Genomic DNA, 230,686 nt, shown 5'->3' with positions numbered 1-230,686 from the left:
TCATAGCGGATAAGGAAGCTGCCAGCGAACAGCGGCTAGGCCTGGTTGAACTTTGGCTCGGGGACCTCGTCGCGGGGGCGCAGTTCCCAGAACGCCACAGCTGACGCGGCGGCCACGTTGAGGGAGTCAACCCCGTTGCGCATGGGGATTTTGACGGCGAGGTCGACGGCGGCAAGCGTCTCTGCGCTCATGCCTGCGCCTTCGGTGCCGAGCACCAGGGCCAGTTTCTCCGGGTTCCGCGCCGCGACCTTGTCCACATCCTGCGCATCATCGGTCAGCTCCAAGGCGGCCACAGTGAAGCCATGCGCCTTGAGTAAGTGCAGGTCCTGCGGCCAGTCGGTGAGCCGGGCCCACGGCACCTGGAAGACGGTGCCCATGCTCACGCGGACACTCCGGCGGTACAGGGGGTCTCCGCAGCGGGGGGAAACCAGGACGGCGTCGATCTCCAGGGCGGCGGCGGACCGGAAGATGGCGCCCACGTTGGTGGTGGTTGCAATGTGTTGAAGGCACTCAAGGGCGGTAAAACGTCGCCGGGGCTGGGCACGAAAAATCGCACAGCGTGCGGAAACCTGGATTTGCACCTATTCTTCGTCCGCCTCTGGCAGCTTTTCCAGAGCCTTGCCTGTCAGTTTGGCTGCTGCATACCCAGCGGGGAGCCCACCGCCAGCATCCAGGCCGAGGGCATCAACTATCGCCTTGAGCTCGGGGCAGTCGGTTCCAAGATGCAGAAGGGTGTTACTGACGTAGAGCATCACGATGAGTCCGACGGTCCACACGATGACGCGCCGATCTGCCAGCGAGAGAGTTCGAACTGCTGGTGACTGCTCGATGGACGCTGCAAGGTCGGGATGGGTTTCGAAGAATTCGTCGGTCAGACCCTGGAGTTGCTGCTCGTCCAGTCGTTCCCTGAAGGTGGAGGCAGTTGCGAGGAGCCCTGAAAATGCCGGGTTATCCAGGGTAAAGGCTGTTTGCTTCGCCATGGTCAGGAGTGTGGTCTGGAACTGGTTCTCCTTTGCCCAGTCACCCAGGGCATTGAAAGAAGGAATCAAATCCTTGAGCATCAGGTTGTGGGATTCAACGAGCATCTTACTAACGCTGTTGATGCCAGAGGAGTCGATCAGCAACTTATGGAATTCGGCCAGACGGTTCACGGGGTAGGCCATCTCCATTGCTGGCACGATGCTGTTTTGAAGTGTCGTCATGAGTGGTTCAATCGCCATCTTGCCGTAGTCAGGGAACATCTTGCTGAGGTCCGGCATCAAAGCGCTCATGTCAACGATGGGCGACTGATACAGACCGGCCAGAATGCTGCCAGCATTGACTTGCTCGAAGAACGCTGTGCTGGCGATCCGCTCCGCCTCACTTGAACTCATGATTCAAGCCTACTTACCAGGGCTGACAATTCCGGGCCGATCATTGCTTGCCCGGCACACTGCAGCCGTCCAGGTCGGTCGCAGACCGCATGAAGCCCACCCTCGGCCCACGAACGACGCGGCTCCCGGAACCTAAAACCGCGCGTGGGCACTCCTCCCAGTGCCGTGCCCCTTGTTCCGGTCTGCACCCTGACAGCGTCGACTCGGACTCAAGGACCTGCTCAGCCGCCGCGATTGCCCATATCCGGAGCTACACCGTTGGGTCGAAGGGGTCGACGATCACACCGTTTCCGAGGGCTCGCTCGGAGTTTCCGCTTCCGTCCATCCAGGCGAGGACATCGAACACGCGCAGGATGGGCACCTCGACCCCGAGCCCGGCGTCCTCGCGCAGGCGGATAAGTCGATTCCAGAGCGCATTGTTTTCGGCGCGGAACTCCTCGTGAAGTGGCTGCCACTGCCGGGATGCTCCGTTGAAGACGGCCGCGAGGATCACCTGGTCGATGATGGGAACCAGACGTGGCCGCTTGCGGGCCAGGAGCTTTGTCGCACGCGTCTGACCGATCTGAGGCAACGAAAGCAGCGCCGTATACAGGTCTCGGACCGGCGCGAACTCGGGCCCTTCCGTCGTATCCAGAGTGATGAAGTCGCGATCCGGGCCGATGTGCTCCAAGAGCACCTCAAACTCGCGGCGTCTGCCCTGGAGAAGGCCGACGGCCGCTCCCCCGCCGATGGGCGCAGACAGCAGGGAGCAGGCAACCAGGTCATCGGCCGTGAAGGTGTTGGTCGAGGCAGAACGCATCCCACTCGGGTCGAACGTATCCCAGCGGCCGCCACTGAATCCGCCGCGTGTCACGCCAAGAGGCGCAAAGTAGTGCCGGAGAACTTCCACGGCGCGGAATTCTGCGCCTGGCTCGAGGCTCGCTGTCAAGGTGATGGCCACAGCGACCATCATTCCACCCGCCGTGGTTCTTCGAGCTCAGGCAGGGCCCGTGAAGCGAAAAGCACCACCGCGAAAGTTTTGTGGAACCTGATTCAGGACTTGTTCGCGTAGTTGTCGAGGTGCTGACGGACAACGGCGATGTCTCTCCCAAGGTCGCGCATGATCCGCTTCGATTTGATGACGAACGCGGACTTCTCGATCACCACGAGACACAACCCGTTCTCGCGGATGAGCAGATTCTTGCGCTCGTCGTAGCGACGGCGCTGCTCGCCGCGGCCGACGCCGGATACGGTCTGGCGTCGGTCGAAGAATGGCGAGGGCTTCGAATGCTTCTCCTCCTGGACCGCTGGCGCATCACGTATGACCGCGATACCAACTCCGATGGCGTCGAACTCCCTCGCCCCCGGGGCTCTTGATGTCATTCGATCGGATGTGTGGATTATTCCGATCATGGTCTCGGCGTGAGGAAGGGCGTGGGATGGGGGCGCACGGTACCGCGGCCCTCGCTTGAGGAGGGGGATCCCGTTGTGCCAGACCAGGCGCGATGTGGCGCCTATATAAGTACAAACAAGGAAAATAAGTACCGGTGATCGTGTTCTGGGGCGCTAGAAGTGCGTTCGCGACCAAATTTACGGTTAAAGGTACGGAGCGGATCAGCTCTGGAGGCGAACGGCCAGGTCGGCATCACAAGTTCGCCAACAACACATCAACCTTTCTTTAAGGGGTGGCTAGGGAGTGTTATGGCTTCAGGGTTCAAAACGCGAAGTTTCAGAACTGCAAAGGCGCTGCAAATTCCTACTCTTGATCCTGGCGGTTGAGGCGGTCTTCATCCTTCCGCTGTGGTTGAGCTGGCTCGCGGAGGACGTTCCTGGTGAGACGTACGCCCACAATCTCCCGTTTGGAATTCTGATGCTCGGCGGCTGGACTGTCCTGCTGATCGCCCCGTCCTTGTCTGTGCGTACGGCGTTGACTGACGAGCATTTTCCGTGCTTTAGATTTGCGTTGCGCTCAGGAAGGCTCCCGCTCGCTAGCCTGTTCGGCGACTGGAGCCAAGAGCTGGAAATGTGGCGTCGTCATTACCGGCTGGTTCTCCGGCTTGCGCCAATTGTCACCACTGCCGGCCTTGCGCTCGATGTCTGTGGATTGCTGGTCGAGCCGCAGGAGCGCACTTTTTATGCTCTCGCCGCCGTAGGTGTGGCGATAGCTGGCCCCGTTGCTTACGCTTCAGCTGCCATGAAACTCTGCAACATCATTATTTTGGGGAGGGAACTTCAGGTTCAACAGCGCATCTTGGCGTGCTATCGCGAATCTGACTAGGCGTCGGTTCCGGGTATTCTCCAACACTGGGTGGTTCCTCATCCTTGTGGCTCGCCGCGGCGCCCCACATGCGGTTCCTGCCGGCCCAGGACGAGCTTGTTGGCACCCTGCGAGGGAGTGCCGCGAGAGCCTTGGCTCTTTTGGCCTGCAGCTCTGTAGGCACTGGGAGTGATTCCGATGTCCCGAAGGAAGCGACGATTGAAGTTTGAAAGGTTGCTGAACCCCACCTCGTAGCAGATGTCGGAAATCGGTTTGTCGCTGTGGTCAAGCAGGCGGCGCGCGTGAGCGAGCCGGAGCTTGCGGACCAGATCGCTGAAGTTCTGGCCGGTACCACGTTTGAAGGACTTCGAAAAAGTACCCTCCGGCATGCCCACCAGCGCTGCCGCCTCAGACATCCGCACATTTCCTGCGTGGTTGTTGAAAACGTATTCGAGGGCGATGTCCACCACGGCCGCCGCCTCGCCATCGAGCTGGGGCCTGAACCATTCCTCCGCCAGATATCGGCGCTCTTCCTGCGGGGCACGGGTGAGAACTACGAATAGGTCAAGCAGGTGGCGGAATCGTTCCAGTCCTGTGGTCGATCCCATCGCTTCGATAGCCATGGCAGCTGCTTCCGCTGAGGGGCCAAGGAACTCGATGCCGCGCGCCGACTGAGCAAGAAGGCGCTTCACCTCGGCAATCTCCGGGACCAGCGCCGCAGTTTGCTCAACCCATTTTCCGTCGAACTGGATCACGGCGTCCCGTTTTTCAAGGACCTCCCCGGGTTCGAGGTCGCTTACCCAGTCGTGCGGCAGACCGGCCCCGACTATTGAGACATGGCCGGCGTCGAACGTACCGATGTAGTCCCCCACGATGAATCGGCCGCTGCCCTTCCGGATGAGATGGATCTCGTACTCCGGGTGGTAATTCCAGCGTGCGACGGGGCTTGGATAGTCATGCTGGTGCCAGCGGACGGAGTGATTGGGGTCGGGTGGAATGACCTCGCGGTTGGCCCGCATCCCCATCAGCCTTTCCGCCAGCCTGGCAGCAGCTTCATCGTCAGGGTCGACAGCACTCACCGGTTGTTCCTCCTCCTCCTACGTCCATGCAGAATGGACACGCGCGTGTCACCCAGCTCCCAAACTCCCGGCCCGCTGCGGTGAGACCATGCAAATAAGTATCAGCATTCTTCAATTACGACGCTAGTTGTGCTCCAGCCCATGCCCCTATCGTTGGTGAACATCAGCGGGGTATGCCGGTTCCGGCGTCCCGTTCCCAGCGGTCCCGGTAGCCGACGCAGCAGTCGGCTGACCGGACCTGCTCCCCTTGAAGAACAAAGGAGTCCTTAATGCGCCCTAAATTCCGCGCTGCCTCGATGGCCGCAGGTGCCCTCTGTATCGCTCTTTCTGCCTCAGCCTGCTCCGGTGCCGGGGGTGGCACATCAGCGGGAGACGAGAACAGCATCAACGTGCTGATGGTGAACAACCCGCAGATGGAAGATTTGCAGAAGCTCACGGCAGATAACTTCACCAAAGACACCGGAATAAAGGTCAACTACACCGTGCTTCCGGAAAATGACGTCCGGGCAAAGATCAGCCAGGAATTCTCGAGCCAGGCGGGCCAGTATGACGTAGCGTCACTGTCCAACTACGAGATTCCGTTCTACTCGGCGAACGGCTGGCTGGCCCCGGTTGATAACGTGGCAAAGGATCCGGAGTTCAATCAGAAGGACATCCTCCCGGCCTATACCGCCTCTCTCACCGGCAAAGACGGCAAGCTGTATGGCGAGCCCTTCTACGGTGAGTCCTCCTTCCTGATGTACCGCAAGGACGTTTTCGATGCCAAGGGCCTCACCATGCCGGAGAAACCGACATGGGACCAGGTCGCCGACCTGGCTGCCAAGGTTGACGGCGCACAGCCGGGCATGAAGGGCATCTGCCTGCGCGGCCAACCGGGTTGGGGCCAGGTGTTCGCGCCGCTGACGACCGTGGTGAACACCTTTGGCGGGACGTGGTTCGACAAGGACTGGAACGCTAAGGTCAACTCCCCCGAGTTCACGGCAGCCACCGACTTTTACGTCAACCTGGTCCGGGCGCATGGTGAAGCAGGAGCCGCGCAGGCCGGCTTCACAGAGTGCCTGAACAACATGGGTCAAAGCAAGGTTGCCATGTGGTACGACGCCACGTCGGCCGCCGGCGCTCTTGAGGCGGACTCTTCCCCCGTGAAGGGCAAGATTGGCTACGCCCAGGCCCCGGTCAAGGAAACAAAGTCTTCCGGATGGCTGTGGACCTGGTCCTGGGGCATCCAGGCCGCATCGAAGAAGCAGGACGCGGCAGGAAAGTTCATCGCCTGGGCCAGTTCGAAGAAGTACGAGGAACTCGTCGCCTCGAAGCTGGGTTGGGCCAAGGTTCCCTCGGGTAAGCGTATTTCCACTTACGAGAACGCCGAGTTCCAGAAGGCCGCGCCTTTCTTCACCGCCGAGCGCTCCGCCATCGAAAACGCGGACCCGAAGAACCCCGGTGTCCAGGAACGCCCCGTCGTGGGCATTCAGTTCGTGGGTATCCCTGAGTTCGCTGACCTTGGCACCACGGTCTCCCAAGGTGTCAGCTCGGCCATCGCCGGACAGGGCACTGTCGCCGATGCACTGGCCAAGGGCCAGGACGCGGCCCAAAAAGTCGGCGATAAGTACAAGAAGTAACCACCAAACGAACGCTGCTGTGACCCGTCGCCGGGCGGGTCACAGCACCGCAGGAGACCACCATGAGTACCGCAACAGCGCGTATCGTCCGTCCGGGACACAGCGCAACCAAACCTTCCAAGAACGTCAAATCCCGTGAACGTGCCCTGGCCTGGGCACGGCGTGCGCCGCTGCTGCCGGCCCTGATCTTCCTGATCGTCGTCACCCAGCTTCCCTTCGCGGTGACCCTGATCATCTCCTTCATGAACTGGAACAGCCTCCGGCCGGACCAGACCGGATTCGCCGGATTCGACAACTACGTTCAGGTCCTGACCAACGCCGACCTCCGCCAGGCCATCGTCACCACCATCGTCCTCACCGTCTCCGTGGTCCTCGCCAGCCTCCTCATCGGCCTGGGCCTGGCACTGCTGCTGGACAAGAAGTTCATCGGACGGGGACTGGCGCGCACACTGCTGATCGCACCCTTCCTCGTCGTTCCCGTGGCGGCCGCGCTTATCTGGAAACACGCTTTGCTGAACCCGACCTATGGCCTGATCAACGGAACCCTGACCTGGATCTGGTCCCTGTTCGGCAGCAACAACCCGCCCCAGCCGGACTTCCTTTCCCAGGCACCGCTCATGGCAGTGATCTTTTCCTTGGTCTGGCAGTGGACACCGTTCATGATGCTGATCCTGCTGGCCGGTCTGCAGTCCCGGCCCATGGACACGATCGAGGCCGCCCAGATGGACGGCGCCACTCCCTGGGTCATCTTCCGGGACCTGACGCTGCCGCACCTGCGCCAGTACCTCGAGCTCGGCGGACTGCTCGGCGCGATCTACATCGTGCAGAACTTCGACGCCGTCTTCACCCTTACATCAGGCGGCCTGGGAACGGCGAACCTGCCGTATGCGATCTACCAGACCTTCTACTTCGCCAACGAATACGGCCTCGCATCAGCTGCAGGCGTCGTCGTGGTCATCGGCACGATCATCGTGGCGACCTTTGCGCTCCGCACCGTTTTCTCGCTCTTCAAGAAGGAGGCAGCACGATGAGCACCCTCAGCCCTGCCGCACCCCAAAGCACAGCACCGGGCCCGACTGCATGGAACAGCGCACCCCGCCGCCGCGGCAAGAGCCGCATGGATCCGACACGGAACAACACCGCCGCCGGCGTCGCCGCGTGGCTGCTCGCCCTGCTTTTCGCAACGCCCGTGCTCTGGATGATACTGACCTCGTTCCATTCCGAGACGGACGCCGCAACCAACCCACCCTCCATGGCAGCGAATCTGACACTGGACGCCTACAAGGAATTTTTTGGTGCGAGCTCGGGCGTCAGCCCCTGGCCGCCCCTGATCAACTCCGCCACTTCCTCGATCATCTCGACCCTGCTGGTCTTGGCACTGTCCATCCCGGCCGCGTACGCACTGTCCATTCGCCCGGTTAATAAGTGGACGGACGTCATGTTCTTCTTCCTGTCGACAAAAATGATGCCCGTCGTCGCCGCGATTCTGCCCCTCTACCTGTTCGCCAAAGCAGCCGGGGCACTGGACAACATCTGGTTTCTGATCCTGATGTACACGTCCATGAACCTGCCCATCGCGGTATGGATGATGCGCTCCTTCCTCGCCGAAGTACCCGAAGAAATGCTCGAAGCAGCCCAGATCGACGGCGCGGGCTTGCTCCTGATCCTGCGTAAGATCATCGCCCCGGTGGCCATGCCCGGCATCGCCGCGACCGCACTGATCTGCTTCATCTTCAGCTGGAACGAACTCCTCCTGGCACGGGTACTCACCGGCGTCGTCGCGGGAACCGCCCCGGTCTTCCTGACCGGTTTCGTCTCCAGCCAGGGCCTGTTCCTCGCCAAGGTCTGCGCGGCCGCCGTCGTCATCTCCCTGCCCGTGCTGTTCGCCGGGTTCGCCGCGCAGGACAAACTCGTCCAGGGCCTCTCGCTCGGCGCCGTCAAGTAACCCCTTTTACCGATTTCCATAAAAAGGACACCTCAAATGACAGCACACGCCACCCAGCCCAGCACCCGGGCAATCCACGAACTGCCAGCCAATATGCGCGCATCAATTCTCAAACGCCAGGGTGAGATGGTTCTGGAAACCCTGCCCCTGCCCCAGCTCGATGCCGACCAGGTCTTGGTCCAGGTCGCTGCCGTCGGCGTCTGCGGCAGCGACGTCCACTACTACGAGCACGGAAGGATCGGCGACTGCGTCGTCGACCACCCGCTCATCCTCGGCCACGAGCTCTCCGGCAGGATCGCCGCCGTCGGCAGCAACGTCGACCCGGCACGCATCGGCAAGCGCGTCGCCGTGGAACCCCAGCGGCCCTGCCGTACGTGCGAGCAGTGCAAGGCCGGCCGCTACAACCTTTGCCCGGATATTGAGTTCTACGCCACCCCGCCGGTCGACGGTGCCTTCACTGAGTACGTCACCATCCAGTCGGACTTCGCCTTCGACATCCCCGACAACGTCAGTGACGAGGCGGCCGCCCTCATCGAACCGCTCTCCGTGGGCCTGTGGGCCTGCGAACGCGCAGGTGTTCGTCCCGGTAGCCGCGTCCTGATCGCCGGGGCAGGGCCCATCGGAATCATCGCCGCGCAAGCGGCCCGTGCCTTCGGTGCCACGGAAATTTATGTCAGCGACATCGCCGAGGACAGGCTCGCTTTTGCCCTGCAGAACGGGGCAACCCACGCCCTCAACGTGCGCACCGACACCGTGGAGGGGCTGGACGTTGATGCCTTCATCGATGCCTCCGGCGCCCCCCAGGCCGTCCGTTCCGGTATCAAAGCCGTCGCCCCTGCCGGCAAGGTGATCCTGGTCGGGCTAGGAGCCGACGACGTCGATCTCCCGGTGTCCTATATCCAGAACCGGGAAATCTGGCTCTCCGGGGTCTTCCGCTACACCAATACCTGGCCCTTGGCGATCCAGCTCCTCGCCGACGGAAAGGTCAACCTCGACGTCCTGGTCACGGGGAAGTTCCCCCTGGCAGAAGCCGAGAACGCGCTCAACGCCGGCAAGCAGCCCGGCCAACTCAAAGCCGTCGTCTACCCCGGCCGCTAACCCTGCCGGCTCACCTCAACAAGCACACTGGACTGCAAGGAAGCAACCATGACCACGCGAACCAATGCGGAGGCCCATCAGCAGTTGACCGACCATAGCCTCATCACCGTCATCGGCGAAGCCCTGGTGGATATCATCCACAAAGAGCACCAGCCGAGAGAGGCCGCTGCTGTTCACCCGGGGGGAAGCCCCCTCAATGTAGCGGTCGGCTGTGCGCGGCTCGGCCTCGGAGCAACCTTCATCACCCACTATTCGGAGGATCGCTACGGCCAACTCATCGACGAACACCTCACAAACAACCACGTCGAGGTCATTGTTGGAGGCTCGTCACCCACCTCAACCGCAGTTGCAACTCTGGACGCAAACGGGCTAGCAGAATACGCCTTCTCCATCAGCTGGGAGCTCAGCGGGGCGTCAATCCCCGCGCTGGCAACAGTCCAGAATTCCCTGCACGTACACACCGGCTCCATCGCAACCGCGCTGCTGCCTGGCAGCAGGACAGTACGGGGACTGATGGAAGCAGCACGAAAGCAGGCAACCACCAGCTATGACCCGAACTGCCGCCCGGCGATCAGCTCCAACCGCGCTGAAGCACGAGAACAAGCCGAAGAATTCGTGAAAGCCAGCGATATCGTCAAAGCAAGCGACGAAGACCTCACCTGGCTTTACCCCGACAGGACGGCCGAGGAGTCCGCGCACGCCTGGTTGAGCCTGGGACCGGCTGTCGTGGCAGTGACACGGGGCGCGGTCGGGCCGGTAATGCTCAGCGGCCGCTATTGTGTGGACATGCCGGGAAAGGCTGTCACCGTCGCAGATACCGTCGGGGCAGGGGACTCTTTTATGGCCGGGCTGATCTCCGGGCTGCACCAGATCGGTGCACTGGGGGCGGACAAACGGGAACGCCTTTACGGACTTAACTGGCATCAGTTGCACCTTCTGGCCGACTACGCGAACCAGGCAGCCGCCATCACCTGCTCCCGGCACGGCGCGAACCCGCCCACCTTCGGGGAACTGGGACCCCTAGCTGTCCCATCCCCCGCACTCAAAGGATAGTGCCAACAACGCAGGCAGAAGCTGCTCCTCCGTCCACTCGACAGGACACCAAAAGTAGAAGAAAGGTTTTAGCATGACCAACGAAACGCTCATTGCCGACTTCGTTGTTGCGACTGTGGAAGAGCGCGACCACGAACTGGACCGGGCCCTGATCACAGCCCAGTCCAAGGCGTCCATGGACCGAAAACAAGGCATTCTCGTCACGCGACACCACTTCCGCCATTTCTCAGTGGCGCTCACGGCAGACGTTCCCTACGGCAGCATTCACGAACGGGACGACGCACCTCACGGGCAAGCATGTTCACATGGGAACAGCTCGCAGCCTGAGTGCCGCCCACAGCCGGACCTCACCGCACGACAGCTGCCGCGGCTCAGCAACTCGTTGACCGGCAGTTGACGGCATCATGTACGCCACTGGTGGCCTTCGCGAAGTGATCTCCTGCGGCTCACACCCGGCAATCGGCAGCAAGGTACCCCCGCTCTTCCTGATTGCCGTGCCTGCCATCCTCAAACGACTGATTACTGCCTGATCGGGCACAGGCCTGCCTGTTCCCAGCTGACGATCGCACCTCCAGAAAGGGTTGAGCCGTGCTGACCGAAACTAGCCCAGTGACCATCAAAGACGTCGCAACGCTGGCGGGAATCTCCATCTGTACTGCTTCACGGGCCCTCAGAGGCCTGCCGGGCGTATCCGAGTCCACGTGTGCCAAAGCGCACGAATCAGCAGAGAAGCTCCGCTACCGCGTCCCATCCCCAGCCCGAGGCAGCAACAACAGGAGAGGAGCCGTGGCAGTCGTCGTTCCAACGGCCACACCCTGGTATTTCGCGCATGCTGCCGAGGCGGCCCAGGAGATCATTGCCGACGCCGGTCTGGATCCAGTTCTTATTAGCCTGCGCGGACAGGAACACATTCAGTCGCGACTCTTTGATGACCCAAGGGAACTAGCCCAAACAGTGGACGGCTTCCTGATGATCGACGTCGACCTCACCCCCCAACAGACAGCGGCACTGTCCTCCATCCACCGAGCAGTCGCAAGTGTAGGCATGCACAACGTCCCTTGGGACAACGTGGGTATCGACAACGTCGCTGCGGCAAAGGCAGCCACCAACCGGCTGCTGTCCCTTGGTCACTGGGATATAGCATTTCTGGCCGGTCACCAGACCGGCAACGGCAAGATTAGGGTCGCCGCGGACCGCAGGCAAGGATTCGAGTTGGCTCTTGCCGAGCATGATGCGGTAGCTCATCCGGACTGGGTGATCGAGGCCGGCTACACCCTTGAAGGCGGACGTCAGGCAATGTCAGAACTGATTCAGCATAGGGACATACCCACCGCAGTCTTCGCTGGCTGCGACGAGGTTGCCTTCGGTGCGCTCATGTCCTTGAAGGACCATGGGCTCGCCTGCCCAGAGGACATCTCCATGATTGGTATTGATGATCATCCAATCAGCAGGGTCCTCGGTCTAACGACGATTGCCCAACCAGTCGCCGACGAAGCTGCCTTCGCAGCGACCCTCCTTCTGGACAGGCTTCAGAGACCCACCGAGATCGGAAGCCCCGGGAACCACTACCTCCCCACCGTCCTGACGGATCGCACGACCACAGAACGCAATCGCCCACTTGGCAGCCGTAGCCTAAGTGATCTGCTGCCGGGTTCAAGTGCAGCTTCCTCATGGAGTGGGTTACGACCTGAACTTAGACGGGTACGACACTGAACACCTTGCCTTCTAAGGCGACCTAGTAAACCGAGATCCCTTCCTCGGCGCCCAACTAGTGGATCAGGAAATGGCAATCGAAACCCTAATGAAAGCAATCGGTGAATGGTTTCGGGACGAGTCACCAGAACCGTTTCCCTTGCTCATGCTTTGCAAGGCCCCGCTCATAGGGGGGCTTGCAATACACAGGCTGCCGTTAACCGGGAGCGGTCCAGACCGCCGTCGAAGTCGGTCGTCTGACAACTTATATTTTCACAGCAAATGCGTCCCTCAGTGGCCCGTCCAGTACAGGAGAAAACCCCTTCCATGAGCGAAACCCTGCAGTTCCCGTCCATATTGTCGCTTTCAGCCAACTGGTGGAGGCAGGCCGCCGTCTACCAGATTTATCCGCGCAGTTTCGCCGATTCCAACGGTGACGGACTTGGTGACCTGCCCGGAGTGACCTCCCGGGTTCCGTATCTGAAGGCCCTGGGCATCGACGCTGTTTGGCTCAGCCCCTTCTACCCCTCGGCCCTGGCGGACGGCGGCTACGATGTGGACGACTACCGCAATGTGGACCCTCGCCTCGGTACCTTGGACGACTTTGACGAGATGGCGGCGGCCCTCCACGCGGCGGGCATCCGCCTCATCGTCGACATCGTGCCCAACCACTCCTCCAACCGCCACCTCTGGTTTCAGCAAGCCCTGGCCGCGCCAAAAGGCTCCCCTGCACGGGACCGCTACATCTTCCGAGACGGGCTTGGGCCCAACGGTGAGCTGCCGCCAACGGACTGGACGGGAGCCTTCGGCGGTCCAGCCTGGACACAAATCAGTGACGGGCAGTGGTACCTGCACTCCTTCACGCCGGAGCAACCCGACTTCAACTGGGACAACCCGGAAGTACGCCAAGACTTCCTGGCCACCCTGCGTTTCTGGGCGGATCGGGGTGTGGACGGCTTCCGCGTCGACGTTGCCAACCTGCTGGTCAAAGACCTTCCCGACGACCTGCCCGGCCAGGCCGAACTCGATGCCATGGACCGCACCTCCGGCACCCACCCGCTCATGGACCGCGACGAGGTCCACGAAATCTACGCCGAGTGGCGGAAAGTCTTTAACGAATACACCCCGCCGCGTTTCGCCGTGGCCGAAGCCTGGGTCGAAACTCCCGAACGGCGCGCCAAGTACGCATCTCCTGAGGGCCTGGGCCAGGCGTTCAGCTTCGACCTGCTCGAAGCTGATTTCGACGCGGCCCAGTTCCACCAGATCATCACCGACAACCTCGAACAGGTGCGGCTTACCGGTTCAACCTCCACTTGGGTGTTCTCCAATCACGACGTCACACGCCATGCCACCCGGTACGGCCTGCCCCCGCTGAACGGGCGGAATGTCAAACAGGGCGTCGAATGGGTCAAGGCCGGGGGCCCTGCGGAAGACATCGACTTCGAACGTGGCATCCGTAGGGCCAAAGCCGCCACCTTGCTCATGCTGGCCCTTCCAGGCGCAGCGTACCTCTATCAAGGCGAGGAACTGGGCCTGCACGAGGTCGCAGACATCCCCGCGGAAAAGCGCCAAGACCCCTGTTTCTTCCGCGGCGCCGATTACAACGGCTTCGGTCGTGATGGTTGCCGGGTTCCCCTTCCCTGGGAGCCGGACGGGACCTCGCTCGGTTTCGGCACCAATGGATCACACCTGCCTCAGCCGGAATGGTTCGCCCAATTCGCTGTGAGCGTTGAGGAGAAGGATCCAGGCTCGACCTTGTCCTTCTACCGACGCGCCCTTGCTCTGCGGCACGAGCTCCAAGGTCCGGAGACTCTTGAATGGGACGAGGTCGACGAGAACGTGCTGCATTTCGTGCGGCCCGACGATTGGCACGTTGTGACAAACTTTGGGACAGTACCCGTGGCTTTGCCCGAAGGTGAGGTGCTCATCGCCAGCGCAGAGGTGGAGAACGGAATGCTCTCCAGCGAGGCAACCGCGTGGATCCGACACTGATTCCCCTACTGAGCATTTGCCCCTGGCGTCCGGATGAGTAGCGAAGAGGTGCTGCCACTCATCTGGATGCCGGTGCTTCCTGCGCTTGGCTGGGCGCTCGGCCTGCTGGCCACCGTGCTGCCGCTATATAGCATAGGGCGGCTGCGGCGAAAGTTGCCCGCCCGCACCGCCAAACACGATCATTTTCCCCCGGAAGTGCCACTGGCTGCCGGTGAGCGCCAACCAACCAGGCGATCCTTCAGCCGGAGGACCGATTATCCCCCCTCCCCCCCGGCTTGGGGCCATGGAGCTGAGGTAGTCGAACCGCAGGTCGCCGTCAAATCCCATCCGGAACTTATAAGGCCCGTTCGCGTGCATTTCCGGGTGGGCCGCGGGTCGCTGACAGGAAATGACAGAGGAGGGAAGGATGACATCAGGGGGAGATGGGGCCGGATCGTCGACCCCGCGCCCAGCGCGGGCGACGATCAAAGACGTCGCGGCTCATGCCGGCGTGTCACTTAAGACGGTTTCCAGGGTCATCAATGACGAAAGTGGCGTGAGAGCCTCGACCCGTGAGGCAGTTCGGTCCTCGATCGCGGAACTTGGCTTCCGCCGCAATGCCAGCGCAGCGGGCCTCCGCCAAGGGCAAGCCGGAAGCATAGGGCTTATCGTTGAGGATATTTCGGAGCCGTTCCAATCGGCGATTGCCCGGGCCGTCGAACGGGTTGCGGCGCAAAACGGGCGTTTGCTCTTTACGGCGTCATCATCTGACGATGCAGACAGGGAACGAGAGCTAACTATGGACTTCTCGTCACGCCCTGTGGACGGGTTGATCATTATTCCTTCGAACTTCGACCACGGATACGTCACCAAAGAAATGGAAGCCGGACTTCCGGTCGTCTTCATCGACCGGCCGGCCCTCAACATCGAGGCAGATACCGTCCTTAGCGACAACAGGACAGGTGCAAGGACGGGAGTGGAGCATCTCCTGAGACATGGACATCGCCGGATCGCGTTTGTCGGCAGCAGCGAAGCGTTCTTTAGTGGCTCAGAGCGCCTTTTGGGTTATCAGGATGCGCTGGCAGCTGCGGAAATACCGTACGACCCCGAGCTGGTGGTGCTCGGCCACCCTGACCAGGATCGGATACGAGAACATCTGGCCAGAGCCCAGAGGTCTTCAGATCCACCAACCGCGCTATTCACAGGAAACAGCCTCAACACCCTCGCGGCCCTCCGCGTGCTCGTAGCGTCTCCCGCGCGACCGGCTCACGTAGCCTTCGACGACTTCGAGCTCTTCGACCTCCTCGAACCAGGGATCACTGTCGTGGCTCAGGACCCTCCCGCCATTGGCACGACTGCTGCTCAGCTGCTTTTTCGAAGGATCGCTGGAGACCGAAGCAGTGCCCAGACTGTGCTCGTGCACACACGCCTTATCGAACGTGGCTCGGGGGAAGTAGCGCACCGCGGGAGTACCCAACCTTGCCTGGACGATTCGGGGGGCAGTCCGACTAGTCATCGGGCCAACATCGGTTGCTGACCCCGGACCTCAACAGATCAACAAATTTTCCCTTCAGCTCGCCCGGAGTGTCAGAGCCCCCTGGAGGGTTCGCTGAGAGGTTCACTTTTGTCTAACAACCACGAAACCGTCCATAGCCACCACAAGTCCCGGACGTCATCGTCGTAGGGGACGCATATTCCGACCGTCGTGATCTCTTGGGGGGCCTTCGAACACCCAGGCGGGTCGCCCACCAATGTTGCCTACGGGCTCCGACGCATCGACGTCAACATTGCCCTACCACCTCGCTAGGTGTATTACCCACGGAGGTTGGTGACGCGGCTGGCGGGTGCTTGACCCTTGAGTGAGGTGTGGCCTCGGGTGTGATTGTAGTGATGCAGCCAGGCCGGGAAGGCGGCAACACGCTCGGCTTCTGAGGTGTAGGGCTGGGCGTAGGCCCATTCGTCGAGCACGGTGCGGTTGAACCGTCACAGACTCTGCCGTTGGTTTGTGGCCGGTAGGGGCGGGTGCGTTTGTGCTTGATCGCCGGGCCCAGAGCGTCCTTGAACGCGTATGAGCGGTAGCAGGAACCGTTGTCCGTCAGGACCCGGCTGACGGTGATCCCGGCGGCCTCGAAAGCAGCGTTGGCCCGTTCCCAGAACGCGGCCGCCGTTTCCTTCTTCTCATCGGTGAGGATCTCGGTGTAGGCGAACCGGGAATGGTCATCGACGGCGTTGTGCAGGTAGGCGTACCCTGGCCGCCGGTTCGCATCGGTGCCGGTCTTGTTACGGTTGCCCGCAGCCCGGCCGGCGACACGATGGCCGCCGCCGTCGGGGATGCGGCCGAGCTTCTTGATGTCCACGTGGACCAGGTCCCCGGGCTTCTCGTGCTCGTAGCGGCGGATCACCCTGCCCGTGGCGCGGTCCAGCCAGGACAGGCGCGCCAGACGGTAACGGGAGAGGACCTTGTGGACCGTGGAGGGGTGGATCCCCAGCAGGTAACCGATCCTGGCTGGCCCCCAACGGCGGTTCAGCCGCAGGGCGATGATCCTTCGCTCCCGCCGTGCCGGCGTCCGCCGAGGAGACCGCACCGGCATCTGGCAGCCTTGTTTCCCGCAGCAATCGCGCGAGAAGGGGTGAGGTCCCGGACTTCCCGAGCTCCCGCATCACGGCGGGCGAAAACATCCGAGATAACGCCGCTAGCTCCTGCTTAGTGGAGGTTCTCATAGTTCCCTCCCTGCAAGTTGGTCCCCGTCGAATCAATCATAGTCAGGAGAAGCCTTGACGCGGACATCGACGGACCGCGGTTTACTTCAGGCAATAGGCTTCTGTGGTTCGAATGAACTCAGCTCCGCTTCAGCGCTAGTAGCCACTGACGCTACCGCGTCGCGTAGAAGGCAACCGCGGATGACGCCGCAACATTCAGCGAATCCACCCCGTTCATCATCGGAATTGTAACCCGCGCGTCGAGCACCTGATCAGTCTCTGGTCTCAGCCCCTCCCCTTCGGTGCCGAAGACCAGCGCCAGGTTCTGATGGTCCTGCGCTACCAGCTCATCAAGCGTGATAGCCCCTTCACCGAGCGACATGCCGGCTACGAAGTAGCCTGCTTCCTTGAGGACTTCGAGGTCTCCAGGCCACGACTCGATCCGGGTCCAAGGCACCTGGAATACCGTGCCCATCGAAACCCGGATGGAGCGCCGGTACAGCGGGTCGGCGCACTGGGGCGAGACCAGCACAGCATCGACGCCGATGGCGGCGGCGCTGCGGAAAATCGCGCCTACGTTCGTATGGTCGGTAAGATTCTCAAGCACCGCGATCCGTGATCGTCCTCGAGCAGGACCGTGATTCAAGCCTTGTACTTTGGAACCACTCACATTGGTGTGGTCAACGATGTCCTCCAAGACGGCTACCCGGCGCGCCCCGGCGAGCAGTTCGGGCAGCGGCACCGGTGCGGGGCGCTGCATGGCCGCCATGGCACCGCGGTGGAGATGGAATCCCGTAATCTCCTCCAGCAGGGCCGCGCTGCCGATGAACGCAGGTACATCCGGGTACGCCCCGAGGATGTCCTGGAGATCGTCCAGCCATTTTTCCGCCAGGAAGAACGACCGGGGCTGGTGTCCCGCGGCCAGCGCACGGCGCAGCACCCGTGAAGATTCTGCGATGTACATGCCCTCGGCGGGTTCCCGGAGCTTGCGCAGGTGCACGTCAGTGAGCTGGGTGTAGTCGGTCACGCGTGGATCAGCGGCGGATTCGAGGTAGTGGATTGTCACCGGCTGATTATTTCAGCAGATTGGCGATCATGAATCCGAGCGCCACCAGCCCGAGGGCAAAGATCACGCCGCGCAGCACCGTTGGGGAAAGCCGGCGGCCCACCTTGGCGCCGAGGAGTCCGCCGATGCTGGAGCTGACGGCAATGAGCAGCACAACGAGCCAGTTGATCCGGTCGAACGCGAACAGCAGGTAGGAGATGGCGGCCACGAGGTTCACGCCGAGCACCAGGATGTTCTTCATGGCGTTCGCGTTCTGGATGGTTCCGGTGAGGAAGATACCGAGGATCCCCACCAGCAGGATGCCCTGGGCAGCCACGAAGTAACCGCCGTACACCCCGGCGAGGTAGACCAGCACCACCAGAAGAACGGCGTGCCGCTTGTCCCGGACGGCGTGCTCCGGGTTTTCCTCGCGGTTGCGGACCCAGGCCTGCATGCGCGGCTGGAACACCACCATCAGGAGGGCCAGGACCAGCAGCACCGGGGCGACGTAGTGGAAGACCTTCTCAGGCAGGTGCAGGAGCAGCCACGCCCCGGATATGCCGCCCAGGAGGGACGCGGGAAGGAGCCGCATCAACTGGCGGCCGCGGCCCTTCAGTTCCCGCCGGTAACCGAACGCTCCGGCAGCCGTTCCGAAAACGAGGCCCATGGCGTTGCTCATCGAGGCAACCACCGGCGTGACGCCCAAGGCGATGAGGACGGGGAACGTCACCAGCGTGCCGGAGCCCACCACGGCGTTGATGGTGCCGGCCCAGAGGCCGGCGATGGACACAAAGATGCTGCTGAGGAGATCCAAGGTGCTGCGTTGCCGCGTTAGCGGCGGGCGACGGCGGTGTACCGGCCGGCGTTCTCTGTCACGTCGAGGTCCAGCCCGAAGGTTTCGCTGAGGTTCTCCGCCGTCAGCACCTCAGTGATGGGCCCTGCGGCCACCACTCCGCCGTCGCGCAGCAGCATGGCGTGGGTGAAGCCCGGCGGGACTTCCTCCAGGTGGTGCGTCACCAGGACCATGGCGGGGGCGGCCTCGTCACGGGCCAGTTCTCCGAGCTTGTGCACGAGTTCCTCACGGCCGCCGAGGTCCAGGCCGGCGGCCGGCTCATCCAGCAGCAGCAGTTCAGGATCGGTCATCAGGGCGCGGGCGATCTGGACGCGCTTGCGCTCTCCCTCGGAGAGGGTGGCGAAGGTCCGGTTCAGGAGGGGGCCCATCCCCCAGTCGTTGAGGAGGCGGAAAGCGCGCCGCTCGTCGTCGCGCTCGTACCCCTCCCGCCAGCGGCCCGTCACGCCGTATGCGGCAGTGACCACCACGTTGAGGACGTTCTCGTGTTCGGGAATCTGGGTGGCTAGGGCGGCTGAGGAAAGACCTATCCGGGGGCGGAGCTCAAAGACGTCAACGCGGCCCAGGATCTCGTCGAGGATCCCTGCGGTGCCGCTGCTGGGGTGCATCCGGGCCGCCGCAATCTGAAGGAGTGTGGTCTTGCCGGCACCGTTCGGCCCGAGGATCACCCAGCGTTCGCCGTCGTTGACCTGCCAGTCGATCTTGTCCAGCAGGGTTTTCTTACCTCGGACAACGCTGACGGAGTCCAGTTCCAGAACATCACTCATAGGAGTAGACACTAGGACAAAAAACATAACGACTGATAACTGGTGTGACCAGCCCGACTACGCAAATTCCTGCCGGCAAAACGGTGTGGGGTTCCGGGGCCCGATCGGGCCGGAGATCCGTCGTGCCCCTGCCTGCCTGAGGTCAGCTCCTCGAATGCTGGCGGGACGCAATGAATTCAAGGGACACCCCTCCGGCTCGCTAAGATTGCAGGCATGACTTCGAACGTGACTGCGGTCAGCTATGGCCTGAATGTGACCCCTGCGGGCCTGGAGCAGCTGCGTTCCGTGCTCGTCTCGCAAGGGGCCGCGGTTCTGTCCGAAACCAGCACCGGCGACGACCGCTACCAGGTCAGTGTGGCCGAACTCGGGCTTCCGGATGCCACCGCGGCTGGCCTGGCCAGTATGCGCCGCGCGGTGGCCGAGGCTTCCATCAGCGGATTCGATACAGCGCTGGTTCCGAGCGCTCTCCGCTCCGCCGGCCGCAAACTCCTGATCATGGACGTTGACTCCACCTTGATCCAGCAGGAGGTCATTGAACTCCTCGCTGCCTACGCCGGCAAGCGCGAGGAGGTGGCTGCAGTCACCGAAGCTGCGATGCGCGGGGAACTGGACTTCACTCAAAGCCTCCACGCACGTGTGCAGGTGCTCGCCGGGCTGCCGGCCGACGTCGTCCATTCCGTCCGCCGGGAAGTGAAACTCAGCGAAGGGGCGGCCGAGCTCGTGGCCGCCTTCAAGGCGGCAGGTCACGTGGTGGCCGTGGTTTCCGGCGGATTCAACCAGATCCTGGAGCCGATTGCCGCTGAGCTCGGCCTTGACCACTGGCAGGCGAACGAGCTGGAGATCGTGGACGGCGTCCTGACGGGGAAGGTGCTCGGCGCGGTGGTGGACCGCGCAGCGAAGGAAAAATACCTGCGCGAGTGGGCAGCTGCCGAAGGCATCGCGTTGGAGCACACTATCGCTGTGGGTGACGGCGCGAACGACCTGGACATGCTCGGCGCTGCCGGGATCGGCATCGCGTTTAATGCCAAGCCTGCCGTGCGTGCCGTCGCTGATGCAGCCATCAACATGCCGTACCTCGACGCCGTCCGCCACGTGGCCGGGGTCTGATCCGGGAACCCAGCTGCCTTAACCGCAAGAACGGGCCCACGCCTCCAGTATCTCCTGGCGGCGTGGGCCCTGCTTTCGTGCGTGGAGCCTAGCTGGCCGGCTGGGCGCCCTTGCCGAAGTAGTCGGCACCGCCGGCGTACTCGGTGTGGCCGGATTCGACGTCGGCCGTGGCCATTCCGGCCACCACTTCGGCGAACTCCTCCACGGAGTACAGCTTGCCGGCCTCGGCCCGGCGCGCCTCGATGGCCCCGGGGGTGGAGCGGTCCAGGAGCGTTGCGGTGACCGTGCCTTCGATCATGTCGCCGGACACCACTACCAGGGTGATGCCTTTGTCGGCCAGGTTCGGGATGAGTTCGCGCAGTGCGTCTTCCCCGGCGCGCTTGCTGCGGGCCACCGGCTCGTAGGCCTCCATAGTGGGCACGGTGTTGATGAAGTGCGCCTGGTGGCTGGTGACGAACACCACCCGGGAGCCTTCCTTCATCAGCGGCACGGCGGCGTTGAGCATGTTGACCTGGGCGTCGCGGTTCAGCTTGAGCGCGTAGTCCTCGCCCATTCCGGTCTCCATGCCGCCGGAGGCGTTCAGTACCAGGATGTCCAAGGACCCGAAGTTCTCCATGGCGGCGGAGGCCAGGGCCTGGACGCCCTCCTGGGTGGTCAGGTCAGCGCCGACGGCCACGGCGCGGCCGCCGGCAGCTTCAATCCCCTGCACCACCTTGTTGGCGCGTGGCGCCTTCTGGCGGTAGTTGACCACCACTGCGGCTCCTTGGCCGGCGAGGATCTTGGCTACGTCAGCGCCGATGCCGCGTGATGATCCGGTGACGATGGCGGTCTTGTTGTCGAGCAGTCCCATACGAGCTCCCTTTGTTCGAAACGTCTAAATCGCTGATGGCTTGCTGTCCATCATGCCAGCGCGTATTGGTGATTCGCTTGTGTGAAGTGCACAAAGAAGCACCGCGCACCTAGTGGGCGCAGAAGGTCAGTGGCCCATGCCCAGTCCGCCGTCAACGGGAATGACGGCGCCGGAGATGTAGGCCGCCTCGTCGCTGGAGATCCAACGGACCACGTTGGCCACCTCCGATGCCTCGGCAAACCGGCCCGCGGGGATGCTGGCCAGGTAGTCCTTTTGGGTGGCTTCGGGCAGCTCGGCCGTCATGTCGGTGTTGATGAAGCCCGGCGCCACAACGTTGGCCGTGATGCCGCGGGAACCCAGCTCGCGGGTCAGGGACCGGGCAACGCCCACCAGGCCCGCCTTTGAGGCTGAGTAGTTGATCTGCCCGGGCGCGCCGTACAGGCCCGAGACCGATGAGATGAGGACAACCCGGCCCTTGCGAAGGCGGATCATGCCCTTGGAGGCGCGCTTGATGACCCGGAATGCTCCGGTGAGGTTGGTGTCGATGACCGAAGTGAAGTCGTCTTCGCTCATGCGCAGCAGCAGGGTGTCCTTGGTGATGCCTGCGTTGGCCACCAGCACCTCCACGGGACCGTGGGCAGCCTCCACCTCTTTGAAGGCCGCGTCCACCGAGGCCTCATCCGTGACATCGGCCCGGACGCCCAGGATCCCCTCCGGCAGCTTCGATTCGCTGCGGTAGGTCACGGCCACCTTGTCGCCGTTGGCGAGGAATGCTTCGGCGATGGCAAGGCCAATGCCGCGGTTGCCGCCGGTGACCAGGACGCTGCGGGGGGCGGTAGCTGCTTCAGTCATGTAAAAGCTCCGGGATTCTGCGGCATGGTGCACCGCGGTAGAAGAGGGTGATTTGGTTGACTTTGATCTTAGCGTCCCGCCCCGGCCAGGGTTTGGGCGCCACTGCCAATGGTGAGAGAATTGAGGCAAGCCTTTGGAGCGTGATTAAGCACCGTGACCCTTGAAAACCATGCGGGACATTCCGTGCCTGGAGAACCCGGCCGGTTCTCCGGCGATGCGGAAGTCCACAGCATCACCGAAGCAGGGGCGGCCCATTCTGAGGACATGCACCAGCGCATGGTCAAGTATGCATTGGCCATGGGGATCCGCATGGTGTGCCTGATCATGATCTTCGTGGTGGACGGCTGGCTAAAGATCGTGATGGTTGCCGGGGCGGTCTTCCTGCCCTGGATAGCGGTGGTCATAGCCAATGGCAACGACAAGGCGGAGGGCCACAGCGACCTGCTCCTGGACGCTGCGCCGCTCGCGGAGATCGAGAGCCCGCCCGCTCCCACGGCCGATGATGAGCATGGCAATGAGGTCCTTAAGGGTGAGCTCATCAACGAGGACGACGACGAACCAAACGGGCAGGAGCGGAGGGCATCGTGAGTATTTTCGACTTCGCTGCGGGAACCGATCCCGCCATGGCCGAATCCGCTGCCGTCTGCTCGCGAAAGGCGTGCCGGGCCCAGGCGTCGTGGCAGCTCCTGTGGAACAACCCCAAGATCCATACTCCGGAACGCCGCAAGATCTGGCTGGCTTGCGGAGACCACCGCGAATGGCTTGAGGACTACCTTCAGACACGTGGCTTGTGGAAGGACACCGTGCCGCTCGAAGACCTCCGGGCATCCGGTGCCTTGGAGCAGGACAGCTGAATGTACCGTTTCCTCTTTTCCAGCAAATGGCTGGGCTATCTCCTGCTGGCCGCAGTCTTCGCCTCCGCTTGTGTGTTCCTGGGCCGCTGGCAGATGGACCGCCGCGCCGAGACGCTGGCGGAAATCAACCGGGTGGTGACGAACTATTCAGCCACACCCGTCCCCTTCGCCGATGTCAGGGAAGAGTTCGATCAGCTCGACCCGGCCAGGGAATGGACGCAGGTGGAGCTGAAGGGCTCGTATCTTGTTGACGGGCAGCGCATTGTCAGGAACCGGCCGCTCAACGGCCAGCCGGGCTACGAAGTGGTTGTCCCGTTCCGCCTGGCCACTGGGGAAACCGTGGTGATTGACCGTGGCTGGCTGCCCATCGGCAACAACAATCCCGGCAGCCCCGATTCAGTGCCGGCACCCCCGGCCGGAGAGGTGACCGCGGTGGTGCGTTTGAAGCACCCGGAGCCTGAACTGCAGCGCGGCGCGCCGGAGGGCCAACTGGCGTCCATCGACCTCACTGCGTATTCAGCGAAGCTCGGCTATCCGTTGCTCACTGGTGCGTACGGGCAGCTTGCTTCGGAGACGCCGTCCGCCGCCGAAATGCCCGTGGCGTTCCCGAAACCGTCCACCGAGGAGGGAACGCACCTTTCCTACTCGCTGCAGTGGTTCGCCTTCGGTGTGCTGATGTTCGTGGGCTTTGGGTACGCCGCACGGCAGCAGGCACGTAACGCGGCGATTGACGCCGAGGACGACGACGAGTCCCCCGAGGGTGCGCTGCACTCGGCCGCCGCGGCAGCCCGCCGTCGTCCGGCCCCGCCGCGGAAGCGGAAAAAGGCAACGGCCGAAGAAGAGGAAGACGCCCTCCTGGACGCGCAGGGTTTCTGACAAATGCGGGAGTACGACGCGGGCCCCGTTACCTTGGTGCGTTCGGCGCTGGTCCGCTCAGGCATCGGCGACACTGTCCGGACGTTTCCGGCCGGTGTCCCGACCGCACTCGCAGCGGCCGAGGCATTGGCATGCGACCTCGCGGCGATAACCAACAGTCTGGTCTTCGACCTCAACGGAGAGCCCCTGCTGATTCTGGCAAGTGGTGCCGCACGGGTGGACACAAAGCTGGTGGCCGGACAGTTGGGCGAAGGCCGGATTCGCCGGGCCTCCCCCGAGTTCGTCCTGCAGCACACCGGTCAGCACGTAGGCGGAGTAGCCCCCGTTGGCCACCCCGAAAAGATCCGGACCCTCCTGGATGAGTCGCTCCAGAAGCACGAGCTCCTCTGGGCCGGAGCAGGCGGCCACAACTCAATGTTCAGCATCACCTACAAAGAGCTGCAGAGAATCACGGACGCAAAGGAATTAGCGGTCCGCTAGCACGTCCGAAAGGTGCCAGACCCGCAAGTGCCAGCGGCCGGGTGATTTGTGTAGCTTGCGTCAGAGGCTGGGCCCACGCCGTCAGGGTTCCCTGACCGAGCTTGCGAGGTTAGGGGGACGGTGGGGCGGAACGAGCCAGCAAGCGGCAAATTACGCGGCTGGTGGTGCGAACGCAACCACCGGCCGCGGGAAAGCTTAAGCCAGGGTTATCAGGTCCAGGTAGTCTTCGTTCCAGTGGTCTTCGACGCCGTCGGGCAGCAGGACGACCCGCTCCGGGTTAAGGGCCTCGACGGCTCCTTCGTCGTGGCTGACCAGGACGACGGCGCCGCTGTAGTTCTTGAGGGCGCCCAGGATTTCGGCGCGGCTGGCGGGGTCGAGGTTGTTGGTGGGCTCGTCCAGGAGCAGGACGTTGGCACTGGAGGCCACGATGGTGGCGAGGGCAAGGCGGGTCTTCTCACCGCCGGAGAGGACGCCGGCCGGCTTGTCCACGTCGTCGCCGGAGAACAGGAACGAGCCCAGGATGCCGCGGACTTCGGCGTCCTTCATGTCGGGAGCGGCGGAACGCATGTTTTCCAGGACCGTGCGGTCCACGTCGAGGGTCTCGTGTTCCTGGGCGTAGTAGCCCACCTTGAGGCCGTGCCCTGCGATGACGTCGCCGGTGTCAGGCTTGTCCACGCCTGCGAGCATCCGCAGGAGCGTGGTTTTGCCGGCGCCGTTGAGGCCGAGGATGACCACCTTGGAGCCGCGGTCGATCGCGAGGTCCACGTCGGTGAAGATCTCGAGCGAACCGTAGGACTTGCTGAGCCCTTCGGCGGTGAGGGGCGTCCTGCCGCAGGGTGACGGATCCGGGAAACGCAGCGCTGCCACACGGTCCTGCTCCCGGACTGCCTCCAGTCCGCTCAACAGGCGCTCGGCACGCTTGGCCATGTTCTGGGCGGCGACTGCTTTGGTGGCTTTGGCGCGCATCTTGTTGGCCTGGTCCATCAGGACCTGGGCCTTCTTTTCGGCGTTGGCGCGCTCCCGCTTGCGGGCACGTTCGTCGGTTTCGCGCTGCGTGAGGTAGCGCTTCCAGTCCATGTTGTAGAAGTCGATCTGCGCGCGGTTGGCGTCGAGCAGGAAGACCTTGTTCACGGTGGCTTCGAGCAGCTCGGTATCGTGGCTGATCACAATCAGTCCGCCCTGGTGGTTTTTCAGGAAGTCACGCAGCCAGGCGATGGAATCAGCGTCGAGGTGGTTGGTGGGTTCGTCCAGGAGCATGGTCTCGGCATCCGAATACAGAATCCGGGCGAGCTCCACACGGCGGCGCTGGCCACCGGACAGGGTCTTGAGGGGCTGGTTCAAAAGCCGGTCCGGCAGCGCGAGGTTGGAGCAGATCGCGGCAGCCTCGGCCTCGGCGGCGTAACCACCGGCCGCGAGGAACTCGGACTCAAGCCGGTCATAGCGGTTCATCGCCTTGCGCTGTACAGCCGCATCCTCACTGGCCATCTCTTCATGGGCCACGCGGAGTTTTCCGACGGCGATGTCCAGGCCACGGACGGAGAGGATCCTGTCGCGGGCCAACTGTTCCATGTCCGGGGTGCGGGGGTCCTGCGGCAGGTAGCCGATCTCACCGCTGCGGGTCACCTTGCCGGCGGCGGGCAAACCCTCCCCGGCGAGGACCCGGGTGAGGGTGGTTTTGCCGGCACCGTTGCGTCCCACGAGGCCGATCTTGTCACCCTTGTCGATGCGGAAGCTCACCTGGTCCATCAGGAGCCGGGCGCCGGCACGCAGTTCAAGATCCTGGACAGTAATCACAGCAGGTAGAGCCTTTCACAGCAGGGATGAGCCGCAGCCCGCAGCGTCTATGGTGGGCGTAGGCGGCAATGGCCGGAGAACGGCCCACCCAAGTCTACCGTCCAACCCGCCGGATACCGGCACTTCGAGACTCTGCTCACGAACTGGGATACTCGGACTATGGCCGTCTCCTTTGAATGCACGACGCGGACCAGCATGCCCAGGTTGGAGCTTTTCAACCTTGCCAGGAGCATCGATGCGCACTTGGAATCAATGGCAAAGTCCCGTGAAGAAGCTGTCGCCGGCGTGACCTCGGGCCTGATCTCGCTGGGTGAGGAGGTGACGTGGAGGGCATGGCATTTCGGTTTTCCGCTGAGGATGACAAGCCGTATCACCGAGATGACGTTGCCCGACTACTTCGTTGATGAGCAGGTCAGCGGGCCGTTCCGGCGGTTCAGGCACGTGCATGAATTCCTGGAGGATTCCTCCGGGATTACAACGATGGTGGACCGCATCGAGTTCGCCGCGCCTCTGGGATTCCTTGGACGCGTGGTCGAGAAACTCCTGCTGGCCCCTTATCTCCAGCGGCTCATCGAGTCGCGGAACCGCCACCTCGTTGAGGCATGCTGGTTGGATGGATCTGGAAGTGCTGCCTGAGCTCACCATTCCGGCGGCGGAACTCAGCTGGCGGTTTTCGCGTTCGTCCGGACCGGGCGGGCAACATGTCAACACCTCGGACAGCCGCGTCGAACTCTCATGGAACGTCCGGGGCTCATCGGCAATTTCAGACAGCCAGCGGTTGCTCCTGCTCACGCGCCTCGGACCACGCCTCAACGCCGGGGTCATTACGGTGACCGGATCCGGGCAGCGCTCCCAACTGCGCAACCGCGAAACAGCCCTCGCCAAGCTCGCGGATCTCCTGGCAGGAGGCCTTGCTCCGGCTGCCCCCAGCCGCCGGCCAACGAAACCTACCCGTGGCTCAAACTGCCGGCGCCTCTTGGCCAAGAAGCAGCGGTCAACAACGAAACAACAACGGAAGCGTCCACCCGCCGAGTAGCGCAGGAATCCGGGATGCGGGTTCCGTACCTTTGAGGGAAGAGAGCCGCGAGTAGGCCGTGGGCGTAATGGCAGCAGCCGGCTTCGGGGCCTTGGGAGAATAGACCCATGAAATTCAACCGGCTGCTGCAAATCCGGCGCATCTATGCGCAGCCTGCCGCACTGGAGCTTCCCCGTGGCAAGGAGATCGTCGAACGCTGGCCCGACGCAGAGGTGGTACTTGTCGAGAACCACTGGAATATCCCGGAAGTGCACGGGGATGAAACGAATGTGCCGCGCTGGTCCCGGATCAAGACTGAGGCGCTGGTCCTCGGAGTCAAGAAGGCGCTGACGGTCAAACCAAACGGGAGGTCGGCGGACTTCATTGCGCCATCAACTGCGAACGGCTGCGCCATGGCGTGCGCCTACTGCTACGTTCCCCGGCACAAGGGCTACAGCAACCCGGTAACGGTATTCGCGAACATCGACCAGATTGCCGGCGCCCTTGAGCGGCACGTCACCCGCCAAGGAATGAAACTGGAACCCAACCAGTGCGACCCGGAGCTCTGGGTTTACGACATCGGCGAAAACAGCGATTGCTCCGTCGATGCCCTCATCAGTGACAACGTGGAGGAAATCGTCACGCTCTTCCGGGACTTGCCCACCGCCAAGCTGTCCTTTGCCACCAAGTATGTCAATCCGGGCATGCTGGACTGGGACCATGGCGGCCACACCAGGATCCGTTTTTCCCTGATGCCCGCGCACCTGGCGAAATCGATCGATGTCCGGACCTCGCCGATAGCCGAACGCCTGGCTGCCATCAACGACTTCGTTGATGCCGGATACGAGGTGCACGTGAACTTCTCCCCCGTTGTCATTACCGACACGTGGCTCCGGGACTGGGAGGACTTGCTGCGCCAGCTTGACGCCACCCTCACCCCGGCTGCGAAATCCCAACTCGCGGCAGAGCTTATCTTCCTGACCCACAACGAACGGCTCCACGAGGTCAACCTGGGGTGGCACCCGCAGGCCGAGCAGGTCCTGTGGCGTCCGGACCTCCAGGAATCGAAGGTCTCCTCCAACGGCTTTTCCAATGTCCGTTACCGTACGGGAGCGAAGGGGCGGTATGTGCGGCAGCTATCGGCACTCATCGAGCAGATCGCCCCCTACTGCCGGATCCGCTACGCCTTCTGACGACATGTCAACGCATCGGGCTAAACTGGAACGATCATGATCGGCGCCCGTCCCCGTCTTCTGGCCTGGCTCATTGTCCTGGCCGGCTTCCTTGCGGGCTGCACACCCACGGCTGGCCTCGACGCCACAGCCACCGCCACAGCCACCGCCACCGCCACCGAGCAGCCAAGCACGACGGCTCCAGCCACGACGGCCGCGGCCGAGGCAGCCCTCGTCACTCAGCAGGCCCAGGCGCCCGTCACTCCGGCGCCGGCTCCCCCACCACCCCCGGTCCCCCAGCCGTTCGCCGTCAACCTGTACCAGGAGGGTGACTTCGTCCCGCAGTACACGTTCGACTGGTGTGTTGCAGCGAGCATCCAGATGGCACACAACCTCATCGACGACACGGGAGGCGGAAGCTGGACCGATTCCGGTCAGCAAGGTGAACTTTGGGAAATGGCCCGGGCAAGGTCATCGAACTCGTTTAACGGAGCCAACCCGTTCGGCTGGGCCCAGGTCCTCACGGAAGTTGGAATGGGGCCCTACACGGTGGTCAGCATTGCCGACTACGAGGATGCGCTGCGGACTGCGGCGCGGGCTCTTGCCGGCACCGGCCGGCCCGTTGGGCTGGTGATGTGGAGTGGCCGCCACGCGTGGGTAATGAGCGGATTCGAGTCAGTGGGCGACCCCTCCCAGTTCCCGGAGTTCACGGTAACGGGCGTCCGTGTCCAGGACCCGCTGTACCCCTATGGCAGCGGGCAGTGGGGACCCTCCCCCGAGCCCAACAGCCTGCTCACCCCGGAGCAGCTGGCGACGCAGTTCGTGGTCCGTGAACCGCGCCGCTGGAGCAGCGACCTGCCCACCGGCTACCTGCTTGTACTGCCGCAAGCCCAAGGCTGACCGTTCCCGTCGATCATCCGGGCCGAGTCCCGTGGCGGGATCGCCTCGGGCAGCCCTTGGGAAACCTGCATGTTCAAGTAGCGGGCGTGGGTTTATCCTTCAAAGCATGAACGAACATGCGGCTCCAAGCGGGACGGGCGGGTATCTGTTTGAGTTCAGGGGTAAGCGGCAGTTGCGGGAGGCAGCCCGATGGATGGCCGGTGTTGGAGTAGCTGGCGTCGGAGTGGCAATGGTGGTCATAGGAACCGCCTCCCAGACCTTTCTGTCCGTGCCCTTGGGAATCGCGACAGCAGTTCTTGGCGCCCTAGTGCTCTTTCTCTATGCCGGCAGCAAGAACAAGGCGAAAGCAGTGTCCGCGCACTCAGGAAAGTATCGCGTCGAGACAACAGGCAAGGTGAGCGGGAATGAGTCGATAGCATCCCAGCTTGCCCTTGTTGTGGACCTCTACGGGAAGGGCGCACTTACCGCGGGAGAGTTCGAGGCGGCCAAGCGCAGGATACTCGATATCTGAAATTGCAAGTTCGCCAGCAAAGTTGTGCCTAGTCCTCAGCCTCCGCCCCGGGCTTTAGTAGGGCTCCTACAAAATAGGGTCAGTAGCACCCCGGTAACGTCGGCAGTACATTAGATTCCGCTTGTACAACCCCGACAGGACCGCCATGAGCAACACCGACACCGCCGTCAAAAATACCTCGAACTCGAAACGCCGCCGCTGGAACGCCACCGACCTGGGCCTGATTGCTGTCTTCGCAGCACTCGTCGCCGGCGCAGCGCTGGTGCCCGGGCTCGCTGTCAATGGGTTCGGCGTCCCCATCACCTTCCAGACCCTCGCCGTGATGCTCACCGGCCTGGTCCTCGGCCCCGGACGGGGTTTCGCCGCCGTCGGCCTCTACACCCTGCTGGGCCTCGCGGGCCTGCCCATCTTCAGCCAGGGCCGCAGCGGCCTGGGCATCCTTGCCGGTCCCTCGGCAGGCTACATCATCGCCTTCCCCATCGCCGCGCTGGTGGTAGGCTGGCTTGCCACCCTCGTCATTCGCCGGACCACGAAGGCCCGCGCCCTGTGGCTGTTCCTGGCCGCCACGGTTACCAGCGTGGTGGTAGTGCACTCGCTCGGCGTCGCAGGCATCGCCCTGAATACCAAGGCCACCCTGGGCCAGGCCTTCCTGAGCGACCTCGTCTTCTACCCCGGAGACATCATCAAGAACATCCTGGCCGCAGTCATCGCCGTCGCCCTGCACCGCGCCTTCCCGGACATCCTGGTCCGCCGCGTGCGGCGCAGCACCGCCAAGGGCAGCACCACCCCGCAGACCAGCAAGGCCTAGGACACGGCATGCCCGCAGTGACCTTTGACCAGGTAACGGTGTCCGTCGAAACAGATCATTCGCCGGAGCCCAAAATCCTCCTGGACGCCGTGAACCTCCAGCTCACGGAAAGGCGCGTCGGTGTCATCGGCGCCAACGGTTCGGGGAAATCGACGCTCCTGCGCCTGGTCAACGGCCTCATCCAGCCAACCTCGGGCAATGTAGCGGTCGACGGCGACGACACAGTCAGTGCCGTCCGCAGGGTCCGCAGGAACGTCGGCTTCGTCTTCACCGATCCCCTGTCCCAGTTGGTGATGCCCACCGGCAGGGAGGACGTTGAGCTCTCCCTCCGCCGCTCGGTGAAGAACAGCACCGAGCGGCGGAGCCAGGCCGAGGCGTCGCTTGAGCGCATGGGGCTCCTGCACCTGGCCGACCAGAGCATCTATGAACTCTCCGGCGGCGAACGGCAGCTGATGGCCCTCGCCGCCGTGCTGGCCGTAAACCCCGCGGTCCTGGTGCTCGATGAGCCCTCCACACTCCTGGACCTCCGCAACCGCGAACTCCTCCGCCGGACCCTGACCGGGCTGGACCAGCAGATCATTATGTCCACCCACGATCTTGAACTCGCACTGGAGATGGACCGCGTGCTGGTCATTGAACAGGGCAAGGTGGCATTCGACGGCGCACCGGCCGAAGCCGTCTTGGCTTACCGGTCCCTCTGCCTGGACAGCGCCCACCCTTCAGAACCGGGTGTCCGATGAGGGGCCACGGCTTCCTCCTAGCAAACTATGTGCCGGGAAACTCCCTGGTTCACAGGTCACCGCTGGCCCTGAAGTTCCTGTTGGTCTTCAGCTGCGGCCTGGCCACGTTCATCATCCAGGACTGGCGCATTTCGACGGCGGTACTCACCGCACTCTGCACCCTCTTCCTGCTGACCGGTGCCGGCGGGAAAAGGCTCTGGGGCGCCATCCGGCCGCTTGCTGCCGTCCTGCTGGTGATCGGACTGTTCCAGTGGTGGCAGCTCGGTGCGCCCACGGCTGCGCGGATCGTGCTGAACATCCTCATCTGCGTGGTGGCAGCATCGCTGCTTACCGCCACCACGCCGGTGCAGAAGCTCCTGGACGGGGTGGTCAAGGCGGCCGCGCCCTTCAAAAGATTCGGCGCCGACCCGGAGCGGTTCGCCCTAACCATCGGCATCATGCTCCGCAGCATCCCCTACATTGCCGGCACCTTCGCAGACGTCCGCGATTCTGCCCGGGCACGCGGCCTGGAACGCAATCCCCGCGCCCTCATACTGCCTGTGTTCATCACATCCGTGGCCTTCGCCCGCCAGACCGGCGAGGCGCTCGCCGCCCGCGGGCTGGGCGAAGCGGAGGACTAAACCCGAGCAGGGGACGGCGACAAGCGCCCGTACTGCAGCAGCGCTGCAGTACCCATGCCGCCGGCGATGCTGATCATGGCCAGGCCAAGGCTTCCCGGTGTTCCATTCCGGCGTGCCTGGGCGAGCAACCGGGTCACCAGGACAGCGCCGGACGCGCCATAGGCGTGCCCCAAAGCCAGGGCACCGCCGTCGAGGTTCACCCGCCCGGCGTCGATCCCCAACTGGTCAAGGCTTGCCAGCGCCTGCGACGCGAACGCCTCATTAAATTCCACGAGGTCCAGCTCATCGGCGCCCACGCCTGCGCGTCCCAGAACATCCCGCGCCGCGGCCGCGGCACCTACGCCCAGGATCTCCGGTTCCACGCCCGCGGTGCCGGCGCCCAGCACCAACAGACCGTCGGGCGCGCCCAGCTCCCGGGCGCGTTTCAGTGAAGTCATCACGACGGCGGAGGCGGCGTCCGCGTCGAAGCAGGAGTTTCCCGCGGTGACGGTTCCGCCGTCCACGAAGGCGGCCGGGAACCGCGCCATCACGGCTGCACCAAGCCCGCGGCGCGGCCCGTCATCAACAGCAACAATTTCTCCGTCGACAGCCACCGGAACCAGTTCGTCGTCGAAGTATCCTGCCTCGGCGGCGGCAAGGGCCCTCTGGTGGCTCTGCAGCGCGAAGGCATCCTGCCGGTCCCTGCCGATGCCGAACTTCCGGGCCACGGTTTCCGCTGCCACACCCATGTCCGGGTCGCCGAAACTCTCCGGGACAAACTGGGCCCGCCGGTAGAACTCCGGCGCGCCGTCGCCTTTCCGGTGCGCCCGCAGGGGTGCTGTGCTGGTGCTCTCGACTCCGCCCGCCAAATACAAGGGGTTGCCGCCCGCCGCCACCAGCCCTGAAGCCAGGACAATGGCATCCAGGCCAGAGCCACACTGGCGGTCCACCGTCAGGCCGGGAACGGTGACCGGCAGGCCGGCCTCCAGCAGCGCAAGCCGTGCCACATTCCCGCCGCCACCCACGGCGTTGCCGATCACCACGTCGGTGACAGCCCGCGGCTCCACGCCGGCCACGAGTTCGCGCAGCACCGGCGCCAGCAGTTCGTGGGCCCGGAGTCTCCTCAAGGCACCATTGGTCCGGCACACGGGAGTGCGCCTGGCTGCGATGATGACCGGCTGGCGGTCCGGCGGGAGGAGCTCAGGCGCCAAGGCTGCGGATCCTCGGATCTCCGGCGCTGATCCAGTCCAGCAGCAGGTTCCGGCTGACCTTGCCGCGGTCCGTGGTGGGCAATTCCGCGACTGAGTAATACTGCAGCGGCCACTTGTCACGGGCCAGGATGCCGTCCAGCCCCGCCTTCAGCTGGGTGGCAGTAACGGCACCAGCGGACGGAACAATCCCGGCCACCACCCGCTGGCCCCGCAGGTCGTCAGGCATCCCGGCAGCGACCGCGGCCGCCACGCCGGGCACGGCAGCCAGCGCCAGCTCCACCTCGTGCGGGTACACGTTCTTGCCGGCCGTGAGGATCATGTCGGCCCGGCGGCCCAGGATATGCAGCTCGCCCCCCTCGAGGTAGCCCTGGTCCCCTACCGTGAACCAGCCGTCGAAGGACCGCAGGGCCTGGCCGTCGTCCCCCCAGAGGTATCCGTTGCTGACCATCGGGCTGCGCACGCAGATGTTTCCGGCAGCCCCGTCCGGAAGGGGCTGGCCCGAGTCGTCGAGAATCCTGACGTCCACCCCGGGGAAAGGCCGCCCGATCCCGGTCCCGCCTACGGCCGCAGCGTCGCCGGCAGGTAGCCCGGCACCTGAGACGAAGCTCAGCTCGGATGCGCCGTAGTACTCGAAAATCGTGGCATTGGGCGCCCAGCGGCGGGCAGCTTCCAGGGTCCGCGCGTCGAGCTTGGACCCCGCGCAGATGATGGTGCCGACTCCGGACGCGTCCACGCATCCGGACATGCCGCGTTCACTGAGCATCCTGAGCATGGTGGGCACCAGCACCAGTCTGGTCACCCGGTCGTGCGTGATGGCCGCATGGACGTCGCCGACGTCGAAGGTTTCCAGCGTCTGGAATTCGGACCCTGCGTAGAGGCACTCGGCCAGGGCATACAGGTTCAGGCTGGCTGCCAGCGGGCCCGGCGCCAGAGTGACGTCGTCCTGGCCCAGGCCGAAAAACTCGATCGACGCCTTGAAGGATTCCTGCCAGGACCGCCTCGACCTCGTGAAGGCCTTCGGAACAGACGTGGTCCCGGAGGTCAGGCCAATGAGGAAGCTGTCCTCCGGCTCGCCGTCGGCCAGTTGATCGTCCGGGGACACAGCCCCGGGCCGGGCGGAGGACTCTATCCGGCGGGCGATATCCTCCTTCAGCGGGGCGGGCCAGGCGGGATCGAGGACGGCGCACTGCCGCCCACCGGCAACGGCCGCCGCGAACCTCACCGCGAAGCCCACCGAGTTCGGCTCGCAGAGGGACGTGACGGCCTTGGTGTCGGGGACCAGGCCGGCAGCGGCGTCGCGGAACTCCGCCCACGTGAGGCGTTGACCGGCGACGACGACGGCGGTGCCGTGCGGCCGCTCTTCGGCCCAGCGCTGGATGTGGTTGAGGAAAGGCATCGGATCAACTTTACCGGCCGTCCCGGGTTGAACCGCGGGCCCGCGGGTATTGTGACTTCATGAGCTTCAATGACAATGTGCAGCTGGATCCTTCACAGGTCCAGGACCGGCGCGGCATGGGCCGCGGAGTAAAAGTAGGCGGCGGAATCGGAGGCGGGCTCATCCTGCTCATCGCCACGCTCCTGGGCGTGAACCCGCAGTTGCTCGAGGGGCTGGCCGGGGCCGGGCAGGCACCGCAAAGCCAGGGAACCGCTCCGGCCTGCCAAACGGGCGCCGACGCCGATGCCCGGGTGGACTGCCGCATAACGGGAACCGTGAACAGCCTGAACGCTTTCTGGCCTGCTTACCTGCAGCAGTACAACGTACGGTACCCGCAGCCCGAGACAGTGATTTTCGAGCAGGGAGTCAGCACGGGCTGTGGTACGGCCTCCAGCGCCGTAGGACCGTTTTATTGCCCCACAGACACCACCGCCTACTTCGACCCCGGCTTCTTCCAGGAACTGGTGGACCGTTTCGGTTCCTCGGGCGGACCGCTCGCACAGGAGTATGTGGTGGCACACGAGTTTGGCCACCACATCCAGAACGTGCTGGGAAACCTGAACCGGGCGCAGCAGGATCCGCAGGGCCCGGAGTCCGGCGCCGTGCGCGTTGAACTGCAGGCCGACTGCTATGCGGGGTTGTGGGCAAGGCACGCCTCAACCCAGCCCGGGCCGGACGGCCAGCCGTTCCTGGAGGAGCTCACGCAGCAGGACCTGAACGATGCGCTGTCCGCCGCTTCAGCTGTAGGTGACGACCGGATCCAGGAGGCAGCCACAGGTCGCGTCTCCCCCGAGGCATGGACCCACGGCTCCAGTGAGCAGCGCCAGCGATGGTTCTACCAGGGCTACAAAACGGGCGACATCAACCAGTGCGACACCTTCTCGGCACCATCGCTCTAACCCCACCGAGTTCCCCTGCGGCCGGGGGGGTGGGCCCACGCTCCCGAGGGGCCCCAATCGAGCTTGCGAGATTGGGGAGGGAGCGGTGAACGACGACGGCGGGCCACCTTTCCGCTGAAAGGTGACCCGCCGTCGTCGTACTTATTTAGATGTTGAAGCCGAGGGCCCGCATCTGGTCCTTGCCGTCGTCGGTGATCCGTTCCGGACCCCATGGCGGCATCCAGACCCAGTTCAGGCGCCACTCATCAACCACGCCGTCCAGGGCCTTGCCCACCTGCTCCTCGAGGACATCGGTGAGCGGGCAGGCGGCGGTGGTCAGGGTCATGTCGATCAGCAGCGCGCCGTCGTCATCGGAGTACTTCAGGCCGTAGAGCAGGCCGAGGTCCACCACATTGACGCCGAGCTCAGGATCGATCACATCCTTCAGCGCTTCTTCAACGTCCTCGAGGCTGGTGCGGGACGCGCTAATTTCGGTCATGGCAAGTCCTTACTAGGCCTGTGCGGCTGCGGGTGCTGCGGCAGCGCCGGCACCCTTGGCGTAACGGTCGTAGCCTTCTTCTTCCAGACGGTCGGCGAGCTCGGGGCCGCCTTCTTCAACAACCTGTCCGTCCACGAACACGTGCACGAAGTCAGGCTTGATGTAGCGCAGGATGCGCGTGTAGTGCGTGATGAGCAGCGTGCCCATGTTGCCGTCGGCGTGGGCGCGGTTGACGCCCTCGGAGACAACCTTCAGCGCGTCAACGTCCAGGCCGGAGTCGGTCTCGTCCAATACCGCGAACTTGGGCTTGAAGAGTTCCAGCTGGAGGATTTCCACGCGCTTCTTCTCGCCGCCGGAGAAGCCTTCGTTGACGTTGCGCTGGGCGAAGTCGGCGTCGATGCGAAGCTGCTCCATGGCGGCCTTGACGTCCTTGGTCCAAGTGCGCAGCTTGGGGGCTTCGCCGTCGATGGCGGTCTTGGCGGTGCGCAAGAAGTTGGTCATGCTGACGCCGGGGACCTCCACGGGGTACTGCATGGCCAGGAAGACGCCGGCGCGGGCGCGCTCGTCGACGCTCATCTCCAGGACGTCTTCGCCGTCGAGGGTGATGGAGCCGCTGGTGACGTTGTAGCGGGGGTGTCCTGCGATGGTGGAGGCGAGCGTGGACTTGCCGGAGCCGTTGGGGCCCATGATGGCGTGGGTTTCGCCGGTCCGGATGGTCAGGCTGACGCCCTTCAGGATTTCCTTGGTGCCCTGCTCCGTCTCAATGCTGACGTGCAGGTCCTTGATCTCAAGAGTAGACATATGTCTTGTTCTCCTCTGCACCGCGCCTGGCGGCGGCGGTGCTGTCTCTGTGTGGAAGTTGGTTCGTAATTCTGTGGTGCTAGCTGAAGTTCGGGGCTTCGGCGCCGTTAAGGATGGTGGTGAAGTCCACGTAGACTTCGTCGCCCCGGATCTCCACGGCGAACACGGGCACGGGATCATAGGCCGGCAGCTGGAGCGGTTCGCCGGTGCGCAGATCGAACTGGGAGCCGTGGCCCCAGCACTCGATGGCGCAGCCCTCCACTTCGCCCTCCGACAATGAGATGTCCGCATGCGAGCAGGTGTCGCCGATCGCGTGGATCTCCCCCATGGAGTCCTTGACGATGGCTACCGGGTAGTCGTCGATCAGGATCCGCAACGCCTGCTTCAGCTGGATTTCATCCACCTTGCAGACAAGCTCGCCCTTTGGCTGGTCAGTCATCTGTAAACCCGTGCTCCGTGCCTTCTAGTTGTCCGTCAGTGCGAGTTCGTGTTCAACAGCGTCGGTCAGCCGCTCCTCGATGGAGGGGACCTTGATCTGCTGGATGATCTCGTTGAGGAAGCCGCGGACCACTAGGCGACGGGCAACGTCCTCGGGGATGCCGCGGGCCATCAGGTAGAACAAGTGCTCGTCGTCCATCCGGCCGGTGGCGCTGGCGTGGCCTGCACCCTCGATCAGTCCGGTCTCGATTTCGAGGTTGGGCACGGAGTCGGCGCGGGCTCCGTCGGTGAGCAGCAGGTTGCGGTTGGCCTCGTAGGTGTCGGTGCCTTCAGCTTCCTTGCGGATGAGGACATCGCCAACCCACACGGCGTGGGCGTTGCGGCCCTGCAGTGCGCCCTTGTACAGCACGTTGGATTTGCAGTTGGCCACGGCGTGATCCACGAAGAGACGCTGTTCCAGGTGCTGGCCGGCGTCGGCGAAGTACAGGCCGAACATTTCTGCTTCGCCGCCGGGGGCGGTGAAACGGGCCGACGGCGTGACGCGGACCAGGTCGCCGCCAAGGCTCACCATGACGTGCTTGAGCTTAGCGTCCCGGCCGATCTTCGCCTGCTGGGAGGAGGCGTGGACGGCGTCGTCGTTCCATTCCTGGAGCGTGATAACGGTCAGGTTGGCGCCGTCTTCCACGATGATCTCGACGTTTTCCGATACCACAGCGGAACCCTTGTGGTTCAGGACCACAACTGCCTTGGAGAACTTTTCGGCGATGATCACCAGGTGCTGGGCGGCGGCCTCCAGGGAGGTGCCTTCGATGTCCACGCTGATTTCCGTGGTCGCCTCGAACTCGGACGGGATGGTCACCACAGTGGCCCCGGCGAAGTTCTCCCAGGCGTTGGCGGAGACGCGGTCCTCGGGGATGCCGGCGGTACCGATGCGCTGGTCCTCGCGGCCGACGCTCTCAACGGTGACCTGCTCCGGACCGTTGACCACAACGGTGGGTGCGGCGCCGGAGAGGACCTCGGAGTGCAGGCCGCGGAGGCGCTTGAGCGGGGTGAAGCGCCAGTCTTCTTCCATGCCGGTGAGCGGCTTGAAGTCTGCAAGTTTGTAGGACGTCAGCCGCCCGGCGCGTGAGCTGTCCGGGATGCCCACGCCGCCGCCGTGGGAGTGGCTCTTGGCCGAATCCCCGGCCAGCGGCGCCTTGGTGCCCGCGTTGATGGGTGAAAGGCTCTCGCCTTCCTCGGTGAAGCCGTTGATGAACGGCTGGGCTGAGGGCGCGCCGATGCGTGCCTTTTCAGTAGTGATTTCAGTCATCGTTATCCGACGGACCCTTCCATCTGCAGTTCGATCAGGCGGTTCAGCTCAAGTGCGTACTCCATGGGGAGCTCGCGGGCAATTGGCTCGATGAAGCCGCGGACGATCATCGCCATGGCCTCGTCTTCGCGCATGCCGCGGGACATCAGGTAGAAGAGCTGCTCTTCGCTGACCCGGGAAACAGTTGCCTCGTGGCCCATCACAACGTCGTCCTCGCGGATGTCGATGTAGGGGTAGGTGTCCGAGCGGCTGATGGTGTCCACCAGCAGTGCGTCACAGCGGACCGTGTTGGCGGAGTGCTTGGCGCCTTCACGGACCTGGACCAGGCCGCGGTAGGCTGCACGGCCGCCGCCTCGGGCCACCGACTTCGAGATGATGGAGCTCTTGGTGTTCGGCGCGATGTGGACCATCTTCGAGCCGGTGTCCTGGTGCTGGCCCTCGCCGGCGAAGGCAATGGACAGGGTTTCGCCCTTGGCGTGCTCACCCACGAGGTACACGGCCGGGTACTTCATGGTGACCTTGGACCCGATGTTGCCATCGACCCATTCCATGGTTGCGCCCTCTTCGCAGATGGCGCGCTTGGTCACCAGGTTGTACACGTTGTTGGACCAGTTCTGGATGGTGGTGTAGCGGACGCGGGCGCCCTTCTTCACGATGATCTCCACCACGGCGGAGTGCAGCGAGTCCGAGGTGTAGATGGGCGCGGTGCAGCCTTCGATGTAGTGGACGTAGGAGTCCTCGTCGGCGATGATCAGGGTGCGCTCGAACTGGCCCATGTTTTCCGTGTTGATGCGGAAGTATGCCTGCAGCGGGATGTCCACGTGGACGCCCTTGGGGACGTAAACGAAGGATCCGCCGGACCATACGGAGGTGTTCAGCGAGGCGAACTTGTTGTCGCCCACCGGGATGACGGTGCCGAAGTACTCCTGGAAGATCTCCGGGTGCTCCTTCAGGGCGGTGTCGGTGTCAAGGAAGATGACACCCTGCCTCTCAAGGTCCTCACGCAGCTGGTGGTAAACAACCTCGGACTCGTACTGGGCGGCGACACCGGAAACCAGGCGCTGCTTTTCAGCTTCCGGGATGCCCAGCTTGTCGTAGGTGTTCTTGATGTCCTCGGGGAGCTCTTCCCAGGTGGCTGCCTGCTTCTCCGTGGAGCGGACAAAGTACTTGATGTTGTCGAAGTCGATGCCGGACAGGTCCGCGCCCCAGGTGGGCATGGGCTTGCGGTCGAAGTACTTCAGGCCCTTGAGGCGAAGATCGAGCATCCACTCCGGTTCGCTCTTCTTCGCCGAAATGTCCCGGACTACCTCTTCGTTGAGCCCACGGCGTGCGTTGGCGCCGGCGTCGTTCTTGTCGGCCCATCCGTACTCGTAGGTGCCGATGCCGTGGAGCTCGGGATTCTTTTCCAGAATCTCCGAGATCACAGTGTTTTCGGCTACCGCTTTCTCTGATAGTTGGTCCGTCATCACGGCCTTTCTTGCTGCTGGTTGGTTACTTCATTCAGGCTGGCGGGGGCTGCCGGGAGCTTTGTGGGCGCCTGGGCAGACAGCCGGCCTGTAGGAATGTGGGTGGTGCAGACGTGCCCGCCGCGGGCCAGCGTCGAGAGCCGGCGGACGTCCACGCCCACCAGCCGGGAGAAGACTTCGGTCTCCACATCGCAGAACACCGGGAACCGTGCGGCGAGCTCCTGGATGGGGCAGTGGCCCTGGCACAGCTGCACGCTGGAAAGGGCTGCCGGGAGCGGAGCCTTGGCTTCGATGGATGCTGCGGATGCAACGAAATTATCGCGGCTCAGAGCCTCGGCAAGCGCCTTGGCGCGGTTAGCGACGTCCGGCCCGGCCTTTTCGATCTCGGCCGCGTAGCGGCGCTCCATCTCGGAGAAGCGTTCGACGGCGAAGGCCCGCACGGCATCCGGCCCCGCCATTTTCTGGAGCTGCTGGAGGGCAAGCGCGGCGATGCCGAGGTAGTCGTTGCCCAGGCTCGATTGGCCTTGGGAACTGAGCACGTAGCGGCGGGCGGGGCGTCCTGCCCCGGCACCTGACCTGGCAACGCGCTTGACTTCGATGACACCGGCGCGGGACAGGTGGTCGAGATGCCGGCGCACTGCAGCCGGTGTGAAGCCCAGCAGGTCGCCAAGTTCGGCCGCACTCACAGGTCCGTGCTCCAGGACGGCGGACAACACCCGGTCCCGGGTGCGCTCGTCGGCGTCAGCCACCGGACCGGCGGCCGGGCGGCCGCGGTCTGCGGGAGCCTGCGGAGCCCCCTGCCCGGCAAAGGGCACAGCAGTAGCGTTGGTCATGGAATACACAACACAATAGTGTCGTAATTTAGTCCCGCATTCCAGTAAGGACAGGCTGACCTGAGTCCAGAGCAGAGCGAACCGGTGAAGGACTGCGGGAAATACTACATCCCGTAGAATACTGGGGTGCGATCCCCCCAATCCCCGGTTCTGTCCATCAGCGGGTTAGTGAAAGACGTTGGCCCGCTTGCCAGCCTGGACGGAAAAATGCTCCGGGTGGTGAGCGGCGTCTCCCTGATCGCCGAGCGCGGAGAAGTGACAGCCCTGCTGGGTGCCAACGGGGCCGGAAAAACCACCACGCTCGAGTGCGCCCAGGGCCTGCAGAAGCGCAGTGGCGGCACTATCTCCCTGCTCGGCCAGGACCCCGCATCGGCAGGGGCGGGCCTGCGCTCCCGCGTTGGTGTGATGCTCCAGGACGGCGGCCTGCCGCCGTCGTCCAGGCCCGTTCCGCTGCTGCGGCACATCGCCGGACTTTACGAACACCCATGGCCTGTGGACGACCTGATCCAGCGGCTGGGCATCGATACGTTCAGCCGCACAACAGTCCGCCGACTCTCCGGCGGGCAGAAGCAGCGGCTCGCCCTGGCCGCGGCGCTGATCGCCAGGCCGGAAGTCCTGTTCCTGGACGAGCCCAGCGCCGGCCTGGACCCCCAGTCCCGCCAGCTGGTGTTCGATCTGATCGCTGAACTTCGTGACGCCGGGATGGGCATCATCCTCACCACCCACCTGATGGATGACGCCCAGCGGCTGGCAGACTACGTTTACATCATTGACGGCGGCCGGAACGTTGCGGAGGGAACGGTCCAGGAACTGCTCCAGCGCAATTCAGCCGTGGAGGCCGGCGCCGAACATCTCCGCACCCTTGAGTTCGAGGCTGCCGCCGGGCTGGATTTCGACGGCGTCCTGCCGGCCGGCATTGCCGTCACGGAAACCCGCGCCGGCAGCTACTCCGTCACGGGCAGCCTTACTCCGGCCCACCTGGCAGCCCTCGCCCGCTGGTGGGAAGCGCACAACATCATGCCCGCTTCCATGAGCCTGCAGGCGCGTAGCCTTGAAGACGTCTTTCTGGATATCTCGGGAAAGGACATCCGATGAACGGGACAGCGCCCGGCGCTTCCGGTGCCGCTGCGGGCAATCCGCCCCTTGCCGCCTTGGGCGGTGTATCCGGTGCGCAGCGTCCCGCCTCGCTGTTCCGGCGCGTGCTGCTGCAGGGCAAGTACGAGGCCCTGGCCATGCTCCGGAATGGTGAGCAGCTGATCCTGGCAGTGGTGTTGCCGCTCCTGGCCCTCGTGGGCCTGACCGTCACGCCGTTCCTTGACGGGATGGGCGGCAGCCGCGTGGATGTCGCCGTCCCCGGGATCCTGGCCCTCTGCGCCATGTCCACGGCATTCACCGGCCAAGGCATCGCCACGGGCTTCGACCGCCGCTATGGGGTGCTACGCTTCCTTTCCACCACGCCCTTGGGCCGAGGCGGCCTGATCGCGGGCAAGGCACTTTCTGTCCTTGCCGTGCTGTGCCTGCAGGTCGCCGTCGTCAGCGCTGTTGCCTTTGCCTTGGGCTGGCAGCCTGAGGCAGCGGGCTGGTTGCCGGGCCTGCTGCTGCTGGCCCTGGGCGCGGCTGCCTTTACCGCCTTGGGCCTCCTGGTGGCGGGAACGGTCCGGCCGGAGGCGACGCTGGCCATCACCAACCTGCTGTGGATCCTGCTGGGGGCCTTGGGCGGAATCGTTATCCCGGCGGAACGGCTGCCCGCCGGCCCCCAGTCAATGGTGCATTTCCTGCCCTCCGGCGCCCTGGGTGAATCCCTGCGCGAAGCTTTCCTCGGCGGCACCCTTAACGGCGGCGCCGCCCTCATCCTGCTGCTTTGGACAGTCATTGCCGGGGCAGCTGCCATCCGTTGGTTCAAGTGGAATTGAGATACCCGTGAGCACCGCATCACGCCTCCCCCAGTTCGTTAACCGCTTTTCGTCCCGGCTGCCCCGCACCGTGGACATCCGGGTGCGGCGCCTTGCCGTTGCCTCGCTCATTGGGCAGACCCTCCTGGTGGTGACCGGCGGAGCGGTCCGGCTGACGGCGTCCGGTCTGGGGTGCCCCACCTGGCCGCGCTGCACCGACACCTCGCTGGTGAACACCGCAGAGATGGGCATCCACGGCTTCATCGAATTCGGCAACCGGCTCCTGACCTTTGCCCTGGCCGCAGTGGCCGCGCTGATGCTGGTGTACCTGTGGAACCTCCGCAAGGAGCGGCGGGACCTCTTCCTGCTGGCCCTCGGCCTCCTGGCCAGCATTCCCGCCCAGGCTGTGATCGGCGGCGTCACGGTGCTGACCAACCTCAACCCCTGGGTGGTGGGTTTGCACTTCCTGGTGTCCATGGCGCTGGTGGTGTTTGCCACGCTGCTGGTGAACCGTGCCTTCGGCAGGACCGGAAGGTTCCTGGCTGCCCGGCACCCCGCCCTCCCGGGGATCATGCGTCCGGTGACGGCCGCCGTCGCGCTCTTTTCCGCCGTCGCCGTGATGCTCGGCGTGGTGGTCACGGGTGCCGGCCCGCATGCCGGCGACGCTGACGCTCCGCGCAACGGCCTGGACTGGGACCTGTTCTCGCACATCCACGCCGTGCCGGCCTACCTGGTCACCGCCGGCACAGTTGTGGCCCTTGCCCTGGTGTTCCTCCGCCGGATTCACGGGCCCTTCCGTACCGCTGTGCTGGGGCTTCTCGGCGTGACGGTCCTCCAGGCCATCATCGGCTTCACCCAGTACTACAACGGCATTCCGGCCCTCCTGGTGGCAGCCCACATGCTCGGGGCAGCGCTGCTGATGGCAGCTTCAACCAACGCCTGGGATCTTGCCAAAGCGAGCCCGGTGGAGTAGCACCCGGGTTCTCTTTCGGCACAAAACCAGATGGCCCCCGGTTCGCAGCGAACCGGGGGCATCTGTGTCACGACGGTATTAGCCGCCACGCTCCGGCGCGTTAGCGCGAAGGCGCCGGGGCAGCGGAGTTTGCGGCAGCCTGCGCAGGATCGAGGAACCGGATCCCGGTTGGCTCCACCAGCAACACGCGCGCCGTGCCAATGTCGTAAAACAGGCCGGTTGACTGCAACCGGCCCGCAGCGAGTTCAGGCCCCACAACCGGATGGGTGTCCAGTTTGCGCAACTGGACGGCGACGTTCACCATGGCCAGTTGGTCCAGGCGGTCGTACCCGGCGGCCGCAGCTTCCCGGGCAACGGGATGGTCCGCGAGCTCCCGGTAGCTGGGCCGGGCATGGTCCAGCCAGGCATCGAAGCCGGCGCCGAGCGAAGCGTTGCCGTTTCCCTCGGCGTCCGCGATCAGTGCCTTCATTGCACCGCAGTCGGAGTGTCCACCGATGACAATTGAATCCACGTCGAGGGCCTTCACCGCGAAAGACAGAGCCGAGTCGACCGACGCGTCCTGGCCGTCGTGGCACACCACGTTGCCAATGTTCCGCAGGGTCAGAAGGTCCCCCGGCCCGCTGCTGGTGATGAGGTTGGGGTTCACGCGGGAGTCCACGCAGGCAACAAACAAGGTGTCCGGGTTCTGGCCTTCCACCAGGTCCTGAACAAGGGGTTTGACCTGGTCGGCGAAGCGGCGGTGGTATTTGTTGACCCCCTCCAGGAGCAATTCAAGCGGCTGGGCTTCCCTGCCAGCCGGGTCGGCGGCTCCGTCCCCGGCAGATCCGGCGGACTGCCAGGAGGCCCTGGGCGGAAGCGGAAGCTCCCGGGCTTCCTGCCGCTGCGGTGTCCGGTGTGCGGCGTCCTGGAAGAGGGTGTTTCCGTGTTCCTCAAGGCGGACAGTCCCGCCGGCCGCTTCGTGCTGCTTCTGCCAGGCGATCAGGGCTTCCCGGAAGGCATGGTCCACGTAGTCCGCGTTCAGCTCAACCACCGCGTCGGTGCCTGCCGGAACCGAATGCAGCACCCGGTTCAGCCGCGGCAAGGCGAAGAAGCTGCACGAGCCGCCGATGGTGACGCGCCAGGGGGCCGACGGAGAGATGGGCTGACGGGCGTGGACTGCGGCCCGGAGCACACGCAACAGCACGCTGGCCGCGGCAAGTGCCAGGCCGATCATGACGCCTTCCAGCAGATTCAGGAACACCACGCAGAGAAGGGTCACGACGTAGATCAGGAGGTCACCGGTGCGCAGGCTTGTGCGGATGTCGGCAACCTTGATCAGGCGTGCGCCGATGACCACCAGCAGTCCGGCCAGGACGGACAGCGGAATCAGCTGGATCAGCCCGGCGAAGATTGCGGAGAAGGCCAGGACCCACACGCCGTGCAGGACGGCCGACGCGCGGGTGGCTGCGCCTGCCTCCACGTTCGTTGCACTGCGGACAATCACACCGGTTACCGGCAGGCCGCCCAGGGAGCCGGACAGGATGTTGGCCGCCCCCTGGCCCACAAGCTCCCGGTTGAGGTTGGTCCGCGGGCCGGTGTGCATTTTGTCCACGGCCACCGCGGAAAGCAAGGATTCGATGCTGGCGATCAGGGCCATGGAGATGACGGCGAAGGCGAGGGCACGCCAGTTGCTGTCGGGCAGTTGCGGCAACGCAACGGCGTCGAATATCGACCCTTCGAAGGAGATGCGCTGGACGCCCGGGGCGAACGCCACAGAGAGGGCGGTGCCGGCAACGACGGCGGCCAGTGACCCGGGAACCCGGCGCACCGCTGCTGGAAGGTACTTCCAGCCCAGCAGGATGCCGACGACGGTGAGCCCCAGCAGGGCTGCGTGCAGTTCGACGTTAGTGATGGCCGCGGGCAGCGCGGCGAGGTTTTCCAGGGCCGGGCCCGCCGGCTCTGATCCCAGCAGCACGTGGAGCTGCTGCAGGATGATGGTAATGCCGATGCCGGCGAGCATTGCCTTGACCACCACGGGCGAGACGGCCAGCGCGGCGCGCCCCACACGGCTGAGGCCGAGCAGCAGCTGGACGACGCCGGCCGCGGCAGTGATCGCGCACGTCACCTGCCAGCCGAACTCCTGGACCAGGCCGGCGACGACGACGGTGAGCCCCGCCGCGGGTCCGCTCACTTGGAGCGGGGAGCCGCCCAGGCTGCCGGCAACTATGCCGCCGATGGCTGCGGCGATGAGTCCGGCCATGACGGGTGCGCCGGACGCGGCGGCTATGCCGAGGGACAGGGGCAGGGCAACAAGGAACACCACGAGTGACGCCGGGACGTCAGCGCCGAGATGCTTCAGGAAGCCGGGCCGCACGCATTTCCGGGTGCCCCTCCCCGGCACGGGCGGGCTGTGGACCGAGGTCTGGATGGTGGAGGGATCAGGCGCCTGTGCCATGGGTTTTTCCTTTGCTCGCGGGCAGGATCCATCCAAGGGTAAGCACGTTGTCACGGTAGGTGACACTAAACGTGATCAATATGACAAGCTGGTCACGTGCTTGTCGGATCTGCCAAGTCCTCGCGGCTGGAGCGCCTCAGCCTGCCAGGCGGTACACGGACACGTGGCTGCGGGAGTCTGCGGTGAACTGACTGCGGTCCCAGTCAGCCCAACGGGACTCCAGCTCGAATCCGGCCAGCCGCGCCATGAGGTCGAGCTCGCTGGGCCAGATGTAGCGGTGGGGTGTCCGGTCAATTCGGGCATCCCGCCCATCCGGCAGTTCCGGGTTGAACCGCACGTGATGGGATATGACGTGCTGCTGCAGCACGTCATAGCTGTCCACCAGCAGATACCCCGGCTGGCTCACCTCGACAGTCCCGCCGTGCCCGGGCGGCAGCGACCGCAGCTGGGGGACCCAGAGCTCAATCACAAAGTGTCCGCCGGGTGCGAGGTGGCGTGCAGCGTTGCGGAAACACCGGACCTGCTCGTCCTGGGTCAGGAGGTTGGAGATGGTGTTGAACACCAGGAACACCAGCGAAAAGTTGTCCCCTGCCACTGCCTCGCGCATGTCACCCTGCACGACGGGAATACTGCCCCCCGCCGCCTTCTCCCGGAGGCGGGAGATCATTGCGTGCGAGAGTTCGATGCCGCTGACCTGGACTCCTGCCTCGGACAGGGGAATGGCAACCCGGCCCGTGCCGATGGCAAATTCGAGGGCAGGACCGGAACCAGCCAGCTGTGCCAGGACCTCTACGGTGGGGGCCAGTACTTCCGGGGAAAACATTCCGACTCCGGGCGTATCGTACTGGGCGGCAGCGCGGGCGTCCCACAATTCTTGTTGGTTGATCATCACGCCACTATGGCATCCGCCTAGCGGGCCTGCCAGCAATTCGGGGCAGGATCCCCCAGCCGGGACTGCGGCACCGTAACGCGGACTAGCCGGCCATGACCGCCTGGCCGATGAACGGGTCCACCGCCAAGGCGATGAAAAGCAGCGTGAGGTAGCTGATGGAGCCGTGGAAGACTTTCATGGCGCGCTTGTCAGAGATGTCTTCTCGCTGGGCCCGGTTGTACAGGGAGTGTGATTCGTAGAGGAACCAGGCGCCTGCCAGGACGGCTGTCACTGTGTACACCCACCCTGCCCCGCCGGCGGGAACCATCAGCAGCGAGCAGGCCACCATGGCCCACGCATAGAGGACCACCTGGACAGAGACCACCTTGGCTCCGGCGATGGCACCGAGCATCGGCACGTTGGCGTTGCGGTAGTCCTCGCCGTACCGCATGGACAGGGGCCAGTAGTGCGGCGGCGTCCAAAGGAAGATCACCATAAAAAGGATGACCGCCGGCCACTCCACGGAGTTGGTCACGGCCGCCCAGGCGATCAGCACGGGGAAGCAGCCCGCCGCGCCGCCCCACACAATGTTCTGCGCGGTGCGCCGCTTGAGGATGATTGTGTAGATCACCACATAGAAGAAGATGGCCGCCAGGCCGAGCCATGCGGACAGCGGATTGGCGCCGAACCACAGGATGGCGATCGCGGCAGCCCCCAACAGCCAGGAGAAGACCAGCGCTTCCCGGGGGGTGACTTCACCGGTCACCAGGGGCCGGTTCTCCGTACGGTGCATCAGCTTGTCGATGTCCCGGTCAATGTAGCAGTTGAACGCTCCGGCACTGCCGGCTGCGAAGGCACCGCCCACCAGGGTGGCCAGGATCAGTCCGATGGAGGGAAAGCCGCGCTCGGCGTAAATCATGGTGGGAAGCGTACTGACCAGCAGCAGCTCAATGACGCGGGGTTTCGTGAGGGCGAGATACGCCTTTGCCTTACGGGCAATCCCGGCGTTTGCCCGGGATGCGTTCAGCGGCGTATCTGTTGTGCTCACGGTGGCGGTCACCCGTTCTGTTGGCAGTTCTGTCTGGCTGTCCAGCTGTGTCATGCGGCCCTGCCCGTCCGGGCACCTGCGGACCAACCCCATGGGGATCCGCGCGCCGGCCAAGGGTCTCCGGGTGGGCAAAGGGGTCCCTGGTCCGGTGCTGGCCTCCAGATATCATACCGTGCCGCTCCCCTCCCAACGGCCCGTCATGTACACGCACCCATCGCCCCGGATTTGGTGCTGATGATTGCCCGCGCACCCATTCGAGCAGATTAAGTCAGCCTCGCTTCAGGAGGGTTCACAAAGGCGGAAATTGCGTCCACAACGTGAGATTCCGGCCGCCCGAACAATGGAATGGAGCTAAGCTGGCAACAGATCAGCACGCAGGAGGGAAGCCGTGGAAAACGCATTCCCGTTCTGGCCAGTGGCTGAGTGAAAGATCAACGTTTCGATGGTGAACGGCTGGTACACACCGCAGCGGGCGCCACACGGCGTGCCTTCATGCGGACCCGGTGTGCCGCCTGCCATCAGCACAGAGAGGGGCCCGGTTTTCGTGCCACATTTGGAAGAGCAAGAACTGTCCTGGACCAACTTGGACCAGCGCGCGGTGGATACCATCCGCGTACTGGCCGCGGACGCGGTGGAGAAGGTGGGCAACGGACACCCGGGAACGGCCATGAGCCTGGCGCCGGCCGCGTACCTTCTCTTCCAGAAGCTGATGCGCCACGATCCCCGCAATCCTGAGTGGCTGGGCCGTGACCGTTTCGTCCTGTCCCCGGGCCACACGTCGCTGACCCTCTACATCCAGTTGTTCCTCTCCGGCTACGGCCTGGAACTGAAGGACCTTGAGGCGCTCCGCACCTGGGGTTCACTGACCCCGGGCCACCCGGAGTACAAGCACACCGCCGGTGTGGAAATCACCACGGGCCCGCTGGGCCAGGGCCTGGCTTCCTCGGTCGGGTTCGCCTACTCCCAGCGCCGCCAGCGCGGCCTGTTCGATGCCGACGCCGCTCCCGGCACCAGCCCGTTCGACCACACCATCTGGGTGATCGCGTCCGACGGCGACCTCCAGGAAGGCGTTACCTCCGAGGCTTCCTCGCTGGCCGGCCACCAGGAGCTGGGCAACCTCGTTGTGATCTACGACGAGAACCACATCTCCATCGAGGACGATACCGACATCGCTTTCACCGAGGATGTGCTGAAGCGTTACGAAGCCTACGGCTGGCACACCCAGCGCGTGGACTGGACCAAAACCGGCGAATACAAGGAAGACGTCCAGGAGCTCTACTCCGCGCTCCTTGCCGCCAAAGCTGAAACCTCCAAGCCTTCCATCGTCTCGCTGCGCACCATCATCGGCTACCCGGCCCCCAAGAAGCAGAACACCGGCAAGATCCACGGTTCTGCCCTCGGTGCCGAGGAAGTTGCAGCACTCAAGGAAGTCCTGGGCTTTGACCCCGCCAAGTCCTTCGACGTGGACCAGGACGTCCTGGCACACGCCCGTGCCGTGGTAGACCGCGGTGCCGCTGCCCGCAAGGAATGGGAAGAGTCGTTCAACGCCTGGCAGGCCGCCAACCCCGAAGGCGCGGCCCTGCTGCAGCGCATCGAGGCCAAGGAACTTCCCGAAGGCGTCGATGCCGCCCTCCCCGTCTTCCCGGCCGGCAAGGATGTCTCCACCCGTGCGGCGTCCGGCAAGGTGCTGAACGCGCTGGGCCCGGTGCTGCCGGAACTGTGGGGCGGCTCCGCCGACCTTGCAGAGTCGAACAACACCACTATTGAGGGTTCGCCGTCGTTCGTTCCGGCGTCCAAGCAGACCAATGCCTGGAAGGGCAACCCGTACGGTCGCGTCCTGCACTTCGGTATCCGCGAGCACGCCGCAGCCTCGATCGTGAACGGCATCAGCCTGCACGGCCGCACCCGCGCATTCTCCGGTACCTTCCTGATCTTCAGCGATTACCAGCGCCCCGCCATCCGGCTAGGTGCCCTGATGGGCGTCCCGTCCCTTTACGTCTGGACGCACGACTCCATTGGCCTCGGCGAAGACGGCCCCACCCACCAGCCGGTGGAACAGCTCGCCTCGCTGCGCGCCATCGTGGGCCTGGACGTGGTCCGCCCCGGTGACGCCAACGAAGTGGCCGTGGCGTGGAAGACCATGCTGGAAAACCACAGCAACCCCGCCGGCATCGTGCTGACGCGCCAGAATATCCCCACCTGGGAACGCGGCGAAGGCCTTGCCGACGGCGACACCTTCGGTGCCGTGGCCGGCGTCGCCAAGGGCGGGTACGTCCTGGCCGAGGCCTCCAAGGACGGTGCCACCGTTCCGGCCGACGTGATCCTGATTGCCACCGGTTCCGAGGTCCAGCTGGCCGTCCAGGCCCGCGAAGCCCTGCAGGCCGAAGGCATCGCCGCCCGCGTGGTCTCCATGCCTTGCGTGGAATGGTTCAACAAGCAGGACGCCGCCTACCGCGAATCCGTCCTGCCCGCCGCCGTCAAGGCACGTGTCTCCGTTGAGGCAGGACTGTCCCTGGGCTGGAAGGAATTCGTCGGCGACGCCGGCCGTTCCATCAGCCTCGAGCACTACGGCGCTTCCGCCGACTACAAGCGCCTCTTCCAGGAGTTCGGCATCACGGCGGAAGCAGTTACCGCCGCCGCCAAGGACTCCCTCGCCGGCCTCCAGGCCTAACAACCAATTTCTGAGGAGATAAACACCATGACTACTCCCACCCAGCAGCTCTCCGACGCCGGAGTATCCATCTGGCTCGATGACCTGTCCCGCGGGCGCCTGGAAACCGGCACCCTGCGCAAGCTCATCGAAGAGAAGAACGTGGTTGGTGTGACCACCAACCCGTCCATCTTCCACGCCGCCATCACCGCTGGCACGGACTACGACGCCACCATTGCAGCACAGGCAGCAGCGGGCGCCAGCGTCGAGGACACCATCTTCGAGATCACCACCACCGACGTCGCCGATGCCTGCGACCTGTTCGCCCCCGTGGCAGCAGCCACCAAGGGTGTCGACGGCCGGGTATCCATCGAAGTTGACCCGCGCCTGGCCTGGGATACTGCCGGCACCATCGCCGAAGCGAAGCACCTGTACAAGAAGGTCAACAAGGACAACGTCCACATCAAGATCCCGGCCACGCTTGAAGGCCTGGAAGCAATCACCGCGACGCTGGCCGAGGGCATCAGCGTCAACGTGACCCTGATCTTCTCGCTGGAGCGCTACCGCGCGGTCATCAACGCTTTCCAGTCGGGCCTGGAGCAGGCCAAGGAAAACGGCCACGACCTCTCGAAGATCCACTCCGTGGCTTCCTTCTTTGTCTCCCGCGTAGACACCGAAATTGACAAGCGCCTGGACGCCCTTGGCACCGACGAGGCCAAGGCCCTCAAGGGCAAGGCCGGCCTGGCCAACGCCCGCCTGGCCTACCAGGTCTACGAAGAGCTCTTCGCCACCGAACGCTGGGCACTGCTGGCAGAAGCCGGCGCACTCCCCCAGCGTCCGCTGTGGGCCTCCACCGGCGTGAAGGACCCGGCCTACCCGGACACCCTCTACGTCACCGAGCTCGTCGCTCCCGGCGTGGTGAACACGATGCCCGAGAAGACGCTGGACGCCACGTTCGATCACGGCGTGATCACCGGTGACACCGTCACCGGCACCTATGCCGAAGCCAACGCCACCCTGGACGCGCTCGAGAAGCTGGGCATCTCCTACAACGACGTCGTCGCACTCCTCGAATCCGAAGGCCTCGACAAGTTCGTGGCCGCCTGGAAGGAGCTGCTCGGCGACGTCGAGGGCGCCCTCGCCTCCGCACGGAAGGCTTCCTAACCGACAATGAGCACACTCAGCTACGAAGCCACCGGTGCCGCTCAGCAGGCACTCGAGCAGCACCTTCCCGCCCTGGTGGAGGACCGGATCGCCACCCGGATCTTCGCGAAGGACCACACCCTTTGGGGTCCTGACGCCGAATCCGAATCGGCCATCCGCCTTGGCTGGGTCGAGGCGGCCACCGTCTCGCAGCCGCTGGTGAAGGAGATCCTGGAACTCCGTGACGCCCTCCGGGCCGAGGGTGTGACCCGCATCGTGCTTTGCGGCATGGGTGGGTCCTCCCTGGCTCCGGAGGTCATCGCCGGTACTGCCGGCGTCGAGCTGACTGTGCTGGACAGCACGGACCCGGACCAGGTCCGTGCTGCCCTGGCGGACCGGCTGGCGGAGACTGCCATCGTGGTCTCCTCCAAGTCGGGTTCCACCGTGGAAACGGATTCCCAGCGGAGGGTGTTCGAGAAGGCGTTCAACGACGCCGGCGTCGATGCCGCCAGCAGGATCATCATCGTCACCGATCCCGGTTCCCCCTTGGACAAGGCCTCCCGCGACGCAGGCTACCGGGCTGTCTTCAACGCCGATCCCAACGTGGGCGGCCGCTTCTCTGCCCTGACCGCCTTCGGCCTTGTGCCTTCGGGACTGGCCGGAGTGGACATTCAGGCCTTCCTGGACGAAGCCGAGGAAGCAGCTGAAGTCCTCAACGACGACGCTCCCGAGAACATCGGCCTTGCACTGGGAACAGCACTGGGCGGTACCAGCCCGCTGCGCAACAAGATCGTCATCGCCGAGGACGGTTCAGGCATTGTGGGCTTTGCCGACTGGGCCGAGCAGCTCATCGCCGAGTCCACCGGCAAGCTGGGCACCGGCGTCCTGCCGGTGGTGGCAGGCCCCGACTCACCCGAGGTTTCCTCCGGCGCCCCGGACGTCCTGGTGGTCCGGCTGGTAGCCGCGGACGCCGACGTCGAGCTCGGTGAAAACCAGGTTGCCATTGCCGGCGGCCTGGCCGCCCAGATGATGGTCTGGGAGTTTGCTACTGCCGTGGCTGGCCGCCTGCTGGGCATCAACCCGTTCGACCAGCCGGACGTCGAGGCTGCCAAGGTGGCGGCCCGCGGCCTGCTGGACGCGCAGCCTGAGCCTACGCCCGCAGCTTTCGTTGACGGTGCCATCGAGGTCCGCGGCGGGGAGTGGCTTGGCGGTGCAGCAACGGCAGAAGAGGCAGTGCGTGCGCTGCTGGGCACCCTCGAGGCGGACAGCTACTTGAGCGTCCAGGCTTACTTTGACCGCCTGGCCTTCGCACAGCTGGAAGGCGTCCGCGACGAACTGGCAGCTGTCTCCGGCCGTCCCGTCACGTTCGGGTGGGGACCGCGTTTCCTGCACTCCACCGGGCAGTTCCATAAGGGCGGACCGGCAATTGGCGTGTTCCTGCAGGTCACGGCGGCCTCGGCCGAAGACCTTGCCATTCCGGAACGTCCCTTCACGTTCGGAGAACTTATTGCCGCGCAGGCCGCGGGCGATGCCCAGGTGCTCAGTGAGCATGGCCGTCCCGTGCTGCGCCTGCACCTGACCGACCGGGCTGCCGGTGTGGCACAGTTGCAGGACATCATTGCTGCGCTGTCCGCCAGGTCAGCCTCCGTTACCGAGAGCTAAGGCACACACGCAACCATGCCAGAAACTGAATACGGCAGGTCGTCCGGGACGCGTCCCGGGAAGCCGCTGCGTAATCCGCTCCGGGATCCGCGCGACCGCCGTTTGAACCGGATTGCGGGTCCGTCTTCGTTGGTGCTCTTCGGGGTAACCGGTGACCTTGCCCGCAAGAAGCTCATGCCGGCCGTGTATGACCTGGCCAACCGTGGGTTGTTGCCGCCGAGCTTCGCGTTGGTCGGTTTTGCCCGGCGCGAGTGGGACAAGGAGGACTTCGCCGCGGAGGTGAAGGCCTCTGTGCAGGCCTACGCGCGGACGCCGTTTGATGAGGCGGTGTGGAACCAGCTGTCCGAGGGCATCCGTTTTGTCCAGGGTGAGTTCGACGACGACGGCGCGTTCGAGCGGCTCGGCGAGACCATCAAGGAACTCGACGACGTCCGGGGCACGCGCGGTAACCACGCGTTCTACCTCTCTATCCCGCCCAAGGCCTTCGAGCAGGTCTGCCGGCAGCTGTCCAAGCACGGCCTGGCCCAGGCCGAGGGTGACAAGTGGCGCCGCGTGGTGATTGAGAAGCCGTTCGGCCACGACCTTGAGTCCGCGCGGAAGCTGAACGACATCGTGGAATCGGTGTTCCCGGCGGATGCCGTGTTCCGGATTGACCACTACCTCGGTAAGGAAACGGTCCAGAACATCCTGGCGCTGCGGTTCGCGAACCAGCTGTTCGAGCCGTTGTGGAACGCGAACTACGTGGACCATGTCCAGATCACCATGGCCGAGGACATCGGCACCGGCGGCCGGGCGGGCTATTACGACGGCGTGGGTGCGGCCCGCGACGTGATCCAGAACCACCTGCTCCAGCTGCTGGCCTTGACCGCTATGGAAGAACCCATCTCGTTCAACGCCGATGACCTGCGGGCCGAGAAGGAAAAGGTCCTCGCCGCGGTGAAGCTGCCTGATGACCTGTCCACGCACTCGGCCCGCGGCCAGTTCACGGGCGGCTGGCAGGGCGGAGAACAGGTCCAGGGCTATCTGGAGGAAGAAGGCATCCCTGCTGATTCCACCACCGAGACCTTCGCAGCGATCCGGGTGGACATCCACACCCGCCGCTGGTCCGGTGTTCCGTTCTACCTTCGCGCCGGAAAACGCCTGGGCCGCCGGGTCACTGAGATCGCTGTGGTGTTCAAGCGCGCGCCAAACCTGCTGTTCCGCGACCACGGTGAGGATGATTTCGGCCAGAACGCCGTGGTTATCCGGGTCCAGCCTGACGAAGGCGTGACCATCCGGTTCGGCTCCAAGGTTCCCGGCACGCAGATGGAAGTCCGCGACGTGACCATGGACTTTGGCTATGGGCACTCGTTCACCGAGTCGTCCCCGGAGGCGTATGAGCGGCTGATCCTGGACGTCCTCCTGGGCGAGCCGCCGCTGTTCCCGCGGCACGAGGAAGTGGAACTGTCCTGGAAGATCCTCGATCCGTTCGAGGACTACTGGGCCACCCTGGACGAACAGCCGGAACCCTACGCCCCGGGCAGTTGGGGCCCGGCCTCTGCTGATGAGCTGCTGGCCCGTGACGGACGAACCTGGAGAAGGCCATGATTGTAGACCTGCCGGACACCACCACCTCAAACGTGTCCAAGAAGCTCATGGCGCTGCGCGAGCAGGGCGGTGTGATCGCTTTGGGCCGGGTACTCACCCTCGTGGTGGTCACTAAGTCCGGTCTTGAGGAAGAAGCCATCGAGGCAGCCAACGATGCCAGCCGGGAGCACCCGTGCCGGATCATCGTCCTGGCCGACGCCGGAGCCGCCGCAGAGGACAAGCTGGACGCCCAGATCCGCGTCGGCGGTGACGCGGGCGCCTCAGAGGTGATCGTGCTGCGCGGCTACGGAAAGCTCGCGCACGAAAACGAATCCCTGGTGGCCGCCCTGCTGCTCCCGGACGCGCCGATCGTGGCCTGGTGGCCCCATGGTGCGCCGGAAAACGCGTGCGAAACCTCCATCGGGAAAATCGCGCACCGCCGGATCACCGATTCCGCCAATGAACCGGACCCGCAGGCGGCGCTGGAAAGAATCCACAGAACCTACCGGGCCGGGGACACGGACCTCGCCTGGACCCGGCTGACCAACTGGCGGATCCAGCTCGCAGCAGCACTGGACGAAGTGGATTCCTCGCCGGTGACCGCGGTCGCCGTCGAGGGTGCGTCGGACTCCCCGAGCACCATCCTCCTCGCGGCCTGGCTCACCCTTGCCCTGGAGGCACCGGTGACCATCGTGGCGGACCCCGCCGGGACCGGGATCCGGCGGGTCCGGCTCTCCCGCCCCGGCGGCGACGTCCAGCTCTTCCGTCCGGGACTGTCCGTGGCCGAGTTGACCCAGCCGGGACAGCCCGCCCAGCGGATCTCGCTGCCCCGTCGCAGCCTCCGCGATTGCCTGGCCGAGGAGCTGCGCCGCTTGGACCCGGACGAAGTCTTCGGTGAAGTGATTACTATGGGACTGCCACGAACAAGTCTAAGGAGCGTCCGACCCAGTGAGCGTTGAGCCAAGAGTAAGCATCCACCCTGATTCGTCGGTGCTGATGGCGGCCATTGCGGCCCGCCTGATCACCAAGCTTGTTGATGTGCAGGACAAGTACGGTGAAGCCACGGTGGTGCTGACCGGCGGCACAGTGGGCATCGGCACACTGAAGGCTGTTGCTGACTCTCCGGCGGCCCCTGCCGTCGACTGGTCCAAGGTCAATTTCTGGTGGGGAGATGAGCGGTTCGTCGCGTCCGGCGATCCCGAGCGGAACACGAAGCAGGCGTACGACGCACTGCTCTCGCATATCCCGGTGGACCCGGACCGGATCCACGAGCCCGGTTCCTCGGACCACTTCGGCAGCCCCGAGGAGGCCGCAGACGACTATGCCCGCCGGTTGCAGGAAGCGGCAGCCGCCGAGCATGCAGCCGACATGTCCGATGACCGGCCGGAGGAGCCATCCGCGCTCCCCCGCCTGGACATTGTGCTGCTCGGTGTGGGACCGGATGCGCACATCGCGTCATTGTTCCCTGAACAGGCCGGCGTCCGTGAGAAAGTCCGTACCGTTGTGGGGGTCCGCAATTCGCCCAAGCCCCCTCCGCTGCGCGTGTCCCTGACGCTGCCGGCCATCAATACGGCGGCTGAAGTGTGGATGGTGGTGGCAGGCGAAGATAAGGCCGGCGCCGTGGGCCTGGCCTTGGCCGGGGCCAACCCCGTGCAGGTCCCCGCTGCGGGCCCGCGCGGCACATCGCGGACCCTGTGGCTCATTGACGAAAACGCGGCGTCACGTGTCCCGCACCAGCTCGTCCGGAAGGACGCTGCGGGCGCGTAGCCGTTCCACCGCTCCAGCCAGGAGGTCTTCGGCGTCCTGGCTGGAGCGCCGCTCTTTAACGTATTCCAGGTGGCTTTTATAGCCGTCCGGAAGCATGTCCAGATCAGCGGGCGCCACCCCGTCCCTTACTGCCGCTGTACCGCAGCGCCGGCAGTCCCACACCTCCGGGATTTGGTCCTCGGGGAGTTTGAGGAAGACCAACCGGGTTTCGTGCCCTTTGCCGCACCAGTACGAGATCCGCATGCGCGGGAGGCTGTTGCCCTGGTCCTGCCCTTGGAAACTCGTTCCCGTTCCTTCCGTAACACCCGCGCGGGTGCCCCGGAAACCTGATGTTGGATGGATCATCGGGGCTCCTGCCTGCTTAAACAAAACTGTGGCTGCCGGTGAGCCGACAGCCACAGTTTAGTTCGCGGAGCCGCGCTGCGGCAGTGCCCGCGCAGATCTGCTGATGCAGGGATCAGGAGTCGCCGCCGCCGCTGAAGCGCATGATCAGCCCGAGGGCGATGATGACCACGCCCCAGGTGACGCCGAGGATGATGGTGAACCTGTTCAGGTTCCGCTCTGCAACGCCTGAGGAGCTCAGTCCCGAGCTCATGCCGCCACCGAACATGTCCGACAGTCCGCCGCCCCGTCCCTTGTGGAGGAGGATCAGCAACGTCAGCAGGAGGCTGGTGATGCCAAGGAGGATCTGCAGAATGACATGAAGAACGTCCACGACGGCCTTTCAGAAGGTTGGAATTGCGGGAGTGTGCGCGACGGGACGGACTAGTCCGTCACCAGGTGACTCTCGAACCTGACAATATTAGCAAACTCGGCCGGATCGAGGCTTGCCCCGCCCACCAGGAGGCCGTCCACGTCGCGTTCCTTCAGGATGGCGGCGGCGTTGTTGGCCTTGACCGAACCTCCGTAGAGGAGGCGGGTTTTGGCGGCTACGTCGGCACCGAAAAGCGACTCAAGCTCGGCGCGGATGGCTGCGCACATCTCCTGGGCGTCGTTCGGACCGGCAACCTCGCCGGTGCCGATGGCCCAGACGGGTTCGTACGCCACCACAAGCTCGGCAGCCTGTTCCGGGCTCAGCCCGGCCACACCGGCGCGGAGCTGGGCCAGGGTGTGCTCAACATGCGTGCCGGCCTGCCGGATCTCCAGGCCTTCCCCGACGCAGAGCACCGGGACCAGGTTGTGCTTGAAAGCGGCCTTGGTCTTGGCGTTGAGAACGTCGTCGGACTCGTTGTGGATGGTGCGCCGCTCGCTGTGGCCCACCAGGACGTACTTGCAGCCCAGCTTGTTCAGGAACTGGCCGGAGATGTCACCGGTGTAGGCGCCGGAGTCGAACTGGGACAGGTCCTGGCCGCCGTAGGCGACATCCAGGTCGTCACCCTGGACCAGGGTCTGCACGCCGCGGAGGTCGGTGAACGGCGGGAAGACGGCGACCTCAACCCGGCTGTAGTCGTGTTTCGCGTCCGAAAGGGTCCAGGCAAGTTTTTGCAGGAGGGTAATGCCTTGGACGTGGTCCATGTTCATTTTCCAGTTGCCCGCGATGAAGGGCTTGCGGTCAAAAGCGCCGTTCGTTGACGATGTCACGTATTCTCCAAAAGTTCTTGATATGTGTTCGGCCGGCAGGCTGCCGTTGGGCAACCTGCCGGCCGGAGGACGAAAGAGCAGGTACTTTCTACCGATTAAGGACGCTGAGTCCCGGGAGTTCCTTGCCTTCGAGGTATTCCAGGCTGGCGCCGCCACCGGTGGAAATGTGCCCGAACTGGTCATCAGCGAACCCGAGGGTGCGGACAGCGGCCGCGGAATCGCCGCCACCCACCACGGTGAAGGCCCCGGTTTCCGTGAGGGCCTGCGCGATGGCGCGCGTACCGGCGGCGAACGCGTCGAATTCGAAGACACCCATGGGGCCGTTCCAGAAGACGGTCTTGGCGCCCTTGATCCGGTCGGCGAAAGCGGCTGCCGAGTCGGGTCCGATGTCCAGGCCGATGCCCGTGCTGCCGAAGCTGCTGCTTTCGATGGCGTCCGCGGCAACAGTCTCGTGGGCGGCGTCGGCGGCGAACTTCTCCGCCACCACAACGTCCGTGGGCACCACGAACTCGGTTCCGGCGTCGGCTGCGCGCTTCAGGTAGTCCTGGACCACGGGGATCTGGTCTTCTTCCAGCAGGCTGGAGGCAACCTTGTGGCCGGCTGCGGCGAGGAAGGTGAACAGCATGCCGCCACCCACCAGGACGGTGTCTGCCTTGCCAAGCAGGTTGTCGATGACCGCGAGCTTGTCCGAGACCTTGGAGCCGCCGAGCACCACCACGTAGGGGCGCTGCGTATCGGTGGTGAGCTTGCGGAGCACCTCCACCTCGGTGTGCACGAGGTCGCCCAGGTAGGACGGCAGCCGTGTGGCGACGTCGTACACGCTGGCGTGCTTACGGTGCACCGCACCGAAGGCGTCATCCACGTAGGCGCCGTTATCGCCCGTCAGGGCCACCAGCTCGTCAGCAAAGGCGCCGCGCTCGGCGTCGTCCTTGCTGGTTTCCCGGGCATCGAAGCGCACGTTCTCCAGGACCAGCACTTCGCCGTCCTGGAGGGAGGCTGCAGCGTCCTTGGCGGAGCTGCCGACGGTGTCGCTGGCCAGGGAAACCTTGAAGCCGGCCAGTTCGGCCAGGCGGTTGACCGCGGGGCGAAGGGAATACTTGTCCTCCGGGGCGCCCTTGGGGCGTCCGAGGTGGGCTGTTACCAGCACGCGGGCACCGGCGTCCGTGAGCTTTGACAGCACTGGAAGTGAGGCCTTGATGCGGCCGTCGTCAGTGACTGTAGAGCCGTCGAGCGGCACATTCAGGTCACTTCGAACCAGAATGTACCGCCCGCGGACACCTTCAGCGATCAGTTCGTTGAGGGTGTGAGATGTCATGTGTCTAACCCTAGCCCAGCTTGGATGCCACAAGCTCCGTGAGGTCAACGAGGCGGTTGGAGTAGCCCCATTCGTTGTCGTACCAGGAAACAACCTTGACCTGGTTGCCGATCACCTTGGTGAGGCCGGAGTCGAAGATGGACGAGGCGGGGTCGCCGACGATGTCGGAGGAGACGATGGGCTCGTCCGTGTAGGTGAGGAAGCCCTGGAGTTCCTCGGATTCAGCGGCGCGCTTGAGGGCGGCGTTCACTTCCTCCACGGTGGTCTCGCGGGAGACCGTGACGGTGAGGTCGGTGGCGGAACCGGTGGGCACGGGAACGCGGATGGCGTAGCCGTCCAGCTTGCCCTTGAGCTCGGGCAGGACCAGGCCGATGGCCTTGGCGGCACCGGTGGAGGTGGGCACCATGTTGATGGCGGCGGCGCGTGCACGGCGGAGGTCGCTGTGCGGGCCATCCTGCAGGTTCTGGTCCGCCGTGTAGGCGTGCACGGTGGTCATGAGGCCACGCTCGATGCCGAACTCGTCGTTGACCACCTTGGCCAGCGGGCCCAGGCAGTTGGTGGTGCAGGAAGCGTTGGAGATGATGTGGTGCGTCGCGTTGTCGTAGAGGTTGTGGTTAACACCCATCACAATGGTGATGTCCTCGTCCGAAGCGGGGGCGGAGATCAGGACCTTCTTGGCACCGGCGTCGATGTGCTTCTGCGCCGCGGCTGCCTTGGTGAAGAAGCCGGTGGATTCGATCACGATGTCCACGCCCAGCTCGCCCCACGGGAGGTTTGCCGGATCGCGCTCCGCCAGGACCTTGATGACGTTGCCGTTGACGACGATGTTGCCGTCCTTGACCTCGATGGTTTCCTTCAGGCGGCCGCCCACGGAGTCGTACTTGAACAGGTGGGCCAGGGCCTCCGGGCTGGTGAGGTCGTTGACTGCAACGATCTCAAGGTCCGCGCCCTGTGCGAGTGCTGCGCGGAAGTAGTTGCGGCCGATACGGCCAAAGCCGTTGATACCAATACGGGTCGTCACTTTTTCAGTCTCCTTGGTGCTTAAGAAGCACAACTAGTTGAGCGGGCTATCAAGCCAACTAACAGATCCCGCACGCCATTGGGCAGAGATGATTTACAAACGGAGGGCGACCAGCCTCATTGCTGAAGGCTAACCGCCTTCCGTGACCTATCTTACGTTTAACTGGGTCCGCCCCCGCAAGTGCGGGGGCGGACGGTCCACATTGCGGTTGGTTTAAGTCCGAATGTGAAGTTTGTTACAGGCGCGTGTAGCCCCGGCCACTACGGAAGGGTGATGAGTCCGGTGGCGTTGGTGCGTGCGGCCTCGAAGCGCTTGGCGACGTCGGCCCAGTTCACGATGTTCCAGAACGCCTTGACGTAGTCGGCCTTGACGTTGACGTAGTCCAAGTAAAAGGCGTGCTCCCACATGTCCAGCATCAGCAGCGGGGTGGTGCCCAGTGCGGTGTTGCCCTGCTGGTCGTAGAGCTGCTCGATGACCAGGTTGCCGCCGATGGGCTCGTAGGCCAGGAAGCCCCAGCCGGAGCCCTGCAGCCCGAGGGCGGCTGCGGAGAACTGGGCGCGGAACGCGTCGAACGAACCGAACGCGTCATCGATGGCTGCTGCCAGCTCGCCTTCGGGCTTGTCGCCGCCGTCCGGGGAGAGGTTGTTCCAGAAGACGGAGTGGTTGACGTGCCCGCCGGTGTGGAACGCCAGGTCCTTCGACAGCCGGTTGATGTTGGCGAAGTCGCCCTTCTCGCGGGCTTCGGCCATCTGCGCCAGGGCGTTGTTGGCTCCGGCCACGTAGGCGGCGTGGTGCTTGCTGTGGTGCAGCTCCATGATGCGCGCAGAGATATGCGGCTCCAGGGCAGCGTAGTCGTAGCTGAGTTCAGGCAGTACGTACTCGGTCACAAAATCCTCCAATATCGTGGACCCTTGGTCCGGTTGGTAACTCTCGGATTGTGCATCCGGGCGTCTGGCACCCGGAATCTTTTTGATTCTATGGGCCTGTTACTCGTCCAGCATTTCGGGCGTCACATTGGCATCGGTTCCCGGGATGCCCAGGTCAAGGGCACGTTTGTCCGCCATGGCCAGCAGCCGGCGGATCCTTCCGGCGATGGCGTCCTTGGTCATCACGGGATCGGCCAGGCGGCCCAGTTCGTCCAGGCTGGCCTGCTTGTGTGCCACGCGGAGTTCGCCCGCGTACTTCAGGTGCTCCGGCACGTCGTCGCCCAGAATCTCCAGTGCCCGGTCAACCCTGGCGCCGGCGGCGACGGCTGCCTGGGCTGAGCGGCGCAGGTTGGCGTCGTCGAAGTTGGCGAGCCGGTTGGCGGTGGCGCGGACTTCCTTGCGCATCCGGCGTTCCTCCCAGACCATCAGCGCATCGTGGGCGCCCATCCGCGTGAGAAGGGCTGCGATAGTGTCGCCGTCGCGGATAACCACGCGGTCCACTCCCCTGACCTCGCGTGCCTTCGCCTGGATGTCCAGCCGGCGTGCCGCACCCACCAGGGCCAGCGCAGATTCCGGGCCGGGGCAGGTGACCTCCAGCGAGGAGGAGCGCCCGGGCTCCGTGAGCGAGCCGTGCGCCAGGAACGCGCCGCGCCACACGGCTTCGGCGTCAGCTGCGGAGCCGTTGACGACGGCGGACGGCAGCCCCCGCACGGGGCGGCCGCGGCCGTCGAGCAGGCCTGTCTGGCGGGCCAGCGCTTCGCCGTCGCGCACCACGCGGACCACGTAGCGGCTGGCTCGGCGCAGTCCCCCGGCGGAGACGACAATAATTTCGCTCTGGTGTCCGTAGACTTCGGCGATGGCCGCGCGGAGGCGGCGGGCCGTGGAAGCCAGGTCAACTTCGGCTTCGATGACGATCCGGCCGGAGATGATGTGGAGCCCGCCGGCGAAGCGCAGCATGGCTGAGACTTCCGCCTTCCGGACCGATGATTTCTTGATGTCCAGACGGGAAAGTTCTTCCTTGACTGATGCTGTCAGTGCCATGGCACCTTCCTAACTGTTCCCGAAAATGTCGTGGTACGCCGTGGCCAGACGCAGGGGGTCATGGACGGGTCGGCGGCCCGACGCCCCTACTTTACCCAAGACCACCTCGGCTCCGATCATCGCAGCGGCCTTCTCGAACTCCGGCAGGTCGGGGACGGACGCCGGGTCGGCGAGGACCACGTCCACGCTGAAGTCCGGGGCGTACCGCCGCAGGACGTGGAGGTGGTCGGCGGCGGTCATCCCGGAAGTTTCCTTGGTGTCCGTGGCCAGGTTCATGGTCAGGAGCCGCTTTGCCGGGGTCTGGCAGAGGGCCTGCCGCATCTCGGGGAGGAGCAGGTGCGGCAGCACGGAGGTGTACCACGAGCCCGGGCCCAGGATCACCCAGTCTGCCAGTTCGATGGCTGAAAGCGCTTCGGCGCAGGCAGGCGCGGCTTCGGGGAGGAGGCGCACCGATTCCAGGGAACCGGAAACGGCGCAGCGGGCCTGGCCACGGATGGTCTGCAGCCGCGGGTTGCCGTCCGGGCCGGTGACCAGGACGTCGCCTTCAATGGTCAGCGGCTCGGTGGACATGGGCAGGACCTGGCCGCGGGCACCCAGCAGTGCGCCGGCCCACCGGAGCCCGGCGACCGCGTCACCAAGCAGTTCCCAGAGGGTGACAATCAGCAGATTGCCCATGGCGTGGTCGTCCAGCGAGCCGCCGGAACCATTCCCGGGCCGGAAGCGGTGCTGCATCACATCACGCCAGGTACGGCCCCAGTCTGTATCGTCACACAGGGCGGAGAGGGCCATCCGCAGGTCCCCCGGCGGGAGGACGCCGTACTCGTCCCGCAGACGCCCGGACGATCCGCCGTCGTCCGCGACTGTGACGATGGCGGTGAGCTCCGAGGTGAGCAGGCGCAGCGCCGAGAGCGAAGCAGACAGGCCGTGGCCCCCGCCAAGTGCAACAACATTCCGCCCTTTATCCTGCTGGTTCGCCGCCGTTCCGGCAGGGGGAACCAGCGGCAGGGCGCCGGTGAACAGGGACATTACTCGCGGCCCAGGTCCCGGTGCGTGGTGGTCACGGTGACGCGGGGGAACTGGGCCAGCTTCTTGGAAAGTTCGACGGCGACTGCTACCGAGCGGTGCTTGCCCCCGGTGCAGCCCACGGCGATGGTGGCGTAGTGCTTGTTTTCGCGCCGGTAGCCGTCGAGGACCGGTTCCAGCGCCATGACGTAGCGGTCCACGAAGTTCTTCACGCCCTCGGCCTCCAGCACGTAATCACTGACGTCCTTGTCCAGCCCGGTGTGCGGGCGCAGCTGGGGCACCCAGTGCGGGTTGGGGATGAACCGGACGTCCGCCACGTAGTTCGCGTCCACGGGCAGCCCGTACTTGAAACCAAAGCTCATGATGTTCAACCGCAGGGCCACGGGGCCGGTTTCGGTGAAAAGCTCGGTAATGGCGGTCGCCAGGCCGTGGACGTTGTAGCCCGAGGTGTCCAGCACGACGTCGGAGCTGTCGCGCAGTTCCTGCAGCAGCTCGCGTTCGGCGGCGATACCGTCCAGGATGCGGCCGCCACCCTGCAGGGGGTGCGGGCGCCGTCCTTGTTCGAACCTGCGGACCAGTACGTTGTCGCTGGCGTCGAGGAAGAGGACGCGGAAGGTGACACCGCTGGCGGCCAGCGCTCCCAAGGCCGCCCGGATATCGGCGAAGAGTCCCTTGCTGCGCACGTCGATCACCACGGCCAGCCGCGGGATGGACTGCGGTGCGTGTGAGACGAGCTCGGCCAGGGTGCCCAGCATCTGCGGCGGCAGGTTTTCCACCACGTACCAGCCATGGTCCTCCAGCGCATCAGCAGCCGTGCTGCGCCCCGCTCCGGACATCCCGGTGACCACCAGCAGTTCCGCTTCGAGCGGCTTGACGGGCTGCATCCCGTCCTGCCCTGCTCCGGATTCCGCCGTTGTGTCTGCCATTAGGTCCGCCCCGTCTCTTCAGTTGCCTGGTGGGGCGGCCCGCGTTGGTCCGCGCCCCTCCCCAACCCTAGCCAAGAATCGCTGAAGTCCGCTAAGTTTCAGCGCCCGTGGCTGCATTTTGGGGTGAATCAAGGGGGCTTTGTGCTCTTCGCCGGGGTGGACGGACTCCTCAGGTTTCGATGACTTCGCCGGTAGTCATGTTGATCGCCGGCACCGGGGCCGCTTCCGGTCCGTTGCCGGAAAAGTGATTCACAATGGCGCTGGCCAGGGCAGGACCGATCCCCTTCGCTTCGGAGAGCTCCGCGGCCGATGCCGCCTTGACGCTTTTGACGGATCCAAAGTGCGCCAGCAGGGCCTTCCGTTTGGACGCACCCAGTCCCGGCACACCGTCCAGGGCGGACACGGTCATGGCCTTGCCGCGCTTCTGCCGGTGGAACGAAATGGCAAACCTGTGGGCTTCGTCGCGGATCCGCTGCAGCAGGTACAGGCCCTGCGATGTCCGGGGCAGGATCACCGGGAAGTCGCTGTCCGGCAACCAGACTTCCTCCAGGCGTTTGGCCAGGCCCACCACATAGACGTCGTCAATGCCGAGCTCGGCCAGGGCGCGGGCTGCCGCGTTGACCTGCGGCTTGCCGCCGTCCACCACCACCAGGTTGGGCGGGTAGGCGAACTTGGCCCGGGGCGCTGGCGTGGTGGTGTCCAGCAGGCCGCTGTCCCGGCTGGTTTCGGCTTGGCTGGTTTCGGCCTGGCTGCTTTCCTGCTGGCCGGGCCCTGCGCCGCCAGGCTCTGCGCCGTCTGCGGGCCCACTGGCGTTGAGCACCGATTCGTCCACCTGCGCCAGCTTGTCCTTCAAGTAATGCCGGAACCGCCGGGTCAGGACATCGTGCATGGCCGCCGTGTCATCGGCAGCCGCGGGACCCGTGATGGAGAACTTCCGGTAATCGGACTTCTTCGGCAGCCCGTCCTCCACTACCACCATGGAGGCCACCACGTTGGTGCCCTGCACGTGCGAGACGTCAAAGCACTCGATGCGCAGCAGCGGCACGGGCAGGTCCAGTGCCTCCTGGAGTTCCTGCAGCGCCTGGGACCTCACGGTGAGGTCGCCGGCCCGGCGGGTTTTATGGAGCTTGAGGGCGTGTTCGGCGTTCTCACGGACCGTTGACATCAGCGCGGCCTTGTCCCCGCGCTGCGGTACCCGGATATCCACCTTGGCGCCCCGCATGCCGCCGAGCCACTCTGTCAGCTCCGCCTGGTTACTCGGCGCCACCGGCACCAGCACTTCGCGGGGCAGCCGGCCCTGGCTCTGGGCTTCGTCGCCGTATACCTGCTGCAGGAGGTGCTCCACCAGGTCGGGGGTAGTGGAATCCTCCACCTTCTCCACCACCCAGCCGCGCTGGCCCCGGATCCGGCCGCCCCGGACATGGAATACCTGGACGGCGGCTTCCAGCTCGTCCTCGTGGAGGGCGAAGACATCGGCGTCGGTGTCTTCTGCAAGCACCACGGCATTGCGTTCAAAGACCTTGCGGAGGGCGGTAATGTCATCGCGCAGGCGGGCCGCCCGCTCGTAGTTGAGCTCGGCTACGGCTTCCCCCATCTGCTGTTCCAGCTTGCTGATGAAGCGTTTGGCTTCCCCGCCCATAAAAGCGCAGAAATCCTCGGCGAGGGCCCGGTGGTCGTCCGGGGAGATCCGGCCCACGCAGGGCGCTGCGCACTTGTCGATGTAACCCAGCAGGCAGGGCCTGCCGCTGGCCTCGGCTCGCTTGAAGACGCCGGCACTGCAGCTCCGGACCGGGAAGACGCGAAGGAGGGTATCCATCGTTTCCCGGATGGCTCCGGCCGTATAGGGGCCGAAGTAGCGGGTGCCCTTCCTCTTGTCACCCCGCATCACCTGCACGCGCGGAATCTTTTCGCCCATGGTCACGGCGAGGTAGGGGTAGGTCTTGTCGTCACGGAACACCACGTTGAACCGGGGCTTGAATTCCTTGATCCACGTGTATTCCAGCTGCAGTGACTCCAGCTCGCTGCCCACTACGGTCCATTCCACGCTGCTGGCGGCGTGGACCATGGCATAGGTCTTGGGCAGCAGCCCCGCGGGGTTGGCAAAGTACGAATTCAGCCGGGAGCGGAGGCTTTTCGCCTTGCCCACGTAGATGACCCGTCCGTTCGGATCGCGGAACCGGTACACCCCCGGGTTCGTGGGAATCTCGCCCGTTTGGGGCCGGTAACTAGCTGGATTTGCCACCTATCCAGTCTACTGAGGTGCGGAGGGTGCCATGGCCGGCCAGGCGGCTACTCGATGGTTTTGCTCTGGTTGTAGCTGGCGGAGCGTTCCTGGCCGCTGAGCTCGGCGATCGCGTCCATGATACGGTCCGTGACTTCCCTTCGGGCCGGCAGCGAATGGTCCGGCCCCGTCTTGTCGAAGTACAGCGGCTCCCCCACTTTCATGGTGAAGTGCTGCGGCCTGACTCCCTTTTCGCCGGCGCGCTGCAGGTTTTCGGTGCCGACCAGGCCCACCGGGATCACGGGCGCGCCGGTGGTCAGCGCCAGCCAGCCCACGCCGGTGCGTCCGCGGTAGAGGATGCCGTCACGGGAACGGGTGCCTTCCGGATAGATGCCGATCCCCCGGCCCGATTCGAGGATGTCCAGCAGCGTCTTAAGCGCCTGGACGCTGGCGGCCTGTTCGCCGCGCTCCACGGGGATGGAACCCACGGATTCGAAGAAGGATTTCATGACCTTCCCCTTGACGCCGCCGGTGGTGAAGTACTCGGCCTTCGCGAAGAAGGCCACCGGCCGGGGCATCAGCGCCTGGACGATAACGCTGTCAAAGAAGGACAGGTGATTGGGGGCCACGATAAAGGGTCCGTCGGCGGGGACATTCTCGATGCCGACGACGGTGGGCCGGCAGGTGCCGGCGATCAGGGTTCGAGTGGTCCAACGGACGGCCTCAAACATTTCCATCGTTGGTCACCCCGCTCATGGCCGCGGCGTGAATGGACTCAAGGTGGTTGATGGTGGCCACCAGCTCGTCCGCGCTTTGCACTACGGTAACGGCTCCGGCTCCTTCGAGTTCCCCGGCAGGGGCGAAGCCCCAGGCCACACCAATGCAGTCCAGTCCGTTGGCAAGGGCGCCGGCAACGTCCTGGGCGCGGTCTCCGACCATGAGCGCATGCTCCGTGCCGAGGTCCTTCAAGGCGGCGGCGATAATTTCCGTCTTTCCGACCGGAACCCCTTCCACCGCTGACTCGTCATCTGCCGAGCCATGGATGCCGTGGAACAGCGAGGCGACCCCGTGGTGCGACAGGACCGTGTGGGCCAGTCCCTGGGGTTTCTGCGTGGCTACTGCCATGGGCCGGCCTGCGGCCGCAAACGCCTCCAGCACGTCACGGACGCCGGGATACAGCCTGCCTTGGCTGATACCGGTGGAGACGTAGTACTCGCGGTAGCGGCGGATGACCTCATCCAGCAGCCCGGCCGGCACGCCTGCCACGTTCAGGAGGGAGTCGCTCAGCTTCGGGCCGATCATCGTTTCGAGCAGCTCCTGGCCGGGAACCGGAAGCCCCAGCCCTTGAAGGGCTGCAGCAATTCCATCTGTTATCCCACCGGCCGGATCGACAAGAGTGCCGTCCAGGTCAAAGATCACGGGCACTGTTGTTTGAGTCACCGGGTTAGTTTCTCACGACAGCACTCATGCCTGAAACTCGCATTCCCGACACGGAATACTTCGCGGAAGCAGGTGCGGATCTACGGCAGGATTTCGGCGAGGAAGGCGGCAGTGTGGCTGGTGGTGGACTTGGCGATCTGCTCGGGCGTGCCGGCCGCGACCACCTGGCCGCCTCCCGAGCCGCCGTCGGGGCCAAGGTCCACAATCCAGTCGGCACTTTTGATGACGTCCAAATTGTGCTCGATGGTGATCACCGTATTGCCCTTTTCCACCAGGCCCTGCAGCACCATCAGAAGCTTGCGGATGTCCTCAAAGTGCAGCCCCGTGGTGGGCTCATCCAGGACATAGACGCTGCGCCCGTTTGACCGTTTCTGCAATTCTGCGGCCAGCTTGACCCGCTGGGCCTCGCCGCCGGACAACGTGGTGGCAGGCTGCCCAAGCCGGACGTACCCAAGGCCCACGTCCACCAGCGTGTTCAGGTGGCGGGCGATCGGGGAGAACGCCGCGAAGAACTCCGCGCCTTCCTCGATGGGCATGTTCAGCACGTCCGCAATGGTTTTGCCCTTGTAGTGGACCTCGAGCGTTTCGCGGTTGTAGCGCGCCCCGTGGCACACCTCGCATGGCACGTAGACGTCCGGCAGGAAGTTCATCTCGATCTTCAGCGTGCCGTCACCGGAACAGGCCTCACAGCGCCCGCCCTTGACATTGAAGGAGAAGCGCCCGGGAAGGTAGCCGCGGACCTTCGCTTCGGTGGTCTCCGCGAAGAGCTTGCGGATGTTGTCAAAAACGCCGGTGTAGGTCGCCGGGTTGGAGCGCGGCGTCCTGCCGATCGGGCTTTGGTCAACGTGGACCACCTTGTCCAGATGCTCCAGGCCCTGGACCGTTTTGTGCCGCCCGGCCACCTGCTTGGCACCGTTGAGCTTGTTGGCCAGTACCTTGTACAGGATTTCGTTGACCAGGGTGGACTTGCCGGAGCCGCTCACGCCGGTCACGGCGGTGAAGAGACCCAGCGGGAACGCGGCGTCAACGTTCAGGAGGTTGTTCTCCCTGGCGCCCACCACCTTCAGCTCACGCTTCTTGTCGTACTTCCGGCGCTTCGCGGGGACCTCAATCTTCTTGCGCCCGGACAGGTAGTCACCGGTCAGCGAAGCCGTGTTCTCCAGCAGGTCTTTGTAGGAGCCGGAGTGGACCACCTGGCCGCCGTGCTCGCCGGCCCCCGGTCCAATATCGACTACCCAGTCCGCCACGTGGATAGTGTCTTCGTCGTGTTCCACCACGATGAGGGTGTTGCCCATGTCGCGGAGCCTGGTCAGGGTGTCGATCAGGCGGCGGTTGTCGCGCTGGTGCAGCCCGATGGACGGTTCGTCCAGCACGTACAGGACGCCCACCAGGCCGGAACCGATCTGCGTGGCCAGGCGGATGCGCTGGGCTTCGCCGCCGGACAGCGTGGCGGACGGCCGTTCGAGGTTCAGGTATTCGAGCCCGACGTCCAGCAGGAAGGTGAGCCGTGCCTGGATCTCCTTCAGCACCTGGTGCGCGATCTGAGCTTCACGCCCGGTGAGTACCAGGTTGTTCAGGAAATCTGCGCAGTCGCGCATAGGCAGGGCGGCGACGTCGGCAATGGACTTTCCGTTGATCAGCACCGACAGGGAGGCAGGATTCAGGCGGGCGCCGTTGCAGGCAGGGCAGGGAATCTGCCGCATGTACTCTTCGTAGCGGTCGCGGGCCCACTCGGAGTCCGTCTCGCCGTGCTTCCGGTGGACGTACTGGATGGCGCCTTCGAAGCCGGTGCTGTACTTCCGTTCCCGGCCGAACCGGTTGCGGTACTGCACCACCACCTTGTGGTCCTTGCCGTGCAGCACCGTCTGGCGGACATCGCTGCCCAGCTTTTCCCACGGGGTGTCCATGGAGAACCCGAGTTCCTTGGCGAGGCCTTCCAGGAGCCTGTTCCAGTACTCCGTGGTGGCGGTGCCCAGGGACCAGGGCGCGATGGCGCCCTCGGACAGCGAAAGCTCGGGGTTGGGAACGATCAGTTCCTCGTCCACCTCCAGCTTGGTGCCGATGCCGCTGCAGGCCGCGCAGGCGCCAAAGGGGTTGTTAAAGGAGAACGACCGCGGCTCGATTTCATCGATGGCCAGGGGATGTTCGTTGGGGCAGGCCAGGTGTTCGGAAAAGGCCCGGAGCCGGTGTGGATCGTCGGCTTCCAGGTCCACGAACTCCGCGAGGACCCTGCCTTCGGCGAGGCCGAGCGCGGTTTCGATGGAATCGGTGAGGCGCTGGCTGATGCCTTCCTTGACCACCAGGCGGTCCACCACCACTTCGATGGTGTGCTTGAACTGCTTTCCCAGCTTGGGCGGATCGTTGAGCTGGACCAGGTTGCCATCCACGCGGGCCCGCGAGTAGCCCTTTGCGGTGAGTTCTTTGAAGAGGTCAACAAACTCGCCCTTCCGGCCGCGCACCACGGGAGCGAGCACCTGGAAACGGGTGCCTTCGTCCAACTCGAGCAGCTGGTCGACGATCTGCTGCGGCGTCTGCTTGGCTACCGGCTCGCCGCAGACGGGGCAGTGCGGACGCCCCACGCGTGCCCACAGGAGGCGCATGTAGTCATAGATCTCGGTGATGGTTCCCACCGTGGACCGCGGGTTCTTGCTGGTGGACTTCTGGTCGATGGAGACGGCCGGGGAGAGTCCCTCGATGAAATCGACGTCGGGCTTGTCCACCTGGCCCAGGAACTGGCGGGCGTAGGCGGACAGCGACTCGACGTAGCGGCGCTGGCCTTCGGCGAAGATGGTGTCGAAGGCAAGGGAGGATTTGCCGGAGCCGGACAGCCCGGTGAAGACGATCATGGCGTCCCGCGGGAGGTCCAGGTCCACGTTGCGCAGGTTGTGCTCCCGTGCACCCTTGACCACAAGGCGGGACAGGTCCGGACGCTTGGGCGCGGCGGTTCGGGCGAGCGAAACTTCAACGGATTCGAGGGCAGATTCTTCAGCTACGGCTTTAGGCACCCACTAATGCTAATCGAAAACTTCTTCGAACACCCACGCGGGGACTCTCAGGAGCCGTCGTAGGCGGCAGCCAGCAGCTGGACGGCCTCGGCGAACGATGCGCCCTGGGCCTTGGCGGCCGCCGCATACTCTGCGGCAGCAGCGGACAGCCCGCCGAGGCGCTCATCACGGGCGCACACCACGGTGCCGTTCCTTCCCCGGGTTGCCACCACGCCGGCAGCTTCCAGTTCCTTGTAGGCCCGGGCCACGGTATGGGGTGCGACGTCCAGCCGTTCTGCCAGCGACCTGACGGCGGGCAACCGGGTACCGGGGGCAAGCTTCCCGGCGTCGGCCAAATGGATCACCTGGAGGCGCAGCTGCTCGAACAGCGGCACCGAGCTGGCTGCGTTCGGCTTCCATGCCCCCGGGAAGTCGGCGGGGGCTTTCAAATGCCGGCCTCAAGCACGCCGCTGTGCCCGGCCTGCAGGGAGAACTGGGCGTTGTAGAGGCGGGTGTAGTAACTGTTGGCAGCAAGGAGGTCCTGGTGGCTGCCCTGCTCGACGATGCGTCCGTGGTCCATAACCAAAATTAGATCAGCGTCACGCACAGTGGACAAACGGTGGGCAATAACAAAGCTGGTCCGGCCCCGGCGCAGCCGCTGCATGGCCTGGCGGATCAGCAGCTCCGTCCTTGAGTCCACCGAACTGGTTGCCTCGTCGAGGATTTGTATGGCCCGGCCGGCCAGCTGCGCCCTGGCAATGGTGATCAGCTGCCGCTGGCCGTGGCTCAGCCCGTCACCGCCGTTTTCCAGCACTGTGTCATAGCCGTGCGGCAGGGACCTCACAAAGCGGTCCACGTAGCTGGCTTCGGCCGCGGCCAGGATGTCCTTTTCGTCGGCTCCGGGGCTGCCGTAGGCGATGTTTTCCCTGATGGTCCCGCCGAAAAGCCATGCGTCCTGCAGCACCACACCGAACTGCATGCGCAAATGGTCCCGGGGAATGGCCGAGATATCTGTTCCGCCGATGGTAATCCGCCCGGAATCCGGTTCGCAGAAGCGCAGGAGGAGGTTGATGACCGTGCTCTTGCCCGCCCCCGTGTGGCCCACGATTGCCACCGTCCGGCCCGGTTCCACCGTGAAGGAGAGGTAGCGCACCGCCGGCGCAGCATCCGGGTACCCGAACGTCACGTCGTGGAACGCGATGGGTCCGCGCCCCTGGACAACAGATCCGGCTGGCGGTCCGTCCGGCGGTTCCTCCTGCATGTCGAGCAGGTCGAATACCCGTGCGGCCGAAGCCACGCAGGACTGCATGAGGTTGAGCATGCCGCCGATCTGGCCCACGGGTTGGGTGAAGAGCCTGCTGAACTGGATAAAGGCCTGGATGCCACCGATGGTCATGGCCCCGGCAATGACCTGGAGGGCGCCTACCACCGCCACGGCGATGTAGCTGAGGTTGGACATCAGGACCATAAGCGGCTGCACGACGCCCGCTGAGTACTGGGCCTTGGTGGCCGCCCGGGCCAACCGCTCATTGCTCCGGGCGAAGACGTCCGACGCCTGGGCCTGCCGGCCGAACGCCTTGATGACTTCGTGGCCGGTGACGAACTCCTCCACGTGTGCGTTGAGTTCGCCTGTTTCGGTCCATTGCCTGTCGAACTGTGCCTGGGATTTCCGGGCCACCTGAACGGTGACAAAGGTGGAGAGCGGGACGGCGGCGATCGCTATGGCAGCGAGCATGGGCGAGATCCACAGCATCATGGCCAGCGATCCGCAGAGCATCAGGACGGACATGATGAGTTGCGTGAGGAGCTGGTTCAGGGCCTGGGTAATGTTGTCGATGTCGTTCGTTGCCCGGCTCAGGACGTCGCCCCGTGAGCGCTCCCGGAAGTACGTGACCGGCAGCCGGTGCAGTTTGTCCTCGACGGACGCGCGGAGTCCATGCATGAGTCCCTGCACCGAGCGGGCGGTCAGCGCCCCCTGTGTCCAGTTGCAGAGGGACGCGCCCGCGTACATGAGGGCCACGGCTCCCAGGATTACCGCCAGCAGCTCCTGTTGCAGGTTCCCGCGAAGGACGCCGTCCACCACGACGTCGGTAGCGTCACCTAAGTACTTCGGCGCGGCGACGTTGAGTCCCGCGAATGCGCAGGTGGCGGCCACCGCGCCCAGCATGTGCCGGCGGAAGGGCCGGAGCAGTCCAAGGAGCCGGCGGGCGGTGGGCCAGAACCGTTGCGTCGTCCCGGCGGCTGCAGCGGTCACCGGCGCCCGTCCAGCGCCAACTGGGATTCCGCTATTTCCCGGTACGTGGCTGACGTCTCAAGCAACTCCTGGTGCGTTCCCTGCGCTACCAGCCGTCCGGCGTCGAGCACCAGGATCAGCCCGGCGCCCTCAACTGCGGAGATCCTTTCCGCCACAACAATCACCGTGGCCGCTGCAAGGGCCGTCCGGAGGGCCTGCCTCAGGCGGGTGTCGGTGTCATAGTCCAGGGCGGAAAAGCTGTCGTCAAAGAGGTACAGCGGAGCCTTGCGCAGCAGTGCCCGGGCGATGCACAGCCGCTGCCGCTGGCCGCCGGAAAGGTTGGCGCCGCCCTGTCCCAGCGGCGTATCCAGCCCCAGTGGCAGGTCCCGCATAAAGCGCATGGTCTGGGCTGTCTCGAGGACTGCCCAGAGTTCCCCGTCCGTTGCGCCCGGTTTTGCCATCCGGAGGTTGTCGCCGATGGTGCCGGTAAAGAGGTGGGACTGCTGCGGAACAATTGCCATGGAACCGCGCAGGCTGTCCAGGGACGCATCCTTGATGTCCACCCCGCCCAGGCTGATGCTGCCCGCCGTGGAATCGAGGAAGCGAGGAATGAGGTTGAGGAGCGTCGATTTTCCGCTGCCTGTAGACCCCACTATTGCAGTCGTGGTGCCCGGCTGGGCCGTGAAGCTGATGCCTGCCAGGACCGGCGCCTCCGCGCCCGGGTAGGCAAAGCCGACGTGGCTGAACTCAAGCCTGGCCGGCCGGGCAGGCGGCTGTCCGTCCCCGTCGACGCCGAATTGGGACGGGTTCGATGCCGCGGACAACGGCTGCAGGGGGTACAGGAACAGCGCCTGAGGGTTCGCCGGTTGGCGCACCGACGGTTCGGTATCCAGGACCGCACTGATCCGCTCCGCGCTGACGGATGCCCGGGGCGCCGTCATCAGGACATACATGGACATCATGATGGCGAGCAGGATCTGCAGGATATAGGCAATAAAGGCCGTCAGGGCACCGAGGTTCATCAGGCCGGCCTGGATCCGGTGCCCTCCGAACCACACCACGGCTACCGAGGAGATGTTCACGACAAGCATGACCAGCGGAAGCATGCCGGCCACCAACAGGGCGGACTGGAGATTGTTGGCGGTGAGACTCTTGTTGACCCCGGCGAAGCGGCGGACCTCATGTCCTTGCCGGACGAAGGAGCGGATCACGTTGGCGCCGATGATCTGCTCCCGGAGGATGCCGCCGGCGCGGTCCAACAGGTCCTGGCCCTCGCGGTACAGCGGGATCAGCCGCCGGACGATGAGGTACATGATCAGCAGGAGCAGGGGCACTATGACAATCACCACCGAGGACAACGCCACGTCCTGCTGCAGCGCCAGCACCACCCCGCCGACGCCCATGGCGGGCCCCGCCACGAGCATGGTGAACACCAGCACGGCGAAGGCCTGGATCTGCTGGGTGTCGTTGGTGGCGCGGGTCGTGAGGCTCTGCGTCCCGAAGACGGCAACGTCCTGGGAGGACAGCAATTGGACCCTGGCAAAGATTTCACTGCGGAGCTGTTGGCCGATCTTCATGGCCACCAAGGCGGCAAGGTAGCCCGCTGCAATGGCAGCGCCCGCCTGCAGGACGGCGATCGCCCCCATCAGCAATCCCAGGCGCGAGATGACCTCGGTGTTGCCCGCCACGATCCCGTCATCAACGATTGCTGCATTAACCGTGGGCAGCAGGAGGTTGGCCCCTGCCTGGACCAGCTGCAGCAGGACGATGGCGGCGATCCGGGCTTTATGCCCGGCCAGCAGCCGCCTCATCAAAGCGATCAGCACCATACCTCCACAGCGGTCGGGGACGCCGGCAAGGGCGGCTGGCGGCCCACCGAACGGCCAACTCCGTCATTGTAAGGCAGATCACTTTCTTCCGCTGTCATGCCGCGTGACTTCGTTGTAGAGAACATCCAGCGAATGGAATTTGAGGTCAGCCCTTGCGTCCCACGGCGAAGATCCTGCGGAACGGGAAGACCGTCCCGTGCGGCGTTGGCGGGTACGCCTCCCGCAGGGCTGCGGCATATTCAGCCTCGAAGGCAGCCCTCTCATCTGCTGCCAGGACTGCCAGGACCGGGCGGAGCGCCGTGCCCCGCACCCACTCCAGCACCGGCTCCGGGCCTGGCAGGACCTGCTGGTAGGTGGTCTCCCACGCGTCCGCCGTGAACCCGGCGTCGAGCAGGATCTCCAGGTACTCAGCCGGCTCACCCACGGACTCTCCACCCCGCAGCACGCCGCGCAGCTTCGGCTCCCAGCGGGCTGAGCCTGCCAGCGCGCGCATGAGGGCATGGGAAGGGGCGTTGAAGTTTCCAGGAACCTGCATGGCAAACCACGAGCCGGGACGAAGCGCGGCCAGCCACTTCCGCATCATGTCCTGGTGTCCCGGGACCCACTGCAGCGCAGCATTGGTCACCACCACGTCCACTTTGCCGGACGGCGTCCAGTCGGCGATATCCATCGGTTCAAAGCGAAGGCCGGGTGTCCGGTCCGCAAGCACCGCAGCCTTGGCGAGCATCTCTGCAGAGGAATCCAGGCCCACAACGTCAGCCCCGGGCCAGCGCTCGGCCAGGGTGGCGGTGAGGTTGCCGGGTCCGCACCCCAGGTCCACCACCTGCATGGGCTCGTCAGCGTGGACCCTGCCGGTGAGGTCGAAGAACGGGCGGTCCCGGTAACCGCCGAACTGCACGTACTTTGCCGGATCCCATTTCATTGCTTTCCTCCACTTTCCGGTGCCCAGGTACCGGGAAGCCTAACGCGCCGCCCGCGGAAATCCGGCCGCGCCCGGGCACTAAGCTGGAAACCAATGAAACTCGTTGACCAGCTGCCCGACGTCCCCGCCCGGGACCTGCCCGCGTTCGCCGTCGATCCTGATGCCCTCTACACCCGGTTTCTGGAGTGGACGGAGAGCCGTGGCCTGGACCTGTACCCCGCACAGGACGAGGCGATCATGGAGTTGGCTACCGGTGCCAACGTCATCCTTGCTACGCCGACGGGCTCCGGAAAGTCGCTGGTGGCCGTCGCCGCGCACTACCAGGCGATGGCAACGGGCCGGCGCAGCTACTACACGGCACCCATCAAGGCGCTGGTCTCGGAAAAGTTCTTTGCGCTTTGCGAGATCTTCGGGGCCGAAAACGTGGGGATGATTACAGGCGATTCGGGCGTCAACCAGGACGCGCCCATCATCTGCTGCACGGCCGAAATCCTGGCCAACACCGCGCTCCGGGAAGGGGCAGCCGCCGATCTGGGATCCGTGGTGATGGACGAGTTCCACTTCTACTCGGACCCCCAGCGCGGCTGGGCCTGGCAGGTACCCCTGCTGGAGCTCCCCCAGGCGCAGTTCCTCCTGATGTCCGCCACGCTGGGTGACGTCAGCAGGTTCGAAAAGGGCCTGACGGACCTGACCGGGCGTCCCACCACAACCGTGAGCTCGGCGGAACGGCCCATCCCGCTGCATTACTACTACCACGAGACTCCGGTGCACGAGACGCTGGAGGAACTGCTGTCCACCAGGCAGGTGCCGGTCTACGTGGTGCACTTCAGCCAGATCGAGGCGATCGACCGTGCCCAGACGCTGATGAGCATCAACGTGTGCACCCGCGAGGAGAAGGACAAGATTGCCGAGCTGATCGCCAACTTCCGCTTCGCCGCCGGCTTCGGCAAGACCCTCAACCGGCTTGTCCGTCACGGCATCGGAGTGCACCACGCCGGCATGCTGCCAAAGTACCGCCGCCTGGTGGAACAGCTGGCCCAGGCCGGGCTGCTGAAAGTCATCTGCGGTACGGATACGTTGGGGGTTGGCATCAACGTGCCCATCCGCACCGTGGTCCTGACGGCGCTGAGCAAGTACGACGGCGTCCGCACCCGGCTGCTGAACCCGCGTGAGTTCCACCAGATCGCCGGCCGTGCCGGGCGGGCCGGCTACGACACCGCGGGCACCGTAGTGGTGCAGGCTCCCGAGCACGTCATCGAGAACGTCAAGGCGATGGCCAAGGCCACCGCAAAGTTCGGCGACGACCAGCGCAAGCTGCGGCAGGTGGTGAAAAAGAAGCCGCCGGAAGGTTTCGTTTCCTGGGGAGAGCCCACGTTCAAGCGGCTGGTGGAATCGGTACCGGAGCCTTTGGGTTCCAGTTTCACAGTGACGCACGCCATGCTCATGAACCTGATGGAACGCCCCGGCGACCCGTTCGCGGCCGCCCGCCGGCTGCTGACGGAAAACCACGAGCCCCGGTCCTCCCAGCTGCAGCTGATGAAAAAGGCGCTGGGCATCTACCGCGAGCTGCTGGCCGCCGAAGTGGTGGAGCGGATTCCTCCCGCCCAGCAGGGGCCCGATGGCCGGACCGTCCGCCTGACGGTCCACCTTCAACCCAACTTCGCCTTGAACCAACCGCTGTCCCCCTTCGCACTCGCGGCGCTGGAGCTCCTCGATCCGGAGTCGCCGTCGTACGCCCTGGACGTGGTGTCCGTGATCGAGGCGACGCTCGAGAAGCCGCGCCAGATCCTCTCCGCGCAGCAGAAGAAGGCCCGCGGCGAGGCCATTGCGGCCATGAAGGCGGACGGCATCGAGTACGACCAGCGGATGGCCATGCTCGATGAAGTGACCTACCCGCAGCCGCTGGCCGAGATCCTGGGGGAAGCGTTCGAGGTGTACCGTAAGGCTGCCCCGTGGGTGGGTGATTTCGAACTGGCTCCCAAGTCCGTGGTCCGGGATATGTATGAACGGGCCATGAACTTTGGCGAATTCGTGCAGTTCTATGGGCTGGCCCGCTCGGAAGGGATCGTGCTGCGGTACCTGGCCGACGCTTTTAAGGCACTGCGGCAGACCGTGCCGCAGGACATGCTGCGGGATGACCTGGAAGACCTTAACGCCTGGCTGGGCGAGCTGGTCCGGCAGGTCGACTCGAGCCTGCTGGATGAGTGGGAGGAACTGACCTCCGGTGCGGCGCCCACCCCCCACGACGCTCCGCCGCCTCCCCCGCCGTCGCTCACATCCAACATCCGGGCCTTCCGGGTGATGGTGCGCAACGAAATGTTCCGCCGGGTGGAGCTTTTCGCGGTCGAGGACGCCGAGGCGCTGGGTGAACTGGACGCCGCTTCGGGCTGGGATGCCGGGCGCTGGGAGGACGCCCTGGACGACTACTTTGACGAACACAACGACATCGGCACCGGGCCGGACGCCCGCGGCCCCGGTCTGCTCATCATCACCGAGGAATCGGGTGCCTGGAAGGTCCGGCAGATCTTTGACGACCCCGCCGGAAACCACGACTGGGGCATCTCGGCCGAAGTTGACCTCGCAGCCTCCGATGAGACCGGGACAGCCGTGGTCCGCGTGACGGACGTCAACCGGCTCTGACCGGTGCACCTGGCCCGCGCAAGGAGCGCTGCTGACTGCATGGGCGGGGTGGCGGCGGTAAGCTCGAACAATGAGTGTAATCCGCCCGGCAACCCCGCATGACGTCCCCGCGATCCTCCGCATGATCCACGAACTGGCGCACTACGAGAAGGAACCGGACGCCGTCCGCAACACCCCCGAGATGCTGCAGGAGGTTCTCTTCGGCGAGCACCCCCGGGTCTTCGCCGCCATGGCGGAGAACGGTGACGGGGAGGTGCAGGGCTTCGCCCTGTGGTTCCTGAACTACTCTACGTGGGAGGGTGTGCACGGGATCTACCTGGAGGACCTTTACGTGAGCCCGGAGGCGCGCGGCGAGGGGCACGGCAAGGCGCTGCTCCAGCACCTGGCCGGCATCGCCGTCGCCAACGGCTACGCGAGGGTGGAGTGGAGTGTCCTGGACTGGAACGAGCCGTCCATCAACTTCTACCGCCGCCTGGGTGCCCGCCCCATGGATGGCTGGTCCACCTTCCGGCTCACGGGAGAGGCGCTGGAGCAGTTCGGCAGTGCTGTTCCGGCCGCCGTCAGCGGCTGAAGCGAATGACTGAGACCGTGGGCGCCCGACGCCTGACCTCTGGAACGAGAACCGTCGAGCACGAGGCCAGGGCCACTCACGAATTCCGCGGCCTGCGGACTGTTGAGCACTATTTCACCGTGCCCCTGGACCATTTCGGCGACTCCGGCAGCTCCGGGACGATTACCGTCTTTGCCCGCGAATATGTGTCGGCTGCCCACACTGCGGCAGAAGCAAGAAGGCTGCCGTGGCTGCTCTTCCTCCAGGGCGGCCCGGGCGGCCGGGGCAACAGGCTCGGCTCCCTGGGCGGCTGGAGCAAGGCCGCCGGTAAAGACTTCCGCATCCTGATGCTGGACCAGCGCGGAACAGGACTGTCCACTCCCCTGGACCGGAACACGCTGCCCCTGGTCGGAACGCCCGTGGAGCAGGCAGCCTATCTGGAGCATTTCCGCGCGGACTCGATCGTCGCCGACGCCGAACTTATCCGCGCCGCCCTGGGTTCACCGCCGTGGAGCATCTACGGGCAAAGCTACGGCGGCTTCTGCGCGCTCACCTATCTCTCTTTCGCCCCCGAGGGGCTGAGCGAGGCGTTGATCACGGGCGGCCTTGCGCCGCTGACGCGTCCGGCGGACGACGTGTACCGGGCCACGTTCAAGCGTGTAGCAGCACGAAACGCCGAGTACTTCAACTGGTACCCGGAGGACCGGTCCACGGTTGACAGGATTGCGCACCACCTGCGGACCACCCAGGAGTTCCTGCCCGACGGCAGCCCCCTCAGCGTGGAGCGCTTCCAGATGGTGGGCGCCTTCCTGGGCGGCAACACCAGGGTGGACAGCCTCCACTACCTGTTGGAGGACGCGTTCACAGTTGGCCCCGGGGACACCGGGCTTTCGGACCCCTTCCTGGAGCAAGTACAGGGCATCGTGTCCCGCCGCTCCAACCCGCTGTACGCCCTCATGCACGAATCCATCTACGGGCAGGGTGAAGCCACGGACTGGTCCGCCTTGAGGGTGCTGCGCCACTACCCGGAGTTCCGGCCGGACGCAGACCAACTGCTGCTCACCGGGGAAATGGTGTATCCGTGGTACTTCGAGCAGGACCCTGTTCTGCGGCCGCTGCGCGAGGTTGCCCAGCTGCTTGCGGCAAAGCCGGACTGGAAGCCGCTCTATGATGCCAGCCGGCTCACCGCCAACACCGTGCCTGTGGCCGCGGCCGTCTACTCGGACGATATTTACGTGGATCGCGACCTTTCCCTGGAGACGGCTGCAGCGGTCCGCGGACTGCAGGTCTGGGAAACCTCGGACTTCCATCATGACGGGATCGCCGACGACGGTGAGGGAATCTTCAACCGCCTCCTGGGAATGGCGCGCGGCGCCCGGAACTGACGAGGGCCAGTAGAAGGACCGATGCCCCATGGATGATGGCGCCGCGGATCAGGACACCAGCGATCCGCGCCGCCGCACCACCAGAGTCACCACTGCCGCGGCCAGGACGGCCGCCAACACCACGGCGCCCAGCATGTTCAGCCCAAGGTAGCCGGCCTGGCTGAGGACCAGGCCGGACGAGGCTCCGCCCACCGCCCCGGCCAGGCCCATCAGCATGTCCGAGACCCCCTGCAGCACCACGCGCGATTCCTGTTCAACGCTCTCCGCCAGGAGGGTGGAGCCCGAGATCGTGGACGCAGACCAGCCCACGCCCAGCAGGACAAGTCCCACCGCCACGGCGATGGTGGAGGCCTGGCCGAACCCAGCCACGGCGACCGCCGCAATCATCGTCGCAAAGCCGATCATGATCGTTTCGGTCCTGCCGGCCCTGTCCGTCAGCCAGCCCATGACCGGTGACAGCGCAAACATGCCGGCAATGTGCAGCGAGATGGTGAACCCGATAATCACGAGCACATCGCCAGTAGCCGCATGCCCGGCATGGCCCGGCCCGGCCACCAAATCCTGCAAGTGGAGAGGCGTCATGGACATCACGCCCACCATCACCCCGTGGGCTCCTACCAGGGCGGCCAACGCCAGCAGCGCGGCCCGGGACCGGCGAATGGCGCGCATGCCCCGCACGAGTGACCCGGGAGCCTTGGCCTGCAGGGCTGCAGGCTGATTAACAGGCTGGCGGCCGGCGGCGGCGGCCGGAAGGCCCTGTGACAGGTCCGCCGGTTGGCGGGCGGGCTGGCCCAGGGCTGCCGCGGCGGCGAGTTCCCGGGCCAGCAACAGGGGGTCCGGCCGAAGGCCAATAAAAAGAAGAACGACGGCGAGCAGCAGCCCCGCCGCGGAGATCACGAACGGACCGGCAACGGGAGGGAGGCCAAGGGCCTGGCCCACTGCAGCGCCGGGCTGGATCAGGTTCGGGCCGGTGACGGCTCCCACCGTTACAGCCCAGACGACGGCGGACAGTGCCCGGCCCCGGTGTTCCGCGTCAACGAGGTCAACGGCCGCGAAGCGCGCCTGCAGGCTGGCAGCCGCCCCGATCCCGATGCCGGCGGCGCCCAGGATCAGCAGGACGAACAGGCCGGACACCACGGACAGCACCATGAGCAGGGCGCCCAGGAACGCGGCCGAGAGTCCCGTGACCTGGCCAATCCTGCGTCCGCGCCGGTCAGCCACCGCTGCAAGGGGCAGGGCAGCCAGCGCGGCGCCGAGGGTCATCACCGTGGCCACGGCACCTGCCCAGGCGCTGGAACCGGAGAGCTCCACGGCCAGGATGGACCCGATGGATACAGTAGCCCCGGTCCCGATTCCGCCGAAAACCTGGGCTGCACTGAGCAGCACCACGGTGCGACGCTGCACCTGGCGCACGCCACTTTCTGTCATCAGGGTGGTGGCCATGTCCTGAGCATAGTCCTCGGGGCCCTGCCTGTTATAGGGGCAGTTAAGGCAACGATCCCGGCCGCTGGGCGGCCGGGATCGTTGGGCAAAAGCGTGCGTTATCGCCTACTCGGCGACGTCGCTGTGGCTCCTCCGGGCGTCTTCCTCGAGCCGTGGATCCACCTTGGCGGACTGGGCCTTGGAGCTGACCAGGCTGGCGATCACCGCAACGATGATGGTTCCGACGATGACGGCCAGGGAGACGAACGTGGGGATCTCCGGGGCCCATTCAATGTGGTTACCACCATTGATGAACGGCAGCTCGTTGACGTGCATGGCGTGAAGGACCAGCTTCACGCCGATGAACGCGAGGATGAAGGACAGCGCGTGCTTCAGGTAGATGAGCCTGTTCATCAGACCGCCGAGCAGGAAGTAGAGCTGGCGCAGGCCCATCAGGGCGAACAGGTTGGCGGTGAAGACGATGAAGGCGCTCTGCGTGAGGCCGAAGATTGCGGGGATGGAGTCGACGGCGAAGAGCAGGTCGGTCATGCCGATGGTGATGAAAACGATCACCATGGGGGTGAAGACCTTCTTGCCGTTAACCGTGGTGCGCAGCTTGCCGCCGTCGAACTTCTCCGACATGGGGATGACCTTGCGGATCCTGGCGATGAGCGGGTTCTCCCGGTCCTCTTCGTCTTCGCCCTCATCCTGGGCCTGCTTCCAGGCAGTCCATAGCAGGAACGCGCCGAAGATGTAGAACACCCAGCTGAACTGTTCGATGACGATGGCGCCGAGCATGATGAAGATGCCCCGCAGGATCAGGGCGATGATGATGCCCACCATCAGCACTTCCTGCTGGTATTTCCGCGGCACGGAGAACCTGGCCATGATGATGATGAAGACAAACAGGTTGTCGATGCTGAGGCTGTATTCGGTCACCCAGCCGGCCACGAACTGGCCGCCGTATTCGGGACCGGTGAAGGCGAACATGGCGCCGGCGAACACCAGGGCCAGGGAAACGTAGAACGCCACCCACAGGCCGGCTTCCTTCATGGAAGGTTCGTGCGGGCGGCGTATCACGAGGAGAAGGTCGATCAGGAGGATCAGGCCGAGGACGACAAAGGAGCCAACCTCAAACCAGACGGGCAATTCAGGCACAGGTAAACCTTTCGCAGGGTACACATAAGCGGTGTAAGTCTCTCCGGCCTGCCTGTGCACTTGGTGCGGATGTGGCGGCCCGCTACGCCCGGCGGGGCAACCATGCCCTGCGTGTTGACGATCGTAGCGCTTGGGATACTCCCCTACGTGGCATTAACTGTACCCTAAGCCGTTGCCCGGCCGCGCCAGGAAGAGCGTCAGCGTCAGGCGTGCCCGGCGGCCTGCATCTGCCGCAGTTCCTTCTTCAACTCGCTGACCTCGTCCCTGATCCGTGCAGCCACCTCGAACTGCAGCTCTGCGGCTGCCCCGTGCATCTGCTCGGTGAGCTGTTCGATCAGTCCCACGAGGTCCTCCGCCGGCGCCGCGGCCAGGCCATCGGAGCGTACCTGGGCGGCGCCCTTGGCCGCCGCCTTGCGCTTGCCGCCCTTGGCCAGGCGGTTGTTGTTGAGCAGTTCCTGGGTGTCGGCGTCCTCACGGGCCAGCTGGTCGGTGATGTCGGCGATCTTTTTCCGCAGCGGCTGCGGATCCACGCCGTTCTCTTTGTTGTAGGCCACCTGGATGGCGCGGCGCCGGTTGGTTTCATCGATGGCGTTGGCCATGGAGTCGGTGATCCGGTCCGCGTACATGTGGACCTGGCCGGAGACGTTGCGGGCGGCACGGCCGATGGTCTGGATCAACGACGTGGAGGACCGCAGGAAGCCCTCCTTGTCCGCGTCCAGGATGCTGACCAGGGAGACTTCCGGAAGGTCCAGGCCTTCGCGGAGCAGGTTAATGCCCACCAGGACGTCGAAACTGCCCAGCCGCAGTTCGCGGAGCAGTTCCACGCGCCGCAGGGTGTCCACGTCCGAGTGCAGGTATTCCACCTTGATGCCGTGGCCCAGGAGGTAGTCCGTGAGGTCCTCCGCCATGCGCTTGGTGAGGGTGGTGACGAGAACCCGCTCGTCCTTCTCCACCCTGGTCCGGATTTCGCCCAGCAGGTCGTCGATCTGGCCCTTGGTGGGCTTGACGATGACTTCGGGATCGATCAGCCCGGTGGGGCGGATGATCTGCTGGACGAAGCCGTCGGCCTTGCCCAGCTCGTACTTTCCGGGGGTCGCGGAAAGATAGACCGTCTGCCCGATGCGCTCCAGGAACTCGTCCCATTTCAGCGGCCGGTTGTCCATGGCGGACGGCAGCCGGAAGCCGTGGTCCACCAGGGTGCGCTTGCGGGACATGTCGCCTTCGTACATGGCGCCGATCTGCGGGATGGTCACGTGGGATTCGTCCACCACCAGCAGGAAGTCGTCCGGGAAGTAGTCGATGAGGCAGTGCGGTGCCGTACCGCCGGCCCGGCCATCAATGTGGCGGGAGTAGTTTTCGATGCCGTTGCAGAAGCCCATCTGCTGCATCATTTCGAGGTCGTAGGTGGTCCGCATCCGCAGGCGCTGCGCCTCCACCAGCTTGTTCTGCCCCTCCAGCACAGCCAGCCGGCTGGCCAGTTCGTCTTCGATGGACTTGATGGCGCGGGTCATCCGCTCCGGCCCGGCCACGTAGTGCGACGCGGGAAAGACATACATTTCCGTCTCTTCGCGGATGACCTCGCCCGTCACGGGATGCAGGGTGTAGATGTTCTCCACCTCATCGCCGAAGAACTCAATGCGCAGGGCCAGTTCCTCGTACATGGGAATGATCTCTACTGTGTCTCCGCGCACGCGGAACGTACCGCGGTGGAAGTCCATGTCGTTGCGGGCGTACTGCATGGAGACGAACTTGCGCAGCAGCGCATCCCGGTTCATTTCCTGCCCCTTGCGCAGGGTCACCATGCCCGCGATGTACTCTTCGGGCGTGCCGAGGCCGTAGATGCAGGACACCGTGGCCACAACGATGACGTCCCGGCGGGTGAGCAGCGCGTTCGTGGCGGAGTGCCGCAGCCGTTCCACTTCCTCGTTGATGGAGGAGTCCTTCTCGATGAAGGTGTCCGTCTGGGGCACGTAGGCTTCGGGCTGGTAGTAGTCGTAGTAGGAGACGAAGTACTCCACCGCGTTGTTGGGCAACAGTTCCCGGAATTCGTTGGCGAGCTGCGCGGCGAGGGTCTTGTTCTGCACCATCACCAGGGTTGGCCGCTGGACCTGTTCGATCAGCCAGGCCGTGGTGGCGCTCTTTCCGGTACCCGTGGCGCCGAGCAGCACAACGTCTTTCTCGCCGTTGTTGATGCGCTCCGTCAGCTCCGCGATAGCGGCGGGCTGGTCACCGGCTGGCTTGAACTCGCTGATCACTTCGAACGGTGCTACGACACGGTTGATCTCCTGCGCAAGGCTCATGGATCTAATCTACAACCGGGCACCGACAACGGCAGGAGCAGTCCGTTACGGGCGAACAAGCAGGACCGCTTCAGGGAAGCGGCCGACGGCGGCGGGCCGGGAGGGTGTATGCCGTCCGATCAGGATATGGACGACGGCGCCTGCCAGCCTGAGCGTTCGGCCCACCGCTCCAGGGGTTCTGCGGCAGCGGTGAACCAGTCTTCCTTCGCCGCCGCGTAACCGGCCGTGGAGGCGTCGCCGGAGTGGGTGGCGGCCAACCTGCGCTTCAGTGCCAGGTATTCCGCCGCGGCTTCCGGTTCGGCACGCAGCCAGTCGCGGAAGCACAGGGCAAAGCGCCAACCCGCGGACCCCCGGGCCCGGACATGGAGGTTGACGTGGCGCCCGGGGTCGGCGTTGGCGTGGAACCGCTTCTGCCAGTCTTCCGGGCGGGGGCGGCCCGGCTTCGGGGTGTCGGACCTGTTTCCCGGAACCGCGGGGAATCCGGCGGCGGCCAGGGCGGGGGCGAGCACGTCGGCAACATCAAGGTCCGGCACGGCCAGCTGCAGGTCGATGACGTCCTTGGCGTCGAGGCCGGGGATGGCGGTGGAGCCGATGTGGTCCAGCCGCACCTGGTCCCGCTGCTCTGCCGGGAGGGCTTTGGTAATCCGGCGGATCAGCCGCTCTGCCTGCCGGGGCCACAGCGGGTTGGCGGGCACCAGCACCGGTCCAGCGTCTCGGTCAGCGCGCACGCCGGCCGCAAGGTTGCGGGTGAAGGGCAGCAACCGGTGGTCCCAGAGCCGGTCCACCTGGTCCACCAGCTCCTGGACGCCGCCGGAGTTGTCCAGGACCACGTCCGCCACGGCCAGCCGTGCCTCCCGCGTCGCCTGGGCAGCCATCCGTGAACGCGCAGCCTCCTCCGTCATGCCGCGGTACTCCACCATGCGCTGCAGCCTGATGTCTTCGGGCGCATCCACCACCACAACGAGGTGGAAGTCAGAGCCCTGACCGGTTTCCACGAGGAGGGGAATGTCCTGCACCACCACTGCGTCATCCTCTGCTGCTGCCACCAGGGCCGCAGCGCGTGACCGTACCAGCGGGTGGACGATCCCGTTCAGGACAGCGAGGCGTTCAGGGTTCCCGAACACCAACGCGCCCAGCTTCGGCCGGTCCAGGCGGCCGTCGTGGTCAAGCACCCCGTCCTGGAACTCCGCCACGATGCGCTGCAAACCTTCCGTTCCCGGTTCCACCACTTCGCGAGCCAGCGCATCAGCATCAACCAACACCGCCCCGCGCTCCTTCAGCCGCGAGGCAACCACTGACTTTCCCGACGCAATTCCACCCGTCAACCCGATCTTCAGCACGCTCCCACCCTAGTCCCCACCGCTCCCCTGACCTCGCTCCGCTCGCCCAGGGAACCCTCGCGGCGTGGCCCCACCCACCGCTCCCCTGACCTCGCTCCGTCCGCGCCAGCTCCCTGCCCTCGCAAGCTCGGGCCGGGGCCCTCGCTGGAGCGGCTCCACGCCCAAGGAACCCTCGCGGCGTGGGCCCACCACCACAACTAGACTGGGCCGGGTGCAACAGCAAGACAGCAGGACCACCGCCTACACCACGCTTGCATCCGGGCCGGATTTCCGCCATGAGATCGAGATCAAGCGCTCCAGGTTCATTACGGTCCTGCGCCGGGCCGGCACGGAAGAAGCAGCACGGGACCTCGTCGCAGGGCTCCGCCGGGAATTCCATGACGCCCGGCACCACTGTTCCGCGTTCATCCTCGGCCCGGACCGGGACATCCAGCGGTCCAGTGACGACGGTGAGCCGTCCGGAACAGCGGGGGTCCCGATGCTGGAGGCGCTGGCGAAAAGGGAAACGGCGCCCGGGGTGACGGACCTCAGCGACGTCAGTGCCGTCGTCGTGCGTTATTTCGGCGGGGTACTGCTGGGGGCGGGCGGCCTGGTCCGCGCATATTCAGAATCCGTGTCCTCCGCCCTTGCGCTGGTGCCCCTGGTGCGCCGCACCCGGCTGCGGATCTGCGCCGCCGAAGTCTCCCATGCCGCAGCCGGAAGGCTGGAAAACGACCTCCGTGCCGCAGGCTTCGTGATGGCCGAAACGGGTTATACCGGCCAGCACACGGTCTTGCGCATGGCCATACCCGATGACGCCGCAGCGATCGCCGGCGCCGGCGAACGCGTGCAGCTGTTGACTGCCGGGAGCGTCGCCCTCACCCCGGAAGGAACGGAGTGGGTGGATGTCCCGCTCCCCTGACGTGTCCTTGCTGGATGTGGACGAAAGGGTGCTGGATCGGCTCCTCGAACTGGCCAAGCGCGATGCCTCCCCGGACGAGGTGGCTCCGCCGCTGGGCGGGCCGGGGTGGAACCTGGAACGGACGGCATGGTTCTTCAGCTACCACCGGGCAGCCGCCTACGGCCTGAACGGAAAAGCCGGAGAGAAAACCTGGGCCATTCTCGCGGACGGCCGTCTCGCCGGGTCAATCCGGCTTAGGCGTGTGGACTCCGGCAACGGCCGGGAAGCCGCGGAGACAGGTATCTGGCTCGGCAGGAGCTTCCGGTCGCAGGGCATAGGAAGCGCGGCCCTTCGCTTGGTGCTGGCCGAGGCGCGCAGGGCCGGACTCGCCCAGGTGACAGCCCGCACCCTGGCCGGAAACGCCGGAGCACTGCGCCTCCTGGAGACAGCTGGGGCTCTGCTGACTTCCGACGACGACGGAACGGTACGCGCCGTCGTCGTGCTCTAGGCAAAACCGCTGACCGGAATGCGCAACTTATGAGGCCGCGCAGGCTCGCCGGCGCCGCAGCAGCAAGCAGTATCGGCGTGGCGGCCAACAAAAGTCACGCTTTTGGGTCCCGGGCGCAGGCGGAGCAGCTGGTTTAAAGCAACAAACCCCCTGCCCAAAGGCAGGGGGCCCATTGTGTCAGCCCGGGGAGTCCGGGCCGGTGGCAATTAGTTGCCGGTCAGCTTCTCGCGCAGAGCGGCGAGGGCCTCGTCGGATGCAAGCGTACCTGCACCGGCGTTGGACTCAGCAGCAGGCTCGGAGGAGTAGCTGGTGGTGCCGGAATCGCTCTCACCGGACGTTGCAGCTGCAGCGTCATCGGCAGCGTGCTGGGCAACCTGCTTCTTGTGGGCTTCCCAACGGGTCTGGGCGTCAGCGTACTGCTGCTCCCAGGCGGCGCGCTGGTTCTCGTAGCCTTCAAGCCACTCGTTGGACTCGGGATCGAAGCCCTCGGGGTACTTGTAGTTGCCCTCTTCGTCGTACTCTGCGGCCATGCCGTACAGAGCCGGATCGAACTCGGTGCTGTCGGCGTCGACGCCCTCGTTGGCCTGCTTGAGGGACAGCGAGATGCGGCGGCGCTCGAGGTCGATGTCGATGACCTTGACGAACAGTTCGTCGCCAACGGAGACAACCTGCTCTGCCAGCTCCACGTGGCGGACAGCCAGCTCGGAGATGTGGACGAGGCCTTCGATGCCGTCTTCGACGCGGACGAACGCACCGAACGGAACGAGCTTGGTGACCTTACCCGGAACAACCTGGCCGAGGGCGTGGGTGCGGGCGAAGGTCTGCCACGGATCTTCCTGCGTAGCCTTGAGCGACAGGGAAACCCGCTCGCGGTCCAGGTCCACCTCGAGAACCTCGACGGTGACTTCCTGGCCAACCTCGACAACCTCGGACGGGTGGTCGATGTGCTTCCAGGACAGCTCGGAAACGTGAACCAGGCCGTCTACGCCGCCCAGGTCCACGAAGGCACCGAAGTTGACGATGGAGGAAACGACGCCGGGACGGACCTGGCCCTTTTCCAGCTTGTTGAGGAACGTGGAGCGGACCTCGGACTGGGTCTGCTCGAGCCATGCACGGCGGGACAGGACCACGTTGTTGCGGTTCTTGTCCAGCTCGATGATCTTGGCTTCGATCTGCTGGCCGATGTACGGAGCCAGGTCGCGCACACGGCGCATCTCGACGAGGGATGCGGGCAGGAAGCCGCGCAGGCCGATGTCGAGGATAAGACCACCCTTGACGACCTCGATGACGGTACCGGTGACAACACCGTCTTCTTCCTTGACCTTCTCGATGTCGCCCCAGGCGCGCTCGTACTGAGCACGCTTCTTGGAGAGGATCAGGCGGCCTTCTTTGTCTTCCTTGGTGAGCACCAGGGCTTCGACCTGATCGCCAACGGAGACAACGTCTCCGGGATCAACGTCGTGCTTGATGGAAAGCTCGCGGGAGGGGATGACACCTTCGGTCTTGTAACCGATGTCGAGCAGAACTTCATCGCGGTCGACCTTGACGACGGTACCTTCGACGAGGTCTCCGTCGTTGAAGTACTTGATGGTCGCGTCGACTGCTGCGAGGAAGTCCTCAGCGGTACCGATGTCGTTAATGGCGACTACGGGGGTACCGGGCTTCTCGGTGGAGGTGATGGTCATGTAGTAGGGGCTCCGTTGTGGATAGTTAGTTGGTCAGGTGACCACCACTTCCGGGTACTGACCTGGAGGCGGAGCGCGGCGGATTGCCGGGTCATCCTGATTGCGTGGCGTTGAGATGCGAGCCGAACCGGCGCACACGTAACACACGCCCGTTTATTCTAGTCGTTGCCCGCGACACGGGTCAAAAGCGCCCTTCTGCCTCCGCGGGTGCAGGGGTCAGAAGTGTGTGAGGCAGTGCGTGGACCGCTCCACGGCGAACATCTGCCGGGCACTCACCGCTGAACCAGGGGTGTGCTCGCCGATCCGTCCCGCCGCGGCCAGAGTGACCGGACACACGGCGCCGAGGTAGATGGAGGACAAGGCGGATATGTCGAGGGACAGGTCCGCCCGGGTACCTTCCGGGAGGCGTTCGACGGCGGCCTGGCCGCCGTCGGCATTAAGGGCGAAGGTACCTGCGGTGAGGCCCAAGGGGTCATGGACTTCCAGGGTCAGGCGGCCATCGGCGGGATAGTGCCTTGCTTCGAGCGCATCGACGCAGTCGAGGATGCGGAGCCACAGCATGTCCCGGCTGTCCGAGGAAGCAATGCAGCGGGGATCGGTCAGTGCCCAGGCCAGTGGATCGTCAAGCGGCGCCTCAGCCCAGGAGACGCGCTCCACGAGGTCGATGGCGCCAAGGAACTGCCACAGTTCCAGGTAGGCGTCGTTGCCAGCCGCCACCAGGTCAACCACTTCCACTGTATACGGCTCCGTGTCCCACCCCAGGAATTTGTAGGAGACGTAACCATCCACCGTTCCCTCTTCCGAGTAGTGGAGGGCCACTTTGACGGCAGGGTCCTCCTTGCCGTCCCGGCCCAGTGAACCGGATGCCAGTTGCCGGTACCAGTCCTGCCGGCCCACGGAGCCCGGGGTCATCCGGTGCACGCGGTCAAAAACCTCCGGTGCCACCTGCAGCAGGACCTTAGGGTCCGCGACCTCAACACTGCCCGTGGGCTGGTGCCGCACGGTGAACCGCGCCGTGGTGTCCACGTTGACCTTGCGTTCGAAGCTGGCCACGCCGTATCCGAAGCGGCCGTAAATGGTTCCTTCCGAGGCGGTGAGGGCGGCCATGGCGATGCCGTCCTCCTTGGCCAGGCGCAGGTCCTCGCTCATCAGGCGACGCAGGAGGCCGCGTCGCCGGTGGGACGTACGGACTGTCACAGCGGTGACGAGTTGGCTTTCCAGCGTCCTGCCGAAGCCAATATTGAGGCTCTTCCGGAAGGTGGCGAAGGTGGCCACCGGAACGTCCGCGGGCAACGACGACGGCGCCACCTCCCCCGCCTGGTAAGCACCTGTGAGCACACGCCCGTCCGTTGCATAGCTGGCCAGGGACGCCGCCACATGCTGTGGTGTCCGGGTGGATTCATGGAACCCGAAGGCCACGGCCCGAAGCCAGGTGGCCGCCGCCTCATAGCCGTCTTCTCCTTCGGGCACCGCAGGGAAACGCCGGATCTCGTAGTTACCGCTCAGTTCAGCCACACGTCCGAGCCTAGCCAAGAGATCCCGTCCGTGACCAGCACCACGCAGCCGCATGCCTTCGGATTGCAGCCTCAGAGCCGCTGCACGGGTTGGCGAAGGATGGTTTTGAGTTTTTCCGGCGCCACCCTGCGGGCGTCGCTGAGGTAGATCTCGTGGTGGGCGCCGGCAAAGGCGAAACCGTTGGCGGGCATGAACCCGCTGTGCAGGCGGTGCAGCGTGGGCCCTTCGTTGTCATAGCTGCCGACGTGGAGGATCTGCACGGAGAGGCCCTCGTCCAGGGTCGCCAGCCGAAGCCGTTCCAGTCCGGGCACCTTCTTCGCCGCCGCCTTGGTGACGCCCTCGTCCAGCTCGTCCGGGCCGATCCAGTCCGGCTGCACGATCATCATGGTCCACTGCCAGCTGTCCTTGTCGCCCCTGGTGAAGGCGGCGGGATCATTCGCTGTCCACAAACCCTCCAGCGGGCCCACAACGTAGTCCCGGCCCGCGCCCTTGCTGGCGAACTTCATGGCGTAGGACACCGAGTAAATGGCGTAGGACACCGAGTAAAGCGCCTCAAGGGCGGCCTTATAGGCCGGGGCAGTTCCCGGATCGCCCCGGCCGTCCAGCATGAGGTACTTCAGCGGCGGAATGGTGACCACTTCAAAGTCTTGGGCACGGGGCGCATACAGTTCCTTGAACTGCTTACGGACGTCGTACTTATCCATCGCGCCCGGCCCCGTTCAGTCCCGCTCCGTCTGTCGGTGCCCTATAGGTACCCGCTCCAATAGTGCCCGTGCCTGCGGTCCTAGTGCCCGGCGTCGTACCAGCTGGGACCGACACCGATCTGGACGTCCAGCGGGACGCTGAGGTCCGCGGCGGCACCCATCTGTTCGGTGACGAGTTTTTCCACCGCTTCCCGCTCCCCCGGGGCGACTTCCAGGACCAGTTCATCATGGACCTGGAGCAGCATCCGGGATTTGAGCCCTTGTGATGCGAGTTCTCCATGCACGCCGAGCATGGCGCGCTTGATGATGTCCGCGGCGGAGCCCTGGATGGGGCTGTTGAGGGCGATCCGCTCGGCATTTTCCCGCAGCTGCCGGTCGGTGCTGGTGAGGTCGGGCAGGTAGCGGCGGCGCCCCTCGATGGTTGCCGTGTATCCATCCACGCGGGCCTGGTCCACCACGCCGCGGAGGTAGTCCCGGACGGCCCCGAACCGGTCGAAGTAATCCTTCATGAGCGTGCGTGCCTCGTCCACCGAGATCTCGAGCTGCTTGGACAGGCCGAAGGAGGTCAGACCGTAGGCCAGGCCGTAGGACATGGCCTTTACCTTGGAGCGCATGGCGCTGGTGACTTCTTCGGTTGGCACGTGGAAGATGTTCGAGCCCACGAACCGGTGCAGGTCCTCGCCGTCCTTGTATGCCTGGATCAGGCCCGCGTCGCCGGAGAGGTGCGCCATGATGCGCATCTCGATCTGCGAGTAGTCCGCGGAGAGCAGGCACTCGTAGCCGTCGCTGACCACGAATATCCCTCGGACCCGGCGGCCCTCCTCGCTCCGGATGGGGATGTTCTGCAGATTGGGGTTGTTCGATGAGATCCGCCCCGTGGCCGCCACGTTCTGGGCATAGGTGGTGTGGATCCGGCCGTCCTCTGCCACCGACTTCTTCAGCGACTCCAGCATCTGGCGCAGCTTTGCCGCTTCGCGGTGCGCCATGAGCTGCACCAGGAATTCGTGCCCGGTCTTCTCCAGAAGGTTCTTCAGGGACGCCGCGTCGGTGGTGTAGCCGGACTTGATCTTCTTGGTCTTGGGAAGCTGCAGTTCGTCGAACAGGACGGTCTGCAGCTGCTTCGGCGAGCCGAGGTTGACCTCGTGGCCAATAGCCGCGAACGCCTGCTCCTGGGCGTTGTCGATGACCCGGGCCAGGTCCGCAAGCTGCTCGTCCATCCGGGCCATGTCGATCCCGATGCCTGCGAGCTCCATGTCGGCCAGGACACGGCTGACCGGCAATTCAAGGGTGGATAGCAGCTCTTCGGCGCCGCGTTCCTTTAGTTCCGCTTCAAAGTAGCGGCTCAGTTCACGGACGACGGCGGCTGCCTGCACCAGCGCGCCCGCGGCGGCTTCGTCGTCGCCGTCGAAGGACAGCTCGAGCTGGCCCGCCTTCGCGGTTGCGGCGGGGATGCCGACGTTGAGGTGGTGCTGGGCAAGTTCGGCAAGCTCGTAGGTGCGCCGGTCCGGCTCGATAAGGTAACCGGAAATGGAGGTGTCGTCCACCACGCCTTCGAGCTTCAGTCCCCGGGAAGTCAGCGCCTTCAGCGCGGCCTTGAACCCGTGCAGCACCTTGGGTGATTCCGGGTCGCGCAGCCAGCCGGCCAAGACGTTTTCGGCGTCGGCATCCTGGTCGGCGAGGTCGATGTACGCGGCTGCGCCGTCGCGGACGATGGCCAGCCCGGCAGCATCTTCGCCGATCCGTCCGGGAACCAGGTCGACGGCGAGGGCGGACCGCTGGCCGTTGCCCGCCTTCAGGAACGCGTCCAATTCTGCAGCGTTCGACGGCGTGATGAAGTCAGGCGTTTCAATGCTGGCCCGCTCGGGGGCGGGGGCGTCGTCGTCACCATAAAGGGAGAAGAGCCGGCCCCTGATGGCCTTGAATTCGAGCTGGTCGAACAGGTCCTCAAGGGCCGCCTGGTCAGGGCGGGGCTGGTAGAGGTCGTCCAGGGTGACCGGAAGTTCGAGGTCGGTGTGCAGCCGGTTCAGGCGGCGGTTGCGCTTGACGGCTTCGACGTTTTCGCGCAATGCGTCGCCCACCTTGCCGCCGATGGCGTCCACGTGTTCCAGCACGCCTTCGAGGCCGCCGTACAGGTTGATCCACTTCGCGGCGGTCTTGGGACCGACGCCGGGCACCCCGGGAAGATTGTCGGCCGTCTCCCCCACCAGCGCGGCGAGGTCCGAGTACCGGGCGGGGCTGACAAAATACTTTGCCTCGATGGCGGCGGCGTCCATCCGGGGGATGTCGCTGACGCCCTTCTTCGGATAAAGCACAAACACGTTGTCCGTGATCAGCTGGAAAGCGTCCCGGTCCCCGCTGACGAGGAGGACCTCGAAGCCGGCCTTTTCGCCCATGGCGGCAAGCGTGGCCAGGATGTCATCCGCCTCGTAACCGGGCATCTTGATGGTCTTGATGCCCCAGGCCTCCATCACCTGCGCAATCAGGTCGATCTGGTTGTTCATCTCCCGGGGCGTCTCGTTGCGGCCGCCCTTATATTCGCTGTAGTCCGCCTTGCGGTGCGTGGTCTCGTCCGAGACGTCGAAGGCAACCGCGATATGCGTGGGCTGCTGTTCCTTGATCAGGTTGATCAGCATGGAAGTGAAGCCGTGGATGGCGTTGGTGTGCTGCCCGTTGGCAGTGGAAAACTTGTCCGCCGGCAGGGCGAAAAAGGCGCGGAAGGCCATTGAGTGCCCATCCAGAACCAGGAGCCGCGGCTGGCCGGTCATGGGGACCACCGGGGCGGCAGTTGCCGAAACCGATGCGCCGGCCTGCGCCGGGCCGCTGCCCTGAACTGCAGTGTCCGAAACAGCAGTGCCCGAAACAGCGGTGCCGGAATCTGTCCCGTCAGCATCTGTCACGTCCGAAGCTGCCACGCCCGTATCTGCAGGGTCCTGAACGGTGGTTGACCCCTGCGGGGCGTTGTCATCCTCGAGGACGTTGGACGGGAAAGGGGCCGGTTTGGTTGTTTCACTCACAGGTGCCAGCCTAGTTGCCATGATGGACAATTTCACGCCCGGCCCATACGCCCAGGAGCTTACCGCCGCTGGAGTCCCGGAGCACATGCACGGCTGGTTGGGCCAATTCGGGATCGGCGCGCTGGTGGTGAAAATGGGCATCCATTTCCTGGAGATGAGCCCTGAGCGGACGGTAGCCACCATGCCGGTGGAGGGGAACACCCAGGTTGCAGGGATTCTTCACGGTGGAGCCCATGTGGTGCTGGCGGAGACGCTGGGCTCATTTTCGGCGGGCATCCATGCCGGGCCGGGCCGGCACGCAGTGGGTATCGAGGTCAGCGCCACCCATCACCGTTCCATCTCGAAGGGCACAGTGACGGGAACCTGCACGGCCATCCACCTCGGCCGCACGCTCGCAACACATGAAATCGTTATGACGGATGAGCAGGGCCGCCGGCTTTCCACTGCCCGCATCACCAACATGATCCGGGACAACACGGCGACCCCTCAGGGGTGAACAGCATCCCCTGATAGCGTCCACTGACGCCTGAACCCGTCCCTGAGACGCTTCCCCTTTCCTGGCCACCGGATTGTCTGACCCCCTTGTCATGATGGGTGTATGGGGAAAGCAGCGGTGGCGAGGGCATTTGCGGACATTGCGTCCGCCCTTGCTGTGCTCACTGCCGAGGTGGACGGGTGCGGTTCAGAGCCGTTTTCGGCTGCTGATCCGTTGGCTGGCCTCGCTGATGGTTGCCTGGACATTCTGGCCGGCGCGGCAGGGGTGCAGGCACGGGTGTCGGGCTTAGTGGCCAAGACCGCGGGGACGTACGCTGACGCCGCCCGGGCGGCTGCACCACCGGATACTCCTGTGCAGGGGCTGGAGATGGCGATCGCCGCGGAAATCGGCTGTGTCCTGGTGATCGGTGACCGGGCTGCCGGTGCCTTGCTGGGCCGGTCGCACGCCCTGACCACCTCCCTGCCCCGGACGCTGGCAGCCCTGCAATCCGGGACGATCTCCTGGCAGCACGCCACAGTGATGGTGGACGAAACCGCCAGCCTGGACCCCGCCGGCGCGGCGGCCCTGGAAGCCAACTTTCTGGGCCCCGACGTCCCAAGGCCGCCGGCGGCCGCCTCAATCGGGGACATGCCGGCGTACCGGTTCCGCCATAAGGCCCGCACCTGGCGCGAACGCCACCACGCCGAATCCATCGAAAAACGCCACGCCAAGGGCGTGGCGGACCGGCGCGTGGAGTACCGGCCGGACCAGGACGGCATGGCCTGGCTCGGCGCCTACCTGCCCGCCGACCAGGCAGCGGCAGGCTGGAGCCGGCTCACCACACTCGCCAGGGCCGTGCAGGGACCGGACGAACCCCGCACCCTCACCCAGACACGCGCCGACATCTTCTCCACAGCACTCCTCACCACTGCCACCAACACCAGCACGAGTGCCAGTGCCAGTGCCAGTGGCAGTGGCAGTACCAATGCCGGGACCGCTACGGGCGGCAGCGCAGGTGCCGGGACCGGTGGTATTGCCAGCGCCGATAACGGGAACTGTGGCGCTGGCGGGGACGGTACTGGTGCAGGAGCCGTGCCCGGGCCGGGGTCCTCGATCCGGGCGCAGGTGCTGGTCACTGTGCCGGTGTTTTCGCTGATGGGCTTGACTGATGAGCCCGCGATGCTGGACGGGTTCGGGCCCATCCCGCCCTCGATGGCCCGGGACCTGGTCGCCAACGGTGCCGGCTCGTTCTACCGGGTGCTGGTGGACCCGCGGGACGGGGCGCCCCTGGAAATCGGCCGCACCAACTACCGCGTGGGCGCGGCAATGCGGAAATGGCTTATGCTCCGGGACGGCAAATGCCCTTTCCCCGGCTGCAATAACCCATCCCTCGACAACGAGGCCGACCATATCCTCGCCTGGCACCAAGGCGGCACCACCGGAATCAGCAACCTGGGACAACCCTGCCCGAAGCACCACAAACTCCGCCACACCAGCGGCTGGAAACCCACCCCCGCCACCACCACCGAACCACCGGGCTGGACCTCACCCACCGGCCGTAACTACAAAAGCGAACACCAGGACTGGGAACCACCCCACTGGCCCGAACAACTGCAGCCGGAACAAAAAGCAAGGGCCGGCTGCCCGCCATCAGCCCACGGCGACCCACCAGACTTTATCTACCTCAGACATTCCCCCGGCGAAGAAGAACTGGAGCGGTTCCTGCACGCCCCACCGGCCTGACGCGCCGGGTTTCGATAAGCTCAACCACCGGGGTTTGGACGGGTTCAACCGCCAATAACCGGCTCAAGCACCGGCCTTGCTGCTGGCGCCGCCGAGCAGGTAACGCAACTCAACGATGCCCCTGCCCATGGCGCGCGAGGCAGCCAATTCCAGCGGCGGCGTCGGACCTGACAGCGGCAAGAGGCGCTTGCCGTTTCCCAGGACCACCGGGATGACGGAGAGGATCAGTTCGTCCAGCAGGCCGGCGTCGGCGAACTGGGCCGCGAGTTCTCCACCACCCACCATCCAGACGTTCCTGCCTGCAGCGTCCGCCCGGAAGTCCGCGACAAACTCGCTGACGTTCCCGCGTACGAACGTGATGTCGGCCCCGGGAGGCGCTGTGTGTTCGTGCCGGCTGAAGACGTAGCAGGGCGTGCCGGGGTACGGCCAGTTGCCCGGCTGGTGCTCCATAAGCCAGGCATAGGTGCCGCCGCCCATCACGATGCAGCCCACGCCTGCCATGAAGGTCTCGTAGCTTTCCATGCCGCCCTCGAACCCGTCGAACTGCAGGAGCCAGTCAAGGTCATCGGTGGGGGTGGCAATAAAACCATCAAGGGACGCCGCTACGAAGTACTGGATCCGTGACATGGCTCCAGACTAGCCATCAGGCCCAGTCCGGCCAATGGCGTATGCTGTCCAGTCCGGCGGGATAGCCGGCGGGTGCCCGCGTTCCAATTCCTGGAGGGCGCGTCTGATTTCCCCAAACTGCCCGGCTTTCCCAGCCTACGCGCCTCCCCCGGACTACCCGGCGAAATAGGGAATGATCAGGTACAGGCCAAAGAGAACGGCGAGCCCGCAGAGGCCAAAGCAGACGTACGCAAGCGACCGTGTCAGGCCCGGTGAGGTCTGCTGTGCATCACCGGCAATAGCCGTGAGCCGAACGCCGAGCGAGTAGAGGACCACCACAGTCACTGCGGCCGCCAGGGTGGCACCGGCCACGGTCAGCAGTTCCAACCACTTCATCGCTGGGAATCCTTCGTTGTGATGGCTTCTGCCTCTGCTTCAGCCGGGGTTTCGGTGTTGGCACTGGTTTCGGTGTTGGCCAGGGCTTCCTTCGCCTTTGCCTTTGCTTTGCCATCCGCCTTGGCCTTTGCCTTGGCTTCCGCGCGGGCCCGGGCCATCGCCTTCTTCTTGGCGAAGCGAACCGCCTGGCCCACTTCCTCGACCTCGACGGCGTTGTGGTGGCCCACGGCGGACTTGCGTGAGTAGAAGAACATGAAGAGGACGGCTGCAGTACCAGCAATGGCGGCGATCAGCACGCCGACCACCCCGGTCTTGACCAACAGCGCCGTGAGCGCCCCCACGATCCCCGCCGCGGGAAGGGTGAAGAGCCAACCAAGGGCAATCTTGCCCACCATGTTCCAGCGCACGGTGGTTCCCCTGCGGCCCATGCCGGAGCCGATCACGGAACCGGAGGCCACCTGCGTGGTGGAGAGCGCGAAGCCGAGGTGCGAGGATGCAAGGATGGCGGAAGCGGTGCTGGTTTCAGCAGCAAAGCCCTGTGCGGGCTTGACCTCCGTAAGGCCCGATCCCATGGTCCGGATGATCCGCCAGCCGCCGGCGTAGGTGCCGATGGCGATGGCGAGGGCGCAGGAAGCGATGACCCAGAGCTGCGGCCCGGATCCGGGCGTCTGGGTTCCCGCAGCGATCAACACCAAGGTGATGATGCCCATGGTCTTCTGCGCGTCGTTGGTGCCGTGTGCCAGGGCCACCAGGCTTGAGGTGAAGATCTGCCCGGTCCTGAAGCCGCCGCGCTTCTGCGTCAGCTTGGTCCCGGTTTCGGGGTCGTGGCGTGACGTCAGTGCGTACGCGAGGCGGGTACAGACGTATGCAGCGGCACCGGCGATGACCGGCGCGAAGATCGCCGGCAGAATGACCTTCTGCAGCAGGGTCTCAAGGTTGATGGAGTTAAACCCGATGCCGGCGATGGCGGCACCAATCAGGCCGCCGAACAATGCATGGGATGAACTGGACGGCAACCCTTTCAGCCACGTGATCATGTTCCACAGGATGGCCCCCATCAAGCCGGCGAAGATGATGTCCGGCGTAATTTGCACGCCTTCGGAGCCTTCACGGATGATGCCGCCGGACACCGTTTTGGCCACTTCCGTGGACAGGAAGGCGCCCACCAGGTTCAGGATTGCGGCCAGGGTCACGGCTGTCTTCGGTTTAATGGCACCGGTTGCGATGGGCGTGGCCATCGCATTCGCCGTGTCATGGAAACCGTTCGTGAAGTCGAAAAATAGTGCCAGTGCGATGACCAGCGCCACCATTAAGGTGATATCCACCTGTTGCCCAATCTGCAGAGTCGACGTTCAGCAGTTTCTTTCCCCCGGCTGCCAAGCACAGCATAAGTCACCAGCTGTTTGCTTGGAATGACTTACGTCGCTGGACAACCGGCGTGAAACCTTATCGATCGTACGCGCCCGGGGCAGGAGGTCAAAACACTGCCTGCCTGAGGAAGGAGCTGACTGCTTCCAGTTCCGGCGGCGAGATTCCCTGTCTGGGATGAGGGGAAACGGCCAGCAGCCGGTGGCCCATGATCCTGGCCCAGGCCTGGGCTTCGGACTCGTACGCGAGCTGGTCGTCCACCCAGGCCACTGCGCGGGGCCCGGTTCGTTCCACGTCCGCCTGGATGGCGTCCAGCTTCCACCAGCCTGGGCCGGTCCCGGTTCCTTCAGCCGTCAGGTAGGGCCAGCGGGCGCCGTCGAGGCCGATCGCAGGGCAAAGGTACTGGGGAGCGAGCTCCTCCCAGCTGGTGAGCCAGACGCACCGCAGTTCCGCCATCGACGCCAGTCTGTTCAGGCCCGCAACGAGTTCGGGCGCGAAGACCACGGGCAACAGCCCGGCATCGGCACGCAGCCAAGGGGTTCCCCAGCCGTTCAGGCCGTCCGGGCCGAACGGACAGACGACGCCGTCGACGTCGAGATACAGCGTGCGGAGGCCCACAGTTCCTCCCTGGCTGTCAGCCGTGGTCGGACCCCGTGGGCCGCGCGGCCGGGTCGAGCATGGGCGCGATCCTGTCCTCCAGTGCCGCCACGGTGGCATCTGGCAGCACGATCAGCCCGTCCAGTTCACGGCGCGCCCTCTTGTAGGCCGCCTGCCGTTCAGCCGGCGTCGCGGCGCTGTTTTCCGCGATCTTCAGCAACTGCCGGGCGGTCGCCAACCGCTCACGTTCGGGTCCCGTGAACTTGCTGTCCCTCAGGCGCCTGGCCTCGCGCTCCGCAACATCCAAGGCCACGCTGAAAGCATCAACTGCCTTCCGGTATGCCTCAGCCCGGGCAGGGACCGTTATGTCCGCCGCGGAGGCGGGCCGCAGGCCATCAGCGTCCCGCTTGGCGCGCAGGAATGCCACAGTGAGGGGCTCGCGGACATCTGTCATGAGGGGAAAATCAATCAATTTGTCGACGTCGAGCTCGTACTCCAGCCAGCGCCTGTTGGTGGCGTCGTGAGCGGCCATCAGCATCTCCACGTCGGCAGTTGAAGCCCTCTCGGCCTCATGCGCCTGGTTCCGGAGTTTGTAAAGCTCCACCTTCCGCTGATGCCGCCGGTCGCTGGCCTTGCGCCAGGAATTTGCCCAGTGGCCAGCCAACGCACTCAAGGGGAAAACAAGCCACCATTTGTCGGTGAGGAAATCAAAGAGGGACTCCACGCGTACATCGTCGCACTGCGTGGTGTCCCTCCTCAAGGAACGGCTGCGGGCTCCTGCCCGCCGGCCGCGTTACGAGGCGCCGGCTCCCTCCGGATTGTTGACGTTAACGAGCCAGGACACGCCGAACCGGTCGGTGCACATCCCGAAGATGTCCCCCCAGGGAGCCTTCTCCATCGGCACTGTCACCATGCCGCCGTCGCCGCTGAGCTTGTCGTAGTAGCCGCGCAGTTCAGCCTCATCGTCCCCGCTCAGGGAGATGGAGATGGACGAACCTGAACTGAACTCCATACTGTTCGGGGTGTCCGCACCCATCAGCACCAGGCCCTGCGTGGTGGTCAGCATGCCATGCATGATCTTTTCGGCTTCAGCCGGGTCCTCGCTGGCTTGGAACTCACCGAAGGTGCTGAGCGTCAGCTCGCCTCCGAAAACCGACTGGTAAAAGTTCATGGCTTCCCGGGCATTGTCGCGGAAGCTGAGGTAGGGATTGAGGGTGGTGGGCATGGCTGATCTCCTTGAGTTGTACCGAAAGGGATGGAACCAAACAACATCCTGCCCCACGGGCTGCCCTCTGGGTAGGGGGCGCGGCGCCTAAGTTTCCCCATGCCTAGGGCACGAAGCGGTACCCGATCCCGGCTTCGGTCAGCAGGTGGCGGGGGTTGCCGGGATCGGCTTCGAGTTTCCTGCGGAGCTGCGCCATGTAGACCCGCAGATAGTTGGCTTCCTTCTGGTAGGCGGGCCCCCAGGCATGCGCCAGCAATTGCTGCTGGGTGATGAGGCTTTTCGGATTCCGCACCAGGATTTCGAGGATGCTCCACTCGGTGGGCGTAAGCCGCACCGCTGTCCCGTCGCGGATCACCTGCCGTTGCACCAGGTCCACGGTGAAGCCGGACGATGCCACCACCGGAGCTGATTCCGGTTCGGGGACGCGCCGCAGCAGGGCACGGAGCCGGGCCAGGAGTTCGTCCAGCCCGAAGGGCTTGGTGATGTAGTCGTCGGCACCGGCGTCCAAGGCCCCCACCTTGTCCGATGATCCGTGGCGTGCGGAAAGCACCAGCACCGGGACGGCGCTCCAGCGGCGAAGATCACCAAGGACCTCTGCCCCGTCAATGTCCGGCAGTCCGAGGTCCAGGACTACGACATCGGGCACCTGGCGGCTGGCAGCGAGAAGGGCTGACGCCCCGTCCTCCGCCACATCCACGTCGTAGCCGTGCGCCGCCAGCGTAATGCGGAGCGCCTTCAGCAAATGGGGATCGTCATCCACTACCAGGACTTTCACCCCACGCTGCGGCGGGGCCCCACCGGCCGGCGGCTCGGGCTGCCTGGACGCGGGATGCCGGCTCCCCTGGGATCCTGGCACCTGCCGTCCTGTCCCGTTCAGTCCAGTCACGTCAACACCGTCCCCGTCCCGCGGCTCATCTCCGCGTCCGTGGCAATGCTGCCCGCGCCACCGGGACTGCCGGTGGAGAGCGGCAGCCGGATAATCATGGTGAGTCCTCCCCCCGACGTCCCCTCCGCCGTCAGGGTTCCCCGCATCGCCTGGACAAAGCCCTGGGCCACCGCCAGTCCGAGGCCCAATCCGCTGGCCTGGGGAAGATCGTCCACTCGTTGGAACGGCCTGAACATATCCAGCACCTTCCGCTCAGGGACCCCCGGGCCGTGGTCGACGATGCGGAGCTCGCCGCAGGGGTGCCCGTCGGATGTGACGCCGCCCAGCCCGTCCGCCGTCGTCGTCACTGCCACTCCCGAGCCGGGCGCATGTTTCAGGGCATTCTCGAGGATGTTGGCGATCACCCGTTCCAGCATCCCAAGGTCAGCCTCCACGGGCGGCAGGTTGGCGGGCAGGGCTACTGCCACCGCGCCTTCCGGAAGCCCACGCAGGGCCCCGTCAATGGCCTCGCTCCACCGGACCGGTCCCAGCAGCGGCTCCACCGATCGGGCAGTAATCCGCGACATGTCCAGCAGGTTTCCCACCAGCAGATCGAGCCGGTCGGTGCACGCATCGATGGTCTCCAGCAGCTCACGCTGCTCGGCCGGAGTGTACGCAACGCCGTTTTGCAGGAGCCCGCCGGCTGCCAGCTTGATCCCTGCCAACGGCGTGCGAAGGTCGTGGGACACCGCCTGCAGGATGGCCGTCCGCATGGTGTTCCCTTCGGCGAGCCGCAGGATCTCATGCCTGCTGGCCTCCAGCTGCCGGCGTTCCAGCTGGGCCTTGACGTGCACCGCAAAGGCGCCGAGCAGCCTCCGCCCCGACGGCGGCACCTCCCGGCCGAACAGCACCAGCCACGTCACCGGATCCACCTGGACCACAGTCATGCCCGGAAGGCCGCGGAGATCCTGCGACCCATCCTGCCAGCCGGAAACATCGCCGGCGCCCGCCAGCAGGAGTGCCTTGTGCCCTGGGTACTGCCGTCCCGCCTCGGGAAGATTGCTGACGACGGCGGCCCCGGAAGCGCCGAAGGCATCGAGGGCTTCGGTGAGCAGCCCATACAGGGTGTCCTCCAAGCGGGAGGCGCCCAAGGCAAGATCCCCGAGGGTGGCCGCTTCGGCCTGCGCCCGGGACGCCTCCTTCGAACGCCGCGCGGATCCGTCCACCACCCCCGCCACCGCTACCGAAACACCGACAAAAACCGCCAGCGACAGCAGGTCCTGTGGATCGTGGATGGCAAGGTCGCCAAGGGGCGGCGTGGAAAAGTAGTTCACCAGCAGGCTGCTCCACAGGGCACCGGCAACGGCAGGCCATAATCCCCCCACCAGTGCCACCGCCACCGCGCCGGTAAGCTGGATCAGCGCTGCCGTGGCCACACTGTGCTCGAACACGGCCAGGAGTAGCTGTAACAAAGGGGGAAGCACCAGGGCGAGGGCAAATCCGAGGACAGTCCGCACCCGTCCCAGTTCTGTCCGCCTTCCGCGGTTGCCGGAATATCGTGCGAGGGGCACCACCTGCACGTCGATATCCGCTGCTTCCCGCACCGCCTTGGTGTCGACGCCCAGCCTGAAGGGTGCCGTAATCCGGTGCCGGCGGGACTGTCCCACCACGATGTGCGAGGCCGCTGCGGAACGGGCGAAGTCCACCAGCGCGGACGCTGCGGCTGGCGCGGATACCGTGTGGTAGCTGCCGCCCAGGTCCGCAACCAGACGGCGCTGGGCTTCAAGTGCCTGGGGAGACTCCGCCCGGGTGCCCGCCGGCGTGCGGACGTGGACTGCGAGCAGTTCGCCGCCGTCGCCCCGGTGGAGAAGCCTCGCGGCGCGGCGCACCAGGAGTTCGCCGTCGTCGTCGCCCTGCAGGCCCACGACGATCCGTTCCATAGCCATGAGGCACATTCTCCCACCTGGCCGCTTCTCCAACTGCCGCAGTCCGGCCGCAGCGCCCTCCAGTGGGTAAAACGCGGTCCGCGCCCTAATGGTGCGGCGGCACCGCGGGAACGTAGGCTCAGGTGCATGGCCAGATACTTTGACGTTCATCCCCAGGATCCGCAGCCACGGGCCATAGCCCAGGCAGTGCGCATGGTGCTCGACGGCGGCCTGATCGCCTACCCCACGGATTCCTGCTATGCGTTGGGGGCGCAGTTGGGCAACAAGGACGCCCTGGACCGGATCAGGAGCATCCGCAAGCTCGACGACAAGCACCATTTCACCCTCGTCTGCAAGGACTTCGCGCAGCTGGGGCAATTCGTGAACATCGGTAACGACGTCTTCCGCAGCATCAAATCTGTGACGCCGGGAAGTTACACCTTTATCCTGCCGGCCACCAAAGAGGTTCCGCGGCGGCTCCTGCACCCCAAAAAGAAGACGGTGGGCGTCAGGATCCCGGACAACAGGGTGGTCCAGGCGCTGCTGGCCGAACTCGGTGAGCCCCTGCTCTCCAGCACGCTGCTGCTGCCGGACGAGGAGGACCCGTTGACCCAGGGCTGGGAAATCAAGGAGCGGCTGGACCACCAGGTGGACGCGGTGATCGACGCCGGTGATTGCGGAGCGGAGCCCACCACCGTGGTTGATTACTCCAGCGGCGTGGCCGAGGTGATGCGGCGCGGAACAGGAGACCCGTCCCGCTTCGAATAAGCCGCTAGTCCTGCTTCCGGGCACGGCTGGGCTGCACCCGGGGCGGCTCGCCGGGCATCTTGGGGTAATCCGGCGGGAACGGCATCTCCTCAAGCCCTGCCTTGAGGTCCCGGTCCCACCACTCCAGCAGGGTGTCGGTGGTGCCGGGGCTGCTGTGCATGTCCACCCAGGGATCTCCCACGGTTTTCAGCCGGTCCGGCACGGTGAGGATAGTGAAGTCCTTCGGGTCCGCGGTCTCCAGCTCGTCCCATGTGATGGGGCACGAAACCGAGGCGTGCGGCAGTGCCCGGGGGCTGTAGGCGCCGGCGATGGTGCGGTCGCGGTTGGCCTGGTTGAAGTCCAGGAAGATCCGCTTCCCGCGTTCTTCCTTCCACCAGGCGGTGGTGACCTTCTCCGGCATCCGGCGCTCCACTTCCCGCGCGGCAGCAATCACCGCGTGCCGCACGTCGAGGAACTCCCGTATGGGCTCGATGGGCGCGTAGACGTGCAGCCCGCGGTTGCCGGAGGTCTTGATAAAGCACGTAAGTCCGGCCTCGGCCAGGACCTCTTTCATCACCAGCGCCACAGGAACGGCATCGCCGAAGTCGGTGCCCGGCTGCGGATCCAGGTCGATGCGCAACTGGTCCGGATTGTCAGTGTTCGCCGTGCGGGACGGCCAGGGGTGGAAGACCACCGTGTTCATCTGGACCGCCCAAACGGCAGCGGCAGGCTCGTCCAGGATCAGCATCGGATGCGAGCGGGCGCTGGGGAAAACCACTTTCTGCGTCCGGATGAATTCCGGCGTCCCCTTGGGCGGGTTCTTGGAAAAAAACATCTCACCGTCGACGTTGTCCGAGTACCTTTGCAACGCCACCGGACGATCACCGTTGGCCGTGATGAAAGCCTCCCCCACATCACACATGTAGCGTGCCAGGTCCAGCTTGGTGAGCCCCAGGTCGGGCCAAAGCACCCGGCTGGGACTGGAAATGCGCATCTCGCGGCCGCCGTTGGGGCCCGGAACGGTAATGGTGGTCTGCTCGCTCGCCATGGGGACAACGTACACCCCGGTTAAGGAAACGGGACAGATTTCGGTCTCCCCGTCCGGCATGATGGAGGGATGCCAGACCCGGAAGTGCCCCTGACGATTGCGGTGGGCGACGTTAGCGTCACCGCCGCGTATGCCCGCCCCGACAATCCGTCCGCCACCCTGGTGGTGGCCCACGGGGCCGGTGCCGGAATGGAGCATCCTTTCCTCGCAGGGTTCACCGCGGCGCTGAATGTGCTGGGAGTTGCGACGCTGCGGTTCAACTTTCCCTACCGGGAAGCCGGCCGGAAATTTCCCGACCGTCCGCCCGTGGCTATCGCCGCCTGGCGTGCCGCAATGGCCACGGCCGCTGAGCAGGCGGCGAACCACCAGGACAAGGGTCCGCTGTGGGCGGCCGGCAAATCGTTCGGCGGGCGGATGGCGTCCATGGCCGTAGCGGAAGGCATGGACGCTGCAGGGCTCCTGTACCTGGGCTACCCCCTGCATCCCCCGGGCAAACCGGAAAAGCTGCGGGACGAACACCTGTACGGCCTGGCCACTCCCATGCTGTTCCTGCAGGGCAGCCGCGACACCTTCGCCACAGCGGAGATCCTGGAGGACGTGGTGTCCCGCATCGGTCCTCATGCTGTCCTGCACTGGGTGGACGGAGGCGACCACTCTTTCGCCGTCGCCGGCAGGAAACGGCCGCCAGCTGAAGTGGGCGCCTCCCTGGCCCAGCCGGTAGCTACCTTCATTCAGGACAAGTCCTGAATCCAGGCTCCTGGCCCGGCCAGCACCGGGCGGGCCCCACCGGCTCAGGCAAGTGCCGAAGCAGCTAGGCTGCGGCCTCCTCGTGCCACCAGCCTTCCCAGGCAGCGGACGTCAGGCGGCCCTCGGGGAACTCACCGGTTCCGGCCGCGCCGCTGTGGGACCGGCCGTCCTCGTGGCGCCGGCCGTCGAGCAAAAGGTTAAGGCTGTTCAAGAGAAACATCTTTACGTCCTTCCATGTCTGATGTGGACCACTCTGTCCAGGTAGGAACGAGCCTAACCGGGGCATGTTTCAGCACGTCGACGGCAAGTTTCGGCTATGTATCTTAGTTCTCACGCCCGCCTGTGAGGCCGGGGGGACGCACCCGGAAACCAGCTACCGGCGCGGTTTGGCGCGTGCGGTGGCGGCTGCCGACCAAGGGTCCTCGGGCCAGGGGTGCTTGGGATACCGGCCGCGCATTTCCGCCCGGACCTGCGCATACGGGCCGGACCAGAAGGATGTGAGATCGTCCGTGACCGCCAGTGGACGCCTGGCCGGTGACAGCAGGTGGAACAGGACCGGCACGCGGCCGCCGAGGAGCCGCGGTGTCTCTGCCCACCCGAAACATTCCTGCAGCTTGACGGCTACGACGGGGCGGGCGGTCTCATCAGCAACATCGGGATATTCGATCCTGATCCGCGACCCGCTGGGCACTTCGAGCACTTCCGGGGCGAGGTCATCAAGTCTGGCCGCGTCCGGCCACGGCAGCAGGCGGCGCAGTGGGTGCACCAGGTCCAGAGAACGTGCCGCGGCTCCACCGGCGAGGGTTTCCAGCTCAGGGCCCAGCCAATCTTCCAGCCGCACCAACAGGGACGGGTCCGAGACATCCGGCCACGGGGCGCCCAGCCCCCCATGGAGGAAGGCGAGACGACGGCGCAACTGGTCCGCCGCATGCGACCATTCCAGGACGCCGAGGCCGTCGGTCTTCAGGGCCTGCGCGACGGCGGCGCGTCCCTCGTGCGGTGACGGCCGGACCGGCGTGGAGGCCAGGACAATCGCGCCGAGGCGCCGCACCCTGCGTGCCGAGACGCGGCCGTCGGCAAACCGCGCCTCGACAGACTCGGTGAGGAGGTGGGACGCAGCAGCTTCTGCAAGCTGGAGCGTCAGCGGTGCGGCCGAGCGGATGACGGCGCCGGTGCCCCCAGAGTCCCGGCCAACGGCCCGCGCTACTTCCGCCACGGCCAGCCATTCGTGGCCGGACAGGGAGCTGCCGGCGGGCAGGCCGGCACGGGTTCCTGAGGACAGCAGGTAGCGGTTGGGGCCATCGCCGTCCACCAGCCGTGCCACGCGGTCCGGGAAGGCGAGTGCGACGACGGCGCCCACCACCGCCGGACCGGTCACCTCCGACGGCAGGGCCGGTGAAACGGAGAGCGGACCATGTTGTGCCAGGGCAGCGAGGCGGCGGGTGTCCTCCGCCCAGGACCGGGCAATTGCTCCAGTTCCATTCCGCAGCTCGGACAGGAGGCGGGTGAGGTCGGCGCCGGGGGCGCGGTGGTCCCCCGAGACCATTGCCACGGCCTCCGCCGCCGCCGGCCCGCCGGCGGCCGCTGCTCCGTCCAGCAAGGCCCGGCCCAGCCGCGGATCCGCCGGAATCGTTGCCAAAAGCTTTCCCATGCCGGTGATGTGCCCATCTTCCGCTACGGCACCAAGTTCACGCAGGATCTCCATGGCGTCGTCCATGGCCTGGCCCGGCGGCTGGTCCGGCAGGGCGAGGCCAACACCTCGCGGAGAACCCCACGCCGCGAGCAGGAGGGCTGCTCCCGCGAGGTCCGCTACGTTGATTTCCGGCGTTATGTGCGCCGGAGCGGCACCATAGGCCTGCTGGTCATAACACCGCACAACACGGCCGGGACCCTGGCGGGCCGCCCGCCCGGCACGCTGCACGGCTGAGGCGCGGGAGCAGGAAACGGTGACCAGACCGCTCATGCCCCGTCCGGCGTCGCGGCGAGGTTCCCGGGCCAGCCCCGAGTCAATGACCAGCCGGACACCCGGGACAGTGAGGGAGGATTCGGCGAGACCGGTGGAGACGATCACCCTGGGGTTGCCTCCGGGCAGCCGCCCGGACACCGCCCGGTCCTGTTCGCCGGCGCCGGCCTGGCCATGGAGCTCCAGGATGTCGATGCCCGCTCCCAGACGACGCCGGAGATCGGCGGCAACCCGGGAAACCTCCCTGGCGCCTGGAAGGAAAACCAAGGCGTCGGTGGAGTTGTTCTCCTCCAGTGCGCGGGTGAGCTCCTGCGCGGCCGTCCCCGCCACATGGTCCAGGAAAGCGGGGGCAACTCCCCTGCCGTCCAGCCGCGGTCCCGGCGCGGGCCGCCACTCGGTTTCCAAGGGGTGGAGCACCGACGGGCAGTCCACCACCGGAGCCGGAGTTCCGTCGTCGTTGCTGGAAAGCAGGGCGGCAAACCGGGGTGCGTCCAGGGTGGCGGACATGGCGACGACGGTGAGGTCACCGCGCAATCCCCGGACCTCGGCCAGCATGGCCACCAGCAGGTCCGTTTCCAGCCCGCGTTCGTGCACCTCGTCCAGCACCACCGCTGCGACGCCGTCGAGTCCGGGGTCGGCCAGCAGGCGGCGCAGCAGGATTCCGGGTGTGACAAATTCGACGATGGTGTCCGGTCCTGCCTGACGCTCGCCACGGACGGAAAATCCGACGCGGCTGCCCAGGGGGCTGCCGTCCAGCACCGAAAGCCGCCTGGCGGCAGCCCGGGCAGCAACGCGGCGAGGCTGTGTGACCACCACCCGCCCGTGGCGGTGCGGCTGAAGGTTTGCAAGCAATGGCGGGACGAGGGTGGTCTTACCGGTGCCCGGCGGCGCCTGCACTACTGCCGCGCGTCCGGCCTCGCCGCCTAACGCCTGTTCCAGCGCACGCAACGAGCCGGCGAAGGCCAGTCCGGCGCCGACGGCCCCGATGTCGAAGGGTTTGCCCGCGAATGGCTGTTGCTGCCTGCCCGGAAAAGTCATCCGTCCATTGTGCCCGGAACTGCAGCTAAGGTTTTCCCTTGCCCTTACCCTTTACTTCCTTGGCGGGATCGGGCAGTGCCGGTGACTGTTCCACCGGGGCCGGTGCCGGAGCCGGGACGGGAACAGCGGCCGGTTGCTCGGGTTCAACCTGGGGTTCCTGCTGAGGTTCGGCAGGTGCGGCGGCTGCGGACGTATCTGATGCCGTTGCCACCGGGGCTTCGGCTGCCGATGCTGCGTCAAGCTGGAAAGTGATGTCTGCCCGGACCTCCGCCACAGCAGCTTCGATGCCACGGTAACGGGCCAGGGAGATCAGGCCTTGCCCCGCAGCGGCGTCCAGGTCCTTTTCCAGAGCTTCCAGGGCCGCGAGGGCGCCGTCCATTCTGTTTTCTGCTGCCGCCTGGCTGATGGTCAGGACCCTGATCTGCAGGCCCCGCAGCGTTCCCGCGTCCGAATCCGAGGGACGGAGAAGTGGAGAAGCCGCATACAACGACAGGGCAAGGCAGGCGGCACCCGCCACTGCTGCGGTTGCGCGCCATAGCCAGGTGCTGCGCCGCACCGGTTTCCCGTCAGTGCTTGTGCCGGGCTTTGCAGCCTCAAGCGGCATGCTTGCCCCGCAATGGGACCAACGCCGCAGGACGTGCCGGCAGCACGGTAACTCCCGCAGTGGCTTCCCTGCAGGAAGGTGCTTGGGCACGTGCCGACTGGACCATTGCCTGCTGGACAAGTGCTGCCGGGGCCATTACTGCCGGCCGGGCAGGCAACACGCTGACCGGTGCAGACTGCCCCAGGGCCGCGGGTACTGTTTCCTTGCCACCTGTCCGTCGTGCCACCAGGCGCCTGACTGCGATCCGCAGCAGGATGGCGGTGGCCTGCCCTAGGCCCAGCCCCAGGAGTAGGTGGCCCGCAAGATACTGGACTCCGTGGCCGGCAGCACCAAAAGGAGCGCTAAGAGCCGCGGCTGCTCCGGCGGTAGCGGCCACCAATGCCGAAGCGGCGGCAAAAATTGTGCCCATAGCCCTACTCCTGTCGTCAATTAATCAGCACGCTTACTAGTATTGATCAGCAAGCTTACTACCTGATTGAGCTGAATCAAGAAAGCTCCCGGGGAATGAAGCCGGCCAGGGGCATGCGATTCCAAAACTCTGGACAGATATAATCAGTAGGCTTAGCATTTTTGCATCGGCTGGTTCTCCGGTGCCGACGTGACGAGCCACATCCCGAAGAGCCACCCGAACAGGCCGTAGACACGGCACCACATCAGGGATGAAGGAGTGATCATGGCAACGGCACGGGAAATCATGACCGGAGGCGCTGAGTGCGTGGGGGAAAACGAAACCCTGGAAGCGGCCGCACGGAAGATGAAGGATCTTGATGTGGGCTCGCTGCCCATCTGCGGGGAGGACAACCGCCTCAAGGGCATGCTGACAGACCGGGACATCGTGGTGAAGTGCCTGGCCGATGGCGGGGATCCGCGCACGGCCACGGCCGGTGAATTCGGTGAAGGCAAGCCCGTGACCATCGGGGCCGACGACTCGATCGAGGAAGCCATCAGGACGATGCAGGACCATCAGGTCCGCAGGCTGCCGGTCATTGACGGACACAACCTGGTGGGCGTCATCAGCCAGGCCGATATTGCCCGCAACTATCCGGAGGACCGCGTGGGCGAACTCGTCGCATTCATTTCTTACTGATCAGGGTTCCGCTTATTGATCCGGGTTCCGCTGTTACCAGTCCTGCCGGAAGGCTGAACCGGGATCAACATTAACCGGACGAAGAAACAGCAGCAGGTTGCCACCCGCACAAAGGCGGGGCTGGCAACCTGCTCTTGTTACCCCGTCGGCCGGTGTCAGCCCGCAGCTTCCAGCACACGCCCGGCCGGTGCCAGTTCCACGTACCGGCCCTTGAAAAACAGCAACGGCTCCGCGTCCTGCCGCGCGCCCAGATGGCGCACACCCGCCACCACAATGGTGTGGTCGCCGCCGTCGTACTCTGCATGCAATTCACAGTCGATCCAGGCCAGCGCGTGGTCCAGGACCGGGTTGCCCAGGGGTGAGGATGTGTGGCTCACCCCGGCGAACTTGTCCGCCCCCGAACGGGCGAACTGGCCAGCAAGGTGCTGGTGTTCCGCGGGCAGGATATTGACCGTGAAGGAACCTGCCTGCCGCAGCGCCGGCCAGGTAGTGGAAGTCCGTGCCGGGCTGAACGTCACCAGCGCAGGCTCCAGGGAAAGCGCTGCGAAGGACTGGCAGGTGAATCCGGCCGGCCCCTGACCGGTGGAACTGGTGATCACGGTCAGTCCGGTGGCAAAGGTGCCAAAAATATCGCGAAGCCGGCGCGGAGCAAGATCTGATGTGGACGTCATGGGACTGGCCTCTCGTTGGATCGTTACCTCACCAAACCATCAGTCCCTGGGCGGGTTCAAGCATGCTGAAACGTACTGACGCGGGCGGAAACGGAGTGTCACCCGGGTACTTCCGCCGTAACGGAGCGGGCGCTCCTTGAGCCGGGCGGAAGTGCCTGCAGACTTCAGGCGTCAGCGGCCGGCGGCCGCCAGGTTGCCCGGCACGGGATCATGCCGGAGGTAATGGCGGCTGAACGTACCAGTACCCGCCGTCAGGGCGCGCAGTTCAACTGCGTATTTCAGGAGTTCCTGGTCCGGCACTTCGGCCGTGATTTCGGTCCGGTCCCCGCCGGACGACGTCGTTCCCGTGAGCCGGCCGCGGCGTGCGGAGAGGTCGCTCATCACTGTTCCGACGTGCTCGTCCGGAACGCTGATCGCCACTGACGAGACAGGCTCGAGCAACTGGACGCTGCCTGCAGCGGCGGCCTCGCGCAAAGCCAGCGCGCCGGCGGCCTGGAAGGCTGCGTCTGAGGAGTCAACACTGTGCGCTTTGCCTCCCACCAGGGTCACGCGGAGATCCACGACGGGAAAGCCGGAAGCGACGCCCTTCTGCATCTGCGCGCGGACACCCTTCTCCACCGAGGAGATGAACGTTCCGGGGATGACGCCGCCCACGGTTTTGTCGATGAATTCAAAGCCGGCGCCCCTGGGCAGGGGTTCAACTTCGATGTCGCACACAGCGTACTGGCCGTGGCCGCCGGACTGTTTGACGTGGCGCCCGTGGCCGGAGGCCGGGGTTGCGAATGTTTCCCTCAACGGTGTCATCACATCCACGGTGTGCAGCTTCACGCCTTGGTCGCGCAGCCTGTCCAGGACCACCTCAGCGTGGGCCTCCCCCATGCACCAGAGGATCAACTGATGGGTTTCGGCGTTCCGTTCCACCCGCAGGGTCGGATCGCCGGCCGCCACCTTTCCCAGGCTGCGGGCAAGGGCATCCTCGTCGCTGTGCGAATCAGCTTCGACGGCCACCGGCATCAGCGGCTCCGGCATCTCCCAGGTGGCCAGCAGCAGCGGCTGGTCTTTCGCGGAGAGGGTATCGCCTGTCTCGGCAGTGCCCAGCTTGGCCACGGCCGCGATGTCACCGGCAATACAAAAAGGGACGGGACGAAGAGTTGCGCCCAGCGGCGAGTAGAGGTGGGTGAGCCGTTCATCGGTGTCGTGGTCCTGGTGACCGCGGTCCGCCAGCCCGTGCCCGCTCACATGGATGGGTGTATCCCCGCTCAGGGTTCCGGAGAAGACCCGCACCAGGCAGACCCGGCCCAGGAAGGCATCCACAGTGGTGCGCACTACCTCCGCCGCGAGCGGGCCCTCCGGGTCGCAGGCGAGGGCACGGACCGGTGATCCGGACAGGTCGGTGGCCCGGGGCAGGCTTCGCTCCGGGGGTGATGGGAAGGCCTTGGTGAGGAGCTCCAGCAGCTCGGCGGTTCCCAGCCCGGTGAGCGCCGAGGAGGGCACTGCCGGGAAGAAGGACCCGCGGGCTACGGCGGTTTCAAGGTCCGGGATAAGGACGCCGGCGTCGATCTCCTCCCCGCCGAGGTACCGGTCCATCAGCGTCTCGTCTTCGCTTTCGGCGATGATTCCCTCGATCAGCTCGGCCCGGGCGGATTCTGCTGCCGCCAGTTCCGGCGCTTCGGCCGCACGTGCAGAGGGGCCGGACGTCTCTGCCGAATACTCGAAGACTGTCCCGGACAGCAGGCCAAGCAGGCCTTTAAGGTCGCTGCCGCTGCGGACCGGAACGTACAACGGCAGCACCGTCTCTCCGAACGCTTCGCGGCAGGCGGCCAGGACGCCGTCGTAGTCAGCCCTGGGGTGGTCCAGCCGGGTGATGACCACGGCGCGGGGCATCCCCAGGTACTGGCATTCCTGCCAGATGGCGGTGGTGCCCGCATCCACCCCGTCCACGGCGGAGACGGCAAACAGGACGGCGTCTGCGGCGCGCAGGCCGGCACGCAGTTCGCCAATGAAATCGGGGTAGCCGGGTGTATCCAGGAGGTTGATCTTCATGCCCGCCACCGGCAGCGGCACCACGGACAACGCCACGGAACGCTGCTGGTGGATGGCGGCGGGATCGGAATCGCTCACGGTGGTTCCGTCAACCACCGAGCCCTTCCGCGTGATCATGCCATTGGCTTCAAGCAGTGCTTCGATGAGGGTTGTTTTGCCGGCACCGGAACGGCCCACCAACGCCACATTCCGGACCAACGCCGGGTCCCGGGGCGTGATGCCGGCGGCGCCGTTGCCGGTACGCCCCTCCGGCCCGCCCCGGCCGGCAGTGCCTGCCGCGTCCTTGGTACCTTTCACCGACATCGGAACCTCCTGGCCTCATTGCCTGGTTGTTTTTGCTGGCCTGTTTTACTGGCCGCGTGCCTTGCGGGTTGCGGTGTCGTTCGCCTTTTGCAGCGCTTTGACGAGTTCGTCTTTGTCCATGGTTGAGCGGCCCTTGATATCCAGTTCCCGGGCCCGCTCCAGCAGATGCTTTTTGGAGGCGTTCGCGTCCACGCCGCCCGCGGTGGGCTCAGCCGCTCCCAGGCCCTTTTCCGCGCGCTTGTCTGAAGGCCCCCGCTTCTCCTTGGGCTCCCAATGGTCCCCCACCTTTTCGTAGCTGTGCTTCAGGGATGCGTAGGCGGCACGGGCGGCACGGCTTTCGTCGTTGTCGTAGGACTCCATCGCCGAATCGTAGGTTTTGGCGAACGTGTCCTGTGCCTTCTGGTCCGAGCGCTGCAGGGTGGAGGGAAGCTCGTCCTTGCGGGCGTGGTCATTCTTTCCCGTTTTTGGCATCGCACCCACCGTACTTTCGTCAGCAAGACTGATCATGGCAGAACACACCCAGCTTAGCCACGCCCTGCTTTGCTTGTCTGCTGCACGCCGGCCCGGAACCCCTGCGGGAACTCTTTGGAAGCGGGTCCGGCATCAACTCGACTCCGGCCATTGGTCCGGGTCATAGCCGTAAAGACGCGGCCGGCGGGGCGGTTCCTCCGGCGCGGCAGCCCCGGATTCTTCAGGTTGCACGTCCTCGGCATCTTGGGTCTCCGCCGGGCGCTTTTTCCTGCGGGCTTCGTCATCTGCCCCGCGGCGCCTGTGGGGTCGTTCCGCCATAACCCACTCCAATCCCCCGATGAAGAGGTCCGGCTGCTTGAACCAATGAAGCCCACCCTAGCCGCAGGCAGGCCCGCATTTGATGTCACTTTCGCTCAAGAAACAGGCAGTTTCGCCGCCGTCCGCCGGCGGCCGGGTTGCCCGCAGGGGTGATGGTCAGGCCGGCTGGATCCGGTTTAGGGCATCGAGCAGGCGCCGGACAGAACCTCCCAGGTTCCAGTCCGTGGCGAGGCGTTCCAGTTCGTCGCGGGCCTCGCCTGTGACGGGGTGCAGCCGGGCGCCGGCCTCCTCAAGGGTGGGCAGTTCAAGGTCCCGGACAAGGCGCACGACGGCGGGCGCGGCCTTGAGGTAGTCCGCGGCGGCTTCCAGCTTCGCCCGGACAGGGGACGAGAGTGCGCTGCCTGGGTCTGCTGCCGCCTCAAGCAGGTTTTCGAGGGTTCCGTACGTTAACAGCAATGACGCCGCCGTCTTTTCACCGATTCCCGCCACACCGGGCAGCCCGTCTGAGGCGTCGCCGCGAAGGGTGGCGTAATCGGCGTACTGCTGGGGCAGCACCCGGTACTTTCCCACCACCACTTCTTCGGTCATCACGTCAAGGTTCCTCATGCCGCGGGCAGTGTAGATGACCCGCACGTGGCGGGCGTCATCGCAGACCTGGAACAGATCCCGGTCCCCCGTAACCACGTCCACCGGGAAGCCGGCGTGGCTGGCGTAGGTGCCCACAACGTCGTCGGCCTCATGCTCAGCCGCACCCACGATCGCTATTCCGGCCAGGCCGAGTACGGTCCGGATCATGGGCAGCTGCGCCTCAAGAGCCTCCGGCACCACCTCCACATCGGGAGCGCCGGTGTTCGCCTCCGCCACGCGGTGGGCCTTGTACGTGGGAAGAAGGTCCACCCGCCATTGCGGCCGCCAGTCGTCATCCCAGCAGGCCACGAGGTGGGTGGCCGAGAAGTCCGTGGTGAGCCGGGCGATCATATCCAGGAGGCCCCGGACCGCGTTGACTGGCGTCCCGTCCGCCCGGCGGATGGAATCGGGCATGCCGTAGAAGGCACGGAAGTACAGTGAGGCGGTGTCCAGCAGCATCAGGCGGTCAGGCATACCTGATCCTGACACGGAAGTGGGCTTCCCGCGGCAGGACGGGCCAGCCGCCACGCCGCCACCCGAGTGCACGCCCGCGAACCGGCTCTGGCATAGCGGGCTGATCGGGGCGAGAATTGCCTCGTGTTCCCCGCTCTGCGCAGCCGGGACAGCGAACCCATGAACGCTGCCGGCCGAAGGATCCAGCGCATCTACCTGACGTTGACGTTGGGCAATACCCTTGCGGCCTCCTTCATCTGGGGCGTCAACACGCTGTTCCTGCTCGACGCCGGGCTGAGCAACTTCGAGGCCTTCGCCGCCAACGCGTTCTTCACGGCGGGCATGGTGATATTCGAGATCCCCACGGGGGTGGTCGCCGACGGTTGGGGGCGGCGCACTTCCTTCCTGCTGGGCACGGTAACCCTGGCCGGATCCACCTTCCTCTATTACCTCCTGTGGCAGTTCTCCGCGCCGTTCCCGCTGTGGGCCGTGGTGTCCGTGTTGCTGGGACTGGGCTTCACGTTTTTCTCCGGTGCCGTTGAAGCCTGGCTCGTCGACGCGCTGCGCTACTCGGGGTACGAGGGCGGCCTGGAGCCTGTCTTCGGGCGGGCACAGATGGTCTCAGGCGTGGCCATGCTCGCCGGGTCTGTGGCCGGCGGCGTGATCGCCCAGGCCACCAACCTCGGCGTGCCGTTCCTGGTGCGGGTGGGCGTGCTGCTGGCCATGTTCGTTGTGGCCTTTGTGCTGATGCACGACGTCGGATTCACCCCTGAGCGCTCCACCCACCCGCTTCAGGCAACCCGCGCCGTCCTGTCCGCCTCGATCGATAACGGCCTGAAAATCCCGCCCGTGCGGTACGTAATGCTCGCCGCCCCGTTCAGCGCCGGCGTCGGAATCTATGTGTTTTACGCCCTCCAGCCGTTCCTACTGGAGCTCTTTGGCGACCCCCGCGCCTACTCCATTGCGGGGCTGGCAGCGGCCATCGTGGCCGGGGCCGAGGTGGTGGGCGGCTGGCTCGCGCCCTACGCCCGGCGGCTGTTCCACAAACGCACGTCCGTGTTGATCCTCAGCGGCAGCGTGAGCGCAGCGGTTTTGCTGGTGCTTGGCTTCACCCGGGTGTTCTGGGTTGCCCTGGTCCTGCTGACGCTCTGGGCAGTGATCGACTCCGCCGCCACCCCGGTCCGGCAGGCCTACGTGAACGACATGATCCCGTCCAAGCAGCGGGCCACGGTGCTCAGCTTCGACTCCCTCATGGGCTCCAGCGGCGGTGTGGTGGTCCAGCCTGTGCTTGGCCGCAGCGCGGACCTGTTCGGGTATTCCGCGTCACTGGTGCTGGCCGGTATTTTCCAGAGCCTGGCCGTTCCGTTCCTGCTGGCCAGCCGCCGGCAGGGCGCCCCGGCAGACCGTGCCAACGCCCCGGCCGAGCAATCCGGTCCAGGGCCCTCCGGCCAGGGCCCCGCCGCCGAGCCGCTCCCCTGAGACGCTGGATATAGTTATTGGTCTCCCCATGGAAGGCGCCGCATGATCGAGATCCTGAGCCGCACCGAAGTCAGCCGGGCCCGGGAAACAGGAGCTCTGGTCGCGGATATCCTGCAGGCGCTCAAGAGCCGTGCCGCCGTTGGAACCAATCTCCTGGACATCAACCGGTGGGCCGGCGGGATGATCGTGGGGGCCGGAGCCACGTCCTGTTACATCGACTACGAGCCGTCCTTCGGCCGCGGACCATTCGGCCATTACATCTGTACCGCCGTCAATGACGCCGTGCTGCACGGGATGCCCTACGACTACACGCTCGTTAACGGAGACCTGCTGACGCTGGACCTCGCCGTCTCCAAAGGCGGGGTGGCTGCGGACTCGGCCATCAGCTTCCTCGTGGGCGACGCCGGGCCACTGGAGGGCAGCACCATGATCGGTGCGACCGAACGCGCGCTGTATGCCGGGATCGCCGCGGCCGGGCCGGGAGCCCGTATCGGGGACGTTTCCCATGCCATCGGCTCCGTCCTGAGCGAGGCGGGCTACCCGATCAACACCCAGTTCGGCGGCCACGGCATCGGCTCAACCATGCATCAGGACCCGCACGTTCCCAACACCGGGCGCCCAGGCCGCGGGTACACGCTGCGTCCCGGGCTCCTGCTGGCGCTGGAGCCTTGGGTGATGGCTGACACCGCGGAACTCGTCACCGACTCCGACGGGTGGACCCTCCGCAGCGCCACCGGCTGCCTGACAGCCCACAGCGAGCACACGATCGCCATCACTGAGGAGGGCGCGGAAATCCTCACCCTGCCTACGCAGGCCCACGAGGAAACGCCCCGGCCTAGCCAAAGGTGAGAATGAGCTTGGGTGCGGCCGAGGTGCCGGCCTCCTTGGAATTGAGGACCAGGCCGTCTGTGCTGCTGGTGTCCAAGCCCAGTGAGAGCTGCCCACCGAGCTCGGCGGCCAGGCTGCTGACCGTCAACGGAATGCTGTAGTTGGTGTTGATTGTTGTCGGGCCGAGGGTGCCGATGACGCCGGTGCCCAGCGCCGGCCGGTTGTTGTAGGTGAGCCCGGCTTCGGTCCAGTTGTCATCACTGACCAGCTTGACGTTCTGCTTGCCGGTCGAGGCATTCCCGGCGCTGCCCAGCTGCAATGCCGCACTCTCAAGCGTCCTGCCCGCATACGCCGACAGGTCAAACTTCAAGTAGCTGGCCTCCACCGGGCTGTTATCCACACTCAAGGCCGCACTTGCACCATAGTTTGTGCCCGCCGCCCCGCTCGAGACATACGTGTCAGCTGTAGCCGTCAGCGTGACGGTCTCCGGTGCGCCGCCCACGGACGACGTGGTGAAGGTCCACGTCTTGTCCGCCGCCAAGGCGTTACCGGCGGCATCCTTCACCCCGTTGGTGCCACCCTTGATGGTGGCGGTGTACGTCGTACCCCCCGCCAAATCAACGCCCGGATTCAACGTCGCAACCTTCGCCTCGCTGTTGTACGTTACAGCGGCCGGCACCATTGCCGTTCCTGCTGTCAACGTGAACGTGCTGGCCGTAACCGTCGACGCATCCACCGCTTCCGAGAAGGTCCCTGTCACGTCACCGGTCGCCGCCACTCCAGACTGACCGGCGTCTGGAGACGTCCCTGTCACTGTGGGAGCGGTGGTATCACCACCGCCGCCGCTGGGGTCGTAAAAGTGCCAGTACCTGCTGGTGGCGTTCACATCGGCGAGCACCAGGAGACCGCTGTCCGCCGTACCCCCCGTTGCACTGTTGAGGTTCTGCTTGGTGGACGTCACGTTGTGGACGTACTGGTCGGCGTCCACGATTCGGGCCGTTTTCGCGGTGGTGAAGTCGATGTTGTCCAGTGGCGTTGACTTTTCGTAGATGGCACCCCCTGAGCTGGTGCAGACACCGGCGTTCGTGGTGCCACCCGGCTTCGGATAGGTGGCGAAGGTCCGCAGCGTCCGGGTGCCCTCGTCAATCAGGACAAGCACCCGGTTCGGGCACTCCGATACAGTTGCGACCGGATGCACCGACCACGTTGTGCCGCTCAATGCAAGCAGCTGGATCAGCGGCTGGGAGGCTGAGATGAACGACGTTTTGACGGCGGCGAAAACCCTGCCGCCCGATGAGTCCAGCCATTTCAAATTCATGTGGTCATCACTGCTGTTCTGACCCGATACCACCGCAACGGTAGTGCTCCACGCGTTGTTCGGTGCTCCATCGATGTGGTAGCTCCAATACATGCCGTCCGTGGCGTCTCCGGCCTGCCGGCTCCACATCACACCCATCTTGTTCCCGTCGAACGCGATCACAGCCGACGTATCATCCACCGACACGGCACTCGATGCGGCAGGGAGGGCAAAGGGTGTCCCCCACGTCGCGCCATCCGTGCCAGTGACGTTCAGATAAACCTGGTTGCCCTGCTGCCAGGTGGCCCACACCCGGCCGGTCGAGTCCTTGTCGATGGTCAGAACCTCAACTTTGGAGTTGTTGATCTGCGTGGAAGTCAGCAGCGAGTACGTCTTATTACCCGGGTCGTAGCTGTAACGCCGCATGGTCGTCGGGAAGTTCGGTTCCGCCGGCAGCCCGTCATTGACGAACCTGTAACTCGCCACATTCAACGTCTTCCCGTCCCACAACACGTCATGATGGGTGTTTGCCCTGGCGTCCGTCACCACCCCGGTGTCCACCCACGAGCTCGTCAAAGAATTGAACCGAAAGATGTGGAATTTCGAGCTTGCCGTGTCCCACAGGTCCCCCCACCAGAGCCCGTCGTTGAACCACAACGAACTCGTGGCCCGCTTCGTACCCGTCGGCGCCGACGTTCCTGTATGCGAGGGACCCTCAACGCCGGTGTCACCCGGATCGGCCGACGCGGAAGCGGGCACCAGCACAGCACTAAGCGCAAGCAGCAACGCTGTCAGCAGTGCGTAGAGGCGCCGCGGAAACAGGTGTACGTCGTTCCACCTTGGACACATCATGATCCGATGGTAGGGACCACCCACAGTTCGGACCCGAGTAGCTGGTACCTGCTTTGCACCGACCCCAGCACTTGTGGCCTGCCCCACTTGATGGCGCCTTTCAGAAGAAACCCTCGGCTTCGCCCTCGAACAGTCAGCGGTCCCAGGAAGTCCAGTCGGCGTCGTCGAAGGCCTGTCCGCGGAAATGCGCGCGCAGGTACTCCCCCACCACCGCAGCACCCAGGCCCCCGACGTCGGGCGCCACTACCCTTGCCCCCACCCGCTTTGCCATGCGTTGTACGAACCGTTCCAGGCTGGGGTCGTTCCCCAGCCGGAAGAACGTGGCCTGCGTGCCGGCACGCCCCAGGCGGTCGAGTTCGGCGACAGTGACCCGGATGGTTTCAGGATCCGAAGGCCAGCAAAACCACGGCTCGCCGTCCGGCAGCAGATGGACGGTGGGTTCGCCGTCGGTCACCAGCAGGAGGACAGGCTGCATTGACGGGTGGCGGCGGAAGAAGCGCGCGGCGAGCAGCAGGCCATGATGCAGGTTGGTTCCCTGTTCCCGGCGGGACGGCAGAGCCGTCAGCTCGCCGATGTCCATGGACCTGGCGTAGCGGCCGAAGGTAATCAGCTCGAGCCGGTCACCCCGGAAGCGGGTGGAGATGAGGTGGTGCAGGGCCAACGCGGTGCGCTTCATGGGCACCCAGCGCCCCTCCGCGGCCATGGAGAAGGAGACGTCAACAAGCAGGACGACGGCGGCCTGGGTACGGGCCTCAGTTTCGCTGACTTCGATGTCTGCGGCGGTGAGGTGCAGCCCGCGGGCCGGGTTGCCGCCGCCTGCCACGGTGCGGCGGATCGCGTTGGTCAGGGTGCGCGTGACGTCCCAGGGCTCGGCGTCCCCGAATTCCCATTCACGGCTGGAACCGGTCTGCTCGCCGGCGGCGCCGGCGACGCGCGTCTCCCGCCGCCCCTGCCGGCCGGACAGCTGCCTGGCAGTGTCCCGCAGGAGCGACCTCCCGAGCTGCCGCATAGCCTGCGGCGAGAGCCGCAGGTCGCCGTCGCTTCCCTTGCGCAGGTAGCCGCCGTCCTGCATGGCCCGTTCAATCTCCGCTAGTGTGCGGGCGGTGACGGCCGCGTTCTGCCCAAGCTGGCGGGCCAGCGCGTCGAGGTCCAGATCGTCCAGGTTCGACCCGTTGTAGGACTGGGACAGCTGGTCAGCCAATCCGTCCAGTTCGGCGATATCCTGCAGCACCCCCGTGCCGTCGCCCAGCCCCAGGCCTTCCTGGCCCTCGAAGCGTTCCGAGCCGGTCCAGTCCTCGCCCGGCCGCAGGGCACGGAGGCTGGAGTCCAGCTGGTCGAGCTGCGCCATCAGCTCCGGCGAACCGAAGGCCTGGGCGGAGAGCCGCATCAGCTCGTCACGCTGTTCAGCGGACATCGACTGGAGGAGCCGCTGGGCCGCTGCCGCCCGCTTGGCCAAGGCGTCAATGAGCTCCTCGACGGATTGGGGATTCTCCGGAAAGAAGGCTCCGTGCTTGGCCATAAAATCCTGGAAGTCTGCCTCCGTGTCCTCGCCCCGCCGGTGTTTATCCAGCAGTTCATTCAGGTCCCGCAGCAGCCCGGCCACCGCTGCCTTGTCCTCATCCGTGGCGTTTTCAAGTGCCTGCTTCATGCCGGCAAACCGCTGGTCCAGGACTTCGCGGCCCAGCAGGTCCTTGATCCGTTCGTACGCCTCCCAGGCGGCGGTCGACTGCCAGTCATAGGAGGCCAGTTCGTTCACCGCCGCCGCTGTGGACTGCGGCAGGTTCTGCAGCTGCATTTCGCGGAAGGCCCGGTCCGTGTTGTCCATTAAGGCGTCGCGCGCGAGTTGCTTGCGCTCCTCCAACACTGCCGTCTCAAGGAGCTTCTGGACCTCGTTGAGGGTGCCGTCCAGCCGGTGCCGGCCCAGCAGTTCGCTGCGGCGCTGCTGGACGCGCCGCGCAAGGTCATCCAGGCCTTCCCGGTCCCGGCCGCCCCGGCGCAGGAACTCCTGGAGGGCATGCCGGGGCGAGTAGCCGGACATCACGTCCTCCGCCACGGCCTCCAGCGCCTCGGCCAGATCAACCGGGGGCGCGAGCGGATCCGGTCCGCCCGTATACCGGCCGTACCTGGCGGAGTGGTTGTGGCTGGCCATGATGCCTCCTCGTGTGCCGGCCGTTCCTTGCTGTACCGCTGCCCGGCGGCTAGCCGTAGATGGTTTCCTCGTCGTCGGACTCCTTGGAGATCCGGCGGGCGAGGTACAGGCCTTCCAGGGCAAGTTCGATGGCGGCAGCGCGCTGGCCTTTATTCGTTGCACCCAGGCGCCCGCTGATCTCGTCATAGAGCCCCGACCCGTTCAGCGACGGCAGGTTTTCGAGGAACTCCTGCGCCGTGATGTGCTCGCCGGTGGTCACCGTCCGGTGGCCGTCGAGTGCAGCCACGAGCGGGCCCAGGTCGATGCCGTGGTAGTGCGCGCGCACCGCTTCCGCGGTGGCCGTGCGCAGGAGATGGTCGAGGACAGCCTGCTCGCGGCCCTCCTCACCGGACTCAAACTCGATCTTGCCGGCTAGGACGTCCACCGCGGTGCCGAGGTCCACGATCCTCGCCACCGCTTCGCCTTCCCCGCGCAGGCTGGCGCGGCGCAGGGCGGCGGCCGACACGGTTTCGGCGCCGGCGATTGCGAACCGAGCTGATACGCCGGAGGCCTGGTTGATCGCCGGGGACAGCCGGAGCGCACGGGTGTAGCGGGCCAGGATTTCAAGGATGACCGGCGGAACGTCCGCCACCAACTGCCCCTCCTGGCGGATGACGGCCACTTCGTCGTCCAGTTCGATGGGGTAGTGCGTGCGGATTTCGGCGCCGAAGCGGTCCTTCAGCGGGGTAATAATCCTGCCGCGGTTGGTGTAGTCCTCCGGGTTCGCCGAGGCGACGACGAGCACGTCCAGCGGGAGCCGCAGCACGTAGCCGCGGATCTGGATGTCCCGCTCCTCCATCACGTTGAGCATCGACACCTGGATCCGCTCGGCGAGGTCCGGCAGCTCGTTGATTGCGATAATGCCGCGGTTGGAGCGCGGCACCAGACCGTAGTGGATGGTTTCCGGGTCACCAAGCCGGCGGCCCTCCGCCACACGCATCGGGTCGACGTCGCCGATCAAGTCGGCGACGGAGGTGTCCGGGGTGGCAAGCTTCTCCACGTACCGCTCGGACCGGTGCCGCCACGCCACCCGCATGCGGTCCCCTTCCGTGAGTGCACGGGCCCGCGACTGCTCGGTGATCGGCTCGTAAGGGTGTTCGTTCAGTTCCGAGTCCTCGATCACGGGCGACCACTCATCCAGGAGCCCGGCCAGCGTCCGCAGGAGCCGGGTCTTACCCTGCCCGCGCTCGCCGAGCAGGACTACGTCGTGGCCGGCAATCAGGGCGCGCTCAAGCTGGGGTAGGACGGTACGGCTGAAACCGTACAGCCCCGGCCATGGATCGCTGCCTTCGGCGAGCGCCGCAAGGAGGTTGTCCCGGATCTCATGGCGCAGGTCTTTCTGGACATGGCCGGCTGCACGCAATTCACCAACAGTGAAGATTTCGGGTCGATCAGTCACCACTCCACGTTAGCCCTGCCCCTGCGCTGAATCGAGGAAAATCTGAGAATCACCCGATTCCCGGGCCAGCTACGATTTAGCAGTGCAGACCGCAGCCACGAACTGGCACCCCGCATCCCATGTTTCCGAGCCAGTGCCGGGCGTCTTCCTGGTCCAGGGGCCAGCGTCCAACTGGGTGGTGGTCCGGGACCTGACGGGCTTTCTGCTCATCGACACCGGCTACCCGTCCGACCGCTCCCTTGTCATCGAGTCCATCCGCCACCTGGGACTGCAGCCCGCGGACGCCCGGGCTGTCCTCATCACGCACGGCCACGTGGACCACACCGGATCCGCAGCTTATTTCGCCACCACCTACGGAATTCCGGTTTTGTGCGCGCCGGAAGAACTGGCCCATGTCCAAGGCAAGGAAAAGCACCAGGTCACCTTCGGCCAAGTCATGGTCCGCGCCTGGCAGCCGCGCGTGCTCCGGTGGATGCTCCACGCCATAAAAGCCGGAGCCCTGACGGCAGAGCCGGCACCACAGGCCCGGGCATGGGATGCGGCGACGCTTCGAAACCTGCCGGGACGTCCCGAAGCAATCCTCGCGCCGGGACACACCCCCGGAAACGCCGCCATCCAATTCCCGGCATCGGGAACCGTAGCGGTCGGGGATTCCTTTGTTACCGGCCATCCGCTAAGCCGGAAGACCGGGCCGCAGATGCTCCACCACATGTACCACGCGGACCCTGCCGAGGCCCTGGAGTCAGTGCGGCACTTCGACGGGATCCCCGCGTCGGTAATACTTCCCGGCCATGGTCCCGCCCTGCACATGCCCCTGGCTGACGCCTTGGCAGCGCTCCGTGGCCAGGCCGGCCCCGTCCCTTAAGTCTCTGCCGCGCGCTCCTTCAAGGCATCGGTGTCAGTGGGCGCGGCACGGTGATCCACCCCTGCTGTCAGGTCATCGATCTTTTCGAGGGCTGAGTTGAGCTGCTGGACAGTCGCCCAGAGGGCCGGGTGGGCGTCCCGGATCTGGTCGAGGGATGCGCCTGCGGATCGGAGCGTTGCGAGGTCGAAACTGACGTTGGTGCGCGCGCCGGCCACCGCCGCCCGCAGGGCGCCGAATGCGACGACGACATCGGCGATGAGCGCTGGGTTCCCATGGGCGGCCAGCCAGCCGAGGTCGTCGATGGCCGCCATTGCGCGTTCGCCCAGCACGGCGGATGCCTTGGCCGCGTTTACCGACGCGCGGCGGATGGCGTCGTCGCGTTCCTGCCCTGGTTCCAGGCGGAAGGCCGCGCCAAACGCTTCAGAAGCGGCAGCATCGTCGTCGGCAAGGCTAAGGGCGGTCCTGCGCAGCGCGTGCGCGCGTCGGTGGATGGCCGCCAGTTCCTTCTCGTGATCTTCAGCGGGTTCGCTGTAACCGGCCACCATGGACGCGAGCGACGCTGCGATGGCAAGCATCACTCCGGTCCCGGCCCCTCCTCCCGGCGAACCCTTGGATTCCGCCAGCGCCTCTGTCCATGCTTCGACCGTCGTGTCCTGGGTTGTTACCGTCTCTGAATCAGCCATGCCACCCATTGTTCCAATCTCTTCGGCCGGGTTGGGGATTTGGGCGTGGTTGAACGAATGAACCAGGCTGCGGGCTTCCGGTTCAGGCGTGGCCGCTCGGCGGACCGTTGAGTACGGTGGGAACGTACTCAAGCATCTGGAGCCGGCCATCGAACGTCCGGCTGTTCACCATTTCCAGCGCGACGTCCGGGTAGCCGTCGTAAATCCGTTCGCGTCCCGTCCGGCCCGTGATCACAGGGAAGACCACCAGGCGGAACCTGTCCACGAGGCCGGCTGCCAGCAGGGACCGGCAGAGGCTCAGGCTGCCGAGCGTAGCCAAGGGTCCGGTTCGTGTCCGTTTCAACTCCGCGACCGCCTCCACCGCTTCCCCAGCCACGAGCTCCGAGTTTGGCCACGTCAACGGAGCCTGCAAGGTGGAGGAGAAAACGATTTTTGGTACGGCAGCGAGGCCGGAGAGGCTCGCCCCCTCATTTTCCGAGAAATCGGAGTCTTCGGCAGAAGCTTCCTGCGACATGCCGGACATCAGCCGGTAGGTGTTGGCACCCAGAAGGAAGGTGTAGTTCTTCTGCCCCTCCTCTTCGAGCCAGGCTAGGTATTCGGGACCTTCCAGCCCCCACCAGCCGGGCCAGCCCTCAGCGGAGGCGTACCCGTCCAGGGAAATGATCAGGTCCACCATCAGACTTGTTGCTGATGCTTCCCCGGTTGCCTCGCCCATGGCCGTCTCCTCGCTGAATCGGCGGATCCCTGAGCGGCAGCACTGTATGGAGGCCGCAGGTTCCGGTGCCGGCCATGCTATCCCCGGGGTGCCGCCGGGTCTACCCGTGCCGGGGCGCGCGTGAGAGCATACGGGGATGTCAGCCATACAGCGCCTCCGCCCTGAGGGGCTCGTCGTGAGTCCGGCCTTCAGCCATGTGGCCGTTGTCCCGCCGGGGGCCACCACCATCTACGTTGGCGGCCAGAACGCCGTGGACGGTGAAGGGGCGCTCGTGGGCGGGGGCGACGTCGCCCTGCAGTCCGCCCGCGCCTTTGCGAACGTCACAACCGCCCTCGCTGCCGCTGGCGCGACCGTCAGCGATGTGGTCCAGTGGACAGTGCTGTTCGTGCAGGGCGCCGACATCGCCGCAGGCTACGGTGCCATCGCCTCGGAGCTCGCCTCCGACGACCCGGCTTTGGTGACCGCGGCCCTTGTGGCCGGGCTGGGCGTGCCCGGGGCGCTTGTAGAGATCAGCGCCGTCGCCGCCCTGCTTCAATAACCAAGGACCAGAGGGAGCCTAATCGAAGTGCACGGGATCCCAGTCAAGGATGCGTGGAACGGCCAGCCCGTCCACAACGAACGGATCCCCGGCAACGAAGCGTTCGGCGTCCTCGCGCGAGGTGAAGAGCCCCATCGACGAACCCGCCGGATCGGGCGTCAGGAACGGGCCCAATGCCAGAAGCCCGCCGCCATTGGCCCGGAACGCTTCAAAATATGCCTTGTGCCGGGGGTACGTTTCCATAACCCGGGACCGGTCAACGCCCTCAGTGAGGCTGTATAGAACAAGGGATTCCATGCGGCCGATGCTACCTGCCGATGGGCAGAACACGCGCGAATCCGCGCCTTCCGGCCGGCGTCGAACGCTATTAGCATGGCCGGTATCCAGCCATGCCCGGAATAAACTGCCAACCGCACAAGGGAAGCCATGAACAGCGTCACCTGTGATCTCACCATTTCCCTGGACGGGTTCCTCGCCGGCCCCCACCAGACACCGGACAATCCCTTGGGCGAGGGCGGAGAGGACCTGCACCGGTGGCAGTTCGAGGAGCCTGAGGCCAATGCCGCCTGGCTTGAGGGGATCCTGTCCGCCGGCGCCTACATTATGGGCCGCAACATGTTCGCCGGCCCGGGGCCGGGCCCGTGGGACAAGGAGTGGCGGGGCTGGTGGGGCGAAAACCCGCCCTACCGCGCTCCTGTTTTTGTATTGACGCATCATCCACGGCCGCCGCTGGAGATGGAGGGTGGGACAACCTTCTATTTTGTGGACGACGGCATCGAATCAGCCCTGGCTAAGGCGCGGGAGGCTGCAGCGGGCAAGGACGTCGCCGTCGCCGGCGGCGCGGAAACTGCCCGTCAATATCTTTCGGCGGGGCTGATCGACGAGTTGCGGCTCCATATCTCGCCGCTTCTCCTCGGAGCGGGCGAGCGGCTCCTTGACGGCGTCGGGAACCTCCGGCTTGAGCCGACGGAAGTGTCCGGCACAACCCTGGTGACCCACATCCGCTACCGGCTGCAACGGTAAGCTGCGCGTCTTTCCTGCGCTCTTGACCCGCTTGGGGGCCAGGCGTATACCAAGAAGGTCAACGCGCCGGCCCTCGCTGGGACGCCGATTGAGCAGCACCGACCGCGTGAACGGAGCCGGTACCACCGATCAGTACCGGATGAAAGCGCAGCGCCAGGAGGGCCAATGATGCCGGATTTGTCCACTTCATTGGTCCTGATCGCGCTGCTGGCTGTGGCAGCGCCGTTGGCTGCCCGTTTCCTGGACCGGGTGCTCAAGGTGCCCATTGTGGTGTTCGAAATTGTCCTCGGCATCGTGCTGGGGCCCAGCCTGCTGGGATGGATACAATCCACCCAATTTACTGACACCCTGGCGGATTTCGGGCTTGCCATGCTCTTCTTTGTGGCTGGCAACGAGATCGATTTCGCCGCCATTCGGGGGCGGCCAGCCAACCGCGCCGCTGCAGGGTGGGTTATTTCACTGGCAGCAGGCATCGGTGCCGGTTTCCTCCTGTCACCGGGAGCCGAGTCGGCTGTGATCATCGGTGTCGCCCTGTGTTCGACGGCTCTGGGCACACTGCTGCCGATCCTTCGCGACGCCGGCGAGTCGAAATCACCGATGGGGATCGCGGTCACAGGGCTCGGTGCTGTTGGGGAGTTTGGTCCCCTGGTAGCGATCTCGCTGTTCTTCAGCGGACGCCAGTTGGGACCAGCTACCGCGGTACTCCTCGGGTTTGTACTGCTGACCGGCTTGGCAATTTATCTTGCCTCCCAAGCAAGGCACACGCTGCTGCATTCCCAGGTCACCAGGACATTGCATACCAGCGGCCAATTCGCCGTCCGGTCCATCATGTTCATTCTCAGCGTGCTCGTGGTCCTGAGCATGGTGCTGGGGCTGGACATGCTGCTGGGAGCATTCGCCGCAGGAGTCCTGTGGAAGGTTGCCATCGCACGGGCTCCCGAACAGGACCGGCACGTCATCGAGATGAAGATCGACGCCATCGCGTTCGGCTTCCTGGTGCCGGTCTTCTTTATTGATACCGGCATAGATTTCGAATTAAGCGCGGTCAGCAGCAGCCCGGCAACCCTCGCACTGGTCCCCCTTTTCCTGCTCCTCCTGCTCATCATCCGCGGACTGCCGTCACTCCTTGCTGCTCCCTCAGGATCCAGCCCCGGCGATAAGCTGGCCACCATCCTCATCGCGGCCACCGGCCTGCCGATTATTGTGGCGGTCACTGGTATAGGCCGGGATGAGGGGCTGATCTCAGCCGGGACGGCGTCGGCATTGGTGGGCGCAGGCATGCTCTCGGTGCTGCTGTTTCCGCTGCTGGCTCTTCGGGCGCATCAGCGCGCCGCCGTGACCCCGCGCGGCACGAGGGAGCCCCTCCGCCGTCCGGGCCGGGCCCGCGTCCCCGGGAAGGCAACAAAGTAGCGTCAGTGGCTCACAACCATGCCCGACGACGGGAGCCAGGTGCCGTCGTCGTCAGCCTTTTCCGTTGCCACGGGCAAATATCCCCAAACGCTGGACTCTCGGACCACGCCCCACCAGACTGTCTACAACAGCTGGCCAGCGTACCGAGGTGATGCGCCTTTGACCCTTCCGGGACGGGCAGCTGGATTTATTGGGGCTTTGCCGCGATGCCTGTTCCACCCGTGAAAGGACCTGGTCATGCCGGACTTCTCAGCATTCTTTCCGCTGATCGCCACCATCCTGGGGGTGCTTTTTGCCGTTGCCGTTATTTGGGTGGCCACAAAACTGATGTGGAAGGTCGCTGAGCCCAACGAAGCCCTCATCATCTCCGGGCTGACCCGTGGAACCCTGGAAACCCGGGCCGGGATGGATTTCAAGATCGTCACAGGGAAGGGCGCACTGGTCCTTCCCGGACTCCAGACGGTGCGGGCCCTGTCGCTCACCCTAAATGAAACCGAACTCAAAGTTTCCTGCGTTACGTCCCAGGGCATCCAAGTGATCGTGGACGGTGTGGTGATCTACAAGATCGGCGACGCCCCGCCTTTTATCGCCAATGCCGCGCGGCGCTTTCTGGGCAGCAGCCGAAAATGGAAAGCCAGGTGTACAACGTCTTTGAGGGCCACCTGCGCTCCATCATCGGCAGCATGACGGTAGAGGAGATCATCCGCGAGCGGGACAAGCTCGCATCGCAGGTCCGCAGCGCCAGTGGCGTGGAGATGGAGAAACTGGGGCTGGTGGTCGATTCCCTGCAAATCAAGGATCTGCAGGACCCCACGGGATACATCGAGAACATCGCGAAGCCGCATATTGCCCAGGTGAAGATGGAGGCACGCATCGCCGAAGCCACGCGGAACCGGGAAGCGGCGGAGAAGGAAGCGGAAGCCGCCGCCCTGATCGCAGACGCGCAAAGCCTTTCCGCCATCAGGCAGTCGGTGGCGCAGGCGAACGCCGAACGCGCCAAAGCCAACGCTGCCCAGGCCGGCCCGCTGGCCGACGCTACTGCTCGGCAACAGGTGGTGGTCCAGGAAACCGAAGTTGCCAAGCTCGAGGCGGACCGCGAAGAGCAGAAGCTCCAGACCATCATCAGGAAACCGGCGGACGCCAAGGCCTATGCCACACGTACCGAAGCGGAAGGCAAAAAGGCAGCTGACATCAGCGCCGCTGAGGCACTGGCACGCCGCACCGAGCTTGACGCCCAGGCCAACGCCCGCCGCACTGAACTGCTCGCCCAGGCAAACGCCACCGCGGCAGCCGCCACTGCGGGGGCCACCAAGGTCACCGGTGAAGCCGAAGCCGCGGCAACCAAAGCCAAAGGCGATGCAGCGGCGTCAGCCATCAAAGCCAAGGCGCTGGCCGAGGCGGAAGGTATCAAGGCGCGGGCTGAAGCCTTGGGGACCAACCAGGACGCCGTGATTTCGCAGCAGCTCGCGGAAAATATGCCTGCCATCATCGCCGCAGCGGCCGAGCCGTTCTCGCACGTGGGCCAGATGACCGTCCTGAACGGCGGCGACGGGGTCAACAAAATGCTCGGCGGGATCCTCGCACAGGCCGGCGATTACCTTCCCGCCCTCGCATCCGCGCTTAAGAACGGCAAGGGTGCCAAGCAGACGCCCACCGCTCCCGGCGCCTAGGGGCACCGGATGCACAGAGAGGTTGACCGCAGCCTGACGGGAAAGGTGGGGCGGGTGACCGGACGCATCGGGCCGGGCACTATCGGGGAAGTGATGCTGCCCTACCTCGGCGGCACCGTTGCCTTCCACGCCCACCCGTTCGATAAGACAAGCGGCTTCGCCGAGGGTGAGGAGGTGCTGGTGATCTATTTCGAACCGCCGCAAACGGTCTACGTGGATGAACTTCCGGACGTTTTGAGGCGTGGGGAATGAGGCGCGAATTTCTTCCTGCCCTCTTCAATTTAGAAGGTTTCCGCGTTGATGACGCACTCCAGCCTCCCCATTCATGATGTACCCGCCCTCTGGCGGTTGCACGAATTCAGGTTCAAGCTGGAAACGGCAAGGGAGTAATAGCCCGGGGTAATGATTACGATGATCGACACTGCACGCGGTGGAGCCAACGCAAGCGGGACGCGTGAATTAGTAACGGAACTGCTCGGTTTGTGGCTGTTGGTCGCCGTGTTCCTGGACGGCTGGGCGCACCTCAACCTGCCGGGCTTGGAGACCTTCTTTACGCCGTGGCATGGAGCCCTCTATTCCGGGATGGCAGTCACGGCTTTGTGGACTATGGCCGTGATCTGGAGGAACCGCGCCCCCGGGCGGCCCCTGTCAGAGGCGATTCCCTCCGGCTACCGCGGAACGGTGGCCGGCCTAGCGCTTTTGCCCTTGGCGGGGTCCTGGACTTGCTGTGGCACGAGACCCTGGGAATCGAAATTTCCCTCGACGCCCTGGTCAGTCCCACCCACCTGCTGCTGGGATTCAGCCTCTTCCTGATCCTGGGTACGGCAGTCAGGAGCGCCCGGTCCGCCAGCGGAACTGACAATCTTCAGTGGACGCCGGCCGCGCTTCTGGCTATCGTCCTGATGACCGGGTTGGGTTCATTTTTCCTTATCTACTGTTCGGCCTTCGTCCGGCTGGGACCGACTGCCGCCTTCACCCCGATGCCGGTCGGCAGTCCCGGCCGCATACAGTCGGAAATGCCGGTGATCATCACGCTGGCAAGCTACCTGTTGACGACGGCGTTGATCATCGTTCCCTTTCTGTTCACCCTCTCAGCGGCTGGGCGTCCTGCCAGCGGAGTGGTCACCATGCTGGTCGCGACTGTGGCCTGGCTGCCGGTCTGGATGGTGGGCTTACGGTCGACGACGGTCGCCGGAGCCATCGGCGCGACCGTGGCGGCAATCGTGGGCGACCTCCTGCTTGCCTGGCTCCCAGGAGTATGGGGCAAATGGCGACTTCCCGCACTCACGGCGGGGCTGGCGGCACTGGTTTGGACCGGGCAGTTGGTGGCTTTCGCGGTGGCGGACGCAATCCGCTGGCCCGTTTCGTTGTGGCTGGGGGCGCTGGTGCTGAGCTCTGCGACGGCGGCAGGCCTTGCCCTCCTGAGTACCTGGGGTCCTGCACACAGGTCTGGCACGCCAAGCGACGCACTGGATAACTCCCCCACGGCCCGGAATTCCTAGCGAAGTCCGCGCACTTGAACACGACACAAAGGGACACCTCCCGCCTTTGCCGCAAACATCGCCTGGTCCCGGCGAATAGTCTGAGGAGCAGCCGCACCGAATCCTGAAGGAAGCACATGCCCCACCCCACACGTCCCTTGCGCAAGCTCGGGTTCCTCACCATTGGCCTGTTCGATCCGGCGGATCCCGCGCCCGGCCACCAATCCACCCTGGAAATCATTGAAGTGGGAGAGCGGCTTGGGTTCGACAGCGCCTGGCTGCGCCACCGGCATCTGCAGTTCGGAATCTCCTCACCCATCGCCGTGATGGCCGCGGCCAGCCAACGCACCTCCCGCATCGAGCTTGGAACCGCTGTGACGCCGCTGGGCTGGGAAAATCCACTGCGACTGGCCGAGGACCTGGCTACCGTTGATCTGCTTGCCGGCGGACGAATCAATCCAGGGCTGAGCGTGGGCGAACCTCTGCACTACGACACCGTGAAGCACGAGCTGTACCCGGATTCCTCGGAACTGGAGGACTTTAGCTACGCCCGCGTGGACAGGTTTGCCCGCCTGATCGCAGGGGAACCGGTACGGCAGTTTTCCGGCAGGCAAGGCGTGGTCGAGGAATTCTCCAACCGCGTCGAACCGCACTCTCCCGGGTTGCGGGACCGCCTGTGGTACGGCGCAGGCAGCAGGAAATCGGCAACCTGGGCCGGGGAAAATGGCTTCAATCTGCTCTCCAGCAGTGTCATCTTCCCCGAAACCGACCAGGAACCTGACTTTGCCTCCGTTCAGCAATCGCAGATCCGGGCCTTCCGGGAAGCCGCAGCCATGTCAGCGCACGCGCACGCACCCGCCCGGGTCTCGCAGGGCCTCGTGGTTATCCCTACTGACTCCGCGTCGCAGGCTCAAAGGGAGAAATACCAGCGGTACGTGAACGAACGAACCCCGCGCACCCGCGCACCACAGGGACCAAAGGGCATGCTCTTCGCCCCGGACCTCATTGGCACCAGCGACGAAATCGCCGAGCAGCTGTACGCACATGCAGGATTCCAGGAAGTCGACGAAGTAGCGTTCGCTCTGCCCTTCAGCTTCGACCAACAAGACTACGTACAGATCCTTACCGACATCGCGGGCAAATTGGGTCCTGCACTTGGATGGACTCCGACTGGTCCTGGACGCCAGGACCGGTCGGAGTAGACGCCAACAGCCGGCTACGGCTCCCGCTACACGGTGTACGGGAGGCCATAGACCGGCGGCGTCACTGACGTCGACGATACGATCGGGCTGCTCCGAGGACATCCCCCGTTCCGCAGGCCACGACTCGCGCTGGTGCGAAGTCCGGCTGTGACGACCACTCGAGATCGTTATCCCTCCCGGAGGATGAGGACTCGTTCGCATGAGCCCCTGAATAGGAGGGATTGGGACCAAGAGAAAAGCCCGTGTCACTGACGCGGGCTTTCCGACGGAACGCGCAAGGGTCAGACCCGGGACCTGCCCTGGATGAAGTGGATGACCAGGACGATCACGGCCACCACCAACAGGATGTGGATGAGACCGCCGCCGATGTTGCCCAGCAGGCCGAGCAGCCAGAGAACGGCGATAATGATAGCTATCCAAAGCAACATGAGTATCTCCTCGTTCGTCTGCGGATGGTTATACAGACCCGCCCGCTCTTGGTATGGTGCGCTCAGCCTATGCCAAGAAATGGCTGGTCAACAGGGTTAAACGGGCCAGGATGTAAACGGCCAAGGCGACCGTTCACATGGGCACTCTCCAGGTCGGGGCGATGACCGCACTTGTGTCGGGGACCACATGCTTGCCCGCGGCGAAAACTGCACCGAGGTGCAGCTCTCGGAACAGCGCTCCTACTCCTGGACGCCTTCTTTCAGAGGCTGGGCCGTGGAGCCGTTGAAACTGGTGCAAGGCGGCCTCCCCCCAGTTTTCAACGGCTCCCCCTCGGAAGGTCCGCCATGGACTTCGCCCGGTGGGCCCCACCTTTTATTCGGGCGGGGACCGGCGTAGCGTCCTTTGCATCAGGGTGGCCGGAATCCGAGTGCTGATTCGGATGCCCGTTGCGCCCTCCAGGTTTTGGGTCGCTGAAGGAGCGGGAAATGGCTGGATGGAATGCTGATACCGCCGCCGGCCCTGTTGGGTCCGGCACCGTTACCTTGGTGGAGGGAACGTCCTTCTGCATTTCCTCGGCGAACGGGGATATCGATCCATCCCGCCCTCATGGAGTTTTTCATGAGGACACCCGGATTCTGTCACGCTGGAATCTGGCGGTGAATGGCCAGCCTCTGGAGCCGCTGACCGCTGAAACCAAGGAGCCTTACCGGGCGCTGTTTATTGGTCTCGTTCCCCGTTCTGACGGGTACGCAGACAGCCCGCTCATCGTGGAGCGACTGAGGGAGGTGGGGGCCGGGATCCGCGAGCAGATCATCATCCGGAACTACTCCTCCGAGGCAGCAGCGTGCATGGTTGATCTCACCATCGAATCGGATTTCGCCGACCTCTTCGAAGTGAAGGAGGCGCGCGTCCAGCGGCACTGGGAGGAAACCCGTCAGATCGACGCCGACTCGCTCACCATACGAGCCGCTTGGCACGACGTCCTGAAGGGTGTTGTGGTCAAGGGAAGTGGCTCCGAAGCCTCCGACGATGCCCTGAGGTATCGGACGGTAGTCCCGCCGCGCGGCGAGTGGAGCACGGTGTTGAAGGTTGTGCCCACCATCGAAGACGGCGCGGTCCCGGTGGAATCCTTTGCCCACCCGATGGAAGGTGAGCCATCCCGCAGTGATCGCCGTCGTCAGGAATGGGTAGCCAAAATTCCCAAACTACACATGGGAAACCGCTCCATTGAACGCACTCTGCGACGCAGCTATGACGATCTGGGCGCGCTCCGGATTGAGGACCCTGCCCATCCTGAGCGCGTGGTAGTGGCCGCGGGTGCGCCCTGGTTCATGACGCTCTTTGGCCGTGATTCGCTTTGGGCTTCAGAGATGTCCCTCCCTGTAGATCCCTCCCTTGCCCTTGGCACCTTGCAGACGCTGGCAGACCGCCAGGGCGCGGTGGTTGACCCCATGAGCGAGGAGGAGCCGGGCAAGATTCTGCATGAGGTAAGACTCGGCGTTTCCAGCGGCCTGGCGCTGGGCGGCAAATCCGTCTATTACGGCAGCGTTGATGCCACGCCGCAGTTCGTGATGGCGCTTGGCTCAGTTAGTCGCTGGGGTTTTGCCAAGGACACTATCGCCGCGCTGTTGCCCCACGCAGACCGCGCCCTGGACTGGATCCGGGAATACGGGGACAAGGACGGCGACGGTTTTGTCGAGTACGAGCGCCTTAATGACCAGGGCCTCCTCAACCAAGGGTGGAAGGACTCCTGGGACGGCATCAACTTCGCTGACGGAACCTTGGCCGAGCCCCCAATCGCGCTCTGCGAAGTCCAGGCCTTGGTCTACAGCGCCTTACTGTCCCGGGCCTGGATGGCATACGACGCCGGGGACGCGCCTTTGGCCGCGCAGCTCACCGACGAGGCGGCCCAGTTGAAAAAACGCTTCAACGAACAGTTCTGGCTGCCTGACCGTGGCTACTACGCGGTGGCATTGGACGCCAAGAAACGGCCCGTCGACGCCTGCGCTTCCAATATGGGGCAGTGCCTGTGGCACGGCATTGTCGAAGACGATAAAGCACCGCTGGTAGCGGAACGCCTGATGTCGCCGGAAATGTTCAGCGGCTGGGGCGTCCGGACCCTGGCCACCGACATGGGCGCCTACAACCCCGCCAGCTACCACAATGGATCGGTCTGGCCCCACGACAACGCCATAATCGCTGCAGGTCTGTTGCGCTATGGCTTCGTGGAGGAGGCACAGCAGATCGCCACCGCCCTGCTGGAAGCGGCCGACTTCACCGACGGCCGGCTGCCCGAGCTGTTCTGCGGCTTCAGCCGGGACGAAGTCGCCCAGCCCGTGCCTTATCCGACGGCCTGCTCCCCGCAGGCGTGGGCCGCGACCACACCCATAATGCTGGTTACCAGCCTGATGCGGTACGACGCGCATGTCTCCCGGGGTGGCTTTTGGTTGGACCCTGTGCTGCCCCAGTCCTACGGTGACCTGCACATTACCAACGCACCCTTGGCCGGAGACCGCATCACCATCAACATCACTGGCTCGGAACCGTCCGTGCAGGGATTGCCTGAAGGCATAGAGTTCCACCGTGAACACCGGCCATGGCTGACAGAACTCATGGAACAATCCGGGCTGGGCCGCAAGCACTAGCGCCGTCCGCCTGGCTCCCCGGAAGAGGCTGGGTCATGTCGCTTGCTGGCTAACGGGCCATGAACAGGTGCCTTGGCCAACCCCGACGGCACCCGACAGGACCGGAACGAAGGTGCCGCGCCCGAGGCTCGGGATCTCGGCGCCGTTCGCCGGGGTGGTGGTCTCGTTCAGGATCGTTAGGGGTTTTCTCTTTCCCTTCCCGCCGGGCTGCGGTCTGCTTGTGTCCTGCGCCCGTTCCCGGCTTCGATCTGTAGCTCTTTCTCCTCGCTGTGTGACGGGGTGGCCCAGCTGGCGAGCAACTGCAAGGCCTCGGCGCTGGGCGAGCCCGGCTCGACAGTGAAGACGAGCATGACCAGGCCCGGATCCGCGGAGAGCTCGAACGATTCGTAGCCGAACTCGAGGTCGCCGACGTCGGCGTGCGTCAGCAGCTTCGCTCCGGAGCGGTGGCGGAGCACGTCGTGGGAGGCCCACAGCGCGCTGAACTCCTTACTCTGGGTCGAGAGGGTGCCCACGATCTCAATGAGTTCCCGGTCGTAAGGGTCCTGCGCTGATGCTGCGCGGAGCAGGGCGACGACGTCGTGCTTGGCGATGTCGAAGTCCCGGTGAAACCGCGGAGCCTCCGGGTCCAGGAACAGCCACCTTGCGTAGTTGTACTGGTCGCCTGACCCGTCAAGCGGCAACGAGTGCAGCGCCCGTCCGATCCGGTTGAACGCGAGGCGGTCCAGGCGGGCGTTCTGCACCAGCGCCGGCATGTCGATGGTGTCGAGCACCTTCTGGATGCCGGGCCGCACCCTCGTGCGGTTCGATGTCTTCTTAGGGGGCCGGCGCTGGGTGATCCGTACGAGGTCGAACAGGTGGCGGCGCTCGTCGTCGTCGAGCTGCAGGGCCCGCGCGACGGCTTCGAGGACGTCCCGGGAGGCTCCTGAGATCTTGCCGCGCTCGAGCCGGGCGTAGTAGTCCGCGCTGACCCCGGCAAGGTGCGCCACCTCTTCGCGGCGCAGGCCGGAGACCCGGCGCGCTCCGCCGTAGAGGGGTACGCCTGCCTCCTCCGGCGAAAGCCTGGCCCGCCGGGAAGTGAGGAAGCTGCTGATCTCGGACCTGGAATCCATCTTCACCTCGACTTGGGCTTAGTGGGTGGTGAAGCCGCCGTCGACGGGCAGTGCAACGCCGACGACGAAACTGGACGCCGGGCTGCACAGCCACAGGACCGCGGCGGCGATTTCGTCGGCCGTGCCGAGGCGGCCAATTGGCTGCTCCTGCATGATGGAAGCCATCGCCTCGGCCTGGCCTTCAAGCATGCCGGTGACCATCGGGGTCTCGACGACACCCGGGCAAATGGCGTTGATCCGGATGCCCCGGGGCGCGTACTCGACGGCGGCGCTTTTGGTCAGGCCGATCACGCCGTGCTTGGAGGCGTGGTACGCGGCGCGCTCCGGCAGACCGACAAGACCGCCGAGGGAGGAATTATTGACTATCGCACCGAAGCCCTGGGCCCGCATGTGGCGCAGTTCGTGCTTCTGTGCGGCCCACACGCCCCGCAGATTCACAGCGTTGACCCGGTCGAAGTTCTCAGCGGTCTCTTCGGCGGCATCCGACGGCGGCACCTGGATGCCGGCGTTGTTAAAGGCCATGTCCAGCCGGCCGAAGGTCTCCACCGCCTTGTCGACCGCGGCGGCCACCTGCGCTTCGTCGGTGACGTCGCAGGCGATGCCAATCGCCTTGTACCCGGCGTCCTCGAGGGACTGGGCTGCCTGCCCGACGGCGTCGGCGCTGAGGTCAAGGAGCGCCACGGCGGCACCGTTCCCGGCGAAGCCGCGGGCCGCGGCCAGTCCCATGCCGGAGGCCGCGCCGGTGACCAGCGCGACCTGCCCGGTGAAGTCGTACGTCGGATTGGTCATCAAGGTGATACCCGTCTCTCGCGTTCTTGTCATCGTGGAATCCCCGCCCGTTTTCACCGGCAGGGCCTTTGCACTTTCAACGCTATGCCGGGCGCCCGGGTTGAAACAGGACCTGTTGGACCACGGTTCGCCCGACCCCCTAGGCATGCCGCTACGGAGCTCCGCGCCCGTTCCGGCTTCACCACCGGCCGGCGCCGCTCCATGTAGGGCGCGCGCCTCCTGCGTGGCATGGCCTTGGACGCTACCCATAGCCGTGGAAACGGACTAGGGTCTCGGTCATGAAACCGCTCATCCTTCTCGACGTTAACGGCGTGCTGAACCCGAAGCTTGAGCGGGACGCCGATGCCCAAAATCCTCAGCTCTCCGATTTGAAGATTGCCTTGGTGCGCCGGCTCGCCACCAAAGGGAGGATCGCTTGGGTGTCCACATCGCCTGACGATTTTATGGACCACCTCGAAGCGCAACTGCAGCTTGAGGTGAGTCCTCTTCGCGTGGCGATAGCGCCGGAGCCTGGGGATGACGACCAACAGACGCCAAAGCTGGGGTCGGTCGCCCGCTGGTTGACCAAGATGGAAGCCGAGGGTGATGGAAACTGGGACGCCGTTGTGTGGATCGACGACGAGCTAGGGCCTGATGTGCACGACTGGGCCCACCAATACGTCCACCCCGTCCTGCTGGAGAAGCCGGACCCCGAGGAGGGGCTGACAGACGCTCACGTCGTGGCCGTTCAGGTCTTCATCAACGGCGAGGACCGGGACCCCGCCACCTGACCACAGACCCCGGATGCGTGGGACAGGCCGGCTGGGGATCGTTCGCTGGGAGCGCTGGTAGGGTGTGCCTGATGGACGACGATTCGATCACCGCCCGCCCCGTCCAGCGTGTCGTCGTCGTCCATGGGTACGAGTCCGCACCGGACGCGAACTGGTTCCCCTGGCTTCAGGGTGAACTTCAGGCCGAAGGCATAGACGTCACGGTTGTTCCCCTCCCGGACCCTGACAATCCTAAGGCGACAGCCTGGGAGAACGCCGTGAAAGCGGCGCTTGGAGTACCGGATGCGAGAACGGTGCTGGTGGCGCATTCTCTCGGTGCGATCACCGCACTACGGGTCCTGGCAGCCCTCCCGGAGCCTTGGCAACTTGGTGGTCTTGTCCTGGTGGCCGGTTTCATTGAACCGCTGGATGCCTTGCCGGAACTGGATCAATACCTCGCAACAGGTGTGGGCGTTGAACGGCTGGCAGGGAGTATCCGGAAGCGAACGGTAATCCGCTCCGAAACGGATCCCTTTGTTCCGCCCGCAGCCTCGGATGACCTCGCCAGGCGCCTCCAGGCCCGACTGCAGGTCCATCCGGAAGCCGGACACTTCATGGCAGAAGATGGGGTGACGAGGTTTCCGGGGGTGCTTGACCTGATCCTGTCCCGATAGCGCATTCTGCGGCATTTAGAAGCCGCGATCCCCAAAGTATGGAAGCGAGGAATCCCGCAGATTAAGAATCCAGCGGAAAGCCGTAGCCGTTACATTCCGGGCAATAGGTATACCGGGGAGGACTGGCGCGGTCCCTGAAGCGGCGGGGGCGCGCGATTAGTACCAGTACCGTCTTCCGGCAAGAGGGCGTCCGATTGCACCGAGCACGAAAAGCACGAGGCCGATAACAGCCAGAATCCACCCAATAGTTATCAGGATTCCAATGTTTAAAATATAGCCAAGGATTAGTAGAACAACTCCGAGTGAAAGCACTTTAGTCCTTACCTTTCCATATTCGGACCAACCCGTTGCAAGACGTTTCCAGGCGCTCGTCCCATTCGTACCACAAGGAGTTGCCGAGTGGAACAGGAACCTTGTACAGATGTCCGTCCCAGCACCGTCCTTATTCAGCGCGGCATACACGCACCGCCAGCTTCACCTTCACCTCTCGTCCCCGTCCGAGACATCCTGATCGGAATGGCGGTTGTTTTGCTATGCGTTCCGCGGTTCGCCCATTCCCGACGTCCGCTCTGACGGAACCTTCAGCGCGAGGATCTGATCGCCGAGGTGGGCCCAGCCCCTGCGGGGAATGAGGGAGTATCGCGGGACTCTGGCCAGACGCTAATTGCGGACTGCTCAACTCCTGCCGCGAGCATTATTCTCTGAGGCCGGCTGCGAGCTGCGAACAGATCCCTCGTCTACTTCAGGGCGAAAGGACCAAAAGCCAGGATCAACCAGCGGTGCCTGTCTGCGCGGCGTATTCACTGGACCGGTCATGCACTTGTCGCATGTAGGCGTCGGACTGGTTGTAGGCGTAGATCGCGTCGGTCCACCCCTCCGCTGTTGTGAGGTCTCGGCCGTGGGCGCACAGATAGGTCGCCGCGCCGAGGGCGGCATCGTCAATATTGAACGGATCCGCCGTTCCATCCCCGTTCCCGTCCCGCCCTGCCAGCTGCCATGTGGAAGGTATGAACTGCATCGGTCCCACAGCACGGTCCCAACGGGTATCCCCGTCCAGCACACCGCCGTCAGTATCGGCAATAGCGGCGAACCCTGCACCGTTCAGGACCGGGCCCACCACCGGGCGGCTCACCTGCCCCGCGCCGGTCAGGCTGCCGCCGCCGTAAGTCCCGTGTGCTGTTTCGACCGACCCGATGGCCGCGACAGTGTTCCAACCGATCCCGCACCTCGGGGAAGCAGAATTCACCGTAACAGCCGCGGCAACATACGCCCGCAGCGCGCGTTCAGGGATTCCGGTCTGCCCTGCAGCCCGGATGACCCAAGCAGCGTCCGGGATTCTGGTGACGTTCACGGCGGTGGTTATGCCAGAGGACAACGCTTCGAGCTCGGTCGCCGCCCGTGGCGGCGGCGCAAAGGCGCGACGGGCATCGATGCCGGGTTGCCCAAGCGCCCAGAACAAGAAAGCGATGGAGACGCAAACAGCAAACAGGACAAGGACCACGAGGCGTCTGAGACCGAGCACCGACTAATCAAACCATCCAAACCCCCCGACCGTTGACCCCAGGTTTCGCCGGCAACCTCGTCCACTCCAACGCGGCGACTCCCGGCACGGACTCCCTCTGACCTGACAGCTCATCCCACAGAAGTCATGCCGCCTTAGCTACGCACTCCGATGAACCAGTAAAAGCTAAACCGCTGCTTGTCATTCTGATATGCCCCATGGTCGCTGGGCGGGTCCTACGCGCAACCAGGGCGCTACCGCGCCGACCCGGAGACGCCATCGGATGTCCTCAGCTTCATCGGGCACACTTTCGGCTTCTGGCCCCAGGAAAGCCTCGTCTGCATCACCTTGAACGACACAACAGCATCGGTGCAACGCTCCGCATCGATCTGCCCCGCCAACCAGGCCAGGAACTCAACTATGCCCGCACCGTCGCCTCCACGCAGACAAGCGCCATCAACGCCGAATTTATCCGCGCAGCACCATCCAGCCCACCAACCGCGTCACCCTCCCAAGTGACAGCCAGGCAGCAGCCAAAGCACCCGCCGTCGAACATCACATGGACGTCATCAGGTCCCAATGGCCCGATACCGCGCTGCAGGAAGGCCGGAACCTCTGGGCAGAGATGCTTGATTCCAGAACGTTCCCGAGCGCTGACCACTGCTACGCCCTGGTCGCCAACCTGCAGTTCCCCACCATCCGGGACCGGCTCATCGCAGACATCCCAGGCGTGGACGAACCCATGCAACACCTCCTGTTCGCCCAAACCGCAACGGCCCCCAAATGGTCACGCATCGAATGGGCACAACAACTCCTCCTCCACGCCTACACCCGCACCAGCCCACGACACGCAGCACCAGCCCTCACAGCCATCGGCTACATCAACTGGGGAAGGCAGAGGAAGCGCCTGGTGGAACATGAACAAGAACACCGCCTATAAAGCACTACCCTTCGGCTAGCCTCCCGGAAGGGCAGCGATTCAAGCCCCTCGCCCGCTGGCAGCTTCGTATGAATGGAGGACAGCTTGGCAGAACGCCGGATATCGGCGTTTGGAATCGGCTGAGGGAGAGGCCTTGAGAGTGGCTCGATCAAGGGTCAACCACCCGCCAGCCGCGTCACCAACCTCCGTGGGTAATATCCAGGCCCTTGAAGAATTCGAACCGGCCGTCCCAGGCGACATTGCGGCCGTGCTATGGAGCGCGATCATAGCTGACTTCCCTCCACGTTGTACTGCGTTACTTCCCACGTTGTACTCTGGGATCGGGGCCCGCTGGCCCTGTTTATCGTGCGGGGGAAAGAGAGCGGCCATGTCAGTCACCATTCGTGATGTCGCAAGGGTTAGCGGCTTTTCGATCAAGACGGTCTCCAATGTCATCAACGGACACCCGCAGCTCCGCCCTGAAACCCGGCAGCGCGTTCAGGACGCGATCGACCAGCTGGGGTACCGCCCGAACCTTTCCGCCCGGAATCTCCGCTCAGGCCGGTCAGGGGTTATAGGCCTGATCATTCCCGACCTCACCACAGCGTATTTCGCCGAGCTGGCCGATGCGGTCATGCGGGCTGCTGCCGCGAAGGGCCTGGCCGTGCTGATTGAACCGATCGGAAGCGGCAGGGAGAACGAACTGGCTGCGCTGCGCGGTCAGCACCGCCACATGGTGGACGGCGTCATCTACAGCTCCCTCACTCTTGGCACTGGCGATGCCGAACTGCTGAAGAGCGTGGACACCCCCTTGGTGGTGCTCGGAGACACATCCTTCAACGGCCAGGTGGACCGGATCACCATGGCCAATGTGGCTGGTGCCCGCGCAGCCACTGAACATCTTCTGAATTCCGGGCGCCGCAGGATCGTGGCCTTGGGCGCGCACGAGGGAGATATCGTGGCCGCCGCGGAACTTCGGCTCGCGGGATATCGGGAAGCCCTGGATAGGGCCGGTGTGGAGTTCGACCCGGGACTCGTGTGTTACGCAGACTCCTGGCACCGGCGTGGGGGTGCCGCCGTGATGCGGAAGCTTCTGGAGGACCAGTTGTCATTCGACGCGGTCTTCGCCTTCAATGACACGTTGGCCCTTGGCGCGATGCGCGTCCTGCAGCAGGCCGGTGTCCACGTCCCGCAGGACGTCGCCATCGTAGGGTTTGATGACCTGGACGAGACGCGGTATTCGCTGCCGGCGCTGTCAACAATCAATCCGCATCGGGACGAGATTGCGAAGGCCGCTGTGGACACTTTGCTGAGGCGTATGGAAGGCGGCAGCGAGCTGGAAGCGCATGAAATCGAGACGGGCTTTTCCTTGGAAATACGGGATTCTTCTGGCGCTGCCCGAGTGAGTGCTCCTCAGGCGAACAGCGCCGCCTAAAAAATATTTCACCGTGGTATTGACCGCCGGGCGACCGGGCATCATGCTTGATACAACGTTTACGTACAACGTTTACCTAAACGAAGTAAGCAGGTTCAGGGACGCGGACGTCCCACTTCACTGAAAGGGCTGACATGAAAAAGTCGCTCACCATTCTTGCGGCGGTTGCGGCCGCATCGCTGTCCCTGACCGCCTGCTCCGGTGCAGGAGCGGGCGCAGACAAGGAAAGCAAGGGCGCTAAAACGGAACTGACGTTCTGGCACGGCTACACAGAGGCCGACGGCAAGGTCCTGAACAAAATCGTGGATGATTTTAACGCATCCCAGACCCAGGTCAGCATCAAGGTCCAGGTCAATCCTTGGTCAGTCATCGACGACACGTTGCTCCCCGCATTGTCCTCGGGAAAGGGCCCCAATATCGTGGCCATGCCTGCTGAGCGCCTGCCGGTCTACGCGGACAAGGGCGCCTTCGCCGAACTCGATGATTTTTACAAGGATGCCAACAGCAACCTGGGCAGCCTCGCCCCCGCGGCCGTTGAGATGGAGACGGTTAACGGGCACAAGTACGGCATTCCCTCCGGCTTTGTGCCGCTGGCCATGTTCTATAACAAGGCGCTGTTCGCCCAGGCAGGGATCACGTCGCCCCCCGCTACCTGGGATGAGTGGATAGCCACGGCCAAGAAGTTGACCATCGATGCCAACAATGACGGCACGCCCGAACAGTTCGGACTGGGACTGCCGGACCACGCTACGGTAGCCAACGGCGTCTGGCCCTCGCTCCTGTACGGCAACGGCGGCGACATCGTCAAGGACGGCAAAGTTGTCGTGGACTCCCCGGAGAACGCCAAGACCCTGCAAACCTGGGTGGACGCTGTCCGCAACGACAAGATCTCACCCACCGGCCTGGACGGCATAGCCGGCGACAAGCTCTTCAGCAGCGGCAAGGCAGCAATGTACCTGGGTGGTCCGTGGATGTCTTCCATCGCCCAGGAAAACAAGATTGACTACGGCATCGCCGCTGTTCCCGCCGGCCCGAAGGCCCAGGCGGCCTCCGCGATCGGGATCTCCATGGCAGTAACCCAGCAGAAGGATGACTCAAAGGCAGCCGCCGCCGAGAAGTTCTTTTCCTACTTCATGCAGAAAGAGCAGGCAACGGCCTGGTCCCTCGGATCCGGGTGGCCGCCGCTTCGAACGGACATTCCGGCCAGCGCCGTTGCGTCCAACCCAGTGGTCGAGGCCTTGACCAAGCAGGCCGAATTCGGCCGCCCGCTCCTGCCGGGCGTCATCAACAGCTCCGATGTGCTGACGGCGGTGGACAAGCTCACCCAGCGAGCGGTTGCCGGTGAGAACGTCAAGTCCCTGCTGAGCGAAACGCAGGCGTCAGTCCAGAAAGTCCTCGACAGCAAGTAACCGGTCCAGCGAACCGATGTCGCCCAGCCTACGGGCGCGGCACCACGGTGCCGCGCCCCAGCGGAAAGACTCCCATGAGCACCATAATGAACAAAAAGATCCCCCAGCCAGCGAAGTACCGTGCTCCGGCGCCTCTCGGCGGGCGTCGCAACCCGGCGATCGGCCAACTCCGCAAGAATGTGCAGGCCCTGGCGTTCCTCGTACCGGCCCTCCTGGTCCTGGGTGCATTCACTGCCTGGCCAATGGTCTCGGCCCTGCGGCTGTCCTTCACCGATGCCAGCGGCTTCGGCGAAGAAAAATGGATCGGCTTTGAAAACTATGCCCGGATCTTCACCGATCCAGTGATACTCAACGCGCTGGGCAACACTGCGCTGTACGCCGTCATCTTCACGCCCACCGCCGTGGCACTGGCCCTTGGCCTGGCACTGCTCCTGAACGATCCCCGCCTGCCGTTCCGGGGATTCTTCCGGACCGCCCTGTTCCTGCCATTCATCGTGAGCCTGGCTGTGGCAGCCATCGCATGGGCCTACCTGATCGATCCACAGGTTGGATTGTTGAATTACTGGCTGGGTTCAGCCGGCATCCGGATCGGCAATGTCCTCCAGGATCCGGTTCTGGCAATGCCGGCAGTGGCCTTCGTCGCGGTCTGGAAGAGCTTCGGCTTCTATATGGTGATTTTCCTTGCCGGGCTTCAGGAGATCCCCGGATCCCTCTATGAAGCGGCACGTATGGACGGAGCGGGCCCCTGGACCAGATTCCGGCACGTGACCATGCCCATGCTGTCCAACACCACGGCGTTCGTCCTGATCTTCGCCCTGATCGCCGCACTCCAGGCCTTCGACCAGATCTATGTCATGACCGGCGGCGGCCCCTACGGGCACACCGAGACCGTCGTGATGCAGATCTACTCTGCGGGATTCCGCAAACTCGACGTCGGCTTCGCGTCCGCGCTGTCCTACGTATTGCTCGCTGCCACGCTGCTCCTCAGCGTAATCCAGTTCGTTTTCTTTGGGAAACGGGAACGGGAAGGTGACTGATGTCTACAACTCTCCATCCACAGATTCTCCGGGCTGATGCCGGGGCACGGACTGCCGCGCGTTCCCGCCGGCGGTCAGCCATGGGCAGGATTCTGGTGGTGGCACTGCTGGGCCTGGCCAGTGCAGTGATCCTGCTCCCCGTCGCCATTATTGCTTTTACCGCGTTCAAACCAGCCGCAGAGGTAAATGCCTTCCCGCCAACGCTGGTACCCGGGGAGTGGACGTTGGACAACTTTGCCCGGATCTTCCAGGAGCTGCCATTCCTCCGGCTGATCGCCAACAGCTTTATCTTCGCCGGCGGCGTAACCCTGTTTGCCCTCCTGTTTGATTCCCTGGCCGCGTATGCCCTCGCCAGGATCGACTTCACCGGTAAGCGGATCCTGCTGATCACGATCATTGCCAGCCTTATGATCCCGTTCCAGGCCACCCTCGTGCCCGTCTATCAACTGGCAAGCGACCTTGGGTGGGTGAACACCTTCGCAGCGTTGGTCATCCCCCGGGCCGCGGATGCATTCGGGATCTTCTTCCTCCGGCAGTTCTTCCTGTCCCTTCCCCGGGACCTGGACAACGCAGCCCGTATCGACGGCGCTTCAGAATGGCGCGTTTACGGCAACATCGTCCTGCCCAACGCCATGCCGGCCATCCTGACACTCGGCGTGTTCGTGTTCGTCAACAATTGGAACGATCTTCTCTGGCCGCTGATTTTTACGACGGACAAGGAAATGGGAACCCTCACCTCAGGTTTGACCCTCCTGACCGGCCCCGGCGGGATCGTGCCATACGGCGTGATGATGGCGGGCGCCCTGGTTGCCGTCCTGCCCCTCATGGCCGTCTTTATGTTTGTCCAACGCCGCTTCATTGAAAGCGTCGCCACCACCGGATTGAAGTGAGGAAAGATTGAACTGGTATGAAGACGGCCGCCTGCACTTTGGCCTTGGCATTGAAGATACCTTTATCCCCCAGGAGCGTGCGGGCGAGCGGTCACTGGACGAGTACGAGCTGACCCAGCACTACAGGTTCTGGCACCAGGACCTGGGCCTGGCCAAAGAGGCGGGTGGAGAGTTCCTCCGCTGGGGTGTTCCCTGGCACCGGATCAACCCCGAACCGGGCGTCTGGAAGTGGACCTGGCTGGACAAGGTCATGGACCGGTTCAACGAACTGCAGCTTCGGCCGCTGGTGGACCTGATGCATTACGGCACTCCCACTTGGCTGGACAACCAGTTCCTGAACTCAAGCTATCCGGAGCGCGTCGCTGATTACTCAGCGCGGGTGGCTGCCAGATACGCGGACACTGTGGTGGATTACACCCCGGTCAATGAACCGATGATCCACACCCTGTTTTCCGGGAAGTTCGCCCACTGGCCACCGTACCTCTCGGGCGACGACGGGTTGGTTGCCTTGCTGCGGAACCTTTCCAAGGGATTTGTGCTGACCCAGCAGAACATCGCCGAGGTCTTGGGCGACCGCGCGATCTTTACCCATGTTGATGCCGGTTTCCGTTTCGTCAGTGATTCCACGACGGACGAACACGCCGACGAGATCCGGCATTTGAAAGCCCGCTCCTGCCTGGTTGAGGACCTGGTCACCGGCAGGGTGGATGCCAGCCATGAGCTCGCTCCGTGGCTTGCCCGACACGGCATGACCGATCATGACCTGGCTTGGCATCGGGACAACGTGGTACGCCCGGACGTGATGGGGGTGAACTACTACCCTCTGCATTCCACCGAATTGCTTGAAAGCGGCAGGGCGGTGCGGGGTGACATTGCTGATCCGCGTGCGGTCCGGGACGACTGGACTGAGGGACTGGCCGAGGTCCTGACCACCTACGGGCAGCGCTACGGAGCACCGGTTGCACTGACCGAAACCTGCCTCACGGGACCCTACGACAGGCGCATCAAATGGCTCGACGCCTCCGTGGCATGCGTCCAGGAACTCCGCGCGGCAGGCCAGAACATTGTCGGCTACACCTGGTGGCCCGTCACCGACATGTACGAATGGACCTACCGCTACGGCACCGAACCCCTGGAAAACTACCGCCTCACCATGGGCCTCTGGGACCTCGTCCCCGACGAGACCGGCACTTTGCACCGCGTCAAAAACCCCGTCGCAGACCAGTTCCAGTTGCACGCAACCGCAGCCGTGGCCGCCCCTGCACCTGACATCACAGAAGAATCCGCATTCGCCTCCGAACAGGAAAGAAGCCCGTGGCCACAGCACGCCTGACCCTCGACCCCCGGCGCACCATCGGCGCCATCAACCGCAGAATGTTCGGTTCCTTCGTTGAACACCTCGGCCGCTGCGTCTACGACGGCATCTACGAACCGGGCCACGAACTCGCCGACTCCGCAGGCTTCCGCAACGACGTCAAGGAACTGGTCAAGGAACTGGGCGTCTCCGCGATTCGCTACCCCGGCGGGAACTTCGTCTCCGGATTCAAATGGGAAGACAGCATCGGCCCGGCCGAACACCGGCCGAAACGCGTGGACCTCGCCTGGCATTCCACTGAAACCAACGAAGTCGGACTCCACGAATTCGCAGGCTGGCTGGAGGAAGTCGGCAGCGAACTCATGCTCGCCATCAACCTCGGAACACGCGGCACCGAAGAGGCCCTGGACCTCCTCGAATACTGCAACCTCCCGTTCGGCACTGCCCTGGCCGCCGAACGGGCATCGAACGGACGGGACAAACCGTTCAACGTCAAAATGTGGTGCCTGGGCAACGAAATGGACGGACCCTGGCAGATCGGCCATCGCAGCGCTGACGACTATGGCAAGCTTGCCTCCCAAACGGCGAAAGCCATGCGCCAGCTTGACCCCTCCATCGAGCTGGTAGCCTGCGGCTCCTCAAGCGCCAACATGCCCACATTCGGTGAATGGGAACGCGTGGTGCTCGGCCACACCTACGAGGACGTCGACTACATCTCCTGCCACGCCTACTACGAAATCCAAGACGGCGACCTCGGCAGCTTCCTGGCATCGGCAGCCAACATGGACCGATTCATCGATTCCGTCACGGCAACCGCCGACCACATCAAAGCAGTCCAGGGCAGCAACAAGACACTGAACATATCCTTCGACGAGTGGAACGTCTGGTACAACGAACGCTTCGAAAAGATCGACAAGATCGCCGGAATCGACAACTGGCCAGTCGCCCCGCGCCTGCTCGAAGACACCTACACCGTAGCTGACGCCGTCGTCGTCGGGAACCTGCTGATCTCGCTGCTCAACCACGCGGACAGGGTCACCTCGGCCTCCCTGGCACAGCTCGTCAACGTCATCGCACCCATCATGACAGAACCCGGCGGACCTGCCTGGAAACAGACCACGTTCTTCCCGTTCGCGCTGACCTCACACAATGCCTACGGAGTCGCCCTGGACACCGGCCTCGAAAGCGACACCTACGACACCATCACCCACGGCACGGTCCGGACGGTCGACGCGGCGGCCAGCTACAACCCCGAGGACGGGACGGCATCGGTGTTCCTCGTCAACCGCAGCACAGACCAGCCCGCCACCATCACCATCGACACCGGACACCTAGGCCATGTCCGAATCGTGGACGCCCAGACCCTCACCGACCCCGACGTGTACGCCAGCAACACGCTGAGCCGTCCCGACCGGGTCGGACTGCAACCCCTGAACTCCATCGAGGAGCAGGAGGGCTTGGTCACGGTCACGTTGCCCCCGGTCGCTTGGGCGGCAGTGCTCCTGGAAACAACAGCCCGCCCGTAAATCGGCGCATCGCCGGAACTGCGACGCCGCGCTCACACGCATGCCGATATCAGTCCGCGCACGCGTTCCGCAGCAACACACATGGGAGAAGGAATGCAAGACGTCTCGTTAAATACAGCCATGCCCAGGACCAGTGCCGGGTGGGCAACACCCCGCGCCGTGGTCGCCGGCCTGTTATTGGTCATGGCAATGATCACCACCCAATTCACCGCCGCGCCCCAGGCCTCCGCCGTCACCACTGGGAACGGGGCACTCGTCTACTCACCCCCGGCGGGATCGTCCTTCAACCCCGAGGGCGGCCGAGCCGCAGGCACCACCTACCCAAAGGTGATCACCCTTAAGAACAACGGCACCGCCAACGGCACCCTCCTGTCAACTTTCGACAAGCTGGTCCTCACCAACGGCGTACAGACCTACCCCATCCACCGGAGCACCGACAACGGTGCAACCTGGACGAAGATCTCGGACATCAACCCCAGCCTCGACTTCCCGTTGCTGAACAGGACCGCCCAGCCCTTCCTCTTCGAACTGCCCCAACAGGTCGGAAACCTTCCCGCCGGGACAGTCCTGCTGACCGGCATGATCATGCCCCAGGACAGGTCCAGCAGCCGGCTTGTGGTCTACAAGAGCCTGGACAAGGGCCTCACCTGGTCCCTCCAAAGCACCATCGACTCCGGCGGACCTGCCGTCTATGATCCGACCCCGACGTCGACCACCAGTACGGTGTGGGAACCCTCCCTGGCCATCGACGGCCTCGGCGGCCTGGTCGCCTACTTCTCCGATGAGCGGCAGAAAGCCAATGGTGTGCTCCAAGCGGTTTCCTACCGCCGCTCCACCGACGGCGGCCTCACCTGGGGCGCGCTGGCGAACGTCTCAGCTCCGCCGAACAACAGCGACCGGCCCGGGATGATCACCGTGACCAAAATGCAAGACGGTCGGTATCTGGCTACATTCGAGGTGGTCAACCGGCCAAGCCAGACCCAAAACACCGCTCCCGTCTACTTCAAGACCTCTCCCGACGGATTGAACTGGTCCCCCGAATCCAGCATCGGAACCAAGGTAGCCCTCCAGGACGGTCGGGGAATCGGCTCATCTCCGTTCGTCAAGTGGGTTCCCACAGGCGGGCCCAAGGGAATGGTCATCATCGCTTCCAAATGGTCCCTGGATGCAACAGGAGCGACTGACGGCGGCCAGAACTTCTATGTGAACTACAACCTTGGAGAGGGCCCCTGGGAACGGCTTCCCTTCGCCGTCACCTATGACGCCACCGACACCCAAGGCGGCACGTTCTCGGGCTTCGCCCAGGGTTTCGACACCAGCGTAGACGGACGCACCCTGTACCACGCCACCAATGTGGAGAACCCGAGCACAACCTACAATGACGTACGCGTGGGTTCTATACCCCTGGACGCACAGCAGTATGAAGCCGAACGGGCAGTCCGCCAGGACGCCACACTCGTCACCGACCCCGACGCATCGAACGGCGCGAAAGTCGGCAACATCAACAACGCCGACAGTTCCGTCACATTCACGGTCAGGGCTCCCGCTGCGGGAAGTTACACCCTCAACGTCCGCTACGCCAACGGCACAGGAGCCAACAGCTCCCACTCAGTCAAGGTCAACGGAGCCACCGCCACCACGCTTAACTATCCGGCAACCGTCGACTGGGGCCGGTACGGCTGGGCACAAATGACCGCCACACTCGCGGCAGGAGCCAACACGATCTCCTTTACCAAGGCCAGCTCGTACGCTGAACTCGATGTGCTCCAGGTGTACCAGCCCGCGACCCCCTTGGACCCGCAGTTCAGGGTGGTCAACCGCAACAGCGGGAAATTCCTGGAGATCGCGGGGGCCGCTACCGCCAACGGTGCAGGAGCCAGTCAGTGGGGCGACACAGGAAGCCCCACACAGCTGTGGAACATCCACCAGGTCACCGGAGGACTCCAACTTCTCAACAACAACAGTGGAAAGCTCCTGGAAATACCATCTGCAGCAACAGCGGATGGAGTCCAGGCATCGCAATGGGGGCCCACGGGCAACGCCACTCAAGTCTGGTCACCGACTGTCAGCGGTGGCTGGTGGAAGCTGGCCAACGCCAACAGCGGAAAACTGCTTGAGATAGCTGCCGGTTCAGTAGCCGACGGCGCCGTCGCCCAGCAGTATACCGCCAACGGCTTCACCTGCCAGGAATGGAAGCTGGTACGCGAAGGCATCCAATAGCGGCAAACGAAAAGGAACCTGTCCGGAACCACCGGGCAGGTTCCTTTGCCCTTTGGCAACTGCCTCCCCGCGGCGCGGATTGGCGGGAACCAACGCGCCCCCGCTCACAGAACAGAGACCCCAACGGCACACGCAGGATAAGAGGAAGGGAGCATAGGCGGTAAACAATTCTGACGCTTCCCCGATCCGCCGCTAAGGCAGCCTCAATCTCCACGAAGCAGCCATCACGTGAGGCACCGCGTCGTACAGCGAGCTCTCCAGCCAGGGAGGCGTCAGCATCTCCTCCAACCTCGTCATTGAGGCAGCCGACGCCACCCAGGGTATCCGTTCCCGATCCAACTGGTCGGCTACTACCTCTGGCTCGAAGCCGACAAGGCAGGGTGGAAACTGGACGAAAGCCGTGTTCGGCATAAAATCGCTGCCGCTCAAGGACGAAACACCTTAGTGGTCGTCGAGTCATCCCTGTCGGACATCTCGGACAGAGACCGCGAGTCCTGGACGCCATGGCCGCGCAGGAAGGCCCCTCTGCCGCCGGTCAGATCGGCGCCATCCTCAACGCACGAAGCCCAACGTCGTTATCCAAATACCGGAACCGGCTCCTCGCAGCGGGCCTGATCGAGTCCGCCGGCTACGGCCAGTGGACTTCGCAAGCCATGGACTCTCGTTTTGCCACTTCGAGGCGTCTCCGAACCGCAGGTGAACGCACGGCTACCTTCTGACGAGGTGGGTCGCAATCGTCCCCGCACTGTCCCGCAGTGTGATGTCGCCGGCTGCCACACCCACGACGAGATTGAAGGCCTCGTGAGTGCTGAAGTCATGCCGGTAGCCGTTGATCCAGAGCATCAGAACCATCAGCGTCCAGGCCGTGCGTTTATTACCGTCGATCAGGGGGTGAAACCGCGCCACCGACTCCATGACGGCCGCTGCCTTCGACGCTAACTGCGGTTAGGCTTCCACCCCCATCACATTGGTCGCAGGCCTCGCCTGTGCCGAGGCCAGAAGGCCGATATCACGGACATGGAATCCAACTGGTCAACGACCTGCAAAGCGTCCTCAATCTCGAGGTACTCGGTCACGCATCCTCAAGGCGCGTCAAAAGCTCGGCATCATGGCTCAACACGAAATCCAGACCCTCGCCGATATCATGGGTCCGACGGTGACGCTGCAGGACCAGCTCTGCACCCTGGAGCAACAACGCAGACTTCGATGTATGTTCCTCGGCAGCCAGCTGGTCCAAACGCCGATCAAGATCTTCGGGAACACGCAGATTCATATCCACCACCCGCGGGTCGTCCCGGAAGGGGCGACCCCGGCGACCAGTAGAAGACGGCAGCAACGGCTGAATAAGGGCCCACTGCCCATCAGTCAAAACATAGAAATACGAGACACCCGTCAAGAATTCCGGACAACCGCCTCAGGGCTTGGGAGACACGCGCTAGCGGCGTTCGAAGGTTCCCGTCAACCTCGCCCGGCCCAAGGTGTGGGTGGAGAGCGCGGATTGCAGCGCGGCCGGGGCGTCATCAGTGCGAAGGTCCAGCCGCTCAACATCCACCGCATGGACCACCACCAAATACCGGTGCTGACCGTGCCCGGGAGGCGGGGCAGCTCCCACGAAACCGGCAAATCCGGCATCGTTCTTCAACTGCACTGCACCAGACGGTAACCGGGAGTTGTCCCGGGAACCTGCACCGGCCGGGAGGGATGTGACGTCTGCCGGGATGTTCACCACAACCCAATGCCAGTAGCCCGCGCCTGGGGCATCGGGGTCGAAGACGGTGACTGCGTAGCTCCTGGTTCCCTCGGGCGCGCCCGACCAGGTGAGCTCGGGCGATTCATCCCGGCCGCCGGCTCGCAGGACAGCGCTGCGTTGGGCTTCCGGAAGAACCTGGCCATCCTCGAAGGATTCGCTGATGACTTCGAAGGATTCGATCCCGGATATTGGTGCAAATGGATCATGCGTTTTCATGGCTGCCTTTCAGTTGCTGTCAAGCTCCGCACCCGTCAGTCCGACGGCAGGAGCGTCATCTGCGGCGGTTTCAATGCAGTTGAGTTCGGCACGCGTGGGCGGATTAGCGCCAGCGCGTGAGACGGTCACGCCCGTAGCCCTGGCCGCGTGCATGAGGAACTGGTAAGGCGGCCCACTCTATCTCGTCTGTCACTGGGACAGCCTATCTAAGGGGTGGAATTTTGGCTTGCTGGCACAGAATTCGGACTGTCACAGGGTCAGAGGCTTAAAAACACCCTGACCTGCGGAAACACCGTGCCCGAGGTGGGACTAGAACGCGATTCCAGGCCCTGAAGGCACAGGGAAGGCGCGAGAACATACGGAATCCTGGGCAGTCCGAAGGCTCTACAGCCCCGTCCGAGACGGAAAGTGTGGACATTGTCCACACCCCTTTCTGGCATCCTCGAGGGACGGGACCCCCGGTACAAACCTGCTGGAACACGAGGCAGGGGCGCAAGTGGATGTAGGCCCTCGCCCTGCCCAACACCACGGACGCCCCGCCCCATGTCCTTCCACAAGCTTTCGCTCGACCCGACGGAGCCGAATCCATGCTTGAGAGGAGCCCTTGGAGGAGTGCCTGTTCTGTGGAACGGCCGGCGTCTTCTGCTGGCCGTTCCACAGGTTTTTCGTAATCGCTGGCGTTATCCCTTGGGCGTGACCTGTAGGCGGTCGAAAGAGACCTGCTCGCCGTCCTTGTTCAGGACCACGATGTCATCGCGGCCGTTCTGGACGTCGGCGGGCAGGATGAATTCCACCGTGTTGTCGGTGGTGGGAAAGATCCAGCCGAGCCGGTAGCTGTGTTTGTTGAGGTAGACGTAGTACCACTGCCCGTAATCGAGTCCCTTGAGGACCACCTTCTGGCCGTTCCGGTACTCGTCCAATGTCCCCAGATCGGACGGCGGGGTCTTTTCGTCGAAGTCCTGCACCGTCAGGGCTGGCACGGTGTCGGGCTGCGCGGGCTGGAGATCGAGCTGGATGCCGGCGCCGGTCACTGACTCCGTGACTCGCTTTGAGCCGTTGTCCGCGGCAGCCTCGAAGCTGACGGGTGCCAGCTTCCCCGCGGCGATATCTGCGGCGGTGAGCACGTGGTCGCGGTTGGCGGTCACGCTGCTGCCGGCGGCGAGGAGGGGTTCGCTGATGCCTGCGTCTGGGGCGGCGATTCCTGTCAGGGCTACGTTGCCTGCGTTACCCAGCATGTAGGTGTAGGTGACCATGTCGCCCACGGAGGCGTACCGGTCACCGTCTTTGTCCTTCCATTCCGCGGAAATGGTGCCTTCGAGCCTGGCGTCGCGGATCTTCAGGTCCACCTCTCCGCCGTTGACGGCGTAGGTCCGGGTGGTCTGGCCCGCGGCGCTGACCTCCCAGGAGGTGTCCGGGACGAAGAAGCCTTGTGCTGCTTCCTCGGCTGTGACGGTGTGCCGGGGCGTGGCGCAGGTGTAGGACTGGCCAGCGGGCAAGAGGCTGTACCGGCAGTTTCCGGGGCCGTCCGGCACAAAGGGGCTGAAGTTGCCCACGGTGGGCACCAACTTCTCCAACAGGGGGCTGGTGTTGGTGACATCGAACTTGTAGGGGAAGGCTTCCCCCGCGCTGTACGGCTGCGCGGCCAGGTCCCGGCCGGCGTCGTTGCGGTTGCCCGTGATGGTGGCGGCGACCAGGCCGTCGCGCAGCGCCACGGCGGCGCCGGTGAAGGAGACCGTCTTGGTGAGCGACGGCGTGGCGCTGGCCGTGATGCTGAAGGTTGCCTGGGGCAGGAAGTAGCCGCGCGCCACGTCCTCGGTTGTCACCGTGTGCCTGGCCGTGGTACAGGTGTAGGAGGCGCCGGCGGCCAGGTTGTTGTACCGGCAGTTGGGGGCCGACGGCGGCAGGAACCCGGTGTCGAAAGTACCGGCAAGGGGCACGGAGTTGGCGGTGACGTTGGCCGTGCTCTTAACGTTGAAGGTGTAGCTGAGCACGTCGCCAACCTGGTACGGGCTGGCCGCGACGTCACGGTCGGGTACGGAACCGGTGATGGTGAGGCCCACCTGCGGCGCCACCGGGACGGTGGCTGTGAAGGTGGCCTGCGAAACCCGGCCATCCGCCGTCGTAAATGCCGCGTTGAGGTTCTGCGGGCCGCTGGCCGTGGCCGGCGCGGTGAGGTCAACGTTCACGGTGGCGGAGGCGCCGGGTGCAACATCGGGCACGGGCACCGTGGTGGCGGACCATCCGCTGGGAGTGTAGACAGTGGCGGTGGCGCCGGACAGCGTCGCGGCTTCCTGGTTGGTGACGGTGACTTCCACCCGCTTGGTGGCCCCGGGTGCGGTGGTGACCGCGGGAACGGTCAGCGGCGCGCAGGCGTAGTTCAGCCACGCGTCGTCGAACGCGGCGAAGGGCATGTTGTCCGTGTAGTTGCCTTCGTACAGGACGCCGAACCGGCCGTCGTCGAGCCGGGTCACCGTGGAATAGGCGGAGAAGCCGGAGCGGATGGTGCGCACGCCCGGCCAGGTGGCGCCGTCGTCGCAGGACACCCGGGCTGAGACGTTCTCGCGCGCGGTCTTGGAGTTGGCGTTGGTGAAGATCAGTTTCTTTGCGTCGGCCGAGCCCTGCGGGGCGTGGGGGAACATTCGGGCAATGGAACCGTTATTGGCAGGGTCCGGCAGTTCGGTGTCCTGTGTGACCGGCCCGTAGGTGGCGCCGCCGTCGGTGGAGATCGCCACCTTCCGGTAGCCCTGGTTGGCGTTGTCCCGGGAGTTGAGCAGGACCCGCCCGTCGGAGAGTTCCACAGTCTTGTTCTCGTCCATCCGGTCGCCCACGTTGGCGCCCTTGTGCCAGGTGGCGCCGTGGTCGTCGGAGTAGACGCTGTAGGCCTGGATGCGGTTGGTGCCATCGACCTGGCGGACATCGCCGGCGTACTGCTGGATCAGGCGACCCTTGTAGGGACCGTATTTGAGCTGGATGCCTTCACCGGAGGAGGCGAAGTTGGACCGGACGTCACCTGCCCGGGGACTGGTCTTGCTGGTGCCCGGCTTGGTTACCTCGGTAATCAGGCGGGGCGCGCTCCAGGTGGCCCCGCCGTCGGATGATTCAATGACGGCGGAGGAAATGACGTTCCTGTCGGCATCGTCATTGCCGAACTGGCTGCCGCCGAAGCCCTGGTCCTTGGAGTAGACGAAGAAGGCGAAGACCTTCCCGGTCTCGGCGTCGTGGATGTAGGACGGATCGCTGTAACCATACTTCGGGCCGGTGGCATCGGCCACGTGCCCGGCGGCGATGACCTGCACGGGTCCCCAGGTCCGGCCGCCATCGGTGCTGCGGCGCTGCACGATCGAGTTGGGGTTGGGGGCGTCGGCCGCGCTGCCGGGCCTGCCGTCCCACGCGGCGAGGACCACGCCATTGCCCAGGTATGCCAGGGCGGGGATGCGGTAGAAGAAGTTGCTGGCGGTCCTGTCTGCTGCCAGGTTGGTCTCCTGGAAACTGCCCGGCGGAGCGGTGGGGCTCGTGGACGGGATCGGTGCCGCTTGCGCCGGCAGCCCGCTTCCCGCCAGCAGGGCCAGGGCGAGGACGCCTGTACCCGCGGCCTGCCCCACTGATTGTTTCCTGGTTCTCTTGATGCTGATTCGCAAACCCATGCCCTTCTGGACGCCGCGATGCGGCTCAAATGGAGGTGATGACGCCGTCGCGGCTGTCTGCTCTGTGATTCTTGCTACATACGACGTCCTATGACCATAGGGCACACTACTCAGGAAAGCTAGACTTAGATGTGACGTCCTACCTACCGCCCCGCTTCCCCCCTGCCCGCCCCACTGTTGAGCATGTCCTGGCCACTCGCGGCCGCCGAGGATACCGGCAATACCGCATTCCGGCGCTCGCCGTCACCGCGAAGGGGACTCTCCTTGCCGCGTATGACGGCAGGCCCAACCTTGACGACCTGCCAAGCCCGATCGACCTGCTGGTCAGGCGCAGCACGGACAACGGAGCCACCTGGGACGGCCAGGATGTGGTGCGGCGCGGGACCGGCCTGGAGGGCTTTGGTGATCCCAGCCTGCTGGTGGATGCCGAAACGGGCCGCATTTTCCTGTTTCATGCCGCCGGAACCCGCGCCGGGTTCTTCGAATCGACCACGGGAATGGACGCTGAGGACGAGTTCGTCCAGCACTGCGACCTCAGCTGGTCTGATGACGACGGCCTGACCTGGCAACACCGGCGCCTCACCTCGGAGCTGAAGGGCAGCACGCCTGCAGGACGGGATATCACCGGGATGTTCGCCGCCGCCGGGCAGGGGATCCAGATCCACACCGGCCCGTTCCGGGGCCGCCTGGTCCAGCAGTTCGTGCTGCTATGCGGAGGCACCATCATGGCCGCCTCGGCGTACAGCGACAACCACGGGGACAGCTGGAGGTTCGGGGAGCTCATCGGCGCCGAGACCCATGGCGCCGCACCGAACGAGAACAAGGTGGCGGCCCTGGCCGACGGGAGCCTGCTTATGCACAGCCGGGCGACGCCGCGCCGATTGGCGGCGACGTCGAGCGACGGCGGCCAGAGCTGGAGCGCTTTGGTTCCCGTTGAGGACCTTCCGGACCCGAGTGACAATGGATCGCTCACCCGCTTTGACGGGTTGCCGGCGGTGAGTGGCCTCGCCACGCCGTCCACGGACGGGTGGCTGTTGGCCACCAACAACCAGGACCCCGCCCTCCGGCGGAACACCGTCCTCAGCCTCTCCACCGACAACGGCAAGACCTGGCGCGCCGGGCTGGTCCTGTGCGCGGGCAGTTCCGCCTACTCCACAGCCACCCGATTACCGGACGGCAGCATCGGCGTCCTGTACGAGCGCCAGGGATACCGGGAAATCGTGTTTGCCTCGGTTCCGCCGGCGCAGCTGACGGAACAGCCTGGCGCAGCACCCGGACAGGCAGACACAGAGCAGGAGCGCGGCCTCACGTTCGACATGGAACTCCGCTCCGTCACGCCGGGCCTGCCGTCCGAATGGCAGAACGTGTGCGAATTCCATGTCATGACGCCCGAGGGTGGTGACTGGGGCCCGGCGTCCAAGGAGATCGGCCAGGCCTACTCAGCCGGACAGGCCCAGGTTTTGGGCACCCGCGAGGCGCAGGACCTAAACTACGGTCCCATCGTGCCAGGCTACAAGTCAGGCGACATCCTGGCGTTCACCGGCAGGGCAAGGAACGACGGCGGCACAACAGTCACGCAGGTCCGGCTCGGCGGGCCAGGGGCAGGGGCTTTTCCCGCCACCGATCTGCCGCCGGGTGGGGAGGCGCTCTACTTCACCCCCTCGTACACGGTCACGGCCGCGGACGTGGAGCGTGGGGGCATCCTGGAACTCGCCTATTCGGTGGAGGGGCAGTGCACCGGTTCCTTGGTGAGGATGTCGCGGATCTTCCGGTTCGAGATGGCCAACGGCGGCGTCACCGTAGTTGATTCCCCTCCAGCAGGGCGCACATCTGCCTGAGGCGGTCCACCCTTTGGCTGGCTGTAAGCCCTGTGGGCGGCAGGCCGATCTTGAAACCGAGCACCGGCACGGGGCCGGCGGAGGCGAGGCAGCGCGCCATGTGGCCGTGGTCCAGGAGCGAGGTGGCCGGGGCGCCGTCCACCTCCACCGGCGGGAGGTGCGCGTCAATCCAGGGGTAGCCGAACTCCGTCTCCTCCGGTGAACACCCCGAGAACATGACGCCGGCCAGGACTCCGGCGGCACGGGCCTGGGCGATGTGCTCTTCAGCGGTGCGGGCGTTCCGGGTTTCGATGACGGAGCGGGCCCAGTTCACGACGAGCCCAACCCGCCGGCCCGCATCCGCATGAAGGGACTGAAGCGTCTCCACCTCTTCGGCGAAGGTGAGGAACCCTTTTTCCGGCCTGCTGCCGGCCCGGGGCGCGTCGCAATGCTCAACCAGCACCCTGGTGGAACCCCAGTCCCAGTCCAAAACCTCTTTGAGGGACTCCCTGAACATCGGCGCGGACGCCCCGGGATGCGGAGCTGAGTGCAGCTCCACGGCCTCCACTGCATGCCCCTCATCCTCGAGTTGCACCACAAATTTCCGGAGTCCGGCGGTAAATTCGAGGGCTTCCCGTCTGCCTGCCGTGTCCGGGGAGGCCAAGCCGAACGCTGGCGACGCAGCTAGCCGCTGCATGGTGCCCGGGATAGAGGTCACCACCGCGGACCAGCCCCGCGGCGCACCCTCCGGCCAATCTCCACCGCCATAGGGACCGTAGGGAAGTTCCAACCCCCTGATCGAGGGAAGGGCTCCAAGGCCTTGGTAGAACTGTTCCCGCAGTTCACTTGGCTCCGCGGCATAGGCACCGACGATCAAAGACATTGGAACTCCATTCGAAGAAGAGGTGCTTGGCAGATGCATGCCACCTCCGGCGTTTTAGTCCACTTGACGCTCGCTGTGATGGCACTTACAGTTTTCATTACGAGCTAGGACATCCTACATCCGATAAACATCTTCTGAATGGTGAGGCATATGAACAACATCAAGAACCTGCCGCTGGTCAATGACGCCAGCCGCCGGAACTTCCTGAAGCTCGGCGGGGCCATGGGCCTTGCTGCAGCCTTCGCCAGCTCCCTGTCCGCCTGTGGGGGACCCGCGGCGACCACCAGCGGCGCCACCTCGAACACCTCCCCGATCAACAAGGACCTCACCATCGAGGCCGGCATTTCCTACGCCCTGTCCACCGGTTTCGACCCGATCTCGTCCTCCGGCGCGACGCCGATGGCAGCAAACCTGCACATCTTCGAAGGCCTGATCGAGCTTCACCCGGCAACCCGTGAGCCGTACAACGCGCTGGCCGCCGCCGATCCCAAGATGGTCAACGAGACCACCTACCAGGTGGCCATCCGCGATGGCGCGGTCTTCCACGACGGCACTCCGGTGACCGCTGAAGACGTGGTGTTCTCCTTTACCCGCGTGATGGATCCGGCCAACAAGTCGCTGTTCTCGCAGTTCATCCCGTTCATCAAGGACGTCAAGGCGCTCGATGCCAAGACGGTCGAGTTCAGCCTCAAGTACGCGTTCCCCGGTTTCGGGCCGCGGATCTCCGTGGTGAAGGTCGTTCCCAAGGCGCTCACCAACTTCCCCGCAGGTTCCGAGCAGTTGAAGTCCTTTGACGCCAAGCCGGTGGGTACCGGACCCTACAAGCTCATTTCTGCCGTCAAGGATGACAAGATCGTCTTCGAGGCCAACGAGGCCTACAACGGCCCCATGCCAGCCCTGGCCGAGGGCATGACCTGGCTGCTCCTCTCCGATGCTGCTGCCCGCGTCACTGCCATGCAGTCCGGCCGGGTCCAGGCCATCGAGGATGTCCCCTACCTGGACATGGAAGGCCTGAAGTCCAAAGCGACGGTTGAGTCTGTCCAGTCCTTCGGGCTGCTGTTCCTGATGTTCAACTGCTCCGCAGCGCCGTTCAACAACAAGCTGGTCCGCCAGGCGCTGCACTACGGCCTGGACAAGGAGTCCATTATCAAGAAGGCCCTGTTCGGCAACGCCAAGCCGGCCAGCTCCTACTTCCAGGAAGGGCACCCGGACTACGTCAAGGCCAAGAACGTCTACGGCTATGACGCGAAGAAGGCCGAGGAACTGCTCAAGGAGGCCGGCGTGACCAGCCTCGAGTTCGAGCTGCTCACCACGGACACCGCGTGGGTCAAGGACGTGGCACCGCTGATGCTTGAGTCCTGGAACAAGATCCCGGGCGTGAAGGTGACCCTGAAGAACCTGCAGTCCGGGGCCCTGTACACGGACCGCGTTGCCAAGGGTGACTACACCGTAGTCGCCGCGCCGGGCGACCCGTCGGTGTTCGGCAACGATGCGGACCTGCTGCTGAGCTGGTTCTACGCCGGTGACACCTGGATGAAGAACCGCGCCTTCTGGGGCGATGCCCCTGAACGCGCCCAGCTCGTGGATCTGATGTCCAAGGCCGGCCAGGCCTCCAAGGATGAGGCCAAGAAACTGACCGGCGAGATCGTGGACCTGGTCTCGGAAGAGGTCCCGTTGTACCCGCTGTTCCACCGCCAGCTTCCCAGCGCCTGGGATGCAAAGAAGCTCAGCGGCTTCAAGCCCCTGCCCACCACCGGAGTTTCCTTCGTTGGTGTGGGCCGTACCGCCTAATCCAGTCCGGAGAATACATTGACCACCATATTGCGCCTGCTGGGCCGAAGGCTCGCGGCCCTGCCGCTGATGATCCTGGGCATCACACTGCTGGTGTTCCTCGTCCTGCAGGCCGCCCCCGGCGACCAGGCGAGCAGCGCCCTGGGCGAAGGGGCAAGCGAGGAAGCCAAAGAGCAGTACCGCCAGGCCAACGGCCTGAACGATCCGCTGCTGCTCCAGTACGTCCGCTTCCTCGGCAGGCTCCTGCAGTTCGACCTGGGTGTCACCACTCCCCCTGCGAAGTCCGTGGCCAGCATGATCGGTTCGGCTTTTCCGCTCACGCTGCAGCTGACGTTCCTGGGCGTGATCATCGCCGTGGTGGTCTCCCTGCTCTTTGGCATCATGGGCGCCCTGTACCGGGACAAGTGGCAGGACCAGCTGGTCCGTGTATTCTCCATCGCCGCGGTGGCGACGCCGTCGTTCTGGCTGGGCATCCTGCTGATCCAGTGGTTCGCCCTGGGCTCTAATCCGCTATTCCCCTCGGGAGGCATCGCCACTCCCGAGTCCGGCTTCGGCGGCTGGCTCAACTCGATGGCGCTGCCCGCCCTTGCCCTTGGCATCCCGGTCTCAGCCTCCCTCATCCGGGTGGTCCGCACCTCCATGGTGGAGGAGCTGGACCGGGACTACGTCCGAACTGCCATCGGCAACGGCGTCCCCTACCGCGAAGTGGTCTCCAAGAACGTGCTCCGCAACGCCCTGGTCACCCCGGTGACCGTGCTGGGACTGCGCATCGGCTACCTGCTCGGCGGCGCCGTCGTCATTGAAATGATCTTTGCCCTGCCCGGAATGGGCCAGTTGATCCTCAACGGCATCACCAACCTGGACGTCAACCTGGTGCAGGGCGTGGTCCTGACCATCTCCGTGACCTTTGTCCTGGTGAATATCGCCGTGGACCTTCTCTACCTGCTCATCAACCCCCGAATCAGGACCGTGTGACCATGCGCAGCAAACTCGCTGAACGTCTAAGCGCCCCGGGACTCCGCTTCAAGGCCCTGCCCTGGAGCTCCCGTCTGGCCCTCGCCTTCCTCGTGGTGATCGCCGTTGCCGCCATCTTCGCTCCGGTCCTGGCACCACACGACCCGCTCGAAACGTTTATTCCCGCAACGCCCCCGGGGACCGAGCACTTCTTCGGCACCGACAGGCTGGGCAGGGATATTTTCTCCCGCCTGCTCTACGGATCGCAGTCCTCCCTCCTGATCGGCCTCGGGGCGGTCGGTCTGGCCGTGCTGGTGGGCGCATTCCTGGGTTCGCTGTCAGCGACATCGAGCAAAGCCGTCAATGAACTGATCATGAGGATCATGGACATCCTGATGGCCTTCCCCGGGATCGCGCTGGCGGCCGTCCTGCTGGCGGCCTTCGGCAACTCGTTACCCACCATCATCATTGCCATTGCCATCATCTACACCCCGCAGCTGGCACGGGTGGTCCGCGCCAACGTCCTGGCCCAATACGGTGAAGACTACGTCCGGGCAGAGCGCGTCATCGGCGCCGGCCGCTTCTACATCCTGACTAAGCACATCGTCCGCAACACCGCAGCCCCGGTCCTGGTGTTCGCCACGGTCATGGTTGCCGATGCCGTCATCCTCGAAGCCTCACTGTCCTTCCTCGGCGCCGGTGTCCAGGACCCGGCACCCTCCTGGGGCAACGTCATCTCCTACGGCCGGAACCTGGTTCTGTCCGGCGGCTGGTGGGCCACCACCTTCGCCGGCCTCACCATCCTGCTCACCGTGCTGGCACTGAACATCCTCGCCGAAGGCCTCACCGACGCCATGGTCAACCCCAAACTGCGAAAGGCACCGGTGGTCCAGGACGATGACGGCGCTGGCGCATCTGTTGCCGGTGCGGCCGTTGCTGCCGTGGATACCGAGGTCGCCACCTCTGTTGCCCAACCATCCGTTATTGAAGAGCACGAGCTCGACGGCGTCCGTACCGCTTCAGGGGGAATCCTCGACGAGGAAAACTACACCAGATCAGCGGTACTTACGGACGTGAAAGTGGCCTCGGCCAACCCGCACCTCCTGCTCGATCGCGAACTGGAACTGCTGGCCGCCGTCGAGGCCACCCGGACTGACCGTTTACCGCAGGTTCCCGCCGATGCCCGAACGGTCCTGGAAGTCAAAAACCTTTCCATCCGGTTCCCCGGCCGCTTTGGTGACACAGCCATCGTGGACAACGTCTCCTTCAGTGTCCGCGAGGGCGAAACCATGGGCCTGGTGGGCGAATCCGGTTGCGGCAAATCCATCACCTCCCTCGCCGTGATGGGCCTGTTGCCCAAGACGGCCCGGATCAGCGGCTCCATCAAGTTCGACGGCAAGGAACTGCTGGACCCCAAAGCCAGCCACAGCGATCCCAAGGCCTACCAAGGTCTCCGCGGTGAACAGATCGCCATGGTCTACCAGGACGCGCTCAGCTCGCTGAACCCGTCCATGAAGATCAAAGACCAAATGAGCCAGCTGACCCGCCGCGGCGGCCGCAAGACCCCTGCCGAGTTGCTGGAAATGGTCAAGCTTGACCCGGTGCGCACCTTGGCCAGCTACCCGCACGAACTCTCCGGCGGCCAGCGCCAGCGCGTCCTTATTGCCATGGCCCTCTCCCGTTCCCCGAAGATCGTGGTGGCCGATGAGCCGACCACCGCCCTGGACGTCACCGTACAGAAACAGGTGGTGGACCTGCTCAACGAGCTCCGTGAACAGCTCGGCTTCGCCATGGTGTTCGTCAGCCACGACCTGGCCCTGGTCGCCTCCCTGGCCCACCGCATCACCGTGATGTACGCCGGCCAGGTTGTCGAATCCGCCCAGGCATCCGAGCTGCTGCAAAACCCCAGGCACGAATACACCCGCGGACTGCTCGGCGCAGTGCTCTCCATCGAAGCCGACGCAGCCCGCCTGCACCAGATCCCCGGCACCGTGCCCTCACCGCAGGACTTCGCCCCCGGTGACCGCTTCGCACCACGTTCCCTCCGCCGGGACGCAGATCCGAACCAGCAACTGGTCCTCACCGCCGTGGGCGGGGATTCGGACCACTACTGGGCCAGCCACCGAAAGGAGGACGCAAAGTGAGTCTGTCCACCGGCAAACCCGTCATTGAACTCAAGGACGTCAAAGTCCACCACCGCGCAAGGACAGGCGGCCTGTTCCGCCCCAACATCGTCAAAGCCGTCAACGGCGTGGACTTCACTATCAGCCGCGGCGAAACCGTGGGCATCGTAGGCGAATCCGGTTGCGGCAAATCAACCCTGGCCTCCGTGCTGGTTGGCCTGCAGGCGCCAACATCCGGCCAGGTCCTCTTCCACGGCAAACCCGCCATCAAAAGGAACGCGGCCATGCGCAAGGAATTCGGCCGGGCCGTCTCGGTGGTATTCCAGGACCCCGCAACAGCACTGAACCCGCGCATGACCATCCAGGACATCCTCACCGACCCCCTCCAAATACACGGAATCGGCAACGCCGCGTCCCGTGCGGCCAAGGTCAAGGAACTCCTCGCCCTGGTGGGCCTGCCTGCCTCCGCGGCCGAAGTCACGCCGTCGCAGGTTTCAGGCGGCCAGCGCCAGCGCGTGGCCATCGCCCGGGCCCTGGCACTTGACCCGGACATCATCGTCGCCGATGAACCAACATCGGCCCTGGACGTCTCGGTCCGGGCGCAGGTCCTGAACCTGCTCTCGGACCTGAAGACCCAGCTGAACCTGGGCATGGTGTTCATCTCCCACGATATCCAGACGGTCCGCTATGTCTCGGACCGGATCTGCGTGATGTACTTCGGCGAAATTGTCGAGGAAGGGCCCGCCGCCCAGGTCTTCGACGACCCCCGGAACGACTACACCAAGAAGCTCCTCGGAGCAGCCCCCAGCCTGCTGCACACCTAGATCCTCAAACTCACCTTTACAACCACCCATTGGAGTTTTTCCGTGTCTTCCCAGTACTCCGGCGTCATCCCGCCCGTCGTCACTCCCCGCCACGCAGACGGCAGCATCGACACCGCCTCTTTGCAGAACCTCATCAAGCACCTGCTCGACGGCGGCGTGTCCGGACTTTTCGTGTTGGGTTCCTCCGCGGAGGTGCCGTACATGACCAACGCTGAACGCGAGCTGGTGGTCAGCACCATCGCCGCGGCCAACGCCGGGGCTGTGCCCCTGATCGTGGGGGCCAACGAGCAGACGACCAACCGCGTCATCGAGGAGGCCAAACGCGTCATCGACCTCGGGGCCGACGCCATCGTGGTGACCTCCATGTACTACGCCATCGGCAACACCGCGGAAACGGAGACGCACTTCCGCAACATCCACGCCGCCGTCGACACCCCGATCTTCGCCTACGACGTTCCCGTCCGGACCCATTTCAAGCTCCCCACAGACCTGCTGGTCCGCCTGGGCCGCGACGGTGTCATCGCCGGCGTCAAGGACTCCTCAGGTGACGACGTCTCCTTCCGCCAACTTCTGCTCGCAGCACGGGAGATCAACAACTTTGACATCTTCACAGGCCACGAAGTAGTAGTCGACGGCGCGCTCCTGGGCGGTGCACAGGGCGTAGTCCCGGGCCTGGGCAACGTCGACCCACGCGGCTACCGCAACCTTGTTGACGCCGCCGCTGCCGGAGACTGGGCCAAAGCCGCGGCCGAACAGGACCGCCTGGCCGACCTCTTCGAGATCGTCTACACCCCCAACGGACGCGTCTCCGGCGGAGCAGCCGGCCTCGGCGCCTTCAAGACCGCCCTGCAGATCATGGGCATCATCGAATCCAACACTATGAGCATCCCGATGCCCGCGCTGAACGAAGAGGAAACCACCGCGATCAAGGTCATCCTCGAACGCAACAGCCTGGTCTAGGGACGGGCGCTGAAGCTAATGCACGCCATTGGTGTTGACCTCGGCGGCACGAAAACTGCCGCCGGGGTCGTCGCAGATATCGGGGAAGTACTCTTCTCCGAAACCATCCCCACCCTCAACCGCCACGGCGGCGATGCCATCCTCAACGCCACCGCCAGCTTGATTACCGGGCTGATGAGGCGCGCTGCTGCTGCCGGCATAACCGTGGAACGGGTCGGTGTCGGTTCGGCCGGTGTCATTGATGCCCTCACAGGTGACGTGGTATCAGCGACTGACGCGATCCTCGGCTGGGCCGGGACGGCTATTACTAGCGGTCTAGCAGACAAGCTGGACCTGCCGCCGTCGTCCGTCCAGGCGGTAAACGACGTCCACGCCCACGCGCTCGGCGAAGCGTGGACAGGTGCGGCCGCCGGGACCGCCAGTTCACTCCTGGTGGCCTTCGGCACAGGCGTCGGCGGAAGCTACGTCCTCGAAGGCCGTCCCGTTTTGGGGCACCGCCACGTGGGCGGACACGTCGGACACTTCGCCTCGCCCTACGCCTACCAGGACGGCCAGCCGTTACCCTGTGTTTGCGGCGGGTCAGGCCATGTTGAAGCCGTAGCCTCCGGACCCGCAATCCCGGAGGCCTACCGCCGGCTGGGCGGGCAGGCACCAGGGCCGGATGCCCGCAGCATCTTTGCACTGGCCGCCGACGGTGACGCCACCGCCATCAGGGCCATCAGCACCGCGGCGGCCGCGGCCGGGCAGGCCGTGGGCGGGCTCGCCAACATCCTGGACCCCGAAGTCGTCGTGCTCTCCGGCGGGCTCTCGGACGCCGGAGCCCCGTGGTGGCGGCCGATGGAACGAGCCTTGCGGGCCGAACTCCTCCCTGCCCTCGCCAACGTTCCAGTGCTGCCTGCCGCGCTGGGTAACGCCGCAGCCATAGCCGGCGCAGCCCGCCTCGTCCTCACCCCAGCAACAGTCTTCCAAAGGAACTGACCATGATCCTGTCCCCCGGCGGCCTTGAATACTTGAAGGGCCGGCTCATCGTGTCCTGCCAGGCCTACCCCGGTGAACCAATGCGCGACCCCCGCACCACAGCCCAAATAGCAGCCTCCGCTGTTATCGGCGGCGCGGCCGCGGTCCGCGTGCAGGGCCTGGCCGACCTCCAGCAAACCCGTGCGGGAGTGGAGGTCCCGGTTATTGGGCTCTGGAAGGACGGGCACGACGGCGTCTTCATCACCCCCACCCTCCGACACGCATTGGCAGTAGCAAACGCCGGCGCCCACATCGTCGCCATCGACGGGACACGGCGGGAACGCCCCGACGGCCTCACGCTCGCGCAAACGGTGGCGGCCATCCACGCGGAATCCCATGCCCTGGTGATGGCCGACTGCGGGTCGCTCGAGGACGCGGCAGCGGCAGCCGACGCCGGCGCAGACCTGATCGGTACAACACTGGCCGGCTACTCCGGCGAACGGCCAAAAACCCCGGGTCCGGACCTTGAACTGCTGGAACAGATAGCGGCAGCGGACTTCGGTGTGCCGCTCATCGCCGAGGGCCGTATCCATACCCCTGCCCAGGCCAGGCAGGCACTGGACGCCGGGGCGTTAGCAGTGGTGGTGGGAACAGCGATTACGCACCCCGCAACCATCACCGGCTGGTTCGCGGACGCCCTGAAATGAGCCCTCACGCTTCCAAGGCCTTTCTGCTGTCCGGCACCATCGTTACCGACGGAGCTGTTCGTGAGGACGCGGTGGTCGTTATTTCCGGGGACCGCATCGCCTACGCAGGTTCCAGGGCAGGTTTCGACAGCCGCACTTTTCCCGGGCTGAAGGAGGTGCCGCTGCCACCCGGGAGCATGCTCCTTCCCGGCCTGGTGGATCTGCACTGCCACGGCGCAGCAGGAGGGGACTTCCCCGGCGGTGACCCCGCATCGGCCCGTGCCGCGGCGGCTTTCCTCCACGCCAACGGCACTACCACCCTCCTGGCGAGTCTGGTGACCGCGGCCCGCGAGGACCTGCTCTATGCCGCGGCGTCCCTGCGTGTCCTCGCGGATGAGGGTCTGATCGCGGGCATCCATGCCGAGGGTCCCTTCCTTTCCCACGCGCGCTGCGGAGCGCAGGACCCGCGGTTCCTTCTCGAACCTGACCTGCAGCTGCTTCGGGACCTCGCGACCAGCTCCGGCGGACACCTGCGCACCATGACCTACGCGCCCGAACTGCCCGGCGCCGCAGCCCTCGTTCAAACGCTGGTGGAGCTCGGAGTCACCCCGTCCCTTGGCCACACCGATGCGGACGCCAGGACAACAGCGGATTCCCTGTCCCGGGCAGCGCACCTGCTGGCCTCAAAACCGTTTGAAAGCGTGGTCCGGCCGACGGTGACCCACTTGTTCAACGGGATGCCCCCGTTGCACCACCGCCAGCCGGGCCCGGTTGCCGCGTGCCTGCGCCTGGCGGCAGCAGGAAAGATCGCTGTCGAACTTGTGGCCGACGGTGTCCACCTCCACCCGGACACCGTCGCGATGGTCTTCGAGGCTGTCGGCAGCAACAACGTCATCCTCGTGACCGACTCAATGGCCGCCACCGGCCTTCCCGACGGCGACTACGATCTTGGCCCTGCAGGGGTGCGCGTCAGCGGCGCCGAAGCGCGGCTGCGGACTGATGGTTCCCTCGCCGGCGGTACGGCGACCCTGCTGGACGTAGTACGCCGGACGATCACATCGGGTGTGGATGCTGCCGACGCCGTGGTGTCTGCCACGGCCGTTCCCGCCGGCATCCTTGGTCTTAAGGACGAGATTGGAAGCCTTCGTGCGGGGCTTCGGGCCGACATCCTGGCTGTCGACGGTGACTTCCGGCCGCTCCGGGTGTTCCGGCAAGGCGTTTCACTACCCCAAGCTGCCGTAAACATGACAGCGGGCCAGGCGCATTCCTCCTAATAACGGGTACGCTCAGAGCCTGTTACCGGGGGCGCCGGTTCCCGGCGCACCCGGTTCAGGCGGTGGGAGCCGCGACCCGCACGGCCACCTGCCCGTCCTGCTCACCCAGGTGTGCCGCGGCAGCTTCATCTGCCACAACAGTGACGTGCGGGTGCAGCTGCAGGACTGAACCCGGGCAATCCGCAGTGACCGGTCCGCTGAGGGCTGCGGACAGGATTTCTGCTTTGTCCGCCCCGTTGACCACCATCAACAGCTGCCGGGCCTCGAGGATGGTTCCCAGACCCTGTGTGATGCAGCGAGCAGGAACATCGTCTATGGAACGGAAGTAGCGTGCGTTGGCCTGGCGGGTGCGTTCTGCCAGGACTTCGACCCGAGTCCTGGAATCAAGTTCCGAGCCGGGCTCGTTAAAGGCGATGTGGCCGTTGTGGCCAATGCCCAGGAGCTGAACATCCACCCCGCCCGCGGCGCGGATGGCCCCGTCATACTGGGCTGCTGCCCGGTGGGGATCTTCGGCTCCCCCGTCAGGAACTGCAACAAGCGCCGGGTCCAGCCCCAGGCGTTCAGTCACCTCACGCCGGACCACTTCGGCATAACTTTGCTGGTGGCCTGCCGGAAGACCCACGTACTCATCAAGGGCAAACGCCCGGACCCTGGACATATCCAGCTGGTGCTCGGCCAGCGCGGCGTACACCGGGAGCGGGGAGCTGCCCGTAGCGACACCCAGAACAGCATCCGGCTTACTACGGATAACCGCGGCAAGAATCCCGGCAGCGACAGCTCCGGTAGCGGAGGCATCAGGGACGACAAAAATTTCCATGACGAAATGGCGCTTTCTCATAAGACTGGTGCTCCACAGATTGCCCGCAAATCATCTGGACGGACGGGACGGGGAGCCTTAACGTGACAACCCGGACAGCGACAAGGAGGTACCCGTTCCCCGTCCGGTAGATGGGCTTGTCAGGCTGACGCGACGTCCTTCAGCTTCTGCCGGATGCCGTCGAAGTGGCGCTGCAGGCGTTCAGAAGCCAGGGCTTTGTCCCTGTTGGCGACTGCATCATAGATGTCCCAGTGCATCTGGACCTGTTCGTCCAGGTTGACCGGACCGGAGCCCAAGGCCTCATGAATCTGGCGGTAAACCTGCCAAAAAACATCCATCAGGTTGATGAGCAAGTCGTTGTTCAGGGGCGCATAAAGGCGGCGGTGGAACTCCGCATCGTGCTGAACCAGGAGCTCACCCTTGCCGGCCGCGTCCTGCATGGCTTCCATGGTGGCCCGCAGATCCGCCAGATGCTCGTCGGTCAAAAGGTCGATGGCCGACCCGACAAGGCCGGATTCCAGAGCCTGCCGCACATCAATCAGCTCCATCGCTTCCTCGCCCTTGTGCCGAAGCGAAAGCCTGCCCCGGAAGGTCAGCCCGGACACCAGGGCGCTGAAATTGTTCGGAGCCACAAACATGCCAAATCCGTGCCGGATCTCAATGACACCCAGAGCCTGCAAAACCTTCAGGGACTCTCGAACAGTATTCCGCCCCACTCCCAGCTCAGTGGACAATTCACTCTCGGTGGGGAGGGCATCGCCGACGTCCAGTCCCCGCTCCAAGATGAGCTCCATGATCCGTGTCTGCAGTGCCTGGGAGCGAATTTGTGCGCTGAACCGGGCCGGCGAAACCGAGGCGGGTGCTACTGTCACGTCATCTCCTTCGACCGCACTCGGGCGGCGGCCTATCATTTAAGCTAATAGTACAGGAGATGGGACGTCCTCTGTCCTATTTCTGTCCGCCTATTTTCCAGATCCTACAGTTCCTGCTGGTCGTTAGGTGGTTCCCCTGCAGGCCAAGAAATGGAGAACCAGTATGCCCAGCATTGACATGCCCCTTGAACAGCTGCACAGATATAAGTCCGCGGCTAACGAGCCTGACGATTTCGATGCGTTTTGGGAGGTAACCCTTGCCGAGGCCCGTGTCATTCCTCTAGCACCTGAGTACACTCCCGTAGAAAATCTCTTGCCACTCATCGACAGCTACGATGTTTCCTTTTCTGGTTACGGCGGAGCCCGCATCCGCGGCTGGCTTCACCTCCCAGCCCACAGGTCCCCCACCCGCACCTTGCCCGCGGTAGTCCAGTACATCGGATACTCCGGCGGCCGCGGCCTGGTTCAGCAGGACACAAAGTGGGCGCAAGCAGGCTACGCCCACTTCATCATGGACACACGCGGCCAAGGCTACGGCGGAATCACCGGAGACACGGCAGACCACCACCCCTCAGCGGGTGACGTCGCATACCCGGGCCTTATGACACGCGGGCTGACCTCGAAAGAGGACTACTATTACCGCAGGCTGTACGTGGATGCGTTCCGCGCAATCGAAGCCGTCCAAAGCTTCCCGCAAGTGGACGTCGACAAAGTCGTCCTTGCCGGAATCAGCCAAGGAGGAGGCTTAGCCCTTGCAGCCGCTGGGCTTGCCGCCGGACAGCTCAACGGAATTCGGGCAGTCCTGGCAGACGTGCCCTTCCTCCAGGACTTCCCCCGCGCAATCACTCTTGCCCAACGTGGCCCCTACCCGGAGATCGCAGCCTTCCTCGCCCGCCACCGCGAACGCCACGAGGACACCATGAAGGTCCTAAATTACTTCGACGGAGTACACCTCGTTCGCAGGGCAGCCGCCCCGGCAATGGTTTCCGTCGCACTGCTCGACGACGTGTGCCCGCCGTCGACCGTCTTCGCGTCCTACAACAGCTACGGAATTAAAAGCTCTGGCCCAACACGCCACGCGCCTGCCAAATCCATCGATATCTACCACTTTAACGGCCACGAGGGAGGCCAGGAACACCATTGGGTACGTCAACTCAAGTACCTACAGGAGAAGCTCGCCGACCAGCACCTCTAGGGCGCAGCCACGCAAGGCACAAACAGGCTCCAAAATAACTTGACCGAATATCCATTCACGGCAGGCGGAGCGCCCACCAGCCATGGCGCTGAACCCGCCACCCACACACGTGAATAGGCCACCGCGGCAGCCAGGCCACAGACCGCGCACCTAGCGTCAGAGGGACGCCACCACAAGCGACGTCAACACGTTAAAGCAAAAACCCCTCTGACGAGGGGATATGCCGTGCCCGAGGTGGGACTCGAACCGCATTTCCTACCCTGAAAACACAGGGATCCTGCGAAAACATGCGGAAAACGGAGCAGTCCAATGGCATCATGAGGCAGTCCGAGACGGAAAGTGTGGACATTGTCCACACCTCCGTTGGAGCCAATTTCTCGGACTCGCCCGTCGTCTTTTGGGCGAATTCTTGGGCCCCGATCACCTCCACCCGCAGTTCTGAAAGCGGCAGCCGGACGCCCATCTACTCGGATCGCGGTGTAGCCCTTCTGAACGGCCCGATGATAGCTGGGCGGGTCGTCCGTGCAACAGCGCGCATCCGCGTCGGCTTCGGGAACCGGTAGCTTCCCCGCAAAATGACTGCTCCTTCAGCCGGACAAATTCCGAACCCGGCCCCGCCTCTCGGTTGTACTCCAACCACTTCACCCGCAACTGCTCCCCTACCAGAGCGACGAACCACCTCAAGGACCAGGGCGAAGTCAGGACGCCAAGGCCGCCACGCCAAACACGACCGCACACGATTGCATCGCCATCAGACTAGCTCTCAGTTTTGCCTGGCATCATGACCAGGGCCTCTCACCACCGGCCAAGCCGTGACAGCGCCATTCCTCGCATTGCGGAGTTTACCCGCAGGTGCCGACAGGCCATCACCCTGGGGGCGTTGTGCCTCCAGGGGTAGCCCACGGCATCACTCCGGAGCCATGATGGCCTATGACTGACCCCAGCGGAAGCTGTCCTCCGCCGAACTCGCCGAAGCCGAGCTCACGGGCTGGCGCTTGACCAGCGAAGCCCTCACCGCATCCTTCAGGACCCGGAAGTTCTCCAGCGGGCTGGAGCTCGTGAACCGCATCGGCGCCTCCGCGGAGGAGGTGAACCACCACCCCGACCTCACGCTCGCCTATTCAATGGTCGGCGTCACGCTCTCAAGCCACGACGTTGGCGGGATCACTAGTCGCGACATGGACCTGGCCCCATCATCAGCGGACACGCCGCGGACCTCGGGCTCAATCACTGAAGGGCAAAGACCCGCGCGCTCAACTGCAGTCAGTCGAGTAGCGCTACGCCGAACTCAGCGACGACGGCCCGCAATTCCCTGAGGTAGCGCTGCGCTTGGTCGGTGAGCGGAATCGCGGCGTGGCCGATCCAGCCGATCTCGATGCGTTCGTCAACGTCGAGCGGGATGGCGACGATCTCCGGGTCGAGCTGCCCGCTGATGATGCCCGTCGAGATCGTGTAGCCGTGGAGCCCGATCATGAGGTTGAAGATCGTGGCACGGTCTGAGACCCGAATCTCCTGCTTGCTGGACATGGTGGAGAGAATCTCCTCGGCGAAGTAAAAGGAGTTGTTCGCACCTTGATCGAAGGTTAGCCGCGGCAAGCCGGCGAGATCATCGAGAGTCGCACGCTCTTGTGAGGCGAGCGGGTTGTTCCTTGAAATGAAAATGTGCGGTTCGGCGAGGAAAAGCGGAGTGAACGCGAGCCCGGATTCCCGCAGCAGTTTGTCGATGACCTTCCGGTTGAAATCGTTTCGGTAGAGGATGCCTATCTCGCTGCGGAGCGTCCGGACATCCTCGATGATGTCCCAGGTACGGGACTCACGCAGCGAGAACTCGTATTCGGCCACATCAGTGGCCTTGACCATCCGGACGAAGGCGTCCACGGCGAACGAGTAGTGCTGCGTTGACACCCCGAGCAGACGTCGCCTCGCTGGCCTGCCAAGGTAGCGCTGCTCGAGGAGAGCAAACTGCTCGACCACCTGCCTCGCGTAGCCGAGGAACTCTACCCCGTCTGCGGTGAGGGTGACCCCGCGGGCGGAGCGAACCAGGAGCGCACGGCCAACCCGGGCCTCAAGGTCCTTCATCGCGGCCGACATTGTCGGCTGCGCGACGTAGAGAAGATCGGCGGCCGCGGAGATCGACCCCTCAGCTGCCACTTCTATGAAGTAGCGCAACTGCTGCAGGGTCAATCCGCTCGAAATCTGCGCCATAGGAAGATTCTATATGACCGCATAGTAACCACTAGTTACTTGATACCCCTCGGAAGGCGGCACCATGGATACATCACCTTCTGAAAGGCCGTCTCCGGCCCATCAACGGATTGGCAGCACATGGCAGACGACTTCACCTTCAGCATCACCACCACCCCCTTCGACGAGGACTACTCACCGTCCGAGGGCTCCCGGATCACGACGAACTTCGCCAACCTGGCACGGGGCGAGCACCGCCAAGAGAACCTCCGCAACGCCTTGACCATGATTCGGCGCCGCTTCAACGATCTCGCATGCTGGGACAACCCGGACCGGGACCGTTACACGCTCGAGCTTGAGATCGTCTCCGTGCAGATAGAGTTCACGTCAGAAGGTACGGATCGGCAGTTCCCGCTGTTCGAGGTTCTCGACATCCAGATCGTCGACCAGCTGAACGGGGTCCGACACCAAGGGATCGTGGGGAACAATTTCTCCTCATACGTCCGTGACTTCGACTTCAGCGTCGTACTGCCAGCAGCAGCAGCGGAGTCAGGCAAGCCCACCGTTCCCGGGGACTTCGGCGATCTTCACGGCAAACTGTTCCAGCAATTCCTCGCTTCCCCGGCATGCCAGGAACGCTTCCCGCAGCCGCCAGTGGTCTGTATCAGCGTCTCCACGAGCAAGACGTACCGGCGAACGGAGAACCGTCACCCGGTCCTGGGCGTCGAGTACCAGCAGGACGAGTTCTCGCTGACGGACGCGTACTTCGCAAAGATGGGGCTGCAGGTCCGCTACTTCATGCCACGCGGCAGCGTTGCGCCGCTCGCCTTCTATTTCCGCGGTGACCTGCTCAACGACTACTCCAACCTGCAGCTCATCGGCACGATCAGCACCATGGAGACGTTCCAGAAGATCTACCGCCCGGAGATTTACAACGCGAACTCCGCCGCCGCCCACATCTACCGGCCGAGCCTGGGAGAGCAGGATTACTCGCGGACCCAGATCGCTTACGACCGGGTCGAGCGCGGTCAGCTCGCGATCACGCAGGCGAAGTACACGGAGGAACACTTCATCACGCCCCACAAGGATCTATTGGACCAGTGGACCGCCAAATACCCCGCTCTCGTCAACTGACCCACGGAGAATCGTCAATCATGAACACACTTTTGCCCACCACCGTTGTCGGAAGCCTGCCTAAACCATCATGGCTCGCCCAGCCGGAAACTCTTTGGTCCCCGTGGAAGCTGGAGGGAGATGCGCTGCTTGAGGGCAAGCAGGATGCACTGCGCATTGCCATCCACGAGCAGACCCGACGCGGCATCGACATCGTCAGCGACGGCGAGCAAACCCGCCAGCACTTCGTCACCACCTTCATCGAGCATCTCAGCGGGGTCGACTTTGAACAGCGCAAGACCGTGCGCATCCGCGATCGCTACGACGCGAGTGTGCCCACCGTCGTCGGAGCGGTGCGCCGTGAGCGGCCCGTATTCGTCGAAGACGCAAAGTTCCTCCGCGCAACCACCGACCAGCCGATCAAATGGACTCTTCCCGGTCCAATGACCATGGTGGACACGCTCTACGACGACCACTACAAGAGCCGCGAGAAGCTGGCCTGGGAGTTCGCTGCGATCCTGAACCAGGAGGCAAAGGAACTGGAGGCAGCCGGCGTGGACATCATCCAGTTCGACGAGCCCGCGTTCAACGTCTTCCTCGATGAGGTCAAGGACTGGGGCGTGGCTGCGCTGGAGAGAGCGGCAGAAGGGCTGCGTGCGGAGACCGCCGTGCATATCTGCTACGGCTACGGGATCAAGGCGAATAACGACTGGAAGGCGACTCTCGGCTCACAGTGGCGGCAGTACGAGGAAACGTTCCCCTTGCTTCAGAGCTCCAGCATTGACATCATCTCGCTGGAATCCCAGAACTCCCACGTGCCCATGGACCTCATCGAGCTCCTCCGCGGCAAGAAAGTCATGCTCGGGGCAATCGACGTCGCAAGCGAGACCATCGAGACCCCGGAGGACGTCGCCAACACCCTCCGCAAGGCCCTGCAGTTCGTCGATGCGGACAAGCTCATCGCCAGCTCAAACTGCGGCATGGCACCGTTCCCCCGGGACGTCGCACTGGCCAAACTGAGTGCCCTCAGCGCAGGGACGAACATCATTCGCGAAGAACTCGCCCGCTCCGCCCCCAGGGTGTCATAACGATGTTTCACGCTTACCCCCCAGACACTTGGCTTGATGTTCCGACGCAAAGCTTCCCGCATTCCCTCTCGTCCGACGAATTCAAAGCACTGTTCCGTGGCCACCCGGGAGGTGTCGCCGTCATCACGGCTGATGCCGGCGAAGGACCGGTGGCACTGACGGTATCATCTGTCGTGTCAGTGAGTGCGGAACCACCGTTACTGATTTTCTCGGTCTCGGCACTGTCCTCTGCATCCGAGGTGCTTTCACGCGCCGAAACCGTCGTCGTGCACCTGCTTGACGCCCACGACGTCGACTTGGCGAAGTATGGAGCAACCCCCGGCGCCGACCGCTTTGACCAGACGCACCGCTGGTCGCCCCTTGCAACCGGCGAAGCGGTGTATAACGATGTCCGCGCCTGGGTGCGCTGCGCCGTCATCAATCGCATGGAGGTGGGGACCTCCACAATCATCGCCGTTCACGCTCTTGAGTCCCGCGTGATGCGTGACGTCCAAACGGGCGAACCCGGCGACGCTCTGGTCTACCACAACCGTTCATGGCACCGTCTGGGCGAGCATTCCAAGCTTGACGGCTGAGCGCCGCGCCCACAATGCGAGGCAGGAAGCCGAACGGCTCACGACGGCGGAAGCATAACTCCCGCCGTCCGCGCTTGGTGGTTGGCATGGACGCACAGACGGCCAACGACCACATCCCTGCCGAGGGCCTGATTGGCACCCTTGTCCAGTTGGGCGAGACAACGTTCACGATCCTGAACGGCAAGGGCCGGGACGACCTTGTCGGCCATTCCATGATTTCACGTCGACGCTACCATGGCGCCCTAGCCGCCGGCGCAGATCCCCGGAGCGACGGCATCGCCGTAGTTGCCAGCCAGTCCATCTAAAACCGCCCACAAGCATGTCCGAGGGGTGGTCATAGAGACCACGCCTTACGATGAAGGATCCCTTAAACCATGACATCAGCCGTAGCCAGCTCAGGTACCAAAACCGCCTCTACCCCGCAAAAAAATGCGTCTCCGGAAAAGTTCCGACTGATGCTCATGATGGCCCTCACGCTCGTTACAGGTGTTGTTGACGCGGTCGGCTACCTGGGACTTGATCGCGTCTTCACCGGAAACATGACCGGCAACGTGGTGATTCTTGCGATGGCGTTGGCCGGGGCGGCGAACCTGCCAACTTTGGGCCCACTGGTAGCACTTGGCGCCTTTCTCCTCGGCGCGGCGGTCGCCGGATTTACGCTCCAGTCAAGCCCGAAAGGCTGGAACCGCAGGGTCACGCTCCTTCTCACAGCGGGTTGTATCGCGTTGACGGGAACCGCCGCCATCTCTCTCATCGTGGAAGACGTCGGCCGGCAGTCCATTGGTGTCATTGTTGCCGCCGTTATCGCCATGCACATGGGATCCCAGGCCCTGATTGCGCGGCATTTGGCCGTACGAGACATGACCACAGTGGTCATTACTTCCACCATGACTTCCCTCGCCGGAGAGTCACTTGTAAGCAAGCAACGGCCCCGGTTACTCAACCGACGGCTGGGCGCTGTCCTCGCTATGTTCGCCGGGGCCGCCATCGGAGTACCCTTGCTCCAGATCCATTTCAGCGTCCCGATCGGCCTAGGCATCGCCATCACCGCCGCTGTGACGGTCCTGGGGAGTCGCCGCTGGCATTGATGCGGTACATCCGACCGGATATACCGCACCACGGAGCGCGGACGATTGGGCAATCGATCACAGCCTCACCGACATGTGTCCAGGCGGCCTGGCGCCGAACGCTCGATGTCAAAAAGCGCAGTTCTTCGGTCAGGTCCCGTTCTGATCCGACGCATCCAAAGCGGCCTTTTGGACTGGTTAAACCCGCCTCAACACCGAAACGGGGCGGTCTTGGGTGTTGGCGAATCTCTATCAATACCGGTGAACTTATGCCTCAGTCCCCGATGCCTCCGGAACGTGAGCTTTGCCTGGACTTCGGCATTGGCCGCATGAGAGCGCGGCGCGCCCTCAACGTGCTGGAGGATGCAGGGTTGGTGTACCGCGAAAGTCACGCGTGGGACCTTCGTGCACTTCTGCGACCCCGCAAGCACACCAATGGCATGCTCCACCAGTACTTTCCTACAGGAACAGACCTCGGCGTTCATAGCGCGAACACCTCGGTGTTGTCGCCACCGAACTCAACCAGCGACCACGCGAAATCCTCGGATGGCAGACCTCCATGGAGCACCTCGTTAGACGGGCCTCACCACCGACCGAACCATAAAGGTAGCCAAAGCCCACGGAGCAGCTTTACGGAATATCCATTATCGGCGTACTCAAGCGGCCGTGGTATGTCGGCCCGCGCGCTGCACTTAACGCAGAGCACTTGCTGGGCGCAGCGGGGGCTTCATGAGGGTTAGTACAGCCAGCTAAACTGCAACAGGTCGCTGTCCCGCTGAGCGTGTCCAACATCTACAGGTGGTTGCCCTTGGTGCCGACTGTTAAAAGCTCATGGCTAGCGCTGGTTTTCCCCGCTCCCGACTACTGGAGAAGCATGCGGAATAGGCAGGGACCAAGGTTCTTTGCATTGGGTGAGTCGCAGTGGACATTCCGAGGCGGTAGATTCACCTATAGAAACAACAAATTCCTGTGACTAACGGAGCTTCCTTGACTTCTTCGCGGCCCCACCCTCAAATGAGTCGAGCCCGGATGGGAAACAACCTTGACACGATTCGGCGTCATAACTTGTCAGCCATCCTCACTTTGGTGCATGAGGCACGTAGTCTTCCCCGCACCGAGTTGACACGTCTTACGAGCCTGAACCGATCCACGATCGCTGGGCTGGTGGGGGAATTACAGGACTTGGGGCTGGTCGCCGAGGCGGGGGCGGAGAACACCACTCAGGTTGGCAGGCCGAGCTCCATAGTGAAACCTGCCCGCCAGCCAGTGGCAATTGCTGTCAACCCAGAGATTGACGCGATCACAGTGGGCGTAGTGAGTCTTGGCGGAGTAGTTCAAAACAAGATTCGCTTCGCGACTGACGATGCACCAACTGTGCGCCAGGCGGTCAATATAACCGCGGCAATAGTCGAAGGGATACGGGGAGGCCTACACGCTTCAACCCGGATCGTCGGAATTGGAGTAGCAGTCCCGGGTCTTGTGAGAGTGGAAGATGGCCTGGTCCGTCGCGCCCCCCATCTGGGGTGGCATGATGAGCCCCTTGCCGAGATGCTGGCAGCCGCCACTGGTCTCAACACCTGGGCTGCAAATGATGCCGGTCTCGGCGCCTTGGCTGAGCGTACCTTTGGCGCCGGCAAGGGCATCGATGACCTGATTTATCTCAATGGAGGAGCCAGCGGTGTGGGCGGTGGGGTCATCGCAGGAGGTGTCGCGCTCCGAGGAGCAAACGGATACGCCGGGGAGCTTGGCCATACCCGCGTTCGCGGGGACGGTGTCCTTGATTCAGCCGGAGCCCGCGGCACTTTGGAATCAGAGGTTCGAAGGGAAAACCTTCTGAACGTTCTCGCTTTACCGCCATCTGCTGACGAACAAGAACTGGAAAGGGCACTGCTCGCTTCTGACTCCCCGACGGTGCGTGCTGAAGTGAACCGGCAACTGGACTTTCTTGGCGTGGCATTGGGGTCAGCCATAAACTCCTTCAATCCCCGGCTCGTTGTTTTGGGTGGCTTCCTGGGCGCTCTGTACGAATTCGACTCCCGTCGCCTCAATACTGTTATTGAAGGGGAGGCACTTCCTGAAGCCTTTGCTGACGTTGTGGTTACACGTCCCGCCCTGGGCGCGGACATTCTGATTGTTGGGGCGGCAGAATTGGCTTTCGCTCCCCTCCTGTCTGACCCCGCAGAGGTCATGGGAACCGCCGGACCGAGCCGTACAGGAGGGCTTCGCGCGTAAGCAGATCAAACGAGCAAGCCTGCGGCTGCAAGCGATGAACTGACCCGCGAGGGCGGAACCCCGTACCTGTCCAATTTCGTCCTTTTTCCAGTGACGGGGCGCGGGAACAGAACGTATCCTGAAAGGAGTCAAGCAGCGGCTCTCCGTATCAGGCGAAAGATCTCAGCCATGGCTGAGCAAACCCTTTGGCCAGGAACCAGATGCCCCGCTGGTGATCCGAGCACTTGCTCCGCTCCCTGTTTCCCTGACCGAATTTCTCCCCCGTCGGAACGAGCTAAATCCCTCTTGTTCCTCCGAATATGTGTCGTCTCACAGCACGGGCCACCCCGGACTTCACGTTGTCCGCGCCGCCCGCCCGCATTCTGACGACCGCAATAAAGCATTAGTGCAGGGTGTGAGCCAAGGAAGGACTTAGGGTCATGGCTACTTACTTTGAACTCGTTGATGCTCCTGAAGGAGGCTACCGAGTAAGACTGCTTAACCCTGCTGGGCAGGTTGTGGCCGTTTCGGTCCGTTTCCCCACAAAAGAGGCGGCAACGGCAAGTATTTTTCAGACCAGTGAGGTGGCTGCCAACGCACCAATGCTCGACCTAAGTGCACCGATCGATGGAAAGCACGACAAGCACTGCGCCGAGCACCATGTCAAAAAAACCGCTTAGGCTTCATTCATCCCAACGGATCCGATGTAGGCGGACGCAATGTAACCGACGCACGAACACAACCAGGTGTTACGTGCTTCGGTGCCAGCTCATCCCCCAGCTCTTGCTGCCTGGCGGTAGCGCCTGAGAACTTCGCCGGTTGCATCTGCGGAAACTTTCGCTTCTGGGCCTGTCGCCCACGTGGGGAGTTCTCCTGAGACTAGACCGGCGGCTTGGCGGGCGGCTCCATTGGCAACGTGTTCCTGCGGAGCGGGCACTGTTACATCCATGGCGAAAACGGACGCAGTTATTTGCTGCATGGCCTGGGACCGGGCTCCGCCTCCAACCAGAATTACTCGGTTAGTAACAACACCAAGGTCAGTAAGTGCCTTGAGTCCGTCTGCAAGTGAGCACGCAACACCTTCGACTGCGGCCCGGGCCAGATTCGCGGGCGTGTAATTCGCTCGGGTGATCCCGTGCAGGGAGCCCGTGGCGTCTGGCAGGTTGGGGGTCCGCTCGCCGTCGAAGTAGGGCACCAAGGTCAGGCCGCCGGCACCGGGCTCCGAAGAGAGCGCAAGCTCATTGAACTCCTGCAGGTCCACGCCCAGAAGGGCGGCGGTGGCATCAAAAATGCGAGTCGCGTTCAACGTGCAGACCAAGGGCAGATAGTTCCCCGTTGCGTCTGCGAAACCAGCTACGAGCCCAGACACGTCCTGAGCAGGAGTATCAGCGACGGCGAAGACGGTTCCTGACGTTCCAACCGATATCACTACGTCCCCCAAAGTCGCTCGCACGCCCAGGGCTGCGGCTGCATTGTCCCCGGCACCGGGGCCGATAAGTGCTCCTGCAGGTGTCTTGAGGCTGGACTCCAGTGGGCCCAGCACTTCGGGCAGCACTGGGACATGGCCCAGAGTGTGTTCTAGAACTTCGGGCAGGTACCGGCCGCTGATTGGAGACCAGTAGCCTGTCCCGGAGGCGTCGGATCTGTCCGTGCTCAGGGCAGCAAGGCCCTGCGCACCCGTTCCAGGTCCATATCCGGCTAGACGCCACGAAAGCCAGTCGTGCGGCAGGCAGACCGCTGCAGTCCTGGCGGCGTTGCCGGGCTCATTTTCCGCCAGCCACCGCAGCTTAGTGGCTGTGAGGGAGGCTACGGGAACAGTACCCGTAGCTTGTGCCCAGTACTCAGCCCCCTTTGTCAGATCGCCGTCGCCAGCAGCTTGGATCAATTGCCGAGCCGCGTGTGCTGAGCGGGTGTCATTCCATAAGAGCGCGGGTCGGACTACCTTACCGGTACTGTCGAGGCAGACCATGCCGTGCTGCTGGCCAGCGACTGACACAGCCATAACGTCGTTCAGCCCGCCTGCGTGGGCAACGGCTTCCTGGAGGGCTGTCCACCAATAGTCGGGGTGGACCTCCGTTCCGTCCGGGTGGGCAGCGCGGCCCTGGCGGACCAGTGCCCCGGTGGCTGCGTCGCGGACCACGACCTTGCAGGACTGCGTGGAGCTGTCAATGCCAGCCACGAGAACCATTCGATTTTCCTTTGCTGCTCGGTGCGACCGGCCCTGCATGCTGCTTTCTGTGTGGGTTCAGCGCAGCGTGAGGCTGATGCTGCCTCGTTCCTTAGCTGGCCCCGAGGAGGTGTTCGATAGCGAGCTGGTTCAGCCGGACGAAGGCGAAGGAGCGCTCGGCGGCCTTGTCGGCGTCGAAATCTTCGAAGGCGGCGGTGTCCTTGAGCAGGTCCGCGGCGTCCTCGCCCGCAGCCAGCGTGGGCTGGCCTAGTTCGAACACGCCGGAGGCGGTGAGGGCTTCCTGGACCTCGGAGTCTGCGCGGAACGCGGTGGCGCGTTCCTTGAGCAGCAGGTACATGGCCATGTTGGCCTTGGCTGACTCCCAGACGCCGTCGTAGCCGTCGGTGCGGGAGGGTTTGTAATCGAAGTGGCGCGGGCCGTCGTACTTTGGTCCGCCGTTGGGGAAGCCGTTTTCGAGCAGGTCCACGGTGAAGAAGGCGCTGGTGAGGTCGCCGTGGCCGAAGACGAGGTCCTGGTCGTACTTGATGCCGCGCTGGCCGTTGAGGTCGATGTGGAAGAGCTTGCCTGCCCAGAGGGCCTGGGCGATGCCGTGGGTGAAGTTCAGCCCGGCCATCTGCTCGTGCCCGGTTTCGGGGTTCAGGCCCACGATGTCGCCGTGTTCGAGCTGGGCGATGAAGGCCAGGCCGTGGCCGACGGTCGGCAAGAAGATGTCGCCGCGCGGTTCGTTGGGCTTGGGCTCCAGGGCGATCCGGAGGTTGTAGCCCTTTTCCTTGATGTAGCCGGCGGCGGTGTCCACGCCTTCCTTCATCCGGTCCAAGGCAGCTAAGAGGTCCTTGGAGCCGTCGTACTCGCTGCCTTCGCGTCCGCCCCACATGACGAACGTTTCGGCGCCGAACTCCGCGGCGAGGTCGATGTTGCGCAGGACCTTGGACAGCGCGAAGCGGCGGATCGAGCGGTCATTGGAGGTGAACCCGCCGTCCTTGAACACAGGGTGGCTGAACAGGTTGGTGGTCACCATCGGCACCTTCAGGCTGGTCTCGGCCAGGGCCGCCCGGAAGTTCTTCAGGATCACGTCACGTTCCGAGGCGGTGGCGTCGAACGGCACCAGGTCGTTGTCGTGGAAGGTGACGCCGTACGCGCCCAGTTCGGCGAGTCGGTACACCGCCTCGACCGGATCCAGAGCCGCACGGGTGGCGACGCCGAACGGATCGGCGCCCGTCCAGCCAACGGTCCACAGACCAAAAGTGAATTTATCAGCGGGAGTGGGGTTTGCAGTCATGGTTGGCACCTCTTTGGGCTGGATAGGTTGATGTATATTTTCTTCGGCTTGGATGCCGCGTCCTGAGCGTTTGCATCGACCAGGGACAAGGTGAGGCAGACACGTGAAGTTAGTAAGTGCTGTTGCGGATGTTTTCGAGAATTCTTAGAACCTCTAGGGCGTCTTCGGGGGGAACAGGGACGGCTCCGGAGCCTCGAAGGGCCGCGGCAACGCCTTCATAGAACGCTGGGTAGTTGCCGCGTTCAGTTGGGATTCGGGATGGCGCCGGATGCCCGGCAGCAGAAACTCCCAGCATTCCCCAGGTCTCCTCCGGCGCAATTCCGTATCTTTCGTCAGTGGGTAGCATCCCCGACGCCAAGGCAGGCTCCTGACCGTCAAGCCCGTAGGACACATAGGCGGCCTTTGTTCCCAAGACACGGAACCTTGGCCCCGGCAGTGCTCCAATCCTGCTCATCCAAAGCCTGGATCGGACTCCGGATTGGTGATGCAGTTCCACGAAACTAGCATCGTCATTACCCCCGCCCTCCCGGATCGTGCGCAGGTCGGACCGGAGGTCGGCAATGGGCCCGAATAGCATGAGTGCCTGATCGATCAAGTGGCTTCCCAGATCAAACGTGACTCCTCCGCCCAAGGATGCAGGTGTCAAATCTTGCCATCGGGAGTTCGCCTTGGGTGCCCAGTGCTCGAAGCTCGATTCGAATTGATATACGTCCCCAAGCTCGCCAGAGTCGAGAAGGTTTTTCACCGTCAGGAAATCCCCGTCCCACCGCCGGTTCTGAAAGACGCAAAGCGCCTTGCCCACCTCCTGGGCACGCTGGATCAGCTTTTCCGCCTCCGCGACAGAGGCTGCAAATGGCTTGTCCACCACTAGTGCCACTCCCCTGCCCAAGAAGGAAAGGCCCTGCTCCAAGTGGACGCCAGGAGGACTGGCAAGAACTACCAAATCCAGCTGCTCCGCTTTGCTAGCAAGTTCGTTGGAGTCAGCAACAATTTCTGCGTGGGGGTGCTCTGCCCGAGCCTGAGTGCGGCGACCGGGATCATTTGTTGCTATGTAATCGAGGGAAAAGTCGGGGCTGGCTTCGAGGAACGGGCAGTGAAATACTTTCCCTGCAAGACCATATCCGATGACCGCTGTCCTGATTGGACGTTCGTGGGCCGAGTTCGAGGTGATGGAAGTCATAGAGGCAGGATACGCCACCCACCAGAATTTGTTCAAGGAAACCACATATGCGTTCTCTGCCTCGGCGGGGTCGCCGGAGGCCGTGGTGAAGTCTCCTGAACGCGGGCCTTTGTGCACGCTGGAAAGGACGTTGTTCCATGGAAAAATCGTCGCGACCATCTTCGGCTGACGTTCTGCTAACGACGAAGGTACCTTTCCGGAGCGAACCAGGGACCAGCCCAACCGTTTCAAGAACGGGCAACAATCTGGATAGCGTGCGACAACACAACCTGTCCACCATCCTTACCATGGTGCATCACGCCGGAAGCCTTCCCCGGACCGCGATAACCCGCAGAACGGGGCTCAACCGCTCCACCGTCGCCGCCCTGGTGGGTGAACTTTCCCAACTGGGATTGGTGATTGAATCCGCTGCGGAGGCCACAACGCAGGTGGGTCGGCCAAGCTCCGTTGTCCGCTCCAATTCCGGCACCATAGCAGTCGCCGTTAATCCCGAACTGGACGCCGTTACTGTCGGGATCGTGGGCATGGGCGGAAGAGTCCAGAACCGGATCCGATACCGCACCGAAGGTCCACCCACGGCGAAGGAGGCAGTAAACATCGCTGCGGCCATCATTGCGGGCATCAAGGGAGGGCTTCAGGACGATACACGAATCGCCGGCATAGGAGTCGCCGTTCCCGGCTTGGTATCACACCACGACGGGATCGTCCGGCTTGCGCCCCACTTGGGCTGGAAGGATGAACCTGTCACCGAGATGCTGGCAGGAGCGACAGGATATCCCACCTCGGCCGCGAATGACGCCAGCCTTGGTGCGCTTGCTGAGCGCACTTTCGGCGCCGGTCGCGGTGTTCAAGACATGGTTTACCTAAATGGCGGAGCCAGCGGTGTCGGTGGCGGTGTTATTTCAGGCGGTGTAGCGCTTGGGGGAACGAGTGGTTATGCAGGCGAGCTAGGACATATTCGCGTGCGCAGCAACGGCCACCCCGATAGCGCGGGAGCACGCGGGACGTTGGAGTCGGAGGTCACACGGGAGCGGCTGCTCGAAGTGTTGGGCCTGGCTTCAGCAGACGTCGACGAATTCGAGCAGGCTTTACTGGCCTCATCGTCCCTTGCGGTGCGTTCTGAGGCCAACCGACAGCTGGATTTTCTCGGGGTGGCGCTCGGTGGCGCGATAAACGTCCTTAACCCTCGTCTGGTCGTGCTCGGAGGCTTCCTCGGATCACTCTACGCACTTAACCCGGAGCGGCTTCACAAAGTCGTGGCACAGGAGGCCCTCCCTGCAGCCTGGAGCGATGTACACATCTGTCGGCCCGAATTGGGGGCAGACATCCTCATGGTGGGCGCAGCTGAGCTTGCCTTCGCCGCAATCCTTGCCGACCCTGCAGGCGTAGCAACGATAGAGGCTGGCCGTTCCCTGGAAAGCTCCGGCTAGGAGGAACACCAATTGGATTCCCGAGCGTTCACTGTTTGGAACATCAACGGCATTACCATGACCGTTAGCAGCTACGGCGCCCGGCTCATCGAGCTCCAGGTGCCTGATAGAAGCGGAACGCAGGACAACGTCGTCTTGGGCTTCGACGCATCGTCCTCCTCCAGGTACCGAACCGGCCCGGGCTGGACCATAGATACTATGTCTTGAGCCCCAGCGGGTTCCGGACTCAACGTCTTCAAGATTCCCTCTATTGTCCTGATGCCGGGGGACGAGTACCTGCATACCAGCTGCTGCCGGTTCCGCATCCGCTGATTCCATCCCGATCACGGGGGAGTAAACCAGCTACCGCTTCTACCGCTCCCGCAGTAAGGCCGCCTAGGCCTACATCGCTGAATCGTCGTTAGTAACAACTTAAACCCTACTGCCGCCCTGCCAGTGAGACCCCATCTCCCTCGAGTGCCGCTAGACGCGTCTGCAGTAGAACTCATTCGAGCCTTGTATTTGCCAGAGCCACCTGGATTTCCAAGGGCTGTCCCCCATGCGTGGGACCCTGGAGCCCCAGCGCAGATCCAACTTGGCGTAATGGAAGGGGCCCATTGCTTTTTGTTGTTAGACCCGGCTATATTGTTTACACGTGACTTGCATCACTCTCGGGGGAATCGCAACAACTCTGTTTTCAAGGATGAGAAGGAGCCCACGCGTGACAGAACAACCAAGCCCCAACGGTGATGGCTTCCTACTGAGTGCTGAAGGAGTCAGCAAGCACTACCAAGGCGTCACAGCCCTGGATGAAGTAGGGCTTCAGGTGCGCCCGGCGGAAATCCACGCTCTGCTCGGCGGCAACGGAGCAGGTAAATCAACGCTGATCAACATCCTGTCCGGCCTCACAACCCCGGACGCCGGGACCATCACTCTGTCGGGCGAACCGCTGGAGCTTCAGCGCCCCAGCGATGCACTCGGACGAGGAATCAACACCATCCACCAGGAACTCTCCCTCGTTCCAGCACTTACGACCCTCGACAACATCTTTTTGGGCCGTGAGATCAACTCCCGGTTCCTGGGAATGAAGGTAAAACTGAACCGCCGCCACATGGAGGAACGCGTCCGGAAACTGGCGTCTGAGTTCGGGCTTTCGCCGGAAGACCTTAAATTGCCCGTCGGCGAGTTCGGAGCGCTAAAAAAGCGGGTGGTAGAGATCGTCAAGGCCCTGGCCTTCGATACCAGGCTGCTGATTCTCGATGAGCCGACCTCCGGGCTGGAAGAAGAGGAACGCCGCAATCTCTTCGAACATATGCGCCGGCTGCGCGAAAAAGGGGTCTCCCTGATCTGGGTTACCCACCACCTCGAGGAGCTTTACGGCCTGGCCGACACCGCAACGGTATTCCGTGACGGACGCCGCGTGGGCACAGTCACCGTCGCCGACACGACAGTGGATGATTTGCTTGGCCTCATGTTCGGCATTGCGGCCGGGGAATTCGGAGCCGCGTCGAATCCACCAGCCCTGTCGGAAAGCGATGACGAATCCGCCAGGGAGGTCCTACGGCTCGACAACGTCAACCGCAGCTTCATCCTGCGTGACATTTCCCTCACGGTACGTAAAGGCGAAGTCCTAGGAATATCCGGCCTTGCCGGGGCTGGCAGAACGGAACTTGCCCGCGCCATCATGGGCATCGACAAGATCACCAGCGGAACGGTGCATCTGCACGGCAAGCAGGTCAAATTCAGGGATTCAAGCGCCGCCTATCGAAAAGGCCTGGCGATGCTGCCTGAAGACCGGAAACAGCTCGGTATTCTCCCGGAACTCTCGGTGGCGGAAAATATCTCCATCTCAAGCCTTGACCAGGTTTCACAGTTCGGCTTCGTCATCAAAAACAAGGACGAAGCCTCTCAGGCAGAAACCTACCGTGGCCGCCTTGGCATCAAGACCTCCGATGTTAACGAGAAGATCCGAAACCTCAGTGGCGGCAACCAGCAGAAGGCAATTGTGGCCCGTTGCTTGAACACCAATCCGGACCTTCTAATCTTCGATGAACCCACCCAAGGTATTGACGTCTCCGCCAAAGTCGAAGTGCATAACCTGATTCGGGAGTTCGCCGCCAATGGCGGTGCAGCTATTGTCATCGCCTCCGAGCTTGCCGAGCTTCTGGAGTTGAGTCACAGGGTCGTCATCATGAAAAAGGGCCGCCTGGTGGGTTCAGTGGAAAACGTCCCTCATGCTCTCCTTTCCGGTCAGTTCGAAGCAGTCAAAAACCGTATCCTCGCAATCTCTGCAGGCAGGACCGAGTCATGAACTTCCAGAAGACCGCTTCCCGAATCCTTTCGGTCAACGGCGTCCCGATAGCCATTGCGCTGGTTATTGTCGTCATCATCTTCCAGATCATGTCGCCAGTTTTCCTCACCCCGGGGAGCGTGCGGGACTACATCAACAACGCCATCCCCATCCTTCTGCTCACCGTCGGCGTGGCCGTTGTGATCGTCGCCGGAGGCATTGACCTTTCAGTCGGAACCGTTGCCGGGCTCAGCGCCGGGACAACGATGTGGACGCTTGTGAACGGAGCACCCACTTTGGTTGCCGTCCTGGCAGGAGTCGGCACTGGACTGGCTTTTGGGTTGTTTAACGGACTAATGATCACCCGGTTCGGCATCAATGACTTTATTGTCACCCTCGCAACGCTAAATATTGCAGGCGGGCTACTCATCGTCCTGACCGAACAGGTTCCCCTGCAGGGCGTCACCACGCCAGGTTTTTCTGAAATCGTTTACGGCAACGTCCTTGGCGTTCCCAGTGCGTTCTGGATCGCAGCCGCAATCTTCGTGCTCATGCAGTTTTTCCTCGTCAAGACAGTCTTTGGGCGTCGAATTTTCGCCATAGGCATCGCGCCCTCAGCTGCGAACGTCGCCGGCGTAAACGTAGAGCGGGTGCGGCTCGGAACCTTCGTGCTGTCCGGAGTGCTTGCCGGTGCCGCAGGTGTCCTCCTTGCATCGCGGCTAGGTGCCGTCCAGGCATTCCTGGGCAGCGGCTACGAATTTGTTGCCATTGCTGGTGCCGTGCTGGGTGGAGTGAGTCTGGCCGGCGGCCGCGGGTCCGTGTGGGCTGCCGTGGCTGGCGGGCTCATGCTTGCCACACTTCAGCAGGGCCTGCGACTTAACGGAGTAGACCCGGTGTACTTCAGCATCGTAACCGGGCTGTGCATCGTCGCCGGCGTCGTCTTTGACCGCCGCATCCAACAGCTTGCGCTCAGCGGTATCAGGAAACGCCGCAGGAATGGTCCGGCGTCGACTGCCCCGGAGGAAAGCAAGGAAGCTCATTTGCTCGGTACAGGAAAGCAGGACTGAACCATGTCAACGTCTGCAGCCACAGCAGAGAAGAAAAACTCTTTGGCGGACCGCATCGGCAGCCGGCTTCTCGTAGACCCCACTCTCGGAGTGCTGGCACTACTCATCCTCATCTGCCTTGTATCCGCCGTCGCCCTGCCAGTTTTCCTCGAACCGTCAAATCTCTACAACTTGTTGAACACCAGCCTCGTGGTCATGATCCTTGCCATGGGTATGACCGTGGTCCTGATTTCTGGGGGGATCGACCTCTCCATCGGAACCACCATGGCATTATGTGCCGGCGTCGCTGCCACAAGCATGCGGTTCGGGCTACCGCTCTTCGCAGCACTCCTCGCGGCCCTTGCCACCGGAGCGCTGGTCGGAATAGGGAACGGCCTGCTGATCACCCGGCTCGGCCTGCCGGATTTCATCGCCACCTTGGCCATGCTCGGTTTCGCCAGCGGCATCCTATACGTCTGGACCAAAGGAGTCCCGATCATCGGATACATGGTGCCCGAGTTCTACTTCATCGGCGGCCTCACTCCCTTGCTCGGTTCCCTGACCCTGCCGATGATCATCGCCCTCCTAGTCGCCCTGGTCCTCGGAGGAATCCTGGGATCCACCCGGCTCGGAACGTACTTCTTCGCCGTCGGAAGCAGCAGAACGGGAGCGATGCAATCGGGTATCCGCGTCGACCGGGTAAGGAGCCAGGCTTACATCGTCAGCGGACTCAGTGCCGCCGTTGCCGGCATCATCATGGCCGGACGAAATACCAACGTCCCGGCCGACTTGGGAAACGGCTATGAAATTCAAGCAATTGCCGCGGCAGTAATCGGCGGGGCAGCGCTAAGCGGCGGCCGCGGAAGGATCCTAGGAGCAATCCTTGGCGCCATCACCTTGGCAGCAACCGTAAACCTCATCAACCTTGTCGGCGTCCCCTCGAGCTATCAAAAGATTGTCATCGGCGCCATTCTGATCCTCGCCGTCCTGGCTAACCGAATCAGCGCGATCGTCAGCGGCATAGTCCGACAGCGCAGGGCCCTCGTCCTTGAAGGCATCCCCGCCTAGGACCTAATTAACGGGCCAAATGACGGTTTGGCCACCGCAAGAGACACTACAAGCGAAAGAAGCACCAACAATGAGCTCAAACACAGCCCCCATGAATGCGGGCCGCCGCAGCTACAAGAAGGCACGCCTCGCCCTGGCAGCAACGGCAACGGCGGCGGGACTCCTGCTTAGCGGCTGCACCACCGTGAACGCACCGGCAGGCGGGACCAATGCCGGCTCAAGCGGCGGCGGGACCGACTACCTGCCGGACGACGCCGTCAAGAAGATCGTCAACGGTCGAGAAGTCAAAGTGGGTTTTGCCCCTCCCATCCTCTCCGAGTTCTACACCCAGGTCGAAAAGGCCGCCCATAACAGAATGAAAGAGTACGAGGACCGCTTCGGCGTGAAATGGAAGTGGGAACGCCAAGGCGCACTTAACGACGCCCACTCCGGCACAGAAACCCTCGGCATCGTACAGGGATACATCGCACGCCAGTTCGACGCCGTATTCGTCTGCTCGGCAGCCAACGCCTCGACAATGCAGGCCCTGTACAAGCAGGGCTCCGACCAGGGGATCGATTTCTACCAGTTCAATTCCACAGAAGAACTGGCCAATCCCTCGCAGGCCGAGGACCCGACCGGCGGACTCGCAACGGTCTCCAACATCGGCTACGACGACCGTTGGCAGTCCGGTTACCTCGCCGGAAAGTACATCGCAGAACAGCTCAAGGGACAAGGCTCCATAATCCAGATCATGGGTCCGTCGGGATCTGACTGGACCAAACTCCGTCAACAGGGCTTCAAGAAAGCCATCTCTGAATACCCTGAAATGACGATCGTTGGAGAAGCCGACGGCGGCTACGTCCGGGACAAAGGCCTGACGGCAGCTCAAGACCTCCTGACGAAATTCCCTGACGTCAAGGCCATCTACGGCGAAAACGAGGACATGGCACTCGGCGCATCGCAAGCTATCGATGCCCGCGGTCTCAAGCACTGGGACGGCCAATCCGGCATCATCACCATCGGCGCTGACGGACTGGTATCCGGAATGAATTCCATCAAGGCGGGCAAACTCACCGCCACAGTGGATGTGAACAGTGCTGAGATGGGCACCCGGATGATCGATACCCTCTTCGCGCACGAATTCCTGAACCAAGAAGTCAATCAGTTCATCCGCATCCCCACCGGTGTCGTTGACAAGTCGAACGTCGACTGGCACGAGGGCGTACTCCAGAACGTCCTCAAAGGACCCGGCAAGTACTGACACAGCACCTCATGCCTTCGGCCCGGGCGCAGGACCCCGGGCCGGGGGCGTCAGCCTAAAACGAAAGCACATGTCGAACAAATAGCAGAAAGGTTCGTGCGATGAAGCGAAAAATGGACCCGGTAGACGCGGTGATCGTGGGGTTGGGCGCAGGCGGCGGTCCTGCCGTGAAAGTGCTGAGTGAAGCCGGCTACAAAGTGGTCGGATTCGACAAAGGCCCCTGGCTGAGGCCCGAAGAACACTACTCCGGTGACGAACTGAAATTTCAGAACCGCAGCTATCTGTGGCCGGACGTCAATCTGATGCCTCGCACAGTACGCAGCGACGAGAACTCAGAAGCCCGGATCTTCAATTTCTCCCCGGTCCCCTCCAACGTCGGTGGCGGAACCAGCCACATGGCCGGATGGATGCCCCGCCCGCGGGTGTCGGACTTCATCTTCCATTCCCTGCACGGCGATCTGGAGGGAGCGAGCCTTGCTGACTGGCCCTACAGGTACGAGCACCTGGAGCCCTACCTGACCAAAGTCGAATGGAGCTACGGAATCTCCGGACTTACGGGCGCAGACCGGGGCGAGGGGTTCCGAAGCAAGCCCTACCCCAGTGGGCCGTTGCCACCGACCCAATTCGGTAAAAAGTTCTATGAGGGTTCAAACAAGCTGGGAATCAACTCATTCCCGCTACCAATGTCACATCTGACCGAAGACAACAAGCTGGGACGGCCAGCGGTTAACCGCACAAGCTTCTGGAACCAGTACGGGGACCCCACCCTTACCCGGTCCAGCGTCGCCACCACCTACATTCCTGAGGCACTCGCCACCGGCAACCTTGAGGTCCGGGCTGACAGTTACGTCAAGGAAGTGAAGGTGGGTAAGGACGGAAAGGCTACCGGCGTCATCTACATCGACCCGGACGGGGTCGAGATTGAACAGGAAGCGCGGGTGGTCATCCTTTCCCTTGGTGCCATCGAGTCCGCACGTTTAATGCTGATGTCCTCATCCAACAGGTTCCCCGATGGCTTGGCCAACGACTCCGGACTCGTGGGCAAGAATGCTACCTTCCACGAATACATCTTCGCTGTGGGCCTCTTCGATAAGGACATCGAGGACCCACTGAACGGATGGACAGGAAACTACCAGAGCGGCGGTTCCACGCACTTCTATGAAACAGACGAAAACCGCGGACACATCGGCGGCGGAATAATCGCCACCACCCAAATCGGTCAAGCAATCAATGCCATCCTTCCGGGACGTCCGGCGTGGGGTCAGGCGATGAAGGACGCTGACCGCGATTACTTCAACTACTCGATGAAGATCGGGTTCATCCTCCAGGACATGCCACAGGAAACGAACCGCGTGGATCTTGACCCCAACGTAAAAGACGCGTGGGGAATGCCTGTAGCCCGGATCACCAACAAGCCGCACGCCAATGACATCGCAATGAGCAAGTGGCAAATCGACAAGAACGTTGAGATCCTTCAGGCGGCCGGAGCGACTAAAACCACACCGGTTTACCTTGGAGACGAGTTCACGGGCAACGCCTGCCACCAGCAGGGCACTGTCAGGATGGGGACCGATCCTGACAAGTCAGTATTGAACGAATGGGGCCAGGCACACTCCATGGAAAACCTCTTCGTTCTGGACGGAGCGGGTTTCCCCACTGCAATGGGCGTGAACCCAACGCTCACCATCATGGCCCATTCCTGGCGGTGCGCAGACTACATCGCCAACACCTACATGAAGGGCCGCCGCGAACGGCTCACCCTGTCCCCCATCAAGAAGTCCTAGAAGGAGGAGCTCAAAATGGTTTCAAAAGCTGACTGGGAAATTGCCCCTATCCGCATTGATCCTGATTCAACAGACAAACTGTTTTTTACGGATCATGAGTGGGACACGGTCGAAGCCGCCGCATCGCGAATCATGCCTACCGACCACGATCCCGGAGCCAGGGAAGCCCGGGTCATCGTCTTCATCGACAGATATCTCTCCGGCATCGACTACCTCTATGCTGCTGCTGACGGCAGCGGGTTCCTTCAGCTCGCGGGCAAGGACGCTCACGCGGCGCGGGCACGCAACGCCAACATGCAGCGCCTGTACCGGGAAGGTGTGCGTGAACTCGACCGAAAGGCCCGGGAACTGCGCGCGCCATCCTTCGTCGAGGCATCAGAACAAACACAGGACCAGGTCCTTGAGCAGGTAAGCGGCTTATCCAAGCCCGCGCCAGTCTCACTGGCAACCAGTGAGGTCTACTACTCACGCCTTCAAGGAAACACCGACGAAGACAAAAGCTTCTTTGACACCCTCTGCCTCCATGTCCGCCAAGGATTCTACGGGGACCCCGTCTACGGGGGAAACAAGGACCAGATGGGCTGGAAGATGGTTGGTTTCGTCGGCCCCAAGTCCCTCAAAGACACCATGGACGGGACTTACAGCACCGCAGAATTCTTTGTCCAGGAGTACGACTGGGAAGACCTGGTACCCGGCTTCAAACATGACCAGGAACAAAGAGCCAGCGACAGTCCCGACGAAGCCTCAGCGCCAACACAATAATCACACTGAGAGGAAAAGACAATGACCGCCTTTGAAGACAAACTGAACAAGTACGTTGACCGCTCCAACAGCTTCATTCCCGACACCATCGATTTAAGCAAGACCGTCGTTCATGCTCTGGACATCCAAAACCTCTGTCTGGACCCCAACGGCGCGGACTACATCGAAAGCGTCGGCGGCGCACCCTCGGGCGCTGAATCCCTCGGTCCAGCCAAGAGGCTGATAGAACTCGCTCGGCAAAAGGGGATCAAGGTCATCTGGTCCCTTTGGGGCATGCATCCAGAAGGAGCAGACCTCGGCGTTTGGGGGCTTAAATACCCCTCATGGCGGGAACCGGATTCGCCCTTCAACCACGGAACATGGAACGGCGCCCTGGTGGACGGCTTTGAACCCCAGAAAGGCGAACCAGTGTTTCAAAAGCACCGCAACAGCAGCTTCTACGGCACCGCCTTCAACGAATATCTCATGCAGGACCGCGCCGAGTACCTGGTCATCGTTGGATCCTCCACCGCCAACTGTGTGCCCACTACCGCTCGTGACGGTTTCGACAGGGGCTACAAAGTCATCGTTGTCGCGGACAGTGGCACCGCCATACCACTCAACACCCACGGTCGTAACCCCGAATTCGACAAGGAAACCCCCGAAGGGTACGGCCAGTACTGGGAATCCCTGCGAAACATCCAAGCCCAATATGCCGACGTGATGTCCAGCGATGAATTCGCCGCCCTGGTTGAACGCTCTTCCGCGACGCAGGCAAAGTCGGGTGAACAGCTGACCAGCGCCGCACGCTAGACCACAAACCGGGAGTCACCTGCGTCAGACCAGGGACGCAGGTGACTCCATCGCACGGGTCGCCGCCTCCCGGCTCCCCTTGTCCATCGATAAATCACTGACTCTAAGCTCAATGAGAGGAAAGGCATTGGGACCCTTCCACGTCACCGAACAACGCAAGTTCGGCCGCCTTGGCTGGTCCACCTCCTTGGCAGGTTTCGGCTCCGTGGCTCTCGGGAACATGGGGAAGGTGATGACCACGGACACAGCGCGCTCCCTGATCAGGCATGCTTGGGACTCCGGAGTACGCCTATTTGACACAGCCCCCATGTACGGCCACGGGCTCGCCGAATACCGGCTCGCTGACGAGCTCATGGATCGGGACCGGAATGACTACGCCCTCATTACCAAGGTAGGCCGCACCCTCCACCCCGCACCTAAAGGGACGTTCGACACGGGACCCTGGCTGCAAACACCGCCTATGCGGATGGAATATGACTACTCCTACGACGGTGCCATGAAACAGGTCGAAGACAGCCTGCAGAGAATGGGCACCGACCGCTTCGACGCATTGCTCGTGCATGACACCGACCGGTGGACCCACGGAAACCAGTACCTGCAACGGTTCCATGAAGCAGTGAACGGTGCATTCAGGGCACTCCAAGCACTGCAGGATCAGAAGGTCGTCTCCGCCATTGGAATCGGGGTCAACGAGACAGACATCTGCATTGCAGCAGCCGACGCCGCTGATATCGACTGCGTACTCATCGCCGGAACGTATAACCTCCTGAATCAGCAGGCCGATCATGAACTCCTCCCCCTATGCAGGGAACGAGGCATCGCAGTCATCAATGGCCGGATCTTCGGATCCGGCATCCTCGCCACAGGAATCCAACCGAACGCCCGCTTCGACTACGCTCCCGCCAACGCCGACGTCATCGCCAGGATACGCCCTATCCAAGATGTATGCCGCAGCTACAACGTCCCCTTGGGAGCGGTGGCCGCCCAGTTCGCCGCAGCCCACCCAGTCATCACCAACATCTGCATGGGAGCAGGCAGCCTCGAACAACAGAACCAAAACTATTCCTGGCTCGAGCAGGACATCCCCTCGGAGCTATGGAACCAGCTGATCGACGAAGGTCTGCTGGGTCCGAATGTCCCCACGCCTGCCCTTACTTACAAATCGTCCACCCCGGCAAGGAAATCCACATGATCGAAGAAGCACAGCAGATCGCCGCAGCCGCTGAAAAAGCAGCCAAAGAGGCTGGCCTGAGTATTGTGGTCAGCATCGTCGACATCCACGGAAACCCTGTCCTCCTGCACAGAATGGATGGGGCACCCCTGCACTCCCTGGATATGGCATTCCGCAAAGCCTACACAGCAGCATCCTTCAACGTCCCAACCGAGGAACTCACCGACCAGGTACAGCCCGGCCAGCCACTATATGGACTCGCCGTCAATTCAGGAAGCAAACTCATTGCCTTCGGCGGTGGCGCACCAATCAGCCTCACAGAAAGTGAGAAAGTTGGAGTAGGTGTTTCCGGCGGCACCACCCAACAGGACATCGACATCCTCAGGAAAGCACTGCAGGCCACCATCCAGCCTTAGCCGAAAGGAGTGGGGGCGACCTTCCCGAACTGATGCGTCTCCCGTAATAGTCGCCGCCTACTCTCGCAACTCGCCGATTGCGCTGCGGCCGTCCGTTGCAGAGCAACCACAGATTTGAGCACACCCAAATCTGACAGAGGACGCTCTTGGCGTGTGGCGTCAGACTAAAGTCCAATTCCGACTTTTTGGACACCGCCTTCGAGACGTCTTAGATTCCAAACTGACACTCCTGCGGTGTGGGGTGCATGCACGGCAGTGACGACGACCAGCTCCGTCGGCAGCCTAGGCAAGCCTTTCCGCTGCACCGGCCGTTGCTACCTTGCCGGCAGGCAATTTCTGAATTGCTCCCGATCCCCCAATTTGTGTGGCAGATCCATTGCTCAGAGATGGGCAGGTTTTCGAAGCGACGGTAGCCCTGATACATACCAGCCACGGCGGCTTCTGAAGGCAAAGAACAAACACGAAAACCACAAGTAGCCGCGCTCGGCCACGACGCGAAAATGCACGCTCCCACCATGTGAACGGAGCTAACGACGCAATTTACGGCCGACGGCGTGTCCCGGACAATCGGTGCCGATGTTAGTCGTGAGTTGCGGCTCTCCGGGGCGGGCAGGTCTTGACGCAGCACGTCTTCGATGGCGTCGAGCGTCATGAGCCCCAATGAAGCTGCAAACTCGCTCCGCCCCTGAAAGTAGACATAAGTGTGGACATTGTCCACACCCCCTTTGACAGGACAACCTCGGGCACACAGTCGCCGGGAAACGCCCTGGCGCCGCTTCCCAAGTGTCTGCAAGGAGAATCGGCATGGTCATGTCGTTCCTACTCCCCCGACGCATGAATAGGTGTAGGTCACCCCGGGCCACCCCACAAACCGGAACGAGGAATCACATAACCCCAGCTCAGCAGGCGGAGGGCCGACCAGCGAGGGCCTTGAACCCGCCACCCCACACACCTGCATAGGCTCCGCGACAGCCAGGCTAAAGCCCGCACCCCTAGCGTCAGAGGGACGCCATCACAAGCCATGTCAACACGTTAAAGCAAAAACCCCTCTGACGAGGGGATATGCTGTGCCCGAGGTGGGACTCGAACCCACACACCTTTCGATACCGCATTTTGAGTGCGGCGCGTCTGCCAATTCCGCCACTCGGGCGCGGAATACATGGAGCAACAGGGTACGCCCACAGCTGATTGTGAGCAACGCGATCGCTTCACGTACGCGGAATTACTCTACATGCAGATAGGCTGAATTCCAGAATCGCGCCGCCGACGCCGCAACCGACCATGCAGATCAAGTACAGGCCGGGCGCACCTAAGATAGTGATGTCCCCGCCGTACCTTTCCAAGGAGATCCCGTGACTGAACAGACGGAGTCAAAACCATCGTCCCAGCCGGCGCGCCGCGTCATTGTGGCCGAGGATGAAACCCTCATCCGCCTCGACATCATCGAAATCCTGCGCGGCGAGGGCTATGACGTCATCGGCGAAGCGGACAACGGCGAGAAGGCAGTCCAGCTGGCTGAGGAGCTGAAGCCGGACCTGGTCCTGATGGACGTCAAGATGCCCGTGATGGATGGCATCTCTGCTGCCGAGAAGATCGTCAAGGCGCGCATCGCCCCCGTCGTGCTGCTGACGGCCTTCAGCCAGAAGGAACTTGTGGAGCGTGCCCGCGACGCCGGCGCCATGGCCTACGTGGTGAAGCCCTTTACCCCCGCGGACCTCATTCCTGCCCTGGAGATCGCACTCTCCCGGCACGAGGAGATCAAGGCGCTCGAAAGCGAAGTCTCCGACCTCCAGGAACAGTTCGCCACCCGCAAACTCGTGGAGCGCGCCAAGAGCCTGCTGACCACCAAGATGGGCCTGACCGAGCCGGAAGCCTTCCGCTGGATCCAGAAGACCTCCATGGACCGCCGCCTCAGCATGCGCGAAGTCGCCGAGACCATCATCAACCAGGTCAACTAAGAGCGCTGTAACCAAAAAGGACCCCCGCCAACCGGCGGGGGTCCTTTTCCGTGTCAGAAAGCCTAGGCCTTCTTCTTCCTTTCGGGCCAGGGGCCGAGCTTTTCCTTGTTGCTCGTGAGCTCTCCCCCGCGGGTGGAGTCGGCGAGGTCGCCCACCTTGTGCACCTTCAGCGAGTTCGTCGAACCGGCCTTTCCGGGAGGGGAACCGGCAGCGATAACCACGAGGTCGCCGTCCTCAACAAGGGACATCTCCATAAGGCTGCGGTCCACCTGGGCGGTCATCGCATCGGTGTGGTCCACCATCTGCACCAGCACCGGCTGGATGCCCCAGGTGAGCGCCAGCTGGTTCCAGACCTGCTCCACCGGGGTGAACGCGAAGACCGGCTTGATGGGACGCAGGCGGGACAGGCGGCGGGCGGAATCGCCGGACTGCGTGAACGCACAGATGTATTTGGCGTCCAGCTGGTCGGCGATCTCGACGGCGGCACGGGTGATGGCGCCGCCACGGGTCTTGGGCTTGGTCCCCAGCGGGGGAACGCGCTCCAGGCCGTGAACCTCGGTGGACTCGATGATCCGGGCCATGGTCTTGACCGTCTCGATCGGGTACTTGCCCACACTGGTCTCACCGGACAGCATCACGGCGTCCGCACCGTCCAGCACGGCGTTGGCGCAGTCGGAGGCCTCTGCACGGGTGGGGCGCGGATTGTCGATCATGGATTCCAGCACCTGGGTGGCCACGATGACGGGCTTGGCCCAGCGGCGGGCCAGTTCAATGGCACGCTTCTGGACGATCGGCACTTCCTCCAGCGGAAGCTCCACGCCAAGGTCGCCACGGGCCACCATGATGGCGTCGAACGCGTCGATGATCTCGGGCAGCTGCTCCACGGCCTGCGGCTTTTCGATCTTGGCGATGACCGGCACGCGCCGGCCTTCCTCGTCCATGATCTCGTGGACCCGGGCGATGTCGGAGGCGTCACGCACGAAGGACAAGGCCACCAGGTCAACGCCGCGGCGCATGGCCCAGCGGAGATCGTCCTCATCCTTTTCGCTCAGCGCGGGGACGTTGACGGCCACACCGGGAAGGTTGATGCCCTTGTTGTTGGACACCATGCCGCCCACGGTTACTTCGGCGACCACCTTGACGTCGTCAACAGCCGTGGCACGCAGCGCCACCTTGCCGTCGTCGATCAGCAGCGCGTCGCCCACGTTGACGTCCTCGGTGAGGCTCTTCAGCGTGGTGGAGCAGATGTCCTTGGTGCCGGGGACGTCCTCGGTGGTGATGGTGAAGGTGTCACCGACGGCGAGGGCGTGCGGGCCGTCAACGAAGCGGCCCAGGCGGATCTTGGGTCCCTGCAGGTCAGCCATGATGGCCACGGCCTTGCCGAGATCGGCAGCGGCCTTCCGGACGTTCTCGTAGGTGTTGTCATGCACCGAGTAGTCACCGTGGCTCATGTTCATCCGGGCGACGTCAACGCCGGCTTCCAGCACCGCGAGGGTGTTTTCATAGCTGGCAATTGCCGGGCCGAACGTAGCCACAATTTTTGCGCGTCTCATATACCTACCCTATTGGTCTCTTGCATTGGTTAAGTTGTCGAAGAGGTGAACCCTTGGTCAGCCCTGGAGCAAAGCGTCTAGAGGACTGCGATGGCACGGTCCGTCGGCGCCACGGGTGCGGGCAAGATAGTGCTGCCCATCAGGTACTTGTCCACTGCTGCGGCGGCGGCGCGTCCTTCGGCGATGGCCCAGACAATCAGGGACTGGCCTCGGCCGGCGTCGCCCGCCACGAAAACGCCCTCCGTGTTGGTCATGTAGTAGCCGTCGCGGGAGACGTTGCCGCGGCCATCGAACTCCGCGTGGACCTGTTCGGTGATGCCGGCAGGCTCGGCGCCGGTGAAGCCCAGCGACAGGAACACCAGGTCCGCGGGGATGATCCGCTCCGTGCCGGCCTTGGGCAGGCGCTTGCCGTCCACGAATTCCGTCTCGGCCACCTTGACGCCGGTGAGCTTACCGTTCTCGCCGACGAACTCCACGGTGGAGGCAAGATAGGTTCGCTCGCCGCCTTCCTCGTGCGCGCTGGCAACCTCAAACAAGGTGGGGAACGTCGGCCACGGCTGGTGGCCGGCACGCTCCACCGGGGGCTGCTTGCCGATGGCGAGGGTGGTCACCGAGGCGGCCCCATGACGGTGGGCGGTGCCCAGGCAGTCCGCTCCGGTGTCGCCGCCGCCCAGGATCACCACGTGCTTGCCCTGCGCGTGGATCTGGTTTTCAATCTGCTCCCCCGCCACAGCACGGTTGGCAGGAACCAGGTAATCCATGGCGAAGTGGACGCCGTCCAGGTCGCGGCCGGGGATGGGCAGGTCGCGCGGAACGGTGGCCCCAGTGCAAACCACGACGGCGTCGTAGCGCCTGCGCAGCTGCTCCCAGGTCACGTCCGTTCCCACGTTAACACCGGTGCGGAAGCGGGTACCTTCCGACTTCATCTGTTCGACGCGGCGGTCAACCTGTTCTTTTTCCATCTTGAAATCGGGAATGCCGTACCGCAGCAGCCCGCCGATCTTGTCGTCGCGCTCGTACACGGCAACGGTGTGGCCCACGCGGGTCAGCTGTTGCGCGACGGCCAGGCCGGCAGGGCCGGAGCCGACGACGGCAACCGTCTTTCCGGTCAGGCGTGCGGGCGGCAGGGGGCTGACCCAGCCGTTGTCCCAAGCCTCGTCAATGATGGAGACTTCCACCTGCTTTATGGTGACTGCAGGCTGATTGATTCCCAGCACGCAGGAGGCCTCGCACGGGGCGGGGCACAGGCGGCCGGTGAATTCCGGGAAGTTGTTCGTGGCGTGGAGGCGCTCGATGGCTTCCTCGCCCTTGTCCCGCCACATGAGGTCGTTCCACTCGGGAATGAGGTTGCCCAGCGGGCAGCCCTGGTGGCAGAACGGGATGCCGCAGTCCATGCAGCGGCCGGCCTGGGCTTTCAGCGTGCCCTTTTCCTGTGCCTCATACACTTCCTTCCAGTCCATAATGCGGACGGGAACGGGACGGCGCGGCTGGGTTTCACGCTGCCGTACTTTCAAAAATCCGCGTGGATCAGCCACCGGTTACCTCCAGGATTCGGGACCACACTTCTTCGCCGTCAGGGTCAAGGCCCTCTTCGATGGCGTCGAGGCGGGTTTGCAGCACGGCCGCGTAGTCGCGCGGCAGCACCTTGGTAATGCGGGCAGCGGTGTCATCGAAGTTCTCGAGGAGGCGCGCGGCCAGCTGGGAGTCTGTTTCTTCAATGTGCTTGACCAGGAGGCCGTGCACAATGTCGCGGTCCTCGGCGTCCAGCTCGCGGAGCTGCAGCTCGCCGGACTCGAGTGCCTGCTTGTTCACGCGGGTGGTCCGCAGGTCAAGGACGTACGCGGTACCGCCGGACATGCCGGCACCGAAGTTGCGCCCCGTGCGTCCGATGATCAGCGTCTGGCCGCCGGTCATGTATTCACAGCCGTGGTCGCCGATGCCTTCGACCACGGCGGTGGCACCCGAGTTGCGGACCAGGAAGCGTTCGCCCACCTGGCCGCGGAGGAACATCTCGCCGCTCGTGGCACCGTAGCCGATCACGTTTCCGGCAATGACGTTGGTTTCAGCCTTGAACACGTTGGTGCGGTCCGGCCGGACGATGATGCGCCCGCCGGAGAGGCCCTTGCCGACGTAGTCGTTCGAGTCGCCAAACAGCCGCAGCGTGATGCCTGCGGGCAGGAAGGCGCCCAGGGACTGGCCGGCGGTACCGCTCAGGGTGACGTCGATGGTGTCCGTGGCCAGGATGTCCGTGCCGAACGTTTTGGTGACCACGTGGCCCAGCATGGTGCCCACGGAGCGGTCGGTGTTGATCACGTCAACGGAGATCTTGACCGGGCTGCGGTCCGTAAGGGCCTCGGTGGCCATGCTGATGAGCCGCTGGTCGAAGTGCTTGTCCAGCTCGTGGTTCTGGCCGGTCATGTTCCGCAGCGGGGCGTCGTCGTCGAACTCCAGCCCGTGCAGGATCGGATCCAGGTCCAGGCCGTCGGCCTTCCAGTGGTTAACGGCTTCCCGGGTGTCGAGGACCTCGGCGTGGCCGATGGCCTCCTCCAGGCTGCGGAAGCCGAGCTCTGCCAGGATTTCGCGGACTTCCTCGGCCAGGAACTCAAAGAAGTTGACCACGAACTCGGGCTTGCCGCTGAAGCGTGCGCGCAGCTCGGGGTTCTGGGTGGCCACACCCACCGGGCAGGTATCCAGGTGGCAGACGCGCATCATGATGCACCCTTCCACCACCAGCGGGGCGGTGGCGAAGCCGAACTCCTCGCCGCCGAGCAGCGCTGCGATCACCACGTCGCGGCCGGTCTTGAGCTGGCCGTCCACCTGCACCACCACGCGGTCTCGCAGGCCGTTGAGCATCAGCGTCTGCTGGGTCTCGGCCAGGCCGAGCTCCCACGGGACACCGGCGTGCTTAAGCGAGTTCAGCGGCGAGGCGCCGGTGCCGCCGTCGTGTCCGGAGACAAGTACGACGTCGGCCTTCGCCTTGGTCACGCCGGACGCCACGGTGCCGATCCCGACTTCCGAGACAAGCTTTACGTGCACCCGGGCCGAAGGGTTGGCGCGCTTGGCATCGTAGATGAGCTGCGCGAGGTCCTCGATCGAGTAGATGTCGTGGTGCGGGGGCGGGGAGATCAGCCCGACGCCGGGGGTCGAGTGGCGCGTGCGGGCCACCCACGGGTAGACCTTCTGCGCCATCAGCTGGCCGCCCTCGCCGGGCTTGGCGCCCTGCGCCATCTTGATCTGGATGTCGTCGGCGTTGGTGAGGTACAGGCTGGTGACACCAAAACGGCCGGACGCGATCTGCTTGACGGCAGAGCGGCGCTTCGGGTCCAGAAGCCGGTCCACGTCTTCACCGCCCTCGCCGGTGTTGGACTTGCCGCCCAGCTGGTTCATGGCGATGGCCAGCGTCTCGTGGGCCTCCTGGGAGATGGAGCCGTAGCTCATGGCACCCGTGGAGAACCGCTTGACGATGCTGGAGACCGGCTCCACTTCCTCGAGCGGAACAGCGGGACGCTCATTCTTGAACTTGAGCAGCCCGCGGAGGGTCATCAGGTTCTGGGACTGATCGTCCACGCCCTTGGTGTAGGCCTTGAAGATGTCGTAACGGCGTTCACGCGTGGCGTGCTGCAGCCGGAAGACGGTCTCCGGGTTGAAGAGGTGCGGCTCCCCGTCGCGGCGCCACTGGTACTCGCCGCCGCCAAGAAGCGGACGGTGCGGCTGCTCGATGCCGCCCTCGGGGTAGGCCATCTGGTGGCGGGCGGACACTTCGGCCGCGATGACATCCAGGCCCACGCCGCCGAGCTGGGAGTGGGTTCCGGCGAAGAATTCATCCACCAGTTCCTGGCCCAGGCCCAGTGCCTCAAAGGTCTGTGCGCCGGTGTAGGACGCCACGGTGGAGATGCCCATCTTGGACATGATCTTCAGGACGCCCTTGCCCAGGCCCTTGATGAGGTTGTAGACGCCGTCCTGCGCGGTGACGCCGGTGACGTCGCCGGCAGCAATGAGCTGCTCCACCGATTCCATGGCCAGGTACGGGTTGACGGCGGATGCGCCGTAGCCGATCAGGACTGCCACGTGGTGGGTCTCGCGGACGTCACCGGCCTCAACCACCAGGGCGGTCTTGGTGCGGTTGGCGCTGCGCAGCAGGTGGTGGTGCACGGCGCTGACCAGCAGCAGCGACGGGATGGGAGCCCACTGGGCGTTCGAGTCACGGTCGGACAGCACGATGTACTGGACGCCGCGGTTTATCGCGCCCGAAACCTGCTCGCAAATTTCCGTGAGCCGGGCACGCAGCGCGTTTTCGCCGCCTTCGGGGCGGTACAGCCCGCGGACCTTCATGGCAACGCGGTTGCCGTCGGCGTCCTCGATGTTGGCGATCTTGGCGAGCTGGTCGTTGTTGATCACCGGGAACGGCAGCTGGACCTGGGGCTGGCGGACCTGCTTGGTGTCCAGCAGGTTGCCGTTGGGTCCGATGGCACAGGTCAGCGACGTAACCAGCTCTTCACGGATCGCATCCAGCGGCGGGTTGGTCACCTGCGCGAAGGACTGCACGAAGTAGTCGAAGAGCAGCCGGGGGCGCTTGGACAGCACGGCCACCGGGGTGTCCGAGCCCATGGCGCCCAGCGGTTCAGCGCCGGTGCGGGCCATCGGGCCCAGCAGGATCTTCAGTTCCTCGGTGGTGTAGCCGAAGGTGCGCTGGCGGATATTCACGGACGCGGCCGTGTGGACCACGTGCTCGCGCTCGGGAAGGTCATTGAGGTCGATCAGGTTGTCCTTGACCCACTCCGCCCACGGGTTGGCGGCGGCCACTTCGGCCTTGACCTCTTCATCGTCGATGATGCGGCCGGACTCGGTGTCCACCAGGAACATCTTGCCCGGGGATACGCGGCCCTTCTTGACCACCTTGGAGGGTTCGACGTCGATCACGCCCACCTCGGAGGCGAAGACGATCAGGCCGTCCTCGGTGATCCAGAAGCGGCCGGGGCGCAGGCCGTTGCGGTCCAGGGTGGCGCCCACGAGGTTGCCATCCGTGAAGGAAACGGCCGCCGGGCCGTCCCAGGGCTCCATGAGCAGGGAGTGGTACTCGTAGAACGCGCGCCGTGCCGGATCCATGGTGGCGTGGTTTTCCCAGGCCTCGGGAATCATCATCATGATTGAGTGCGTGATGGGCCGGCCGGAGAGCCAGAGCAGTTCCGCTACCTCGTCGAAGGACGCGGAGTCCGAAGCGCCGGGGGTGCAGATGGGGTACAGCTCTTCCGGCGAGTCGCCCAGCAGCGGGTTGGCGAGCTGGGACTGGCGGGCGCGCATCCAGTTCCGGTTGCCCTTGACGGTGTTGATTTCACCATTGTGGGCGATGGTGCGGAACGGCTGGGCCAGCGGCCAGGACGGGAAGGTGTTGGTGGAGAAGCGCGAGTGGACGATGGCCAGCTTGGTCTTGAACCGCTTGTCCGAGAGGTCCGGGTAGAACGGCTCCAACTGGGCGGTGGTGAGCATGCCCTTGTAGACGATGGTCCGCGAGGACAGCGACGGGAAGTACACCCCGAACTTGTTCTGGGCACGCTTGCGGATCCGCCAGGCGCGGGAATCCAGTTCGTTGCGGTCCAGTTCCTCGCCGGTGGCCGATGCCAGGAATGGCTGGGAGAAGTAGGGCATGCAGGCCCGTGCCATGGCACCGACGAGGTCGGCGACAACCGGCACCTCGCGCCAGCCGAGGACCGTCAGGCCCTCATCGGCTGCCAGGCCCTCGATGCCGGCCTTCGCGGCGTCGGCTTCGCGCTGCTCGGCAGGGAGGAAGGCGGTTCCGGCAACGTACTGGCCGGGAGCGGGAAGTTCGAACTCGGTCACCGCACGGAAGAATTCATCCGGGATCTGCATGAGGAGGCCTGCGCCATCACCGGTGCCCTCATCTGCGCCCACGGCACCGCGGTGCTCAAGGTTGCGCAGGGCGGTGAGGGCAGCGTCAACAATGTCGTAGCCGGGCTCGCCGCGGAGGGTGGCGATAATCGCAAGACCGCAGGCGTCCTTCTCCTGCTCCGGGTTGTACAACCCGCTTGCCTCCGGCATGGCGGCGAACCGCTTGAACGGGGACATGGCAGCCTCCGGCTGGTCCGGTTCAGACCAGCTGGGAGTGTGAAGAGTTTGGGTCATGGGAGACGTCCTTCCTCCTGATCGCGCGTATGGAAGGGACACCGTTGGCCCCACTCGTCGGTGCCGCTGTGATGGGCACAACAAAGTGTTACTTACTGGAAATTGTAGGTCAGCCCGGCCTGCTGAACTAACGGTTACGCAGGCCCCTGCCCAAGGCTTCATCCGACAGCAGCTCTATGCTGTCCGGAGTGGCCCCATGCCACGACGCTGTGGTTTTCGGGAGCTCCGAGCGGTGGCTCTGCTGCCCTTCGGGCCGGCGGTTTACGTGCTGGTGCCGGCCTCCGGTGCGGCTCCTGTGGCTGTACTGCCGGAATGTCCGGCAGCCGTTGCATCCTGTCCCGGCTTTGAGCCGGCCGGTGCTGCCGAGGCCTCTTCCGTGGGGGCGGAATCGGGCCTGGAACCGCTGTGGTTATCAGGGAGATTATCACGCGATTCACTATCTGAGACAACGGGGTCCGTATCACGGACTGAACTACCGGTGCCGGCTGCAGCTCCGCCGTCGTGCTTTTCCACGGGTTCCCGGCCCGGAAGATAGGGGCTCTCAGCGTCCGCCGGCTTCTTCAGTCCCAGCAGGATGAACGCTGTGAGCGCGGCCAGGAACACGAAGATGCTGGTCCAGACATTCAGCCGGGTGGTGAGCCCGAACAGCGAGATCTGCTCGGCATCGTCGATGCGCATGGCTTCGATCCAGACCCGGCCCAGCGTGTAGTACATGGCGTAGAGCCAGAACAGCCTGCTGCGGCGGAAATTGAACTTCCGGTCCAGGGCGAGCAAAATGGCGACGCCGGCCAGGTTCCACAGCGACTCGTAGAGGAACGTGGGGTGGAACAGGGTGTCCGCGGCCACTCCGGCGGGGAAGTTGGGGTTGTCCGCGTCGATCTGCAGGCCCCACGGCAGCGTCGTGGGCCCGCCGAAGAGTTCCTGGTTGAACCAGTTGCCCCACCGGCCCACTGCCTGGGCCAGCAGCAGCCCGGGTGCGGCGGCGTCCACGAACGCGCTCAGCTTGACGCCGCTGCGGCGGCATCCGATCCATGCGCCGACCGCACCAAGAACTACCGCGCCCCAGATGCCGAGGCCGCCGCGCTGGATCTGCGGGATCAGGGAGAGGTCCCCGGTGCCGTCAAAGCCGGGGCCGAAGTAGGCGTCCGGTGACGAGACCACGTGGTAGAGGCGGCCGCCGATGATACCGAACGGGATGGCCCACACCACGATGTCCCACACGCTGCCTTCAGGTGCGCCGCGCTTGGCCCAGCGGACCGACGTCAGCCACAGGCCCACCACGATGCCGGCCAGGATGCACAGGGCGTAGGCGTGGATGCGCAGTGTTCCCCAGGGCAGGGGAATATCGAACCCGGACCAGTCCGGGCTGGGAATGCTGGCCGGCACAAGGGCCGCCGCCTGAAGGAGCGTTTGCATGGATCAGGCTTCTTCCCTGGCCAGGCCGGTTTCCCTTGCCAGGCCAGTGCTGAGGTCCTTCGTGAGGGCGGCGACGGCGTCCACGCCACCGTCGCGGATTGCCGCTACCAGCGCAGTACCCACGATCACCCCTTCCGCATAGGCCGCGATTTCGCGGACCTGTTCAGCGTTGGAGACGCCGAGCCCCACGCACACACGCTGGGCACCGGCTGCATGCGCTGCCGCGACAACGTCCTTGGCTGCAGTGCTGACGGAGGTCCGGGCTCCGGTGACGCCCATGATGGATACGGCGTAGACGAAGCCGCGGCTGGCGTTCACGGTGCGCTGCATGCGCTCAGTGGTGGAGGACGGCGCCACCAGGAACACCCGGTCCAGGCCGTACTTGTCCGAGGCTTCCATCCACTCGGAAGCCTCGTCAGGGATGAGGTCCGGGGTGATGAGGCCGGCGCCGCCCGCCTCGGACAGGCGCCGGGAGAACTCGTCCACGCCCATCCGGACTACCGGGTTCCAGTAGGTCATCACCAGGACGGCAGCGTCGGTTTTGCTGGTGATGCCGGCAACCACGTCAAAGACCTGGCGGACGTGGAAGCCGTTGGCCAGGGCCTCGGTGGTGGCGGCCTGGATGACCTGGCCGTCCATCACGGGGTCCGAGTACGGGATACCGATTTCGATGAGGTCGGCGCCGTTCTCGGCCAGGGCGATGCCTGCGGCGATGGTCTCCTCCACGGAGGGGTAACCGGCGGGCAGGTAGCCGATCAGGGCTGCACGTCCTTCGGCGCGGGCCTTGTCAATGGCCGCGGCCGACTTGCTGGTGGTCTGTGCGGTGCTCACAGTTGCTCCCCCTCTTTGCCGATTTCGGATTCGGCGGAATTCTTGTCCAGCAGATCAAACCATTCGGCTGCGGTGGCCACGTCCTTGTCGCCGCGGCCGGAAAGGTTCACGATCACGATCTTGTCCTTTGCCGTCCCGCCGGCGCCCTCAGCATCGGCAGCGAGCCGCTGTCCTACCTTGATGGCCCCGGCGAGGGCGTGGGCGGATTCGATGGCGGGGATGATGCCCTCGGTGCGGCAGAGAAGGCGGAAGGCTTCCATGGCTTCGCTGTCGGTAATGGGTTCGTAGCTGACGCGGCCGATGTCCGAGAGGTAGGAGTGTTCCGGACCAACACCGGGGTAGTCGAGGCCGGCGGAGATGGAGTGGGACTCGATGGTCTGGCCGTCGTCGTCCTGCATGAGGTAGGAGCGGGCGCCGTGCAGGACGCCCGGCTTGCCCAGCGTGATGGTCGCCGCGTGGCGGCCTGTCTCCACGCCGTCGCCGCCTGCTTCGAACCCGTAGATCTTCACCGACGGATCGTCCAGGAAGCCGTGGAAGATGCCGATGGCGTTGGAGCCGCCGCCGATGCAGGCGCAGACGGCGTCCGGCAGCCGGCCTTCCTGGTCCAGGATCTGGGCGCGGGCTTCCTCGCCGATCACTTCGTGGAAGTAGCGGACCATCGCCGGGAACGGGTGGGCGCCGGCGGCTGTGCCCAGGAGGTAGTGGGTGTTGTCAACGTTCGCCACCCAGTCGCGCAGCGCGTCATTGATGGCGTCCTTGAGCGTCTGCGAACCGCTGGTCACCGGGATGACGGTGGCGCCCAGGAGCTCCATCCGGGCCACGTTCAGCGCCTGGCGGCGGCAGTCCTCGGCCCCCATGTACACCACGCACTCCAGGCCCATCAGTGCAGCCGCGGTAGCGCTGGCCACGCCGTGCTGGCCGGCGCCGGTTTCGGCGATGACGCGGGTCTTGCCCATGCGCTTGGCGAGCAGAGCCTGGCCCAGGACGTTGTTGATCTTGTGGGACCCGGTGTGGTTCAGGTCCTCGCGCTTGAGGAAGATGCGGACTCCCCCGGCGTGCTCGGAGAAGCGCTTGGCTTCGGTCAACAGCGAGGGCCGGCCGGAGTAGTTCTTGTTCAGGTCCGCGACCTGGGCCCGGAATTCGGGATCGTCCTTGGCCTTCTCGAACGTTTCTCCAAGCTCGTCCAGGGCCGCAATAAGGGACTCGGGCATCCAGCGCCCACCGTAGCTGCCGAAGTACGGCCCGGGGGCGTGCTTCAGGGAGCCGCCCTGCAGGAATGCTTCCGCGGCGTTGTTGTCAGCGTTGCCTGAGGGTGCGTCGGCCATCAGTCCCGTCCTGTTCCAGTAGATCGTTCAGTAAATGTGGGTTCCGGCGGGTGGACCGGAGCAAACCCGCCAAAGCGGCAAGCCGCCCCCGTCCACGTGGCCGTGTCCAGGGGAGCCGCGTCAGCCGCGGGCAGCGATGGCGGCGGCCCCGGCCGCCGTGAACTCCGCGATCCGTTCGCGCGGCGTGGAGTGGCTCACCAGGGCCTCCCCCACCAGGATCGCGTTGGCGCCGCTGGCGGCGTAGTGCGTCACGTCGTCCACGCCGCGGACGCCGGATTCGGCCACCACGACGGACTCGGCCGGAATCAGGCCCGCAAGGGACGCGAAAACGGAACGGTCGACGTCGAGCGTCTTCAGGTTGCGCACGTTCACTCCGATGATGCGCGCCTGGGCGGCGACCGCCCGCTCGATTTCCTCTTCGGTGTGCGTTTCCACCAGCACGTTCATGCCCAGGTCGCGGCTCAGCGCCGAGAATTCGCTCAGCTGTGCGTCGGAGAGAGCCGCAACGATCAGCAGGATCAGATCGGCGCCGTGGGCCCGGGCCTCCCAGATCTGGTACTCGTCGAGCGTGAAGTCCTTGCGCAGCAGGGGAACGTCCACCGCGGCGCGTACGGCGTCCAGGTCCGCCAGGGATCCGTTGAAGCGGCGCTGTTCGGTGAGGACGCTGATGACGGAGGCACCGCCGTCGGCATACTGCTGCGCGAGGGAAGCGGGATCGCCAATGGCGGCCAAGTCTCCCTTGGAAGGGCTGCGGCGCTTGATTTCCGCGATGACTTTCAGCTCGTCCCGTGATGCGGAGGGGCCGCCGAGCGCTGCCCAGGCGTCGCGGGCGGGTGCTGCGCCCTGGGCCAGGTCCTTCAGTTCAGCCAGGGAAACGAGGCGTTTCCGTGCGTCCATATCCTCCCTGACACCGGCATTGATGTCATCGAGAACAGTTGCCATCAGTGGCCGGAGTTCTTCAGCTTGCTGCCTTCGACGCCGTAGCCTGCCTTGCGCATGATGTAGCCGAGGATCAGGCCGAGGACCATTACGCCGGCACCGGCGATGAAGATGGGGGTGCTGGCGATGACGAAGGCGATTGACGCGATGAGTGCGCCCACCAGCATCACGATGACGCAGGTCCAGGCGGCCGGGCTGTTGCCATGGCCGAGTTCCTGGCTGTGGTCAATGGCGCCGGGGGCAACCGTGCGGGTGCCTGACTTGGAAACGGACGCAGGTGCTTTGCTCATGGAAAATCTCCTCAGGGTGGATACTGCTTACATTCTGCCATTTTTTGGCTGCCTGCCGCGTATCGCCAGTCCGGCACGGCTGGACGGCGACATGCTGTGCACTGTTTACGTGGGATCGTCGCCCCGCGTGAGGCGGTCCCAGCTGTCAATTTCGTCAACCGGCCCTGATATGGCGGCGGCGCCGCCAACAGCGGGCGCGTCATACTTGGTCCGGTTTTTCCAGTGCCGGCCGGCCGGAATGATCAGCAGGGCGGCAAGGGCAAGCAGGCAGCCCGCGACGACGGCGAGGACCGGGAAGGCAGTAACGGCCACGTGCGCCTCGCTGCCCGTGATGCCTGTAGCGGCTGCGATGGAGCCTTGCGCTGCCGCCAGCGGATCAGCCAGGACTGTGGCCGCAGCGGCCACAATTCCTGCCGACGCCAGGACGATGATGGCCGTGATGATCCACCGGGCGATCCTGCCGGCGATGGCAGCCGCCAGGCCGCCGGCGAGAGCCACGAGCGCCAGCGCGGTGACGGCGGTGGCGGCTTTGCTGCCCTGGACCTCCAGTGCCGTTTGGCCGGCACCGGCCTGGCCCACCTGGTTTGGATCGAGGGTGACAGTCATCCAGGTCTGCGTGGTGGTGCCGAACACCGCCAGCGCCAGGACGGCGACCAGCAGCACCAGCGTGGACTTTCGCGCCCAGGCCGGCGCCGCCGGACGTTTTCTTGAAGCCGCGTCCGGCTCGGCTGGGGGCCCGGCCCTGCCCGGGACAACGGGACCGGACATCAGGAGTCCGTCCTGCCCGGCAGCGATTCCGCAGAGATGTTCTGCAGGGAGCCTGCGGTGTGGACTGCACGAAGCGGTGCGGCGGCTTTGTTCACGGTTTCGAGTGCTTCGGTGGGGTTCACGGAATCAGCCACGATGCCGCCGCCGGCCTGGACGTACGCCCGGCCTTCGCGCAGCAGTGCCGAGCGGATGGCGATCGCCATGTCCATGTCCCCGGCGAAGTCGAGGTATCCCACCACGCCGCCGTAGATGCCCCGGCGGTGCGGTTCCAGTTCGTCCAGGAGCCGCAGGGCGCGCGGTTTCGGGGCGCCGGACAGGGTGCCTGCCGGGAAGGTGGCCTTCAGGACGTCGTAGGCTTTGGCCCGCGGCGAGAGCCGGCCCACCACGGTGGACACCAGGTGCATGATGTGGCTGAAGCGCTCCACTTCCATGAACTGCGTGACATCCACCGTTCCGGCGACGCACACCTTGGAGAGGTCGTTGCGGGACAGATCCACCAGCATCAGGTGTTCGGCGCGTTCCTTCTGGTCCGCGAGCAGCTCCTCGGCCAGGGCCTTGTCCGCTTCCACCGTTTTGCCGCGGGGCCGGGATCCGGCAATGGGGTGGGTGATGACCTCTTCGCCGGTCACTGTGACCAGGGCTTCCGGAGAGGACCCCACAATCGAGTATTCCCGGCCCTCGGCGTCCTCGAGGCTGAAGATGTACATGTAGGGGCTCGGGTTGGTGTTGCGCAGGACCCGGTAGACGTCCAGGGCGGAAGCCTTGCACTCCATTTCGAAGCGGCGGGAAATGACCACCTGGAACACTTCGCCGTCAACGATGGCTTCCTTGCCGCGGTCCAGTGCTGCCAGGTATTCGGCTTCGTCCCAGCGTTCCTGGACGCTCGAGGCGAAGTCGAGCGCGGCGGGAGCCAGCACCGAAACCGGCTGGGCCACGGGGGTGCTGACTTGGCTGAGCAGCGCCTTAACCCGGGCCACGGCGTCGTGCCAGGCTTCGTCCACCCGTTCGGAGCTGTCATCGAAGTTGATGGCGTTGGCGATCAGCAGGACGGTGCCGTCCACGTTGTCGTGGACGGCCATGTCCGTAACGAGGTTCAACGCCATTTCCGGCAGCTGCAGGTCATCTTCGGGCGGGCTCACCAGGCGTTCCCAGTGCCGCACCGTTTCCCAGCCGAGGAAACCGACCAGGCCGGAGGTGAAGGGCGGCAGGCCATCGAACCTGTCGGTGCGCAGGGCTTCGATGGTGTCGCGGATGGCGTCCACCGGGCTTCCGCCCACCGGCACTCCCACCGGGGGCTCTCCCAGCCAGTGGGCATTGCCGTCCTTGGTGGTCAGGGTTGCGCGGGACCGGGCGCCGATGAATGAGTAGCGCGACCATGCCCCGCCCACTGCTGCCGACTCCATCAGGAACGTCCCGGGCTGCCCCTGGGCGAGCTTCCGGTACAGGCCAATCGGCGTTTCGGCGTCGGCGAGTACTTTGAGCCGGACGGGGATGACGCGGCTGTGGCCGGCCAGTTCCCGGAACTCCTCGAGGCTTGGGCTGATGGTTCCAAGGTCCTGCATGGCTATGCTGTTCCGCCTGTTCTCGTCGGGGCCGGTTTTGGTTCTGGTGGCGCTGGTACGTCTATGACTGCGCTGGTGCCTGGTGGAAGTGCTTGCAGGGTGGCCGCTCCCCTGCTGACCGGAGTGTTAGAAGAACGTCACACTGCCTGGCCGGTGGTGACGGCCAGCTCCCTGCCGTCGAAGCAGGTGCGGGTGCCCGTATGGCACGCGGCGCCCACCTGGTCCACGCGCACCAGCAGGGCGTCGCCGTCGCAGTCCATGGCAACGGACTTGACCCACTGCACATGCCCGGACGTGTCTCCCTTGCGCCAGTACTCCTGGCGTGAGCGTGAATAGAAAGTGACGCGCCCGGTAGTCATGGTGCGGTGCAGCGCTTCGTCATCCATCCAGCCCAGCATCAGCACCTCGTTGGTGTCGAACTGCTGGACGACGGCGGCCACCAGCCCTGCGCTGTCGCGCTTGAGCGCGGCGGCCAGATCGGATGAAAGCGGACCGGCTGCAGGTGCAGGACTTCCTACCGGGCCAGGCAAGGGTGTTGCGGGCACGGCGGAAGCGGCGGTAGGGACGGGGGCGGGCTGCTCAGACATCAGGTCAAGTCTAGTGCCTTTGACATGCCCGGAACCGTGTGTGAACAACGGCACGCCAGCACCGGCGGCCACGCTGCCCAACTGCTCCGCTGTCGTGCTAGTTTTCCAAGTGATGCATTTCGTCGACCCGTCCCGAGAAGTCCTGGCCGAAACCCTCCTTGCGGCCGGTCCTGACGCGCCCACGCTCTGCAGGGGCTGGCGCACCAGGGATCTTGCCGCCCACCTCTACCTGCGTGAGCGCAAAGCCGCTGTGGGGCTCGGGCTGATCATCAAACGCCTGGCCAAGGCTTCGGACCGGGCAACTGCCAAGCTGGCGGCAAAGCTGACCACGCCCGAGGCCTACACGGGACTTGTGAACACGTTCCGGGCCGGGCCGCCGGCGCTGTCCCCCATGAAGATCAAGGCACTGGACGAAAGCTCCAACCTCATTGAGTACTTTGTGCACACCGAGGATGTCCGCCGTGCGGTGGACCGCTGGGCGCCCCGGGCGTTGGACGAGGCCTACTCGGAAGCGCTGTGGGATGAGCTGGTGAAGCGTGCCGCCATCCTTTACCGCGGGGTGGACCTCGGCATCGTGCTGGTGCGGCCGTCCGGGCCCCGGCACGTGGCCAAGCGCGCCCCTGTTTCCGTGGCCATCGTGGGCGAGCCCGGTGAGCTGCTGATGCACGCCCACGGCCGCACCCGCCACGCCCTGGTTACCTTTGAAGGCCAGCCGGACGCCGTCGCGCTCCTGCAGTCTGCCGAAGTGGGCCTCTAACAACCATCTGCGGTCAGCGGACTTCGAAGCCTGCTTCACGGATGGCTTTTTTGACCTGGGACATCATGTCGTCCGGGCCCCAGTGGAAGATGGATGCGGCCAGGACGGCATCGGCTCCTGCGGCGACGGCGGGCGGAAAGTGTGCCGGCTCCCCTGCCCCGCCGGAGGCGATGATCGGCACCTTGACGGCCGCGCGGACCAGTTTGATGAGTTCGAGGTCGAACCCGTCCTTGGTGCCGTCGGCGTCGATGGAATTGAGCAGGATCTCCCCCACGCCGCGGTCCGCGGCTTCCCTGGCCCAGGCGATGGCGTCGATCCCGGTGCCGGTGCGTCCGCCGTGGGTGGTCACTTCAAATCCCGACGGCGTGGGCTGGGACCCGGGGCGGGTGCGGCGCGCGTCGACCGACAGGACGAGGACCTGGGACCCGAAGTGCCGGGTGATCTCGTCGATGACGTCGGGCCGGGCCACGGCTGCGGTGTTGATGGAGGCCTTGTCTGCGCCGTAGCGGAGGAGCTTGTCCACCTCTGCCACACCGCGCACGCCGCCGCCGACGCAGAGCGGGATGAAGACTTCCTCGGCCGTGCGCCGGACCACGTCGAAGGTGGTCTCGCGGTTGCCTGACGAGGCCGTGACGTCAAGGAAGGTCAGCTCGTCGGCGCCGGCGTTGTCGTACCGGTGGGCAAGTTCCACCGGGTCCCCGGCGTCGCGGAGGCCCTCGAAGTTAACGCCTTTGACGACGCGCCCGGCGTCCACGTCAAGGCAAGGAATGACGCGTACGGCTACTGCCATGGAAAACTCCTGGGAATTCTGTGGTGGATGGCGCTGCGTTGGATCCGCTGGACGGAATCAGATGCGGCAGGCGTGGATGCTGCTGACCAGGATGGCGCGGGCCCCGAGGTCGTACAGCTCATCCATGATCCGGTTGGTTTCCCGCTTGGGCACCATGGAGCGGACGGCAACCCACTCCGAATCTCGGAGCGGCGAGACCGTGGGCGATTCCAGGCCGGGCGTCAGGGAGGCGGCCTGCTCCACCAGTTCCTTGCGGATGTCGTAGTCCATCAGGACGTACTGGCGCGCCACGAGAACTCCCTGCAGGCGGCGGATCAGCACGTCAATCTCCTTGGCCGTGCCGTTCGCGGCACCGCCCGCGCCGGTGCGCCGGATCAGGACGGCCTCGGACTTGAGGATGGGTTCGCCGAAGATCTCCATTCCGGCGGCCTTGAGCGTATTGCCGGTTTCAACGACGTCGGCGATTGCGTCGGCGACGCCCAGCCGGACTGAGGATTCCACAGCGCCGTCCAGGCGGACCACTTTGGCGTTGACGCCGCGCTCGGCGAGGTAGCCGCGGAGCAGCCCGTCATAGCTCGTGGCCAGGCGCTTGCCCTCCAGCTCTTCAACCTTGCCGAAATCGCCCACCGGTCCGGCGAAGCGGAACGTCGAGGCGGCGAATCCCAGCGGGAGCAGCTCCTCAGCCTCCACCTCGGCGTCCAGCAGGAGGTCGCGTCCGGTGATGCCGACGTCGAGCGTTCCCTGGCCCACGTAGACGGCGATGTCGCGGGGGCGGAGGAAGAAGAACTCGATGTCGTTATCCGGGTCCACCATCACCAGTTCGCGCGTATCGCGGCGCTGGCGGTAACCGGCTTCGGAGAGCATCGCGGAGGCGGCTTCGGACAGGGAACCTTTGTTGGGGACGGCTACTCGCAGCATGGGGAATCTTTCTGAGTGTGGAAATGTCTGGTGTTCAAGCAATGCAGGCCACGGAAGGCACCGGCGGCATAAAGCGCGCCGGACCGGTGGCTACAGATGCTTGTAGACGTCTTCCAGGGTCAGGCCTTTGGCGAGCATCAGAACCTGCAGGTGGTACAGCAGCTGGGAGATTTCCTCGGCCGCCGCTTCATCGGATTCATATTCGGCAGCCATCCATACTTCGGCTGCTTCTTCAACAACTTTCTTGCCGATGCCGTGGACACCGGAGTCCAATTCAGCGACGGTGCGGGAGCCTTCCGGGCGGGTGGCTGCCTTCTCGCTGAGCTCAGCGAACAGCGTCTCGAAATTCTTCACGCCCTCCAGCCTACTTGCTGCGGCCCGAAGGGCGCCTGTCGGGCCGTAGCATGACGGACGCGATGTGAGTGAACACACACGCGTCCGCCACCGGCAGCATGCTAGCTGCGGTACTGCTTCAGCACGACGGCGGTGGCCAGGGCCGCCGTCACGGCCTCGTGGCCTTTGTCTTCCTTCGAGCCGGGGAGCCCTGCGCGGTCCAGGCCCTGCTGCTCCGTGTCGCAGGTCAGGACGCCAAATCCCACGGGGACGCCGGTGCGTACGCTCACGTCGGTGAGTCCCGACGTCGCCGCCTGGCAGACGTAGTCAAAGTGCGGCGTGCCGCCGCGGATGACGACGCCGAGGGCCACCACCGCGTCAAAGTGCGGGGCGAGCCTCGCGGCTGCCACGGGCAGCTCAAAGCTGCCGGGAACCCGCAGGACCGTGGGCTCGGCGATACCGGCGTCCTTGGCCGCGCGCAAGGCACCGTCCAGGAGGCCGTCCATGATCTGGGTGTGCCAGCTGGCCGCCACGATCGCCAGCTTCAGCTGGGACGTTTCGGCCGGGTTGAGGGTGGTGAGGTCGATGTCGGGGGCGCCGTGTCCGCTCATAAGTCAGTACTGTTCCGTTCGTTGGTTGGTTCGTCAGTCTTGTTCGTGCTCAAAGGACGTGGCGGGGGTGGTGACAGGCACCGCGCCGCCCACATGGGAGTCCAGCACCAGGCGGTGCTCCATGCGGTCCTTCTTGGTCTGCAGGTACCGGATGTTCTGGTCGCGCGAGGGCACCTCGGTGGGAACCATTTCGACCACCTTGACGCCGGCTTTCGCAAGCCTGTTCTGCTTGTCCGGGTTGTTGCTCAGGAGCCGCACTTCATGCAGGCCCATTTCGGCCAGCACCTGGGCCGCTGCCTTGTAGCAGCGGGCGTCCACGGGGAGGCCGAGCTGTTCGTTGGCCTCGACAGTATCGAAACCGGCCTCCTGCAGCGCGTAGGCCTTGATCTTGTTGGCCAGGCCGATGCCCCGGCCTTCCTGCCCGCGCAGGTACAGCAACGTGCCGCCGTGCTCCCGGATCATTTCCAGGGCGTAGGCGAGCTGCTCACCGCAGTCGCAGCGGTAGGACCCAAAAACATCGCCGGTGAGGCACTCGGAGTGCAGCCGGACCAGGGGTGCCTGACCGTCCTTGGGCGGGTTCGGGGAGCTGACCGCCAGGTGCTCGGCGCCGGTGACCAGATCGGTCCAGGCCTGGGCCACAAAATCGCCGAAGGCGGTGGGGAGTTGCACGATGGGCCCGCCGCTGACGGGATGGGGTACCTTGCCGTTGCCTGATTCGGGGTGGTGTTGGCCATGGGCCGATTCGAATCTGTGGTGGCCGTTGCCTGCATCAGGTACGTGGCCGTTGCCCGAAGCTCCGGAAGCCGTCATCGTGTCTCCTCTTCTGCGCCCGGGCGTCCTGCCCGAGTGTTACCGTCCGCCGATGTGCCCGCCGCGTCGAGGTAGGCCACCAGGTCCTTAATCGAGATCAGGTGGCATCCGTGCTCAACAGCGAAGGCACGGAGCCCGTCCAGCCGCATCATTTCGCCGTCGTCGTAAACAACTTCGGCAATGACAGCCACAGGTTCCAGGCCGGCCAGGCGGCACAGGTCCACTGCGGCCTCTGTGTGGCCGGGACGTTCCCGCACACCACCGTCAACTGCGCGCAACGGGAATATATGCCCGGGGCGTGTTACGGATGCGGGCGCGGACTGCGGATCCGCGAGCACCCTTGCCGTGAGGGCGCGGTCCGTGGCGGAAATGCCGGTGCTGACGCCGAGGGCAGCGTCACAGGAAACGGTGTACGCCGTACCCTTCGCGTCCTGGTTGACTTCCACCATGGGTGGCAGCGACAGGGCGTCAGCGCGTTCACCGGACAGCGGGACGCAGATCACGCCGGAGCTGTACCGGATGGTCCAGCCCATCAGCGCCGGTGTGGCGAACTGGGCGGCGAAAATGATATCGCCCTCGTTTTCCCGGTCCTCGTTGTCGACGGCCAGCACAGGCTTGCCGGCGGCGATGGCCCGCACTGCTTCCTGGATGCTGCTCAACTGCACGACGGCGTCTTCCGGGGGACGGGGACCGGCAGAGGCTGCCACACCGGGTTCCACGCGGACTGCGGCGCTCATCGTGTTCCTCCTTCAACAGCGGCGGGCGCTGCCGTGCTGAATGCCAACAGGCGTTCGGTGTACTTGGCCAGGACGTCGACTTCCAGGTTCACGCGGCTTCCGGTGACCTTGGTGCCAAGGCCTGTTTCGGCCAGCGTTGTGGGGATCAGGCCCACTTCGAACCAGGGCTCCGGCTCAGCCGCGGGGCTGACGGCGGTCACGGTGAGCGACACTCCATCGATGGCGATTGAGCCCTTTTCAGCGATGTAGCGGGCCAGGTTGGCGGGGACGCCGAAGCGCAGCCGTTCCCAGTTGCCCAATGGCTCGCGCTCCAACAGGGCACCTACGCCGTCCACGTGGCCCTGCACCACGTGTCCGTCCAGGCGTCCTCCCGCGGGAACGCAGCGTTCAAGGTTGACCGGGTCGCCCGGCGCGAGTTCGCCGATGGTGCTGCGGACCAGGGTCTCCCCCATGACGTCCACGCTGAATTCCTTACCGTCTATGCGGGTGGCAGTCAGGCAGACGCCGTTGACGGCGATGGATCCGCCCAGGGCAAGCCCCTCGGTGGTGCCCGGCGCGCGGAGCCTGAGGGTGGCGCTGGCGTCGCCGGCCTTTTCCACGGACAGGACCTGCCCCTGCTCGGCAATAATTCCGGTAAACATCAGTAGCCTCCCTGGGCTTGCTCCGCGTTGTCGCGGGACGGTTGTGGGTCGAGGGCAACAGTGCGTTGCGGTCGGAGGTGGAGTCTTAGGTCACGCCCCAGCGTCCGGACGGCGCCGCCGTCGGACTGGTCCCATTCCCAGTGCTGTGCGTCAGCCAGGGTGGTGATCCCCAGGCCGGTGAGGGCAGGAGTGCCGGAACCCAGCAGCGTGGGAGCCAAATAAACAATGAGTTCGTCCACCAGCCCGGCGGCGAGGAATGCACTGAGAACCCGGGATCCTCCCTCGACCATCAGGTGGCGGATTCCGCTCCCGTAGAGGCTGGACAGGGCTTCACGCGGCTCGCGGGTGGGCAGATGCACCACCAGCCCATCGCTTCCGTGGATGGCGGCGTCGACCGGGATGTCGCGCAACCCCATGACCGCGCGCACGGGTTGCTTCGCGACAGGGCTGCCTGCGGTATCCCTCGCGGTAAGGCGAGGGTTGTCCACCAGTACGGTCTGGGTGCCAACGAGAATGGCATCGATGCGTGCCCGAATGGCGTGGTTGTCCGCCAGGGATTCCGGACTGGAGATCCACTGGCTGGTGCCGTCCTCCGCAGCGATGCGGCTGTCCAGCGTCTGGGCGATGTGAAGGGTGACGAACGGGCGCTTCGCGGCCACCGCTTCAAACCATTGGCGGTTCAGGTCCAGCGCTTCGCCGGCTCCCAGTCCGCTGCGGACACGGACGCCCGCGTGGCGAAGGGTGGCAGCGCCGCCCGCCGCGGGATCGTGGGGATCGTCCACCGCGTAGACGACGTCCGTGATGCCGGCGTCGATGATCGCCTGGGCGCAGGGGCCGGTGCGGCCGATGTGGTTGCAGGGCTCCAGGGTGACCAGCATGGTGCAGCCGGAAAGATCCACCCCGGCGGCCGCCGCCTGTTCAATGGCATCCACCTCGGCATGGGCTGTGCCCGCACCGCGATGGAATCCGGTGACGAGCTCGCGTCCTTCAGGATTGACGACGACGGCACCCACCAGGGGATTGGCACCGCGGGGGCCGGTGAGGGCCGCCCTCAGGGCGGTTTCCATGGCGGTGGTTTCAGCAGCCGTAAAGGCTGTCACCACTCCGGCCGTCATGCGGCGGCCTCGGTGGTTGAGCCGGCGGACAGGCCGGCAGCAGGAATAGTGGCCTCAAAGAGCCATCGCAAACGGTTCATGATGCTTGTGTCGTTCCTTCCCTCTCGAACCGCGATGGCTCCGGGGGTTTACGACAGCAGAACGCCGCGGCATCGAAAGACGTCGCAGAAACAGCTGTACGTGCTTCTCTCATCCAGACTTTAACTGTCGGTACCGGAATTTCACCGGTTCAACCGTCTGCCGGTGTCCTCCCGAAGGAAACCACCGGCTCGCGGGTCGCGGACTGTCACCGCCGGTTCGGACTTACACCGACCCCGGAGCACGTATGTGTGTTGCTATTCTGCCATAACGCGGGCGGGCTCCCCGCTATTCCGCCGTGGAACGTAACGTTTCGCTCCCCGCCTGGCGCAACCGGTCAATGGCGGCAGCGGGGTCATCGGCACCGTACACGGCCGAGCCGGCAACGAAGACATTTGCGCCGGCCTCTGCCGCCCGGGCGATGGTGTCCTCGGTGATGCCGCCGTCCACCTGGATGGCCACACCGATGCCCGAACCGTCAATGGCTTTCCTGGCGCGCCGGATCTTCGGCAGGGTCATGTCCAGGAACGCCTGCCCGCCAAAGCCCGGCTCCACCGTCATGATCAGCAGCATGTCCAGCTCGGGGAGCATATCCAGATACGGCTCCACGGGTGTTCCCGGGCGGAGCGCCATGCCTGCCTTCGCTCCCCTGGCCCGCAACTCACGGGCCAGCTTGATGGGCGCGATGGCGGCCTCGGCGTGGAAGGTAACAGACGCAAGGCCGGCGTCCGCGAAGCCGGGCGCCCAGCGGTCGGCGTCGGAAATCATCAGGTGCGCGTCGAGGGGAACCGGGCTCACCGCCTGGATACGCTGCACTACCGGCAGCCCGAGGGTGAGGTTCGGCACAAAGTGGTTGTCCATCACGTCCACGTGCACTGCGTCCGCATTGCTGATGCGCTTCAGCTCAGCCTCCAGGTTGACGAAGTCGGCAGAGAGGATGCTCGGGTTGATGCAGCATTGCGTCACGGGGGTACCTTTCACGGGGCAGGGCTTTAGGAATCAGTACTTGTGCAGGTCAGGGCTTGTGGCGTATCGGGACGTCCTGCGGGTCAGTCCTTCTTGCAGATCAGTCCTTCTTGCGGATCAGGGCCAGGAACATCGCGTCTGTGCCGTGGACGTGCGGCCACAGCTGGGCGGTTGATTCGTGCCCGGCGCCCAGGTTCCCGGTCAGGCTCACGCTGTCCAGGACCGGCCCGGCCTCCAGCAGCTCCAGGTCATCGCGTTTGCGCAGTGCATCGGTGACCACTGCAGTGGTTTCGGCGGGATGGGGCGAGCACGTCACGTATGCCACCACTCCACCCGGGCGGACAGCAGCTAAGGCCGATGCGAGCAGCTCGCGCTGAAGCGGGCCGAGGTCGGCCAGGTCCTTGGGTGTGCGGCGCCAGCGGGACTCCGGCCGCCGCCGCAGCGCGCCAAGGCCGCTGCAGGGGACGTCCACGAGGACCCGGTCAAATGCTTCGGGTTTCTCAGTGCCCACCTCGCGGCCGTCGCCCGTCCGGACCTCCCATGTTTCCCGGGGTACCGCGGAGAGCGCCTGGCTCACCAGCTTGGCCCGGTGCGGAGCAGGCTCATTGGCGAGCAGTGTTGCGCCCCTCTGGCTGGCCAGCGCACCAAGCAAGGCAGCCTTGCCGCCCGGTCCTGCGCACAGGTCCAGCCAGGCCTCCCCGCCGTTTGCCCTGCCGGCGGCATCTGCAGCAGCAGCGCCAGCAGCGGTTTCAGAAGGTTGCCCGCTGAGGTCGACGGCGGCCATGGCGCGTGCCACCAGCTGTGAACCGACGTCCTGCACCCTGGTGCTGCCCTCCCTGACCGAGGCAAGCCGGCCGAGGTCCCCGCCACTGGAGAGCGCGGAACCTTCCACCAGCCCGCCGGGAGTGGCTCCGTTTTCAAGGGCCTCATCGAGGCTTCCTATGCCGGGCAGAGCCACCAGGTTGACTACTGGTGCCGCATTGTCGGCCTCCAGGAGCTCACTGATTTCTGAGGCTGAACGTCCATGCGCCACCAGCGACTGGCGCATGGCGCGGACGATCCACTCTGGATGCGCGTAGCGGAGGGACGCTGCCTTGGTTTCGTCCGTTTCCTGGCCGGTCAGCAGTTCCAGCCATTCCTCAAGCGGGTGTGCAGCAACTTTGCGGAGGACGGCGTTGATCAGGGCTGAGGGTCCGGCGCCGATGACGGCCCGGGCCAGGCCGACCGTCTGGTCCAATGCGGCGTGCGCGGGAACGCGCATCGCCAGCAGCTGATGGACTCCCAGGCGGAGCGCGTCCAGGACGGCCGGGTCCAGCTGGTCCAGGGGACGGTCCACGCAGCGGGCCAGGATGGCGTCGTACGTTCCCTGCCCACGCAGGGCGCCATAGCTGAGTTCGGTGGCGAACCCGGCGTCGCGCTTGTCCAGGCCGTGATGCCGGATCCTGGCGGGCAGCACCAGGTTGGCGTATGCGTCCTCGGCGGCCACGGCCCGGAGCACTTCGAATGCCACCAGCCGGGCCGGATCTGCCCGGCGGGTCCGCTGCGATGGCGCATTGTCAGTGAAGCTGCGCTGGGAGGGGCGGTTCCGTTCCCGGCCCTTGGCGTTGCGGTTGCTGGAATCGCGCGGTCCGCCATTGCCGCGGCCTCCGCTTCCTCCACGCTGACCGCCTCCGCCGCCGGCTCTTCCGCGACCGCCCTGGTTGTCGCCGGAACCGCTCATTCGAACACCACGCTTTCAAGGGAAGCCATGCCGCGTGCCCAGTCGGCAGCGGCCATCATCTTTTTGCCCGCGGGCTGGACGCGGGTCAGCTCCACGGCATGCGAACCGGTTCCCACCAGCACACATTTGCCATCGACAGCTACGGAACCGGGCGCCAGGCTTGAGACATCGGGCCGCAGCCGGACGGGTTCCAGCTTGATCCGCTGGCCATCCAGCACCGTCCATGCTCCCGGCTCCGGGGTCACTCCCCGCGCCTGCCGTCCAATCGCCAGGGCCGGTTGATTCCAGGCCAGGCGGCCGTCGTCGAGGGTCAGCTTCGGTGCCAGGGAAACCTCACCGGCCTGCGGGACTGCGGCAGCCTTGCCGGTCTCGATGGCCGACAGGGTCTGGGCAAGCAGGACGGCGCCGCTGTGGGACAGCCGTTCCAGGAGCTCCCCGGCAGTATCTTCGGGTCCTACGGTTTCCGTGAGGGTTCCGAACACGGGCCCCGTATCCAGGCCCTCCTCCAGCTGGAAGGTCACGGCACCGGTGATGTCGTCCCCGGCCATCACGGCCCGCTGCACGGGAGCTGCACCGCGCCATGCAGGGAGGAGGGAGAAGTGCAGGTTGATCCACCCATGCCGCGGGATACCGAGGGCAGCCGGAGGCACCAGTCCGCCGTAGGCCACGATGGCGGCGACGTCCGGACTGGCCGCCTCAATCCTGGCGATCGTTTCTTGGTCGATACGGGCGGCGTGGATGACGTCGATCCCCAGCTCCGCTGCCCGGGCTGCCACCGGCGACGGTGTGAGCACGCGCTTGCGGCCAATGGGTGCATCCGGCCTGGTGAGGACAGCAACAACGTCGAAGCCTGCGTCGACGAGCGTATTGAGGGACGGGACGGCAACGGCGGGAGTTCCCGCAAAAAGGACCCTCACCCCTTGGTACCGGCCGCGTCTGCACCGAAGCTTGACCCGGAGACGCCGCCGCCGAAGCTCGAGCCTCCGAAACTGGAGCCGACTGTCTTGGCGCGTTTCGCCGTCGTCTTTTCCGTGATGGAGTCGTAATTGGCGTTGCGGATGGAACGCAGGGCCGCCTTGCGGTCCTCCCCTTCCAGCCTGTCCGTGTAGAGGATGCCGTCCAGGTGGTCATTCTCGTGCTGGAAGCAGCGTGCCAGCATACCCTCCCCCTCCACGGTGACGGGGTTTCCGTGCATGTCCACCCCGGTGACGCGGGTGGCACGGTAGCGCCGGACCGGGAAGCCAAGGCCGGGGATGGACAGGCAGCCTTCGACGTGGTCCGGCTGGAAGTCCTCGCTGTTTTCCAGCACCGGGTTGATGATGTGCCCTTCCACGCCGTCGATGCGGTAGGTGAAGACGCGCTTGCTGACACCGATCTGGGGTGCGGCAAGGCCGGCACCGTCAACGTCCTCCATGGTTTCCGTCATGTCCGCCACCAGCTTGGCCAGCTCAGGCCCGAAATCCGTCACAGGATCGGCAACTGTGCGGAGCACAGGATCACCGATGATGCGGATATTCAGAATAGCCATGCGCTGTTTTTCCTTACGGTCGGCGGCAAAGGGGACGCATCCAGTTTAGGTGCAGTCAACTCCCAAGCTGTCCGCGCCCGGGAGTTCCTAGGCGGGCTGTACCTGCGCGAGCGGCGGAGGGGCAATGGGCAGGAGTGCGGTGCCCGCCGAGATGGTGTCCGCAGACAGCTCCCAGACGCGCCGCAGGGCACAGAACTTCCACCAGTGGTGTTTGAGGACATCCGGGTTTGCGCGCACCGGCCGGACCTCGGTCTCGCCAATGGCGACGGCCAGCAGCACCGGGTTTTCCCCGTATTTCCAGGGCTCCCAGGTCCCCGTTTCCGGGTCCACCAGGCTTTCTTCCGCCTTCATGCCGGCCACCAACTGCATGACCACCTTGTCATCCAGCGGCTTGACCAGGCCGTCCCGTGTGGTGCCCTTGGTCTTGTAGTCGATAAGGCAGATCCGGCCATTGATCCGTGCCACAAGGTCCAGGGTCCCGGCGTACCCCACCGAGTTGTTCCAGACGGTGATCTCGGGGGCGATGGGCTCCACCCGGAAAAGCTCCCACCATTCATCGAACCGTACGGCGAAGGCTTCCTCGCCGTTTTCCGCCAGGGCTTCCCGGGCTTCCTTCATGCCGTGTGGACGGCCCAGCGCCCGCAGGGCAACCTGCTCGCAATAGAAATGCACGCGGTCCCCGCGTTTGGCTGCCTCGTCCCGGTACGTCTCCGCTGCCTTGGCCGCGCGGTTGACCGCCTGCTTGATCTTGGCCGGGCTTCCCAGGCAGTCGCCCAGCGCCGGATCGTTGGCCAGGCTGCTTGCGCCCATGTAGCCGAACCAGCCGTCAAGCCCGTGCGGCTGCTGGCCAATCACGGTGGTGATGGACGGCACAGAGAAATGTTCGCTGGTGGACCGGGCGTACATCCGTCCGTATTCCGTGGCGTGGGCAAGAAGTGGAGCTGTCATAAGAAAACTCTTTCACAAGGGGCTGACAGAATGTCCGGGCACACAAAAGGCGCACAAAAAAGGTCCGTTCCCGCTGCGGATGAGCGGAAACGGACCAATATGCGGTGGGCGATACTGGGTTCGAACCAGTGACCTCTTCGGTGTGAACGAAGCGCGCTACCACTGCGCCAATCGCCCTGATGCATTTGAATGTTAGCCGACCTTACGGCCATTTCGGAAATCGGCCGGAAACGGCAGCAAGCCGGGCAGTAGACCACGCAAGAGCCCCCACACTTGGAGCCGCGAACGCCAGGGTGCCGTCCCCCACACCAGCCCCTCCATCAATGCCCGCTTCTCCCAAAGCTCCATCCCGCCGTCGGGAATTACACGCCTGTAACTCGGCGGAATCCGCGCTATTGCTGGGAAGCAGCGGCATTGCGTCGTCCACGCTTGGGGGCGATTTGGAGAATCACCGAACCTCCTATATTGTTTTTACTCGTTGGAAAGCGAGGAAACGCCGGGAACGGCGGCGAATCAGCCCTCCAAAATGCGGACGTAGCTCAGCTGGTAGAGCACCACCTTGCCAAGGTGGATGTCGCGAGTTCGAATCTCGTCGTCCGCTCGCAGGACACTGTCACGGCAAAGGTTCTTTTGAATCGGCGCTAACACGGTGGGTTGGCCGAGAGGCGAGGCAGCGGCCTGCAAAGCCGTATACACGGGTTCGAATCCCGTACCCACCTCGGTGAAAACCATGGTTTTTCGGATACACTCCGGATGAACATGGGCGATTGGCGCAGCGGTAGCGCGCTTCCCTGACACGGAAGAGGTCACTGGTTCGATCCCAGTATCGCCCACCAAGCAAGGAAACTTGCTTCACGCAGTACCACCGGCCATCGGCCGGAGCGCACTGCACACGCGGACGTAGCTCAGCTGGTAGAGCACCACCTTGCCAAGGTGGATGTCGCGAGTTCGAATCTCGTCGTCCGCTCTCTTACTTCTCATAAACCCATACGCCGGTCTTCCGGTTCCGGGCGATTGGCGCAGCGGTAGCGCGCTTCCCTGACACGGAAGAGGTCACTGGTTCGATCCCAGTATCGCCCACATCCAGCAGCTCCCCGGAGCTGCTTTTTTCTTGCCCTCCCGCCCGCCGTTGCCCTATCACTCTTAGTCATCTAAACGGCGTTTTGGGGACCAAAACTGATAGCGCAACGGATGGGGGCCGAGGCTGCCTCCGCTCCGGGCGAACGCCAAACTCCTTGGCACGCCTACCCGTCAGGGCTAGGATCGAATGCGGAGGAGCGACCTGGCTCCGCGATTGAAGGGAGGTGCTCGTGGGACTGATTGGCGATCTAAAGGGCAAGGCTCAAGGTCTTATCCGCGGCAACGAGCAGGCCATCAAGAACGGCATCAGCAAGGCCGGCGATTTCGTCGACACCAAGACCGGAGGCAAGTACTCGGGCCACGTCGACAAGATCCAGCATGGCGCTTCCAAGCTCATTGACCAGAATGGAACACCAGGCGCGGCACCTGCCGCTGAGCAGGTTCCGCCGGTCAACCCGGTTCCGCCGGTTGACAAGGCTCCGTAAAGAGGATTTGGCCAGGGCGTTGCCCTAGTGCGTCAACGGGGTGCGGGTCCCGCCGGGAGGCGGCGCCCGCACCTTTGGCGTTTAAGACGCAACCCCCGGCAGCATGTACGACGGCGGGCGGCTGACTGGGAGGGCCCGCTGGAGGCGCCCGTTACGAAGGTTCGTGGTTCTGGCCTTCGCGGGCCAGGGCAGTAAGGCGCGAGACAGCGCGGAAGTACTTTTTCATGTAGCCGCCCGTCATCATTTCCTCAGTGAACAGCTGGTCGAACGGAACACCGCTGGCCAGGATGGGCACGTCCTTGTCGTACAGCCGGTCAGCCAGCACGACGAACCGCAGCGCCACTGCCTGCTCGGTGATGGTTCCCACATTCCGCCACACCACGCCGTCGATGCCATCGATCAGCTTGCGGTAGCGGCTGGGGTGCACACCGGCCAGGTGCGCGATCAGGGTGCTGAACTCGTCCTGCGCCACGGTCTTGCCGTCGAACTCCGCTTTCATGTGCGCTGAGAGTTCGCTGTTCTTCAGGGGCGCCGGAGCAGCCGGGAGGCCGCGGTGGCGGAAGTCCTCGCCGTCGATCCGGACCACGTCGAACTGGTCGGCCAGGACCTGGATTTCACGCTGGAAGTCCACTGCCGCAAACCTGCCGTCGCCCAACGAGCCGGGCAGGGTGTTGGACGTGGCCGCGAGCTTGACCCCGGCGTCAGCGAGTTCACGCATCAACCGGGACATCAGGACGGTATCGCCCGGATCATCGAGCTCGAATTCGTCAATGCAGACGAGCTGGTAGCCGCTGAGCGCGTCCACGGTCTTGCGGAAGGAGAGGGCGCCCACCAGGTTGGTGTACTCCACAAAGGTGCCGAAGGCCTTGGGCCCGGGCGCGGAGTGCCAGAGCGAGGCCAGGAGGTGCGTTTTGCCCACGCCAAAGCCGCCATCCAGGTATATGCCAGCGCGCGAAGTGTCCTTTTTGCCGAACAGTTTCTTGAACAGGCCGCCACCGTCATTGGACCCCACACCCTCCGCAAATCCCTGCAGGGCGCGGACAGCGTGCGCCTGGCTGGGCTGTTTGGGATCTGGGCGGTAGCTCGCAAAAGAAACCTGGCCGAACCGCGATGAAGGATAAAAACCCTTGAGGAGCTCATCCACGGAG

206 protein-coding genes, 7 tRNA genes, 4 pseudogenes and 1 riboswitch (1 of these 218 cut by a window edge) are annotated in these 230,686 nt (G+C 64.4%); of the genes and pseudogenes, 103 read left to right on the top strand and 114 right to left on the bottom strand.

Going from position 1 to position 230,686, the window contains the following annotated elements; translation table 11 throughout:
• Positions 1-35 precede the first annotated feature (35 nt).
• From AC5RVY_RS10350 to AC5RVY_RS10335, 4 genes and pseudogenes are all read right to left on the bottom strand, one after another.
• Positions 36-506, bottom strand: a pseudogene (locus tag AC5RVY_RS10350) (TrmH family RNA methyltransferase); the annotation flags it as partial.
• A 75-nt stretch (positions 507-581) separates the two neighbouring features.
• The gene (locus AC5RVY_RS10345) at positions 582-1,373 is read right to left on the bottom strand and encodes a hypothetical protein (protein WP_493954613.1); all 792 of its coding nucleotides are present in this window, start codon (positions 1,371-1,373) and stop codon (positions 582-584) included.
• Between the two features lie 250 nt (positions 1,374-1,623).
• Positions 1,624-2,313 (bottom strand): DUF6308 family protein, encoded by a 690-nt coding sequence (locus tag AC5RVY_RS10340; protein ID WP_493954612.1) that lies wholly within the window; start codon positions 2,311-2,313, stop codon positions 1,624-1,626.
• A gap of 92 nt (positions 2,314-2,405) precedes the next feature.
• Positions 2,406-2,765 carry a hypothetical protein gene (locus AC5RVY_RS10335; RefSeq protein WP_493954611.1) on the bottom strand — a complete coding sequence of 120 codons (360 nt, stop codon included), beginning with the start codon at positions 2,763-2,765 and terminating at the stop codon, positions 2,406-2,408.
• 283 nt (positions 2,766-3,048) lie between these two features.
• On the opposite strand from AC5RVY_RS10335, the gene AC5RVY_RS10330 reads away from it, so the two are divergent.
• Complete coding sequence (locus AC5RVY_RS10330) at positions 3,049-3,630, top strand: hypothetical protein (protein WP_493954610.1); 582 nt, start codon at positions 3,049-3,051, stop codon at positions 3,628-3,630.
• Between the two features lie 38 nt (positions 3,631-3,668).
• Here AC5RVY_RS10330 and AC5RVY_RS10325 read toward each other — a convergent pair whose 3' ends face one another.
• On the bottom strand, positions 3,669-4,688 hold the full coding sequence (locus AC5RVY_RS10325; RefSeq protein WP_493954609.1) for an AraC family transcriptional regulator: 1,020 nt from the start codon (positions 4,686-4,688) through the stop codon (positions 3,669-3,671).
• Positions 4,689-4,957: 269 nt separating this feature from the next.
• Here AC5RVY_RS10325 and AC5RVY_RS10320 point away from each other — a divergent pair, with 269 nt between their 5' ends.
• The 9 genes from AC5RVY_RS10320 to AC5RVY_RS10280 all read left to right on the top strand — a co-directional run bounded on the left by AC5RVY_RS10320 (position 4,958) and on the right by AC5RVY_RS10280 (position 15,603).
• On the top strand, positions 4,958-6,307 hold the full coding sequence (locus AC5RVY_RS10320) for an ABC transporter substrate-binding protein (RefSeq protein ID WP_493954608.1): 1,350 nt from the start codon (positions 4,958-4,960) through the stop codon (positions 6,305-6,307).
• A 62-nt stretch (positions 6,308-6,369) separates the two neighbouring features.
• Positions 6,370-7,338, top strand: a complete 969-nt coding sequence (locus AC5RVY_RS10315; protein WP_493954607.1) for a carbohydrate ABC transporter permease — start codon at positions 6,370-6,372, stop codon at positions 7,336-7,338.
• Positions 7,335-8,252: a carbohydrate ABC transporter permease gene (locus tag AC5RVY_RS10310; protein ID WP_493954606.1), complete on the top strand. Its 918-nt coding sequence runs from the start codon at positions 7,335-7,337 to the stop codon at positions 8,250-8,252. Before AC5RVY_RS10315 ends, AC5RVY_RS10310 begins: the two co-directional genes overlap by 4 nt.
• A 36-nt stretch (positions 8,253-8,288) precedes the next feature.
• Complete coding sequence (locus AC5RVY_RS10305) at positions 8,289-9,350, top strand: NAD(P)-dependent alcohol dehydrogenase (RefSeq protein WP_493954605.1); 1,062 nt, start codon at positions 8,289-8,291, stop codon at positions 9,348-9,350.
• Positions 9,351-9,398: 48 nt separating this feature from the next.
• On the top strand, positions 9,399-10,403 hold the full coding sequence (locus tag AC5RVY_RS10300; protein ID WP_493954604.1) for a carbohydrate kinase family protein: 1,005 nt from the start codon (positions 9,399-9,401) through the stop codon (positions 10,401-10,403).
• Between the two features lie 73 nt (positions 10,404-10,476).
• Positions 10,477-10,800, top strand: coding sequence for a hypothetical protein (locus AC5RVY_RS10295; protein ID WP_493954603.1), 324 nt, complete (start codon positions 10,477-10,479; stop codon positions 10,798-10,800).
• Positions 10,801-10,991: 191 nt separating this feature from the next.
• On the top strand, positions 10,992-12,116 hold the full coding sequence (locus AC5RVY_RS10290) for a LacI family DNA-binding transcriptional regulator (protein ID WP_493954602.1): 1,125 nt from the start codon (positions 10,992-10,994) through the stop codon (positions 12,114-12,116).
• A 306-nt stretch (positions 12,117-12,422) separates the two neighbouring features.
• A complete protein-coding gene (locus AC5RVY_RS10285) occupies positions 12,423-14,087 on the top strand; it encodes a glycoside hydrolase family 13 protein (RefSeq protein WP_493954601.1) in 1,665 nt (554 codons plus the stop codon).
• A 388-nt stretch (positions 14,088-14,475) separates the two neighbouring features.
• Positions 14,476-15,603, top strand: coding sequence for a LacI family DNA-binding transcriptional regulator (locus AC5RVY_RS10280; RefSeq protein WP_493954600.1), 1,128 nt, complete (start codon positions 14,476-14,478; stop codon positions 15,601-15,603).
• Between the two features lie 275 nt (positions 15,604-15,878).
• Here AC5RVY_RS10280 and AC5RVY_RS10275 read toward each other — a convergent pair.
• The 4 genes and pseudogenes from AC5RVY_RS10275 to AC5RVY_RS10260 form a co-directional block, all read right to left on the bottom strand.
• Positions 15,879-16,654 (bottom strand): annotated as a pseudogene (locus tag AC5RVY_RS10275) (IS481 family transposase); the annotation flags it as partial.
• 284 nt (positions 16,655-16,938) lie between these two features.
• On the bottom strand, positions 16,939-17,832 hold the full coding sequence (locus AC5RVY_RS10270; RefSeq protein ID WP_493954599.1) for a TrmH family RNA methyltransferase: 894 nt from the start codon (positions 17,830-17,832) through the stop codon (positions 16,939-16,941).
• 7 nt (positions 17,833-17,839) lie between these two features.
• Positions 17,840-18,625 carry a sulfite exporter TauE/SafE family protein gene (locus AC5RVY_RS10265; RefSeq protein ID WP_493954598.1) on the bottom strand — a complete coding sequence of 262 codons (786 nt, stop codon included), beginning with the start codon at positions 18,623-18,625 and terminating at the stop codon, positions 17,840-17,842.
• 17 nt (positions 18,626-18,642) lie between these two features.
• Positions 18,643-19,428, bottom strand: a complete 786-nt coding sequence (locus AC5RVY_RS10260) for an ABC transporter ATP-binding protein (RefSeq protein WP_493954597.1) — start codon at positions 19,426-19,428, stop codon at positions 18,643-18,645.
• 213 nt (positions 19,429-19,641) lie between these two features.
• Here AC5RVY_RS10260 and serB point away from each other — a divergent pair, with 213 nt between their 5' ends.
• Entirely contained in the window at positions 19,642-20,535 is an 894-nt protein-coding gene (gene serB / locus AC5RVY_RS10255) for a phosphoserine phosphatase SerB (protein ID WP_493954596.1), read from the top strand.
• Positions 20,536-20,623: 88 nt separating this feature from the next.
• Here serB and AC5RVY_RS10250 read toward each other — a convergent pair whose 3' ends face one another.
• Both AC5RVY_RS10250 and AC5RVY_RS10245 read right to left on the bottom strand, forming a co-directional pair.
• The gene (locus AC5RVY_RS10250; protein ID WP_493954595.1) at positions 20,624-21,385 is read right to left on the bottom strand and encodes an SDR family oxidoreductase; all 762 of its coding nucleotides are present in this window, start codon (positions 21,383-21,385) and stop codon (positions 20,624-20,626) included.
• A 126-nt stretch (positions 21,386-21,511) separates the two neighbouring features.
• The gene (locus tag AC5RVY_RS10245; RefSeq protein ID WP_493954594.1) at positions 21,512-22,237 is read right to left on the bottom strand and encodes a beta-ketoacyl-ACP reductase; all 726 of its coding nucleotides are present in this window, start codon (positions 22,235-22,237) and stop codon (positions 21,512-21,514) included.
• 153 nt (positions 22,238-22,390) lie between these two features.
• Here AC5RVY_RS10245 and AC5RVY_RS10240 point away from each other — a divergent pair, with 153 nt between their 5' ends.
• From AC5RVY_RS10240 to AC5RVY_RS10225, 4 genes are read left to right on the top strand one after another with little or no spacing between them, the layout of a single operon-like run.
• Positions 22,391-22,825 (top strand): DUF3099 domain-containing protein, encoded by a 435-nt coding sequence (locus AC5RVY_RS10240; protein WP_493954593.1) that lies wholly within the window; start codon positions 22,391-22,393, stop codon positions 22,823-22,825.
• The gene (locus AC5RVY_RS10235) at positions 22,822-23,091 is read left to right on the top strand and encodes a hypothetical protein (protein ID WP_493954592.1); all 270 of its coding nucleotides are present in this window, start codon (positions 22,822-22,824) and stop codon (positions 23,089-23,091) included. The genes AC5RVY_RS10240 and AC5RVY_RS10235 overlap by 4 nt, the downstream gene beginning before the upstream one ends.
• A complete protein-coding gene (locus AC5RVY_RS10230) occupies positions 23,092-23,967 on the top strand; it encodes an SURF1 family cytochrome oxidase biogenesis protein (RefSeq protein WP_493954591.1) in 876 nt (291 codons plus the stop codon).
• 3 nt (positions 23,968-23,970) lie between these two features.
• A complete protein-coding gene (locus AC5RVY_RS10225; protein ID WP_493954590.1) occupies positions 23,971-24,447 on the top strand; it encodes a YbaK/EbsC family protein in 477 nt (158 codons plus the stop codon).
• 195 nt (positions 24,448-24,642) lie between these two features.
• On the opposite strand, the gene AC5RVY_RS10220 is transcribed toward AC5RVY_RS10225, so the two are convergent.
• Positions 24,643-26,241 (bottom strand): ABC-F family ATP-binding cassette domain-containing protein, encoded by a 1,599-nt coding sequence (locus AC5RVY_RS10220; protein ID WP_493954589.1) that lies wholly within the window; start codon positions 26,239-26,241, stop codon positions 24,643-24,645.
• Positions 26,242-26,400: 159 nt separating this feature from the next.
• On the opposite strand from AC5RVY_RS10220, the gene AC5RVY_RS10215 reads away from it, so the two are divergent.
• The 8 genes from AC5RVY_RS10215 (at position 26,401) to AC5RVY_RS10180 (ending at position 32,007) form a co-directional block, all read left to right on the top strand.
• A complete protein-coding gene (locus tag AC5RVY_RS10215; RefSeq protein ID WP_493954588.1) occupies positions 26,401-26,877 on the top strand; it encodes an SRPBCC family protein in 477 nt (158 codons plus the stop codon).
• Positions 26,855-27,277 carry an alternative ribosome rescue aminoacyl-tRNA hydrolase ArfB gene (gene arfB, locus AC5RVY_RS10210; protein WP_493954587.1) on the top strand — a complete coding sequence of 141 codons (423 nt, stop codon included), beginning with the start codon at positions 26,855-26,857 and terminating at the stop codon, positions 27,275-27,277. Before AC5RVY_RS10215 ends, arfB begins: the two co-directional genes overlap by 23 nt.
• Positions 27,278-27,384: 107 nt before the next feature.
• A complete protein-coding gene (locus AC5RVY_RS10205) occupies positions 27,385-28,449 on the top strand; it encodes a spore photoproduct lyase family protein (protein WP_493954586.1) in 1,065 nt (354 codons plus the stop codon).
• A 36-nt stretch (positions 28,450-28,485) separates the two neighbouring features.
• Positions 28,486-29,328 carry a hypothetical protein gene (locus tag AC5RVY_RS10200; RefSeq protein WP_493954585.1) on the top strand — a complete coding sequence of 281 codons (843 nt, stop codon included), beginning with the start codon at positions 28,486-28,488 and terminating at the stop codon, positions 29,326-29,328.
• Positions 29,329-29,434: 106 nt separating this feature from the next.
• Positions 29,435-29,839 (top strand): hypothetical protein, encoded by a 405-nt coding sequence (locus tag AC5RVY_RS10195; RefSeq protein WP_493954584.1) that lies wholly within the window; start codon positions 29,435-29,437, stop codon positions 29,837-29,839.
• A 145-nt stretch (positions 29,840-29,984) separates the two neighbouring features.
• A complete protein-coding gene (locus AC5RVY_RS10190; protein ID WP_493954583.1) occupies positions 29,985-30,647 on the top strand; it encodes a biotin transporter BioY in 663 nt (220 codons plus the stop codon).
• 8 nt (positions 30,648-30,655) lie between these two features.
• Positions 30,656-31,387: an energy-coupling factor ABC transporter ATP-binding protein gene (locus AC5RVY_RS10185; RefSeq protein WP_493954582.1), complete on the top strand. Its 732-nt coding sequence runs from the start codon at positions 30,656-30,658 to the stop codon at positions 31,385-31,387.
• Positions 31,384-32,007, top strand: a complete 624-nt coding sequence (locus AC5RVY_RS10180; protein WP_493954581.1) for an energy-coupling factor transporter transmembrane component T family protein — start codon at positions 31,384-31,386, stop codon at positions 32,005-32,007. Before AC5RVY_RS10185 ends, AC5RVY_RS10180 begins: the two co-directional genes overlap by 4 nt.
• Here AC5RVY_RS10180 and AC5RVY_RS10175 read toward each other — a convergent pair.
• Together AC5RVY_RS10175 and AC5RVY_RS10170 are read right to left on the bottom strand one after the other, a co-directional pair.
• On the bottom strand, positions 32,004-33,197 hold the full coding sequence (locus AC5RVY_RS10175) for a thiolase family protein (RefSeq protein ID WP_493954580.1): 1,194 nt from the start codon (positions 33,195-33,197) through the stop codon (positions 32,004-32,006). The genes AC5RVY_RS10180 and AC5RVY_RS10175 overlap by 4 nt on opposite strands.
• Positions 33,187-34,593, bottom strand: coding sequence for a class I adenylate-forming enzyme family protein (locus tag AC5RVY_RS10170; RefSeq protein WP_493954579.1), 1,407 nt, complete (start codon positions 34,591-34,593; stop codon positions 33,187-33,189). Before AC5RVY_RS10170 ends, AC5RVY_RS10175 begins: the two co-directional genes overlap by 11 nt.
• A gap of 59 nt (positions 34,594-34,652) precedes the next feature.
• Between AC5RVY_RS10170 and ypfJ the strand changes: the two genes are divergently transcribed.
• On the top strand, positions 34,653-35,531 hold the full coding sequence (gene ypfJ / locus AC5RVY_RS10165) for a KPN_02809 family neutral zinc metallopeptidase (RefSeq protein ID WP_493954578.1): 879 nt from the start codon (positions 34,653-34,655) through the stop codon (positions 35,529-35,531).
• A gap of 145 nt (positions 35,532-35,676) precedes the next feature.
• Here ypfJ and AC5RVY_RS10160 read toward each other — a convergent pair whose 3' ends face one another.
• From AC5RVY_RS10160 to AC5RVY_RS10135, 6 genes are all read right to left on the bottom strand, one after another.
• Positions 35,677-36,009 (bottom strand): metal-sulfur cluster assembly factor, encoded by a 333-nt coding sequence (locus AC5RVY_RS10160; protein WP_493954577.1) that lies wholly within the window; start codon positions 36,007-36,009, stop codon positions 35,677-35,679.
• A gap of 12 nt (positions 36,010-36,021) precedes the next feature.
• Positions 36,022-36,810, bottom strand: a complete 789-nt coding sequence (gene sufC / locus AC5RVY_RS10155) for a Fe-S cluster assembly ATPase SufC (protein ID WP_091418788.1) — start codon at positions 36,808-36,810, stop codon at positions 36,022-36,024.
• Positions 36,811-36,889: 79 nt separating this feature from the next.
• Positions 36,890-37,249, bottom strand: coding sequence for a non-heme iron oxygenase ferredoxin subunit (locus AC5RVY_RS10150; protein ID WP_493954576.1), 360 nt, complete (start codon positions 37,247-37,249; stop codon positions 36,890-36,892).
• 24 nt (positions 37,250-37,273) lie between these two features.
• The gene (gene sufD, locus AC5RVY_RS10145; protein ID WP_493954575.1) at positions 37,274-38,557 is read right to left on the bottom strand and encodes a Fe-S cluster assembly protein SufD; all 1,284 of its coding nucleotides are present in this window, start codon (positions 38,555-38,557) and stop codon (positions 37,274-37,276) included.
• Positions 38,558-38,559: 2 nt separating this feature from the next.
• Positions 38,560-40,023 carry a Fe-S cluster assembly protein SufB gene (gene sufB / locus AC5RVY_RS10140; RefSeq protein WP_493954574.1) on the bottom strand — a complete coding sequence of 488 codons (1,464 nt, stop codon included), beginning with the start codon at positions 40,021-40,023 and terminating at the stop codon, positions 38,560-38,562.
• Positions 40,023-40,865 carry a helix-turn-helix transcriptional regulator gene (locus tag AC5RVY_RS10135; protein WP_493954573.1) on the bottom strand — a complete coding sequence of 281 codons (843 nt, stop codon included), beginning with the start codon at positions 40,863-40,865 and terminating at the stop codon, positions 40,023-40,025. Before AC5RVY_RS10135 ends, sufB begins: the two co-directional genes overlap by 1 nt.
• Positions 40,866-40,982: 117 nt before the next feature.
• Between AC5RVY_RS10135 and AC5RVY_RS10130 the strand changes: the two genes are divergently transcribed.
• Genes AC5RVY_RS10130 through AC5RVY_RS10120 form a run of 3 tightly spaced genes read left to right on the top strand, consistent with a single transcriptional unit; the run spans position 40,983 to position 43,721 of the window.
• On the top strand, positions 40,983-41,951 hold the full coding sequence (locus tag AC5RVY_RS10130; protein WP_493954572.1) for an ABC transporter ATP-binding protein: 969 nt from the start codon (positions 40,983-40,985) through the stop codon (positions 41,949-41,951).
• The gene (locus tag AC5RVY_RS10125) at positions 41,948-42,769 is read left to right on the top strand and encodes an ABC transporter permease (protein ID WP_493954571.1); all 822 of its coding nucleotides are present in this window, start codon (positions 41,948-41,950) and stop codon (positions 42,767-42,769) included. The genes AC5RVY_RS10130 and AC5RVY_RS10125 overlap by 4 nt, the downstream gene beginning before the upstream one ends.
• A gap of 7 nt (positions 42,770-42,776) precedes the next feature.
• Entirely contained in the window at positions 42,777-43,721 is a 945-nt protein-coding gene (locus tag AC5RVY_RS10120) for a COX15/CtaA family protein (RefSeq protein WP_493954570.1), read from the top strand.
• Positions 43,722-43,821: 100 nt separating this feature from the next.
• Here the strand turns inward: AC5RVY_RS10120 and AC5RVY_RS10115 are convergent, their stop codons facing one another.
• The 3 genes from AC5RVY_RS10115 to AC5RVY_RS10105 all read right to left on the bottom strand — a co-directional run bounded on the left by AC5RVY_RS10115 (position 43,822) and on the right by AC5RVY_RS10105 (position 48,086).
• Entirely contained in the window at positions 43,822-46,155 is a 2,334-nt protein-coding gene (locus AC5RVY_RS10115) for a SulP family inorganic anion transporter (protein WP_493954569.1), read from the bottom strand.
• Between the two features lie 136 nt (positions 46,156-46,291).
• On the bottom strand, positions 46,292-47,044 hold the full coding sequence (locus tag AC5RVY_RS10110; RefSeq protein ID WP_493954568.1) for a class I SAM-dependent methyltransferase: 753 nt from the start codon (positions 47,042-47,044) through the stop codon (positions 46,292-46,294).
• Between the two features lie 85 nt (positions 47,045-47,129).
• Positions 47,130-48,086 (bottom strand): heme o synthase, encoded by a 957-nt coding sequence (locus tag AC5RVY_RS10105; RefSeq protein ID WP_493954709.1) that lies wholly within the window; start codon positions 48,084-48,086, stop codon positions 47,130-47,132.
• Positions 48,087-48,627: 541 nt separating this feature from the next.
• Here AC5RVY_RS10105 and tkt point away from each other — a divergent pair.
• The 6 genes from tkt to pgl are packed head-to-tail and all read left to right on the top strand — an operon-like array spanning position 48,628 to position 56,862.
• A complete protein-coding gene (tkt, locus tag AC5RVY_RS10100) occupies positions 48,628-50,745 on the top strand; it encodes a transketolase (RefSeq protein ID WP_493954708.1) in 2,118 nt (705 codons plus the stop codon).
• Between the two features lie 27 nt (positions 50,746-50,772).
• Entirely contained in the window at positions 50,773-51,888 is a 1,116-nt protein-coding gene (gene tal / locus AC5RVY_RS10095) for a transaldolase (protein ID WP_493954567.1), read from the top strand.
• A gap of 6 nt (positions 51,889-51,894) precedes the next feature.
• Complete coding sequence (locus AC5RVY_RS10090; RefSeq protein WP_493954566.1) at positions 51,895-53,529, top strand: phosphoglucose isomerase-related protein; 1,635 nt, start codon at positions 51,895-51,897, stop codon at positions 53,527-53,529.
• A gap of 15 nt (positions 53,530-53,544) precedes the next feature.
• The gene (zwf, locus tag AC5RVY_RS10085; protein WP_493954565.1) at positions 53,545-55,116 is read left to right on the top strand and encodes a glucose-6-phosphate dehydrogenase; all 1,572 of its coding nucleotides are present in this window, start codon (positions 53,545-53,547) and stop codon (positions 55,114-55,116) included.
• Entirely contained in the window at positions 55,113-56,054 is a 942-nt protein-coding gene (locus AC5RVY_RS10080; RefSeq protein ID WP_493954564.1) for a glucose-6-phosphate dehydrogenase assembly protein OpcA, read from the top strand. The genes zwf and AC5RVY_RS10080 overlap by 4 nt, the downstream gene beginning before the upstream one ends.
• A complete protein-coding gene (gene pgl, locus AC5RVY_RS10075) occupies positions 56,044-56,862 on the top strand; it encodes a 6-phosphogluconolactonase (RefSeq protein WP_493954563.1) in 819 nt (272 codons plus the stop codon). Before AC5RVY_RS10080 ends, pgl begins: the two co-directional genes overlap by 11 nt.
• Here the strand turns inward: pgl and AC5RVY_RS10070 are convergent.
• The 17 genes from AC5RVY_RS10070 to AC5RVY_RS09990 form a co-directional block, all read right to left on the bottom strand.
• Complete coding sequence (locus tag AC5RVY_RS10070; protein ID WP_493954562.1) at positions 56,815-57,207, bottom strand: RNA polymerase-binding protein RbpA; 393 nt, start codon at positions 57,205-57,207, stop codon at positions 56,815-56,817. The two genes, pgl and AC5RVY_RS10070, sit on opposite strands and share 48 nt — an antisense overlap.
• A 112-nt stretch (positions 57,208-57,319) precedes the next feature.
• A complete protein-coding gene (secG, locus tag AC5RVY_RS10065; RefSeq protein ID WP_043454779.1) occupies positions 57,320-57,577 on the bottom strand; it encodes a preprotein translocase subunit SecG in 258 nt (85 codons plus the stop codon).
• 50 nt (positions 57,578-57,627) lie between these two features.
• A complete protein-coding gene (gene tpiA / locus AC5RVY_RS10060) occupies positions 57,628-58,443 on the bottom strand; it encodes a triose-phosphate isomerase (protein ID WP_493954561.1) in 816 nt (271 codons plus the stop codon).
• 88 nt (positions 58,444-58,531) lie between these two features.
• Entirely contained in the window at positions 58,532-59,758 is a 1,227-nt protein-coding gene (locus AC5RVY_RS10055) for a phosphoglycerate kinase (RefSeq protein ID WP_493954560.1), read from the bottom strand.
• Positions 59,759-59,768: 10 nt separating this feature from the next.
• Positions 59,769-60,779: a type I glyceraldehyde-3-phosphate dehydrogenase gene (gap, locus tag AC5RVY_RS10050; protein WP_493954559.1), complete on the bottom strand. Its 1,011-nt coding sequence runs from the start codon at positions 60,777-60,779 to the stop codon at positions 59,769-59,771.
• A 260-nt stretch (positions 60,780-61,039) separates the two neighbouring features.
• Complete coding sequence (locus AC5RVY_RS10045; protein ID WP_493954558.1) at positions 61,040-61,666, bottom strand: superoxide dismutase; 627 nt, start codon at positions 61,664-61,666, stop codon at positions 61,040-61,042.
• 99 nt (positions 61,667-61,765) lie between these two features.
• Complete coding sequence (gene whiA / locus AC5RVY_RS10040; RefSeq protein WP_050055346.1) at positions 61,766-62,746, bottom strand: DNA-binding protein WhiA; 981 nt, start codon at positions 62,744-62,746, stop codon at positions 61,766-61,768.
• 9 nt (positions 62,747-62,755) lie between these two features.
• Positions 62,756-63,772, bottom strand: a complete 1,017-nt coding sequence (locus tag AC5RVY_RS10035; protein ID WP_493954557.1) for a gluconeogenesis factor YvcK family protein — start codon at positions 63,770-63,772, stop codon at positions 62,756-62,758.
• A complete protein-coding gene (gene rapZ / locus AC5RVY_RS10030) occupies positions 63,772-64,695 on the bottom strand; it encodes an RNase adapter RapZ (protein ID WP_493954556.1) in 924 nt (307 codons plus the stop codon). The genes AC5RVY_RS10035 and rapZ overlap by 1 nt, the downstream gene beginning before the upstream one ends.
• A 169-nt stretch (positions 64,696-64,864) precedes the next feature.
• Positions 64,865-66,937 carry an excinuclease ABC subunit UvrC gene (gene uvrC, locus AC5RVY_RS10025; protein WP_493954555.1) on the bottom strand — a complete coding sequence of 691 codons (2,073 nt, stop codon included), beginning with the start codon at positions 66,935-66,937 and terminating at the stop codon, positions 64,865-64,867.
• A gap of 47 nt (positions 66,938-66,984) precedes the next feature.
• Positions 66,985-67,653, bottom strand: a complete 669-nt coding sequence (locus AC5RVY_RS10020) for a lysophospholipid acyltransferase family protein (RefSeq protein WP_493954554.1) — start codon at positions 67,651-67,653, stop codon at positions 66,985-66,987.
• Positions 67,640-68,356, bottom strand: coding sequence for an HAD hydrolase-like protein (locus AC5RVY_RS10015; protein ID WP_493954553.1), 717 nt, complete (start codon positions 68,354-68,356; stop codon positions 67,640-67,642). The genes AC5RVY_RS10020 and AC5RVY_RS10015 overlap by 14 nt, the downstream gene beginning before the upstream one ends.
• 80 nt (positions 68,357-68,436) lie before the next feature.
• Positions 68,437-71,361 carry an excinuclease ABC subunit UvrA gene (gene uvrA / locus AC5RVY_RS10010; protein WP_493954552.1) on the bottom strand — a complete coding sequence of 975 codons (2,925 nt, stop codon included), beginning with the start codon at positions 71,359-71,361 and terminating at the stop codon, positions 68,437-68,439.
• Positions 71,362-71,408: 47 nt separating this feature from the next.
• The gene (locus AC5RVY_RS10005) at positions 71,409-71,789 is read right to left on the bottom strand and encodes a GntR family transcriptional regulator (RefSeq protein WP_493954551.1); all 381 of its coding nucleotides are present in this window, start codon (positions 71,787-71,789) and stop codon (positions 71,409-71,411) included.
• The gene (locus AC5RVY_RS10000) at positions 71,786-73,507 is read right to left on the bottom strand and encodes an ABC transporter ATP-binding protein (RefSeq protein WP_493954707.1); all 1,722 of its coding nucleotides are present in this window, start codon (positions 73,505-73,507) and stop codon (positions 71,786-71,788) included. Before AC5RVY_RS10000 ends, AC5RVY_RS10005 begins: the two co-directional genes overlap by 4 nt.
• A gap of 83 nt (positions 73,508-73,590) precedes the next feature.
• Positions 73,591-75,402: an ABC transporter ATP-binding protein gene (locus AC5RVY_RS09995; protein ID WP_493954550.1), complete on the bottom strand. Its 1,812-nt coding sequence runs from the start codon at positions 75,400-75,402 to the stop codon at positions 73,591-73,593.
• A gap of 145 nt (positions 75,403-75,547) precedes the next feature.
• Entirely contained in the window at positions 75,548-76,324 is a 777-nt protein-coding gene (locus tag AC5RVY_RS09990) for a trans-aconitate 2-methyltransferase (protein WP_493954549.1), read from the bottom strand.
• 93 nt (positions 76,325-76,417) lie between these two features.
• Between AC5RVY_RS09990 and AC5RVY_RS09985 the strand changes: the two genes are divergently transcribed.
• The 3 genes from AC5RVY_RS09985 to AC5RVY_RS09975 all read left to right on the top strand — a co-directional run bounded on the left by AC5RVY_RS09985 (position 76,418) and on the right by AC5RVY_RS09975 (position 80,899).
• Positions 76,418-78,964, top strand: coding sequence for a DEAD/DEAH box helicase (locus AC5RVY_RS09985; RefSeq protein WP_493954548.1), 2,547 nt, complete (start codon positions 76,418-76,420; stop codon positions 78,962-78,964).
• A 70-nt stretch (positions 78,965-79,034) separates the two neighbouring features.
• Positions 79,035-79,535, top strand: a complete 501-nt coding sequence (locus AC5RVY_RS09980; RefSeq protein WP_493954547.1) for a GNAT family N-acetyltransferase — start codon at positions 79,035-79,037, stop codon at positions 79,533-79,535.
• A gap of 5 nt (positions 79,536-79,540) precedes the next feature.
• On the top strand, positions 79,541-80,899 hold the full coding sequence (locus AC5RVY_RS09975) for an alpha/beta fold hydrolase (protein ID WP_493954546.1): 1,359 nt from the start codon (positions 79,541-79,543) through the stop codon (positions 80,897-80,899).
• Positions 80,900-80,947: 48 nt separating this feature from the next.
• Here AC5RVY_RS09975 and AC5RVY_RS09970 read toward each other — a convergent pair whose 3' ends face one another.
• From AC5RVY_RS09970 to coaE, 4 genes are all read right to left on the bottom strand, one after another.
• Positions 80,948-82,342: an MFS transporter gene (locus tag AC5RVY_RS09970; RefSeq protein WP_493954545.1), complete on the bottom strand. Its 1,395-nt coding sequence runs from the start codon at positions 82,340-82,342 to the stop codon at positions 80,948-80,950.
• A 105-nt stretch (positions 82,343-82,447) separates the two neighbouring features.
• Positions 82,448-83,479, bottom strand: coding sequence for a TerC family protein (locus AC5RVY_RS09965; protein ID WP_493954544.1), 1,032 nt, complete (start codon positions 83,477-83,479; stop codon positions 82,448-82,450).
• 203 nt (positions 83,480-83,682) lie between these two features.
• The gene (uvrB, locus tag AC5RVY_RS09960; RefSeq protein WP_493954543.1) at positions 83,683-85,779 is read right to left on the bottom strand and encodes an excinuclease ABC subunit UvrB; all 2,097 of its coding nucleotides are present in this window, start codon (positions 85,777-85,779) and stop codon (positions 83,683-83,685) included.
• Positions 85,780-85,898: 119 nt separating this feature from the next.
• The gene (gene coaE, locus AC5RVY_RS09955) at positions 85,899-87,119 is read right to left on the bottom strand and encodes a dephospho-CoA kinase (RefSeq protein ID WP_493954542.1); all 1,221 of its coding nucleotides are present in this window, start codon (positions 87,117-87,119) and stop codon (positions 85,899-85,901) included.
• Positions 87,120-87,330: 211 nt separating this feature from the next.
• Between coaE and AC5RVY_RS09950 the strand changes: the two genes are divergently transcribed.
• On the top strand, positions 87,331-88,020 hold the full coding sequence (locus AC5RVY_RS09950; protein ID WP_493954541.1) for an IMPACT family protein: 690 nt from the start codon (positions 87,331-87,333) through the stop codon (positions 88,018-88,020).
• Positions 88,004-88,507 carry a GNAT family N-acetyltransferase gene (locus AC5RVY_RS09945; protein WP_493954540.1) on the top strand — a complete coding sequence of 168 codons (504 nt, stop codon included), beginning with the start codon at positions 88,004-88,006 and terminating at the stop codon, positions 88,505-88,507. Before AC5RVY_RS09950 ends, AC5RVY_RS09945 begins: the two co-directional genes overlap by 17 nt.
• A 206-nt stretch (positions 88,508-88,713) precedes the next feature.
• Here the strand turns inward: AC5RVY_RS09945 and rpsA are convergent, their stop codons facing one another.
• From rpsA to polA, 4 genes are all read right to left on the bottom strand, one after another.
• Entirely contained in the window at positions 88,714-90,192 is a 1,479-nt protein-coding gene (rpsA, locus tag AC5RVY_RS09940) for a 30S ribosomal protein S1 (RefSeq protein ID WP_139029088.1), read from the bottom strand.
• Between the two features lie 216 nt (positions 90,193-90,408).
• A complete protein-coding gene (locus AC5RVY_RS09935; protein ID WP_493954706.1) occupies positions 90,409-91,698 on the bottom strand; it encodes a GNAT family N-acetyltransferase in 1,290 nt (429 codons plus the stop codon).
• Positions 91,699-91,778: 80 nt separating this feature from the next.
• Positions 91,779-92,411, bottom strand: coding sequence for a GyrI-like domain-containing protein (locus AC5RVY_RS09930; RefSeq protein ID WP_493954539.1), 633 nt, complete (start codon positions 92,409-92,411; stop codon positions 91,779-91,781).
• 80 nt (positions 92,412-92,491) lie between these two features.
• A complete protein-coding gene (gene polA, locus AC5RVY_RS09925) occupies positions 92,492-95,425 on the bottom strand; it encodes a DNA polymerase I (protein ID WP_493954538.1) in 2,934 nt (977 codons plus the stop codon).
• A 19-nt stretch (positions 95,426-95,444) separates the two neighbouring features.
• Between polA and AC5RVY_RS09920 the strand changes: the two genes are divergently transcribed.
• Both AC5RVY_RS09920 and AC5RVY_RS09915 read left to right on the top strand, forming a co-directional pair.
• Positions 95,445-95,921, top strand: a complete 477-nt coding sequence (locus tag AC5RVY_RS09920; protein ID WP_493954537.1) for a hotdog fold thioesterase — start codon at positions 95,445-95,447, stop codon at positions 95,919-95,921.
• Positions 95,922-96,023: 102 nt separating this feature from the next.
• Positions 96,024-97,643 (top strand): HNH endonuclease signature motif containing protein, encoded by a 1,620-nt coding sequence (locus AC5RVY_RS09915; protein WP_493954536.1) that lies wholly within the window; start codon positions 96,024-96,026, stop codon positions 97,641-97,643.
• Between the two features lie 63 nt (positions 97,644-97,706).
• Here AC5RVY_RS09915 and AC5RVY_RS09910 read toward each other — a convergent pair whose 3' ends face one another.
• The 8 genes from AC5RVY_RS09910 to AC5RVY_RS09875 all read right to left on the bottom strand — a co-directional run bounded on the left by AC5RVY_RS09910 (position 97,707) and on the right by AC5RVY_RS09875 (position 104,646).
• Positions 97,707-98,270 (bottom strand): dihydrofolate reductase family protein, encoded by a 564-nt coding sequence (locus AC5RVY_RS09910; RefSeq protein WP_493954535.1) that lies wholly within the window; start codon positions 98,268-98,270, stop codon positions 97,707-97,709.
• 153 nt (positions 98,271-98,423) lie between these two features.
• A complete protein-coding gene (locus AC5RVY_RS09905) occupies positions 98,424-98,645 on the bottom strand; it encodes a hypothetical protein (RefSeq protein WP_493954534.1) in 222 nt (73 codons plus the stop codon).
• A complete protein-coding gene (locus AC5RVY_RS09900) occupies positions 98,642-99,970 on the bottom strand; it encodes an inorganic phosphate transporter (RefSeq protein ID WP_493954533.1) in 1,329 nt (442 codons plus the stop codon). The genes AC5RVY_RS09905 and AC5RVY_RS09900 overlap by 4 nt, the downstream gene beginning before the upstream one ends.
• A 151-nt stretch (positions 99,971-100,121) precedes the next feature.
• Positions 100,122-100,631: an HAD domain-containing protein gene (locus AC5RVY_RS09895; RefSeq protein ID WP_493954532.1), complete on the bottom strand. Its 510-nt coding sequence runs from the start codon at positions 100,629-100,631 to the stop codon at positions 100,122-100,124.
• A gap of 16 nt (positions 100,632-100,647) precedes the next feature.
• Positions 100,648-101,334: a hypothetical protein gene (locus AC5RVY_RS09890; protein WP_493954531.1), complete on the bottom strand. Its 687-nt coding sequence runs from the start codon at positions 101,332-101,334 to the stop codon at positions 100,648-100,650.
• A 69-nt stretch (positions 101,335-101,403) separates the two neighbouring features.
• Positions 101,404-101,835 (bottom strand): VOC family protein, encoded by a 432-nt coding sequence (locus tag AC5RVY_RS09885; RefSeq protein ID WP_493954530.1) that lies wholly within the window; start codon positions 101,833-101,835, stop codon positions 101,404-101,406.
• A gap of 103 nt (positions 101,836-101,938) precedes the next feature.
• Positions 101,939-102,595: a response regulator gene (locus tag AC5RVY_RS09880; RefSeq protein WP_493954529.1), complete on the bottom strand. Its 657-nt coding sequence runs from the start codon at positions 102,593-102,595 to the stop codon at positions 101,939-101,941.
• 122 nt (positions 102,596-102,717) lie between these two features.
• On the bottom strand, positions 102,718-104,646 hold the full coding sequence (locus AC5RVY_RS09875; protein ID WP_493954528.1) for a DUF4118 domain-containing protein: 1,929 nt from the start codon (positions 104,644-104,646) through the stop codon (positions 102,718-102,720).
• A 126-nt stretch (positions 104,647-104,772) separates the two neighbouring features.
• Between AC5RVY_RS09875 and AC5RVY_RS09870 the strand changes: the two genes are divergently transcribed.
• Positions 104,773-105,393: an L-threonylcarbamoyladenylate synthase gene (locus AC5RVY_RS09870; protein WP_493954527.1), complete on the top strand. Its 621-nt coding sequence runs from the start codon at positions 104,773-104,775 to the stop codon at positions 105,391-105,393.
• A gap of 4 nt (positions 105,394-105,397) precedes the next feature.
• Here AC5RVY_RS09870 and ligD read toward each other — a convergent pair whose 3' ends face one another.
• Positions 105,398-106,420: a non-homologous end-joining DNA ligase gene (gene ligD / locus AC5RVY_RS09865; protein ID WP_493954526.1), complete on the bottom strand. Its 1,023-nt coding sequence runs from the start codon at positions 106,418-106,420 to the stop codon at positions 105,398-105,400.
• A gap of 69 nt (positions 106,421-106,489) precedes the next feature.
• On the opposite strand from ligD, the gene AC5RVY_RS09860 reads away from it, so the two are divergent.
• Positions 106,490-107,167, top strand: a complete 678-nt coding sequence (locus tag AC5RVY_RS09860; RefSeq protein ID WP_493954525.1) for an alpha/beta hydrolase family protein — start codon at positions 106,490-106,492, stop codon at positions 107,165-107,167.
• A gap of 64 nt (positions 107,168-107,231) precedes the next feature.
• Here the strand turns inward: AC5RVY_RS09860 and AC5RVY_RS09855 are convergent, their stop codons facing one another.
• The 4 genes from AC5RVY_RS09855 to AC5RVY_RS09840 all read right to left on the bottom strand — a co-directional run bounded on the left by AC5RVY_RS09855 (position 107,232) and on the right by AC5RVY_RS09840 (position 111,181).
• On the bottom strand, positions 107,232-107,387 hold the full coding sequence (locus tag AC5RVY_RS09855) for a hypothetical protein (RefSeq protein ID WP_493954524.1): 156 nt from the start codon (positions 107,385-107,387) through the stop codon (positions 107,232-107,234).
• Positions 107,388-107,540: 153 nt separating this feature from the next.
• On the bottom strand, positions 107,541-110,168 hold the full coding sequence (hrpB, locus tag AC5RVY_RS09850; RefSeq protein ID WP_493954523.1) for an ATP-dependent helicase HrpB: 2,628 nt from the start codon (positions 110,166-110,168) through the stop codon (positions 107,541-107,543).
• 25 nt (positions 110,169-110,193) lie between these two features.
• Positions 110,194-110,772 (bottom strand): hypothetical protein, encoded by a 579-nt coding sequence (locus AC5RVY_RS09845; RefSeq protein WP_493954522.1) that lies wholly within the window; start codon positions 110,770-110,772, stop codon positions 110,194-110,196.
• A complete protein-coding gene (locus AC5RVY_RS09840) occupies positions 110,762-111,181 on the bottom strand; it encodes a hypothetical protein (RefSeq protein WP_493954521.1) in 420 nt (139 codons plus the stop codon). Before AC5RVY_RS09840 ends, AC5RVY_RS09845 begins: the two co-directional genes overlap by 11 nt.
• A 264-nt stretch (positions 111,182-111,445) precedes the next feature.
• Here AC5RVY_RS09840 and AC5RVY_RS09835 point away from each other — a divergent pair, with 264 nt between their 5' ends.
• Positions 111,446-111,859 carry a CBS domain-containing protein gene (locus AC5RVY_RS09835; protein WP_493954520.1) on the top strand — a complete coding sequence of 138 codons (414 nt, stop codon included), beginning with the start codon at positions 111,446-111,448 and terminating at the stop codon, positions 111,857-111,859.
• A gap of 155 nt (positions 111,860-112,014) precedes the next feature.
• Here AC5RVY_RS09835 and AC5RVY_RS09830 read toward each other — a convergent pair whose 3' ends face one another.
• The 4 genes from AC5RVY_RS09830 to AC5RVY_RS09815 form a co-directional block, all read right to left on the bottom strand.
• Positions 112,015-112,530, bottom strand: coding sequence for a flavin reductase family protein (locus AC5RVY_RS09830; RefSeq protein ID WP_493954519.1), 516 nt, complete (start codon positions 112,528-112,530; stop codon positions 112,015-112,017).
• A gap of 171 nt (positions 112,531-112,701) precedes the next feature.
• Positions 112,702-114,876, bottom strand: coding sequence for an elongation factor G-like protein EF-G2 (locus AC5RVY_RS09825; protein WP_493954518.1), 2,175 nt, complete (start codon positions 114,874-114,876; stop codon positions 112,702-112,704).
• Positions 114,877-114,921: 45 nt separating this feature from the next.
• Positions 114,922-115,347, bottom strand: a complete 426-nt coding sequence (locus AC5RVY_RS09820) for a ChaB family protein (protein ID WP_493954517.1) — start codon at positions 115,345-115,347, stop codon at positions 114,922-114,924.
• Between the two features lie 474 nt (positions 115,348-115,821).
• The gene (locus AC5RVY_RS09815; RefSeq protein WP_493954516.1) at positions 115,822-116,766 is read right to left on the bottom strand and encodes a 5'-3' exonuclease; all 945 of its coding nucleotides are present in this window, start codon (positions 116,764-116,766) and stop codon (positions 115,822-115,824) included.
• 159 nt (positions 116,767-116,925) lie between these two features.
• Here AC5RVY_RS09815 and AC5RVY_RS09810 point away from each other — a divergent pair, with 159 nt between their 5' ends.
• Together AC5RVY_RS09810 and map are read left to right on the top strand one after the other, a co-directional pair.
• Positions 116,926-118,224: an MFS transporter gene (locus AC5RVY_RS09810; protein ID WP_493954705.1), complete on the top strand. Its 1,299-nt coding sequence runs from the start codon at positions 116,926-116,928 to the stop codon at positions 118,222-118,224.
• Positions 118,225-118,266: 42 nt separating this feature from the next.
• Positions 118,267-119,073 (top strand): type I methionyl aminopeptidase, encoded by an 807-nt coding sequence (gene map / locus AC5RVY_RS09805; protein WP_493954515.1) that lies wholly within the window; start codon positions 118,267-118,269, stop codon positions 119,071-119,073.
• Here the strand turns inward: map and AC5RVY_RS09800 are convergent.
• The 3 genes from AC5RVY_RS09800 to AC5RVY_RS09790 all read right to left on the bottom strand — a co-directional run bounded on the left by AC5RVY_RS09800 (position 119,060) and on the right by AC5RVY_RS09790 (position 124,788).
• Positions 119,060-121,201, bottom strand: a complete 2,142-nt coding sequence (locus AC5RVY_RS09800) for a CBM96 family carbohydrate-binding protein (RefSeq protein ID WP_493954514.1) — start codon at positions 121,199-121,201, stop codon at positions 119,060-119,062. The genes map and AC5RVY_RS09800 overlap by 14 nt on opposite strands.
• 133 nt (positions 121,202-121,334) lie before the next feature.
• Positions 121,335-123,350, bottom strand: a complete 2,016-nt coding sequence (locus AC5RVY_RS09795) for a vWA domain-containing protein (protein WP_493954513.1) — start codon at positions 123,348-123,350, stop codon at positions 121,335-121,337.
• 49 nt (positions 123,351-123,399) lie between these two features.
• Entirely contained in the window at positions 123,400-124,788 is a 1,389-nt protein-coding gene (locus AC5RVY_RS09790; protein ID WP_493954512.1) for a sigma 54-interacting transcriptional regulator, read from the bottom strand.
• Positions 124,789-124,870: 82 nt separating this feature from the next.
• Between AC5RVY_RS09790 and AC5RVY_RS09785 the strand changes: the two genes are divergently transcribed.
• A complete protein-coding gene (locus AC5RVY_RS09785) occupies positions 124,871-125,653 on the top strand; it encodes an MBL fold metallo-hydrolase (protein ID WP_493954511.1) in 783 nt (260 codons plus the stop codon).
• On the opposite strand, the gene AC5RVY_RS09780 is transcribed toward AC5RVY_RS09785, so the two are convergent.
• Positions 125,650-126,336 carry a cyclodeaminase/cyclohydrolase family protein gene (locus AC5RVY_RS09780; protein ID WP_493954510.1) on the bottom strand — a complete coding sequence of 229 codons (687 nt, stop codon included), beginning with the start codon at positions 126,334-126,336 and terminating at the stop codon, positions 125,650-125,652. The two genes, AC5RVY_RS09785 and AC5RVY_RS09780, sit on opposite strands and share 4 nt — an antisense overlap.
• A gap of 82 nt (positions 126,337-126,418) precedes the next feature.
• Entirely contained in the window at positions 126,419-127,051 is a 633-nt protein-coding gene (locus AC5RVY_RS09775) for a dihydrofolate reductase family protein (RefSeq protein WP_493954509.1), read from the bottom strand.
• A gap of 136 nt (positions 127,052-127,187) precedes the next feature.
• Between AC5RVY_RS09775 and AC5RVY_RS09770 the strand changes: the two genes are divergently transcribed.
• Positions 127,188-127,589, top strand: a complete 402-nt coding sequence (locus AC5RVY_RS09770) for a RidA family protein (RefSeq protein ID WP_493954508.1) — start codon at positions 127,188-127,190, stop codon at positions 127,587-127,589.
• Positions 127,590-127,607: 18 nt separating this feature from the next.
• Here the strand turns inward: AC5RVY_RS09770 and AC5RVY_RS09765 are convergent, their stop codons facing one another.
• A complete protein-coding gene (locus tag AC5RVY_RS09765; RefSeq protein WP_493954507.1) occupies positions 127,608-127,886 on the bottom strand; it encodes a YciI family protein in 279 nt (92 codons plus the stop codon).
• Positions 127,887-128,015: 129 nt separating this feature from the next.
• Here AC5RVY_RS09765 and AC5RVY_RS09760 point away from each other — a divergent pair, with 129 nt between their 5' ends.
• From AC5RVY_RS09760 to AC5RVY_RS09730, 7 genes and pseudogenes are all read left to right on the top strand, one after another.
• The gene (locus AC5RVY_RS09760; RefSeq protein ID WP_493954506.1) at positions 128,016-128,612 is read left to right on the top strand and encodes a dihydrofolate reductase family protein; all 597 of its coding nucleotides are present in this window, start codon (positions 128,016-128,018) and stop codon (positions 128,610-128,612) included.
• Positions 128,613-128,780: 168 nt separating this feature from the next.
• Complete coding sequence (locus AC5RVY_RS09755) at positions 128,781-130,022, top strand: cation:proton antiporter (protein ID WP_493954704.1); 1,242 nt, start codon at positions 128,781-128,783, stop codon at positions 130,020-130,022.
• 237 nt (positions 130,023-130,259) lie between these two features.
• Positions 130,260-130,852: pseudogene (locus AC5RVY_RS09750) on the top strand (flotillin family protein); the annotation flags it as partial.
• A gap of 30 nt (positions 130,853-130,882) precedes the next feature.
• Positions 130,883-131,692 carry a flotillin domain-containing protein gene (locus tag AC5RVY_RS09745; protein WP_493954703.1) on the top strand — a complete coding sequence of 270 codons (810 nt, stop codon included), beginning with the start codon at positions 130,883-130,885 and terminating at the stop codon, positions 131,690-131,692.
• A 54-nt stretch (positions 131,693-131,746) separates the two neighbouring features.
• Positions 131,747-131,944, top strand: coding sequence for an NfeD C-terminal domain-containing protein (locus AC5RVY_RS09740; protein WP_493954505.1), 198 nt, complete (start codon positions 131,747-131,749; stop codon positions 131,942-131,944).
• A gap of 470 nt (positions 131,945-132,414) precedes the next feature.
• Entirely contained in the window at positions 132,415-133,194 is a 780-nt protein-coding gene (locus AC5RVY_RS09735) for a hypothetical protein (protein WP_493954504.1), read from the top strand.
• Between the two features lie 116 nt (positions 133,195-133,310).
• On the top strand, positions 133,311-134,375 hold the full coding sequence (locus AC5RVY_RS09730) for an LLM class flavin-dependent oxidoreductase (RefSeq protein WP_493954503.1): 1,065 nt from the start codon (positions 133,311-133,313) through the stop codon (positions 134,373-134,375).
• Between the two features lie 281 nt (positions 134,376-134,656).
• Here AC5RVY_RS09730 and AC5RVY_RS09725 read toward each other — a convergent pair whose 3' ends face one another.
• Entirely contained in the window at positions 134,657-134,803 is a 147-nt protein-coding gene (locus tag AC5RVY_RS09725) for a lmo0937 family membrane protein (protein WP_493954502.1), read from the bottom strand.
• A 486-nt stretch (positions 134,804-135,289) separates the two neighbouring features.
• Here AC5RVY_RS09725 and AC5RVY_RS09720 point away from each other — a divergent pair, with 486 nt between their 5' ends.
• Positions 135,290-137,449, top strand: coding sequence for an amylo-alpha-1,6-glucosidase (locus AC5RVY_RS09720; protein ID WP_493954501.1), 2,160 nt, complete (start codon positions 135,290-135,292; stop codon positions 137,447-137,449).
• 176 nt (positions 137,450-137,625) lie between these two features.
• Here the strand turns inward: AC5RVY_RS09720 and AC5RVY_RS09715 are convergent, their stop codons facing one another.
• The gene (locus AC5RVY_RS09715) at positions 137,626-138,558 is read right to left on the bottom strand and encodes a helix-turn-helix transcriptional regulator (RefSeq protein ID WP_493954500.1); all 933 of its coding nucleotides are present in this window, start codon (positions 138,556-138,558) and stop codon (positions 137,626-137,628) included.
• A gap of 18 nt (positions 138,559-138,576) precedes the next feature.
• Positions 138,577-139,380: an SDR family NAD(P)-dependent oxidoreductase gene (locus AC5RVY_RS09710; protein ID WP_493954499.1), complete on the bottom strand. Its 804-nt coding sequence runs from the start codon at positions 139,378-139,380 to the stop codon at positions 138,577-138,579.
• Between the two features lie 245 nt (positions 139,381-139,625).
• Here AC5RVY_RS09710 and AC5RVY_RS09705 point away from each other — a divergent pair, with 245 nt between their 5' ends.
• Both AC5RVY_RS09705 and AC5RVY_RS09700 read left to right on the top strand, forming a co-directional pair.
• On the top strand, positions 139,626-140,117 hold the full coding sequence (locus AC5RVY_RS09705) for an HAD domain-containing protein (protein ID WP_493954498.1): 492 nt from the start codon (positions 139,626-139,628) through the stop codon (positions 140,115-140,117).
• A 71-nt stretch (positions 140,118-140,188) separates the two neighbouring features.
• Positions 140,189-140,770, top strand: a complete 582-nt coding sequence (locus tag AC5RVY_RS09700) for an RBBP9/YdeN family alpha/beta hydrolase (protein WP_493954497.1) — start codon at positions 140,189-140,191, stop codon at positions 140,768-140,770.
• Positions 140,771-141,539: 769 nt separating this feature from the next.
• Here AC5RVY_RS09700 and AC5RVY_RS09695 read toward each other — a convergent pair.
• The gene (locus AC5RVY_RS09695) at positions 141,540-142,121 is read right to left on the bottom strand and encodes a lytic transglycosylase domain-containing protein (RefSeq protein WP_493954496.1); all 582 of its coding nucleotides are present in this window, start codon (positions 142,119-142,121) and stop codon (positions 141,540-141,542) included.
• 709 nt (positions 142,122-142,830) lie between these two features.
• Here AC5RVY_RS09695 and AC5RVY_RS09690 point away from each other — a divergent pair.
• The 9 genes from AC5RVY_RS09690 (at position 142,831) to AC5RVY_RS09650 (ending at position 153,741) form a co-directional block, all read left to right on the top strand.
• Positions 142,831-143,211: a hypothetical protein gene (locus AC5RVY_RS09690; protein WP_493954495.1), complete on the top strand. Its 381-nt coding sequence runs from the start codon at positions 142,831-142,833 to the stop codon at positions 143,209-143,211.
• A 367-nt stretch (positions 143,212-143,578) separates the two neighbouring features.
• Positions 143,579-144,625 (top strand): LacI family DNA-binding transcriptional regulator, encoded by a 1,047-nt coding sequence (locus AC5RVY_RS09685; protein ID WP_493954494.1) that lies wholly within the window; start codon positions 143,579-143,581, stop codon positions 144,623-144,625.
• 134 nt (positions 144,626-144,759) lie between these two features.
• The gene (locus AC5RVY_RS09680; protein WP_493954493.1) at positions 144,760-146,034 is read left to right on the top strand and encodes an ABC transporter substrate-binding protein; all 1,275 of its coding nucleotides are present in this window, start codon (positions 144,760-144,762) and stop codon (positions 146,032-146,034) included.
• Positions 146,035-146,108: 74 nt separating this feature from the next.
• Positions 146,109-147,071 (top strand): carbohydrate ABC transporter permease, encoded by a 963-nt coding sequence (locus tag AC5RVY_RS09675; RefSeq protein ID WP_493954492.1) that lies wholly within the window; start codon positions 146,109-146,111, stop codon positions 147,069-147,071.
• Positions 147,071-147,961 (top strand): carbohydrate ABC transporter permease, encoded by an 891-nt coding sequence (locus AC5RVY_RS09670; protein ID WP_493954491.1) that lies wholly within the window; start codon positions 147,071-147,073, stop codon positions 147,959-147,961. Before AC5RVY_RS09675 ends, AC5RVY_RS09670 begins: the two co-directional genes overlap by 1 nt.
• 7 nt (positions 147,962-147,968) lie before the next feature.
• Positions 147,969-149,294, top strand: a complete 1,326-nt coding sequence (locus AC5RVY_RS09665) for a family 1 glycosylhydrolase (protein ID WP_493954490.1) — start codon at positions 147,969-147,971, stop codon at positions 149,292-149,294.
• Complete coding sequence (gene arfA, locus AC5RVY_RS09660) at positions 149,276-150,802, top strand: arabinosylfuranosidase ArfA (RefSeq protein WP_493954489.1); 1,527 nt, start codon at positions 149,276-149,278, stop codon at positions 150,800-150,802. The genes AC5RVY_RS09665 and arfA overlap by 19 nt, the downstream gene beginning before the upstream one ends.
• 120 nt (positions 150,803-150,922) lie before the next feature.
• Positions 150,923-153,022, top strand: coding sequence for an RICIN domain-containing protein (locus tag AC5RVY_RS09655; protein WP_493954488.1), 2,100 nt, complete (start codon positions 150,923-150,925; stop codon positions 153,020-153,022).
• Positions 153,023-153,480: 458 nt separating this feature from the next.
• The gene (locus tag AC5RVY_RS09650) at positions 153,481-153,741 is read left to right on the top strand and encodes a DUF8462 domain-containing protein (protein WP_493954702.1); all 261 of its coding nucleotides are present in this window, start codon (positions 153,481-153,483) and stop codon (positions 153,739-153,741) included.
• Here the strand turns inward: AC5RVY_RS09650 and AC5RVY_RS09645 are convergent.
• The 5 genes and pseudogenes from AC5RVY_RS09645 to AC5RVY_RS09625 all read right to left on the bottom strand — a co-directional run bounded on the left by AC5RVY_RS09645 (position 153,731) and on the right by AC5RVY_RS09625 (position 158,590).
• Positions 153,731-153,937 carry a type II toxin-antitoxin system death-on-curing family toxin gene (locus AC5RVY_RS09645; RefSeq protein ID WP_493954487.1) on the bottom strand — a complete coding sequence of 69 codons (207 nt, stop codon included), beginning with the start codon at positions 153,935-153,937 and terminating at the stop codon, positions 153,731-153,733. The genes AC5RVY_RS09650 and AC5RVY_RS09645 overlap by 11 nt on opposite strands.
• Before the next feature lie 157 nt (positions 153,938-154,094).
• Entirely contained in the window at positions 154,095-154,295 is a 201-nt protein-coding gene (locus AC5RVY_RS09640) for a ribbon-helix-helix protein, CopG family (protein WP_493954701.1), read from the bottom strand.
• Positions 154,296-154,418, bottom strand: a pseudogene (locus AC5RVY_RS09635) (IS5/IS1182 family transposase); the annotation flags it as partial.
• 39 nt (positions 154,419-154,457) lie between these two features.
• Complete coding sequence (locus AC5RVY_RS09630) at positions 154,458-154,988, bottom strand: YbhB/YbcL family Raf kinase inhibitor-like protein (protein ID WP_493954486.1); 531 nt, start codon at positions 154,986-154,988, stop codon at positions 154,458-154,460.
• A gap of 680 nt (positions 154,989-155,668) precedes the next feature.
• A complete protein-coding gene (locus tag AC5RVY_RS09625) occupies positions 155,669-158,590 on the bottom strand; it encodes an exo-alpha-sialidase (RefSeq protein ID WP_493954485.1) in 2,922 nt (973 codons plus the stop codon).
• A 173-nt stretch (positions 158,591-158,763) separates the two neighbouring features.
• On the opposite strand from AC5RVY_RS09625, the gene AC5RVY_RS09620 reads away from it, so the two are divergent.
• The gene (locus AC5RVY_RS09620) at positions 158,764-160,470 is read left to right on the top strand and encodes a sialidase family protein (protein ID WP_493954484.1); all 1,707 of its coding nucleotides are present in this window, start codon (positions 158,764-158,766) and stop codon (positions 160,468-160,470) included.
• Here the strand turns inward: AC5RVY_RS09620 and AC5RVY_RS09615 are convergent.
• Complete coding sequence (locus tag AC5RVY_RS09615) at positions 160,427-161,332, bottom strand: DUF4862 family protein (RefSeq protein WP_493954483.1); 906 nt, start codon at positions 161,330-161,332, stop codon at positions 160,427-160,429. The genes AC5RVY_RS09620 and AC5RVY_RS09615 overlap by 44 nt on opposite strands.
• Positions 161,333-161,470: 138 nt before the next feature.
• Here AC5RVY_RS09615 and AC5RVY_RS09610 point away from each other — a divergent pair, with 138 nt between their 5' ends.
• Genes AC5RVY_RS09610 through AC5RVY_RS09575 form a run of 8 tightly spaced genes read left to right on the top strand, consistent with a single transcriptional unit; the run spans position 161,471 to position 170,901 of the window.
• Positions 161,471-163,123, top strand: coding sequence for an ABC transporter substrate-binding protein (locus AC5RVY_RS09610; protein WP_493954482.1), 1,653 nt, complete (start codon positions 161,471-161,473; stop codon positions 163,121-163,123).
• 18 nt (positions 163,124-163,141) lie between these two features.
• A complete protein-coding gene (locus AC5RVY_RS09605) occupies positions 163,142-164,098 on the top strand; it encodes an ABC transporter permease (RefSeq protein WP_493954481.1) in 957 nt (318 codons plus the stop codon).
• A gap of 2 nt (positions 164,099-164,100) precedes the next feature.
• Entirely contained in the window at positions 164,101-166,221 is a 2,121-nt protein-coding gene (locus tag AC5RVY_RS09600; protein ID WP_493954480.1) for a dipeptide/oligopeptide/nickel ABC transporter permease/ATP-binding protein, read from the top strand.
• A complete protein-coding gene (locus AC5RVY_RS09595; protein WP_493954479.1) occupies positions 166,218-167,024 on the top strand; it encodes an ATP-binding cassette domain-containing protein in 807 nt (268 codons plus the stop codon). The genes AC5RVY_RS09600 and AC5RVY_RS09595 overlap by 4 nt, the downstream gene beginning before the upstream one ends.
• Before the next feature lie 42 nt (positions 167,025-167,066).
• Positions 167,067-167,984, top strand: a complete 918-nt coding sequence (locus tag AC5RVY_RS09590) for a dihydrodipicolinate synthase family protein (RefSeq protein ID WP_493954478.1) — start codon at positions 167,067-167,069, stop codon at positions 167,982-167,984.
• Positions 167,985-168,002: 18 nt separating this feature from the next.
• Positions 168,003-168,962, top strand: a complete 960-nt coding sequence (locus tag AC5RVY_RS09585) for an ROK family protein (protein ID WP_493954477.1) — start codon at positions 168,003-168,005, stop codon at positions 168,960-168,962.
• A gap of 2 nt (positions 168,963-168,964) precedes the next feature.
• Positions 168,965-169,648, top strand: a complete 684-nt coding sequence (locus AC5RVY_RS09580; RefSeq protein ID WP_493954476.1) for an N-acetylmannosamine-6-phosphate 2-epimerase — start codon at positions 168,965-168,967, stop codon at positions 169,646-169,648.
• Entirely contained in the window at positions 169,645-170,901 is a 1,257-nt protein-coding gene (locus AC5RVY_RS09575; RefSeq protein ID WP_493954475.1) for an N-acetylglucosamine-6-phosphate deacetylase, read from the top strand. The genes AC5RVY_RS09580 and AC5RVY_RS09575 overlap by 4 nt, the downstream gene beginning before the upstream one ends.
• Positions 170,902-170,956: 55 nt before the next feature.
• On the opposite strand, the gene AC5RVY_RS09570 is transcribed toward AC5RVY_RS09575, so the two are convergent.
• On the bottom strand, positions 170,957-171,718 hold the full coding sequence (locus tag AC5RVY_RS09570; RefSeq protein WP_493954474.1) for a glucosamine-6-phosphate deaminase: 762 nt from the start codon (positions 171,716-171,718) through the stop codon (positions 170,957-170,959).
• 140 nt (positions 171,719-171,858) lie between these two features.
• Complete coding sequence (locus AC5RVY_RS09565) at positions 171,859-172,590, bottom strand: FadR/GntR family transcriptional regulator (protein ID WP_493954473.1); 732 nt, start codon at positions 172,588-172,590, stop codon at positions 171,859-171,861.
• Positions 172,591-172,753: 163 nt separating this feature from the next.
• Here AC5RVY_RS09565 and AC5RVY_RS09560 point away from each other — a divergent pair, with 163 nt between their 5' ends.
• Positions 172,754-173,785 (top strand): acetylxylan esterase, encoded by a 1,032-nt coding sequence (locus tag AC5RVY_RS09560; protein WP_493954472.1) that lies wholly within the window; start codon positions 172,754-172,756, stop codon positions 173,783-173,785.
• Between the two features lie 995 nt (positions 173,786-174,780).
• Complete coding sequence (locus AC5RVY_RS09555; protein WP_493954471.1) at positions 174,781-175,101, top strand: 4a-hydroxytetrahydrobiopterin dehydratase; 321 nt, start codon at positions 174,781-174,783, stop codon at positions 175,099-175,101.
• On the opposite strand, the gene AC5RVY_RS09550 is transcribed toward AC5RVY_RS09555, so the two are convergent.
• Positions 175,049-175,990: a LysR family transcriptional regulator gene (locus AC5RVY_RS09550; protein WP_493954470.1), complete on the bottom strand. Its 942-nt coding sequence runs from the start codon at positions 175,988-175,990 to the stop codon at positions 175,049-175,051. The genes AC5RVY_RS09555 and AC5RVY_RS09550 overlap by 53 nt on opposite strands.
• A 120-nt stretch (positions 175,991-176,110) precedes the next feature.
• Between AC5RVY_RS09550 and AC5RVY_RS09545 the strand changes: the two genes are divergently transcribed.
• The 8 genes from AC5RVY_RS09545 (at position 176,111) to AC5RVY_RS09510 (ending at position 182,703) form a co-directional block, all read left to right on the top strand.
• Positions 176,111-177,103: a DUF1852 domain-containing protein gene (locus AC5RVY_RS09545; protein WP_493954469.1), complete on the top strand. Its 993-nt coding sequence runs from the start codon at positions 176,111-176,113 to the stop codon at positions 177,101-177,103.
• A 20-nt stretch (positions 177,104-177,123) separates the two neighbouring features.
• Positions 177,124-178,170: a methionine synthase gene (locus AC5RVY_RS09540; RefSeq protein WP_493954468.1), complete on the top strand. Its 1,047-nt coding sequence runs from the start codon at positions 177,124-177,126 to the stop codon at positions 178,168-178,170.
• Positions 178,171-178,172: 2 nt separating this feature from the next.
• Positions 178,173-178,745, top strand: a complete 573-nt coding sequence (locus AC5RVY_RS09535) for a flavin reductase family protein (RefSeq protein WP_493954467.1) — start codon at positions 178,173-178,175, stop codon at positions 178,743-178,745.
• A gap of 86 nt (positions 178,746-178,831) precedes the next feature.
• Entirely contained in the window at positions 178,832-179,050 is a 219-nt protein-coding gene (locus AC5RVY_RS09530; protein WP_493954466.1) for a hypothetical protein, read from the top strand.
• Positions 179,051-179,119: 69 nt separating this feature from the next.
• Entirely contained in the window at positions 179,120-179,833 is a 714-nt protein-coding gene (locus AC5RVY_RS09525; RefSeq protein ID WP_493954465.1) for a YoaK family protein, read from the top strand.
• Positions 179,833-180,552: a GntR family transcriptional regulator gene (locus AC5RVY_RS09520; protein ID WP_493954464.1), complete on the top strand. Its 720-nt coding sequence runs from the start codon at positions 179,833-179,835 to the stop codon at positions 180,550-180,552. The genes AC5RVY_RS09525 and AC5RVY_RS09520 overlap by 1 nt, the downstream gene beginning before the upstream one ends.
• Positions 180,553-180,841: 289 nt before the next feature.
• Positions 180,842-182,044, top strand: coding sequence for an ROK family protein (locus AC5RVY_RS09515; protein WP_493954463.1), 1,203 nt, complete (start codon positions 180,842-180,844; stop codon positions 182,042-182,044).
• Between the two features lie 419 nt (positions 182,045-182,463).
• A complete protein-coding gene (locus AC5RVY_RS09510) occupies positions 182,464-182,703 on the top strand; it encodes a YegP family protein (RefSeq protein WP_493954462.1) in 240 nt (79 codons plus the stop codon).
• An 89-nt stretch (positions 182,704-182,792) separates the two neighbouring features.
• Here AC5RVY_RS09510 and xylB read toward each other — a convergent pair whose 3' ends face one another.
• From xylB to AC5RVY_RS09495, 3 genes are all read right to left on the bottom strand, one after another.
• Positions 182,793-184,211 (bottom strand): xylulokinase, encoded by a 1,419-nt coding sequence (gene xylB, locus AC5RVY_RS09505; protein ID WP_493954461.1) that lies wholly within the window; start codon positions 184,209-184,211, stop codon positions 182,793-182,795.
• Positions 184,212-184,302: 91 nt separating this feature from the next.
• Positions 184,303-185,490: a xylose isomerase gene (xylA, locus tag AC5RVY_RS09500; protein ID WP_493954460.1), complete on the bottom strand. Its 1,188-nt coding sequence runs from the start codon at positions 185,488-185,490 to the stop codon at positions 184,303-184,305.
• A gap of 109 nt (positions 185,491-185,599) precedes the next feature.
• On the bottom strand, positions 185,600-186,670 hold the full coding sequence (locus AC5RVY_RS09495) for a Gfo/Idh/MocA family protein (RefSeq protein WP_493954459.1): 1,071 nt from the start codon (positions 186,668-186,670) through the stop codon (positions 185,600-185,602).
• Positions 186,671-186,807: 137 nt separating this feature from the next.
• Between AC5RVY_RS09495 and AC5RVY_RS09490 the strand changes: the two genes are divergently transcribed.
• The 10 genes from AC5RVY_RS09490 (at position 186,808) to AC5RVY_RS09445 (ending at position 198,651) form a co-directional block, all read left to right on the top strand.
• Positions 186,808-188,100: an ROK family protein gene (locus AC5RVY_RS09490; protein ID WP_493954458.1), complete on the top strand. Its 1,293-nt coding sequence runs from the start codon at positions 186,808-186,810 to the stop codon at positions 188,098-188,100.
• Between the two features lie 700 nt (positions 188,101-188,800).
• Complete coding sequence (locus tag AC5RVY_RS09485) at positions 188,801-190,390, top strand: sugar ABC transporter ATP-binding protein (protein ID WP_493954457.1); 1,590 nt, start codon at positions 188,801-188,803, stop codon at positions 190,388-190,390.
• Positions 190,387-191,436 carry an ABC transporter permease gene (locus AC5RVY_RS09480; RefSeq protein ID WP_493954456.1) on the top strand — a complete coding sequence of 350 codons (1,050 nt, stop codon included), beginning with the start codon at positions 190,387-190,389 and terminating at the stop codon, positions 191,434-191,436. The genes AC5RVY_RS09485 and AC5RVY_RS09480 overlap by 4 nt, the downstream gene beginning before the upstream one ends.
• A 3-nt stretch (positions 191,437-191,439) precedes the next feature.
• Positions 191,440-192,483, top strand: coding sequence for an ABC transporter permease (locus tag AC5RVY_RS09475; RefSeq protein WP_493954455.1), 1,044 nt, complete (start codon positions 191,440-191,442; stop codon positions 192,481-192,483).
• Positions 192,484-192,553: 70 nt separating this feature from the next.
• Complete coding sequence (locus AC5RVY_RS09470) at positions 192,554-193,726, top strand: sugar ABC transporter substrate-binding protein (RefSeq protein WP_493954454.1); 1,173 nt, start codon at positions 192,554-192,556, stop codon at positions 193,724-193,726.
• 101 nt (positions 193,727-193,827) lie between these two features.
• Positions 193,828-195,510: a GMC family oxidoreductase gene (locus AC5RVY_RS09465; protein WP_493954453.1), complete on the top strand. Its 1,683-nt coding sequence runs from the start codon at positions 193,828-193,830 to the stop codon at positions 195,508-195,510.
• Between the two features lie 15 nt (positions 195,511-195,525).
• A complete protein-coding gene (locus tag AC5RVY_RS09460; protein WP_493954452.1) occupies positions 195,526-196,272 on the top strand; it encodes a gluconate 2-dehydrogenase subunit 3 family protein in 747 nt (248 codons plus the stop codon).
• Positions 196,273-196,293: 21 nt separating this feature from the next.
• Positions 196,294-197,064: a cysteine hydrolase family protein gene (locus AC5RVY_RS09455; RefSeq protein ID WP_493954451.1), complete on the top strand. Its 771-nt coding sequence runs from the start codon at positions 196,294-196,296 to the stop codon at positions 197,062-197,064.
• Between the two features lie 112 nt (positions 197,065-197,176).
• Positions 197,177-198,256: an aldo/keto reductase gene (locus tag AC5RVY_RS09450; RefSeq protein WP_493954450.1), complete on the top strand. Its 1,080-nt coding sequence runs from the start codon at positions 197,177-197,179 to the stop codon at positions 198,254-198,256.
• Positions 198,253-198,651: a GlcG/HbpS family heme-binding protein gene (locus tag AC5RVY_RS09445; RefSeq protein WP_493954449.1), complete on the top strand. Its 399-nt coding sequence runs from the start codon at positions 198,253-198,255 to the stop codon at positions 198,649-198,651. Before AC5RVY_RS09450 ends, AC5RVY_RS09445 begins: the two co-directional genes overlap by 4 nt.
• 1,068 nt (positions 198,652-199,719) lie before the next feature.
• Here AC5RVY_RS09445 and AC5RVY_RS09440 read toward each other — a convergent pair.
• Positions 199,720-199,801: transfer RNA gene (locus tag AC5RVY_RS09440), tRNA-Leu, on the bottom strand.
• A 202-nt stretch (positions 199,802-200,003) separates the two neighbouring features.
• Between AC5RVY_RS09440 and AC5RVY_RS09435 the strand changes: the two genes are divergently transcribed.
• Positions 200,004-200,609, top strand: coding sequence for an ANTAR domain-containing response regulator (locus AC5RVY_RS09435; RefSeq protein ID WP_050055425.1), 606 nt, complete (start codon positions 200,004-200,006; stop codon positions 200,607-200,609).
• A 62-nt stretch (positions 200,610-200,671) separates the two neighbouring features.
• On the opposite strand, the gene pyk is transcribed toward AC5RVY_RS09435, so the two are convergent.
• From pyk to hisI, 11 genes are all read right to left on the bottom strand, one after another.
• Positions 200,672-202,162, bottom strand: a complete 1,491-nt coding sequence (gene pyk, locus AC5RVY_RS09430) for a pyruvate kinase (RefSeq protein WP_493954448.1) — start codon at positions 202,160-202,162, stop codon at positions 200,672-200,674.
• Between the two features lie 77 nt (positions 202,163-202,239).
• A complete protein-coding gene (locus tag AC5RVY_RS09425; protein WP_493954447.1) occupies positions 202,240-203,697 on the bottom strand; it encodes a glutamate synthase subunit beta in 1,458 nt (485 codons plus the stop codon).
• Positions 203,690-208,303 (bottom strand): glutamate synthase large subunit, encoded by a 4,614-nt coding sequence (gltB, locus tag AC5RVY_RS09420; protein WP_493954446.1) that lies wholly within the window; start codon positions 208,301-208,303, stop codon positions 203,690-203,692. Before gltB ends, AC5RVY_RS09425 begins: the two co-directional genes overlap by 8 nt.
• A gap of 261 nt (positions 208,304-208,564) precedes the next feature.
• The gene (gene lgt / locus AC5RVY_RS09415; RefSeq protein ID WP_493954445.1) at positions 208,565-209,719 is read right to left on the bottom strand and encodes a prolipoprotein diacylglyceryl transferase; all 1,155 of its coding nucleotides are present in this window, start codon (positions 209,717-209,719) and stop codon (positions 208,565-208,567) included.
• Positions 209,720-209,722: 3 nt separating this feature from the next.
• On the bottom strand, positions 209,723-210,550 hold the full coding sequence (trpA, locus tag AC5RVY_RS09410; RefSeq protein ID WP_493954444.1) for a tryptophan synthase subunit alpha: 828 nt from the start codon (positions 210,548-210,550) through the stop codon (positions 209,723-209,725).
• Entirely contained in the window at positions 210,547-211,875 is a 1,329-nt protein-coding gene (gene trpB / locus AC5RVY_RS09405) for a tryptophan synthase subunit beta (RefSeq protein WP_493954443.1), read from the bottom strand. The genes trpA and trpB overlap by 4 nt, the downstream gene beginning before the upstream one ends.
• A gap of 120 nt (positions 211,876-211,995) precedes the next feature.
• Complete coding sequence (trpC, locus tag AC5RVY_RS09400; protein ID WP_493954442.1) at positions 211,996-212,817, bottom strand: indole-3-glycerol phosphate synthase TrpC; 822 nt, start codon at positions 212,815-212,817, stop codon at positions 211,996-211,998.
• Positions 212,817-213,104 (bottom strand): HGxxPAAW family protein, encoded by a 288-nt coding sequence (locus AC5RVY_RS09395; protein ID WP_050055433.1) that lies wholly within the window; start codon positions 213,102-213,104, stop codon positions 212,817-212,819. Before AC5RVY_RS09395 ends, trpC begins: the two co-directional genes overlap by 1 nt.
• 105 nt (positions 213,105-213,209) lie before the next feature.
• Positions 213,210-213,872: a Trp biosynthesis-associated membrane protein gene (locus AC5RVY_RS09390; protein WP_493954441.1), complete on the bottom strand. Its 663-nt coding sequence runs from the start codon at positions 213,870-213,872 to the stop codon at positions 213,210-213,212.
• Positions 213,872-215,434, bottom strand: a complete 1,563-nt coding sequence (locus tag AC5RVY_RS09385) for an anthranilate synthase component I (protein WP_493954440.1) — start codon at positions 215,432-215,434, stop codon at positions 213,872-213,874. The genes AC5RVY_RS09390 and AC5RVY_RS09385 overlap by 1 nt, the downstream gene beginning before the upstream one ends.
• Before the next feature lie 137 nt (positions 215,435-215,571).
• Positions 215,572-216,021: a phosphoribosyl-AMP cyclohydrolase gene (gene hisI, locus AC5RVY_RS09380; RefSeq protein WP_493954439.1), complete on the bottom strand. Its 450-nt coding sequence runs from the start codon at positions 216,019-216,021 to the stop codon at positions 215,572-215,574.
• 112 nt (positions 216,022-216,133) lie between these two features.
• Here hisI and AC5RVY_RS09375 point away from each other — a divergent pair, with 112 nt between their 5' ends.
• On the top strand, positions 216,134-216,778 hold the full coding sequence (locus AC5RVY_RS09375) for a TIGR03085 family metal-binding protein (protein WP_493954700.1): 645 nt from the start codon (positions 216,134-216,136) through the stop codon (positions 216,776-216,778).
• Between the two features lie 13 nt (positions 216,779-216,791).
• Here AC5RVY_RS09375 and hisF read toward each other — a convergent pair whose 3' ends face one another.
• From hisF to AC5RVY_RS09305, 14 genes are all read right to left on the bottom strand, one after another.
• Entirely contained in the window at positions 216,792-217,568 is a 777-nt protein-coding gene (gene hisF, locus AC5RVY_RS09370; protein ID WP_493954438.1) for an imidazole glycerol phosphate synthase subunit HisF, read from the bottom strand.
• Positions 217,569-217,625: 57 nt separating this feature from the next.
• Entirely contained in the window at positions 217,626-218,486 is an 861-nt protein-coding gene (gene hisG / locus AC5RVY_RS09365; protein ID WP_493954437.1) for an ATP phosphoribosyltransferase, read from the bottom strand.
• A 90-nt stretch (positions 218,487-218,576) separates the two neighbouring features.
• Positions 218,577-218,840: a phosphoribosyl-ATP diphosphatase gene (locus AC5RVY_RS09360; protein ID WP_015936881.1), complete on the bottom strand. Its 264-nt coding sequence runs from the start codon at positions 218,838-218,840 to the stop codon at positions 218,577-218,579.
• Positions 218,841-218,941: 101 nt separating this feature from the next.
• On the bottom strand, positions 218,942-219,430 hold the full coding sequence (ribH, locus tag AC5RVY_RS09355; RefSeq protein ID WP_493954436.1) for a 6,7-dimethyl-8-ribityllumazine synthase: 489 nt from the start codon (positions 219,428-219,430) through the stop codon (positions 218,942-218,944).
• A 33-nt stretch (positions 219,431-219,463) separates the two neighbouring features.
• Positions 219,464-220,240, bottom strand: a complete 777-nt coding sequence (gene ribA / locus AC5RVY_RS09350) for a GTP cyclohydrolase II (RefSeq protein WP_493954435.1) — start codon at positions 220,238-220,240, stop codon at positions 219,464-219,466.
• On the bottom strand, positions 220,237-220,977 hold the full coding sequence (gene ribB, locus AC5RVY_RS09345) for a 3,4-dihydroxy-2-butanone-4-phosphate synthase (RefSeq protein WP_493954434.1): 741 nt from the start codon (positions 220,975-220,977) through the stop codon (positions 220,237-220,239). Before ribB ends, ribA begins: the two co-directional genes overlap by 4 nt.
• Positions 220,974-221,618, bottom strand: a complete 645-nt coding sequence (locus AC5RVY_RS09340) for a riboflavin synthase (RefSeq protein ID WP_493954433.1) — start codon at positions 221,616-221,618, stop codon at positions 220,974-220,976. The genes ribB and AC5RVY_RS09340 overlap by 4 nt, the downstream gene beginning before the upstream one ends.
• Complete coding sequence (gene ribD / locus AC5RVY_RS09335) at positions 221,618-222,733, bottom strand: bifunctional diaminohydroxyphosphoribosylaminopyrimidine deaminase/5-amino-6-(5-phosphoribosylamino)uracil reductase RibD (protein WP_493954432.1); 1,116 nt, start codon at positions 222,731-222,733, stop codon at positions 221,618-221,620. Before ribD ends, AC5RVY_RS09340 begins: the two co-directional genes overlap by 1 nt.
• 176 nt (positions 222,734-222,909) lie before the next feature.
• A riboswitch (FMN riboswitch) is annotated at positions 222,910-223,060 on the bottom strand.
• A gap of 39 nt (positions 223,061-223,099) precedes the next feature.
• On the bottom strand, positions 223,100-223,777 hold the full coding sequence (rpe, locus tag AC5RVY_RS09330; protein ID WP_493954431.1) for a ribulose-phosphate 3-epimerase: 678 nt from the start codon (positions 223,775-223,777) through the stop codon (positions 223,100-223,102).
• A 100-nt stretch (positions 223,778-223,877) separates the two neighbouring features.
• Entirely contained in the window at positions 223,878-225,497 is a 1,620-nt protein-coding gene (locus AC5RVY_RS09325) for an RsmB/NOP family class I SAM-dependent RNA methyltransferase (RefSeq protein WP_493954430.1), read from the bottom strand.
• Complete coding sequence (gene fmt, locus AC5RVY_RS09320) at positions 225,494-226,414, bottom strand: methionyl-tRNA formyltransferase (protein ID WP_493954429.1); 921 nt, start codon at positions 226,412-226,414, stop codon at positions 225,494-225,496. The genes AC5RVY_RS09325 and fmt overlap by 4 nt, the downstream gene beginning before the upstream one ends.
• Positions 226,411-227,025: a peptide deformylase gene (gene def / locus AC5RVY_RS09315; RefSeq protein ID WP_493954428.1), complete on the bottom strand. Its 615-nt coding sequence runs from the start codon at positions 227,023-227,025 to the stop codon at positions 226,411-226,413. Before def ends, fmt begins: the two co-directional genes overlap by 4 nt.
• Before the next feature lie 87 nt (positions 227,026-227,112).
• Positions 227,113-227,973, bottom strand: a complete 861-nt coding sequence (locus AC5RVY_RS09310) for a cytochrome (RefSeq protein ID WP_493954427.1) — start codon at positions 227,971-227,973, stop codon at positions 227,113-227,115.
• 105 nt (positions 227,974-228,078) lie between these two features.
• Positions 228,079-228,150 (bottom strand) — tRNA-Val (locus AC5RVY_RS09305).
• A 351-nt stretch (positions 228,151-228,501) separates the two neighbouring features.
• On the opposite strand from AC5RVY_RS09305, the gene AC5RVY_RS09300 reads away from it, so the two are divergent.
• From AC5RVY_RS09300 to AC5RVY_RS09275, 6 genes are all read left to right on the top strand, one after another.
• Positions 228,502-228,574: transfer RNA gene (locus tag AC5RVY_RS09300), tRNA-Gly, on the top strand.
• Positions 228,575-228,621: 47 nt separating this feature from the next.
• Positions 228,622-228,692 (top strand) — tRNA-Cys (locus tag AC5RVY_RS09295).
• A gap of 42 nt (positions 228,693-228,734) precedes the next feature.
• Positions 228,735-228,809: transfer RNA gene (locus AC5RVY_RS09290), tRNA-Val, on the top strand.
• Positions 228,810-228,867: 58 nt separating this feature from the next.
• A tRNA-Gly gene (locus tag AC5RVY_RS09285) sits at positions 228,868-228,940 on the top strand.
• Positions 228,941-228,981: 41 nt separating this feature from the next.
• A tRNA-Val gene (locus AC5RVY_RS09280) sits at positions 228,982-229,053 on the top strand.
• 230 nt (positions 229,054-229,283) lie between these two features.
• On the top strand, positions 229,284-229,538 hold the full coding sequence (locus AC5RVY_RS09275) for an antitoxin (RefSeq protein ID WP_493954426.1): 255 nt from the start codon (positions 229,284-229,286) through the stop codon (positions 229,536-229,538).
• A gap of 151 nt (positions 229,539-229,689) precedes the next feature.
• Here the strand turns inward: AC5RVY_RS09275 and zapE are convergent, their stop codons facing one another.
• Positions 229,690-230,686 carry the 3' portion of a cell division protein ZapE gene (zapE, locus tag AC5RVY_RS09270; protein ID WP_493954425.1) on the bottom strand. Its footprint extends 41 nt past the window's final position, so only the last 997 of its 1,038 coding nucleotides appear in the window; its start codon lies beyond the right edge, outside the window — the gene reads right to left on this strand; it ends in the stop codon at positions 229,690-229,692.

This window comes from Arthrobacter sp. Ha26 (assembly GCF_059091705.1).
Note: the sequence above shows the minus strand (reverse complement) of the source record. Positions and strands in the feature narration are given on the sequence as shown.

Coding starts and splice junctions, on each gene's coding strand:
- AC5RVY_RS09855 (WP_493954524.1), bottom strand. CDS start 107,387: ATGTTTCTCTTGAACAGCCTTAACCTTTTGCTCGACGGCCGGCGCCAC.
- AC5RVY_RS09920 (WP_493954537.1), top strand. CDS start 95,445: ATGATGGACAATTTCACGCCCGGCCCATACGCCCAGGAGCTTACCGCC.
- AC5RVY_RS10335 (WP_493954611.1), bottom strand. CDS start 2,765: ATGATCGGAATAATCCACACATCCGATCGAATGACATCAAGAGCCCCG.
- AC5RVY_RS09905 (WP_493954534.1), bottom strand. CDS start 98,645: ATGAAGTGGTTGGAACTGCTGACCGTGGCCGGTGCCACCCTGGCGGCC.
- AC5RVY_RS09985 (WP_493954548.1), top strand. CDS start 76,418: ATGAAACTCGTTGACCAGCTGCCCGACGTCCCCGCCCGGGACCTGCCC.
- AC5RVY_RS10305 (WP_493954605.1), top strand. CDS start 8,289: ATGACAGCACACGCCACCCAGCCCAGCACCCGGGCAATCCACGAACTG.
- AC5RVY_RS09795 (WP_493954513.1), bottom strand. CDS start 123,350: ATGGCCAGCCACAACCACTCCGCCAGGTACGGCCGGTATACGGGCGGA.
- uvrB (WP_493954543.1), bottom strand. CDS start 85,779: ATGAGCCTTGCGCAGGAGATCAACCGTGTCGTAGCACCGTTCGAAGTG.
- AC5RVY_RS10215 (WP_493954588.1), top strand. CDS start 26,401: ATGGCCGTCTCCTTTGAATGCACGACGCGGACCAGCATGCCCAGGTTG.
- AC5RVY_RS09560 (WP_493954472.1), top strand. CDS start 172,754: ATGCCCAGCATTGACATGCCCCTTGAACAGCTGCACAGATATAAGTCC.
- zwf (WP_493954565.1), top strand. CDS start 53,545: ATGCCAGAAACTGAATACGGCAGGTCGTCCGGGACGCGTCCCGGGAAG.
- AC5RVY_RS09760 (WP_493954506.1), top strand. CDS start 128,016: ATGAACAGCGTCACCTGTGATCTCACCATTTCCCTGGACGGGTTCCTC.
- AC5RVY_RS09520 (WP_493954464.1), top strand. CDS start 179,833: ATGCGGTACATCCGACCGGATATACCGCACCACGGAGCGCGGACGATT.
- AC5RVY_RS09860 (WP_493954525.1), top strand. CDS start 106,490: ATGCCAGACCCGGAAGTGCCCCTGACGATTGCGGTGGGCGACGTTAGC.
- gltB (WP_493954446.1), bottom strand. CDS start 208,303: ATGACCCAAACTCTTCACACTCCCAGCTGGTCTGAACCGGACCAGCCG.
- AC5RVY_RS09600 (WP_493954480.1), top strand. CDS start 164,101: ATGCGCAGCAAACTCGCTGAACGTCTAAGCGCCCCGGGACTCCGCTTC.
- AC5RVY_RS09570 (WP_493954474.1), bottom strand. CDS start 171,718: ATGGAAATTTTTGTCGTCCCTGATGCCTCCGCTACCGGAGCTGTCGCT.
- AC5RVY_RS10055 (WP_493954560.1), bottom strand. CDS start 59,758: ATGACATCTCACACCCTCAACGAACTGATCGCTGAAGGTGTCCGCGGG.
- AC5RVY_RS09680 (WP_493954493.1), top strand. CDS start 144,760: ATGAAAAAGTCGCTCACCATTCTTGCGGCGGTTGCGGCCGCATCGCTG.
- AC5RVY_RS10150 (WP_493954576.1), bottom strand. CDS start 37,249: ATGACTGACCAGCCAAAGGGCGAGCTTGTCTGCAAGGTGGATGAAATC.
- AC5RVY_RS09810 (WP_493954705.1), top strand. CDS start 116,926: ATGAACGCTGCCGGCCGAAGGATCCAGCGCATCTACCTGACGTTGACG.
- AC5RVY_RS09995 (WP_493954550.1), bottom strand. CDS start 75,402: ATGGTGCTGATCGCTTTGATGAGGCGGCTGCTGGCCGGGCATAAAGCC.
- arfB (WP_493954587.1), top strand. CDS start 26,855: ATGGATCTGGAAGTGCTGCCTGAGCTCACCATTCCGGCGGCGGAACTC.
- AC5RVY_RS10315 (WP_493954607.1), top strand. CDS start 6,370: ATGAGTACCGCAACAGCGCGTATCGTCCGTCCGGGACACAGCGCAACC.
- ribA (WP_493954435.1), bottom strand. CDS start 220,240: ATGACGGCTTCCGGAGCTTCGGGCAACGGCCACGTACCTGATGCAGGC.
- def (WP_493954428.1), bottom strand. CDS start 227,025: ATGGCTATTCTGAATATCCGCATCATCGGTGATCCTGTGCTCCGCACA.
- AC5RVY_RS09390 (WP_493954441.1), bottom strand. CDS start 213,872: ATGTCCGGTCCCGTTGTCCCGGGCAGGGCCGGGCCCCCAGCCGAGCCG.
- hisI (WP_493954439.1), bottom strand. CDS start 216,021: ATGTCTGAGCAGCCCGCCCCCGTCCCTACCGCCGCTTCCGCCGTGCCC.
- AC5RVY_RS10020 (WP_493954554.1), bottom strand. CDS start 67,653: ATGGAAATGTTTGAGGCCGTCCGTTGGACCACTCGAACCCTGATCGCC.
- AC5RVY_RS10000 (WP_493954707.1), bottom strand. CDS start 73,507: ATGCTGGGCGCGGTGGCCGCCACCTGCGCATTCGCGGGACTCAACGTC.
- AC5RVY_RS10310 (WP_493954606.1), top strand. CDS start 7,335: ATGAGCACCCTCAGCCCTGCCGCACCCCAAAGCACAGCACCGGGCCCG.
- AC5RVY_RS09780 (WP_493954510.1), bottom strand. CDS start 126,336: ATGGCTGATTCAGAGACGGTAACAACCCAGGACACGACGGTCGAAGCA.
- AC5RVY_RS09770 (WP_493954508.1), top strand. CDS start 127,188: ATGTCAGCCATACAGCGCCTCCGCCCTGAGGGGCTCGTCGTGAGTCCG.
- AC5RVY_RS09525 (WP_493954465.1), top strand. CDS start 179,120: ATGACATCAGCCGTAGCCAGCTCAGGTACCAAAACCGCCTCTACCCCG.
- AC5RVY_RS09490 (WP_493954458.1), top strand. CDS start 186,808: ATGGAAAAATCGTCGCGACCATCTTCGGCTGACGTTCTGCTAACGACG.
- AC5RVY_RS10090 (WP_493954566.1), top strand. CDS start 51,895: ATGAGCACACTCAGCTACGAAGCCACCGGTGCCGCTCAGCAGGCACTC.
- serB (WP_493954596.1), top strand. CDS start 19,642: ATGACTTCGAACGTGACTGCGGTCAGCTATGGCCTGAATGTGACCCCT.
- AC5RVY_RS10345 (WP_493954613.1), bottom strand. CDS start 1,373: ATGAGTTCAAGTGAGGCGGAGCGGATCGCCAGCACAGCGTTCTTCGAG.
- AC5RVY_RS09700 (WP_493954497.1), top strand. CDS start 140,189: ATGGACGACGATTCGATCACCGCCCGCCCCGTCCAGCGTGTCGTCGTC.
- AC5RVY_RS09885 (WP_493954530.1), bottom strand. CDS start 101,835: ATGCCCACCACCCTCAATCCCTACCTCAGCTTCCGCGACAATGCCCGG.
- xylA (WP_493954460.1), bottom strand. CDS start 185,490: ATGACTGCAAACCCCACTCCCGCTGATAAATTCACTTTTGGTCTGTGG.
- trpC (WP_493954442.1), bottom strand. CDS start 212,817: ATGGCAACTGTTCTCGATGACATCAATGCCGGTGTCAGGGAGGATATG.
- AC5RVY_RS09915 (WP_493954536.1), top strand. CDS start 96,024: ATGGGGAAAGCAGCGGTGGCGAGGGCATTTGCGGACATTGCGTCCGCC.
- AC5RVY_RS09535 (WP_493954467.1), top strand. CDS start 178,173: ATGTTTCACGCTTACCCCCCAGACACTTGGCTTGATGTTCCGACGCAA.
- AC5RVY_RS10195 (WP_493954584.1), top strand. CDS start 29,435: ATGAACGAACATGCGGCTCCAAGCGGGACGGGCGGGTATCTGTTTGAG.
- tal (WP_493954567.1), top strand. CDS start 50,773: ATGACTACTCCCACCCAGCAGCTCTCCGACGCCGGAGTATCCATCTGG.
- AC5RVY_RS09480 (WP_493954456.1), top strand. CDS start 190,387: ATGAACTTCCAGAAGACCGCTTCCCGAATCCTTTCGGTCAACGGCGTC.
- AC5RVY_RS10160 (WP_493954577.1), bottom strand. CDS start 36,009: ATGACCGAAATTAGCGCGTCCCGCACCAGCCTCGAGGACGTTGAAGAA.
- AC5RVY_RS10200 (WP_493954585.1), top strand. CDS start 28,486: ATGATCGGCGCCCGTCCCCGTCTTCTGGCCTGGCTCATTGTCCTGGCC.
- AC5RVY_RS10300 (WP_493954604.1), top strand. CDS start 9,399: ATGACCACGCGAACCAATGCGGAGGCCCATCAGCAGTTGACCGACCAT.
- AC5RVY_RS09990 (WP_493954549.1), bottom strand. CDS start 76,324: ATGAAATGGGATCCGGCAAAGTACGTGCAGTTCGGCGGTTACCGGGAC.
- AC5RVY_RS09755 (WP_493954704.1), top strand. CDS start 128,781: ATGCCGGATTTGTCCACTTCATTGGTCCTGATCGCGCTGCTGGCTGTG.
- pyk (WP_493954448.1), bottom strand. CDS start 202,162: ATGAGACGCGCAAAAATTGTGGCTACGTTCGGCCCGGCAATTGCCAGC.
- AC5RVY_RS09455 (WP_493954451.1), top strand. CDS start 196,294: ATGACCGCCTTTGAAGACAAACTGAACAAGTACGTTGACCGCTCCAAC.
- ligD (WP_493954526.1), bottom strand. CDS start 106,420: ATGGCGAGCGAGCAGACCACCATTACCGTTCCGGGCCCCAACGGCGGC.
- AC5RVY_RS09840 (WP_493954521.1), bottom strand. CDS start 111,181: ATGGGCACAATTTTTGCCGCCGCTTCGGCATTGGTGGCCGCTACCGCC.
- AC5RVY_RS10125 (WP_493954571.1), top strand. CDS start 41,948: ATGAACGGGACAGCGCCCGGCGCTTCCGGTGCCGCTGCGGGCAATCCG.
- AC5RVY_RS09945 (WP_493954540.1), top strand. CDS start 88,004: ATGTCCCGCTCCCCTGACGTGTCCTTGCTGGATGTGGACGAAAGGGTG.
- ribB (WP_493954434.1), bottom strand. CDS start 220,977: ATGAGCGCCGCAGTCCGCGTGGAACCCGGTGTGGCAGCCTCTGCCGGT.
- AC5RVY_RS09575 (WP_493954475.1), top strand. CDS start 169,645: ATGAGCCCTCACGCTTCCAAGGCCTTTCTGCTGTCCGGCACCATCGTT.
- AC5RVY_RS09640 (WP_493954701.1), bottom strand. CDS start 154,295: ATGAATCTGCGTGTTCCCGAAGATCTTGATCGGCGTTTGGACCAGCTG.
- map (WP_493954515.1), top strand. CDS start 118,267: ATGATCGAGATCCTGAGCCGCACCGAAGTCAGCCGGGCCCGGGAAACA.
- AC5RVY_RS09930 (WP_493954539.1), bottom strand. CDS start 92,411: ATGGATAAGTACGACGTCCGTAAGCAGTTCAAGGAACTGTATGCGCCC.
- AC5RVY_RS09585 (WP_493954477.1), top strand. CDS start 168,003: ATGCACGCCATTGGTGTTGACCTCGGCGGCACGAAAACTGCCGCCGGG.
- AC5RVY_RS10285 (WP_493954601.1), top strand. CDS start 12,423: ATGAGCGAAACCCTGCAGTTCCCGTCCATATTGTCGCTTTCAGCCAAC.
- AC5RVY_RS09720 (WP_493954501.1), top strand. CDS start 135,290: ATGGCTGGATGGAATGCTGATACCGCCGCCGGCCCTGTTGGGTCCGGC.
- AC5RVY_RS10320 (WP_493954608.1), top strand. CDS start 4,958: ATGCGCCCTAAATTCCGCGCTGCCTCGATGGCCGCAGGTGCCCTCTGT.
- AC5RVY_RS10245 (WP_493954594.1), bottom strand. CDS start 22,237: ATGACTGAAGCAGCTACCGCCCCCCGCAGCGTCCTGGTCACCGGCGGC.
- AC5RVY_RS09655 (WP_493954488.1), top strand. CDS start 150,923: ATGCCCAGGACCAGTGCCGGGTGGGCAACACCCCGCGCCGTGGTCGCC.
- ribD (WP_493954432.1), bottom strand. CDS start 222,733: ATGACGGCCGGAGTGGTGACAGCCTTTACGGCTGCTGAAACCACCGCC.
- AC5RVY_RS10185 (WP_493954582.1), top strand. CDS start 30,656: ATGCCCGCAGTGACCTTTGACCAGGTAACGGTGTCCGTCGAAACAGAT.
- AC5RVY_RS09395 (WP_050055433.1), bottom strand. CDS start 213,104: ATGAGCAAAGCACCTGCGTCCGTTTCCAAGTCAGGCACCCGCACGGTT.
- AC5RVY_RS10070 (WP_493954562.1), bottom strand. CDS start 57,207: ATGATCCATCCAACATCAGGTTTCCGGGGCACCCGCGCGGGTGTTACG.
- AC5RVY_RS09670 (WP_493954491.1), top strand. CDS start 147,071: ATGTCTACAACTCTCCATCCACAGATTCTCCGGGCTGATGCCGGGGCA.
- AC5RVY_RS09645 (WP_493954487.1), bottom strand. CDS start 153,937: ATGGAGTCGGTGGCGCGGTTTCACCCCCTGATCGACGGTAATAAACGC.
- AC5RVY_RS09710 (WP_493954499.1), bottom strand. CDS start 139,380: ATGACAAGAACGCGAGAGACGGGTATCACCTTGATGACCAATCCGACG.
- trpB (WP_493954443.1), bottom strand. CDS start 211,875: ATGGCCGACGCACCCTCAGGCAACGCTGACAACAACGCCGCGGAAGCA.
- AC5RVY_RS10190 (WP_493954583.1), top strand. CDS start 29,985: ATGAGCAACACCGACACCGCCGTCAAAAATACCTCGAACTCGAAACGC.
- AC5RVY_RS09610 (WP_493954482.1), top strand. CDS start 161,471: ATGGTGAGGCATATGAACAACATCAAGAACCTGCCGCTGGTCAATGAC.
- AC5RVY_RS09775 (WP_493954509.1), bottom strand. CDS start 127,051: ATGGGCGAGGCAACCGGGGAAGCATCAGCAACAAGTCTGATGGTGGAC.
- AC5RVY_RS09375 (WP_493954700.1), top strand. CDS start 216,134: ATGCATTTCGTCGACCCGTCCCGAGAAGTCCTGGCCGAAACCCTCCTT.
- AC5RVY_RS09980 (WP_493954547.1), top strand. CDS start 79,035: ATGAGTGTAATCCGCCCGGCAACCCCGCATGACGTCCCCGCGATCCTC.
- AC5RVY_RS09970 (WP_493954545.1), bottom strand. CDS start 82,342: ATGGCCACCACCCTGATGACAGAAAGTGGCGTGCGCCAGGTGCAGCGT.
- sufB (WP_493954574.1), bottom strand. CDS start 40,023: ATGACGGACCAACTATCAGAGAAAGCGGTAGCCGAAAACACTGTGATC.
- AC5RVY_RS09845 (WP_493954522.1), bottom strand. CDS start 110,772: ATGCCGCTTGAGGCTGCAAAGCCCGGCACAAGCACTGACGGGAAACCG.
- xylB (WP_493954461.1), bottom strand. CDS start 184,211: ATGGTTCTCGTGGCTGGCATTGACAGCTCCACGCAGTCCTGCAAGGTC.
- AC5RVY_RS09510 (WP_493954462.1), top strand. CDS start 182,464: ATGGCTACTTACTTTGAACTCGTTGATGCTCCTGAAGGAGGCTACCGA.
- AC5RVY_RS09495 (WP_493954459.1), bottom strand. CDS start 186,670: ATGACTTCCATCACCTCGAACTCGGCCCACGAACGTCCAATCAGGACA.
- AC5RVY_RS09765 (WP_493954507.1), bottom strand. CDS start 127,886: ATGGAATCCCTTGTTCTATACAGCCTCACTGAGGGCGTTGACCGGTCC.
- AC5RVY_RS09550 (WP_493954470.1), bottom strand. CDS start 175,990: ATGGCGCAGATTTCGAGCGGATTGACCCTGCAGCAGTTGCGCTACTTC.
- sufC (WP_091418788.1), bottom strand. CDS start 36,810: ATGTCTACTCTTGAGATCAAGGACCTGCACGTCAGCATTGAGACGGAG.
- AC5RVY_RS09310 (WP_493954427.1), bottom strand. CDS start 227,973: ATGACAGCTCCACTTCTTGCCCACGCCACGGAATACGGACGGATGTAC.
- AC5RVY_RS10250 (WP_493954595.1), bottom strand. CDS start 21,385: ATGGGACTGCTCGACAACAAGACCGCCATCGTCACCGGATCATCACGC.
- AC5RVY_RS10260 (WP_493954597.1), bottom strand. CDS start 19,428: ATGAGTGATGTTCTGGAACTGGACTCCGTCAGCGTTGTCCGAGGTAAG.
- AC5RVY_RS09745 (WP_493954703.1), top strand. CDS start 130,883: ATGGAGGCACGCATCGCCGAAGCCACGCGGAACCGGGAAGCGGCGGAG.
- AC5RVY_RS10295 (WP_493954603.1), top strand. CDS start 10,477: ATGACCAACGAAACGCTCATTGCCGACTTCGTTGTTGCGACTGTGGAA.
- rpsA (WP_139029088.1), bottom strand. CDS start 90,192: ATGACCATCACCTCCACCGAGAAGCCCGGTACCCCCGTAGTCGCCATT.
- AC5RVY_RS09715 (WP_493954500.1), bottom strand. CDS start 138,558: ATGGATTCCAGGTCCGAGATCAGCAGCTTCCTCACTTCCCGGCGGGCC.
- hisF (WP_493954438.1), bottom strand. CDS start 217,568: ATGGCAGTAGCCGTACGCGTCATTCCTTGCCTTGACGTGGACGCCGGG.
- AC5RVY_RS09385 (WP_493954440.1), bottom strand. CDS start 215,434: ATGCAGGACCTTGGAACCATCAGCCCAAGCCTCGAGGAGTTCCGGGAA.
- AC5RVY_RS09445 (WP_493954449.1), top strand. CDS start 198,253: ATGATCGAAGAAGCACAGCAGATCGCCGCAGCCGCTGAAAAAGCAGCC.
- AC5RVY_RS10225 (WP_493954590.1), top strand. CDS start 23,971: ATGCGGGAGTACGACGCGGGCCCCGTTACCTTGGTGCGTTCGGCGCTG.
- AC5RVY_RS09465 (WP_493954453.1), top strand. CDS start 193,828: ATGAAGCGAAAAATGGACCCGGTAGACGCGGTGATCGTGGGGTTGGGC.
- AC5RVY_RS10035 (WP_493954557.1), bottom strand. CDS start 63,772: ATGTCCCTGTTCACCGGCGCCCTGCCGCTGGTTCCCCCTGCCGGAACG.
- AC5RVY_RS09515 (WP_493954463.1), top strand. CDS start 180,842: ATGGGAAACAACCTTGACACGATTCGGCGTCATAACTTGTCAGCCATC.
- ribH (WP_493954436.1), bottom strand. CDS start 219,430: ATGAGCGGACACGGCGCCCCCGACATCGACCTCACCACCCTCAACCCG.
- AC5RVY_RS09675 (WP_493954492.1), top strand. CDS start 146,109: ATGAGCACCATAATGAACAAAAAGATCCCCCAGCCAGCGAAGTACCGT.
- AC5RVY_RS09725 (WP_493954502.1), bottom strand. CDS start 134,803: ATGTTGCTTTGGATAGCTATCATTATCGCCGTTCTCTGGCTGCTCGGC.
- AC5RVY_RS10110 (WP_493954568.1), bottom strand. CDS start 47,044: ATGATCAACCAACAAGAATTGTGGGACGCCCGCGCTGCCGCCCAGTAC.
- whiA (WP_050055346.1), bottom strand. CDS start 62,746: ATGGCACTGACAGCATCAGTCAAGGAAGAACTTTCCCGTCTGGACATC.
- AC5RVY_RS09690 (WP_493954495.1), top strand. CDS start 142,831: ATGGACGTCATCAGGTCCCAATGGCCCGATACCGCGCTGCAGGAAGGC.
- AC5RVY_RS09545 (WP_493954469.1), top strand. CDS start 176,111: ATGGCAGACGACTTCACCTTCAGCATCACCACCACCCCCTTCGACGAG.
- AC5RVY_RS09800 (WP_493954514.1), bottom strand. CDS start 121,201: ATGATGTGTCCAAGGTGGAACGACGTACACCTGTTTCCGCGGCGCCTC.
- AC5RVY_RS09830 (WP_493954519.1), bottom strand. CDS start 112,530: ATGACGTCCACATCAGATCTTGCTCCGCGCCGGCTTCGCGATATTTTT.
- AC5RVY_RS10205 (WP_493954586.1), top strand. CDS start 27,385: ATGAAATTCAACCGGCTGCTGCAAATCCGGCGCATCTATGCGCAGCCT.
- AC5RVY_RS10080 (WP_493954564.1), top strand. CDS start 55,113: ATGATTGTAGACCTGCCGGACACCACCACCTCAAACGTGTCCAAGAAG.
- AC5RVY_RS10170 (WP_493954579.1), bottom strand. CDS start 34,593: ATGCCTTTCCTCAACCACATCCAGCGCTGGGCCGAAGAGCGGCCGCAC.
- AC5RVY_RS09730 (WP_493954503.1), top strand. CDS start 133,311: ATGCCCCACCCCACACGTCCCTTGCGCAAGCTCGGGTTCCTCACCATT.
- AC5RVY_RS09450 (WP_493954450.1), top strand. CDS start 197,177: ATGAGAGGAAAGGCATTGGGACCCTTCCACGTCACCGAACAACGCAAG.
- ypfJ (WP_493954578.1), top strand. CDS start 34,653: ATGAGCTTCAATGACAATGTGCAGCTGGATCCTTCACAGGTCCAGGAC.
- AC5RVY_RS09325 (WP_493954430.1), bottom strand. CDS start 225,497: ATGAGCGGTTCCGGCGACAACCAGGGCGGTCGCGGAAGAGCCGGCGGC.
- AC5RVY_RS10115 (WP_493954569.1), bottom strand. CDS start 46,155: ATGGCACAGGCGCCTGATCCCTCCACCATCCAGACCTCGGTCCACAGC.
- AC5RVY_RS09685 (WP_493954494.1), top strand. CDS start 143,579: ATGTCAGTCACCATTCGTGATGTCGCAAGGGTTAGCGGCTTTTCGATC.
- AC5RVY_RS09820 (WP_493954517.1), bottom strand. CDS start 115,347: ATGCCAAAAACGGGAAAGAATGACCACGCCCGCAAGGACGAGCTTCCC.
- AC5RVY_RS09460 (WP_493954452.1), top strand. CDS start 195,526: ATGGTTTCAAAAGCTGACTGGGAAATTGCCCCTATCCGCATTGATCCT.
- hisG (WP_493954437.1), bottom strand. CDS start 218,486: ATGCTGCGAGTAGCCGTCCCCAACAAAGGTTCCCTGTCCGAAGCCGCC.
- AC5RVY_RS09870 (WP_493954527.1), top strand. CDS start 104,773: ATGGCCAGATACTTTGACGTTCATCCCCAGGATCCGCAGCCACGGGCC.
- AC5RVY_RS09615 (WP_493954483.1), bottom strand. CDS start 161,332: ATGTCTTTGATCGTCGGTGCCTATGCCGCGGAGCCAAGTGAACTGCGG.
- AC5RVY_RS10180 (WP_493954581.1), top strand. CDS start 31,384: ATGAGGGGCCACGGCTTCCTCCTAGCAAACTATGTGCCGGGAAACTCC.
- AC5RVY_RS09835 (WP_493954520.1), top strand. CDS start 111,446: ATGGCAACGGCACGGGAAATCATGACCGGAGGCGCTGAGTGCGTGGGG.
- AC5RVY_RS09340 (WP_493954433.1), bottom strand. CDS start 221,618: ATGTTTACCGGAATTATTGCCGAGCAGGGGCAGGTCCTGTCCGTGGAA.
- AC5RVY_RS09580 (WP_493954476.1), top strand. CDS start 168,965: ATGATCCTGTCCCCCGGCGGCCTTGAATACTTGAAGGGCCGGCTCATC.
- AC5RVY_RS09540 (WP_493954468.1), top strand. CDS start 177,124: ATGAACACACTTTTGCCCACCACCGTTGTCGGAAGCCTGCCTAAACCA.
- AC5RVY_RS10280 (WP_493954600.1), top strand. CDS start 14,476: ATGACAGAGGAGGGAAGGATGACATCAGGGGGAGATGGGGCCGGATCG.
- AC5RVY_RS09470 (WP_493954454.1), top strand. CDS start 192,554: ATGAGCTCAAACACAGCCCCCATGAATGCGGGCCGCCGCAGCTACAAG.
- sufD (WP_493954575.1), bottom strand. CDS start 38,557: ATGACTGAAATCACTACTGAAAAGGCACGCATCGGCGCGCCCTCAGCC.
- AC5RVY_RS09705 (WP_493954498.1), top strand. CDS start 139,626: ATGAAACCGCTCATCCTTCTCGACGTTAACGGCGTGCTGAACCCGAAG.
- AC5RVY_RS09875 (WP_493954528.1), bottom strand. CDS start 104,646: ATGGCTATGGAACGGATCGTCGTGGGCCTGCAGGGCGACGACGACGGC.
- AC5RVY_RS09815 (WP_493954516.1), bottom strand. CDS start 116,766: ATGCCTGACCGCCTGATGCTGCTGGACACCGCCTCACTGTACTTCCGT.
- AC5RVY_RS09910 (WP_493954535.1), bottom strand. CDS start 98,270: ATGTCACGGATCCAGTACTTCGTAGCGGCGTCCCTTGATGGTTTTATT.
- AC5RVY_RS09825 (WP_493954518.1), bottom strand. CDS start 114,876: ATGTCGGTGAAAGGTACCAAGGACGCGGCAGGCACTGCCGGCCGGGGC.
- AC5RVY_RS09630 (WP_493954486.1), bottom strand. CDS start 154,988: ATGAAAACGCATGATCCATTTGCACCAATATCCGGGATCGAATCCTTC.
- hrpB (WP_493954523.1), bottom strand. CDS start 110,168: ATGACTTTTCCGGGCAGGCAGCAACAGCCATTCGCGGGCAAACCCTTC.
- AC5RVY_RS10230 (WP_493954591.1), top strand. CDS start 23,092: ATGTACCGTTTCCTCTTTTCCAGCAAATGGCTGGGCTATCTCCTGCTG.
- rapZ (WP_493954556.1), bottom strand. CDS start 64,695: ATGGCAGACACAACGGCGGAATCCGGAGCAGGGCAGGACGGGATGCAG.
- lgt (WP_493954445.1), bottom strand. CDS start 209,719: ATGCAAACGCTCCTTCAGGCGGCGGCCCTTGTGCCGGCCAGCATTCCC.
- AC5RVY_RS09530 (WP_493954466.1), top strand. CDS start 178,832: ATGGACGCACAGACGGCCAACGACCACATCCCTGCCGAGGGCCTGATT.
- AC5RVY_RS09475 (WP_493954455.1), top strand. CDS start 191,440: ATGTCAACGTCTGCAGCCACAGCAGAGAAGAAAAACTCTTTGGCGGAC.
- AC5RVY_RS09975 (WP_493954546.1), top strand. CDS start 79,541: ATGACTGAGACCGTGGGCGCCCGACGCCTGACCTCTGGAACGAGAACC.